The following is a 228,291-nucleotide window of genomic DNA, read 5'->3' on the forward strand; positions in this document are numbered from 1 at the left end:
CCTCGGCGGGGGCAGTGGCCGACGGGCGAAGGCCGACCAGGACCGGTACGGGGGTGGCGCTCGGCTCCGGGTCCTCGGCGGGGGCAGTGGCCGACGGGCGAAGGCCGACCAGGACCGGTACGGGGGTGGCGCTCGGCTCCGGGTCCTCGGCGGGGGCAGTGGCCGACGCCATGGCCGGAACGGCTGCGGCGCCCATGGCGGGGACCGATACCGAGGCCGAGGTCGCGCCGAGGGCGGAAACCTCGTCCTCACCGGGGACCAGGTCCAGCACGAGGTCGACCACGGAGTCCGGCCTGCCACCCGACCCCGAGCCATGGGCGGAGTCCGGCCCCGCGTCCGGCCCCGACCCCGGGCCCGAGCCCGGCCCCGGACCCGAAGCCGAAGCCGAAGCCGGACCCGAAGCCGAAGCCGGACCGAAAGCCGTCCGCCCGCCCAAGCCCCTTTCCCGTTCCCGTGCGCTCCCGTTGTCCGGGGTTCCGGAACTGTCCGACACCGTGGATCCCATTCCCGCCTCCGTCATGCATGTCCGTCGTGTCACGCGAAGAGTCGCCGCCAGGTCTCCGGACCGGGATAGCCGTCAGCCGCTCCGCCCCGCCAGCCCTGGGCCTGCTGGAAGGCCTCGACATTGCGCCGGTCCGCCTCGGTCCACCGGGGCCCCGGTCCCGACAGGTAGTACGTGCCGTATCCCTTCTTCACCAACTGCTTGCCGAGCTTGTCGACATGGCTGTTGGACTGACCGGGCCGGAAATATCCCCGGCCGGGGAACTTCGAGCCCGAGTTCGAATCACCCTGCCCGCCCCCGCTCCCGGAGGCAGGGATGTCGCGACCGGCCCCGCCGGCCAGGAGCCGCCAGGTGCCGGGGCCGGGGACGCCGTCGGCCTCCTTGCCCTTCCAGCCCTGGGCCTTCTGGAACGCCTGGGTCGCGCGCCGGTCGGCGTCGCCCCAGCCCGGCCCGGGACCGACCTTGTAGAAGCGCTTGCCACCCCGCTCCACGAGCATCTGCCCGAGCCGGGTGACGTGCGCGTTGCTGGCTCCGGGGCCGAACTTCAAGGCACCCGGGAACGTCGTCGACGAACCGCTGCCGCCGCTTCCACCGCCGAGGACCTTGTAGCGGTACGCGACGTAGCTGCCGGAGTGGGTCCAGTACGCCATGGGCGTCGTCTGCTTGCGGGTGTGCGGCTTCGTCTGCTCGTACGCCGTGTAGTGGGTGTGCGTGTAGTCGGTCCAGCCGCCGAAGATCGTGACGTGCGAGCCCTTCGAGGGGTTGGCCGGGTTGTGGAAGAGCAGGATGTCGCCGGGCTGCAGCTCTGCCCGCGCGATCCGCGTCCCGAACTTGGCGAGGCTGCCGGTCCACTCGTTGGCGGGCAGACCCCAGGCCATCGAGACATAGCCGGAACAGTCCTGCCGGTAACCGTCGGACCAGTACTTGCTCATGCTGTACGGGACCTGCGCGGACACCCACTTCTTCGCTCGGTTGATGATGGCGGCCCGGCTGGTCTTGCGCAGCGTGGCCGGGGTCCCGGACGAGGGCGGGCCCGAGGCCCCCGTGCCCTGCAGTGGGCCCGGGACGCCCTGCGGACTGGCCCAATCCGCGTCGGTCCGGTCAAACGGATCAACGTCCCCGGCAGGGTCCGGGCCCACCGGACCAGCCGGCGTCCCGGACAACGGCGGGACCGAGGCCCCCGTGCCCCGCAATGGGCCCGGGACGCCCTGCGGACTGGCCCAATCCGCGTCGGTCCGGTCAAACGGATCAACGTCCCCGGCGGGATCCGGGCCCACCGGACCGGCCGGGTCCACCACGCCGGCCACCTCCGCCGCACCCGGCGGGGCCACCGGGGTCGGCGACGGCGTCGGCGGCCCGTCCGCCCTGGCCGCTCCGGCCGCTTCCGCCGCCCGGTCGCCCGGCGCGCTCGCCGCCTCGGCCACGCCGGTGCTGAGCACCACTCCGGCCGCGGTGGCCAGCACCAGCGCACGGCGCACGCCGTGTGCGGCCGGATGGCCTCCGTACCGCATGGGCAAGGCACTCGCGGCGGCTCGCCGTTGCTCGGCGCACCCCGCGCAGGTGCAGTCGATGGCGGGTACGTACTCCTCGAAAGCCGGCACAGTCATGCGATTCCCCTCCGCACTCGTCAAGATCTTTGGGCGCATCTGCACGGGCGTCAGTGTCTTAACTCTCCTGACATATCGCATTTTGACGGACAGACCAGAAAAAACGACCATCCGACAGGCCGTGATGGACGGGAAATGGTCAGGAGCACGCCCCACATTCGGGTAGAGTTCTTCAGGTCAGCAGGCGCCGCTAGCTCAGTTGGTTAGAGCAGCTGACTCTTAATCAGCGGGTCCGGGGTTCGAGTCCCTGGCGGCGCACGCAGAGTCAAGACCCCCTCACCACGCGTGAGGGGGTCTTGTTCGTTCTCCGAACCCGATCCCCGCGCCCCCACTTTCACGGGCGCACGGGTGACGCACGACAATCGACACACGGTCACCATTCCGTCACTCAGCGGATCGAAGATCCCTCGCATACGCCCCTGCACGCCCCCTCCACAAGGGCCCAGCAAATCGTACGTATGACTGGTAACCCACCCGTTTCACCCTTGCGAACGGGGCCGCAGTCGGACAACCTGTCTAAGGGCCATCGGCACCAACCAGGCTGATGCGCCTTGCAGTTGGGGGATGAAGAGGGGACGCAGGGGGAAGTTCCGGTTGTCCGCTACGCGGGGTGGGGGCCCCGCTCGGGGACAGATGTCGGGGAGGCATCAGACAGCCGGAAGGGCGCTGTTCCGTGTCTGAGCGGGAGGCCGCGCCCGCCTTTGAGCCGTTCACGGCGACCGACGGGGGAATCGCCGTGGCCGAGACGACGACCAATGACGCGCCGCCCGATCGCGCGCTCGCCGATCACGTACCGACCGTACGCGCACCGACCGATCACGTACCGACCGTACGCGCACCGACCGATGGACGCGCCGACCCTCACGTACCGACCGATCACGCACTCACCATTCACGCACTGACCACGCGTGCAGGGGGATGACCCATGACGTCGACGCCGACAGGCGCCCGGCAGCAGAACGACGACCCGTCCCGGACCGCCCGGCCGCGGATACCGGCGCGGCCGACGGCCGGGGAACAACGGCGGCACCCGGCGAACGCCGTGCCGCGCTACGACTACGAGCACTACAGCCGGCTCGCGGGCCCGCTGACCCGGCCCGGTCCGGACACGCCGTACCGGGTGCGGTACCGCTCGCTGCTCTCCCAGGAGCCGCACAGAATACGCGCGGCGCTCCTGCTGGGCGCCGCGCCTCTCGTCTCGCTCGGGCTGTTCGCCTGGCTGATGCAGCCGGATCACTGGACGCGGCGCGACCCGAACCTCAAGAACGGCACCCTGCTGGTCCTCGACGTCGTGATGCTGGTCTCGATCGGCCTGATCGAGCTCTTCCGCACGCTGAACGTCCTGTCGAACGCACACGCGACGCTGGTCGCGCGCGACCCGGTCCCGGTCGTCCCGGAGACCGGCACCAGGGTCGCCTTCCTCACCTCCTTCGTCCCGGGCAAGGAGCCCCTGGAGATGGTGACGAGGACCCTCGAAGCGGCGGTCCGCGTGCGGCACCGCGGGCTGATGCACGTCTGGCTGCTCGACGAGGGCGACGACCCGGCGGTGAAGGAGGTCTGCGTCCGGCTCGGGGTGCACCACTTCACCCGCAAGGGCGTGGCGCACTGGAACCGGTCCGCGGGCCCCCACCGGGCGAAGACCAAGCACGGCAACTACAACGCCTGGCTGGACGCGCACGGCGACGCGTACGACTTCTTCGCCTCCGTCGACACCGATCACGTACCGCTGCCCAACTACCTGGAGCGGATGCTCGGCTACTTCCGCGACCCGGACGTCGGCTTCGTCATCGGCCCGCAGGTCTACGGCAACTACGACTCGTTCGTCACGAAGGCCGCCGAGTCCCAGCAGTTCCTCTTCCACGCGCTGATCCAGCGCGCGGGCAACCGCTACGGCGCCCCGATGTTCGTCGGCACCAGCAACGCGGTGCGGATCCGTGCCCTCAAACAGATCGGCGGTCTGTACGACTCGATCACCGAGGACATGGCGACCGGCTTCGAGATGCACCGCGCCCGCAATCCGCACACCGGCCGCAAGTGGCGCTCCGTCTACACCCCCGACGTGCTGGCCGTCGGCGAGGGCCCGACCGCGTGGACGGACTTCTTCACCCAGCAGCTGCGCTGGTCGCGGGGGACGTACGAGACGATCCTCAAGCAGTACTGGAAGGGCGTCTTCTCGCTCCCCGCGGGCAAGCTCCTCAACTACACCATGATGATCATCTTCTACCCGATGTCCGCACTGAACTGGATACTCGCGGCGCTGAGTTGTGCGCTGTTCCTGGGGATGGGCGCCTCGGGCGTGCAGATCGACCCGACGGTCTGGATGATGCTGTACGGCAATGCCTCGGCGCTCCAGATCGGCCTGTACGTCTGGAACCGGCGGCACAATGTCTCGCCGCACGAGCCCGAGGGCTCCGGTGGACTGGCCGGCATGATGATGTCCGCGCTCTCCGCGCCGGTCTACGCCCGCTCGCTGCTCGATGCGGTACTGCGCCGCAGGAGCTCGTTCGTGGTGACGCCCAAGGGCGACTCGTCCAGTCCGGACACCCTCTTCGGCACCTTCCGGATCCACCTCTTCTTCATCCTGGTCTTCGGCGGTTCGATCGCCGCCTCCTTCGTTCTCCGGCACAGTCATCCGGCGATGCTCACCTGGGCCGCCATGGCGCTGCTGATCAGCGCGGCGCCGATCCTCTGCTGGCGGTACGCCGTCCGCGACGACAGACGGACCGGCGAACAGACCGATGCCGAACAGACCGACGCGGAACAGGCCGACGCGGAACAGGCCGACGCGGAACAGGCCGATGCCCAGCGGGCAGCCGCCGACCGAGCCATGCAGACCGCTCTTGGGGGACGTGACCGATGAAGACGTACCGTCCGAGCCTCCGTACCCGCCGCCTGGCGATCGGTACGGTGGCGATTCTGGCGCTCTCGGGAGCGAACGGGCCGTGGGTGTACCGCTTCGGCACCGAGCACTACCACACGTACAAGATCAACAAGCCGGACTACAAAGCCGCGAACGGCCACTGGGACTTCCTGGACATCCCTTCCGAGTACCGGATCAATACGATCCACGCGGCACTGCTGCACACCGGCAAGGTGCTGCTCGTCGCGGGCTCCGGCAACAACCGGAAGAACTTCGACGCCAAGAGCTTCCGGTCGGTGCTGTGGGACCCGAGGACCAACCGGTTCACGAACATACCCACGCCCAAGGACATGTTCTGCTCGGGCCATACCCAGCTGCCCGACGGCAAGCTGCTCATAGCCGGCGGCACCAGACGTTACGAGAAGCTCAAGGGCGACGTCACCAAGGCCGGCGGCCTGATGATCGTCCACAACGAGGACCCGGACAAGCCGGTCACCCTGCCCGCGGGCACCCGGTTCAAGGGCCGTGCGAACGGCAGGACGTTCGTCTCGAAGGACCCGGTGCTGATCGAGCGGGCCACCAAGGTCTTCGACCGGAGGACCGGCGCGTTCCTGCGCAACGACGCGGGCCTCGGCCGGATCTACGTCGAGGCGCAGAAATCCGGTACGCAGTACGAGACGGGCTCCGAGGACAACTACCGGATCGCGGGCCTGACCGGCTCCGACAGCCGGAACGTCTACGGAATCGCGCAGAAGCTCGCCCTCGACAAGAAGGACTTCCAGGGCATCCGGGAAGCCTTCGAGTTCGACCCGGTGGCGGAGAAGTACATCACCGTCGACCCGATGAACGAAGCACGCTGGTACCCGACGCTGACCACTCTCGAGGACGGCCGGGTCCTCGCCCTCTCCGGGCTGGACGAGATCGGGCAGATCGTCCCCGGCAAGGACGAGATCTACGACCCGAAGACCAGGAAGTGGCAGTACACCGGCATCATCCGGAAGTTCCCCACGTACCCCGCGGTCTTCCTGCTGAACGACGGCACGCTCTTCTACTCCGGTTCGAACGCCGGATACGGCCCCGCCGATGCCGGCCGCGAGCCCGGCATCTGGGACCTGGCGACGAACAGCTTCCGGAAGATCCCCGGCCTGAGCGACGCCGACGCGATGGAGACCTCGGCGACGGTACGGCTGCCCCCGGCCCAGGACGAGAAGTTCATGGTCATCGGCGGTGGCGGGGTCGGCGAGTCCGACCGGTCGAGTGCGAAGTCGCGCCTGGTCGACCTGAAGGACCCGGCCCCGGGATTCCGCGACGGCGCCGCCCTGGCGGAAGGCACCCGTTACCCGAGCGCCTCCCTGCTCCCCGACGACTCGCTGCTGGTCACCGGAGGCTCCCGCGACTACCGGGGGCGCGGCGGGTCGAATGTGCTCCGGGCCCGGCTGTACGACCCGAGGACCGACACGTACAGGCGGGTCGCCGACCCGTCGGTGGGCCGCAACTACCACTCGGGGTCCGTACTCCTTCCCGACGGCCGGGTCATGATCTTCGGCTCGGACTCGCTCTACGCGGACCGCGCGAACACCCGGCCGGGCGTCTTCGAGCAGCGCATCGAGATCTACAGCCCGCCGTATCTGTACCGCGACGCGCGTCCGGAGCTGACGGGCGGCCCGCAGAGCATCCGGCGCGGCGCTACGGACGTGTTCACGACGGTGCGGGGTTCGAGGATCACCTCGGCGAGGCTGATGCGGCCCAGTGCGGTCACCCATGTCACGGACACCGACCAGCGGTCGGTGGCGCTGGGCCTGAAGCGGACGGCGGGCGGGATCGCGGTGACGGTGCCGGGGAACCGGGCGTTGGTGCCGTCGGGGTGGTACATGCTGTTCGTGACGGACGACAGGGGGACGCCGTCCGAGGGGAAGTGGGTCGAGATTCCGTAGGTACGGGTGCGGGGTGGGGCGGGGCGGGGTTGCGGGCGCGAGGCGGGGGTCCGACGTCATCGGTGCGCCCCGCGCTTGCCTCGCCGCGCTTGCCTCGCCGCGCTCCTCCCGCCGTACTTCCCTTGCCCTACTTCGTCGCCCGCGCCAGGCCCAGCGCGTACTCGGGCCACCAGTCGCCCGCCTTCGGGCCGCCCTTGCAGTTGCCGTCGGATTCGCCGGGACGCTTGACCCAGAGGTACGCGTCGACCCGCGCGTCACCCGTGTCGGTCGTCGGCGTCTCGCCGAGCGCACGGCCGGGCGGGTTGCACCAGTTCTCCTCGGGCGCCCCTCCGCGGTACGGGCCGTTGCCGTTGCGGCTGGTGTCGATGACGAACGGCTTGTCGCCGACCTTCGCCGAGAGTCGCTTGCCGAAGTCCGTACTGACCGCTGTGGTCTGGAAGTTGGAGACATTGACCGCGAAGCCGTCGGCCGCCCCGATGCCCGCCCGCCGGAGCGGCTGGAAGAGCGCGTCGGGGGTGCGCCAGCCGGCGTTCCCCGCGTCCACGTAGACGCGGGTGTCCGGCTGCTGCTTCAGCCGCTCCACCGCCCCCTTCAGCAGGTCGTACCGCTCTTCGTGGAACTCCTGCGGCGTGCACCCGTCGACCATGTGCAGCAGCGCGTCCGGCTCCAGGATCACGGTGGCGCGCCGGTCGCCGATGCCCTTGGCGACGCCCTCCAGCCAGGTCCGGTACGTAGCGCCGTCGGCGGCGCCGCCCTTGGAGAACCGTCCGCAGTCGCGGTGCGGGATGTTGTAGAGGACCAGCAGCGCTTCCCGGTCCGCCTTCGCGGCGGCCTCCGTGAAGCCCTTCGCCTCGGCCTCGGGACGGTCCGGGCCGATCCACTCCCCGACGGGCTGCCGCGCGATCTTCTCGATCAGGCCGGCGGCGTTCCCGTCCCCGTCCGCGGTGTACGCGGCGACCTGACGGGCCGCGTTGCCGTCCGGATTGACCCAGTACGGGGCACTGTCCTCGGGGTGCCGGCCGATGGCGCCGCGCTTTCCCGCACCACCGGAGCCGGATGGGGAGCCGGATGGGGAGGAACATCCCGTGAGCAGCAGCACGGCCACCGCACCCACACCCGCACCCGCCCGCCTCATGCCCGACCGGCCGTTGTAACTGCCGTACATCCACTCCCCCTCGGGTGCGGCGGCGGTGCACTGCCGCGTCCCCTTCATCCTGGCACAGGGCTTCTGTCCACTAGACCGGAAGCCGAGAACGACCGGTTCTGGACGGTACGTCAGAAACCCTCTGGGCCAGGACCGTTCATCGCCCTGGAGTGACGGGCGAGGTCCGCCCCCCTGGCCTCCCGTGTCGTCACCGGGCTGCTCCCGCAGCCCCGCGCACCACGGTCGAGGACCGGCCCGGCCGGCGCCCCGGGGGAAAAGGGTGCCGGCCGGGCCGGATACCGACGGCGTCAGGCCCGGCCGCCGCTCCCGGACTTCTCGCCGGTCAGATAGGCCGAGACGACCACGTTCGCGTCGTACGAGTGCGAGGCCCGGTCGTAGGTGCCGCCGCAGGTGATCAGGCGGAGTTCCGCGCGGCCGTTCTTGCGGGGGCCGTAGGCCTTGTCGGCGTTGAAGCGTTCCCGGGTGAAGACCTGGACGTCGTCGACGGTGAATTCGGCGACCGTGCCGTCCGCGCGGGTCACCTCGATCTTGGCGCCGGGGCGGGCCGCGCTCAGTCCGTAGAAGACGGCCGGCCTGGTCTCGGTGTCGACGTGGCCGACGAAGAGCGCGGGGCCCTTCGCGCCGGGCTCGGTGCCGTTTCCGTACCAGCCGACGGTCTGGGGCGTGTCGAACGGCGGCGGCTCGATCGCGCCGTCCTTGTCCAGGTCACGGGCGACCACCGGTGCCTTGATGCCGATCGACGGGACCTCGACCCGCTCCGGCACCGCGCCCTTGATCGGGTCGTGCGGTGCGGGCAGCGGAACGCCGAGGGGGCGCCCGACCGCGGCGACGTCGCCGGTGGTCGGGGCGGAGCTGGCGCCGGAGCCGTCGGTGATGTCACGGCCCCAGAGCCACAGGCCCATCAGCAGGACGGCCCAGGCCACTCCGGTGAGCAGTCGGCCGTGGCCCTCGGGGCGGTCGGGGGTAGGCATGTCAGTCCGCGGCCGGACGGCGACGGCGCCGGCTGCGGAACGCGACGGCAGCGGCCGCGACGGCGGCCAGGGCCAGACCGATCACCGCGTGCACGATGCCGGGGCCCTCCTGACGGGCTTCCCGGTCGGTGTCGGCCGCGGTGCCGCCGCCTCCCGCGCGGACCGGGGCGAGGGGCGAGGACCGGCCGCGGTCGGCGACCGTGACCGTGCCGGAGACCTTGGTGCCCTTGCCGTCCGTGCAGACGACCTGGATCTCGTGGTCGCCCGGGGAGGCGTCCGAGCCGATCCGGGCCTCCGCGAAGAGGCCCCCGTCCGCGGCGGGCGAGAAACGCGCCTCGGAGACGAACGCGTCGGAGCTGCCCTTGGCCTCTTTGCCCCCGCAGCTGTCCAGCCGCAGATCCACCTTGCCGCCCGGGGCGAGGAAGGGCGGCGACACCGAGAGAGCGGTACGGGAGCCCGAGCCCGTCCCCCGGTCGGTCCCGGTATCGGAGTCGGCCAGTGCGGCGGAAGTCGGCACCAGGGTCGCCGCGACGACCGCGGCGGCACAGAACGTGAGGGGTATGGAACGCATCGTGAACCTCCTTAGGGCAGGTTCACGCCTCCTCCGGCTTTTCGCATCCGCAGGAGCGCGGGGGACGGTCCCGCAGGGACCGCCCGGGCCCCCTCCCCCGCCGGGCTCGGCCCACGTCGACGGGGCCGGCCGGGCCGGCGAGGGAAGCGACGGCGGTGGACGGCCGGAAGAGGGACCGCCGGACCGAGCGGGACCGCAGGGCGCTTCCGCGTCGGCTCCCGTCCGGGCCGTCGGCTCCCGTCCGGGCTACGAGACGTTCAGGCCGTAAAAATGATGAGTGAATAGCATGGTCATCCCGTAAGTCCTCGTTCGGCAGGAGCCGCACCCATGACAGATCAGAAGCCCATCGAATCGTGGCTCACCGACATGGACGGCGTGCTGATGCATGAAGGTGTGCCGATCCCCGGCGCGGATGCCTTCATCAAGAAGCTGCGCGATTCGGGCAAGCCGTTCCTGGTGCTGACGAACAACTCGATCTACACGGCCCGGGACCTTCATGTGCGGCTCAACCGGATCGGTCTCGAAGTGCCGGTCGAGAACATCTGGACCTCGGCCCTGGCCACCGCCACGTTCTTGGACAATCAGCACCCCGGTGGCACTGCCTACGTGATCGGTGAGGCGGGGCTGACCACCGCCTTGCACGATGCCGGGTACGTTCTCACCGACCACGAGCCCGATTTCGTGATCCTGGGCGAGACCCGGACCTACTCGTTCGAGGCGCTGACGAAGGCCATCCGGTTGATCAACAACGGTGCCCGCTTCATTGCCACCAACCCCGACAACACCGGGCCCTCCCCCGAGGGGGCATTGCCGGCCACGGGCTCTGTCGCCGCGTTGATCACGAAGGCGACCGGCAAGGAGCCGTACTTCATCGGCAAGCCCAACCCGCTGATGATGCGCAGTGCGCTGAACACCCTGGGCGCGCACTCCGAGACGTCCGCCATGATCGGCGACCGGATGGACACGGATGTGCTGGCCGGGCTGGAGGCCGGGATGGAGACGTTCCTGGTGCTCACCGGGCTGACGAGCAGGGGTGAGATCGAGCGCTACCCGTACCGGCCGACCAACGTCGTGAACTCGATCGCCGACCTCGTCGACCTCGTCTGACGGAAGATCTGGCCGAAGGCCTGATCGCAGACCTGATCGCAGGCCTGGTCACTGGTCCGGGACCGGCAGCCTGACACTCCGCCCCGCAGCGGGGTGTCAGGCTGCCGAAGTGAGCCGTCCGCAGACCCGGAATCGGCGTTTCCGCAGGTCAGCTCGGATTCCGCCGGCTCCGTCAGCTTCCGGTGGCCGACTTCCAGGCTTCGACGTACGTGTTCAGGTTGGTGCCGATGTCCGACCAGTCGGGCTCGAAGACCTCGACGCCGTCCATCAGCCGGGTGAGCGCGAGGGCGTTGGCGTCGGTGGCCTCGATGTCCTTGCGGGCGGAGAAGCCGCCGCCGACCGCGCTGACGTCCTTCTGGGCCTGCTCGGAGAGCATGAAGTCGAGCAGCTTCTTGCCGTTGGCGCTGTGCGGGGCCTTGTCGACCAGGCCGGCCGCGTACGGCAGGGCGAACGTGGTGGGCTTGCCGCCCTGCTTCGCGGGGAACCAGATGCCCAGGTTGGGCATGTCCTTGGACTGCGCGTAGTTCATCTGGACGTCGCCGTTGGCGGCGAGCAGTTCGCCCTTGTCGACCTTGGGGGCGAGCTTGCCGGTGGAGGCGGACGGGCCGACGTTGTTGGCCTGGAGCTTCTTCAGGTACTCCATCGCCGGCTCCTTGCCGCCGAAGTCGTGCATGGCCTTGATGAGAACGGCCGTGCCGTCACCGGCGACTCCGGGGGTGGAGTACTGGATCTTGTTCTTGAACTTTCCGTCGAGCAGCCCTTCCCAGGTGGTGGGCGCCGGCTTCAGCTCCTTCTTGTTGTAGATGAAGCCGAAGTAGTTGTTGACGACCGAGGTCCACTTGGCGTCGGACGCCTTGTCGGCGCCGTCGACCTTGTCGGAGCCGGCCGGTGCGTACGCCGCCAGGAGGCCCTTGCTGTCGGCCTGCTGGATGAACGGGGGCAGGGTGACCAGTACATCGGCCTGGGTGTTGGACTTCTCGCGGACGGCGCGCTGCACCATCTCGCCGGAGCCGCCCTCGACGTACTTGACCTTGATGCCGGTCTTCTTCTCGAAGTCCTTGAACACCTTGTCGTACCAGCCGTCGCCGTTCTCGCCCTTGAGTCCGTCGGCGCTGTAGACGGTGACGACCTTCTCGTCCGAGGCGGCCGACGAGCCGCCGCAGGCGGAGAGGGTGGCGGCGAGGGCGAGGCAGCCGGTGACGGCGGCTATGGGCTTGAGGTGGTTCTTGCGCATGGCAGTCGTATCTCCTGGATGTCGGCCGGAAGCCGGCCGGAGTCAGTACGGGGAGGGGGGCCGGGGTGCCGACGGTTCAGCGGTACGAGGCCCTGGTGCGGATGCGGGACACGCCGAGCAGCACGAGCAGCGTCGTTCCCATCAGGACCGCGGCGACGGCCGCTCCGGTGAACAGTGAGCCGCGGTCGGTGGCCGCGAAGATCTGCACCGGGAGCGGTGTCCAGTCCGGTGGGTAGAGCATCATCGTGGCGCTCAACTCGCCCATGGACAGGGCGAAGCAGAGCCCTGCGGCTGCGGTGAGGGCCGGCAGCAGGAGCGGCAGCTTGATGCGCCACAGGACGTACGAGGGCCGGGCGCCGAGACTGGCCGCCGCCTGTTCGTACATCGGGTCGAGACGTACTGTCGCCGCCGAAACCGACGAATAGGCGAACGCGGTGACAAGAATCGTGTGCGCCAGGATCACGATCCAGCGCGTCCCGTTCAGCAGCATCGGCGGCTTGCTGAACGCGACGAGCACGGCGAGGCCCACGACGACGGACGGCACGGCGACCGGCAGCATGAACAGCGCGTCGAGCAATCGCCTGCCGCGGCTGCGCAGCGAGGCGGCGGCGAGCGCGGCCCAGGAGCCGACGGTGAGGGCGAGCAGGCTGGCGGCGGCGGCGGTGATCAGGCTGGTGGTCAGGGCCTGGAGGGAGTCGCCGCCGGTCGCGGCCGCGTAGTGCTCCGTGGTCGGCCCGGACGGGAAGGCGCCGGACCAGTTGGTGGTGAACGACGCGGCGAGGATGACCAGCAGCGGCACCGCGAACAGCGGGACGAAGAGCACGAAGAACACGGCCCACGTGGCCCACTTCCCCGTACGGCTATGCACCAACACGGCGGCTCACCATCCGATACAGGCTGTAGAGACCGACGGAGATCGCGATGTTGACGACGGCGACGACGCAGGCGGCCGGGTAGTCGGACTCCAGGATCGCCTTGCTGTAGACGAGCATCGGCAGGGTCGTGACCCCTTTCGCGCCGGTGAACAGCACGATGCCGAACTCGTTGAGACACATCACGAGGACGAGGCTGCCGCCCGCGGCGAGCGCGGGAAGCGCCTCGGGGAGGATCACCTGCCGCACGATCCGGGCCGGCTTGGCGCCCAGCGAGGACGCCACCTCCAGCTGCGCGCTGTCGAGTTGTGAGAACGCGGCGAGCAGCGGGCGCATGACGAACGGGGTGAAGTACGTGATCTCGGCGAGCAGTACGCCCCACGGGGTGGTGAGGAAGTCGAAGGGGCCGCTCGACGCTCCGGTGATGTCCGTCCAGAGGCCGTTGGCCAGGCCGGCGTTGCCGTAGATGAACAGCAGGGCGAGCGTGATCAGGAACGACGGGAAGGAGAGGAAGACGTCGATGAACTTGGCGACCGCCCTGCCGCCGGGGAACGGTACGAACGCGATGACCATGGCCAGGACGAAGCCCAGCACCAGGCATCCGGCCGTGGAGCCGACCGCCAGCCACACGGTGGTCGTCAGCGCGGAGCGGAAGGACTCGGAGGCGAACACGTCGCCGTACGGGGCGAGCGAGGTGCCGCCCTCGTCCGGGCTGACGGACTGCTGGACGACGAGGGCCAGCGGGTAGAGGAAGACCAGCGCGAGGAGCGCTACGGGCGGCAGCGCCCAGACGAAGCGGGGGACGCGGCGGCCCGCGCGGACCGGGGCCTGCGGGCCGCCCGCGGGCGGGGTCGTCGCGGAGGGGTCCGGCCCCTCGCCCCCGGTGCGCCGAAGCGGGGCCGTCGCGGTCCTGATGCCCGGGGTGACGGGGTGCGCGGCGCTAGCCATCGGCCCCTCCCCCGGCTCCCGGTGTCGTGCCCGCGGGCAGCAGCACCGCGTCCTCGGCCGCGAAGTGCAGCGTGACCCTGTCACCGAGGGCGGGTGTCTCGCGCAGTTCGCGGAGGTCCGCCTTGACCCGGTGCCCGTCGACGTCGACGTACAGGCGGTGCGTGGAACCCCGCCACTGGACCTCGGCGATGGTGCCGCTCAGCGCGTTGGGGCCGTCGCCGAGCCCGACGAGGTGGGGCCGGACGCAGAGAGTGGCGGTGGCGCCGCCGGCCACGTCGCCGGTCGGTACGTCGAGTGCGCGGCCCGCGAAGTCGACGGTGCCGGTGGTGTCGGCGACGGTGACCGGCAGCAGGTTCGCGTTGCCGACGAACGACGCGGTGAACTCCGTACGTGGACGGCGGTACAGGTCCTGCGGGGTGCCGCAGTCCTGCAGGCGTGCCTTGTCCATGACGGCGATCCGGTCGGCGAGGGTGAGCGCCTCGACCTGGTCGTGGGTGACGTACAGGATGGAGACGTCCGGCAACTCCCGGTGCAGCCGCGCGAGTTCGGCGAGCATTCCGGAGCGCAGCCGGGCGTCGAGCGCGGAGAGCGGTTCGTCGAGCAGGAGGACGCCGGGGCGGATGGCGAGCGCGCGGGCGATGGCGACGCGCTGCTGCTGGCCGCCGGAGAGTTCGCGCGGATAGCGCGTGGCGTAGGCGGCCATGCCGACGAGTTCGAGGGCCTCGGCGACCCGCTCGGGGATCTCCGTCTTGGCCACCTTGCGGGCCTTCAGCCCGAAGGCGACGTTGTCCTGGACCCGCATGTGCGGGAAGAGGGCGTACTGCTGGACGACCATGCCGATGCCGCGCTTGTGCGGCGGCAGCCCGGTGACGTCACGGTCGCCGAGGTGGACCCGGCCCGAGGCGGGCTGCACGAATCCGGCGACGGCGCGCAGGGCGGTGGTCTTGCCGGACCCGGAGGGCCCGAGCAGCGCCATGACCTCGCCGGGTTCGACGGTCAGATCGAGCCGGTCGAGGACGGTGTTCCCGCCGTACGCGACGCTGACCCGGTCGAACCTGATGCCGCTGCGGACGGCCGCGGCCCCGCCCGTCATGCCTCTGCCCGCGCGATCAGATCCGGGAGCTCGGCGACCGAGCCGAGGACGTGCGTGGCGCCGTGGCGGGTCAGCTGGTCCTTGTCGTGGGCGCCGGTGAGGACGCCCGCGACGAGTCCGGCGCCGGAGCGTACGCCGCTGAGCATGTCGTACGAGGTGTCGCCCGCGACGACGGTCTGCTGGACGCCGTCGACGGCGCCGGTGCGCAGGAACGCGGCGAGAACCATGTCGGGGAAGGGGCGGCCGCGGCCGCCCGCGTCGGCCGGGCAGAGAGTCAGGGCGACCAGGTCCTGCCAGCCGAGCGCGGCCAGGATGGCGTCCTGGGTGGTGCGGGCGAAGCCGGTGGACAGGACCACGGTCCGGCCCTCGGCCCTGAGCCGTTCGATGGCCTCGCGGGCGCCGGGGATCGGCGCGATGCGGCCGCCGTCGACCAGTTCTCCGTACGCCTCCTCGAAGGCGGCGTTGGCCTGCTGGGCGCGGTCCTCGTCGCCGAAGAGGTGGCGGAAGACGGAGATCTTGGACTCGCCCATGGTGACGCGTACGTAGTCGAGCTTCTCCGCGTGGTCGGTGGAGCCGGGCTCGACGCCGAGGCGTTCGGCCGCGGCGGAGAAAGCCTGCTCGACGAGGCCGCCGTCGGCGACGGTGGTGCCGGCCATGTCGAGGACGACCAGGTTGAGGGGGGCCTGGGGGGCCTGGGGGGTCTGGGGGGTCTGGGGGGTCTGGGGGGTCAACTTCTTCACCAGTTCAGTTCGTTGGCGGTCGATTCGGCGATGGCGGGCGAGCAGGTCATGCCCCGGCCGCCCGGTCCGGTGACCAGCCAGACGCCGTCTCGCACCTGCTGGCGGTGGACGACCCGGCTGGTGTCGGTGCACTGGGCGTAGACCCCGGCCCAGCGGTGGCGGATCCGTGGCAGCGGTCGGCCCAGGAAGGCTTCGACGACCCCGGTGAGGTGCTCGTACGGCTCCTCGACGGTGTCGAAGGAGAAGGGGTGCTCGTACTCGTGGGTGTCGCCGATGGTCAGTCCGCCGTTGCGGCGCTGCACCATCAGGAGCTGCATCTTGTGCTGTGCGGCGGTGGGCGCCTGCGCCTGCTGGGCGTTGAGCGTGTCCAGCGCCTCGCTCCGGTACGCCGGGTAATAGCGGAAGCTGTCGGCGTCGGCGACGGAGGTGGTGAGCGGTTCACCGAGCGGGTCGGTCTGCATCATCTGGAGGCGGACGCGGCGCACCGGCAGTTCGGGTCCGGCCAGTTCGCGGACGAGTCCGCCGAGCCAGGCACCGGTGGCCAGGATCACGGCGTCGCCGGTGTGCACATCGCCGTGGTCGTCGCGGACGGCGGCGGTGCCCACCACCTCGCGGACCTCGCGCCCACCCAGGTACGTATACCGCCCGGACGTCAACAGCTCCTGTTTCAGCGCGAGTTGGGCGGTGCGCGGCTCGACCGCCGCGTCCCGCTCGCACCACAGGGCGGCGGCGAATTCGCCGCGCAGCGCGGGGTTGACCGCGCGGGCCTCGTCGGCGGTGAGCAGCTTGTAGCCGCGTGCCGCCGCGTCGGGGCGGGCGACGGCCGCCTCGGCGACGGCGGTCTCCAGCTCGGTACGGAGCGGGGTGAGCGAGCCGCAGGCCCGGAACCCGAGGCCGGGGACCCGGGCCCCGATGCCCTCCCACAGCTCACGGGCGCGCAGCGCGGTCTCCAGCTCCTCGCCACCGGCCCGGCCGCTGACCCATATCTGTCCGAAATTGCGGAGCGATGCCCCGCGCGCCTCGCTTTCGCGCTCGATCTGTACGACCTCGTGGCCGCGGTTCACTGCGTGCCAGGCGTGCATGGTTCCCACCACGCCGGCTCCTACGACGATGACTCTCACGACGGACACGCTCCTCGGGGCCGGTGACCCGTACGGATCGATACGGCAACGGGAGGGTGAACTGGACCCCAAACCTGGACTAGACCCGTTATCTTTTCGTTACCGACCTGGGTCGGCCGGCGCTCGCGGTGCCCGCCGGAGGAGTGGTCAGCGTCCGTCCTGCGGGCCCAGGTGTGCGGTGAAGGAGAACCGGTCCCCGCGGTAGAGCGTCCGTACGCGCTCCAGCGGCTTCCCGTCCGTATCGCGCGAGATGCGGTGGATCAGCAACATGGGCAGGGCGGGCGGCGTTCCGATGAGCAGCGCCTCGCGCGGTGTCGCGAGCACGGTCTCGATGCGCTCGTCCGCATCGCCGAAGGGGATCGAGAGCCGGTCGCGCAGGTAGGCGTAGAAGGACGAGTCGGGGTCGAACTCCGTGCCCAGGTCCGGTACGCGGGCGACGGAGACGTACGTGCTCTCCAGGCCGACCCGGTCGTCGTCGGCGAGCAGCACCCGCTCCAGGTGCCAGACCGGTTCGCCGCGCCCCACCCCGACGTCGGCGGCGAGCGCCTCGGGGCAGGGGAACCGTTCCAGTCCGATGAGGTGACGGCCGGGGGTACGGCCCTGGCGGCGTACGCCCTCCGTATAGCTCGCCAGCGAGAGCGGCTGCTCCAGCTTCGGGCCCGCGACGACGGTGCCGCGCCCCTGGCGGGCGAGCCGCCCCTCCAGCAGGAGTTCGCGCAGGGCCTGGCGCACCGTCTCGCGCGAGACTTCGTAGCGCTCGGCGAGATCGCGTTCGGTGGGCAGCATGCCCCCCTCGCCCAACTCCTCTATGAGGAGGGAGACATGAGCCTTGACAGCGTAGTACTTGGGGATGCGGCCGTGCTCCGGGATGCCGGAGCGGATGGGTGCGCCAGGTGTCTGGCCGTGCGGGTAGTCCACGGGCCGATGGTGGCAGACGGACATGAACACGCGTGGACGGGCGGTTCAGCGGTCGGCCCCGGAGCGGGGGCGGCGCATGCGGCGGGACCGGATCACCAGGGCTCCGCCACCGATCAGGAACCCGGCGACGGTGATGCCGGGGTACGGAAGGGTGGCCGGGCCGGTGCGGGCCAGTTCGGGGAGGTCGCCCTCCGCCGGGGTCCGGCCGGGTGCGAACGGGCGGGGGGTGTCGCCGGTGCCGGGGGTGTCGCCGGTGCCGGCGGTGTCGCCCGTCCCGGGGGTGTCTTGGGTCCCGAGGGTGTCGCCGGTCCCGAGGGTGTCGCCGGTCCCGAGGGTGTCGCCGGTCCCCGGGATCTCGTCAGTCCGTGGGATCTCGTCGGTCCCTGGGGTCTCGTCAGTCCGTGGGATCTCGCCAGTCCCGGGAGTCTCGCCCGCCCCTGGAGTCTCGCTGGTCCCGCCAATGACTCCGGTCCCGTCGGTGTCTCTGGTCCCTTCGGTGTCTCCCGTATCGGCCGTATCGGCCGTATCGGCCGTCTCGTCGCTATCGCTGTCGCTGTCGCCGTCGCTGTCCTCGATGACGGCGAACGGGTAGTCGTCCGACTCGCCGACCCAGGACCCGTCGTCCTTCCCCGCCCCGCCGCTCGCCGCGTGCTGGCGCTGGACGATCGCCGCGTTGGCGGTGATCCGGCCCGGGACGGCGTCGGAGGTGAACGCCATCCGGACCTCGACGGTGACGGTACGGCCCGCGGGGACGGTGAAGCCGGCGAAGTCGTCGGCGCCGTCGCCGCCGAAGACGCCGATGTGTTCGTCCTGGTCGGTGGTCTCCCAGCTGACCCGGTGCTCCACATCGGGACGGGAGGGCTCGGCGAACTCCAGCTGGATCTGGCCGGCGGTCAGCTTCCGGTCCTCGTCGGTGAGGACCAGCACCGGGTGGATGGCCCGGCACGACTCGGTGGTGGTGTTGGTCAGGTCCAGGAACCAGGTTCCGTAGCCGCCGCCGGGTGCGTAGGTGTCGGGGCCGCCGCGGATGCGGGTGCTGATCGGGAAGTCGCTCGCCTCCGGATCACCACAGGCGGGCTGCTCGTCGGCGGTGGTGGCGTCCGGCTTCGAGACCGGGGTGACCGAAGGCGCGGCGGAGGCGTGTGCGGCTGAGGCGCCGCCGAGTACCGCGGGAACCACGCTCGCCGCCGCCAGCCCGAGCGCGAACCCGTGCCGCGTCCGGCCGGGAGGCGGGGACGAGGACGGGTCCGGCGAGGGAGGACGGGCGGCGGCGGACACGGGGAGGGAGGCGGCGGTCAGGGGGAGGGAGGCGGCGGTCAGGGGGAGGGACGTGGGACCGGATACGGGACTGGACGTGGGGGTGGATGCGGGGGTGGATCCGAGGGCTGCCGGTGAGTCGTCGGCCGTGGGGGCCTGGCTGGAGTCGGACAGGGACGCGGACGCGGACGGCGTAGCCGACGGGGGTGGTGTCGAAGACATACGGGGTCACCCTTCGCTGCTCGCGAGAACGGTCGTCTGGGAGGGCGTTGAAGACCTTGGCCGGACCGGGGATCGGCAGCCGGCGCGTACAGCCACAAGGCGCAAGGGACGCGCGCGCCGGCCACCACGGGTCCGGCCAAGATCTTCAGCACCCGCCCAGCCCTGTGCGCCGGAGTTCACCGGTTCTGGGCCGCGACGCTGCCACGCACGCGCGTGGCGCCCGGCACCGACATGCCGGAGGGCCGCCCGGCCGGCGGCCGGGAACCGCTCGACCGGCCCAGTCGCGCACCCCGCGACCCGCGCTTCGGCCCCCGCACGACGGACAGCCGGTGGCCGGACCCGCCCGCCCCGCTCACCCTCCGTCCGCACCCGCGACCCGCCCGAACAGCGGGGCCAGGACCAGTTGCGCGGCCCCCTCCGCGACCGGCCGGTCCCCTCCCCCGGCAGCGGTCACCGGAACCGGCGCGTCGACGCCGCCCAGCCGGGCGCGCTCGTCGATCACGGCGCGGACGCCTCGTACGTACGCGTCGGGATCGGCGGCGACGGTACGGCCGCCGAGCACCACCCGGTCGATGTCGAGCAGCCCGACGAGGTTGGCGGCGCCGGTTCCCAGGACCCGGGCGGCCTCCGCGACATCGCCGCGGGCGACGGCGGCGAGACAGAGCGCCTCGATGCAGCCGCGCCCCCCGCAGCCGCACACCGGCCCGTCCAGCTGGACGGTCTGGTGCCCGAACTCACCGGCCCCGGTACGGGACCCGCGGTGCAGACCCCCGCCGAGGACCAGCCCGGCACCGAGCCCCGTCCCGAGGTGCAGATACGCGAAGTCGCCCGCGCCCGCCGCGCGCAGGGCGAGCCCGAGGGCGGTGGCGTTGGTGTCCTTGTCGACGACGACGGGCAACCCGGTCCTCGCGGCGAGCGCGTCCCGCAACGGATAGCCGTCCCACTGCGGGAACCCGGTGACGCGGTGCAGCACCCCGCCCCGGTGGTCGAGCGGCCCCGGCACCGCGACGCCGACCCCGAGCACCGGCCGGTCCACGAGCTGCGCACCGAAGCCCCACGCTGGCGGAACCGCCCCCGCGCCCCCGCCCCGTACAGACGGAACCGCCCCCGCGCCCCCGTCCCATACGGACGGAACCGCCCCTGCACCCCCGCCCCGTACGGACGCGACCGCGTACGCCGCCATCGCGAGCACCTCGTCCGCCGGAGCGCCGAAGTCCAGTGGGGCGGTGCGGCTCGCGGCGACCGTGCCGGCCAGGTCGACCAGGACCACCGTCAGCTCGTCGCGGTCCAGGTGCAGGCCGATCGCGTGACCCGCGTCCGGCACCAGCCGCAGCACCGTGCGCGGCTTGCCTCCGGTGGAGGCGCGGCGGCCCGCCTCGGCCGCCAGGCCCTCGGCCCGCAGCCGGGCGGTGATCTTGCTGACGGCCTGCGGCGTGAGCCCCGTGCGCTCGGCGAGTTCGAGCCTGCTGATGCCGCGCTCGCCCGCCACACGCAGCAGATCCAGCACCAGCGCCGCGTTGTGGCTGCGCAGGGTCGGCAGGTTGGCGCCGCTATTACTCCTGTTCACCGCCTCATTGTCCCTGTTGCTTGCACTTTGGCAACAGCGTTGCTTAAGTGTCGGTCATGACCACGACTGGCAACGCGACCCACGAGACGCACGGACTGTCCGAGGCCCCTCTGTCGTCCGAGACCCCTCTGCTGTCCGAGACCCCCCTGCGCGTCGGACTCGTCGGCTACGGCCTGGCGGGGTCCGTCTTCCACGCCCCGCTGATCGCCGCGACCAAGGGCCTCGTCCTCGACACGGTCGTCACGTCGAGCGAGGAGCGGCGGGCGCAGGCGCGCGCCGAGTTCCCCGACGTACGGTTCGCCGCGTCGCCGAAGGAGCTGTGGGGGCGCGCGGACGAGCTCGATCTGATCGTGATCGCCTCGCCGAACAGGACCCATGTCCCGATCGCGACTGCCGCGATCGAGGCCGGTCTGCCGGTCGTCGTGGACAAGCCGATCGCCGGTACGGCCGCCGAGGCGCGGGAGCTCGCGGCCCTCGCCGAGGAGCGCGGGCTGCTGCTCTCGGTGTTCCAGAACCGCCGCTGGGACAACGACTTCCGCACCCTCGCCCGCCTGGTCGCGGACGGCGAGCTGGGGACCGTACAGCGCTTCGAGTCCCGTTTCGAGCGGTGGCGTCCGCAGCCGAAGGGCGGCTGGCGCGAGTCGGGCGATCCGGGGGAGATCGGCGGGCTGCTGTACGACCTGGGCAGCCACGTCGTCGACCAGGCGCTCGTACTGTTCGGGCCGGCGGTGCGGGTGTACGCGGAGTCCGAGGTACGCCGCCCCGGCGCCGCCGCCGACGACGACACGTTTCTCGCGATCACCCATGCCGGCGGGGTCCGCTCGCATCTGTACGTCAGCGCCACCGCCGCCCAGCTCGGTCCGCGCTTCCGGGTGCTCGGCTCGACCGCCGGCTATGTGAAGTACGGCCTCGATCCGCAGGAGGCCGATCTGCGCGCGGGCGCACGCCCGGCGGCGGGCCGGCCGTGGGGCGAGGAGCCCGAGGAGCTGTGGGGCCGGATCGGTTCGGGCGAGTCCCCGCTGACGGGCGGCGGCGCCCCGGTCCGTACGCTGCCGGGCGACTATCCCGCGTACTACGCGGCGGTCACCGACGCGCTGCGCGGAAGAGGTGACAATCCAGTGACCGCCCTCCAGGCCGCAGCGGCCCTGGACGTATTGGAGGCCGCCCGCCGCTCGGCCCGCGAGGGGGTCACCGTGACCCTGCCCGCCACATCCCCGCCCGCCTCCGCCGACACCGAGGAGCAGCCCGTATGAACCCCACCGCTCCGACCATCTCCGAGCTCATCGCCCAGGAGCGCCGACTGACGCTGCCGCATTTCAGCTACGACGACGCGTACGCGCTCGGCGGCCTGCTCGTCTCGATGGCCCGGGAGAGGCACGCACCGATCGCGATCGACATCCGACGCGGCGCGCAGCAGCTGTTCCATGCCGCGCTGCCGGGATCGAGCGCGGACAACGACGCCTGGATCGACCGGAAGCGCAGGGTCGTGGAACGCTTCGGCGAGAGCTCGTACCTGGTCGGATCCCGATTCCGGGCGAAGGGCACGACGTTCGACGACGCCTCGCGCCTGGACCCGGACACGTACGCCGCGCACGGCGGTTCGTTCCCGATCGCGGTCGAGGGCGCGGGGGTCATCGGCTCGGTGACGGTCTCGGGCCTGCCCCAGGCGGAGGACCACGCCCTGGTGGTCGAGGCACTGGAACAGTTCGCGACGACGATCGGCGCATGACGGCAAGGGGGGGGTGGGGCGCCGGCGACGCGGTACCCCACCCCTCCGATCTGTCAAAGCGGTCATCCCAGAGAAGAAGGACCAGGCCGCCAACCGCAGGAAGAAGGGCTCCGCAGGCGGCCGGCCCCGTCCTCCTCGGCCTCGCCGCCCTGGCCATCCGCGGCCGCGTGAAACGCTGAGCACCGGCACGTCCCGGCAGAAGTCGGGGCATGATGCTGTTGAGCACCACCATCAGAGGCGGGACACATGACGAGCGCACCCGACTACAGCCACGGCATCGACTCCGAACGCGCCCTCAAATACGCCGTCCAGCACATCCGCGGGGACCGTGTTCAGATCATCGAGGGGATCATCGAGCCCGTGTCACCGACCTGGGATCACGAACGCGCCGCCCGAGTAGTACGCCGGCAGCTCGAGGACCGCGTCGACGAACTCGGATGCGTCGAAGGGGCCGGGAACCTGGACCTGCCCGGGTCGTCGAACTGGTACGTCCCAGACATCGCAGTCGTCCCCGAGGAGCTCGCCAAAGGCGGCGGAGCACTGCTCCCCGACCAGACGCTCCTCGTCGTCGAGGTCACCTCGGAATCGAACGCGGAAACCGACCGGATCGTGAAACGCCGCCGGTACGCCGAGTACCGCGCCCCGCTCTACCTCCTCGTCGACCGGATCGAGGGCAGCATCACTCTGTTCTCCGAACCCGGCCACCTCGGCTACACCCGCGTCGACGGCCCCCACCCGTTCGGGACCGTGCTGCACCTGCCGGACCCGTTCAACCTGAACCTCGACACGGGCGGACTGTCGCCCGCCTGAGCGCCGCACGAAGCGGAGGGTGCGCGGGGGATACAGCGCTCCGGCCCCGGCGGGCCTTCTGCCAGACCCGCTTCGGGATCCCCTTGACCAGGGCGTCAGCGCCGATCTTTCCGGCGGGTGGCTCCAGCTGCGCCGACTCGGCCTCAGCAAGGAGGCCGTTGACAGCTCTCGCACCGTGCTCAACCTCGCGTCGGCCGAGGCCGAGCGGCGTTTTCCGGGGTTGTGCTGACGGCCGGTCAGCACGGGCCTCGGGTGACCGGTCGCCAAGTGGCGATGGCGGCGGCGACGTTCATCGTGCCTTTCACCCGGCCCGCCGCCCTTCGAAGCGCTGTTCCAGCCCTGCGATGACGACCTCCGACCCGACGCCGTAGGAGTCGAGGTGGTGCAGCCGGGCGAGCCGATCGTGCTGGTGCGGAGCGGCCCGCTCGGCCGAGGCGGCGGTCGGCCGGTTCCGGACGGCGATAACGAGGAACCCGGACGCGTAGGCGTCGATCACACTCAGCGCGATCAGGGCGTCCTCTTCGGTCAGCCCCGCCGTGACGAGCAGGTCGACCAGCCGCTCCATGTTCGGGGCAACCGGCCGCTGGTCGGCGCCGGCCAGAGCCAGCAGCTCGAACGAGCGGGGGAACGAGGCGGCCAGGTCCGCGTAGGTGCTCAGCATCCGGCGCGTCGCGTCCTGCCAGGATTCCCCTTCGCGCGGGCGCAGGTCCATGCGGTCGATGAGCTGCCCGACGACGACGCCGCGCAGGTCGTCGGCATCGGTCAGGTGGGAGTAGAGGCTCATCACCCCGCAGGAGAGCTCACTCGCGACTCGGCGCATGGTCAGGGAGTCAAGTCCGTCGCGCTCGATCACGCGCAGCGCCGCGGCGCCGATGCTCTGCCGGGACAGCGATCCGCGCGGCCGCCGCTGGGTCTCTTGACTTGCAGTCATCCGGCCAGAATACTCCGTACACCATACCGTACTAAGTACGTCAGTGTCCTTCAGGAGCCGCTCATGGCTGTGCCAATCACGGACGACCGCCCCGTTCCCGACGTCCCCGCGGGGCGGCTCGCCAGCGGGAAGCTCCGCACCTTCGACATCGTCTTCTTCGTCGTCGGCGCCGCCGCGCCGTTGACCGTGGTTGCCGGCAGCGCACCCCTGGCGTTTCGACTGGGCGGCATCGGCGCGCCCGCGGCCTACCTGTTCGCCGGCGTCGTCTACATCGTGTTCGCGGTCGGATTCACCGCCATGTCCGAGCGCATGGCGAACGCCGGAGCGTTCTATGCCTACATCTCCCGCGGCCTGGCCAAGCCCGTCGGCGTCGGCGGAGCGCTGGTTGCGCTGCTGTCGTACTGCGCGATCTGCACCGGGTTCTACGGGGCGTTCGGCTACTTCGCGCGAAACACCCTGGCCGACCTCACCGGTGTGACAGTTCCCTGGCCGCTGTGGGCGCTGGCCGCGGTGGCCGTCGTCGGGTGCCTCGGCTACCGCCAGATCGACGTGGGCGCCCGGGTGCTCGGGGTGTTCATGGCGGCCGAGGTCCTCATCCTGGTCGTCGTGGCCGTGGCCGTGCTGGTGACCGGAGGCCCGGAGGGCATGTCGGTCCGCTCCTTCCAGCCCGGCCAGGTGTTCGGCGCCGGCGCCGGCGGGATGTTCGTGCTCGTCCTCGGCGCGTTCATCGGCTTCGAGAGCACCGCGATCTACTCGGAGGAGACGCGGGAGCCGAAGCGGACGATCCCTCGCGCGACCTACCTGGCCGTCGCCTTCCTGGCCCTGTTCTACACGTTCGCCACCTGGGCCGCGACCGTCGGTTTCGGAGCCGACGGCCTTATGAAGCTGGCGCAGTCCGACGACTTCGGGAACATGTACTTCAACCTCGCCGACAAGTTCGTCGGACACGCGGCGAAGTCCGTGATGGAAGTCCTCATCGTCACGAGCATCTTCGCGGCGCTCATCGCGTTCCACAACGCCAGCACCCGCTATCTGTTCGCCCTGGGCCGGGAGCGGCTCCTGCCACGTCGGCTCGCCCGCACCCATACGAAGCACAGCTCGCCGCACGTGGCCAGCGTCGTCATGACCGCGGTCTCGGTGGTCGTCGTGGTGTTCGCGACGTTCGTCCACGCCGACCCCTACATGCAGCTGCTGTTGTGGACGAACGGCGTCGGGATCACCGGGATCGTCGCCCTCCAGGTGCTGTGCGCGCTCGCGGTCATCCGGTTCTTCTGGAAGGACAACTGCGGGCACCACTTCGCACGGGTCAAGGCCGCTCCGGCGCTCGCCGCCGTCGGCCTCACCGTCGGCCTGTACCTGATGCTCACCAATTTCGAGCTGCTCACCGGCCGCACCGGCTGGATCAACGGTGCGCTGCTCAGCCCGGTGGTGTTGCTCGGCCTCGGCGGGGCCGGGTACGCGCTCCGCCTCCGGGCCCGTCGGCCCGACCTCTACGCCGTGCTCGCCGGCACGGATGCGACACAGAACACGAAGGAAAGTTCATGACAGATCTGCACTACCTCAGCGCGCACGAGCTGCTGGAGGCCTACCGGACCAGGGCGCTGTCGCCCGTCGAGGTCCTCGACGCGGTCGAGGCCCGGGCGGACGCCGTCGAGCCGGCCGTCAACGCCCTGAGCGACCGGCTCCAGGAGCGGGCCCGCGCCGCCGCGGTCGAGGCCGAGGCCCGCTACGCCGGCCGGGGCGGCGGCGAGCCGCGTCCGCTGGAGGGGATTCCCGTCGCGGTCAAGGAGGAGCAGCCCATCGCCGGGCTTCCGCTCCGCCTCGGATCCCTGCTCACGGACGACACTCCCTCGCCGGTCACCCACCCGGTGGTGGAGCGCGTCCTCGCGGCCGGCGGCGTGGTCCACGCCCGGGCGACGACACCGGAGTACTCGTGTGCGGCGTTCACCCAGTCCGAGCTGTGGGGAGTCACGCGGAACCCGTGGAACCTCGGCTACGGACCGGGCGGTTCGTCCGGCGGCTCCGGCGCCGCGCTCGCGGCGGGCACCACGATCCTGGCCACCGGATCCGACATCGGAGGCTCCATCCGGCTGCCCGCCTCGCTGTGCGGAGTGGTGGGGTTCAAGCCCCCTTACGCCCGGGTCCCGGGTGTGCCTCCGTTCAACCTGGACACCTACTGCCACGACGGACCGATGGCCCGCACCGTCGCCGACACCGCGCTGCTGCAGAACCTGATCGCCGGCGCGCACCCGGTGGATCCCGTGTCACTCCCGGCGACCCGGCCGGTGGTTCCGGACGCGACGAAGGCCCGCGGCTTGAAGGTCGCCTTCGCGGCCACCATCGGCGACTTCCCCATCGACCCCGACGTCGCCGCGAACACACGCACCCTGGCCGACTCCCTGCGGGACGCAGGGATCAAGGTCGAGGAAGTCGCCATACCCATCACCCACGAGACCGTGTTCACCGCGGCCCTGATCCACTACGGCGCCATCTTCGGGCCGATGATCACCGAGCTCGGCGACGACGACCGGCTGAGCCGCTACGCCCGCCGCTTCGCCGACCGGGCGGGACAAGCCCTCGCCGCCCACGGCTTCTTCAAGGGCCTGTGCCTGGAGGCCGATGTCCAACAGGCTCTGGCCGACGTGTTCGCGGACTACGACGCCATCATCTGCCCCACCCTCGGCAGCACCGGCTTCCTCGCCGGCGACGACCACGTCGACCACGGCGTCACCGTCGACGGAACCTACCTCGACTTCTACCTCGGCGCCGCCCTCACGCCGGTCTTCAACGTCGCAAGCCGCCACCCCGTCCTGAACATCCCCACCGGCCGCGCCACCAACGGCGTCCCCACCGGCGCGCAGATCGTCGGCCGCGCCTACGACGACGCCACCGCCTTCCACATCGGCGCCGCCGCGGAAGAGATCCACCGCTGGTGGGCCGATCCCGCCTGGCGTCCGGATCTGGCCGAGGGGTCCATCAGGAATCAGGTGTGACTGGGCTGTTTGGCCAGAAGCCGTATTCATACCGATTATGGAGCTTGGGGATCGAACAGGGTTCTGGATCGGATGATCTCGGTGCGGCCGGTGCATGAAGGCAGGGCCTCTTGGCGATTCGGAGGGTGTCCACTCCCACCGAGCGCGAGAAGGCCCTGCTGCCGCAGTTGCAGACGGTTGAGACCGGCATTCAACTCGCCTGTTTTGTCATGCGATTGACCCGCGCGCCCCAGGCGCACCGTCTTCCTGCTACGCGTCCTTCAGTTCCTGCCGCTGCCGCCCCAGCCCCACGACCTCCAGCTCCACGACGTCCCCCGCCCTCAGGTACGGCTTGGGCTCGGGCCGCCCCAGGGCGACCCCGGCCGGCGTCCCGGTGTTGATCACATCGCCCGGGTACAGCGTCATGAAGTGGCTGAGGTACCGGACCACCTCGCCCACCGGGAAGATCTGGTCGGCCGTCGTGCCGTCCTGCTTCAGCTCACCGTTGACCCAGAGCTTCAGCGGCAGCGCCTGCGGATCGGCGATCTCGTCCGCCGTCACCAGCCACGGCCCCAGCGGGTTGAACGTCTCGCAGTTCTTCCCCTTGTCCCAGGTGCCGCCGCGCTCGATCTGGAACTCGCGCTCGGAGACGTCGTGCGCCGTCGCGTAGCCGGCGACATGTGCGAGCCCCTCCTCGGCGGACTCCAGGTACCGGGCGGTGCGCCCGATGACGACCGCGAGCTCGACCTCCCAGTCGGTCTTGACGCTGCCGCGCGGCACCAGCACCGTGTCGTCGGGCCCGATGACGGTGTCCGGCGCCTTGAAGAACAGGATCGGCTCGGTGGGGATCTCCGCACCGGTCTCGGCGGCATGGTCGTGGTAGTTCAGCCCGATGCACACGATCTTGCCGATCCGGGCGAGCGGCGGACCGACCCGCAACCCGTCGGCGTCGAGCTCGGGCAGCCCGCCGGGCGCGGCCGCGGCGGCCCGTACCCGGGCGAGCGCGGACCCGTCGGCGAGCAGCGCGCCATCGATGTCGGTGACGATCCCCGACAGGTCACGCAGGGTTCCGTCCTCGTCCAGCAGCGCCGGTCGTTCCGCGCCGGCCGTACCCACACGAAGCAGCTTCAACGGTCTTTCTCCCCTTGGTCGAGATCGGGCCCGTCGGATGGGTGGCGGCCATCGCAGGCTCGTCCGATCGTCCAAGACATCCGATCACTCCGCAAGACCCTGTTCACACACTGGACCGGCGCTCTCGCCGCCCCGATTACGCCGCGGCGGCCATGGCGGTGCCTGCGGCCGGCATGTCGCGGTAGAGGACGGCCCGCTCGATCGCGGTCCAGGTCGTGCTCGTGACGACGTACAGCGCGGCGGCGAGCGGTACGACGGACACGGTGAAGAGGGTGGCGAAGGACATCAGGGGCATCAGCTTCGTCATCGCGCCCATGCCCGGGACCGGCTGCCCGTCGGGGCCGGTCGTCGGGGTGACGGGGTTGGCGGCCATCTGCCGCTTCGTGCGCCGGAAGTTGAAGGTGACCACGACGGCGACGATCGCGAACAGGCCGAGGTAGACCATGCCCTGCGCCCCGAACAGCCCGCCGTGCGCGAGCGCGTCGTGCCAGCGCTCGCCGAGCGGGGCGTCGAAGAGCTGGTGGCCGAGGAGCGCGTTGGGGTCGCCGCCGATCTTCTGGCTGGAGAAGAGGTGGTAGAGGAGGAAGAAGGCGGGCATCTGCAGCAGGCTGGGCAGGCAGCCGGACAGCGGTGAGACCTTCTCCTCCTTGTGCAGTTCCATGAGCGCCTTCTGCATGCGCTCGGGGTTCTTGCCGTGCTTCTTGCGCAGCTCGGCGATCTGCGGCTGGAGCCGGGTGCGGGCCTTCTGCCCGCGCGCCGCGGCCCGCGACAGGGGGTGCACGGCGAGCCGCACGAGCGCCGTGAACAGGACGATGGCGGCGGCGGTCGACGCGGTCTGGAAGAGCGGGTGCAGTACATCGGCCAGCGCGCCGACCAGGCCGGCGAATGCGGACATGAAGACGGACATGGGTGAGCCCTCCGGGGGTCTCGTCGTGCCGGGAAGTGAGGACGAACTCGGCATGACGAACCGCGAGGGGGTGCCTACGGGCAGGGGTGCCTACGGGTACTGCGGTGAGCCCGGGTACTGCGGTGAGCCGGGTACTCCTCTGAACCCCGGTACTGCATGCACTCCGGTACTGCCGTGCACTCCGGTACTGCTGTGAACCCCTACGCGGCCGTCGGAAGGGCGCGGCCGGGGGCTCGGGGGCGTCTGCGGCCCTTGGCGTCCGGGTCTCGCTGTGACAGGAACGCGGTGCGTTTCTCCCGGTCGCGCATGGCCGTACGGACCCGCGTGCGGGGTACGGGGACGGCGCAGCGGGCGCTGATGACCGAGGCGGCGACGAGCGCCGAGCCGGCGGCCGCGGTGGCGGCGAGCGCGACGGCGGCGGAGAGGCTGCCGCCTTCGGCGAGGAGGACTTCGGTCACGAGGAAGAACAGCAGTCCGGCGGGGCGGAGCAACCGGGCGAGGCCATCGCGCAGACGCGTCGTGTCACCGCTCATCGGCCCCTCCCTCTCCCATGCGTTCGCGCGTTCGGCTCTTCAGCCGTTATACACGATGGGTCCGACACCGCCATCAGCCCTGAGGGGCGTTCGGTCTCCGGCGGACGCGGCAGTCGCGCGGCGGCGACTGACGGCAACGGTCAGCGTCCTGCCCCTGCGGGAGCGCCGCTGAGCTCCATGCCCTCCTCGTCCACCCCGGCGTCCTCCTCCAGAGGCCCGATCTCGTCCCGCGCGAGCACCTCGCTGTCCGGCCGTTCGTCGCGCTCGCGCGGCCCGGCGTACGTCACGGCGAGCGCGACGACGAGGTTGGCGCCGAGCGCCACGATGCCCGCGTTCACGCCCCACACCGGATCGTTCTCCGTAAACACGAACCCGCACACCACGCCCACGCCGACGACCAGCCCGCTCATCGCCCCGAGCAGCGTCAGCCGCCGCCACATCAGCCCCAGCAGCACCATGGGGAGCAGCTGCGCCATCCCCTCGTACGAGATGAGGGAGAGCCGTACGAGGGTGTTCGGCGCGGTGTACGTGAGCACCAGCGCGATCACGCCCGCGGCCACCACGACGGTCTGCGCGGCGCCCTTCTGCCGCCGCTCCCACCGCGGTACGAGCGACAGCACACTGCGCCCCCACATCGTGCCGATGACCAGCATGAAGACGGCCATCGGCACGATCGACGAGAGCGCCGCCGCGACGCCGATGACGCCGACCGCCCAGGCGGGCAGCGAGTCCACGACGAGCTTGAAGAGCGCCAGGTTGGACTCGGCGCCGACGAGCCCGGGCACGACGAAGAGCGCCGCCATGCCGAGCACCATCGGCACGAAGAGCAGCACGTTGTAGGCGGGCAGCCACATCGCGTTGCGGCGCAGTACGTCGGCGTTCCTCGCGCCGAGGTAGCCGGCGACGGTGGTCGGGAAGATCACCACGGTGAGGGAGTTGAGGAACGAGGTGGTGATGAACCACGCCTGCCCGAGCCCGCTGTCCCCGTGCCCGGGGAAGGTCAGCCAGTCGCTCTTCTCGGTGACGAGCCGGTCGAGGAAGGGCCCGTACCCGTCGAAGTAGTGCAGCGGTACGTAGAAGGCGAGGAACCCGAGTGTGGCGATGACGAGGACGTCCTTGAGGACGGACACCCACGCGCTGCCGCGCAGCCCGCTCACCACGACGAAGCCGGTGGTGACGGCGAACGCTATGAAGTAGGCCCAGTCCAGGCTGATGGCACCGTAGGAGATCGTCGAGACGACCACACCCATGCCGGTGATCTGGAGCTGGATGTACGGCAGCAGGAAGACGGTCGCGAGGACGGCGACCAGCGCACCGAGCCAGGGCCGCCCGAAACGGTGCGCCACCATGTCGGTGATCCCGACGAGCCCGTGCTTGCGTGCGTACGCCCAGAGCATCGGCCCGACGACGTAACCGAGGGCGTACCCGCAGGACATGTACGCCACCACGTACAGCACCGGCGCCCCGTAGTTGTAGCCCCATCCCGCGGCGCCCAGGTAGCTGAAGCTGGTGTAGCCCTCGCCGGCCATCAGCACCCAGATGAACACGGTCCCGAGGCTCCGCCCGCCCACGGACCACTCCGCGAGCCCGCCGCCCTCGCCGCTCCCTCGCCGCCGCCCGCGCATCGCGAGCAGCCCGAGGGCGACGGTGGCGACCATGAAGACCCCGAAGACGGAGGTCGCGACTGCGGCGTTCACCGGCGGTCCCCCCGCCGGGTCAGCCATACGGCGACGGGTGTCAGCAGGGTCGCCCCGAGCAGCCACACGAAGAGGAACGGCAGTCCGAGAACAACGGGATGGACCCGGTTCACGAACGGCAGCACCCCCAGATACAGCACGTAGGGGACCAGCAACCACAACAACTGCGGACGTCGTCTGAGCACGTCGGAGAACCTTAGTGCGACACGGCTACCGTGCCCGGACATCCGTCAGCCGCCCCCATACGACAAGCCGGTACCGGGAGGTGAATTCGGGCGTGCACGTAGTGAGCGTCACATAGGAACCGGGGGTTCCGTACCCCGCGTACGGCTTCACATTGCTGCGCGGGACGGCTGCGATGACACCGCTGTCGCGGGCGCTGGTCTGCCCGAGCGTCCGGTCGACGGTGTACGTGTAGACGGCGTCCCTGGTCTCGACGTCGATCCGGTCGCCGCGCCGCAGCCGGTTGATGTACCGGAAGGGCTCGCCGTGCGTGTTGCGGTGCCCGGCGAGCGCGAAGTTGCCCGGCCGGCCGGGCTGCGCGGTGCGCGGGTAGTGCCCGACGTACCCCTTGTCGAGGACGCCGCGCTTGCTGATGCCCTGGGCGACGGGGGCGGTGAGCCCGAGCCGTGGGATACGGATGACGGCGTACGCCTGATCCCAGCGCGGCGCGGGGGACGGCGCGGTGCGGCCCGCGGCCTGGCCACGGCCGCCGGAGGCCCGGCTGCCCGCCGTACGCCCGTTCCCGGTCCGGTCTCCGCCTCCGCTTTCCCCGTCCTTGAGTCCTTGTGGCTCGCTCCACTCCCTCTCAAGGGCCTGAACCCGGTGCTCGGCGTCGGCGCGGGCCTGCCGGTTGGTCCACCACAGCTGATGAACAACGAGCAGCAACAGGACGACCCCGAGGGTCACCACCGCCTCCGCGCCCGTCCAGAGCCCGCGCGCGGCGATCCGCCGCCCCCGCGAGTTCCGCTGCACCACGACCGGTATCCGCTCCCGCACGGCCCGCACGATAGGGCCATGTCCCGTAACTCTCCAGGGCCGGAACAAGCCTCCGTCCAGTTGCCGTACAGCAGTACGGTGTGGTTCATGCGCCCCGACACGCCTGCTGATCACACCACCGAAGCCGAGCGCCTGCTGCGCACCGCGGCGCAGTACCCCGAGGACCGTGAGCCGCTGCTCCTCCAGGCCGCGGCCCATCTGGAGCTCGCCGGTGACCGCGCCCGCGCCACCACCCTCTACGACGAGCTGCTCGGCTCCCCCGACCTCGACCACCCGCACCTGGTCAAGGCCCTGAACGCGGCCAACCTGTGGGAGTACGGCCACGAGGCCGAGGCCCGCGCGATCCTCGACGGCATCCGGGCCGCGGGTCCGCTCGACCCGGCACCCTGGGAGATCGCGGCCGAGACCTTCGAATCGCACGACGAGCTGGAAGCGGCGCACGACTGCTTCACGACCGCGCTGACGCTCCTCCTGACGCCGGGCGAGGAGGTCCCGTACGCCGTGCAGTCGCTGCTGATCGGCCGCCACCGTGTGCGCAGACTGATGGGCGCCGGCCACGATGTCTGGGACGAGCTGGCCGACGCCGTCCACACGGCCGCCGTCCCGCTGGACGAGCTGCACGACCCGAAACGCCTGTGGGCGCTGGGCTCCTCGGACCCGGGCGAGCTCCGGGCCGAGATCACCCGCCTCCGCGCCGAACTGGGCACGTACCGCACCGCGCTGTCCCGCCCGTTCCCGGTGGCGGTGCTGCACTGGCCGGCCGCCGAGTTCGACGAACTCCTCACCGCGTACCCGAACCTGCGCAGCGAGTACTCCTCCCGCCCCGACCACCTGGCCCGCCTGGAGGCCGCCCTCCGGGACCTCCACCAGGCCGGCACCCCGAACCTCGGCATCGTGACCGGCACGGTCCCGTCGTACGAGGCCTTCGCCGCCTCGGAGGCCACGTCCCCCGCCGACCCGGACCTCCTCCCCCAGTACGCCACCACCCTCGCCGCCCGCGGCCGCGCCGTCCCCTGGCCCCCGGCCCGGACCGCCGCCTGCTGGTGCGGCTCGGGACGGACGTACCAGGAGTGCCACGGCGCGGCGTGACCGCCGGTACGGAGACGTCCCCGGTCCGGCCGGGGCCGTCTCCGTACCGCAGGACGTGACCGCACAGCCACGACGAAGGGGCAGGAGCGGGACGGTCACCGGGCGGCCGGTGGGGTGGGGGGTGATTGCGAACGTGACACATCGGCCCCTGAGTGTCACGTTGTCGCGACCGCGGTATCCCCACGCCCGGCCCCCAGAGGCGGCGCACCGCCGTACCCGCCCTCCACTCACACCGGGCCGACTCCGAACACACACGTGCGTGCCCCGGCCCTCACCGCACCACACCGCACACCGCACCGCTCCTCACCGTCCTCCGCCCCACCCCCGGAGTCCATAAGGTTCTGCCATGCCCGAACTCCAACGCCTCCGCGCCGACCACGCCCCGGCCCTGCTCGCGTTCGAGCAGGAGAACCGCGCCTTCTTCGCCGCCTCGGTACCGGACCGTGGCGACGACTACTTCGCCCATTTCGCCGCCCGCCACGCCGCCCTGCTCGCCGAACAGGCCGCGGGAACCTGCCACTTCCACGTACTGGTGGACACCGGTCCCAACGGCGACGGCGCGATCCTGGGCCGGTTCAACCTGTTCGACGTGGCGGACGGCTCCGCCGAACTCGGCTTCCGCATGGCCGAAAGGGCCACCCACCGCGGCCTGGCCACGGCCGCCGTCCGCCGACTCTGCACCCTGGCGGCCACGGAGTACGGCCTGACCACCCTGCGCGCGGCAGCCGCCCTCGACAACACGGCCTCCCGCACGGTCCTGACCCGCGCAGGCTTCGTCCCCACAGGCCAAGAACTCCTGCTGGGCGACCGCCCGGGGCTCGGCTACGTACGGAGCACGGCGGGCGAGGCCTGAGAGAGCGCCGAGATCCGAGGGACGCGGTCCGCCAGAGGCGCGCCGGGCGACGGCTCGGGTGCCCGGAGCACCGATCCCCGCCGCGCCGCCCCACACCGACCGCGGCCCCTCCCCCGTCGCCTCCTTCATCCAGCATGCCTACCGTCTGACCCCCTGACCGCGGCAAACCGCCCCGGGCAACACACCTTCCGCCCTCCGAGCCGCCCCGGCAGACTCTGACGCTGTTGGCGAATTCAGATGTGGGGCCCGGCGCGAGCTGAAGCTCGCACCGGGCCCTCCTGTCCGGGCCGGTACTCGTGCGAGGATGCGTGAATGGTGACGGAGGCCGAGTGGGAGCGGGTTCAAGGTGATCTGCGCTTCGGTCAGGTCTTCACGGGCACAGTCGTCCGGGTGCCCAAGCCCGGGGTGATCGGTGTCTTCGTGGACATCGGCCTCAGTGTCGAAGGGTTCGTCGACGTCACGCTTCTGCCTCGCAGGCGAAGCGAAAACTGGCCTGTCGAGGGGACTGTGACCGACTTCGAGGTCTGGTGGGTGCACACAGGTCACCAGCAGATACGGCTGAAGCCGTGTGATCCGCAGTACCTGTGCGAGGACTTCGCCGATTACGTTGCCCGATACAGGCCCACTTGGCCATCCGAAATCGGCGAAGCCGTAAGGGGCCCGAAGCCATCAACTCCGTAGGAACTGCTCAGGCTTCGCTCCGCTGAAGAGCCGCAAAGTGTGAGACACGCGTGCGGGCAGCTCAAGAAACGCATGGCCCGCAAGCTGCGGACCGAGCCCGGCAAGGCGGTTGCCCGTTACCGACCCCCGCTCCTAGCTTTCGGGTCCCTCGGCCGGACGGACCGCAACCGCGTCGATCTCGAAGAGCATCCCGGGCAGCGCGAGCGAAGCGACCCCGCTGAGCGTCTGGGCGGGCAGCCGGTCGGCCCAGGCGCCGTGCAGCGCCTTGCCGAGGATCTCCAGCTTCTCCAGGTCATGGTCGACGATGTACGTGCCGAGCCGTACGACATGTTCGAAGCCAAGACCGACACCGGCGAGCGCGATGCGCAGGTTGCCGAAGGACCGCTCGACCTGTGCGGCGAAGTCACCGGGCACGACCTGCCCGGTGTCGTCGGAGGCGTACTGCCCACCGATGAACACCAGCTCGCCGGGTGCGGAAGCGGCGTGGCTGTAACCGAACGGGGTGGGGTCGTGCAGCCCGGCAGCGTTGGTGATGGTGCGGTTGTCGCTCATGTGCGGTGGTTCCTTCAAGTGTGGTGTTTCCACCAGGTGAAGCTCCCCCAGCGGAGTGGACACTCGATCCCTACGCTGCGAGGGCGATGTCGTGACTCTACTTGAGGCGCTTCGTGCGGGTTTCGGCAGCCGAGCGTGGGGTGCGGCCGTCGACGGTTGCAGTGCACTGCCAGGAAGCGGAAGACGTCGGACCGGGCCGCTTCCCGATTGGGCAGAGGATGGCGCCGATCCCAGATTTGAGGGCGGCGAAGAAGCACACCCTTCCAGGCCGGAGCGGGGGCAGCCGGGCGAGGACGCTTCGGTGGCATCGGGAACGACCGCCTCGGCTGCATCCTCGACGCCGATGGAAGTTACCTTGAGTTGATCACGACGCCCTTCTGAAGACCCTCCCCCCCAACACGGGCAGGCGTATGCGAGAGCGGCTCTGTCAGCCCCGCTTGATAGAACTGCATGCATAGCTGACGAGATGAGGGGGACTCGGCGATGCCCAACGACTTTGCAGGCGAAGCAGCTCCGGTTGCCGGGCTCTACGAGACACTGATCACCCATCGTCTCGAAGAGCGTATGAAGCAACTCGACTCCACGGGCTGGCGCTCCATCGATGAAATGGTCGGCCCTGAATCTGCACCTCACGTGCTGTCACGCCACATCGGGAGCGTCGTACGGCGGGTCCTCGAGGGCCTCTCACCTGCAGAGCAGGTGGTCGCCGCCAACCACATCCTGGATTCACTCAACACCATCGAAGGTGCGACCGAGTGGGTCGATCTCGTCATCGAGGGCCCTCGACAGTTGCTGGCAGTCGCGGAGCAAGAAGCTCCTGGCGTCTACGCAATTCGCCCAGCCACACCCCTCTCCGAGACAGCATTGATAACCAACTCGCCCGACGACCCGAGCCTGGGCTTTGAGCTGCGCGCCGAGTTGGCCACGGCGGACCGTGTTGATCTCCTCTGTGCCTTTGTGAAGTGGCACGGACTCCGAGTCCTTGAGCAGTCGCTCTCCTCCGCACGCGATCGCGGCGTACCCATCCGCGTGTTGACAACGACCTACATCGGAGCCACGGAGCGTCGCGCGCTGGATCGCCTCGTCCGCGAGTTCGGTGCCGAGGTGAAGGTCAATTACGAACTCCGCTCAACACGCCTTCACGCCAAGGCCTGGCTCTTCCGTCGCGAGAGCGGCTTCGACACGGCGTACGTCGGCAGCTCGAACCTGTCCAAGGCCGCGCTTCTTGACGGGCTCGAATGGAACGTTCGGCTGTCGTCGGTCGCCACACCATCCGTCCTCCGCAAGTTCGAGGCAACGTTCGACGCGTATTGGAGTGAGCGCTCCTTCGAGCCATACGACCCCGACATCGACGCGCAACGACTGGACGATGCGCTGTCTCACGCTGGCGGATCCAGCAAAAACGGCAGCACCACCATCACGCTCTCCGGACTTGAAGTCCGCCCCTATCCACACCAGCGCGACATGCTGGAACGTCTCGAAGTGGAGCGCACCGTCCACGATCGGCACCGCAACCTCCTCGTCGCCGCGACTGGCACAGGTAAGACCGTGATGGCAGCTCTGGACTTCAAGCGCCTGCGGCGGACGCTGGGCCATGACCCGCGGCTGCTCTTCGTCGCCCATCGCAAGGAGATCCTGGAACAGTCTCTGCGCGTCTACCAGAACGTGCTGACTGACGCGAACTTCGGCGAGCTCTGCGTCGGTGGGGATATCCCTGACAACTGGACGCATGTGTTCGCCAGCGTCCAGTCGCTCAACTCCCGTGCACTGGACCGCTTTACTCCCGACCACTTTGACGTCATCGTGATCGACGAGTTCCATCACGGCACGTCCCCCACGTACCGCCGGATTCTGGATCACTTCGAGCCAAAGGAACTGCTGGGACTCACTGCTACCCCAGAACGCATGGATGGACTGAACATCCAGGACGAGTTCTTTGAGGGCCGGATCGCTGCAGAAATGCGTCTCTGGGAAGCCCTGGAGAACGACCTGCTCAGTCCATTCCACTACTTCGGCGTCACCGACAACACCGACATGAGCGCCATCTCCTGGAAGCGGGGGTCGTACGACGCCACGGCCCTCAGTAATCTCTTCACTGGCAATGACGCTCGGGCCAGGCTCGTCGTGCAAGCCGTGAAGGACAAGATTGCCGACCCGGGCTCGATGCGCGCTTTGGGCTTCTGCGTCTCAGTCGCGCACGCCATCTTCATGGCCGACTTCTTCCGTCGAGCCGGCCTCAACGCGGTCGCCCTGTCCGGCGAGACCTCACGCCATGAGCGCAAGGATGCCCTGGATCAGCTCAAGGCAGGCGCGCTCCAGATCATCTTCTCTGTCGACCTGTTCAACGAGGGTCTCGACATCCCTGACGTCGACACCCTGCTCCTCCTGCGCCCTACCTCCAGCGCCACAGTTTTCCTCCAGCAGCTGGGACGAGGCCTGCGTCGGACCGAGGACAAAGCCGTCCTCACTGTCCTGGACTTCATCGGTCAGCACCGCAAGGAGTTCCGCTTCGAGGAGCAGTTCCGCGCACTGACCAACCTCACTCGCAATCGCCTACTGGCCAACATCGAGCATGACTTCCCACAGTTGCCTTCTGGCTGTCAGATCATCCTTGAGTCGAAGGCCAAGGACCTGATCATTGACAACATCCGCAGCCAGATCAGCGTCAACGTCACCCAGCTTGCACGCGAGGTCGCCGACTACGCCGAACCTCGGCTCGCCCTTTACCTCAAGGAGAGCGGTCGCGAGCTCAAGGAGCTCTACCGGGGCAACGGGAACTCATGGACGGGGCTACTCCGCCGGGCCAAGCTCCTCCCCGAGACCGGGCCGGAGGGAGAAGCTTCGCTGCTAAAGCGCGTATCGGCGTTCCTTCACGTCGATGACCCGCTCCGAGTCGCCGCGTACAGAAAGCTCCTCGCTGACGACGCCCCTACGTACGACGATCTCAGCGAGCAGGAACAGGCATTCGCCCGCATGTTCTTCTTCTCACTGTGGCCATTGGGCGGCGACTTCAACAGCTACCAGGAGGGCTTCGACACCCTTCGCCCTCAGCACGCCTTCCGCGACGAGGTCCGCCAGGTCCTCGCTCACGTACTGGGCCAGGCCGACCACGTACCCGTCCCGCTGCTCGGTGGGCATGCAAACCTGCCGCTGACCGTCCACGCCTCGTACAGCCGCGAAGAGATCCTCCCCGCCCTGGGGCAGTCCTACGTGGGCGGCTTCATGCCGGGACACTTCCGCGAAGGTGTGAAGTGGTGCGAAAACATCCAGACTGACGCACTACTCATCACCCTCGAAAAGGACGAGAAGGACTTCTCGCCAGAGACTCGCTACAAGGACTACGCCCTGAACGAGTCCCTGTTCCACTGGGAATCCCAGAACCAGACTGCGGAGACATCCCCCACCGGCATCCGGTACCAGACCCACAAGGAGAAGGGCAGCCACGTCCTACTCTTCGTCCGCCGCTACAAGAAGACGGACATCGGCGGGCCGCAGCCTTGGATGCTTCTTGGCCCCGCCGAGTACGTCGAACACAAGGGCAGTAAGCCCATGGGCATCTTGTGGAAGCTCCGCCATGAGATTCCGGCTGATGTATGGACCTACTCAACAATTGCTGCGGGTTAGTGATTCGGATCGCTTATACGCCAGAAGCGACGATGTGCTCGCAGGAATCGTTCCCCCACACGGTGTCGCTCTACGGTCCGCAATGGAACAGGTAGCGAGGTCAAACCTTCCGCGTAGCGATCCACAACGTGGAGATTGTCGGTCAGATAGAGAGCGCCACGATCAAGCCGCACATGGCAGTTGGGGCACAGACACAAGACATTTCCTTCGACATCGGGGCCCCCAGCTGAACCCCCGAGCGCTTGTATGTGTGCTCCTTCGGCATAGCTCTTGCCCTCTGGTCCGACTGTCAGCGCGAGACCACAGACCTGGCACGTGTATTCGTGCCACTCTTTGACTCGACGAACAACCGCAGTGTCGCGGACGATGCGTTCAACCGTAGATGCACGCCGCCGTGTGGCCAACTCGGGACCATCAGCACCGCCTTCACCGACCGCGGCTTGCTCTTGACGATCGAGACTTTCACGGACCTGTTGCTCAACGGGTGTGAGCTCTTGCGTCTCAACAGGGAGTCGGCGCAGCTTAAACCGACAGATGCGAAAGCCGGCCTTGCCTACTTCAGTCCACTCATTAACGATCTGATAGAGGCCGTCATACCGATAGCCGCTGACGGGCGAATAATCTCGCTCTCCCTCACTGCCACGGATAACGCGCACCGGGTTGCCCGATATTCGACTTCTCCTCAGACCTTCGTTTCCCCGATTCTCCCAGGTCTGATCCTCTATCTGCCGACCAGTGTTGCGGTCCCGACCGCCAGCACCTGTATAGGTGACCTCGTCCCAATTGTCGAGATCGTCTTCATATCCCTTGTTCAGCACGATCGCATCCGCGGCTCGCTCGCCATCGCCATCAAGACCCCAAGAGATACCGGCCTCACGCTCTTTATGGAGCTTGGCATCCTTGACAGCTAGCCTTGATTCAAAATGGACGCCCGGAAGATACTCGTCCACATGCCCGAAGAAGGCTCTGTACGCAACCATGCGAACATACTTCCGACTATCGGATCATTTTCGATTACCCGTGTCGCTTTACAAGAATAAGTGACTTGTTTTCCATCATACTTGGCCTAAAAGTGACCACAGATCGTTAAGTAGTGGCTCGTATCGCATCGCTGGCCGACTATTGAACGCACTGCGCGGTGGCCACAGGCTGCCTCTTGGGCCTGATCTCGCAGGTGGTCGCGGGGCGTCGACCGGGTGTGTTCGTCCGGCCGTGTCCCAACTGGTCACCACCGGCCGCCGCCGCTACCTCCGCCTCGCGGCGCACTGGCCCTGGACCGACGCGATCACCGCAGCAGTCGAACGGCCCCAAGCCCTGCCTAACCCTGGCTGGCCAGCGTCTTCTAGTCCCTACGAACAGAACTACTCCACCGGAGCAGTAGAACCCGGCGCCCACCCGACGCGACAGCCGGGCCGCCAGCATTCCCACCATCAGCCCGCAACAGCGAAACGGCCCGCCGGAAGAACCGACGGACCGTCATGCAAGATCGAGGCTAGCGCTTCGGATCCTCGTCGACGTGATGCACCACGTATCCATAATTGCGGGTCGTATCAAAGCGACCTCCGGCAAGCCATCCCCAGAAACGCCGGGCGATATCGGAATTGCAATAGTGCCTTTTTTGCGCAAAGATCCAGTGACCAACGAGCCATGAAAGGATGCCAATGGAGAGGAATGCCCCAGGATATCCATATGCGGCAACGCTGTTGTAATCTTCTATGAAAAACAAGCTGACCCCGCCAAGAAAGAGGAAGAACCAGCCGATGCCCCGCAAGATTATTGACCCAATAAGCCATACCGCGATGGCTATGCCGATCAGAACAAGCACAATGATCACCGGAAGGTCTACTCATCCGCGGAAGGTCTTCAGATAATGCAACTTCTCTAACTTGTAAGCCAGTTACCCGACGGTACAGGTGGGGTGCGGGAGAGCCCCTTGCCGACGGCGTGGCGTCACCAGAGGCTGAGCGGTCTGCCCTCCGCAACGGCGGCTTGAATGCGGGCCGCGGTCTCCCGCTCGGACTCACGGTTCGCCCGGCCAGCGCGTATCGCGGCACCGATCGCGCGGGAGCGGCCAGCGGGGCCGCGGAGGCCGGCCTGTCGATGACACTGCGGCCAGCCGAGGCCGAGTGCATCCGCCTGCGGGATCTACTCTGGGCCGTAGCCATCCCACGCATCGAGTACAAGCCTTGATCCATCGGTGAGCACCAACAGGTGGGCAGCACGCAGGGCGCTGGGTGTCCAGGTTCGTGCAGCCCGCAAAGATGCAGGGGCTGCAGCGGTCGGGCAATCGCGTTCTGGCCCATTAACTCATCGGACCAGAACGTGCTGCAGCTCCTGTCAACTCGCTTCAAAATGCGCCTGAGCGCTCTCCAAAGCGTCGTCCGGGTCGTACCCATGGGCGCGGAGCCAGTGGAGTAGGTCAGCGATGAGGCCGATCGCCATGTCCTTGCCCACGGCCAGACTCAGTCGCCCCTGCCGCGAGTTCGCCGGGATAGCAGCCAACCCGCAGAGACCCAACAGCGCTGCCGCTTTCGCAACTTGGGTCGTTTGATGACCTGGGGCCGGTGGCCAGCTCGCACCAGGTGACCTTGGAGTCACCGCGCAGGATGACGCCCCAGCGATCTGCAACATTGTCCACAAGAGCCATACCTCGCCCCGCCTCACGTTTCTCGTCCTCGGCGGCCCCGCGCCCGAACTCGACGCGCCCCGAGTTGCCGTCCAGAGAAGCACCTGGACCGAGTTCGTGCGGAGCCTGCGACAGCCCACGCCCCGGGGACACACTGGGCGCTCGTGATCAGACTCGGCGCCCTCTGCGCTGGGCAATGTTTCGCTGTTCATGCCACGCGTCCCTGTTGTTGTCGGAGACGACGGTCTGCTCGACCGCGCTCCGCTGATCGGCCCGCCGGAGGATCCGTCGATCGGGTTCTTGCACGAGGCACTGCAGTCGTGACCGCACGATCATCCGGCCAGGCCGAGCTCGGCCTCGAAGTGCGTCTGGGCCCGGTCCAGCGCCTCGTCGGGGTCGCGGCCGTGCGCGCGCAACCAGTGGAGGAGATCGGCGATCAGTTCGATCGCCGCCTCCTCCTGGAACGCGACGCCCGCTCGGCCTGCACCAAGGTTCTCCGCCGCCGCACCACCCGCGTAGAGCGTCAGGCACGCTTCGCTCCTGGCGATCCTCGGGTCATCGACATGGCCGCCGGACGAAGTCAGGGGCGTGGCCAGATCGCACCAGACGAGCTTGGACTCCGCGCCGAGAATCACGCCCCACCGTTCTGACACGGCGTCCAGCATCGCCAGCCCACGCCCCGACTCGTCGTCGGGGCCGGCGGACAGAAGTGTGGGAAGGGCCCGGGTGTCCGGGTCGCGGAGTGCGACCCGTAGATGCGTGCCGTTCATCGCGACCACAAGCGTGCTTGGCGTCCCCGCACCAACGTGTCTGATCACATTCGCCACCAGTTCGCTCACGCAGGTCTCGGCGGCATCTGCCACGTCCGAGAGGCCCCATAGTCGCAGGTGCAGCCGCATGATGCGTCTCAGTGCGGCAACCTCCTCGGGCTCCGCCAGAAAGGGCAACTCCCAGGGCTTCCGCGTCATGCAGCCGTCGTTTCCATTCACCACGAGCACACGCCTTTCGCATGGCGATGCCTCCGCATCTTCACCTTCTGTGAAGCACAGTGACTCTCGGTTGTCTCCGGTCAGAGAATGCCAACATCTTGTCCCGACATGCAATGTGCACGGCGAGATTCCCTCCTTAGGGTGATTGTCGATCGCCGTCGCTTCCGATGGGATGTAACTCCCGTTACTCGAAGAGGTGTTGAAGTGGCCGGTTCGCCCACTGCCCGCCGCCGACGTCTGGCGATCGAGCTGAAGAAGCTGCGCGAAGAGAGTGGCCTGACCTGCAACCAGGTCGGAAAGGAACTCGACTGGAGCGGCTCCAAGATCAATCGCTTGGAGACCGGCCAAGGGCGTGTACAGCCTTCGGATGTGGACGCGCTCTGCCGCTTCTACGACACGTCCGCCGAGCTGCGGGACCTGTTGCGGTCCTTCGCGAAGGAGTCCAAGACCAAGGGCTGGTGGCACGCGCACGGTAACGCCATTCCCTCGTGGTTCTCGGTCTACGTAGGCCTCGAACAGGCCGCCTCCGGCCTACGCAGCTATCAGGGAGAGTTCATCCCCGGACTACTCCAGACACCGGAGTACGCGGCGGAGCTGAGCCGTGCGTCCGCCGACCGGTCCCACGAAGAGATCCAGCAGCTGGTCGAAGTGCGCATGCGCAGGCAGCGACTGCTCACGGCCGAGGCTCCACCGGATTTCTGGACCGTGATCCACGAGAGCACTCTCAGGCACATCGTCGGTAGCCGATCGGTCATGGCCGAACAGCTTGAACGCATCGTGGATCTCGCAGGTCTGCGGAACGTGACCGTGCAGGTCCTGCCGTACGATTCCGGCGCCTACCCGGCGACAGGCCCATTCACCATCCTGGGCTTCCCCGAGCAGGAGGACCCGGACGTCGTCTACCGCGAAGGGCTGACCGACTCGGTCTACCTCGAAAGCGCCGAGGATGTCAGCCTGTACACGAAGGCGTTCGACCATCTCAGGGCGCTGGCCCTCGGCCCCGAGCGTTCGAGCTCATTGATCCACGAAATCCTCAAGGAGCACTACTGATGACCCAACCTCCCACTTCCCCGCAGTGGCGGAAGAGCAGTTACAGCAATGGCACGGGCGGCGAATGCATCGAGATCGCCGACTTGCACGCCACCGTAGGCATACGCGACTCGAAGCGGCCGAACGGTCGCCACATCGCCGTACAGCGAGACGCATGGGCCGGGTTCATCGAGTCGGTTCGTCTGCAACAGCTCTGATCCGATCGGTGAGAGCGAAGGCCGCCACCACCGCGGCGGGTCACGCCATCCGGAGCGAGCTGTGCCGGTGTTGCGGCGAGGGAGCGTCCACGGGTGTCCGCGACTTCGGGTGCGAGCTCGCCGGAGGCCGCGTTCACCAGCCGACGGATGGGCGTTGTCTGCCTGCGGAACCGTTGCCGGACCCGCTCACCCTGCCCCGCTCCCGTCAGCCAAGCACCCGAGCAACGCCCTCCACCGACTCCACGAACCGGATCATCTCCAGGTAGTACGTGGCCTTGCTCGGGTCCGGGAAGCGCACGTGGTGCCGGTAGTAGCGGTGAAAGGCGATGATGAGCGCCGCGTGGATGATCTCCCCGGGGAGCGCGGCCACGTCCTCCTCCGACAGGGGGGCGATCTGCTCGTAGCCGGAGACCAGGGCCTTCACGCGCTCCGGTGACAGTGCGCCGTGTTCCTGGGCCAAGCCCACCGCCGCCATGCCGAGATCGAGCAGCGGGTCGTCGAGGGAGATGGTCTCCCAGTCGAGGACGGTGAGGCTGCCGTCAATCCGCACGATGATGTTGTCGTCGAAGAGGTCCCCGTGCGTGACAGTGCGCGGGCGGCTGCTCGCTGCTTCGGCCCGGTGGATGCGGCTGAGCTGATCGGTGAGCCAGGCGGCGAATTTCCTGTCGGGGAGGTCCGGGATGAGGGCCTCGTGGTCGGACGAGAGGCGGCGGGTCCCGACGGGGATGTCGGTGAGGCCAGCTGACTGGGCAGGGAGCGCGTGCAGTTGGGCAAGGATGCGTCCCGCTTCGGGCAGAAGGGTGACCGGCAAAGGCTGCACCACCCTTCCGTCGGCCCACGCCTTGAGAATCACCGGGCGGTCGTCGAAGTGCGTGATCAGTGAGCCGTCGGGGGCCTGCACGACCGCACTTGTTGGGACACCCAGGAGGAACAGGGCCTGGGTGTGAGCCGCCAGGCTCTCGGCGCTCGCCGTGTCGTGGTTGTCGAGGATGGTAAGGACGAATTCACCAGTGGCGCTGGAGAGGCGGAAACTGGAGTTGGCCGCGCCGCCCGCCAGCGGCGCGAGCCGCGATTCCTTGAGCCCATAGCGGTCTGCCACGGCCGGCAGGTCGATCTGTTCCAGCGTGGTGTATTTCGCCACCTGTTCATTCTCCTCTGATCGCGGCAGCCTCCCGGCGCCGGTCTTCGACGATCGCCACCCAGCGTGCCTGCACGGCAGCCTGCCCGTCCAGCCACTGCGCGCAGGGTAGATCGGCCGACGGCACCTCGTCGGCCATCAGGTAGGAGAGTTCCGCAAGATAGGCGAACTCTTCTCCCCGTACGCACTCTCGCAACCGCTCCCTCGCCTCATCCAGCAGGTCGAGGCGCCCGAGGACCAGGAAGTGGAGGCAGACCGCGAGGCGGATGTAGGCGATGGAGGAGGTGAGTCCCGCTTCCCGAGCGCGAGAGGCGGTGTCCTCGGCGCGCTGCGGGAGATCCGCGGCGACACCGGCGTCCCGTACGAGTGTGGCGATGGACGTCTGGATCTCCGCCCAACGGATCGAGACACCGCCGAGCATGTCCTCAGCACGGGCGATCTGCTCAGCTGCGCGGGGGCGATCCTGGAAGGCCGCGGCGAAGGCCAGGCATGCCTGGGCGAGCGCTGCTTCGCCCGGTTGGTCGAGGTGGAGTGCTTCGTCTCGTCCAGCGGCGTAGGCGGAGCATGCGGGTCCGATGTTGCCCTGCGTCCACCAGAGGTCACCACGGGCCCGGTCGGCTCGGCCTTCCGGTCCCAGGGCCTCGACTGCGACACGTACGCGCTCGAAGCGGCCGACCCGGCGGGCAAGGTGCACCAGACCTCGTGCCGCCGTGGGTGCGAGGCGGCCTCCGTCGTCGGCGACCTGACGCATCCCGTCCAGCGACGCGTCGAAGTTCCCCAGATCACGATCGCATTCCGCGAGGAAGTATCGCGGCAGCTCCAGCAGCCGGTCGGGGAGCTGCCCGGAGTCGAGAACCGAGCGCAGGCGCTCCGCCGTGCGACCACGGTGTTCGCGCTGCCGTTGGGCGATGGCCGACAGCGACACGGCCAGGGCCTCGGCCGGCGTACTGATCGCGTCGCCGCCGCCGTCATCCTGCGCCGGCAGCTCGATGGGTTCCCAGACGAAGTCGTCCACGTAGCGGAAGGCCGCATCGGCCAGCCAGTCCAGGTCCAACTGGTAGTCGCGGGCCAGACGCAGCCCCTGACGCAGGGCAGCCACGAGGCGAGCCCGGTCGTCATTCGCCGCTTCGCGGCCGAGGGCGGCGAACGTACGGCGGGCCGCTCGTTTCCAGTCCGCCTCGCTCCACCGGTCCTCACTCGTGTCGTCGGCCTCGCGGACTGCCTCCCGCACGAGATCGTGCAGCCGGTGCCGCCACGGCGCACCAGGGTCCATGTCGACGAACGGGCGCTCGACGAGGTCGAGGGCAGGGGCGTCGCGATCGAGACCGGCCGCGGCGGTGGCCAGTTCGACCGAGAAGGAATCCAGCAGACTCACCGCGCGCAGCACACGGCGTACATCCGGAGTGAGGTCACGGAACGTACGTGCGACGAGGGCGGAGAAGTCGAGATTGAACTCACCGGGCACCGGGGCACGGTCGTTACGGCGGTAAAGATCCAGGAACCGCATCACCGCAAGGTCCAGATAGAGCGGCAGGCCGTGGGAGTTCGCCGTGATCATGTGGCGGGTCCGGTCGTCGATCAACGGTCGGCTGGCAATGGTCAGCCGCTCGCGCAGGTAGATCTCACAGTCCTCCGCCGAGAGGTAGCCGACCGTGTGCTGACGCGGTTCCTCGGTGGCGCCGCCCACCAGCAGCGGCCAGCACTCCGGACCCGCCCAGTCGAGCTGACCTTCGAGCTTGAGGTCGTCCCACTGGAGGCGATTGCGACCGGTGATGACGAACAGGACATTCGGCATGAGCCACACCATGCGCTGGATCAACCGTTCCAGATCACGGTGGACTCGGTCGCCGACATCCTCGAAGGTGTCCAGCAGGACGACGAGCGTGGCCCGCTTTTTCTCCGGCACCCGGCTGAGGTCCCAGGCGAGCAAGTGTGAGTAGTAGCTCAGGGCCTCGAGGTCGGGGTCGGCCTCCAGCAGGTCGGCCAGGCGACGGCATTCCGCGAGTGCGCGTACCTGCTGCCGGTGTTCGCGCAGGGCCCGGACGACGGCGCCGACACTCTGCCCGATGACTGCGCCCGCAGTACCCGGCAGGGCCACCGCTTGCGCGATATCGGACAGTGCCGACTGCATCTGGCCCGACAGCGACCGCGTGCCGGGAAACCGGCTGAACCAGGTACGCCGCCGCAGATACTCCTCGAGCGGCTCCCCCGGGTGGTTGCGCTCCCAGTACCGTTGGAAGGCGATATCGAAGGCTGGCATGGGTTCGCCGAGTTCTGAGGCCGCCAGCCGAAGGGCCAGCGTCAACGACTCGAAGTCCCCTCCCGATTCATTGGACAGGTCGACACGTACGGGCACGACCCGGCCGATCCCGGCGTCCAGCGACGGCCAGTCACCGCCGTGTGCCGAACCGTCCACCAGGTGCTCCGCGACACCTCGCGAGAAGGTGGACTTGCCGATACCGCCGACCCCGTAGAAGACGAGGGCGTTACGCCTGGCGGACTCCAGGTCCTCCACGTCGAACCCGGGCAGTTTCACCCGTTGGGTATGCCGGGCGAGGGCTGTGGCCACCGTCTCCCACTCGTCCCGACGGTCTGCGAAGAAATCGACCGCTCTCAGTTCGCGATCGTTGGATCGGAACAGCGCTCGCAGATCGGACCGGGACACGCGGCACCCCCTGGTTGGCGACTCAACCTACCAAGAGCAGCAGGCATTTTGATGGCTGGTCAATAGCAGGCCACCTTCGGGTGAGGCCATGCGTCTATTTCGCGTCGCCGACGGGGGCGGGAATTCTCGATCTGCGCCAAGGCACCTGCCACGAACTCAACGACCGGCCACCGGAACTTTCCACCGAGGTCAGCTTCGGCTGCCACGCCCGTCGGTGATGACGTGCACATCCGCGACGGCGTGTACGCCCGCCTCGACTGCCGCCTCCGATGACGTCAGCAGGGTGCGCAGGCGCCCAGGAGGGAGCCCCGCCGTCCGGCGGACCGCACGGGTCATGTGGGACTGGTCGGTGTAACCAAGTTCCCGCGCCAGCCCCGCCAGGTCGCGTTCGCCCTCGCTGAGGCGGTCCAGGACCCGGGCGAGGCGCAGTCGGCCGCGATGGGCGGAGAGCGTGATCCCGGTGACGGCCGTGAAGACGCGGCTCAGATGGTGCGGTGACGCGCCCACGGTCCGGGCCAGCGCCTCCAGCCCGATCGTCGGTTCGGCGGCCAGCACGGCGCGCGCGTCGTCGGTGAGACGCCGACGGGCGGCGGCGGAGGCGGGGCGCCCCGAGGCGGCGCGGGCCGGGGCGAGCCGCGCGAAGACCGCGGCCGACAACCGGGCCGTGTACTCGCCGAGTTCGAAGGAATCAGCGCCCTGGCGGGCGCTGGAGAGCAGCATCCGGTGGGCGAGGGCCAGCTCCGGCGTCACCATGACCAGGCCCTCCGGAACGGTGGGGTCGCCGCCCAGCAGGTCCGCGACCCGGGGCTCGGACAGGACGATCTCGGTGAACGTGTCGGGCCCCTGCGGATGCGCGAACTGCTGCTCGGTGCCGGGGCGTTCGACGTACACGCTGGCGGCGTCCACCACGTGCTCGACGCCGTCGGCCCGGCCGCGCAGCACCCCGTCCCGCAGGAGCACCAGGCCGAACACCGGAGCGGGCCGCAGCAGCGACCAGCCGCGCGTCGTGCTGCCGCAGCGCACATCGGTGAGGTGGACGTCGTCCTCGCGCAGGTACACCCGTCGATCCCCGGCCATTCGTCCATCGTAGGGCGCGGCCCCCTTGCCCAGGCCCCTGTGAACCGGACACGAATGTACAAGCTCCGGCGTGCCCGGCCCCCACACGATGGTGGACACCACCAAAAACCGACTGCGCAGGGGGAGCCCATGACCCACCGTCCCGTTCCGTCCGACGCGCCGACGACGGACAACTCCACGAGCCGCCGCAGAGTCCTGCTGGGCGCCGCCACCGTGGGCATCGGCGCACTCACCGCGTGGGCCGGCACGGGCGGCACCCACACGGCGGCCGCATCCCAGCGCCGCACCGGCACCGCGCACATCGTCTCCCGCCGCACAGGCCCCTACGAGGTACTGGCGCTGTTGGACGCCCACGGGACCTTCCCCGGCAAGCGGCAGGACTGGTTCCCCGGCGCCAGCGACACGGACTGGGCGCGCGCGGAGCGGCTCGACCCCGCCGCCTTCGGCCCGGGCGACACGTGGGAACTCGACTTCCGCTGCTACGCCGTCCGCAGGCCCGGCGGCCGCGTCACCCTCGTCGACACCGGCATCGGTCCGGTCGGCAGCCCGGCATCGGGCTGGGCCCCGGTGCCGGGCCACCTGCCGGCGGTCCTCCGGCTCGCCGGCATCGAGCGGGACGATGTCGACACCGTCGTCCTGACCCACCTCCACGAGGACCACTACGGCTGGACGGTCGACACCACCGGCACTCCCTTGTTCCCCAACGCCCGACATGTGGTCCAGCGGGCGGAGATCGCGGCCCTTGCCGCCGACGACAGCGCCATGACCTACGTGGTCGAGCCCCTGCGCCGGGCCGGACTGCTGCACCGTATCGACGGGCGAGTCAGAGTGCAGGGCGGCCCGGGCCGCTCGTCACTGACCGCGGTGCCGACGCCCGGCCACACCGCCGGACACCAGTCCGTGCTCGTCGACGGCGGCCGGGGGCGCATCATGATCACCGGCGACGTTTTCGTGCACGCTGTCCAGCTGGCCGCGCCGAGCGTCGCGTACCGGCTGGAGAGCGACCAGGCCACGGCCCGCCGCACCCGGCAGAATCTCCTCGCCGACGCCCGCGATCGCGGCCACCTCCTGGCCACCGTCCACCTGAACCACCCGTTCCTCCGCCCCTGAGGCCGAGTGTCTTTGGTGCGGCTGGGCCGCGGAGCCTTCCATGGACTCCGCGAGCGTTGACGTGGAGTGCATGAGCCACGCCGGGCGCAGCGGACACAAGAGCTTCCGGCGTGTCCGTACGTCGTTTGCCCTGGTCGTGCCGTGCGGTTGAGCCCTCGGGTCGCACTCCCGGTCGCTTGCGGGATCAGCCTTCGCTCGGCGGAGCCGCAGGCGTCCCGTTGATCTCCGTCGTCCCTGGCGACACGCCCGGCATGAGGCAACGGCGGTCCCTGTTACCGGATGTCGTGGTCGGGGTGGGTCCGGTCGTACTGGTGCCGTGCCTCGGCAATGGCCGCGCGATGGATGAGAGACCAGTCGGCGAGTGATTTGACCAGGTGGGTCAGGCCGGCCCCGGTCTCCGTCAGGCGGTAGTCGACCTGGGCCGGGACGGTCGGGTACACGGTGCGGAGAACGAGTCCGTCACGCTCCAGCCTGCGCACGGTGAGGGTGAGCATGCGCTGGGAGATGCCGTCTATTGCGCGTTGCAGTTCGCGGAACCGGCGCGGCCCGCCGGCGAGCTCGACGATCACGAGTACCGACCACTTGTCCCCGATGCGGTCCAGGACATCGCGGATCCCGCAGTCCGGATGTTCCTCGTGCCCGCAGGGGGCGAGGTCGGCGGGTGCGGCGGGTGCGGCGGTTACCTCGGTGTGCGTGGGTGACATCAAACTGCCTTCTTGTGACCGGTATGTGGGCGGGTCAGGATCAAGCGTAGTTACTTCAGAGAACCACGACGGAAGACTGTGACGGACATGATCTTGGTGACCGGAGCGAACGGGAACCTCGGCTCGGCCACTCTCGCGGCGCTGCACGCCCGCGGGGTGATCGCGACAGGCGGCAGCCGTACGCCGAGTGGCGGGATGCGGCAGCTCGATTTCGACGACCACTCCGGCATCGACCTTGCGGGTGTATCGACCCTGGTGCTGATCTCTGCCGGGTATGGCGAGGACGACCAGGTCATCGGGCGGCACGCGGCCGTCCTGGACGCTGCCGTCCGGGACGGCGTCCGGCATGTCGTCTACACGAGCCTGACCGGCGCCGGCGACCACCTCGGTTTCGCACTGGCGCACCGTGCGACCGAACGGCTCGTGCGCGCTTGCGGCGTGCCGTGGACAATCCTGCGCAACGGCCTCTACGCCGAACTCTTCGGCGGTCTCCTCATGTGGGCCGACGACGGTGTGGAGTCCGCATTCGGCGACGGCGCCCTGGCCGCGGTCGCTCGTGCGGACCTCGCCGAGGCCGCGGCGATCACCGCAGCGGATCCGGTACCACACACCGGGCGCACCTACGACCTCGTCGGCACGCCGATCACGGCAGCGCAGGTAGCCGACCGGCTCGGAGTCCCGCACCGCACCATCGGCCTGGGTGAGTACCGGCGCAGGCTCCTCGACGAGATGCCGGAATTGCTGCCGTTCCAGCCGCCCATGCTCGCCTCGATGGCCACCGGTATCCGGCACGGCTTCCTGGACAACACCGGCCCCGACCTCGCCGACATCCTCGACCGCCCGGTCCTCGACCCACTGACTGCGGCTGTCGCAGCCGCGTCCGCCGCGAGACCGGGGGCAGCCGGATAGCGGCGGGCAGCACGCACCGTCCGTCCGATCCGAGGCGCTCTGCGGCCGGGGCCCGCCGGTCACCCGGCCCCTTCACCGGCCGTTCGGCGAAAGTCCCCGGTCCGCCCGCATGACACGTGGCCTGTCATAACAGCCGGTTCAGGCCGTTGTCTTCGCGGGCTCCGACTCCGTCGGCTCGGTCGTCGCGGACTCGTTCAGGCGTTTGCCGAGCAGGACGAACAGCAGGATGAGCCCGACCGTGAGAAGGGTGTGGCCCAGGCCTGCAGTCAACGGCACGGCCTCGGGGACCTTGCTTCCGAGCACGGTCTCGGTACCGTGAACGAACATCATGCCGACGGTGATCGCGATGCCCGCGTTGTAGAACCAGAAGAAGTAGGTGAAGAGTTTCGACCCGGACAGGTGGAACTGCTTGTCGAGGGCGAGAACGATGAGGAAGCCCAACATACCCAGAGCCAGCAAGTGGGTGTGGATGACCGCCAGTTGGGTCTCACCGTCGAAATGATGGGCCTTGGTGAACTCCCGGTAGTACAGCCCGGAGATCACTCCCAGGATCATGTAGACATGTGCCGCGTAGTACGACTTCTTCAACCTCGTTCGCCCCCTGCTGAACGAATACCGTCCTGTCGCGGGCCATTGAAGCACTCCGAACCTGTGTGCGGCAGGAGCTTTCTGCCAGAGCCACAACGGGCGCGGCGGGTACAGGAGATTTCGACGTGTTTGTACGTCGCTTGCCCTGACTGTCGGGGCCACCACCCCCTGCGATCAAGGGGTGGCTTGCGTCGGCCCGCCCCAGGGGCGTTCTCGCGTATGCGAGCCATCGGCCATCCGAGTAGATTCGGGCGGGGAGCCCGTGTGATGTGAATCGGGAGTGATCCTTCATGAACGCCACGATGCATGCCGTACGTGCCCACGAGCGGGGCGGACCCGAACGCTATGCGTACGAGTCCGCACCGCGCCCCGAGCCGGCGGCGGGCGAGGCGCTCGTCGCCGTGTGCGCCGCCTCCATCACAGCTGGTGAACTCGACTGGGACGCCACCTGGACCGACAGCTTCGACGGAACGGGCAGGGACCGTACGCCGACCGTCCCCTCGCACGAGGTCTCGGGCATCGTCGCCGCCTTGGGCAGCGGAGTGACCGACCTCGGGACCGGCGACGAGGTCTACGGGCTGATCCCGTTCACGCGCGACGGCGCGGCCGCCGAGTACGTCACCGTCCCCGCCGACATGCTCGCCACCAAGCCGGCCACGCTGAACCACGACCAGGCAGCGGCCGTCCCGCTCGCCGCGCTCACCGTGTGGCAGGCGCTCGTCGACCATGCCGCGCTGCAACGGGGACAGCACATCCTGATCCAGGGCGGCGCCGGGGGCGTCGGCACCTTCGCCGTGCAGATCGCCGCGGCGCTCGGGGCGCGGGTGACCGCCACCGCGTCGGCAAGGGACAAGGACTTCGTCACCGGCCTCGGCGCACAGCGGGTCATCGATTACCGGAACGAACACTTCGAGGACCTGGTGCACGACGTCGATGTCGTGCTCGATCTGGTCGGCGGCGAGACGCTGGACCGCTCCTGGGCAGTCGTGCGCCCTGGCGGGATCGTGGTCAGCATCGTGCAGCCGCCGGACCAGGAGAAGGCCGCCGCCCGTGGCGCACGCGGCCTGTTTTTCATCGTCGAACCCGACCGGCCCGGGCTCATGGCCATCAGCGAACTGATCGACGCCGGCAAGCTCAAGCCGGTGGTGGACCGCGTCGTACCGTTCACCGAGACGCGAGCGGCCTACGAGGCCCTCGCGACGGAGCACCCACGCGGCAAGGTCGTCCTGCATGTCGAGCACGGGGGCGAGGAAGCCGGGTAGACGACGCATCCGCCCTGCCACGTGGCTATCGGGTGACTACCAGGTGGTGACGAAGCCGCCGTCGATCGTGATGTCGGATCCGGAAGGCTCCTCAACCAACTCGTCGAACAGGTCCGCAGCGCCGTGATCGAGCGCCGCGCACGGGAGAAGCATCACCAGCGTCCCCGGGGGCCGCAGCCACTCGACGCGGTCACCGGGGACCGAGATGGGCTCAGCACATCCAACTGAGCATCACCGCTACTGCTCGATCCCACAGCCCGCCGAAAGCCGCTGAAGGGATCCGCCCGGCTGCAGGCGCATGCCCGCTGGTGACCGGTCCGTCAGCGCAGGAAGCGGGAGAACATCCGGTACATGAACGCGGTCCCTTGCCGTAGCGCCTCGACGTAGATCCGTTCGTCGTTTCCGTGCATCGTGATGAGCTGGTCGTTGTCGAGTACGTACGGGTAGACCCCGTATCCGGGGATGCCGCGCTCGCGCCACGGCGCCAGGCTGGTGCCTGCTTCGAACAGGGCCGGCGCGAACACCGCGTTGGGGTAGGTGTCGCTCGCGGCGCCGGCCAGAGCGCGGAACAGCGGAGTGTCGATGTCGGCGGGCGCCGTCGCCCACCTCTCGTCGAGCTCGTCGAGGTACTGCGCCTCGGTCTTGCCCTCCGGGGCAGCGAGCGTCACCTGGATGCCGCGGCGGGCCGTCATCTCGCGGACCTGGGCGAGGAACTCGCGGGGCTTCTGACCACCGGGGATGCCACGGCAGTTGAGCCGGACATGCGCCGAGGACGGAATCACGTTCTCCTTGTAGCCGGAGTCCTCGATGACGAACGCATGCGTGGTCCGGAGCAGGGCACGGTGCAGCCACGGGTAGGAGGACTTCGACACAACGACATCCGCGGCCCGTTCCCGTGCGTTCTGGCTGCGTGCGGAGAGCATGAGCCTGACGGCGCGGGCGAACTCCGCGTCGTCGGTTGCCGTTGCCAGCGCCGCGAAGTACTCGCGCGTCACCTCAGTGAGGTGCACCGGCGCGAGCCAACTGCCGAGTTCGGCGACCGCCCGGGACAAAGTCACGATCGCGGAATCGGGGTTGGGCTTGGAGGAGTGCGTGGCGGTGCCGCCGGCGGTCAGGTCCAGGTTGAAGTAGACCTTGTCCTGCCGGGTGGCAGTGATCAGCATCGGGGTGGTCTTGTCCTTCTGCGCCAGGAACCAGCCCCCCTCGGTGAGGACCATGCCCGCGTCCACCTTGTTCCAGTGGTTGGCCGCCAGCCAACCCGACCCGAACGAGCCGGCCTCCTCGTCACAGTCGGTGAGCACGATGATGTCGCGCTCGAACCGGGACCCCTCGGAGATGTGCCGCAGCAGAGCACTGATCGTCGCCGAGTTCGCACCCTTCATATCGAGAGCGCCGCGGCCGTACACCTCCCCGTTGCGCACCGTGCCGGAGAACGGATCGACGGACCATGCCTCCCGTTCGACCGGCACCACGTCGGAGTGGCCGAGCATCAGCAGCGGTGCAGCGGAACTTGTCCCGGGGATCCGCGCGATCAGGTGCACGTTGTCCGGCTGAGGAGTGTCGATGATCTCCGTGGGCACCCCGGCGTTCTCCCACACCGCCTTGAGCATCTCCGCGTGCGGGCGGGTGTTCGCGCCCTTGCCGTAGTTTTGTGTGTCGTAGGACAGCATTCGCTGGAGCAGGTTGAGCGGGTCCTTGTCCGCCTCCGGCACCGCGGTGGCGGCCGCCGCCGGACTCAGGGTGGCACCGGTGAACAGGCTGATGCCCCCGAGGCCTGTGGCGCCGAGGGCGGCGACGCCGACTCCGCCAAGGAAGGTTCGTCGACCGAGCGGCGCTCGGTTCACGGCGGTCACGTCACGTGAGTCGTCCATGTTCTCCTCCTTATTGCGGGGGGTGGCTGGTGTTCGAGGTTCGCGATCAACCTGGTTCAGGGGCAATGAGCGAGGGGCGTCGCAGTCGATGAGCGGTCTTTAATCTGCGACGAACGGCGTCCGCCCTGCCTTCCTGTCGCGGTGCTTGCGGTGGTCGACCTCGCGCGGCCCGCAGGAATGTGATGGATCACGAACACGTGCACTGGTTCAAGTCGTCTTACAGCGGCGGCAGCGGGACCGAGTGCGTCGTGGTGGCCGACCTGGTCTCCGCCACCGGCGTACGCGACTCGAAGCGGCCCGAAGAGCCCCGAGTAGCCGTCCGGCCAAGCACCTGGGACGAGTTCGTACAGGGCCTGCGACAAACGCCGAAGAGGGGACATGCTGGTTGCCCGTAAGGCATTCCGGAGTCGACGAGGGGTGGCGGTGGAGCGCGGGAAGCTGCACCGGGCGGTGGCCCCGCCGCGAGGGTCAGCCCACCGTGGTACGGGCCGACGGGCTGCCGTACACGGCGTAGGCGAGTCGCGTCGGGTCTCCGCTTTCCTCGCGGATGGCGCGGCGAGCGGCCAGGGAGGCTTCGCCGAGCGGCTGTTGGTCGATGACGAGATGCCGGTAGAACGCCTTCGCGAAGGCGAGCGCGGAGTCGGAGCGTACGGGCCAAAGAGTGCCGACGAAGGCTCCGGCACCGGCCCGCAGGAACTGCGGGGCCCAGCCGAGTGTGGAGCCGAACCAGGGGATTTCCCCCGCGCTGCGGCAGGCGTTGAAGAACACCAGAGGCTGGCCGTCGCGCAGCGATCCGGATTCGGCGGCCTTGCTCAGGTCAATGGGGTCGAACGGGGCGTCCGCCATGGTGACGCTGGAGCCCTTGTCCGTGAAGGAGTTGTGGCAGGCGAAGTGAAGCAGGCCGGTGTGTCCCAGGTCGATCAGCGCGGAGAGCTGTTGAAGTGTCGTGAGCGGTGCGCTGGTGTCCGCGGTGCCGATACAGGCGCGTACGGCAGCGACCTCGGAGAGGGCGTCCGGTGGGGAGCCCGGTGGAACGATGAAGGCGGGCCGGTTCAGGGAGAGCCGTCGGGCGGGTACGTGGTCGTAGACGAGGCGGACCAGCGGCACTTGTTCGGAGAGGAAGCCGTCCCCACGCTCCCGGCCGTTGACGGGGTACAGCAACTCCCAGGGTACGGCGTCGTGTTCACCGATGACGGTGAAGGAGCCCAGGCGCGGGCCCTGGTCCCAGAACTGGCGCTGCACTGCCTGGGGTACGGCCGACTGCCACAGCTGGACGCCCAGGTTCTCCAGGCGTTGGTAGCGGAGCTGGGCTGCTTGCTTGCCGTCCCGGCCGTTGGCCGAGCGGGCCATCGCGCGCAGCTCCTCGTAGATTCGCTCGCCGGCCTGGTGGGGTTCCCGGTCGCGGAAGCGGAAGATCTCTGCCTCGTGCCAGGTCCGGCCGACAAGCCGGAAGCTGTAGGTGCCGACGGTGTCGTCCCGGTCGACCAGGAGCGTGGTCCCCTCCGGGTCGAACGCCATGCTGTGCAGCGGGGTGTGCTGAGGCAGCCCGTCGCGGGTGGGGCTGCCGGGCGCCACAGTGATGGCGCAGCGCACTTCGCCCAGGAACGTGGCGCCGCGGAATGCACGGACGACGACGATGTGCGTCCCGGGAACTGCGGTGCGCAGCCCGAAGCGCACGACGGCCGAGCTCTTGCGGGGGAAGACGGTCAGTTCCTGCTGGAGGTCGTCGAGTGCCTCAAGGCCGGGGGCGTGCACGGTGATGACGACGCGTGCGCCCTCGGGCGGCGGTGCGAGAGGAGCGAGCAGCCCGCCGCGTTGGGCTCCGCAGACGATCTGGACCTGGAGCGGAACGATCCGCCCGGAGGACGCCTGCTGTGCCAGTTCCGCGACCAGACGGCGCGGCTCGTCGCCCTCGGACGGAATGTCCTCGGGCGGGATGTCCTCGGGCGGGATGTCCTCGGGCGGGCCGGTTGTCGGGGGCCGCGTGTCGCCGGGCGTGGGCGTGGGTGCCTGCCCACCCGGCAGCCAGAGCTGATTGTCCGCCGAGAAATCCACCTTGTGCCCGGGGTCACCCGTGCGGAGGGCGGGTGCTCGGACAGCCGGGTCGGGGCCGGTGACCCAGGACAGGATGCGGAACAGAGCGCCCGACGCGTCAACGGGCGACGCGTCACCCTCTACGACCACCGTGGCCCCCGGAATGCGCTCGGCGAGCCAGCGGCTGTGTCCGACGGGCGAGAACGCGTCGTTCCCGCCGTGCCACAGGAGCACCGGCGTCTTGATGTCCTGCGGGGTGAACCCCCATGGGGAGGAGAGCGCCAGGGCGTCGTCGATCCACCCGTAGGCGGAGGTCCGCAGGGTTTCCTTGAAGTCACGGAGGAACATGTCACGGACCTCCGCGTCGGCCACGGCCGGGTGGTCGGGGTCGGCGAGCGCGCGCCTGAGCTCGGTCAGGAGACCGACGGTGTCGCCCTCGTGCGCGTGCAGCACGCGGCGGCCCGCGGCAAAGTGCCCGGGCTGATCCTCGGCTCCGCGCGGATCCGGTCCTGCCCGGGCGTACTCACGGACCACGCTGGGGGACATTCCGGCGAACCAGTCCACACCGTCCGCACCCCAGGGAGCCACGGGGACCAGCACGGCGACCTTGGTGACCCGGTCAGGGAGCAGTGCCGCGCAGGCCAGGGCATGTGGCGCGCCGCCCGAACGTCCGACCACAGCGAACCGTTCGAAGCCCAGGTGGTCCGCGATCGCGCGGACGTCCTGGACCGCCGCCGCCACGTTTCGGCCCGGCAGCCGGTCCGATCCGCCGTACCCGGGCCGGTCGTAGCTGATGAGCTGCACTTTGCGCTGGTAGAGGACCATGCCGCGCGGCGCGGGACCGAGCCGGCTGCCGGGGGTGCCGTGCAGCAGGAAGACCGCGCGGCCCCTCGGATCCCCGAGCCGCTCGACGAGGAGGTGGCGGCCGTCGTCCGCCCGTACACGAGTGCGCACACCGCCCCCTTTCTATTGCCGTGTCATGACCGCCGCGATCTCGGCCGCGACGGAAGGCATCTCCCAGTAGGCCGAATGCGTCCACAAACCGGTGCTCGCGGCATGCGGTACGGGTGTGTCCACGGGGTAGCGCCCGTCGTGATGCCGGAACACCCGGGCCGCCGCAAAGGCCAGCAGGTCGAGCGGCTCCCACAGGTTCACCCAGTGGTGCAGCGACGGCGGCAGTTCGACGTGCTTGTCGCCCGTGTAGTGGGCCAGTTGGCCACCCCGCGGGTCGCAGACGTGGAAGAACGCGGCCTGGGACCCGAACGTGACAAGTTCGGACGTCCACAGCGGATCGGCGGCCGTCGCCATGTCCACGCAGATCACCCCGCCGAGGCTGTGCGCGACCATTCGGACCGGGTGGTCCGAGGAACGCCCGAGCCTGGGATCGACCCGGTCGACGGTCTCGCGCACCCGCGCGTGGATCGCGGCCTGGTGCCGTTGGTAGACGAGGACGTCCCCCAGGAAGCGGGTGGCCCCCGGCCCGATCCGGGTGCGCAACGCGTGGTTGGCACGTCCGGCGACAGCTTGGACGGCCGCGCCCGTCACACGGTCCAAGTCGGCCAGCCTGCGCCGCAGTACCGCACGCATGCGCCGCCGACCGTCATCGTCCGGCTCGCTCCCGCCGGTCCGTAGGCCGTCCTCCCGTGGACCGCCCGTCCGTAGACCGTCCTCCCATAGACCGTCCTCCCATAGACCGCCCGTCCGCAGACCGTCCGCCCGTGGACCGCCCGTTCGCAGACCGTCCGCCTCGTGCCCCGGGGCGCCGTACGTCAGATCCTCCAGGGAGTGTGCGAGGGCGCGCGCTGCCTCCCGAAGCAGCTCGGCGTCGTCCGTGCGCTGCAACCAGAGAGTTTCCATCCACGCGTCCGCCAGGAAGGCCAGCCCATCCCTAACACGGGAATCGGTGCCCGGCCCGGACCCGTCGCGCATTCCGTCATCGGGTTCGGTCCCCAGGGTGTGGAGGACCTCCTGTTCCACCTGGGGCCAGCGGCTGATTCCCTCGCCGTCGACCGTCAGGGTTTGGGCGAGCGCTCCGACATCGGGATGCTCCAGGTCCGTTGGCTGCCGCCACGGCTCTTCCCTGAGCCCCGAATCCGCTGCACCGTCCCCCTGCGCGGACCGGAGCGGCAGCGTCATGGTGATGAACTCGTCGTGCGCGCCGAGGTCGCCCCAGTAGACAGGCACCATCTCGACTCCGGAGGCCTTTTGCAGCGAGGCAACGGCCGCCTCGAAGCCCTCCGGATCGCCGGCCGCCACACCGTGAACCACGAAGACCGGATCGCCCACGTTTTGCCCCCTCAATCCGTCGGCCGAAGACAGAGCCGCACAGACTGTCATGCCCGATTGCGCTGCTCCTACCCGGAGCCCCGGTGGCCGCTCCGGCTCGGTCACAGGCCCTCCTGCGTTGCTGCTGGACCGGAGCTCGGTTCGGGCTTGAAGAATACGCGGCATCAGCCTCCGTCACCCGTGCTTGCGGCAAGAAGCGACCACGCGGTTCATGCCTGGGCCGGTAGGGGTGTTGGTGTGCCGTTGATTCTGGCGATGCGGTCGCGCCAGGAGATGGGGTCGGTTTCGGGGTGGGCGGCGTCGCGGCGGCAGGCGGGGCATTCGGATTCGCCGTACAGGGGGCGGAAGACGTGTGGGTCGCCGGGGCCGGTGCATTCGGTCAGTTCGGGCAGGGGTGGGCGTTCGCAGGGCTGGTGCTGGACGGGGGGCTCGGGAAGTTTCTGGATGAGGCGGTAGCGCAGGAAGCCGACTGCTGAGCGGACGCCGTTGTCGGGGCGTTCGGCGAGCAGGGCGTGGCGCAGGTCGGATTCGCTCACGCCGCGCTCCAGCCATTTGACGGCCTCCACGGCGAGGGCGCGGGCTTCGCGTAGACCCAGGTGGAGTTCGCGGCGGGAGTGGCGCAGGGAGAGCAGGACCCGTTCCGCTGCGGCGAGTTGGGAGGGGGGTGGTGTCGGAATCGGTGCGGTCGGATTCGGTGGGGCTGGTTCGGGTGCCGGTTCCGGGGTGGGCTTGAGCGTCGGCTCGGGTTCGGGGGGTGGGTGGGGAGTGGTTTTATCACTGTGGTCTTCTGCGGGTTTATAGCCACCGACCGTCCGAGGAGCCGGTTCGCCGACCGTCGGGAAGTGCGTACTCGGTGGCCGGATCGTAGGCGCGGGCGCGGGTGCGGGCGCGAGTGCGGGCGTGGGTGGGGTGCCTCGCAGGTGTCGTGCCTGGTCACTCGTCAGGGGGTTGTTCGCGACGAGTTGCTCGGTCAGCCAGCGCCCGCCCTCGCCCTGGCTCCGCCACTCGTGGACGTACCCGTGCTCGACGAGCTGCCCCTTCGCCTTCTGGTACGCACGGCCCTTGATGCCCAGCTTGCGGGCGAGTTCGCTCAACGGTTTGTACGTGGCATCGTCGGGCAGGCCCTGGACGTACAGGAGCAGGATCTTGGCGTCACTGCTCAGACGTGAGTGGCGTACGACATCGTGCGATGCCTTCGTGAAGCGCGCAGACGGCGCGATAGCATGACGCAGCATTTCCGGTGGCCTCTGGTTCCACTGGTGGTGTAGGCCCTCGGATGGTGTTTGGCGCACCGCCGGGGGCCGCTCTGTGTGCACGGTGACACACAGAGTGTGATGATTTCGTCACCGTACCGCACCTTCTCGATCTCCCGCCATGTGAACGGGACTTCGCATCGGGACCGGCTTGGGCCGCGCAGCCCGGGCCCGTGTGGGCATCGAGAACAAAACACATTGCTCGAAGACCGCGCCGCCCTACATGCTCGCCCGACGGGCCGCCCTCACCGGCGTCGTCCTGCGTCCTCCGCGGGGCGAACCTCACCAACTCCTGCTGGTATACGGCGAGTTCGTGCCCACACCCCCGTTCAGCCGCCAGGAAGGACAGCACAGCATGCTCCGCGCCATCGACCTCGCCGCCCTCAACACCGCGACCAAGTACCCGTCGATCCCCACCTACCACGCGCTCGACCCGAAGAACGGCAGCCTCATCGAGGACGCGGCCGACTTCGACGGCGACGTGTACCTCACCGAGAAGGTCGACGGCACCAACGGCCGCATCGTCAGCTTTCCCAGCGGTGACTACGTCCTCGGCAGCCGCGAGGAACTCCTGTACGCCCGCGGCGACCTGATCGGGAACCCCGCCCTCGGTATCGCCGACGCGCTGCGTCCCCTCGCCGACCGCGTCACCCCGCCCACCAGCGGTATCCGGGTCCTGTACCTGGAGGTGTACGGCGGCAAGGTCACCGCGGCCGGCCGCGAATACACCGGTGGCCGCGCCGTCGGCCACCGTCTGTTCGACGCGGCCGACATCCCGCTCGACGTCCTGGAGCGGCCACGGGCCCGGATCTCCAGCTGGCGCGAGGACGGCGGGCAGCGGTTCCTCTCCGAGGGCGAACTGACCCGGTCCGCCACAGCGGAGAGCATCGAGCTGGTCCCGCGGCTGGCCACGGTGGACGCGGGTGACCTGCCGACCGGCATCGCCGAGATGCAGACGTTCCTCGCCGGTCACCTGCCGGCGAGCCGCGTGGCCCTGGACGAGGGCGCGGGCGGCCGGCCCGAGGGCATCGTGCTCCGTAACAGCGACCGTTCGCTGATCGCCAAGGCCCGGTTCCAGGACTACCGACGCACTCTCGAACGCCGCACCCAACCCGCACGTAGCCGCTGATCACTTCTGCGGCGCCCGGCCGCCCCGAGAACCTCAAAACCCGTGACCGGCCAAGGGGCTGACCACGGGCAGAGGTCAAACAACGAGCTCACCGACTACGGAGCACGGGGGCTCCGATGCGGATCAGTGCTGCTGAGCCTTGCGGCGGCGGATCACCAGGAAGCCGCCGGCCGCGACGAGCGCGGCGGCCGCTGCGGACAGCAGGCCGACGGGCGCGCCACTACCGGTCTCGGCGAGGTCGCCCTCACTGTGTGCGGACGGTGACGACGAGGAGGGGGCGGAGGCCGAAGCCGCTGCCGAGGGCGTCTCTGTGGTGCCCTCGGGGGCGGACGAGGCGGGCGCCTCGCTCGGCGGCGTCGAGGTGGACGGGTTGGGCGGGGTGACGGAGCCCGGCTCGCCGGCGGACTCCGACGGGGTGACCTCACCAGGCTTGCCACCGCCCGGCTTTTCACCACCCGGCTTGCCACCGCCCGGCTTTTCACCACCCGGCTTGTCACCACCCGGCTTCTTGTCGTCGTTGCAGTCGACCCAGAAGACCTTGTGCTTGGCCTTGCCGTGCTCGCCGTCGAAGTTCCAGAACAGCTTGTAGTGGCCGTCGGGCAGGGACTGGTCCTCCGAACGGAGGTGTCCCTGGCCGTCGAGCTTCAGCGAACCGGTTTTCACGGTCTCGCCCTTGACGTGGGCGGTCGGGGCCCAGGCTTCGATGCGCCAATCGACGTTCTGGCCGGCATCGAAACCGAAGGCGTCGAGATAGAAGGTGCACACGTGAGGCTCGTTCTTACGAAGCTCCTCACCGGTCGAGGCATCGTGGATCTTCACGGTGCCGTTGTCGCCGGGTGCGGTGGCGTACGCCGTAGGGGCAAGCAGCAGGGCCGCGGTGACGGCGGCCGCGAGCATGCCTGCGGAAGCAACTGTGCGCATGGGCAATCCAACGGTTGATTGAAAGGGCTTGCCGTGGGGGGCGGATCGCTCAGCTTCCTGCGACTGCGCGCGCCCCGTCAATGCACCTCTGACCACTTGTGTCACATGGTGCATCTCTTGCCCCATTAGTCCCGCATAACGATTGGGATCGGCACCCCCGGCCGGCTGCGGTGCAAGGGTGCCTGGCAGCCCCGGTCTTGGGGTCGTGGCGGCGGCAAAGGTGGACGGCGTCCTGGCGGCCCGATGACCAACCCAACAAGCACCCCATCACGGAAAGTGGGACAGAGCCGGTTTTCGGCACCCGCAAGGCGAGGCCGCGTTTCTCGAGGGCGACGAGGGCTTTGAAGGTGCTGAAGCGGGCGGTTGCGGCGGCAGTGGCAATGTCGTCGACGGCCCTTTTGTGTAATCAGCCGTCTCCATGTGCTGACTTGACGGGGCGCCAGGGGCAGGCCGCCATGGCGGCCCGCTCGGTGTGGCCTACTCGTCGCCCTCGTCCTCGTCAGGGGTTCAGCCAAAGGGTGTCAGCCGTCTCCCGTTCCAGAAACGTTCAACCAGCTGCCCCTGCCTGCATCGTGTGGCGTCCCTAAGGTCCTTGAAGGTTTCGAAAGAAGGGTCTCATGGACACACTCCTCGCAATCCGGGCTCGCGGGATCACCAAGTGCTTCGGCGACGTCGTCGCACTCGACGGCATCGATCTGGATGTGGCGCAGGGACAGATCCACGGCTTGGTCGGGCCGAACGGCGCCGGCAAGACGACATTGCTCGGCCTCCTGCTGGGCCTGGCCGTCGCCGACAGCGGCCGCCTCGAGATCCTGGGTACGCCGGTCGGGCGGGCGCTCGCCGCTCCAGACGGTGTCGCGGGCTTCGTGGACGGGCCCGGTCTCTACCCCTCGCTCACCGCCAGGCAGAACCTCGCCGCGCTGGCCGCTCTCCGCGGCCACGACGCGCGGACAACGGGGGTCGACGACGTGCTCGACCAGGTCGGGCTCACCGATGTCGCCGACGAACGGGCACGCGGCTTCTCCCTCGGCATGCGTCAGCGGCTCGGGCTCGCCGCCGCCCTGCTCACCAAGCCTCGGCTGCTCGTGCTCGACGAACCTTCCAACGGCCTCGACCCGGCCGGCAAAAGACACGTACACGGTGTCCTCACCCGGCTCGCGACGGAGGGAACCAGCGTCGTGCTCTCGAGCCACCGCATGGACGACCTCGAGGCAATGTGCTCCGAGGTCACCATCGTCGCCGCCGGACGGGTCGTCTTCTCCGGCCCGCTGAGCAAGCTGGCCGCCGAGAACCGTGAACTCGACTACCGGCTGCTGACCTCCGACCCGCAGGCCGCCCGCCGACTGGCTGTCGACACGGCCGGGATCCGGGTCGTCGACGACGCCGGGGCACGGCACGACGTTGAAGTGCTCGTCGTGCGCGCGCTGGTGCCCGCCCTCGATGAACTGGTGGTGAGGGTCGTGCACGCGGGCATCGCGGTGCGCGAGCTCGCACCCGTGGTGTCGCCGCTCGAAGCCGCGTTCCTCGCCCTCACCGAGCAGCAGGAGGCCGGCCGATGACCGCGACCATCGCCGACGACAACGTTGGCAGTGCCCGCCGCGTCTCGGTTTCGCGCGCCTACCGCTTCGAACTGGTCAAGTTGGTCTCGCAATGGCGGATCCGCTTGCTGGTCCTCGCCTGCTGGATCACGCCGGCGCTCTTCGTCGCCGCGGTGAGCCAGCAGAGCACGCTCCCCACCGACACCCTCTTCGGTCGCTGGATGCACGCCACGGGGTGGGCCGGACCACTGGTGATGCTCGGTTTCGCGGGCACCTTGGCGCTCCCGCTGCTGACTTCGGTGGTCGCCGGCGACGTGTTCGCCTCCGAGGACCGGCTCGGCACCTGGCGCCACCTGCTCGTGGCGGTCCGGTCGCCCAGTCGGATCTTCGCAGCGAAGGCACTGGCCAGCCTCACCGTCATCCTGCTGCTCGTGGCCGGGCTGGCCTGTTCCAGCGCGGCCGGCGGGGTCGTGGCGGTCGGCAACCACCCGCTGGTCGGCCTCGACGGCCACCTGCTGGCGCCGGCGGACGCCGCCGGTAAGGTCCTGCTCGCCTGGGTCTGCGTGCTCGCCCCGACCCTGGCCCTCGCCGCGATCGGACTACTCGGGTCCGTCATGCTGGGGCGGTCACCGATGGGACTGCTGCTGCCCGCGCTCGTCGCGCTCGCGATGCAGCTCGCCCAGATGCTGCCGCTGCCCGTTGCCGTACGCCTCGCCCTGCCCGGCTACGCCTTCATCGCCTGGAACGGTCTGTTCACCAGCCCGGCACAGCTCGGCCCGCTCCTGATCGGCATCGTGGTCAGCCTGGTGTGGGCGGTGACCGCGACCGCGCTGGCCTACCTGCTTTTCCTGCGGCGCGACTTCACCAACCTGACCTACGACGGCTCCGGGCGCCGCGCGATCACCACCGGACTCATGCCACTGGTCGGACTGGTCGCCGCCACGGTCACGGTCGTCGCCGTGGCGACCCCGTCCCTGGGTTCCGGAATCGAGCAGGACAAGGTGCAGCGGTCGGTCGCCACGGCATTCGCCCACCTCTACCGCATACAGACCAAACAGCTCAACCGCCCCGCCGTCACCGAGGCGCAGCTGCGGGCCACGGCGGCGTGCAACAAGGGCGGCGGCCAGGTCGCCCCCCAGGGGGCGGGCAACGACTGGCGTTGCGTCGTCACCTGGCATCTCCCCGGCGTCGAGGCCGCAGGGACGGCCATCTACCAGCTCGACGTCGCCGCAGACGGGCGGTTCGTCGCCGATGGCGACGGACCAAAGGAAGTCAACGGCTACTTCCTGGTGCGGACCCCGATCGGGGACGCACCCAACCCGCTTTGGCAGTTCGACGGCAATGTCGAACTGCTCGACACCACCCCGAAGGGATAATTCCATGCAGGTAACACGGCAGCGTCGGATCAACGAGAAGGAACAGATCAGCCTTTTCGGTAGGCGCGTCGGCCGCCGGACCACTCTGGTAACGGCGGGCATCGCTGTCGCCCTCGCCGTCACGGGCACCGCTGTTGCCCAGACGCACCAGTTCGGCACCCAGCAGGTCGGCCAGGTCACCGCTAACGGTCAGGTCGTCTCCGCCGACCAGTACATCGCCCCGTACGGCAGCCGCACCGTCATCAACGACGGCAAGATCATGTCGTCCTCGGTCAGCCCGGACGGCACCCACCTCGCGGCCTCGGTCACCGACGGTGGGATGGCGCTGGTCGTCATGGACCTCAAGACCGGGCAGGTGAAGCAGCGCGTCGGCAACAACGCGGCGGCGGACCTGCGCATCAGCGGCAACGACGTGGGCCAGGAAGGCCCCACGTACTCGCCCGACGGTTCGCAGCTGTGGCTGGGCCAGACCGACGGCTACACCAAGTTCACCGTGAACCCGGACGGCAGCGTCGCCAACCCGGCGACCATCAAGATCCCGGCCGACGGCTCCAAGCACGCACTGGTGGGTGCGGCGGTGTTCTCGGCCGACGGCTCCACCGTGTACTCCGCGGTCAACGGCCAGAACCGGGTGGTCGCCATCGACGCGGCGACCGGGACCATCAAGCAGAGCTGGACCGTGGGCAACGCCCCCCGTGGCATCGCCATGGTCGGCAACAAGCTCTACGTCAGCAACGAGGGCGGGCGTCCGGCCAAGGCCGGCGACACCACGATCAACTCCTACGGCACCCAGGTGCCGGCCGACCCGGACACCGGTGCCACCACCACCGGCACGGTCAGCGTCATCACCCTGGCGGACCCGTCCGCCGCCGTCGGGAGCATCGACGTCGGTCTGCACCCGACCGCGGTGTACGCCAAGAACGGGGCGGTGTTCGTTACCAACACCGCCGACAACGACGTGTCAGTCATCAACACCGCCAACGACAAGGTCGTGCAGACCATCGCCACCCAGCCGTGGCCGGAGGCGTCGGTCGGCTACGAGCCCAACGCGGTGACGCTCACCGACGACGGTCGCCTGCTGGTGACGCTCGGCCGCGCCAACGCGGTCGCCGTCTACCGGTACACCTCCCCGCAGGAGCCGGCCGGCTACGTCGGCCTGCTTCCGACGGACTACTTCCCCGCGGAGATCACCACCGTCGGCAAGAACGTGGTCGTCTCCAACACCCGTGGTATCGACGCCCGCCGCCCCACCAACAAGGCCGGGCACGGCACCCACGACACGACGTCGAGCCTGACGCAGTTCACGCTGCCGGACGACGGCGTCATCAAGTCCGAAACGGCCAAGGTCTTCAAGCAGAACGGCTGGAACGGCAGCTCGGTCAGCCAGGGCACGGGCGACGCGAAGCCGGTGCCGGTCCCGGTGAAGCTCGGCGACCCCTCGACGATCAAGCACGTCTTCCTGCTCGTCAAGGAGAACCGGACCTACGACCAGGTCTTCGGTGACATGCCGCAGGGCAACGGCGACCCGTCGCTTACGCAGTTCGGCGACAACGTGACGCCGAACCAGCACGCGCTGGCTCGGCAGTTCGGGCTGTACGACAACACGTACGACATCGGCACGAACTCCGCCGAGGGTCACAACTGGCTGATGCAGGCCGACAACCCGGAGTACACCGAGTCCTCGGCCGGTGAGTACAAGCGCAGCTACGACACCCAGGACGACGCTCTCGGCCACCAGAAGTCCGGCTTCATCTGGACCGGTGCGCAGGCGGCCGGGAAGACCGTGCGGGACTTCGGCCAGTTCCAGTCGTTCGAGAGCAAGCCGGCCGGCGCGAGCTGGCAGAACCTGTACTGCGACGCCAAGAACATGGACGCGACCGGACAGAAGACCGCCTACCCCATACAAACGGGCTCGGCGATCCCGTCGCTCAACAAGGTGTCGGTGCCCGGCTTCCCCAAGTTCGACATGGACGTCCCGGACGTCTACAAGCAAGAGATCTGGAAGCAGGACTTCGAGAAGAACGGTCCGGCGAACCTGAACATGTTCTGGTTCTCCAACGACCACACCGGTGGTCCGACGAACTCGGCCGCCGCGGTCGCGGACAACGACCTCGCGGTCGGCAAGATGGTTGACCAGATCTCGCACAGCAAGTACTGGAAGGACTCGGCGATCTTCGTCGTCGAGGACGACTCCCAGAACGGCCTCGACCACGTCGACGGCCACCGTGCCCCGGTCCAGATCATCAGCCCCTGGGCGCGGCACGGCAAGGTCGACAGCCACTACTACTCGCAGATCACGATGATCCGGACCATCGAGCAGATCCTCGGGATCCACCCGATGAACCAGAAGGACAGCGCGGCCAGCCCGATGCGTGGGGCGTTCACCCAGCACGCGGACTTCACACCGTTCACCGCTCTGCCCAACCGGACCTCGCTGACCGATGGTCTGAAGACCCCGCCTGCCTGCGGCGTGGACACCCCGGCGCGGCAGAACCCGAGCGCGGCACCCGCCCCGTCGGCGAAGGTGCCGGCGGCCAAGCAGGCGCTCGCGGCGAAGTGGGACAACTGGAAGTCGCACCAGCGGCTGACCGGGCCCCACGCGGTGCCCGACTTCGCGAACCCCGCGCAGATGAACCACCTCACGTGGTACCAGACGCACGAGTGGTCGAAGCCGTACCCCGGCGAGGACAAGATCTTCGCGCCGGAGGACGTGCCGGGCGCCTACATCCCGTCGGCGGAGAACGACGGCTGACGTAGGCTGCTCGCATCAAGAGGCCCCTGGCCGGCGTCACCGCCGGCCAGGGGCCTCTTCCGTCCCCGGTCGTGGTGTAGGGGATCAACGTGGAAATCTGCAGGTCACGCATACGATTCGCCGACCGGCGACGCCCAGAACCCTGACGTTCCCTCAGGTCTGACGTACCGCGCGCGGCCATCGACGTGATGCCCGTTGGCGTGGCCTTCGGTGCGCGAGTCGCGCAGGGACTTGCCGTCCACGGCCAGGGCCCGTAGCCCGTCGGTGGGTTCGAGGTGAGCGACGAGCCAGGCCCCGACGGCCCGGTCCAGGGCGTCGGCGTCAATCCGGGCCAACAGGACGCCGAGCCGGTAGCTGCAGCCCCGTTGTCGGCGCAGGCCGGGAGAGTCCTCCAACACCTCGACGGATACGCCAGTTCCTCCGTGCGACATCCAGCGGGTCCGTCATGCGGTCACGGTGGCAGGACAGGACTTCGATCGTGGAAACTGGCATACGGACGCGAATCCTGGACGATCAACGGCTTCAGGCGCCTTGATCATCAGAGGTCGCGTCCGTCGCATACCCGCCAGGCTCATCAGACCGAACCATCTTGGTCGCGGCCAATCGCCCATCTCGACAACCGAGAACGCTTCAGCCCTGGGGACCGTACCCCGCCTACAATCCGGTCCACGAAGACGGTTGCAACGACCTCGGCGAACGGGTCGAGTCCTCCTGTGTTGCGAGGTAGCTTTGCCGGAATGCGAATTCTGCAGCATCGGAGCAGGGGAAGCCCCGGCAGAATCGGTCTACTGCGGACATCATTCGCGAGGCTCTGGACGGTGCCGGCACGACAGCGCGTATGGCGGAGGCCGCCTCGCGTGGCGGTGACGGGGACGGTGACGGTGACGGGGACGGGGACGGGGAGAACGGCGGCTGACCACGGCTGACGGCGGCGACGGACAGCAGGGGCCGAACGAGTGCATCGCGACCGGTCTCCGGGACGGCGGCGGGATGTTTCAGGAGACTGGCCGTCCATGCGAAAAGCGGCTCCTTGCCGGTCGTGCCGACGCGTCGATTTCCGGCCACAACACAACACCCCTTACGCTGCAACACATCGGTCACCAACGGTCGGCCGGAAGAGAAGGACGACAACATGACCTCCGAGACCAAGACACTCGACACCATCGATGCCACAACTTCCGTACTGCAAGCGGAACTTCCGCTTCTGGAGCAGCACCAGCAGAGCCTCGAAAAGGAACTCGCGACAGTCACCGAGCGCCTGGAGTCGGTGCGTACCGCGCTGACGGCTCTGCGCGTGCTGTCCGCTGCTCCTGTTCCCTCCTCGAACACGGAGGCGGAGGACGTCCGGGCCGAGGGCACCAAGGTTGCGGACGTCCCGGCAGGGGACGTCAAGGCTGAGGACGCCACGGCTGAGGACATCACGGCAGAAGCCGAGGCCGGGGCGAAGAGCGTTCCCGCTCCCCGGATTCCGAAGCAGGCGCAGAAGTCCATCGGCGCCGCAGTCCAGGCAGAAGCTCCGCAGGAGCAGGCAGCGACGGCGGCCCCTGCGCGCCGCACCGCCCGTAAGGCGTCCGCGCCCAAGGCTCACAAGGAGGCTCCGGCCAAGCCGAAGAGCACGCGTGGCCAGACCAAGAAGGCCGTCGCCGTCAAGGACGCCAAGGACACCAAGGCCGCCGCCAAGCCCGCCGCGGCCACCAAGGCCACCAAGGCCGCCACCAAGCCCGCCAAGGCCAAGGCGCCGAAGAAGGCGGCGCCCGCCGCACCGGCCGTCGACGACAGCGGCAGCCTCACCGAGATGGCCATGAAGGTGCTGTCGACGTTCGGCGACACCCCCGTCCGCGCCCGCGAAGTCACGAAGGCGCTGGGGCGTGAGCTCACCCCCAACAGCATCAACACGGTACGCAGCACCCTCGACCGGCTCGTCGCCACCTCCCGGGCCCACCGCGCCGGCCGGGGCCTCTACCAGGCACCCGCCAACTGACGCCTCCCGCAAGGGCATCAGAAGGAATCGCTCGGAACCGCCCCCGTAACGGCCCGCAGGCCGTCACGGGGGCGAAGGCCGTCACGGACGGGGCGAAGGCCGTCACGGACGGGGCGAAGGCCGTCACGGACGGGGCGAAGGCCGTCACGGGCAGGGCGAAGGCCGTCACGGGCAGGGCGCCGTGACGGGCAGGGCGAAGGCGCTTCTGAACCGTGCATCGGCGGTCGTCGGTGAGCTGGAGCCCTGCGAACTGCAGTGCTGTGGCCGGAAATAGTCACTGGGGTGGTGGGCTGCGCCCGGTCACTCGATGTGGGCGGCGATGATCCGCGCGCACTCCATGGACTCGCTCCGCGTCGTGTCCACCTCCAGGTCGTAGGTCACGCCCCGGTGAACCACGTCCGCCTGTGAGGCCGCCATGCCGGGGACCCGGTCACCCCGCGCGATCTCCCGGGCCGCGGCGACGGCGCTCTCGCACCGGACGCCGACCCACAGCACCCGCAGCCCGCCGAGCGCCTCCTGCCATCGTTACTGGGAGGCCGCGCCGCCGAGGAACACCTCGTCGACGATGACTCCGGCTCCCATCCGCGCCATCGTGGCGACGCCCTCGATCCACGCCGTCTCCAACGTACGGAACTCGGGGCCGACGATCACCTCTCCGTCGGGAGCGAACTCGATGCCCGCGTCCGACGCACGCATGGCCGCGGGCATCGCCTCGACCAGGGTGTCGACCCCGAAGGTCAGCCACGAGTCCGGCAACACCGTCTGCAGACACCGGGCGATCCCGGACTTCCCCGAGCTGGAGCCGCCGTTGAGCACAATCATCTGCGTCTTCATCGGGCCACACTAGGACGTGACCCACCGGGCCACATCACGACGTGACACTCGACTACCGGTGTGTCACGTCGCAACTCATGGGTCAGGTCCGGCGGGGCACTGTGCCCATGCTCGATGCCTGGCCGGTCCACGCCTTACGGAGTCGGGCGATGAAGCCGTCGAGGTCGCGGGTGAACAGATCCGGGCGGACGAAGTGTCCGCCGGGCACCTCGTGCGGGATGCCCGCCTCCCCGAGCCGGTACCGGAACTCCCGCTGCCTGGCGAGGACTTGGGTCTCGTCGACCGTGTCGAACCAGTTGACCGGATCAGGACCGGTGCCGGCAACCAGGAAGATCCGCTTGTTCCGGTAGCTCTCGATGCGCTGGACCGGGTTGTCGGCGGTGACCCCGGCCTCGTCCCACAGCGGCGCGCCGTAGACCGTGCCGCCGCCCAGGTCCCGGGCCGCGCAGGACGCGTTGGCCCAGTGCGACCGGGCCGAAGTCGCGGCGCAGGCCGGCCGGGCCGGAACGGGCGCTCACCGAGGCGAAGTGACCGTAGTACCTGGCCGCGTACTTCAGCGCGCCGAAGCCGCCCATCGAGAACCCGGCGCCGAAACGTGATCACTGCTCAAGGACCGTGGTCAACTCTGCGGGCCCCGCACATGACCCACATGGCCGTCGGCAGAACCGATTCAGCAGCTCCCGTCCGGGTGACGGCATTCCGCATTCGGCGGTATCCGCAGGTCAGCGGCTCACACTTGGGCCGTTTCCGCTTCCCCCGCACAAGGAGTGCCCTCATGCGTCTTCGTTCCACCGTGGCTGCCGCCTTCGGCGCGCTCGCGCTCGTCGTGGCCGTGCCGACCTCGGCCGGTGCGGCCTCCGGCGACTTCACGTACACGTACAGCGGCCTCGACGGCTCGCCGCAGCTCGGCTTCCTCATCGACCCGCCGAGCCGGATGTGCATCACCCTGCCCGAGGTCGCCGACCCCGCTTCGTCGAACCCGGCCCACACCCCGTGGAACTTCACCGACTCCAGCGCGACGGTCTTCACCGGCGCCGACTGCCAGGGCGCCTACTTCACGCTCCGGCCCGACGGCGGCCACGCCACCAGCCGGCTGAAGCTCCGCTCGGTCGTCTTCAGCTGATCCCCTCCCCGACCCGCCCGCCCCGGCACGAGCCGGCCGCGCTGGTGCCGGGGTGGTGCCGTTACGGGAATGAGCGCCCCCGGCCGTGGCCAGGGCGCGGAGGCCACGCTGCGGACGGTGCTGCGCCACACGGGCGCCGACATCGTGGAGCCGGCCTGCGTACGGATCGCCGTGGACCGGAACGCGGTGGACGCGGACGGGATCATCACCGATCCGGACGCCCGTGAGCGGCTGGGCAAGGTGATCGGGCTGCTGACGGGGCGGGCCGCGGAGGCCGAGCAGGAGTAGGTTCCTGGCTCCGCGTGCGCGCCCCTCGCCCCGTCGGCGCTCGACCGGTCGTCCGTCCGGCGGGCGTCAGCGGTAGTCCTCCGGGTGGCCCTGCATCCAGGTGTTGATGCGGTCGCGGGTGCCGAGCAGTTCGGAGCGGTGCTTCTCCAGGTTGGCCGTGGAGGTGTCACCGTTCAGCGTCTTGCGCAGGTCGCTGATCCGGGCCAGCGGCTCCTTGAAGTGGGCGGGGCCCTGACCGTCCGCCTTCATCGCCTTCTCCAGGCGCACCAGTTCGTCGTGGACCCGGCCCAGGAAGTAGGCGCAGTTCGCCGATCCCGGGGTGCAGGTGTCGTTCAGCGTGGCCTGGAGGCCCGCGAAGGCATCGCGTAGGGCCTCCGGTCTGTTGGCAGCCTCCTCGGCCGCCGCATTCGCCTCCGCGTCCGCGCTCGCCGCGTCCGAGGCGCTCTGCTCGGCGGCGGCGACCTCGGCCGCCTTGGCCGCGACCGAAGCGTTCACGGAAGGCGCCACGTACGGAACGTCGTCACCCGGCCCCTGCGACGTGGTCGCGCCGGTGCAGCCCACCAGGGCCGCCCCGAGAACTGCTGCCGCGGCCATGGCCGTTGCGGTGGCGCGCACATTGGTACGGATGAACATGAGGCCCCCCTCGTCCGGATGGCCCAGACCATACATGCCCGGCCCGACGGCGCCGGTCCCTCACCCCGTGATCAGGGTCTGCAGCGCGGGCGCGTACAGGTCCGCGATGTGTTCGGGGGTGGCGTCCGCGCCGGCGCCCTCGCGATGGAGGCTGAGGGTGGCGCCGAGGCCGAGGAGGTGTCCGGCGATCAGTTCGGCGCGCAGGGCGGGTTCGGGGCCGGGGAGGCGGGCGGCCAGGGAGTCGGTGACCTGTTCGTGGAAACGATCGCGCAGCAGGGAGCGTTCGTCGCGGTTGCCCAGCGAGAAGACGACCCGCAGCAGTGGGTCGGACTGCAGTTCGCGACGGCGGCGCACCAGCGTCACCACCATGTGGCGGCCCAGCATGTCGAGCGGGGCGTCGAAGAGTTCGGTGGCGGCCGGGCCGAAGTCGGCGACGGTGTTGAAGAGTTCTTCCTTGCGGCCGAAATGCTTCACGACCAGGGACGGGCTCACTCCGGCGTCGGCCGCTATCCCCCTGATGGTCACGTCGGCGTACGGACGCTGCGTGAACGCCCGGCGCGCGGCACGCAGGATCGCGTCCCGGCCCGTGCCCGGATCGGTGACGGCGGCGGTGGCCGTGGCGGTCGCCGTGCCGGTGGCGGTCGCCGTGGTCGGCTCCGGTCCCGGGGCCGATCCGCGGGCCGGATCGACGGCGCTCGGTCCCGGCACCGGTCCTGGCGCCGGCGCCGGTCCCGGTACGGTGGCCTGGCCGCTGATCATGCGCCCTCCTGGGTCTCCCGGATCTCCTGGACCGGCATCGTCCGCACGCCGTCCTTCCGGTCGCCCGGGACGTTGCGGCTGCTCCCTTCGACCGTACCCGTACCCGCCGCCACGGGTGTACGGCCGCCCGGCAGGAACAGCGTGACCAGCAGCGCCGCGAGCGCCGCGCCCGCCGCGATCAGGAAGACCACCTGGTAGGCGTGGAGCGTCGGGGCCGTCCTGCCACCCGCCACGAACGTGATGCCGGCGAGGACCGCGGCCACCGTCGCGCTGCAGAAGGCCTGCCCGATCGACCTCATCAAGGTGTTGAGACCGTTGGCCGCGCCCGTCTCGCTGACCGGGACACCGCGCATGACCAGCGCGGGCAGCGCCGAATACGCGATGGCCGTGCCCGAGGCGACGACCGTCGCACCCGCGATGATCAGCCAGAGGCTGTGGCTGGTGAAGTACCGCACCACGTATCCGGCGGCGATCACACCCGCCGCCAGCGCCAGGCTGACCTTCGGACCGTACCTTCCGGAGATCCGCGCCGAGACCGGCGAGAGCGCCACCATCATCACGCCGCCCGGCAGCAGACACAGCCCGCTGACGACGAGCGAGGCGCCGAGCCCGTAACCCGTCGCCTTCGGCTCCTGCACCATCTGCGCGGTGACCAGGGAGTTGGCGTAGAAGGCGAAGCCGATCAGCAGGGCGGCGACGTTGGTGAGCAGAACGGCCGGGCGGGCCGAGATCCGCAGGTCGACCATGGGCGTCGGGACGCGGAGCTCGTACGCTCCCCAGAGCAGCGCCACCACCACGGCGGCCGCCAGCAGACCCACCGTACGGACCGACGTCCAGCCCCAGTCGGCGCCCTGGGTGACCGCGAGCAGCAGACAGACCAGGGCCCCGGACAGCCCCAGCGCGCCGACGGCGTCGAAGCGGCCACGGGTGCGGAGCGAGGATTCCGGTACGCACCACAGCACCAGCACGATGTCGATGACGCCGATCACTCCCGAGACCCAGAACATCGTGTGCCAGTCGAAGTTCTCGACGACGAGGGCCGCGACCGGCAGCCCGACCGCCGCGCCGATGCCGAGCGTCGAGCTCATCAGGGCCACGGCGGACAGCACCCGCTCGGGCGGGAGTTCGTCGCGCAGGATGCTGATGCCCAGCGGGACGACGGCGAGCGCCGCACCCTGCAGGGCGCGGCCGGTGATCAGTACGCCGATGTGGGAGCTGACCGCGCACAGGACCGAGCCCGCCACCAGCACGAGGAGCGAGGCGATGAGCACCCGCCGCTTGCCGTACATGTCACCGACCCGGCCCAGGACGGGCGTGAACACGGCGCCGGTGAGCAGGGTGACGGTGACCAGCCAGCTGGCGGCGGCCGGGGTGGCGCCGGTCAGGGCCGGGATGTGCGGGAGCAGGGGTACGACGATCGTCTGCATCACCGCGACCACGACACCGCAGAAGGCCAGCACGCCGACGGCGAAGCGGGGGTGCGGGGCCGCATCCGGGGCGGCGGTCGGAGCGGGTATGTCCGCGGGCATGGCTCTCCGTACGGTGCTCGGCGGCAGGGGGTGTCGCGCGCGGGCGCCGCGCGAGAGCACGACGCAGGGGTGTACATGCGTTCACCCTCAGGGTAAACGCATGTGCACCCCCTCGGCGACCGTTTCTCCGGGCGCCGCGTTAGCCTCGAAGACCCGGGCTCCCGGCCCGGACGACACGGACAAGAAGGCGAAGGTGGCTGCGATGGCGAAGGTTCCGGCAGCGGCGGTGGCGGCGAGCGGACTGGTCGGCGGGTACGCCGTCGCACGATGGACCAGGAAGCGGCCGCTGGGCGGGGTCGCCCTCGCCGCGGCGGGCACCGTCGCCGCGTACCAGTGGAACCGGCAGGCCGGACCGCGCGCGGCCGTCGGGCTGACCACCGCGTATGTCGCCGCGTTCGCCGGTTCGCACCCGCTGGCCAAGAAGGTCGGCGCCTGGCCCGCCGTGTTCGCCGTGGCGGGAAGCGTGGCCGCCGCGTCGTGGGCGGTCACCCGCCGGGCCGCCTGAATCGAAGCAGCCGCGCGCCGCCGGTGACGACGCACGGGCTGCGGGTTGCGCGCTGCCGGTGACGGCCCGCCGCACGCGTTGAACGGGACGGGACCGGTCCGGACCCGCACGTCCGCGGGGGCGCCGCCCCCGCGGACCCCGACCGGGCCCTACGCTCCCAGCACCCGCGACACCGTATAGATCAGCAGCCCCGCCAGCGCACCCACCACCGTGCCGTTGATCCGGATGAACTGCAGGTCACGGCCGATGTGCGCCTCGATCTTCCTCGACGTCTGGGCCGCGTCCCAGCCCGCCACCGTGTCGCTGATCAGCGAGGTGATCTCCGCGCGGTACGTCGTGACGACATAGACCGCCGCGTCCTCCAGCCAGCCCTCCAGCTTGGCCTGCATCCGCCCGTCCGTCGCCAGCCGCGCGCCGAACGTCAGCAACGAGGCCCGCGCCCGCAGCCGCAGCTCGCTCTGCTCGTCGTCCGCCGCCGCGATGACCATCGTGCGTACGGACGACCAGGCCGAAGCGATGACCTCCTGGACCTCACCGCGCCCCAGGATCTCCGACTTCAGCCGCTCCACCCGCGCCCGGGTGTCCTCATCCGTCTGGAGGTCGGCCGCGAAGTCCGTCAGGAACGTGTCGATCGATGCGCGCGCCGGATGCCCCGGCATGTCCCGCATCTCCGTGACGAAGCGCAGCAGCTCCTTGTAGACCCGCTCCCCCACCCGCTTGTCGACGAACCGCGGCGTCCAGCCCGGCGCCCCGCCCTGCACCGCGTTCATCACCGAATCGCCGTGCAGCACCAGCCAGTCGTGGGCGCGCACACAGATCAGGTCCACCAACCTGCGGTGGCCGCCGTCGGCGACGATCTTCTCCAGCATCTTGCCGAGGCCCGGAGCGATCTCCGCCGCGTTGGCCCGCCGGGTGATCGCCTCCCCCACCACGGCCTGCACATCGGAGTCCCGCAGCACCGTCAGCGCGCCGCGCAACGCGGTCGACAGTTCCGCGGTGACCCGGTCGGCGTGGGCCGGCTCGGCCAGCCAGGCCCCGACCCGGCCACCGATGCCGAGAGCGTGTATGCGGCTGCGTACGACATCGCCGGAGAGAAAATTCTCGCCGACGAAGGAACCCAGCGAGGCTCCGAGCTGGTCCTTCTTGGTGGGGATGATGGCGGTGTGCGGGATCGGCAGGCCGAGCGGACGCTTGAACAGCGCCGTGACGGCGAACCAGTCGGCCAGCGCACCCACCATCCCCGCCTCGGCGGCGGCGGCGACGAAGCCCGGCCAGCCGCCCACACCCGCGTTCTTCGCCCAGGTGGCGAGGACGTACACCAGCGCGACCAGCAGGAGGAGGCCCGTGGCCGTGGTCTTCATCCTGCGTACGCCGCGCCGCTTCTCCTCGTCGGCCGCGGTGTACGCGAACGAGGCGAGGGAGGCCGGGCGTCCGCCGGGCACGGGACGGGCCGCACCCGCCACCCGCTCCCGGACACGCTCCTGCTGCCCCGCACCCTGTTTCCCGGGTCCGGTCCGATCGATCCGTTCCATCCGCTCCACCCGTCCGCGTACGCATCGCCCCCGGTGTCCCGTACGCATTGTCCCTACCTGACCTACTCCCGGGCCGCACGTCGAGTTCCCGACGCCCTGCCTCATCATGGGATCAGCCCGACCGACCACGAGGAGAACCACCGTCCATGCCCAGGCGCCAGGGGTACGCCCTGCTCATCGCCCTCGTGGCGGGCACCGCCGCGCTCGCCGCCGGTGTGGCGTTCGCCGGATCCCTGGTCTTCACCGGCTCCGGCGCCCGGTCGCAGCAGATCGCCGCACCCGACCCGCGGGGCATCGCCCGTACGCCCGCCGCACCGGCCCACTCCACCGGCCTCTGGCTCGGCACCTGGGCGGCGGCCCCCACCGCCGGCGTGACCGACAGCCACCCCGGCAGCGACCTGAGCCGACGCACCATCCGTAACGTCGTGCACACCAGCATCGGCGGCGACGCGGCCCGCATCACCCTCTCCAACCTCTTCGGTACGTACCCGCTGGTCATCGACCACGCCACGGTGAACACCCGCCCCGTGACGTTCCGGGGCACGGACGCCGTGACCGTCGCCGCCGGCGGGCAGATCGTCAGCGACCCGGTCCTCGTCCCGGTCGCCGCCGACGCCGATCTCGTCGTCACCCTGCGCACCCCCACCGCCGAGGGCCCCGTCACCGTCCACCCGGGCACCCACCAGACGTCGTACGTGGAGGACGAGCGGGGCACCTGGCGCACCACCGACTGGCGCTACCTCACCGCCGTCGACGTACACAACGGGTCCGCCGCCGGAACGATCGCCGTGATCGGCGACTCGCTCACCGCGGGCACCGGCTCCACCCTCGACACGAACAGCCGCTGGCCCGACGTGCTCGCCGACCGGCTCGGCGGCCGGTACGGAGTGGTCAACGCGGGCATCGCGGGCAACCGCATCCTGCGCGACGGCCGCGGCGTACGGGCGAGCGCCCGCTTCGACCGCGACGTACTGGACGTCGCCGGGGTGAAGACGGTCGTCATCGCGCTCGGCATCAACGACGTGCAGCAGTTCCCGCAGGAAACCGACCCGCAGCGCATCGCGGACGCCCTGCACTCCCTGACCCGGCGCGCCCACGCACGAGGGCTGCGGGCCGTCGGGGCGACGCTGATGCCGTACGAGGGGTTCCGCACCTGGACACCCGCGCGGAACGCCGTACGGGAACGGGTCAACGAGCTGATCCGGGCGGGCGGGGTCTTCGACTCGTTCATCGACTTCGACGAGGCGGCCCGCGACCCGTTCCACCCGACCCGGCTGCTGCCTGCCTACGACTCCGGCGACCACCTCCACCTGAACGACACGGGCTACCGGCGACTGGGGTCACGGATGGACCTGGCGGCTCTGCAGCACGACGGGCCCGTCTCGGACCAGTTCTGACGGGGTCCGGGGCCGGCCGCGGCCGGGCCCGCGTCATCCGGAGACGAGGCCTGGCAAGAGAAGAGGCCCAGGGCCTCTCGTTCGGATCATGCCGGGCTCGCGTGCCCAGGCACCGCGCCGCGCCGCTTTGTCGTCGGTCTTCCCCGAGCTCTCGGCTCCGCGCGACCGGGGGAGACCCCATCGGGCTCCTTGCCTCCGCGTTGCGATGCACGGCACCTCGGAGACATCAGCCGCTCCGCGGCGGGCCGCTCCCTGATCCGGCCTGATCCAGACGAAAGACCCTAGTAGCGGTCTCCCTCGCCCTTCTCCAGCCGGCCCCGCTCGCGCCCGCGCTCCCGCTCCCGTTCCAGCTGCCGGGCCCGCTCCGCGTCCTTCAGCCGCTGCTTCGCCGCCTTGCTCCGCTTGCGGACCACTCGGACGCCGCCCATCAGCGCAAAGCCGGTGATCCGCACCCGCGGGGAGTCCGGGGACACAGTCCCCTCGTCCTTCGCTTGCTCATGGAAGCCGCCCATGATTCCGATGCCCCTGACCTGGGCGTTCAGCTCCGGCGGGACCGTCACGTGCATACCACCCATGATCGTGAAGCAGCGGATGACCACCTCGCGGTCCTCGAAGTCGGCCTCGCGCAGATCGATCTCGCCACCGCCCCACATCGCGAACGCGGTGAACTTCCGGCCCACCGTCCAGCTTCCCCGGCGGCCGAACCCTCCCCAGACCGCGAACGCGCCGCGCGACGTGGCGGGCTTGCCGATACGGTCGGCCCAGCGAACCGCCGAACCGGTCGCCGCGGCTGCCGGGGCCGAACCCAACGGGGCCACCGCCGTGCCCGGTGCCGGGAGGTCACGCACAAGCGGTTCCAACTCCCCGTGCGTACGCGCCTTGTAAGCCGCATCGAGCCGGTGCTCGAACTCGTCCATCTCCAGCCGGCCCTCGGCCACCGCCTCGCGCAGGATCTCGGCGACTCGCTCGCGCTCGGCGTCGGAAGCGCGCATGTCCGGGAGGTCACTTGTCATACGCTCAGCCTATTGAACGCCCACGCTCCCGTCACCGATCCACCGATCCGCCGATCCACCGATCGATCAATCCGCTGATCCACCGCATCCGCATGCGCCTACCTGCCGCCGGCCGACACGTACATCTTCGCGATCACGGCCTCGATGTCCGGCTCCCGCACCGACAGGTCGACCAGGGGATACTCCGCGGCGATCCGGGCGACCAACGGCGCGGCCGACTCCGAGGCCGGGAAGGCCAGCCACTGGCGCGGCCCCTCCACCTTCACCGTACGCACCGAGGGCGCCGACTCCAGCCGGATCGGCGGGAGTTGACGCTCCAGGTCGACCACCAGCGTCCGCTCGCTCTCGCCCACCTCGTGCAGTCCGGCGAGCGCACCGTCGTACATCAGACGGCCGTGGTCGATCACCATCACGCGCTTGCAGAGCTGCTCGATGTCCGTCAGATCGTGGGTGGTGAGCAGCACGGTCGTACCGCGGTCGGCGTTCAAGTCCCGCAGGAATCCCCGGACCTTGGCCTTGGACACGACGTCCAGGCCGATCGTCGGCTCGTCCAGGTACAGCACCTCGGGATCGTGCAGCAGCGCCGCCGCGATGTCCCCGCGCATCCGCTGCCCCAGCGACAGCTGCCGTACGGGTACGTCCAACAGCTCGCCCAGGTCGAGGAGTTCGACGCAGCGGTCCAGGTTCTCGCGGTAGCGGGCGTCGGGAATCCGGTACATCCGGTGCATCAGCCGGTACGAGTCGCGCAGCGGCAGGTCCCACCAGAGCGTGGTGCGCTGACCGAACACCACACCGATCCGGTGTGCCAGCCTCGTCCGCTCCCTGGACGGGTCGATGCCCGCCACCCGCAGCCGGCCGCCGCTCGGGGTGAGGATGCCGGTCAGCATCTTGATCGTGGTCGACTTCCCGGCGCCGTTCGGGCCGATGTAGCCGACCATCTCGCCGCGCGCGACGCGGAAGCTGATGGAGTCGACCGCCCGCACCTGGCGGCGTTCACCCCGCATGAAGCCGGTCTTGCGACGCACGTCGAAGACCTTTTCGACGTTGTCGAGCTCGATGAAGTCGGTGCCGATGCCGATGCCGGTGTCGGTTCCGCTGTCGGTGTCGGTGTCGGTTTTCATGTCGTCCGGTGCCCCTGCCCTTGTGTTTGCCCTGCCCTGCTCTGCCCTGCTTCGGTGTTTCGTCAACTGCCCGTACTGCGGTACGCGCGCAGCCCCGCGCGCCAGGCCAGGCCCGCGAGCAGCCAGCACAGGCCCGCCACCACCGGAGGCAGGAACGCCACCCAGTCCGGCAGGCCCAGCGGATAGTCCCGGCCCAGCACGTACAGCGCGGGCAGCCAGTTCACGAAGGCCAGCGGCACCACGAACGTCACCCCGCGCACCAGGTCCTTCGCGAAGATCGACGGCGGGTACTGGAGCAGCGTGTTCCCTCCGTACGTGAACGAGTTCTGCACCTCCGAGGCATCCTGGGCGAAGAACTGGAACGCCGCCCCGGCCACGAACACCGCCGCGAAGATCGCCGCCCCGCTCAGCAGCATCAGCGGAATCATCACCACCTTCAGCGGCGTCCACCCGATGTCCAGCGTCACCAGCGCGTACCCGAGCACCAGCCCGCCCTGGGTGATCCGCCCCAGCCTGCGCAGCGCGAACCGATCCGCCGCGACCTGGGCGATCACCGGCACCGGACGTACCAGCAGCGTGTCCAGCGTGCCGTCGCGCACCCGCCGCCCCAGCCGGTCCATCGAACCCAGCACCAGGTCGGCGAGGCCGAACGCGGTGCCCGAGGCCCCGTACAGCAACGCGACCTCCGGCAGCGTGTAACCGCCCAGCGCGTCCACGTGCGAGAACATCATCAAAATCGCGACGAAGTCGAAGGCGGTCGCCGCGAAGTTCCCGAACGCCGTCATGGCGAACGAGGCGCGGTACGCCATCGTCGAGCGCAGCCACATCGCCGCGATCAGCCCGTACGCCCGGACTCCCTCGACCAGCCTCGACCGCTCGGCGAACACCACCTCGGGCGCATCCGCCGCCCCAGCCCCGGCCACCTCCACCGCACCGGCCGTCTCAGCCACCCTGAACCACCACCCTCCTCGTCGCCACGGACTGCACCAGCCGGCCCACCAGCAGCAGCGTCAGCGCCCAGCCCCCCTGGAAGGCGTACGCCTCCACCAGCCCCCAGCCGGTCCTCTTCCCGAGCAGCACATCGGCCGGCACCTGGAGCAGCGAGGACCACGGGAGCGCCCGCGCCACCTCGCCCAGCACTCCGGGGAACAGCGTCAGCGGGAGCAGCATCCCGGAGAAGAACATCCCGGCCAGCCACGTCATCTGCGAGACCCCCGCCCCGTCCAGCAGCCAGAACGCGGACAGCGCCACCAGATAGCGGATCGCGAAACTGACCAGGACACCGAGCGTCACCGAGACGAGGAAGGCCAGCCAGATCCCCGGCGAGGCGGGCAGCGCCAGATCGAAGGCGAGCGAACCCAGCAGCATCGGCACGATGCCGCGGCCCAGCAGATGGAACGCGGCCCGCCCCAAGTCGCCCGCCATCCACCACAGTTGGAGGTCCACCGGACGGTAGAGATCGACCGCGACATCGCCGGTACGGATCCGCTCGATCAGCTCGTCCTCGAAACCGCCACCCATCATGGCGCAGGTCATCAGCAGCGCCTGCCCCAGCCACACATAGGTGAGCGCCTGGGACATGTCATATCCGCCGAGCTGCGGACGCTCGTCCCACAGCGCCATATAGGTGTACGCCATGATGAACCCGAAGACGGTGTTGGTGAAGACTCCCGCCACCGTCGCCATCCGGTATGTGGCATAGCGCCGGAACCCTCCCGCCGCCACCACCGTGTACAGCCGCACCGCATTCACCCCCTGCGCTCGGGCGCCCAACGGCGTTGGACACCAAAGCGCAAAACCTTAGTCCAGCGGACGCGGCCGCCGCGACCGCTTTTGGCGGTCGATCCGGTGCTTATTCCACAGAAAAGGGCACTATGAGGGAACTGACCGCGGCCGAGGAGTCTGCACGGACATGAGCGACGAGCCACAGCAGCCGGGCGGGGAGAACGAACCCCGGAGCTGGGTCCCCAGGGACCCGTCCGCCCACGGCAGCAACAGCGGTAACAGGGGCAACGGGGGAGAACAAGGCGGTGAACAGGACGGTCGGCACGGCGGTCAACAGGACGGCACCGCGAAGCAGTCCAAGCGACCCCGCCGGCCCGAACGCACCGGCTGGCGCCGCGCCGTCCCCACCTGGCGGATGGTCCTCGGCGCCGTCCTCGGCGCGGTCCTGCTCCTGATCGGCGGCTTCATCGCCGGGTACGAACTCGTCGGCATCCCGCCCGCCAACGCCACCGCCACCGCGCAGTCGAACGTCTACCTCTACAAGGACGGCAGCGTCCTCGCCCGCTCCGGCGAGATCAACCGCGAGAACGTCGAACTCGCCCAGGTCCCGCTCACCGTCCAGCACGCCGTACTCGCCGCAGAGGACCGCGACTTCTACTCCGAACGGGCGGTCGACGTCAAAGCCATGACCCGAGCCGCCTGGAACACCCTCACCGGCAAGGGCACCCAGGGCGGCTCGACCATCACCCAGCAGTACGTCAAGAACTACTACCTCGGCCAGGAACAGACCATCGCCCGCAAGATCAAGGAGTTCTTCATCGCGGTCAAGCTCAACCGCGAGGAATCCAAGCACCAGATCTTCGAGGGCTACCTCAACACCAGCTACTTCGGCCGCAACGCCTACGGCATCCAGGCCGCCGCACAGGCCTACTACGGCAAGGACATCGGCACCATCACCACCGCCGAAGGCGCCTACCTCGCCTCCCTCCTCAACGCCCCCAGCGCCTACGACGTCGCCGTCCACCCCGGGAACAAGGCCGCCGCCGTCGCACGCTGGAACTACGTACTCGACGGCATGGTCAAGGAGAAGTGGCTCGGCGCCCGCACCCGCGCCACCATGAAGTTCCCCGTACCCGGCAAGGTCAAGCCGCCCACCGGACTCTCCGGACAGCGCGGCTACATCGTCCAGGCCGTCGAGGACTACCTCACCACCAACAAGGTCATCGACGAGAACACCCTGGCCACCGGCGGCTACCGGATCACCACCACACTGGAGAAGAAGAAACAGAACGCACTCGTCAAAGCCGTCGACGACAACGTCATGTCCCAAACGAGCACCGACCGCACGGCCGACCGCAACGTCCGCGCCGGCGGCGCCTCCATCGACCCCGGCACCGGCCGCGTCGTCGCCATGTACGGCGGCGTCGACTACACCAAGCAGTACGTGAACAACGCGACCCGCCGCGACTACCAGGTCGGCTCCACCTTCAAACCGTTCGTCTTCACCTCCGCCGTCGCGGGCGGCTCCACCACCCAGGACGGCCGGCGCATCACCCCCAACACCGTGTACGACGGCACCAACAAACGCATGGTCGAGGGCCCCGACGGACCCACCGGATACTCCCCCGCCAACGAGGACGACATCAGCTACGGACCCATCACCGTCCGCGCCGCCACCGACAAGTCCGTCAACGCCGTCTACGCCCAAATGGCCGAAGACGTCGGCCCCGCCAAGGTCGAGCAGACCGCCGTCGGCCTCGGCATCCCCCGCAACACCCCCGACCTCACCGCCTCTCCCTCCATCGCACTCGGCGTCGCCACCGCCAGCGTCCTCGACATGACCGAGGCGTACGCCACCCTCGCCAACCACGGCAGGCACGGCGCGTACGTCCTCGTCGACAAGGTCAGCAAGGGCGGCACGGACCTGGAACTCCCCAGCAGGAACACCGAGCAGGCCGTCAGCCGCGAGGCCGCCGACACCACCACCTCGATCCTCCGGAGCGTCGTCGAGAACGGCTCCGGCATCGCCGCCCGGGGCGCCGGCCGCCCCGCCGCCGGCAAGACCGGCACCGCCGAGAACGACAAGGCAGCCTGGTTCGCCGGCTACACGCCCGACCTCACCACTGTCATCGCCGTCATGGGCCAGGACCCCGAGACCGGCGTACAGAAATCCCTCTACGGAGCACTCGGACTGGCCCGCATCAACGGCAGCGGCGCCCCCGCCCAGGCCTGGGCCCAATACACCGAAGCCGCGCTGCGCGGCACCACGGTCGAGGAGTTCAGCCTCAACCTCGAAAGCGGCGCCGACGAAACCGCCTCACCCACCGGGGAGAGCACCACCCCCGGCGAGACCGGAACACCGTCGCAGCGCCCCTCCGGCACACCGCCGAGCAGCTCCGGAAGCACCGCACCCAGCAGCCCGCCGGGCCTCGGAAGCAGCGAAGCCGCCGCCGGCGGCACGGACATGGGCAACCCGGCCGGCGGCGGACCGCAGAACGGCGGACCGGACAACGGCGGCGGCGACAACAGCGGCCCCCGCGGCGAAGACAACGGCAGCGGGGACCGCTACGACTTCCTCCCGGGCGCCCAAGGCACCCCGGCCCCCGCACCGTCCGCGCCGCCCGCACCGCCCGCACCGTCCGCGCCGCCCGCACCACCCACGGCTCCTCCGGTTCCCCCGGGCCCGCGTTAGTGACCCGAGGTCGCCTTCAGCCCCACGACAGCCACCAGCAACAGACAGACGAAGAAGATCCGGGCGGCGGTCGCCGGCTCGTTCAGCACCACCATGCCGAGAACCGCCGCCCCCGCCGCACCGATACCGACCCACACCCCGTACGCCGTCCCGATCGGCAGCGTCTTCGCCGCATGGGACAGCAACACCATGCTCGCCACGATCCCGGCACCCGTGAACACACTCGGCCACAGCCGGGTGAACCCCTCGGTGTACTTCATCCCGATCGACCAGCCCACTTCCAGCAGACCGGCGACAATCAGCAGAACCCACGCCATGACGGCACCTCCGACGAGACAGAACACGAACAACACGGTGCGTCGTCTTTGCGAAGCCCGGTACGGCGCGTCTCGTCGGGGTCGGCCCACCTTAGCAAAGAACAAGCAAAGGGCCTGGTGACGCCGGTCACCAGGCCACACTCGCCACTGCTGCTGTCGCTACTGCCGACTACAGAAACCGATCACAGGAACCGATCACAGAACCGGTCACAGAACCGGTCACGGATACGGATCACAGATACGGATCAGAGATACAGCCCGGTGGAATCCACCGACCCCTCGAACCGGTCCGCCGCCACCGCATGCAGATCCCGCTCACGCATCAGCACATACGCCACACCGCGCACCTCGACCTCCGCACGGTCCTCGGGGTCGTACAGCACCCGGTCACCCGGCTCCACTGTCCGCACGTTCTGGCCCACCGCGACCACCACGGCCCAGGCCAGCCGGCGACCGACCGCGGCCGTCGCCGGAATAAGGATGCCGCCACCGGAACGCCGCTCGCCCTCAGGCGTCTCGGACCGGACCAGCACACGGTCGTGCAACATGCGGATGGGCAGCTTGTCGTCGGTGTTCTCGCTCACGTCCCGCAACCTACCTGCCCACCGCAGCTCCACACGCCTCCGGGGTACACGGCCCGCACCATCACTTCTTCCGGCGCCGCTTCGACACCGCCAGCAGACCCACGACACCCACCGCGAGCAACGCCGCCGGAACCACCCGCTCCAGACGCGGAGCACCGTCCTCGGACACGAACCGCGCCTTCACATCCGACACCGCCCGGTTCACCGCGACGAAAGCCCGCCCGGCCGTCCGGTCCACGGCCTCGGCAGCCTTGGCCTTCGCGTCACCCATGATCGTCTTCGGGTGCACCCGCACCCCGATCTCATCGAGCACCACCGCAAGCTGCTCACGCCTGCTGATGATGTCCGCCTCGATCTGCGCAGGGGTCCTGGCATCCGACACTGCGCCGCCTCCGTGGTCCTCGTCCGGTACACCTTCATCGACAGTCTGTCAGCTCGACCGCCCACGCACCCGGCGGCACCCCTATTACGCTCGGTCCCGTACACCCCACGTGTCCAACTGAGGAGAACCATGAGCGAGCGACTCCAGCCCGGCGACACCGCCCCCGCCTTCACCCTCCCCGACGCCGACGGCAACGACATCTCGCTCGCCGACCACAAGGGCCGCAAGGTCATCGTCTACTTCTACCCGGCCGCCCTCACCCCCGGCTGCACCAAGCAGGCCTGCGACTTCACCGACAACCTGGAACTCCTCGCAGGCGCCGGATACGACGTCATCGGCGTCTCCCCCGACAAGCCCGAGAAGCTCGCCAAGTTCCGCGAAAAGGAAAACCTCAAGGTCACCCTGGTCGGCGACCCCGCCAAAAAGACCCTGGAGGCATACGGCGCCTTCGGCGAGAAGAAGCTCTACGGCAAAACGGTGACAGGCGTCATCCGCTCCACGATCGTCGTGGACGAGGACGGCAAGGTCGAACGAGCCCTCTACAACGTCAAGGCCACCGGCCACGTAGCCAAAATCATCAAGGACCTCGGGATCTGAGCCCGGCCCATCGGCGCTGCCCCGCACAACTGAACGATGTGAGGGACATCCCATTCGGCCACCGAACCGGTTTGCGACCGATGAACTGACCTCGACTGTGGTGCAGGCCGGCCCGTTCACCGGCAGATCATGTCCTCTGCGGGGGCCCCGCAGGGGGCGAACGGGTCACGAAAAGGAGATGACGAACGGGCACTCCGGACCGTGACGATCCCCCCGGGCCTCGTAGCCCGCGATATAGGCATCCGCACGGCCGACGTGGATGATGTTGCCGTCGACGGTGCAGCGATCGCCCGCGCGGAGCAGGTCCCACAGCGGATCGGCGTCCTCGATCGGATAGAGGGACTCGGCACCGGAGTAGGTGATGGTGACCGTGCCGTCGTTGTGGTGGACGGTCTCCCCCTCGAAGCCGTACATCCGGAGCTCGGAGACGCACAGCAGCGGCTTGGCCATGGCCTGCTCGATCGCCTCGGCGTAGCGCGGGAGTTCGGTGCGGATGACCCCGAGGAGGCGGCCGGCGAACTTCATGGTGGCGTGGCAGGAGTAGGAGCAGGGCATGTACGGGACCAGGCCGTACAGCGTGTGCCGCAGGTAGGGGTTGCACAGGGGGGACGGCCTGCCCCGGGTGTTGCGCAGCGCCGCGTAGTAGGTGTTGTCGTCGTTCCAGTTGTTGCGCTGCCGGAAGAAGTCCTGGCAGCACGCGGGGTAGCCGAGGGCCCCGCCGAACGTGTCGTGGTCGGCCCGGTGTTTGTTGACGACCTTGCCGTCGACGATCAGCGGGTACCAGCCGGAGCCGACCACGCGGTCCAGAGCGGCCTGGTCACGGGCGAGGAAAACATGGGCCTCGGCGCCTTGCCGCAGGTCGGGCACGAACGCGGCCCGGGTGGTCGTGAGGCGGTCGGGGGGCACCTGGGCGATCTGCGGCGAGAACCTGTCGAAGCACGCGTCCACGTGGTGGACGAGACCGAGTGTCTCGGTGAGCGCGCGCAGGGCGGGCCAGCCGTCACGCGGGACCCACAGGTCCATCGCCGGTTTCAGCCCGTTCGCCACGGCGATCAGCGTGGGGAGTTGGGCGCCACCGCGCGTGGCCTCGGCCAGGTCCCAGTATCGGCTGGCTCTCAGCTCGCGTTCGACCGCCTCCGTCACCGGCAGGTTCACCGGGCGTACCGAGGCAGGGCCGGGCTCCGTTCCTTCCGGCAGACGTAGACCCCGTGCGAGGGCCTCCGCCGTCGTGCGCACGTCCTGGTCGGCGGAGAGCGGGGACCGCCGTGCCATGAGGGCTTCGGTGTGCGTGAGGATGTAGAGCGCTTCGTCACGGCGGCCGAGATGACGGAGCGCGAACGCGTAACACTGCCAGAAGTACGGACTCTGCGGATCATGGTTGACACAGGCCGCGTAGCGCACGCCGGCGGTGCGGTAGTCCTCGGACACGTACGCGAGATGTGCCGCCGCGAGGTCCGGGATCAGGCCCTCGCCCGGGACGGTGTCCGGCAGGACGTCGGTGGCGGAACCACCGCGTAGTTGATGCAGGTCACGTACGGCCTCGAGAAGGGAGTCCCCCGGATACCACCGTCGGACGATCGCCCCCGGGTCCCAGTCGTCCGGGAGGCCCAGGGCGTGCAGGGTGGCCTGAGTGGCGGCGTCGCTTCGGGCAGGCCGTGCCACAGGCACCGGCACGGGTGCCGCCGTCGCGGCCGGAGCCGGATGCCGTTCGTCCCAGCGGGCGCGGTGCGCGGTGCGCTCGGCGTCGATGCGACGGCGTTCCCCCGGCGGGGGTGGGGGCAGGGCCCGGTCACATGCCTCGATCCGGTCGGTGACCGCGTCGAGGAACACGCCGCCCAGAGGCGTCAGGGCGGCCGCCGCCCGCAGTTCGCCCAGCCCGTCACGGACCTGGCGGACGACCCGGTAGGTGCGGTTCACGACGCTCTGCGGGTCCAGACCGCCGGCGTCCGGGGTGTCCAGGACCGCCCGGTAGAAGTCGGCGACGCTCACGAAGCTGTAGACGGCGTGCAGCAGTCCGGTCAGCGGCCTGGGGTCGTCCCGCCAAGGCGAGTAGTGGACGGCCTCGCCGGAGTCGTCGACGATCAGCGGGTCGAGCGGCAGGACGGCGTTGAGCTTCTGGTGACCGTATTCGTGCACCAGCGCCTCCGCCGTCGCCATCCGCTCGCCCAGCGCCAGTGCGACCAGACCGGGCGCCTCATGGAAGCTGCCGCTCACGTGCACACGCGACGGGTCCGGGGACAGGACCGGGACGATGACGCCGAGCCCGCCGGCAAGCTCCTCGGCAAGGGGTGCGCACACTGCTCCGATGAGGTCGAAGTGGCTGTTCAGCTCGTCGTGCCAGCGCTGCCCCTCGACGGGGTCCAGCTCGGCGTACGTGAACCGGGCCCGTCCACCGAGCCTCAGGTCCCGGTCGAGCCAGTTGAGCTCCATGCCGCCGGCGAGCCGCGGTACGCGTAGCTGCTGTCCGCTCCAAGTCAGGCAGCCGTTGTCCACGGTCAGGGAGGTACGGCCCCATGGCGCCACCCCCTCCAGGGCCAGGCCGGAGCCCGGCAGGCTGATCCGTCCCGCGGCGTCCGCGCGGACATCGGCTGTCAGCCGCCCGTGGCCGTGCAGAAGCAGCGCCGAGAGCGCGAAGCGTGCGAACTCCCGTAGATGTGGGAGGAGATGCACCTCGGGAAAGCGCTCGGGGGCTCGCCGCCCGACCAGGTTCCAGGCCACATCCACCCAGAACGCGGCGCTTGGATGGTTGAGCACCCGCTTCTGCACGCCGGCCGGAGCGGCGCCGATCGCCTCCAGACTTGCCTGAAGGCCCGACTCCGCCAGAGCGCCGGGGGCCCTCTCGGCGAGCAGCGCCGCGAGTCTGCGGATGCCCACCAGGGTGTGGAGGTACCGGGCCGCGAAGACGGCACGGGTGGCCCCCGTCCAGCCGGTGGGAGCCGCCAGCGACGTGATGGTGGTCCGGTCGAGCCGGGGGACGGTCGCGGTCATCCTGCTTTCCCCTCCTCGCGTTCGACGCGTCTGGGCAGGCGTCGCAAGTCCGTTCCGGCCGTGCCGGTGATCACACGGATGAGCTTCTTCAGATCGGCACAGTAAACGGACTCGTTCCGGAATCCGTTCTGCCGGGAATATCTGTGCGGAAAATATCCGCCCCCGCATATCCGGACCAGTTCACATTCCTGGCAGGTCTCCCCCAGGGTCCGCCACTTGTCCTGACGCGCACGCACCAACGGCGACCTCAGCGCAGCGTCGAAACTGTCGTCGAATATGTTCAGACCCAGCTCGCAGGCTCCCGGGTAGGTGACCTTCAGCGTGTCCACCGCCTGTATCTCCCCATTGGTCTCGACCACGGTGAAGTCGACCGGTTGCAGCCCCCACTCCTCGGAACTGTCCGCGGCCCCCAGGTAGAGCGCGATGACGTCACGGAACCGCCTGATCCTGACGGGCTGCGGGCGTTCCGCGTACCACAGGTCGAAAATGCTGAGCAGCCAGTCCGCGTACGGGGTGGTGTCGAGCCGCTCCTTTCCCGGAGGGCGCAGGTCGTGATGGCCCAGTGGCAGGAGGAAATCGATGGACGGCGGATCGAAGGAGCGAAAATAGGAGTACGTCTCGGCCGGGTCCGACTCGAGGTCGATCACGGCGAGGATCCCACCCCACAGCCCTCTGGCCCGCGGGCTGCTCAGCAGCTCGATCGAACGCTCCACCTGCGCGAAGGACGATCGGCCCGCGTGGTCCAGACGGTGCCGGTCGTTGACCGCACGCGGCCCGTCCATGCTCAGTCCGAAGGAGACTTCCCACTCCCGGCAGAAGTCCAGGACTTCCTCGGTGTACGCGGTGCCGTTGGTCTGTCCGTTCCAGCGGACCCTGACGTCCGGTGCCGCCCGCGTCACCGCCTCACAGAGCGCCCGGAGATAGTCCACCCCCAGCAGCAGCGGCTCGCCTCCATGGAGGGTGAGGTCCACCTGTTCCAGGCCGTGTTCACAGGCGTGCTCGTTGATCCGGCGACCGAGCTGGGCGGCGGTCTCCAAAGACATACGCGTCGGCTGCGACCGCCACGACTGGTCGGCGTGCCGATAGACATAGCAGTAGTCGCAGTCGAGGTTGCAGCGCGAGGCGACCTTGCAGATGAAGGATCTGAATGGCTTGGTCCCGGATTCCAGGACCGTGTCAGACACGACCGGACCACGAAGTGGAACTGTGTGAGCTGAAGGAGCTGAAACTGCTGTGGCTGCTGTGGCTATGGTGATGACTGTGTTGCGATCCTGACCCGGAGTCCGCACCGCTGAATATCTCCAGTAGGACTTGGCCGAGTACCGTGCCGTCGAGCGAATCGATCGACATCAGATCGAGTTCCGGCAGTTCGAGTTCGATGCCATCCGTTTGCGCATCCGCAAGATCATGCTTTTCGGGCATCCATGCCTCCAGCCGCTTGTCCCCACACTTGCCGCCTCGATTACGATCCCCTTTTGTTGATTCACCGTCAACACCGCCTCCCCGCAAGGGCGACACGGTGATCTTTTCTCCCTGAAATTATCTCCGCAAAGGCGGTCTGATGTGCCTGCTCACGATGGGTGGGATCCCGCCGATGTGGTCACCCGCTCCGGCCATGAACACGCCGGCAGCCGGGCGACGGTGACCGACGCGCTCAGCCACACCACGAGGTCGCCGGTCCGTCGGCCGGAACGGGGGCGAGGATCGGTCTCGGCCACCCCAGGAGGCACTTCGGTCGGCGCCGACAAGAAGGTGCCCAGCATCCGTACTGTGCCCTACTGAACCGCCCAGCCCAGCCGGTTGTGGGGTCGGCGCCTGGCCGCCGCCTGCTCCGGTGCGGGCCATTCCGCATCTTTTCGGATATCGGACGTGACTCTCCGATAAACGGCTCGTTGATCCGTACGAGGCCGCGAACGTGCGGTCGGATACGGAGGGGACCATGCCGGTTCGGTATACCCGCGAGCTACCGGAAGGTATTGACCGCGACGTCGAACACCAACGCCTCGGTCCCACTTGCACGAGGGGGAGAAATGTCTGACGTGTACGAGCGGGAGAGGCTCACCACCGCCGTCGCCGAGTCCAAGAACTGGACGGATCTGATGCGTCGGCTCGGACTCAAGAAGAGCGGCGGCCAGCGGCGCGTGCTGCAGGAGAAGGTAGCCGGGCACGGGCTGGATACAGCCCATTTCAAGCAACGAAGTCCATGGCGGAAGTACCCGGACGCGGCCATTGCGGCCGCCGTTGCGTCCTCGTCGTCGCTGCGCGAGGTCGTCATCAAACTCGGTGCACCACCGGCAAGCGGCACGCTTTCTCACATAAGCCGCCGCATCACGGCCGCGGGAATCGATGTCAGCCACTTTCCCGGCATGAACCGTCCGCAACTGGACCTGCTGTTCACCACCGAGGAGTTACGGACTGCCACGGCCGCGGCCGAGAGCATTCGCGGAGTGGCGCGAAGCCTTGGAATGGGCGACGACAGTCAGTCCCGCTCTGCGCTGGCGAGCCTGCTGCGCAGGAGAGGGATCGATACCTCACATTTCCGGAAGGCGCGCCTTGCGATCCCGGAGGACACTCTGCGGAACGCCGTCCAGCGCGCTACCAGCTACGCGGACGTCATGCGGGCACTCGGCCTTGAGGTCAACGACACGAACCACCGCCGCGTGCGGCGCAAGGTCCTGCAGCTGCAGCTCGACACAAGCCACTTCACTCGCCGCCCCTGGGCTTCGATGCAGGTGCACGAGCCCAAAGCGATCGCACCGACGACCCTGGTTGTCAGGCCTCAAGGGTCAACACGCGCAAACCGGGAAAGGCTGCACCGCGCCCTTCAGGAGATCGGTGTCGCGTACCGCTGCGAATCCTGCGGCAACCCGGGAAAGTGGCTGGGGCAGTCCTTCACGCTCCAGATCGATCACATCAACGGTGAGTGGCTCGACAACCGGGCCGAGAACCTTCGCTACCTCTGCCCCAACTGCCACGCGCTCACTGACACATGGTGCCGGAACCGGCGCCCTGCTAAATCGGCCGCCGTATAGGTCTTCGGGTCTGTTGCAGCCTTCCCTTGTAGACTGCCGGAGACGCGCGAGTGCTGGAATTGGTGAGACAGGCTGGTTTTAGGTACCAGTGCCCTAGCGGCGTGAGGGTTCGAGTCCCTCCTCGCGCACCCCGGTGACAGGCCCGGCTCGCTTCTGCAGCGAGCCGGGCCTGTCACGTTCACCGAGAGACTGTCACCCCACCAACTCCCGCACCACCGGCACGAGCGCCCGGAACGCCTTGCCGCGGTGGCTGATCGCGTTCTTTTCCGCCGGGGTCAGTTCCGCGCAGGTGCGGGTGTCGCCGTCCGGCTGGAGGATCGGGTCGTAGCCGAAGCCGTTCGTGCCGGACGGGGTGTGGCGCAGGGTGCCCGTCAGGCGGCCCTCGACCACGCGTTCCGTGCCGTCGGGGAGGGCGAGGGCGGCCGCGCAGGCGAAGTGGGCCCGGCGGTGGGCGTCGTCGATGTCGGAGAGCTGGGCCAGGAGCAGGTCCAGGTTGGCCCGGTCGTCGCCGTGGGCGCCGGACCAGCGGGCGGAGAAGATGCCGGGGGCGCCGCCGAGTACGTCCACGCAGAGGCCGGAGTCGTCGGCGATGGCGGGGTGGCCGGTGGCCTTCGCGAGGGCGTGGGCCTTGAGCAGGGCGTTCTCGGCGAAGGTGACGCCGGTCTCCTTGACGTCGGGGATTTCCGGGTACGCGTCCGCGCCGACGAGTTCGTGGTCGAGGCCTGCGTCGGCGAGGATCGCGTGGAGTTCGGTGATCTTCCCGGCGTTGCGGGTGGCGAGGATGAGGCGGGTCATGTCACCCAGTATCGGGGGTGGTCAGGGGCTGCAGACCTTGCCGATCTCCTTGGCGGCGTCGGTGACCGGGGTGATGTCGGGGGTGGCGTCGCCCTTGTCGATCGAGTCGCGGACGTTGCCGACACCGGCCTGGAGGTGGTCGACGGCCTTGCTGAGGTCGGCGTTGTCGGTCTTGTCGCCGAGGTTGCCGAGTTCCTTCTCGATGTCGTCGAGGGCTTCGGATGCCTGGGTGGGGTCGTCGGACGCGTTGGAGACGGCCTGTTGGAGGTTGTCGACGCTGGTGGCGATGGCGTCGGCGGTTCGCACGCAGTCGAGTGCCTTGTCGACGGCGCCGCAGCCGGCTGTCGCGGTGAGCGTGAGAGTGAGGGCGGTCAGGGTCAGCGCGACGGTGGTGCGGCGGTGGCGGTCGGCCTTGGCCATGGTGCGGTTCCTCCCCGGGTGCGGATACGCGGACGGGCGCACGGTTCAACCCGTGCGCCCGTGCTCGTAATGACGCGTTGTGGTGCGTATTTGGTTGCTTCTTTACTCGCCCAGGGTGCGGGCGAGTGCCTCGTTCTGGATGACGGTGAGATCTGCGCAGCCCGCGGTGGCGAGGTCGAGGAGGGCGCCGAGTTCCTTGCGGTCGAAGGGGGCGGCCTCGGCGGTGCCCTGGACTTCGACGAAGCGGCCGTCGCCGGTGCAGACGACGTTCATGTCGGTCTCGGCGCGGACGTCCTCCTCGTAGCAGAGGTCGAGGAGGGGGGTGCCGTCGACGATGCCGACGCTGATCGCGGAGACGGTGTCGGTCAGTGGCTTGCGGCCGTGCTTGACGAGCTTCTTGTGCTGGGCCCAGGTGACGGCGTCGGCGAGGGCGACGTAGGCGCCGGTGATGGCGGCGGTGCGGGTGCCGCCGTCGGCCTGGAGGACGTCGCAGTCGAGGACGATGGTGTTCTCACCGAGGGCCTTGTAGTCGATGACGGCACGCAGGGATCGGCCGATGAGCCGGCTGATCTCGTGGGTGCGGCCGCCGATCTTGCCGCGTACGGATTCGCGGTCGCCGCGGGTGTTGGTGGCGCGGGGCAGCATGGAGTATTCGGCGGTGACCCAGCCTTCGCCGCTGCCTTTGCGCCAGCGGGGGACGCCTTCGGTGACGGAGGCGGTGCAGAAGACCTTGGTGTCGCCGAAGGAGATGAGTACGGAGCCTTCGGCGTGCTTGCTCCATCCGCGTTCGATGGTGACGGGGCGGAGCTGTTCGGGGGTGCGGCCGTCGATACGAGACATGGTCTCGACCTTATCGGGTGCGGGGGTGGCGGCCGTTCGAGTGCCGGGGCGACCCCCGTTCGAGTGCCGGGGCGGCTGCGGTGCTGGTGCCGGGGCGGCTGCGGCGGTGGCGCGGGGGCGGCACCCGGTCCGGCGCCGGGGTGGCGCCTGTTCGGGTGCGGCACAGGCCCCGGCCGGGTGGGCGGGGCCTGCGTGGTGCTGGGCGGGTACGGCTCAGCGGGCGGTTCGGCGGCTGGTCACATCATGTCTTCGATATCGGCGGCGATAGGGTCGGCGTCGGTGCCGATGACGACCTGGATCGCGGTGCCCATCTTGACGACACCGTGGGCTCCGGCGGCCTTGAGCGCGGCTTCGTCGACCTTGCTGGGGTCGTGGACCTCGGTGCGGAGGCGCGTGATGCAGCCTTCGATCTCGTCGATGTTGTCGATACCGCCGAGCCCGGCGACGATCTTCTCAGCCTTGCTGGCCATGGCCTTCTCCCTGGTTGTTCACATGCATACGACGGCCCACCATGGGTCCGTTTCGTCACCGTAACGCACGTTTGGCCCAGCTTCGCGAGCGAGTGACTGGACCGTCCCCAATGATGACGATCACCGGTGCCCTGTCTTCCAGGCGGGTTACGCACCGTACCCCAACTGGTCTACACCAGTCTGCAACGACCCCCGACCGCGCCTTGTTCCGGGAGGACGCCGATGAGCTCGAGCAGCGCCGCAGTACCACGGAAGACATGGTGGAACCGCTTCTTCCAGGGCCTGCAGAAGATGGGGCGCAGCCTCCAGCTCCCGATCGCCGTCCTGCCGGCGGCAGGCATTCTCAACCGACTGGGCCAGCCGGACGTATTCGGCGACGAGGGCCTGGGCTGGGGCAACGTCGCCAAGGTGTTCGCGGCCGCGGGCGGTGCGCTGCTCGACTCGGGGCTCGGCCTTCCGCTGCTGTTCTGCATCGGTGTGGCCATCGGAATGGCGAAGAAGTCGGACGGTTCGACCGCGCTCGCCGCGGTGGCCGGCTTCCTCGTCTACTACGCGGTGCTGCACGCCTTCCCGGTGAACTGCGCACCCGGTTCGACGTTCACTTCGGGAGGGACCTGGTTCGGCACCTGCGTCACCGGCGACGCCAAGGTCACGGCCGCGCAGTACCAGAACCCCGGGGTGTTCGGCGGCATCGTGATGGGTCTGCTGTCCGCCTGGTTCTGGCAGCGGTACCACCGGGTCAAGCTGGTGGACTGGCTGGGCTTCTTCAACGGCCGCCGGCTCGTCCCGATCATCATGGCGTTCGTCGGCCTGCTCTTCGCGGCGCTCTGCGCGTGGCTCTGGCAGCCGATCGGTGACGGCCTGACCAGCTTCTCCAAGTGGCTGGTGGACCTGGACTGGGTGGGCTCCGGAATCTTCGGTATCGCCAACCGCGCGCTGCTGGTCATCGGCCTCCACCAGTTCCTGAACACCTTCGTCTGGTTCCAGTTCGGCGACTTCACCAAGCCGGACGGCACGGTCGTGCACGGCGACATCAACCGGTTCCTGGCGGGCGACCCGACGGCCGGTCAGTTCACCTCGGGCTTCTTCCCGATCATGATGTTCGCCCTCCCGGCGGCGGCGCTGGCGATCTACCACTGCGCCAAGCCGCATCGCCGGAAGGCGGTCGGCGGCATGATGCTCTCGGTCGGCCTGACGTCGTTCGTGACGGGGATCACCGAGCCGATCGAGTACTCGTTCCTCTTCGTCGCGCCGCTGCTGTACGCGATCCACGCGGTGCTCACCGGTGTCTCGATGGCGGTGACATGGGCGCTCGGGGTCAAGGACGGCTTCAGTTTCTCCGCGGGGCTGATCGACTACGTCATCAACTGGGGTCTGGCGACGAAACCGTGGCTGATCATTCCGATCGGCCTGGTCTTCGCCGCTGCGTACTACGCAATCTTCCGGTTCGCGATCACCAGATTCAACCTCCAGACCCCCGGCCGGGAACCTGATGAGCTGGAGGCGGAGATCGAGAGGAACCTCACGAAGTAGCACCTCAGACGGACTTTCGGCCCGGCCGGAGCAGGCCCTCGGACCCTTGCGGTCCGGGGGTCTTCGTCATGTCACCGAACGTGGGTGATAGCTCATGCGAAGTAGTCGGGAATTGCAGGTTCCTTATCCAACCCACACCGTGCTACAACTGGTCTACACCACTGAGTGGTTCAGACCACGTGGCGCTCTGCCGCGTTTCTCGAGTCGCCGCCTCCCCCCGTCGAAGACCTGGGCGGCGCCTTGTCCCATGGAGGAAGTTGATGTCCACGGCAGACACCGCACCCGCGGTCACCAAGAAGAAGGGCGCCGGCGTGATGGCGGTCATGCAGCGCATCGGCCGAAGCCTCATGCTGCCGGTCGCGGTGCTGCCCGCAGCCGCTCTGCTGGTGCGTCTCGGCAACGCCGACATGCTCGGCCGCGACTCGTTCCCGACCTTCATCACGAAGCTCGCCGGCTACATGTCCGCGGGCGGCGGGGTCATTCTCGACAACATGGCGCTGCTGTTCGCCGTGGGTATCGCGATCGGTTTCGCCAAGAAGTCGGACGGTTCGACGGCCCTCGCCGCGGTCACCGGCTACCTGGTCTTCCAGAAGGTGCTCGCCACCTTCACCGACAGCAACCTGCCCCAGGTCGCGAGCGTCGTGGACGGCAAGATCGTCATGAACGACGCGCCGGTCAACGCCGGTGTGCTCGGCGGTGTCGTGATGGGCATCGTCGTGGCCCTGCTCTACCAGCGGTTCCACCGGACGAAGCTGCCCGACTGGGCGGGCTTCTTCAGCGGCCGTCGCCTCGTCCCGATCCTGTCGGCCTTCGCGGGCCTGGTCATCGGCATCGTCTTCGGTCTGATCTGGCCGGTCCTCGGCACCTGGCTGCACAACTTCGGTGAGTGGCTGGTCGGTTCCGGCGCCGTCGGCGCGGGCATCTTCGGTGTCGCCAACCGCGCGCTGATCCCGGTCGGTATGCACCACCTGCTGAACTCGTTCCCGTGGTTCCAGGCGGGCGACTACAACGGCGCCCACGGAGACATCGCCCGGTTCCTGGCCGGTGACCCGCAGGCCGGACAGTTCATGACGGGCTTCTTCCCGATCATGATGTTCGCCCTTCCGGCGGCCTGCCTCGCGATCGTCCACTGTGCCCGTCCGGAGCGCCGCAAGGTCGTCGGCGGCATGATGTTCTCCCTCGCGCTCACCTCGTTCGTCACCGGTGTGACCGAGCCGATCGAGTTCACGTTCATGTTCATCGCCCCGGTGCTGTACGCGATCCATGCGGTGCTCACGGGTGTGTCCATGGCTCTGACCTGGGCGCTCGGCATGAAGGACGGCTTCGGCTTCTCGGCCGGCCTGGTCGACTTCGGACTGAACCTCGGCATCGCGAGCAAGCCGTGGCTGCTGGTGCTGGTCGGCCTCTGCTTCGCGGTGGTCTACTACGTGGTCTTCCGCTTCGCGATCACCAAGTTCAACCTGCCGACTCCGGGCCGCGAGTCCGACGAGGAGCTTGCCGAGCTCCTCAAGGCCGAGGCGAAGTAGTCCTCACCACAGGCATCACCGCGGGCCTCGCCCGGCGCGTCACGAAGCCCTCGCCTTCCCGTCGGAAGGTGAGGGCTTCGTCGTGCACGAGGTGTGCGGGACAGCGAGGTGTGCGGGACAGCGAGGTGCGGGACAGCCGGGTGTGCGGGACAGCAAGGTGTGCGGGACAGCCGGGTCTCGTGGACCGCGCCTAGATCCAATACCGTTCAGTGAACGGTATTGCGCCTAGATCTCGTACACCGCACCCGGTGCCGCCACTTCCACCGGCCCGCGGAAGAGCATGCGGGCGTCGGCCAGGTTGCGGTCGGCGTCGGTCCACGGCGGGATGTGGGTGAGGACGAGCCGTCCCACTCCGGCGCGGGCGGCGATCTCGCCCGCTTCGCGGCCGTTGAGGTGGAGGTCCGGGATGTCCTCCTTGCCATGGGTGAACGATGCTTCGCAGAGGAACAGGTCGGCGCCCTCGGCGAGCTCGTCCAGGGCCTCGCAGACGCCGGTGTCGCCGGAGTACGTGAGCGAGCGGCCGCCGTGCTCGAGCCGGATGGCGAAGGAGTCGACGGGGTGGCAGACCTTCTCCGTACGGACCGAGAAGGGGCCGATCTCGAACGAGCCGGGCTTGAGGGTGTGGAAGTCGAAGACCTCGCTCATCGCCCGCTCGGACGGGGTGTCGGCGTGGGCGGTGGTCAGCCGCTGTTCGGTGCCGTCGGGGCCGTAGACCGGGATGGGGCTGGGACGGCCCCCGTCGTGCCGGTAGTAACGGACGACGAAATATGCGCACATGTCGATGCAGTGATCAACATGGAGGTGGCTGAGGAAGATGGCGTCGAGGTCGTAGAGACCGACATGGCGCTGCAGCTCGCCGAGGGCGCCGTTGCCCATGTCGAGGAGCAGCCTGAAGCCGTCGGCCTCTACGAGGTAGCTCGAACATGCCGATCCCGCGGACGGGAACGAGCCGGAGCAGCCGACGACGGTGAGCTTCATGGAGCGTGAACCTCCGGGGCGTGGGAACGGGGAGGGTTCGTGCGGTCTGTTGAGCGGTTTGTCGAGCGTAAGGCGCGAAACAGCCGGTCGCTCCTCCATGGCCGTCCGTTGTGGGGGAACTCACCTGCTCTGTCACCGGTTCGATGGAAGAGGCCGGGGCGCCGGTACGGTCGGGACATGAGCATGTCCTGGTGGTGGATCGCGTTTGCCCTTGTCGTGCTGTTCGCGCTCGTCGCGGCGGTTGCCGATGGACGGGGGCGGGGCGGGCGGCGGCCGGGTGGGCGTCGCGGCGGGTCGGCGGGTGCGCGCTCGGGTGGGCGTCCGGGCGGGCGGACGCGTCCGCCGGCGGGGCCGGGGCGTGGGCCGGGGCCGGAGCGGAGACCGAGGCCGGGTGAGATCTGGTGGGCCGAGGTGCCGTACGAGGACGGGCCGGGGACGAAGGACCGGCCCTGTCTGGTGCTGTCGGTACGGGGTGACTCGGCGCTCGTCGCGAAGATCACCAGCAAGCATCACGAGGAGCGGCCGGGGGTGATCGCGCTGCCCGCGGGGGCGGTGGAGGATGCGCGGGGGCGGGCGAGCTTCCTGGAGACGGATGAGTTGCGGGAGGTCCCCCTGCGGAGGTTCCGGCGGCTGGTGGGGGTGGTGGATGCGGGGGTCTGGGAGCGGGTGCGGAAGCTTGGGTGAGGAGGGGTGGGCCCGGGGCCCGATCGCCGGACGGGCTGGTTGTCCGGCTCGTCCGGCGATCGGGTGCGGGGGCTATGCCCAGAGCTGGCCGTGCAGGGTTTCGATGGCCGCTTCCGTCGTGGGGGCGGTGTAGACGCCCGTCGACAGGTACTTCCAGCCGCCGTCCGCGACGACGAAGACGATGTCGGCCGGCTCTCCCGCCTTGACGGCCTTGTTTCCGACGCCGATCGCGGCGTGGAGTGCGGCCCCGGTGGAGATGCCCGCGAAGATGCCCTCCTGCTGGAGGAGTTCGCGGGTGCGGGTGACGGCGTCCGCCGAGCCGACGGAGAAGCGGGTGGTGAGGACCGAGGCGTCGTAGAGCTCGGGGACGAAGCCCTCGTCGAGGTTACGGAGCCCGTAGACGAGGTCGTCGTAGCGGGGTTCGGCAGCGACGATCTTGACGTCCGGCTTGTGCTCGCGCAGGTAGCGGCCGACGCCCATGAGTGTGCCGGTGGTGCCGAGGCCGGCCACGAAGTGGGTGACGGACGGGAGGTCGGTGAGGATCTCCGGGCCGGTGGTGGCGTAGTGGGCGCCCGCGTTGTCGGGGTTGCCGTACTGGTAGAGCATGACCCAGTCGGGGTGCTCGGCGGCCAGTTCCTTGGCGACGCGTACGGCCGTGTTCGAGCCGCCCGCCGCCGGGGAGGAGATGATTTCGGCACCCCACATGGCGAGCAGGTCGCGCCGTTCCTGGGAGGTGTTCTCCGGCATGACGCACACGATGCGGTAGCCCTTGAGCTTGGCCGCCATGGCGAGCGAGATGCCGGTGTTGCCGCTGGTGGGTTCCAGGATGGTGCAGCCGGGGGTCAACCGGCCGTCCTTCTCGGCCTGTTCGACCATGTGGAGCGCGGGGCGGTCCTTGATCGAGCCGGTGGGGTTGCGGTCCTCCAGCTTGGCCCAGATGCGGACGTCGTCCGACGGTGACAGCCGCGGCAGGCGGACGAGCGGGGTGTTGCCCACTGCGGCGAGCGGGCTGTCGTAGCGCATCAGCTCATGCCGCCGGCGACGGCCGGGAGGATGGTGACGTTGTCGCCGTCGCTGAGCTTGGTCGAGATGCCGTCGAGGAAGCGGACGTCCTCGTCGTTGAGGTAGACGTTCACGAAGCGGCGGAGTTCGTTCCCGTCGACGATGCGCTCACGGATGCCGTTGTGGCGGCTGTCCAGGTCCGTGAAGAGGTCGGCGAGGGTGTCTCCGTTGCCCTCGACGGCCTTGGCGCCGTCGGTGTAGGTGCGGAGGATGGTGGGGATGCGGACCTCGATGGCCATGGCGTGGGCTCCTGTCGAAAGCAGATCGAAGCGGAGAGGTGGCGTGGGGCGCGCGGCTCTTGCCCCCGCGCGGGGGTCGGTGCGTGACGCATGGGTGTTTCGTGGTGCCGCGAGCCCGGCTCAGGCCTTGTGGCCGGCGGGCAGGCGGCACGTACAGATCGCGCTGGAGAGCCTGCACAGGTCGACGTGCAGCCGCGCGACGAGCAGCGCGCCCGGCGTCCTGTCGCTCACGTCATGGGGAACCATGCGGTCATCGTATCGATTCCCGGTCCGCGATCTGGAGTGTGATCTCACGTGATGGATGGTGAGTGTTCGGTGGGTGGACAGAGCCGTGGTGGACGGGACCCCGGTGGAGCCGGTCCCGTCCGGCCGGTGGCGTGCCGGGTGGGGCGATGCGGCGAGGTCAGGCGGGTTCGTACGCCTCGACGACCTCGACGTCCTCCTCGGTGATCTCGCCGTCCACGATCCGGTAGGAGCGGAACTGGAAGGGGCCCGCGTCGTCGGTGTCCGCGGTGGAGACGAGGACGTAGTGGGCGCCGGGTTCGTTGGCGTAGGTGACGTCGGTGCGGGAGGGGTAGGCCTCGGTCGCGGTGTGGGAGTGGTAGATGATCACCGGCTCCTCGTCGCGGTCGTCCAGCTCGCGGTAGAGCTTGAGGAGGTCGGCCGAGTCGAACTCGTAGAAGGTGGGCGAGCGAGCGGCGTTCAGCATGGGGATGAACCGTTCGGCCCGGCCGGTTCCGGCCGGCCCCGCGACCACGCCGCACGCCTCGTCGGGGTGGTCGGCGCGGGAGTGCGCGACGATCTTGTCGTAGAGCGCCTGGGTGATGGTCAGCATGGCGCCAGGATAGGCATGCGGGCTCCGGCGTACCGAGGGGTGGTACGCAGCGGCCCGCATGGTGGACAGGGCCGTTGGGGCGGCCGGTGGTCCGGGAGTGGGGCGGGGTCGGGCCGGCGGTGGGCCGGGGCTCGTCCGCCGGTGGTCTCAGCTCTTCTCGAAGGCCTTGTTCTCGGGGTTGCGGGCCTTGAGCGCCAGGTAGGAGATGCCGAGCAGGAGCGCCCAGAGCGGGGCGCAGTACAGCGAGATCCTGGTGTCCTTGTCGATGCCCATCATCACGATGACCATGCCGATGAAGGCCAGTGCGAAGACGCTGGTGTACGGGGCGCCGGGGGCCCGGAACGCGGACCGCGGGAGCACGCCGCGGTCGGCGAGGCCGCGGTAGCGGATCTGGCAGAGGAGGATCATGATCCAGGCCCACATGCCGGAGATGGTGGCGAAGGAGACGACGTAGGTGAAGGCGTCGCCGGGCCACTGGTAGTTGATCCATACACCGACGAGCATCAGGGCGGCGGAGAAGGTGGTGCCGATGAGCGGGGTGCCGCTCCTGGTGAGCCGGGTGAAGAACTGCGGACCCTGGCCGTTGAGCGCGAGGTCGCGGAGCATGCGGCCGGTGGAGTACATGCCGGAATTGCAGGAGGACAGGGCCGCGGTCAGCACGACGAAGTTGACGATTCCGGCGCCGATACCGAGACCCATTTCCTCGAACGCGGCGACGAACGGTGAGATGCCGGGCTTGAACGCGGTCCACGGGACCACGGAGAGGATCATGACCAGGGCGCCGACGTAGAAGACGGCGATGCGCCACGGCACGGCATTGACGGCCTTGGGCAGGACGGTCTTCGGGTCCGTGGACTCACCCGCGGTGACGCCGACGAGTTCCACGGCGAGGAAGGCGAACATCACGATCTGCAGGGTCATCAGGGTGCCCTTGATGCCGCGCGGGAAGAAGCCGCCGTCGGCCCAGAGGTGGGTGACGGACGCGGTGTCCCCGGCGTCGGAGAAGCCGAGGGTGAGAATCCCGGCGCAGATGAGGATCATGCCGACGATGGCGGTCACCTTGACCATCGAGAACCAGAATTCGAGTTCCCCGAAGAGCTTTACGGAGATCAGGTTCACCCCGTACAGGATGATCGTGAAGATCAGCGCCGAAACCCATTGCGGAATGTCGAACCAGAACGTCATGTACTGGGCGGCCGCGGTGACTTCGGTGATTCCGGTGACGACCCAGAACAGCCAGTAGGTCCAGCCGGTGACAAAGCCGGCGAAGGGGCCGATGAATTCACGGGCGTACTCCGAGAAGGCGCCCGACACCGGGCGGTACATGAGGAGTTCGCCCAGGGCGCGCATGATGAAGAAGATCACCAGACCCGCGACGGCATAAGCCAGGACGAGACTGGGTCCGGCCTTCGAGATCGCCTTTCCCGCGCCGAGGAAGAGGCCGGTTCCGATGGCTCCGCCGATGGCGATCATCTGGATCTGACGGGCGCCGAGTGCCCGCCGGTATCCCTCACCCGCCGGGGCGGCGTCCGTGACCGCCACGGCCGGCCGGCCGTCCTGCCCCTCGTCCACCTGCGCCGATGTCATGTGCCGCGCCTTTCTCCCCACCGATCCGCGCCGTCGGGGCCGCGGATTCGGATGCCGGTCGCCGGGTACGGGCAAAGTGCCGTCGACGGTTTCCGGATTCCGGTGCCCTCGGGAACAGGGTGGGTGTCCCGGGGCGGCCGTGAACACTTGTCGGAGGCAGACGGGTGACGCACCGGACGTGATCCGGCTTACGCCACGGGAAAAACGAACGGGAATTTCCGGTCGCCACGAAGGTGGCCGTTCAGGTGACGCGTACGCCCATGGCGTGCACGAGCACCCGTCACGCGGCCTCGGGACATCCATGCGGAACCATGGAACCGCGGAACTACGGAACCGCGGAACTACGGAACCGCGGAACTACGGAACTACGGAACCGCGGAACTACGGAACTACGGAACTGCGGAACTACGGAACTGCGGAACTACGGAACTACGGAACTGCGGAACTACGGAACTACGGAACTACGGAACTGCGGAACTACGGCATCAGGGTTTCCACGAGGGTTTCCTGGAGCGCGCCGAGCCAGAGATAGGCCATGACCATCGGCTTGCGCGGATCGCTGTCGGGCAGCCGGTAGAGCGAGCCGGCCTCGCCCTCGTCGTCGTCGGCGACCTCCAGGCGGGTGCCGATGGTCAGCCGGAGGTCGTTGAGGGCGCCGAGCCAGTTGCGGCATTCGTCGGCGAAGAGCGTGAGTACGGCGCCGCCGTCCCCCGCGACCGTGAGGGCGTCCAGGGTGCGTACGACCGTGAGGGCGTCCTTGCGCTTGCGGGCGCGCAGATCGTTCTCGGTGAAGCGGCGGAACTCGGCGGAGGCGGCGCGCACCTCGGTGTCCTCGTCGCCGTACGCCTCGGGGAAGAGGCGGGCCAGGGCGGCGTCGGCGGGCGGTTCGCTGGGCCCCTCGGCAAAGAGCGCGGCGAGCGGGTCCTCGCCCTCGGCGGGTTCGTCGCCGGGGCCGATCAGTTCCAGCAGCTGGACGGCGAGGGAGCGCAGGATCGCGATCTCCACCTCGTCGAGCGCGACGGCCGCGCCGCCGTCGGGGGTGGCCTTGAAGTGGCCGGCCATGGGTTCTCTCCGATGGTGGGTCGGGGGCGGAAGAGGATCGGACCGGCCCGGCGCCCCTCCGGGCACACCTGGCCGGTCACGGCACTAGTTGCGGTCCTGGGTGAGGGTGGCCCACAGCCCGTAGCCGTGCATGGCCTGGACGTCGCGTTCCATCTCCTCGCGGCTGCCGCTCGAGACGACGGCGCGGCCCTTGTGGTGGACGTCCAGCATCAGCTTGTGGGCCTTGTCCTTGGAGTAGCCGAAGTAGGCCTGGAAGACATAGGTCACATAGCTCATAAGATTGACCGGGTCGTTGTGGACCAGCGTCACCCAGGGGACATCGGGCTCGGGGACGACGCGGCTGTCCTCGGCCGATTCGGGACGCTCGATCTCTGTAGGGGCGACACTCACCCACCCCATGCTGCCACTCGGGAGGGGTCATCGCACAAACGACCCGAGATCTCGTCACTTTGACGAAATAGGGGTAGCATCCGGACCATGAACTCTGCGGACCTTGGGCGACGGGTCGGTGTGCCGTCGACCGCGCTCTTCACCGACCAGTACGAGCTCACGATGGTGCAGGCCGCGCTGAAGGCCGGTACGGCCGATCGGCACTCGGTCTTCGAGGCGTACACCCGCCGGCTGCCGGAGGGGCGGCGCTACGGCGTCGTCGCGGGCATCGGACGGGTGCTGGACGCGGTGGAGAACTTCCACTTCGACGACGAGATGCTCACCTTCCTACGCGACCAGGACGTCGTCGACGGGCCCACGCTCGCCTGGCTGGCCGACTACCGCTTCAGCGGTGACATCTGGGGCTACCCGGAGGGCGAGGTGTACTTCCCCGGTTCGCCCATCCTGCGGGTCGAGGGCTCCTTCGCCGAGTGCGTGCTGCTGGAGACGGTGATCCTCTCGATCCTCAACCACGACTCGGCGATCGCCGCCGCGGCGTCGCGGATGTCCGCCGCCGCGGGCGGCCGCGGGCTGATCGAGATGGGTGCACGGCGCACCCATGAGCTGTCGGCGGTGGCCTCGGCACGCGCCGCGTACATCGGCGGCTTCGACACCACCTCCGACCTGGCCGCGGGCTTCCGCTACAACATCCCGACCGTCGGGACGAGCGCCCACGCCTTCACGCTGCTCCACGACACCGAGCGCGACGCGTTCCGGGCGCAGGTGGACTCGCTGGGCCGGGGCACGACGCTGCTGGTCGACACGTACGACGTCGCCGAGGCGGTCCGTACGGCGGTCGAGATCGCCGGGACGGAGCTGGGTGCGGTACGGATCGACTCCGGGGACCTGCTGCTGGTCGCGCACCGGGTGCGGCAGCAGCTGGACGAGCTGGGCGCCACCGGGACGAAGATCGTGGTGACGTCCGACCTGGACGAGTACGCGATCGCCTCGCTGGCCGCCGCCCCCGTCGACGCGTACGGGGTGGGCACGCAGCTGGTGACCGGCAGCGGGCAGCCGACCTGCTCGATGGTCTACAAGCTGGTCGCCCGCGCCGGGTCCGCCGACCCCGCGGAGCCGCTGCGTCCGGTCGCCAAGAAGTCGCTCAGCTCGAAGTCGTCGGTGGGCGGCCGCAAGTGGGCGGCGCGCCGGCTGGACGAGAACGGGGTGGCCGAGGCGGAGGTGATCGGCACCGGTCCCGTACCGGCGGAGCTGGCCGAGCGGCAGCTGCTGGCCGAGCTGGTCAGGGGTGGTGAGGTGATCGCCCGCGAGCCGTTGGACACGGCGCGCGAGCGGCACATGGCGGCGCGGGCGGGGCTGCCGATGTCCGCGATACAGCTGTCCCGCGGGGAGCCTGTCATTCCCACGGAGTACATCTGACGGAGCCGGGGGCGGGGACGGGGCGGGGACGGGGCGGGTGAGCGGGAACGGGGCGGGTGAGGGGGCCGCGACCGGGGCTGTTCGGTGGCCGGTTCGTCCCCGATCGCCGGAATCACCGGAGACGCTTGATTACGTCCCCTCCCGAAGCCGCTCCCGAGTCTCTAGGCTCGAATATGCCTCCTATGACCGCCGACCGTCCCCCACCGAAGGACACCCGCCATGCACCGCGCCTTGATCGTCGTGGACGTTCAGAACGACTTCTGCGAGGGAGGCAGTCTCGCCGTGGCGGGGGGCTCCGATGTCGCCGCCGCCATCACCGACCTGATCGGCGAGGCCCAGGCCGGGTACCGCCACGTGGTGGCCACCCGTGACCACCACATCGACCCGGGCAGCCACTTCTCCGACCAGCCGGACTTCGAGCACTCCTGGCCGCCGCACTGCGTCGCCGGTACGGAGGGGGTGGGCTTCCACCCGAATTTCGCCCCTGCGGTCGCGTCCGGGGCGATCGACGCGGTGTTCGACAAGGGTGCGTACGCCGCGGCGTACAGCGGCTTCGAGGGCCTCGACGAGAACGGCGTCGGGCTGGCGGACTGGCTGCGGGACCGCGGGGTCACCGAGGTCGACGTGGTCGGCATCGCGACCGACCACTGCGTGCGGGCGACGGCGCTGGACGCGGTCCGGGCGGGCTTCACCACGCATGTGCTGCTCGACCTGACCGCGGGGGTCGCCGAGGCGACCACGGACCGCGCGCTGGAGGAGCTCCGCAGGGTGGGCGTGAAGCTCTCCGGCAAGCCGGTGGTGTAGAGCCTCATCACTCGCACGACCCGCGCCGCCCGCGCCCCACGGCGCCTCAGGCCGGCCGGCGGGCGGGTACGGCCCGTATGCCCGGCACGGCCGGCACGGCCGGTACGGGCGGGCGGAGCAGCGCGCGGATCGGGTGCCAGAGCTCCTGGGCCCGCTCCGGTCTCGCCCGCCAGAGCAGCCCGTCCGGGTGGTGCAGCACGGCGGTGATCTCGTCGGGGGTGGGTGGCTCGGCGTTGCCCCGCAGGTAGACGGCGCGCAGGCCCAGATTGCGCAGCCGGGTCAGCGCGCGGGCCCGGTTGACCGCGTGCACCAGGACCCGGATCGGGGTGCCCGGACCCGCTCCGTCCGTCGGACCGGTCAGGGTGATCGCGACGACCACCCTGCCGTTCGGCAACTTGCTGAACCCTCCGCCTGCCATGTTCCGCGCTCCCCCGTGAGACGTCGTGTCAATAAGGATCTGAACAAGAGGCACCTAAACACGATCGGCCGCCGCCCGCTAGAGGGCGACGGCCGATCAAGCTCTGACCTGCGGTGATACTGGATTACTTGTGCGAGGCCCCGACCTTGACGATCACCGTCGAGCCGTCGCGCGGCTCGCTGACGATCGTGATCCGGGTGTTCGTGTCAGTGACCTGAACACTTCCGGTCTTGTTCTCCGCGTACCAGTAGGTTCCCTTGTGGTCGTCGAAGACCGGGATGCCGAGCTGCGACTTGATCTGCACCGGCACGTCGACGTTGTGCAGCGTGAAGCCGTCGGTCGCGTACCGGCTGAAGGGCGCGTCGAAGGGCTGGATCTTGTTGCGGATGACCGTGCCGTCCGCCCACTTCAGCGGCTTGGCGTGCGCGTCGATCGGCAGGATCAGGCCCCGGCCCGGGTGAGTGGAGACGTTGTTGTCCTTCTGGGAGGTGTCCCACTGCCAGATGAGCAGACCGTTCTGGTACGGGTAGTGCTCGACCCAGTCCGGACGGGTGTTGAGGAAGCCGAAGTTGTACGGGCCGACCTTGAGGGTCCGGTCGTACGAGACGTACTGACGGTTCTCCGCGATGTAGTACTGCGCGTAGTCCTTGGTGAACGACTCGCCGACGCGGGAGAAGCCCTTGGCGGTCCAGCCGTTGTCGTCACCCTCGGCGTTGTCCGTGAAGAGCGCGGCACCGTCGGCGTTGACCGAGATGGTGTCGGCCGCGAAGCCGATGCCGCCCGCGCCGCCGTCGGTGGCGTAACGGAAGCGGATGTCGATCTTCTTGCCCGCGTAGGCGTCCAGCGGGTAGGAGAGGGTCTGGTACTTGCCGGAGACGCCGGTCAGGGCCGGCTTGTCACTGGCGTCGCGCGGGAGCGCCTTGCCGTCGGCGGTGCCGTCGAGCGCGGTCCAGCTGGTGCCACCGTTCGTGGACACCTCGGTGTAGAGGAAGTCGTAGTCCTTCTCGATGTCCCAGAAGCCCGCGAGGTCCAGGGAGGCCTTGGACTTGCCGGTCAGGTCGACCGAACGGGACAGGGTGTTGTTCAGGTCGTCGCCCATGTCGCTCCACCACTGCTTGGAGCCCTCGGCGGGCTTCGTGACAGAGGTGGTGACGGGCTTGTCGGGCAGCGAGACGAGGAGCGCCTGCTTGTCCTTGGTGTTGTACTCGGACACGCCCAGCTTGTGGGTGGAGTTCGTCGCGGCCTTGGCCTTGGCGTAGTCGAGCCAGCCCAGCTGGAGCTTGTCCCAGGCGGTCATGTCGCCGGGCAGGTCACCGATCTGGTTCTTGCCGGTGCCGAGCCAGGAACCGGCCGACATCAGGGACCAGAAACCGACCGAGTTCTCGGCGCGGTTGGTGGTGTCGTAGAGGTCCGGCAGACCGAGGTCGTGGCCGTACTCGTGGGCGAAGACGCCCAGGCCGCCGTTCTCGGGCTGCGCGGTGTAGTCGCCGACCCAGATGCCGGTGTCACCGATCTGGGTGCCGCCGGCCTTGTTGTCGGCCGGACCGGTCGCACCGGCGTCGGTGCCGTAGGCGTACCAGCGGTGCGCCCAGATGGCGTTCTTGCCCTCGACGCCGCCGCCCGCGGACTCGTCCTCACCGGCGTGGACGATCTGGAAGTGGTCGATGTAGCCGTCGGGCTCGTTGAAGTCGCCGTCGTTGTCGTAGTCGTAACGGTCCCACTGGTCGTACTGCGCGAGGTCCGTCTTGATCTGCTCGGGGGTACGGCCCTTGGCCTTCTGGTCGGCGGCCCAGGCGTTCACGCCGTCCTTGACCATGTCCCAGGCGTTGGCGCAGTTGGACGAGCCGCAGTAGTTGGACCCGTAACGGGCCTCGTTGTACGGCACCTTGACCCAGTCGGAGACCTCGCCGTCGACCGAGTAGCGCCCGGAGGACGTCTTCTCGTAGTACGTCTTCAGCGAGTTCTTGCCGGCGCCCGTACCGAAGTAGAGGTCCTGGAAGTGCGCCTGGTTGTAGTCGGCCTGCCAGGCGGTGCTGTTGTCCTTCTTGGGGTCCGGCTTGGCTATCTTGTTGTGCGCCGGGCCGGGCGTGCCGCCGTACTTCGGAACGGCCGGCTCGGGTCCGTCGCCGTCCGGGTCGAACATGGTCGTGTTGTCGACCTTGTCGCCGAACTCGACCAGGACCGTGAAGATCTTGTCGGTCTTCTCGCGGCCGAGTTCGACGTACTTCTTGTCGTCGAGCTTGACGACCTTGGAGCCGCCCCGCGCCGTCACCTTCTTGTCGCCCGCCATGACCTGCTCCAGGGCGGCCTGACGCTGGGCGTCCTGCTGCTTGCTGAAGGGGCCCTGCAGGTTGTGCGAGTTGCCCTTGGCCGAACCCGGATCGCGGCGCTCGACCACGGGTGCCTTCGCCCCCGATGCCTGGTCATCCGCCTGGGCTGTGGCGAAAGCTGACGCCGTAGCGGCAGTCGCGGCCATGGCCACGACAACCGCAGCGGTGCGAAGCGCCCGTCTGTTACTGGTCACTTGATGCAGTCCTCCCCGGCGCCCGCGGCTGCGGCCTGGCGAGGTGTGGAAGGGCCGCGCGCGGATACGCGTCACAAGTGACGACATTCGACCGGAGTTACGAGAGAAAAGACAGATCTTGACTTGAACAGACCAAGTGCACTATGCAGGAGCGCATTTCCGTTATTCGAACGCTCCCCGTACGGGCAACCGGCGCGTCACGGCCGAGGGTTGAAGCACCGAATGACTCCGTGCGCCCCCCGTGCACCGGTACCGTGGGTTAGGTGATGCTTACTACCGGTTCCGCTCGGGCATCCACCGTCGTAGAGTCGCTTGACAGTGCGACCGTGTCGAGAGACTGCCCATCCGATGCCCCGAGGACGGATACCGCCATGCCGCGTATCACCGCCGCACAGTTCTCCTACGGTTCGGTCACCGTCGTCTTCTCGACCCTCGCCATGCTGCTGCTCTCCCGTACGGGTTCGGGCCTCGGCATCGCCGTCATCGGGACCGCGGCGCTCGCGCTCGGCCTGCTGGTGGCCGTGACCGTGCCCCACCCGTCCCGGGCGAAAACAGCGAAGTCCGCGAAGGCCGGGGCCGCGGCGCGTACGAACCACGATCCGGTCTCCGCCGCCGTCGAGGCCGAGGGCCTCGCCCGCGACGGCGTCCGGGCCCCGATCCCGCAGGCCCGCACGGCCGGACAGCGCGCCGCGGCGCGTGTGGACGAGCTGATGGGCGAGCAATCCCTGCGGCGCTGAGTACGGATACGGCCTCGGTCTCCGTACGGGCTCGATGACCGAGCCGGTACGGAGACCGAGGCAGTAGGGCGTGGCAGCAACTCAGTCGGTCTGGACGACCACCGTCTTCGCCGCCTTGTCGTGCAGGCCCTGCCGGTACGGCTTGTCCGTGAACATGAGCACGATGTTGATCAGCCACCACAGGCACGGGCAGCACAGCAGCGCCGGCAGCCACAGCACCACGGCCCGCAGGAACGCCGACCCGGTGTCCGGCACCCGGCCGTCGTTGAGCATCGCGACCCGCAACTTCAGCAGCCGCTTGCCGATGGTCCGGCCGTCCTTGTGCGTGAAGTACGTGTCGTACGCGACGTAGACCACCAGACCGATCAGCGACCAGAGCAGTTGGTGCCCGCTGTACGTCTGGCTGAAGACGTTATTGACGCCGTTGTTGCTGCTGTTGTCGTTCATCTCGACCGCACCGCCCCACGGCAGCGAGATCAGATACAGCGGGATCGAGATGATCAGGAAGTCGATCAGCCGGGCCAGAATCCGCTTGCCGGGCTCGCCCAGCGGCGGCATGCCGGCCAGCGGATCCACGCCCCCGTACGGGCCACCGCCGCCGTAGGGGCCGGCATCGTACGGCGGCGGCCCGGGCGGCGGAGGCGGCGGGGCGCCGCCGGAGGGCGAGCCCGACGACGGCCCCTGAGGCTCTTGCGGCCCCTGAGGCTCCTGCGGTCCCTGCGGCTCCTGAGACCCCTGCGGCTTCTTGAGGAACGGGTCGTCCTCGGGCGGCTGACCGGACGTCGGCTGATCGTTGCTCATGGGGGCAGTGCACCCCGGCCCGGGGGTGCCCGCAACGGCTCAGGTGCGTTCGGGGGAACGGGACATCCCCCGCAGGGCCTCACCCGATGGGCCGTCAGCCGGAGGAGTGGCCTCCGCGGGCCGGGGCGCGGAGTCAGCCGGCGACGAAGGTATGCGCCGCCTTGTCGTGCCAGCACTGGCGCCACGGCCGGTCGAACAGGCACCACAGCACGTTGACCACCCCGATCACCAGGACGCCCAGCAGGCCGTAGACCAGCCAGCGGCGCAGCGCGGCGGCGAAGGACGGGGCCTCGTGGGACTCGATGTCCCGCACGTCGAGTCCGCAGAGCTTCTTGCCGAGCGTACGGCCCCACTTCGCGGTCGGCAGCGCCTCCAGCAGCACACCGAGCACGAGGAACACGCCGAGCACCGCACCGAACAGACCGGCCGTGGTGGAGTCCACCAGCCAGACAGTGACCGTCTCACCGGACAGCTTCGCCGCGTTGATCTTCTCGTCGATGTGGTCCATCGCCCGCGAGAGGAACGGGAAGCCGATCGCGCCGACGAGTGCGCCCAGCACGAGAGTGTCGACGAGCCGCGCGGCGAACCGCTTGCCGAGCCCGGCGGGCCTGGCCGACGCCTGGGCCTGTACGAGCCGCTGGAAGGGGTCGTCGACCGGCGGCTTCCAGGGCACGACGGGCTGATCCGGCTGCCCACCCTGCGCACCGAACTGGGGGTGGGGCTGCTGGGACTGGGGCGGGAGGTGGGGTTGGTGTGGTTGCTGGGGTTGGTGAGTCTGGGACTGGGGCTGGGGGCGGGCCGTCCGGTCGGGCTGGTGGACCTGCTGCGCCCAGGGGGTGGCACCGCCGGGGCCGGGAGTGGGGTTCGGAGCCGGGGCGGGGGCGGTGGTTCGCGCGGGGGGTTGGGCCGCTGTCTGCGGTGGTGTCTGCGCGGGGGTCCCGGGGCCGATCCCGCGGATCGCCATCGTCCCGTCCGCGGGCGCCTGTTCCGTCGACCGGGAAGCGGATGCGCGGCCCGGGCGGTCGACCCGGATCGCGACGGTGTTCCCGGGGGTCCGGCCGCCGCCGTCGCGCATGGCGGGCAGCGCACCGCCCGTCGGGTCCGGGGAAGCCGGCCGACGCGGGTCCACGGACGCGCGGTCGGCGGGTGTCCGGACCGCGGGGGCACGGTCGGCGGGGGCACGGTCGGCCGGGGCACGGACCGCGGGGACACGGTCAGCCGGGGCACGGACCGCGGGGACACGGTCGGCCGGGGTGCGGTCCGCAGGCGTACGCGGATCCCGTCCGGGCTCCGCCGCCGAGCCGGACTCCGGCGCCGACGGCCCGCCCCGATCGCCCTGCCGACCCGGCTCGCTCTGTGCGCCGGGCTGCCCGGTGCCGCCCCAGGAGACCCGTCGGTCGCGTTCCCCGCCGAAGCCGGTCTGCCGGGAGGCGTCGGCCTGCCAGGCGGTGGCTGGTTCCGGGTGGTTGTCCGGGTGCGGCTCCTCGTCGAGGTAGACCGGACCGGTCTCGTCCACCGGCGCGGGCGCCGCGACCGACGGCTGCGGCTGCGACTGCGACTGCGGCTGCGGCTCGGCCGCCGCTCCAGCGGGCGAACCGGGCATCGACTCGCCCTGCCGCGGGGCAGGCCGACTCGTGCCGGGAACCCACGAAGCGCCGTTCCAGTACCGGACATATCCGGGAATGGACGGGTCGGGGTAATACCCCTCATGGGGGCTTTCGTCACCGGGTGCCGGGGTTGGGGCGCTCATCACCGTGGTCCCGTATCTCTTCGAGGCCTCAATACAACGGGTCCACATCTATCAGACGTCCGCCCGCCCCTGGGCCGGTCCGGGGGTTTGGGCCACTTTCCGGTCACCCGGAAAATATTTCCGGAAGTCGCGTCATAGTTGGCGTGGAGGGCGCTCTCCCCCTGTGCGGACCGGTCGCGGGACCGGCCCACAGGCACCGAAAGGACGCACTCATGCACACCGTCGTGGAGCGCGAGCTGGAGCTCAAGCTGGTTCTGTCGCCCGAGCACAGCATCCCCGTCCCTGCCCGGCTGACGTATCGCACGGAGGATCCGTACGCCGTGCACATCGCCTTTCACATCAGCTCCGACTTCCCCGTCCACTGGACGTTCGCCCGCGATCTGCTCGTCGAGGGCGTGTTCCGGCCGTGCGGTCACGGGGACGTGCGGATCTGGCCGACCAAGGTCGACCGGCGCAACGTCATCTTCGTGGGCTTGACTTCGCCCGACGGCGACGCCCTGCTGGAGGTGCCGTCCGCCGCCGTGGCGACCTGGGTGGAGCGGACCCTGCGGCTGGTTCCGCCGGGTACGGAGACCGATCGGCTCGGTATCGACGAAGGTCTCGCCGAGCTGCTCGCGCCGCTGCCGGCCGACGATCTGTGGCTCAGCGACCCGTGGGGGCCGGACGAGTCGCTGGACGGCGACGCATGAGCAGGCGCGGCCAGGGACACGGGCGCGGATGCGGACGTGCGCAGGGGCAGGGGCAGGGACGCGGACGTGCGCAGGGGCAGGGGCAGGGACGCGGACGTGCGCAGGGGCAGGGGCAGGGGCGCGGACGCGAGAATGGACGCAGGCGTGGACACGGCCCCCGTCGGCCGTCAGAACACCTTGCCCGGGTTGAGCAGCCCCAGCGGGTCGAAGGCCTGCTTGATGCCCCGGTGCAGTTCGACGCCCACCTCGCCGAGCTCGCGCGCGAGCCACTCCTTCTTCAGTACGCCGACGCCGTGTTCACCGGTGATCGTGCCGCCGAGTTCCAGGCCGAGCCCCATGATCTCGTCGAAGGATTCACGGGCCCGCCGGGACTCGTCGGCGTCGGTGTGGTCGAAGCAGACCACGGGGTGGGTGTTGCCGTCGCCCGCGTGCGCGCAGACGCCGATGGTGAGGCCGTACTTCTCGGCAACGGCGGCGGTGCCTTCGAGCATCGCGCCGAGCTTCGAGCGCGGTACGCAGACGTCGTCGATCATCGTGGCCGGCTTGACGGTCTCCAGCGCGGTGAGCGACATCCGCCGGGCCTGGAGCAGCATCTCGGACTCGGCGGCGTCCTGGGCCGGGACCACCTCGGTGGCGCCCGCCGCGGTGCACAGCTCGCCGACGGCGGCCAGGTCGGCCGACGGGTCCGGAGTGTCGAAGGCGGCGAGCAGGAGCGCCTCGGTGGTGTCGGGCAGGCCCATGTTGGCCATCTTGTTGACGGCGCGGATCGTCGTACGGTCCATCAGTTCGAGGAGTGACGGAGTGTGACCGCGCTCCATGATCCGGCAGATCGCGTCGCACGCGGTCGCCGCGCTCGGGAACTCGGCGGCCAGCACCAGCTGCTGCGGCGGCCGGGGCTTCAGCGCGAGCACGGCCTCGACGACGATGCCGAGGCTGCCCTCCGAGCCGACGAAGAGCCGGGTGAGGTCGTATCCCGCGACGCCCTTCGCGGTACGGCGGCCGGTGGTGAGCAGGCGCCCGTCGGCGAGGACGACCTCCAGGCCGAGTACGTACTCGGCGGTGACCCCGTACTTCACGCAGCACAGCCCGCCGGACGCGGTGCCGATGTTGCCGCCGATGGTGCACGTCTCCCAGCTGGAGGGGTCCGGCGGGTAGTACAGACCGTGCTCGTCGACCGCCCGCGAAAGCACCGCGTTGACGACACCGGGCTCGACGACCGCGATCCGGTCGACCGGGTTGATCTCCAGGATCCGGTCCATCTTCACGAGGGACAGCACGATGCAGCCGTCGGAGGCGTTGGCCGCGCCCGACAGACCGGTACGGGCGCCCTGCGGGACGACCGGGACGCGCAGGGCCGTTGCCGTGCGCATGATGTGCTGGACCTGCTCGACCGTGCGCGGGAGCACGACGACGGCGGGCGTGCCCGCCTCGCAGAAGCTCGCCATGTCGTGGGCGTACGAGGCGGTGACATCCGGATCGGTGATCAGAGCCTCGGCAGGCAGCCCCGCACGCAGTTGCTCGAGAAGTCCATTCATGATCCCAGCGTGGCACCCGGGCCCATTGGTGTGAACCCGTCTGCGGCAGCCTTCGCAAGACGCGGTGTGCTCTTCGTACTGACGCAGAGTGATCGGCATGGATGTCATGCCGCAGCAGCCCCCGGAGCCCGTCGATTCGACGAAGCCTCCCCCTGACTCTCCCCTTGACTCTCTCCCTGAGCCCGCAGGAACCGACCCCGTACCCATGGACCCGGCGCCCCTGGACCCGGCGCTCATCGACCCGGCTCCCCTGGACCCGGCGTCGCCGGCCGAGCTGCCGCCCCTCTCGCTGCGTACGACGCTGCGCAGAGCGGCCATGGGTGTGGTGGCGGGTGCGGTCCTGGTGACGGGTGCGGTGGTGGCCGTGCCGGAGGACGAGAAGAAGTCCGCGCCGCCGCCCGCGCCGGGTCCGGTTTCGCGTGCCCTGACGGCGTCGGACATGGGCTATCCGGCCTCGCTCTCCGATCTGACGGCGCTGATCGGGGACCGGCAGCAGTGGGTGGGTACGCATCCTGCCGACGCGAAGTCGTGGGCGCGGCTCGGCACGGCCTTTGTGGAGTGGGGGCAGCGGTCCGCGGACGAGGCGTACTTCGGCCGGGCCGAGGAGGCGCTGAAGCGCTCGCTGAACGTCGTGCCGGGTGAGAACGGGAACACGGCGGCCTGGGTGGGACTCGCGACGCTCGCCAATGCCCGGCGCGACTTCGCCCTGGCGAAGAAGTGGGGCGAGACGGTACGGGTGCGGCAGCCGAAGCAGTGGACGGTGTACCCGGCGCTGATCGACGCGTACAACGGCCTCGGCGACTACACGGCCTCGCGCACGGCGGTGGAGCGGTTCGCGGCACTCCGCCCCGGCGCCGCGGCGATCCTGCGGACGGCGCGGATGTACCGGGACCGCGGCTGGCACGAGAACGCGCTGGCGAGCGTGCAGGAAGCGGCGGACCGGGCCACCACGCCGACGCAGAAGGCGGAGTGCCTGCATCTGCTGGGCGAACTGGCCTGGGAGCAGGGCGAGCCCGAGGAGGCGGTGGCGCAGTACAGCGCGGCGCTGCGGACCGACCGCGACCACTATGCGTCGCTCGCGGGCCGGGCCGCGGCGCTGGTCGCGCTCGGCCGTACGGACGAGGCGGAACGCGACTACAAGGCGGCGCTGGCCGGTCTGCCCCGGCCCGAGTACCTGCTGGAACTGGGCGAGTTGTACGACTCGCTGGGCCGGGACGAGGATGCCCGGAGCCAGTACGCGCAGCTCCGCGAGGCGCTCGCGCGTGGCGGCAACCAAGGCGTGGACAACGCGCTCCTGCGCGGCCGTTTCGAGGCCGCTCACGGGGACCCGGCGGTGGCGGTGAACGTGCTGAACGCGGAGTGGGCCCGGCAGCACCGCAGCGCGGCGGTGGCGGACGCGCTGGGCTGGGCGCTGCACCTGTCCGGCGACTCGTCCGGTGCCCTGCCGTACGCGACGCGTGCGGTCGCCGCGGAGGGACAGATCGCCTCGTACGCGGCCCACCTGGGCGCGATCCAGCAGGCGTTGAAGGACTACGGTCCGGCGCGCCGCAATCTGGCGGAGGCCCTGCGCATCAACCCGCACTTCTCACCGCTGGAGGGCCCGGCGGCCAAGGAGGCCCTGGACTCACTGGGCAGCCCCCCGGCGGGCGGCCCGCAGGACATGGCGCCGGCGAAGCCGCAGCCCGCCGCACCAGCGCCGGGTCGTCGCTGACGGCGAGCGATCGGTTCGGTCGCCGGGGGCCCGCGATGCGCGGGCCCCCGGCGGCTTCCATGACCTCGGCGCAACCACCACTGTTATGGCCAGCACGCTGTGGTGGAAGCCGGGGTCGTCCAGCTCCATGGCCATGGCGTACTTGAAGTCGATGCGGCAGCGCACCGCCTCGGCGGCCTGCCGGTCCGACAGACCGAGCAGGAACTGCAGCACACAGACGGTGGCCAGTTGAGCGGGCGAGAGGCCCGGACGCCCGTCGCGCGGGTACCAGTCGGCGAAGTCCTCGTCGCACCACAGCCCATCCAGCCGGTCTCTCACCCACATCGCTGTCGTGCCCTTCGGGTTGCTCGCCCGCGCGACCCGCGCGGTCAAAGGCGGGACTTGCTCACCGGAACGGGGCGAAGGGACAACGGGTACCTCGGCAGCTGCATCGGTCATCGGAACGACACGAGCATGCTTGTTGACCAAGCCGCCGCACAGCGAAACTCCAAGATCCCCGACAGAGTCAAGCTTAGGAGATCTCCACAGTTCGAGGGGATTGACATGAGACATCACACCTATCCCCGCGCAGGGCGCGGCGTGGATGAGGTCGCGAGCGGCATCGCCACACACGGCCATCCGTGCCGGCCCCTCGAACGCCTTCGCGTAGTCGGCGAGTTCGCGGGGGTGGCGGACGTTGGTCTCGGTCGTCAGGGTCTCCACCACGGCCTGGTCGTCGTCGTGGAGGTAGAACGCACCGGTGGCGCCGGTCGATCCGGAGGCAGTCGGCAAAGCCGCGACGGCGCAGCCACGGGTCGTGCGACGACTGTTACGCGCTGGATCCGGCCTTGAGCTGCTCGATGGTGTCGAGGAGGTTGTAGTGGGCGCGCTTCTCGATGATCTTCCCGTCCTTGAAGGTGAAGAGGTTGAACATCGAGAAGCGCACGTGTGCACCTGCCGGAGGTACTCCCCAGAACTCGCCGTTCTGGTCTCCCTCGACCACGACGAAGGCGCCGACCCGGTCGCCTTCGGCCACGGTGCACTCGACCGTCAGGCGGCTCCCCTTGAAGGCGTCGATGTGCTCCCTTTCCGCGGCGATGAACCCGTCGGCACCCGGGCGGGGCGTGTCGAGCTGGTTGTAGAAGATGAAGTCCTCATGGAACATGCCGGTCACCGCCGCGTAGTCCTCACCTGCGAGGGCTTCGTAGAAGTGACGTACCAGGTTCGTGTGAGTCTCTGTGGACATGCTTGCCCCTCAGGGGTGTTGGGCCGGCGGGCCGGCTGTGGTTCGGCGTTCCGTGGCGGCCCGGCGGGCCCGCCGGGCCGCCACGGATACGAGTGGTGCGGAAGGTTTCAACCGCTGGTGTCCGTGCTGGACGGTCGCGTCGGCCGGGTCAGTCCCGGTGGCCCCAGTCCAGGCGGTCGGCCAACCCCGCGGCGGTGAAGGCGGCCGCCAGATCGTCGCGGCCCTCGGTGAAGTGGGCCCAGCTGTCGTAGTGGACGGGCACCACGCGGCGGGCGCCGAGAAGCTGGGCGGCCTCGGCGGCCTGGGCGCTGTCGAGGACGATGCACTGGCCGTCGAAGAGGACGGGGAAGCGGGGTGCGCCCGCGAAGAGGACGGCAGTGTCCACGGGGCCGAACCGTTCGGCGATCTGCTTGACCAGGTCGAGCGAGGCGTTGTCGCCACTGACGTAGACGGTGGGCAGGCCGGCGCCGGTCAGGACGAAGCCGACAACCTCGCCGGCGAACGGTTCGACCTCCTCGCGTGCCCCGGGTCCGTGAACGGCCGGCACGCCGGTCACAGTGATCGTGCCGCCGCCGGGGAGGTCCAGTTCGACGAACTCCCAGTCGGCCAGCCCCCGGGCCTTGCCCCCGAGGCGCTGACCGCCGCTGGGTGTGGTGAGGGTGAGCGGGACGTCGGCGAGCAGGGCACGGCCGGAGTCGTCGAGATTGTCGGCGTGCTCGTCGTGCGAGAGCAGGACGACGTCGATGGGGCCGAGGTCGGCCGGGCCGGCGGTGGAGGGCTTGGTCTTGGTCAGGGTCGGGCCGGCCGAGGGGTAGTCGCCGGGGCCGTCGAAGGTCGGGTCGGTCAGGAAGCGCAGGCCGCCGTACTCGAAGAGGGCGGTCGGGCCGCCGAAGACGCGGACGGGGAACTGCTCGGTCGCTGCGGTAGGGGAAGACATGAGAACACACCTCACGGATAGTTGCGATTGAACCGTGAGGTCACCATAACCAGACCTCACGGATAGGTTCAAATCAAACCGTGAGAGTCATGGATGGATGGAGCTTGTACCATGAGGGTCATGGAAGAGATCGTGCCCCCCGAATCCGGCCTGCCGCCCGCACCGGGCGCGGAGCAGTACCCCGCTCTCGCCCTCGCCAACAGCGCCATCGCACTGCCCGGCGGGCACTACATCGACCAGCTCGGTACCCCCGTGGGGGCGAACGAGTGGCTGACCGAACGCGGTCTCGCCCCGGTCGAGATCGGGATGCGGGAGATGTGCGCGACGCAGCTGCGCTCCCTGCGCGAGCAGATCAGGGCGCTGTTCGCCTCCCGCGTCGACGGGCTGCCCGCCCTCCCCGCCGCCCTGAGCGCCGTCAATGACGCGCTGATCAGAGTTCCCACCGCCCCGCTGCTGCAGTGGGATGACAAGACCGGTCCCTACCGCGCCGCTCCGCACCCCACCACGCAGATCGTCGACCACGCGCTCGCGACCCTCGCGGCCGACGCCGCCGACCTGCTCACCTCCCCCGACGCCGAACGCCTCACCGCCTGCGGCTCCCCGCCCTGCAACCGCTACCTGCTCCGGCACGGCCGCCGCCACTGGTGCTCCACCCGCTGCGGCGACCGCGCCCGCGCCGCCCGCGCCTACGCCCGACGCGGCAGCACCCCCTGATAAAAGGGCACACGACCACGAGCCACCGGAACCACCACGGCTTCCCGTAACACCCCCCACAGGCCCGAGCGCGAGGGGCGTCGCCTCAGCGGCTCGGAACCAAGGAAGTTGCGGAGGTTCTTCTCCAGCATCGTTTCCTGGCCGAGGTCTCCCAGTTCCTGAAGTTCCTCGCCCTGCACCTTCAGATCGCAGGCACAGCACAAGAAGGTGCCGGCAGTGAAGCGTGCAAGGCTGAACCGCCCCGGCTCGAATGGAGACTCGATTTCATGAAAGGATCGAGTCATGGCACGACCTTCCCGGTACCCGCTTGAGCTCCGTCGCCGTGCGGTGCGCATGGTCGCCGAGGAAACAGAGTTGGGCACATGGTTCGGCAGAACATGATGCGCGTCGCCGTGGTGGGCTCGGGCGCGCTGGGAGCCGCGGTGGCGGACGAGCTTGTGCGCCGCGGCCTGTCCGTCGTGGTCTGCACGGCGGAGGAGTCGCGGCCGCCGGTGACGGATGTGGCGTTCGGCTGGCTCAACTCGCACGGGTCGGCGGCGGAGCCGCCGTCGGGCGCGCGCGATCGGGACGAGCTCGCCCGGTCGCTCGGCGTGCTGCGCAACGTCACGGCGACGCCGCCGTTGCGCGGCGTCATCACCTGGAACGGCGCCGTGAGCTGGGCGTCGACCGCAGCCGCGACGGCTCGATTCGCCGAGCAATCGGGTCCCGGCGTCGCGACCGTCGAGGCGGAGGCTCTGCGGCAGATCCTTCCCGGCCTGCGGGTGCCGCCGCCGGTCGTCGCGCACGCGAGCGACGAGGGCATGGTCGAGCCGGACGACCTGCGCCGCGCGTTCCTCGCCCGCGCGCGGGCCGGCGGCGCCACCGTCGTCGCCATTCGGGTGGATCGCATCCGGGCGCGGCGGGCGGGCGGCTACGAGCTGCAGGGCACCGGAGCGGCACTCGTCGTCGATCGGATCGTACTCGCCTGCGGGACGGGCCTGCCCGCCCTCGCGGAGCAGCTCGGCGAGCACATCGAAGTGCCCGGTGTCCCGGCCGCGCGCTTCACCTTCACCGCGCCGGAATTACGCCTGGACCGGGTGGTGTCCACGCCGGCGTTCGAGATCCGGCCGTCCGCCCGGCACGGCTTCGTCGGCGCCGAGGACGTGGTCCCGGGCGAGACGGATACGGCGACGCGGGCGCGGGTGCGTGCGTCCCTGAGTGCCGTGAGGGAGGCGTTCGGATTGCCGCAGGAACCGGTGCTGGGGGACGTGACAATAGGCGTCCGCCCGATCCCGGCAGGCGACGGCGTGCTCTGCGCACCGCTGGCGAGTGCTCCGGGGATCGTCGCACTGGCTGCGCACCCCGGGGTGACGCTCGCGGCCTCGCTGGCGCTGCGTGCGGCGGAACAACTCGGGAACCCCTAGCGTCCTGCGCCGGAGATCCGTCGGCAGAAACGGGCGAGGAAGTCGAGGATCTCCTCGGCCGTCTTGGTCCAGATGAACGGTTTGGGGTCCTCGTTCCAGTTCTTGACCCACGTGCGGATGTCGGCTTCGAGGGCCTGGACGTTCTTGTGTGCGCCGCGGCGGATCATCTGGTCGGCCAGGAAGCCGAACCACCGCTCGACCTGGTTGGTCCGCGCGGAGCCGGTCGGGGTGAAGTGCTCATCTCCGTGAATGCGGTCGGCCGGGGAGCTCGGCGACGGGCGGCGACCTCGTAGACCATGCGAACCACCCGGCGCCGGCCGCGCTTGACGACCAGATAGCTGCGCGGCGGCCCGCAGCCGAGGCCGGTTCTGGCTCGCCGACCGTCCCGACACCCTCCTGTCCTGGGACGCGGCGGGCGGTGCACTCCGCTGGTACGCCGCCACGGCCTGCCACGGGAGCACGTCCTGCTGAGGCTGTCGGACTTCTCCGGCGCCCCGGTGAAAGTCCTGAGCCGCCGCAGCCGATTCGGCTCTCCCGCATCGGAGTTGGCCGTCTTAGCTTGGCGTATAACCGCGACGAGATCATTGCTTGTCGGGGTTCGCCGTTCGCCTGACAACGGGCACGGCCGCCCGTGATTCTTCGGAGTGTCGAGCTTCGAAGGTCACCGAAACCACCCGCTACGGGCTGGCCCTCGCCAGCGCCTGGGGTCAGCTGCACCCGCTGCTGGTCCGCCGCTCGGCGTGGGCCGACTACTCCGAAGGTGAACTACCGGTCATCGCAGGCACAGTGGTCCACCTCCAGGTCGACCACCTGCCCGGGGACCGGGATCCCAAGCCGCTGTGGCTGTGGTGGTCACGTTGCGATGCCACCGCTGCCGATGTGGACCGGCTCTGGCAATCGTTTCTGCGGCGATTCGATCTTGAACATACCTTCAGAATGATCAAGCAGACCCTTGGCTGGACCGCTCCGAAACTCCGCGACCCGGCCGCGGCGGACCGCTGGACCTGGCTGGTCATCGCCGCCTGTACCCAACTCCGCCTCGCCCGGCCCCTGGCCGAAGACCTCCGTCGGCCACGGGAACGGCCGGCACGGCATGGACGCCTCACGCCCGCGCGTGTCCGCCGAGGGTTTCGCTGCCTCCACAGGAAGACCCCTCAGCTGACCAGCGCACCGAAATCCGGCACCGCGGGCCCTGGTCGGCCGGTCGGCTCGAAGAACAGGCGCCCGGCCCGCGAACACCCCGTCGGAGAACACAGCAAAACCGACACGATAAAGGTCGGCGCGAACAGGCAGGCACCATAAACGCCAAGCTCAGAGGTTGCCGCGCTTCTCCTGCTCGCGCTCGATCGCCTCGAACAGGGCCTTGAAGTTGCCCTTGCCGAAGCCCATCGAGCCGTGGCGTTCGATCATCTCGAAGAAGACGGTCGGGCGGTCCTGGACCGGCTTGGTGAAGATCTGGAGCAGGTAGCCGTCCTCGTCGCGGTCGACGAGGATCTTCAGCTCGCGCAGGGTCTCCACGGGGACCCGGGTCTCGCCCGCCCACTCGCCGAGGGTGTCGTAGTACGAGTCGGGGGTGTCCAGGAACTGGACGCCGGCCGCCCGCATCGTGCGTACCGAGGCGACGATGTCGTTCGTGGCGAGGGCGATGTGCTGGACGCCCGCGCCGCCGTAGAACTCCAGGTACTCGTCGATCTGGGACTTCTTCTTGGCGATGGCCGGTTCGTTGATCGGGAACTTGACCTTGAGCGTGCCGTCGGCAACGACCTTGGACATCAGGGCGGAGTACTCGGTGGCGATGTCGTCGCCCACGAACTCCTTCATGTTGGTGAAGCCCATGACGGAGTTGTAGAAGCCGACCCACTCGTTCATCCGGCCGAGTTCCACGTTGCCGACGCAGTGGTCGATGGCCTGGAAGGTGCGCTTGGCCGGCGGCTCGACGATCGGGGCCACGGCGACGAAACCGGGGAGGTACGGGCCGTCGTAGCCGGTGCGCTCGACGAGGGTGTGGCGGGTCTTGCCGTACGTGGCGATGGCGGCGAGGACGACCGTGCCGTGCTCGTCCTTGACCTCGTGCGGCTCGGCGAGGCCGAGGGCGCCGTGCTCGACCGCGTACGCATAGGCCGCGCGGGCGTCCGGGACCTCGATGGCCAGGTCGACGACGCCGTCGCCGTGCTCGGCCACATGGTCGGCGAGGAAGCGGCCGTGGTCGGTGGACGCCTTGACGACGGAGGTGAGGACGAAGCGGGCGGAGCCATTGGTCAGGACATAACTCGCCGTCTCACGGCTGCCGTTCTCCGGTCCGGAGTAGGCGACCAGCTTCATGCCGAAGGCCGTCGAGTAGTAGTGCGCGGCCTGCTTGGCGTTGCCGACGGCGAAGACGACCGCGTCCATTCCCTTCACCGGGAAGGGGTCGGCCTGCCGGGCAGTGTCGGGGGTGGTGTGCAGAGTCTCAGTCATGTCCGAAGGCTCTCGCCGCTTCGCAAGGTGCGCAACAGTTCGCGAATCCGCTGGGCAATCTGCACAGCGGATGAGGATGATGGCCGGGCTATCTGTACATGATGACCACCACAGTGACCCCCGGAGGCGCACCATGGCGATCGATCATCTGGACGGCCGGCTCATCGTACTGCTGGCGCGCGAACCCCGCATCGGCGTCCTGGAGGCCTCGCGCCGGCTCGGCGTGGCGCGCGGAACGGTACAGGCGCGCCTGGACCGCCTTCAGTCGAATGGAGTCATCCGCGGATTCGGCCCGACCGTCGATCCGGCGGCGCTCGGCTACCCCGTCACGGCGTTCGCCACACTGGAGATCAAGCAGGGCCAAGGGGCCGATGTACGGGCGCACTTGGCCGGTGTTCCGGAGGTGCTGGAGCTGCACACCACCACCGGGCACGGCGACATGCTCTGCCGTCTCGTCGCGCGTTCCAACGCCGATCTCCAGCGGGTGATCGACCGGGTTGTCGGTTTTGATGGCATCGTCCGGGCCTCCACGGCCATCGTCATGGAGAACCCGGTTCCGCTGCGCGTCATCCCGCTCGTCGAGCAGGCCGCGGAGGACGACGACTGAGCCGAGGAGTGGCGTGTGAGCTTCTGGGAGTATCTGGGCGACCGGCACCAACAGCTGCTCACCGACGCGTTCCAGCACATCAGCGCGGTATTCCAGTGCATGGTCATCGCCACCGTGCTGGGCATCCTGATCGGGGTCGTCACCTATCGCAGCGGATGGGCGGGTTCGCTGGCGATCACGTCGACGGCGACGATCCTGACCATTCCGTCCCTCGCCGCGATCGGTCTGCTCATCCCGCTGGTCGGGCTGGGGGTCCCGCCGACGGTGATCACTCTGACGCTGTACGGGCTGCTGCCCATCGTCCGCAACTCCATCGTGGGGCTGCGCGGGGTCGATCCGGCGCTCGTCGACGCGGCGACGGGCATCGGGATGTCGCGGCCCGCCCGGCTGTTCCGGGTCGAGCTGCCGATCGCCTGGCCGCCGATCCTCACCGGCATCCGGGTCTCCACACAGATGCTGATGGGCATCGCCGCCATCGCCGCGTACGCGTCGGGCCCGGGCCTGGGCAACGAGATCTTCCGCGGCATCGCCTCGCTGGGCAGCGCCAACGCGATCAATCAGGTGCTCGCGGGCACGCTCGGCATCGTCATCCTCGCCCTGCTGTTCGACGCCGCGTACGTCCTGCTCGGACGGCTCACCATTCCCAGGGGGATTCGTGCCTGAGACCGCCGACTCCGGGACGACCGGGTCCGGGACGACCGGCTCCGGGCCCGCCAGGGGCGCCGACACCCGTACCGCCCGCGGTGCCGGGACCACGCGCACCACCTCCGGCGCCACCATCCATCTGGACAATCTGACCAAGCGCTACCCGGGCAATCCGAACCCGGCGGTGGACAACGTCACGCTGGACATCAAGGCGGGCGAGACCGTGATCTTCGTCGGCCCGTCCGGGTGCGGGAAGTCCACCACCCTGAAGATGATCAACCGGCTGATCGAGCCGACGTCCGGGCGGATCAGGATCAACGACGAGGACGTCACCGACATCGACCCGGTGAGGCTGCGCCGCAAGATCGGTTACGCGATCCAGTCGTCCGGGCTCTTCCCCCACATGACGGTCGCGGAGAACATCGCCCTCGTGCCGAAGATGGTCGGCTGGTCGAAGTCGAAGGTGAAGGACCGGGTCGAGGAGATGCTCGATCTCGTCGGCCTCGATCCCCGGGAGTTCCACGGGCGCTACCCGCGCGCGCTCTCCGGCGGACAGCAGCAGCGGGTGGGCGTGGCACGGGCCCTGGCGGCCGACCCGCCGGTGCTGCTGATGGACGAACCGTTCGGCGCGGTCGACCCGATCACCCGCGACCACCTCCAGGACGAGCTGATCCGGCTCCAGCACGAGCTGCACAAGACCATCGTCTTCGTCACCCACGACTTCGACGAGGCGATCAAGCTGGGCGACCGGATCGCCGTACTGCGGGAGCGTTCGCACATCGCGCAGTTCGACACCCCGGAGGCGATCCTCACCAACCCGACGGACGACTTCGTCTCGGGATTCGTCGGTGCCGGGGCGGCGCTGAAACGGCTCAACCTCACCCGCGTACGGGATGTGGAGATCGCCCAGTTCCCGACGGTGACGGTCGACGACCCGCTCCAGTCGATCTTCAACACGCTGCGCAGCAGCCTGCACAACGAACTCCTGATGCTGGACCGCAGGAACCGCCCGTACAAGTGGCTGCGGCGCGGCGACCTGATGCGGGCCCGGGGTTCGCTGGCGCGGGCCGGGCAGTTGGTCCACGACACGGTGACGCGGGACGCGACGCTGCACGACGCGCTGGAGGCGGTGCTGATCGACAGCGGCGGGCGGGTCGCGGTGACCGGGCGGCGCGGCGAGTTCATCGGGGTCGTCGACATGCACACCCTGATGAACTCCGTCCAGGAGCTGCTGGAGGCCGACCGGCTCGCCGCCATCGAGCACCAGCACGATCTGGAGGAGCTCCGCTCCCACCAGACCGAACAGGAGCTGGAGGGCGGTGCGAACCCATGAATCCCGACTCCCCGCTCGATTCCGGTTCGGCGCGTACGGCGCGCTCCCGCCGCCGGGCGCCCGCGTCCGACAAGGACCGTCCGCCCGGCGAGCACGACGTCAAGGGCCATGCCTTCCGCGACGAGGAGGAGGAGCCCCCGCCGTCACCGGCGCGGCCGCGGCGCCGTATCACCTGGCAAAATCTGGTGCTGTTGCCGGCCGCGCTCGTGATCGTCCTGGTCATCACCTATCTGTGGATCACCAGCATCCCCCTCGACTCGATCGCGAGGAATTCGCTCACCGGCGGCAATGTGCAGTTGCGCTGGTGGCAGCATGTGAAGCTGACCGCGATCTCGACGTTCTGGGTGCTGATCATCGCCATCCCGCTGGGGATCGCACTGACCCGGCGCCGGCTGCGCAGGGGCGCCCCCCTGGTCACCGCGCTCGCCAACATCGGGCAGGCGACCCCGGCGATCGGTCTGCTGGCGCTGCTGGTGATCTGGCTGGGCATCGGCCCGTCGACGGCGGTCATCGGCATGGTGATCTACGCGGTGCTGCCGGTGTTCTCCAACACGGTGGCCGGTCTGAAGGCGATCGCGCCGGACCTGGTCGAGGCCTCGCGCGGCATCGGGATGTCGGCGATGGGGACGCTCGCGAAGGTCGAACTGCCGCTCGCCGTCCCGCTGATCCTGGCCGGTGTACGGACGGCGCTGGTGCTCAATGTCGGCACCGCGACCCTGGCCACCTTCGTCGGCGGCGGCGGACTCGGGGACCTGATCACCTCGGGCATCCAGACCCAGCGGATGCCGGTGCTGGTGCTCGGTTCCGTACTGACGGTGGTGCTGGCGCTGCTGGTGGACTGGCTGGCGTCGCTGGTCGAGGTGGCGCTGACACCGCGCGGACTGGAGGTGGGGTGAGATGGGCGCGGGGACGAGGCGGGGTGCGACGGTCCGGTGGAGAGTGCGTGCCGGGCTCGTGGGGGTGGTGGCGCTGGCGCCGGCGCTCGCCGGGTGCGGGCTGAAGAGCGGCTCGCCGATGGTGGACGACGTGGTGCCGGGCTCCGTCGGCCGGGGGAAGCCGCTGGACGGTGCCTCGCTGACCGTCACCTCGAAGAACTTCAGCGAGAACATCGTCCTGGGCCAGATGATCGGCCTGGTCTTCAAGGCGGCCGGGGCGGAGGTCCTGGACCGGACGAACCTGCCCGGTTCGATCAGTGCGCGCGAGGCGATCATCAAGGGCGGCGCGGACGCGATGTACGAGTACACGGGCACCGGCTGGATCACCTACCTGGGGCACGCGAAACCGATCGCCGACCCGTTGAAGCAGTGGCAGGCGGTCCGGGACGAGGACCGGAAGAACGGCGTGACGTGGCTGCCGCCGTCCACCCTCAACAACACCTACGCGCTCGCCATCAGCCGGAAGAACAACGCGAAGTACCACCTGAAGACGCTCTCCGACGTCGCCGCGCTGTCGAAGAAGAACCCGTCGGCGGTGACGATCTGCGTGGAGAACGAGTTCGCCTCGCGCGACGACGGGCTGCCGGGCATGGAGAAGGCGTACGGGATGTCGGTCCCGGCCGGCAACATCAAGAAGATGGACGCCGGGATCATCTACACCCAGGTCTCGAAGTCCAACTCCTGCCTGCTGGGCGAGGTGTTCACCACGGACGGCCGGATCAAGGCGATGAACCTCGAAGTACTCGTGGACGACAAGCACTTCTTCCCCAACTACAACGCGGCGCCCGTCATCCACACCAAGACCTTCGAGAAGTACCCGCAGATCGCGGGGCTGCTCGACCCGGTGAGCAAGAAGCTGACGACGGAGGTCGCGCAGGAACTCAACGCGAAGGTGGACGTCGAAGGGCAGGACCCGCACGAGGTGGCGAAGGACTGGCTGATCCGGGAGGGGTTCATCGAGAACAAGAAGGGGTGAGGGGTGAGGGGGGTGAGGCCCGTCGGCGCGGGCCCCCAAGATACAAAGAAGTCGATGCAAAGAAGTGGTTGCAAAGCTGTCTTTGCAAGTCTACCGTTGAGGCATGGCAGCGACAGAAGCCGCCGGCAGCGACAACGCCGCCGACGATCCGAAGACCCTCAGCGTCGATGCCCGCACTCTGCGCGGGCTCGCCCACCCCCTGCGCATCCGACTGCTCAACGCACTCCGGGAGTTCGGCCCCGCCACCGCCTCCGGACTCGGCAACCGGCTGGGCGAGTCCAGCGGCGCCACGAGCTATCACCTGCGCCAACTGGCCACGTACGGCTTCGTGGAAGACGACCCGACGCTCGGCAAGGGACGCGAGCGGTGGTGGCGGGCGGCACACTCCGACAGCTCCATCGACACCAATTTCATGCGGGACGCCGACCCCGAGGTCCGCGGCGCGATGAACGTCGTACTCCACGAGATCGCCACGACCCATGCCCAGGAGCTCAGCACCTGGCTCGGCACGATGCACGAGTGGCCCGAGGAGTGGACCCAGAACTGGGACCTCAGCGACTTCAAGATCCGGCTCACCCCCGAGCTCACCAGCGAACTGGCCTACAAGATCCACGACCTGGTCAACAGCTATCGCGGACGCGTCCCCGAGGGCACCGAGGGCTCGGCCATGGTCCGTACGCACACACACCTCTTCCCCCGCCCCAACGCCTGAACCGACCGAAGGGACCCCTCGCCATGAACGCCGAGACGCACCTGCAGCTGCACGCCGCCCGCTCCACCGAACTGCACCACCAGGCCGACGAGTTCCGCCTGACGCCGCGCTCCCCGCGCAAGGACCTGCGGACCCAATTGGGCTGGACCATGGTTGAGTTGGGCCTGCGCCTGATACCGAACCGGCCCACACTGTCGGCTCACTCTCCTCGTACGGCCTAGCGCCATGGACGGGGGGAAGAACACACACGACAGCACACACGACGACGCGCACGACAACACACACGCCGGCGCGCACGCCGAGAGCCGCGACCGCAGGCCGCTCGCTTTCGTTCTGGCGGCCAACTCGATCTCCACCATGGGGAGTTCACTCACGCTCATCGGTGTCCCGTGGTTCGTCCTGGAGACCACGGGCAGCGCGGGTCGGGCCGGTGTCGTCGCCTTCTGCGCGACGCTGCCGATCGTCGTCTCCGCACTGATCGGCGGACCCGTCATCGACCGGATCGGACGGCGCCGGGTCTCCGTCGCCTCCGACCTGGTGTGCGGCGTCGCGGTCGCCGCCATCCCGCTGCTGCACTACGCGGACGCACTCGCCTTCTGGATGCTGTGCGCGCTGATGGCGGTCAGCGGGCTCCTGCACACGCCCGGCAACACGGCCCGCTACGTCCTCGTACCGGATCTCGCCAAGTACGCCGGCACCACCCTCGCCCGTGCCGCCAGCCTCTTCGACGCCGTCTCGCGCGGCGCCCGGATGGCCGGGGCGGCGCTGGCCGGCGTACTCATCGCACTGGTCGGCGCGGAGACCGTCCTGCTCCTGGATGCTGCGACGTTCCTGACGTCCGCGCTGCTGATCGCCTTCGGTATACGGGGGCTGCGCGCGGCGGAGCCCCGCAAGGCCGCGAAGCCGGTCTCGCTGCGGGCGTACCGCGCCGAACTGCGCGAGGGATACGCCTACTTGCTGAGCAACCGGCTGCTGCTCGCAATCGTGGTGATGGTCCTCTTCATGAACGGCACCGATCAGGGCTGGAACGCCGTCCTGCTGCCGGTGCACGCCTCCACCGAGCTGGGCGGGGCCAGGGACATCGGGCTGCTCACCGCGCTGTTCGGCGCGGGCGGGCTGACCGGGGCGCTGCTGTACGGGGCATTCGGGCACCGCTACTCTCGGCGGGCCGTGTTCACGGTGTGCGTGGTCCTGTGCGGCGCGCCCCGGTACGTGGTCGCGGCGCTGACCGGGACGACGCTGCCGCTCGCCGTGACCATGGCGTTGAGCGGGCTCGCGGGCGGGGTGCTGAACCCGGTCCTGACGACGGTGATCTACGGAAGCGTGCCCGATGAACTGCGCAGCCGGGTCTCCGGGGTCCTCACGGCGGGCGGCGAACTGGCCATGCCGGTGGGCGGTCTCGCGGCGGGCCTGCTGGTGGAGAGCGCGGGCGCGCGGGGTGCGCTGCTGGCGATGGGCGGGGTGTACCTGCTGGCGACGCTGAGCCCGCTGGTGTTCCCGGCGTGGCGCACGATGGACGGGGTGGGGACCGAGGCCGGGACGGGGGGCACGGCGGCGGAGGCTGCCGTACCGTCCCCGGCTGCCTAGGTCAGCAGCTCGGGACCTTGCGTCCGTGCTCCAGCGCCTGGAGCGAGGACACCGCGCTCTTCAGGGTCGTGACCGGGATCAGCCGGAGCCCCTTGGGCAGCTCCGCGCCCGCCTCCCTGCACTCGGCCTTCGGGACGAGGAAGACGGTCGCACCGTCACGGCGCGCGGCCTGCGTCTTCAGCGACACCCCGCCGACCGCCCCGACCTCGCCGTTCGCCTGGATCGTGCCGGTTCCCGCGACGGTGCGGCCACCGGTGAGATCGCCGCCGGAGCCGTCGCCGTCGAGCTTGTCGACGATGCCGAGCGCGAAGAACAGGCCCGCGCTGGGGCCGCCCACGTCGGCGAGGTGCAGGGTGATGCCGACCGAGCCCTTGGGCTTGCCGAGGTAGTTGAGGGCCGCGTCGACGGCGGAGTTCTGCGACTTCCGCATGTCTTCGAGGTTGTGCTTCTCGATCTCCTTCTCGGAGCCGCCGGTCGGGTAGACGGATTCGCGGGGCAGGACCGCCCGGTCCGTACGGAACCAGCTGTCGATCACATCGCCGACACCGACATCGGCGGTCGGCCCGGTCGCGACGATCGTCGTCATCCGCAGCTCGCCCTTGGTGGGGCGGGTGGGCGCGCCCTTGATGCTGATCACGGGGGTGCCGTGGTCCTTCCCGAGCACGTTCGCGGTCGTGCCGGGCTGCGCCAGCGTGAACGGCAGCGGCGCGAAGGCGGCCACGCCGAACAGGGCGAGGACGGGCAGGGCGCACAGGGCGAGGGTGCGGGGGCGCGAGTGACGAGTGAGCACCCGCCCAATCTAGCCGCCGGGGCGGGATGCGCGGGCCGGGTGGTGGGGCGCCCGGGTCCTGCCGGGGCTGCCCGCGCTCCGCGAGGGCCGGGGTCGTCCGGCCGGCCGCTTCGTCCTCAATCGCCGGACGGGCTTGAATTGCCCGCCCGGCCACCACACGCGACAGGCCGGGTACGCCGGGCCGGCCGTTTCGTCCTCAATCGCCGGACGGGCTTGAATCGCCCGCCCGGCCACCACACGCGACAGGCCGGGTACACCGGGCCGGCCGTTTCGTCCTCAATCGCCGGACGGGCTTGAATCGCCCGCCCGGCCACCACACGCGACAGGCCGGGTACACCGGACGGGCTTGATCTTGCCCGCCCGGCCACCTCGGGTGGTCCTACCTCAGCGCGTCCGCCACCTCGCGGGCCGCGTCCACGACGCGGGGGCCGACGCGTTCGGGTACGGAGTCGGCGAGCATCACCACGCCGACGCTGCCCTCGACCCCCGTCACCCCGACCAGCGCGGCCGCCGCCCCGCTCGCCCCGGCTTCCAGTTCGCCATGGGTGAGGGTGAAGGCGGTCTCGCCCACCGGCTTCTGGCGGGCGGCGAGGATCGCCCGGCCCGCGGCACCCCGGTCCAGCGGGTGGCGGAAGCCGGCCCGGTAGGCCACGTGGTAGTCGGTCCAGGTCGGCTCGACGACCGCGACGGCCAGCGCGTCGCTGCCGTCGACCAGCGTGAGGTGGGCGGTGGCCCCGATGTCCTCCGCGAGGGACCGCAGCGCGGGCAGCGCGGCTTCCCGTACGAGCGGATGGACCTGGCGGCCCAGGCGCAGCACGCCCAGGCCCACCCTGGCCCGGCCGCCCAGATCGCGGCGTACCAGGGCGTGTTGTTCCAGCGTGGCAAGCAGACGGTAGACCACTGTTCGGTTGACGCCGAGTTTGTTGGACAACTCGGTGACGGTCAGACCGTGATCGGTGTCGGCGAGCAGTTTGAGGACCCGTAGTCCCCGGTCGAGCGTCTGGGAGGTCTCCGCGGTCACGACGCCCTCTCCTCTGTGGTGAGCGGCGGCGGCTGGTTCCCGTGGAATGTGCGCCGCCGGTCCCAGCGGCGACGCACGGAGAGGCCGCCGGCCTGGCCAAGGCACCGGCTGCGCTCCGCGGCGGCATTGCCACGGGGCGTTCATTTTTTGGGACAGTAGCGAGCCAGTCCGCTCAGCGGAAGACCTCGTCCAGAATCCGGGCGTGCGCGGAAGTGGAATTGCGGTCGCGGAAGTGGAGTTGGGGTGAAGAAGCATAAGCGCCGGTCAGTGGGGCGCCGGCCGAAACCTGAACGTCTACGCGCGTCCAGGTCGGCCGACGGCTCGGCGGCACTCCGTACACCAGACGTGAACGGCTGTTAGCTCACCGTGAACGACTGCTGCACAATTTTTCCGTTCACGAGCACCTCGCAGGCTCTGATCGCCCTCGTCGCGGGGTCGCGGACGGTGAAGTTCAGGGCGAAAGTGCCGTCGAGTCCGATGACCCGGGTGACGTACGAGTCCGAGGTCTGCTTCCCGTCGGCGGTGCGGCCGGTCACCGACACCGTGGCGACGGGGGCGAAGCCCCGGCCGGTCACCTGGACCACCGTGCCGACGGGGCCCTCGGGCGGCGACAGCGCGAAGGCCGGCCCGGCGGGGGCGGTCCCGTCCTGGACGGTGAACGCCGCCGTCTCGGTGCGCGGGTTGACGAGGACCTCCCGGACCCGGATCGCGACGGTGTCGGCGGCGTTGACGGTGAAGGTCTGCGAGAACGCCCCGTCCAGCCCGACCACCTTGGTCCTCACCGGGTCGGACGTCTGCGATCCGTCGGCCCGCAGCCCGACGATGGACACGGTGGCCACCTTCGCGAAGCCCTGGCCGAGGACGGTGACAGCGGTGCCCTTCGGTCCTGCCGCCGGGGTGAGGACGACGAAGGTCGGGGCGACGGTCAGCGGGGTGAGGGCCTGCGCTCCCCCGGCGGTGACCTGGAGCGCGTACACGGCGCGCGGGGTGGATCCGGCCACGGTGACCGTACCGGCGAGTGTTCCGTCGGCGTTGATCCGGAGCGTGGAGCCGCTGATCCGGGCACTGTCGCAGGCGCTGCCGTCGGCGGCGCAGAGCGCGGCGGTGGGCGTGGCGCCGGTCGGCCAGTCGCCGCCGGAGACGTTGATCGTTGCGCCGGGTTTGACCTTCGCGGCCCCCGCGGAGAGCGTCGCGGAGGCATCGGTCACGGTGAACGGCGTGGTCAGTACGGTGGCCGGGTCGTTGCCCTCGTCGACCTGGACCGAGGTGATGGCCGGGTCGGAGACGGTGAAGTCGACGCTGAACGTGCCGTCGGGGGTGCTCTTCACGTAGACGGCGGTGTCGTCGAGCGTCGCCCCGCTCGCGTCCAGGCCGACGGTGTTGATCCACCGGTCCTGGAAGTAGTTGCTGCCGGTGACCTTGATGACGCTGCCCAGCGGGGCGCCGGAGCGGGAGAGCGCGATGGTCCGCGGGCCGCCGGGGACGTACGCCTTGACGGTCAGGGGTGCGGTCGCCTCCTTCGTACCGTCGCCGACCTTCACCAGGTACGAGCCGTCGGGCACCGTGCCCGCGGCGGCGAGCACCGCGCTTCCGGTCAGTTCGCCCGAGCCGCTGATCGTGAGGGTGCCGGAGACGAACTTGCCGGTGTCGCAGCCCCCGCCGTCCGCCGCGCACAGGGACGGTACGGGGGTGGCGCCGACGGTCCACAGGCTGCCGGACAGCGCGACCGCGGTGGACGGCCGGACGGCGGTGGTGGGCGCGGTCAGGGTGGCGGGCAGGCCCGCGGTGCCCTCGGCGTCCACGGTGCCGATGGAGCCGCCGCCGCTGACCACGTCGCACGGGGTCTCGTAGGTGGAGCCGAGCACCTTCGTACGCGTCAGATTGCGCACCGGGGTGAAGGAGATCGGCCCCTTCGCACTGGCGGGGATGATGAAGTCCCCTTCGTACGGCGGGATTTCGATGGGCTTCCCGGACGGGATGTCGAGGTTGATCTGGGGTCCGGTGACCGTGACCGTGCCGGTCGCGCCGCCCGACATGGCGAAGTCGATGCTGGGGGTGGTGGGCACATCGCTCAGGCTGAGTCCGCTGGTGGCGGGCGACGGGCCGAGGGTGACCTTGGCATGGACCTTGCCGCCCGGGTCGACGACGGCCGGCGAGAGGTCGACGCTCATCTGCTGCGGACCGGTGGCCTCGCCCTGACCGGCCGGCAGGGTGCAGTGGACGGTCGGGGTGACGGTGCCGGCATGGGCGGCGGGGGCGAGTACGACGGTTGTGCCGGTCCAGACGAGCACGGCTCCGGCGGTGAGGGCGACGGCCCGGCGTAACACCGCACCCGGCCTTTCCGTTCTTCTCGATCTCGGCAGCAAGGACATGCGGGCTCCTCCGTGACTACGGGAGATCTCCCACTACGGGAAATCTCCGAATTCGACATGGGCGACGCCCGCCTGCTCCCTTGCGAAACGGAGCGGGCGGGCGTCTCCGGGTACGTGCCTTTCCTTCCTTTCCCTGGCGGCTCTCAGATCCCTGGCGGCTCTCAGAGAAGGGTGAGCGTCAGGGTGGCGCTGTAATCTCCGGGCCGGGTGGTTCCGGGCACCGTCAGTACGAGATCGGCGTCGGCGTCGAACCGGCCGCCGGTGAACGGGCGGGAGCCGTCCGGGTTCATCCGGCAGAGACTCGCCGCCTCACTCCCGAGCGCGGCGGGCGATCCGGCCACCGGCACGCCCACGCTCCCGTTCTGCGCCGCGCACTTGGGCGTCCACCGGACGGCACCCGCCGGGATGGTGTCCCCGCCGGCGCTGGTGAATCCGGTGAGGGTGGCGGTCAGGGACCAGCCGCTGTTGACGCCGCGGGCGTCCTCCACCTCGACCCGGTTGAGCCGGGAGCGCTGCACTCCGCTGCCGGTGCCCAGGACCGTCGTACCGAAGTCGACGGTGTCGCCGTCCTGGACCATGGACAGCGTCCCGGCCCGGACCGAGGTGTTCAGCTTCTGGTCGGCGCTGCCGCCGCCCCCGCCCCCGTCCGTGGTGACGGTGAACGGAGTGGTCCGTACGGTGGCGGGGTCGTTGCCCTCGTCGGCCTGGACGGCGACGACGGCATCGGAGATCACGGTGAACTCGACGGCGAACGTGCCGTCCGAGCCGCTCTTGACGTAGACCGCACTGTCGTCGAGCCCGGTGCCCGTCGCGTCGAGGCCGATGACATTGATCCAGCGGTCCGGGTTGTAGTTCTTTCCGCTGACCGTGATCACACTGCCGACGGGTCCGCTGCTCCGCGAGAGCGAGATCTCGCGGTCGCCGGCCGCGACGGCCTTGACGGTGAGGGGAGCGGTGGCTTCCTTCGTGCCGTCGTTGACCTTCACCTCGTACGCGCCGTCCGGCACCGCCCCGGCCTCCGCGAGGGTGGCCGTGCCGTGCAGCGTTCCGTAGCTGTCGACGGTGAGGGTGTGGCTCTTGAACTTCAGCGGGTCGCAGCCGCCACCGCCCTTCGCGCAGAGCGAGGGTACGGGTGTGCCGCCCGGCGTCCAGCCCGAACCACCCAGCGTCACCGGGGTGTTGGGGCGTACGGGATCGGCGGGGGCGGTCAGGGTGGCGGGCTCGGAGCCGGTGCCCTCCGCCGTGACGGTGCCGATGGAGCCGCCGCCGTCGACCACGTCGCAGGGCGTCTCGAAGACCGAGCCGAGCACCTTGGTCTGCGTCAGCGTACGGACCGGGGCGAAGGAGATCTCCCCCGAGGCATCCGCGGGGACCAGGAAATCGCCCTCGTACGGCGGGAGTTCGATGGGCGTCCCGGCCGGGATGTCCATCGTGAACTCGGCGCCCCGCACGGTGACGGTGCCGGTGGCCCCGCCCGTCATCGCGAGGTCGAGGCTGGGGATGGTCGGCACGTCTTCCAGCGGCAGACCGCTGGTGGCGGGGGACGGGCCCAGCGTGACCTTGGCGTGCACCTTGCCGCCCGGAGCGACGACCGCGGGCGACAGCTCGACGGTCATCTCCTGCGGGCCGGTCGCCTCGCCCTGACCGGCGGGCAGGGTGCAGTGGACGGTCGGGGTGACCGTACCGGCAGCCTGCCGCCCCGCCGTCCCGGCCGCCTGGGCGGTGGCCCCGACGCAGCTCAGGGACAGTACGAAGCAGGCAGCGAGCAGACCGGTCACGCCAGGTCTTCGTCGTCGAATCACCAGACACCCCTCCATGGCCCATTGATTTGCGCACATTGAGGAGGTCGCACGCAGAGAAGTCAAGAGAGAATTGACTGATCATCACCCGGAGAATGATCGTTACCCGAAATGCCCTAAAAGCATTCCCGTAGACACTTTCCACGCACCTGTTGACATCTCTTGACATCTCTGAAGATCACAGTTTCACTGCACCCGACATGCCGGGCCCGGCACGCAGATCCGCAAGAAGATCGCACACGGCGATTTCTTCGAATCCGCGGAATTCAACCGGAAGGAGTTCCTCCCGTCATGTCGATCACTTCTGTACGGCCGTCGAGAGTACGGCCGTCGAACCGAAGACACGTCCGCGTCCCGCTCGTGCTCGCCGCGGCCTGCTCCGCTGCCGCCGCGCTCGCCCTGGCGCCGACAGCCCAGGCGGTGACCCCGCTCATCGCGACGGCCACGTACAACTGCGGCGCCTGGGGCAGCGGTCTCGCGACCCTGACCGCCGCCGACTCGGGCACGTCCAAGACCATCAAGATCAACTCCACCGCGATCACCATGCCGATCGGCGCCAGTGCCGACCCGAACAGCATCACGACGACGCTCAAGCTCACCAAGACCTCGGGCGGCGTCACCAGTCAGGTGCAGTTCTCCGGGAAGACCAACCCCGGCATGACCGGCCCCAACCCGATCACCCTGGGGCCGCTGAAGCTCACCTCCGGCACTCTGGCAGCGGGTGACCGCACCGATTCCGTGGTGCTGGCCACTCCCCCGAGCGCAACCAACTGGTCACTGCAGATCGTGGCCTCGTCCCCGACGTCGGCCACGGTTCCGTGTGTGGCCACGGTCAACCAGTCGGCACCGTTCACCTGGTAGCCGTACGTCCGGCAGCCGTACGTACGACATCCACTCACCCGGTGACGACACCCGCCCCGCACCCGGCGACCGCACCCATCCGCACCCGGTAACCGAGCCTGAGCCGCACCTGAGCCGCATCAACGACGCCGGCCCGGGGCGAGGACCGCTGTCCCCGCCCCGGGCCGGCCCGCCGCACGTCCGGCACCCGGCGCCTCCACACCGGACACACATCACCTGCGATTGACCATTTCAATTCATGGTCAACTTTTACAGCAACTGCCCGGCCTCATTGATAAAGTGACGCACCGCATATCGTCCACAGGAGCGACATACGGGGATCACCGGGACGACGGGGAGGCAACCACCAGTGGCGTGGGACGAGTGGGAGCAGCTGAAATCCGAGGCGGCAGAGAGACACTCGACTCAGACGCAATTGAATCAGGTCGAACCAGGCGGCGGAGGGCCGATTCCCCAGGGCGACCTGAAGGTCAATCAGCATGACCTGGCGGCAATCGGCAATACCGCATACCGGATGTACGGAGATCTGGAGAAGGCCGGTGACCACGCCCGCGCCACCACCCAGAAGGCTGCCGGAGGCCTCAGGACGGAGACCTTCGCCATCGGCGCGGCCCTCAGTCACAACTGGCCGACAGCCTGGGGAAGATGGGCGCCGCGTACATCGACGACATCGACTACAGCCTGTCGGGTGTCGGGGACCACGCGAAGGACAGCGGATCCTTCCCCGCCAAGTACGAAGGACGGGCGAACTTCGGCGAGCAGGGAGCCATCAATTTCCTCAGCGTGCTTGGACAGGACGAGACCTCGCACGGCGTCGTCACGGCAGCGCAGCACCTCTACACACTGAGTGCTCTGGACGCCAACCCGGCCACGAGCGAGGAGAACATCAACCACGCCAAGGACGCGCTTACGACGGGCGCCGAGGCCCGCGGCATCCTGGACCACTCGCGCGTGCAGCAGGCGGAGACCACGTACAAGGACGACGCCGAGCAAGCCAACAAGTCTCTCGGCCGGTCCGGGGACTGGGTCAAGCTGGGCGCCGGCGTGGTGGTGGGAGGCGGAATCGCGGCGATCCCGCTGCCCGGCTCCACCGCCGCAGCCCTGGTGGTCGCTCCCATGGCGGCGGACACCGTCGGCGACATGGTGAATACATTCATCGGCCACGAGGTCGACAAGAGCATCGACAAATCCGAGCAGGACGCCACCGAGAAGTCGCAGATGACCAGTCAGAAATTCTACCAAAAGGGCGCCGACGAACTCGGCGCCGCCTACACCACCTACGGCGAAAACAATCCGAAATGGGACAACGGCGAAGATTCGGAGTGGGCGAGGGACATCGAGAGCAGCTACATCAACACCGGTTCGAATCAAAACGACTTCCGCGGGCGCGCCCCGTACAAGGGTTGACCAGCGGTGCGGCAGCAGTCGGCTATGCACATGTCGGAGCGTTCATGAAGGCAAAAACGTGCTGGGCTGTATTCGTGACTCTTGTCGTCACCGGGGCGACCGCATGCAGCAACGACAGCAGTAAGGACGGAAACCCGGACGTGCTCTCGGCCTCCCAGGTCTGTGACGGGACGCTGGACCCGGCGGCGGTGACCGCGCTGGAAAGCCTCGGCGGCACAGACCGTTTCACCGAACTCCAGGGGACCAAGGCGTCCGGGACCCCGTACAAATTCTCCTTGGAACTTGCGGAGGAGACCCTTCACGACAAGCCGACCGAGAAGAACGTCTGCCTCATCTACAAAGCCGATGGCGAGAACGATTTTCCGCTTCTCGACATCAGCTTCCAGGCGCATAAAAGCCACCCCGACCTAGCCGAAGAGGAAAAAGCGAGCGACTCGGGGGAGATGTTCTTTCCTCTCGGACTGTTCGCGTCCGCGCAGGGCGATAATGGCACCTCGCTCTACTTCGCGTGCCCCACGGAAGGGTCCGACGGAAAGACGCCCTATGTGAGGGCGGAAATGTTTTCCGCACGGGGCCAGGTGAACCCCGACGGAAAGGGACGCATGTCGGTCCTCAACTCCGTTTCCCGCGCCCTGGCCGAGGAGCTGGGCTGCGCGGCACAGGCGAAACTGCCCGCCGAAGTGCCTGACGCCCTGGCCGCCGGCTGACAGCCCGGCCCCCGGTGCGCGCGCGGATCGCTCCGCCCGCGCACCGGGGGCCGTCGGTGCCGGGTCACCTCATCCGGGTGGCCCACTCCTGGACCTTCTGGATCCGCTGCTGGATCTGCCCGGCCGTGGCCTCCGCGCTGGGCGGCCCGCCGCACACCCGACGCAGCTCGGTGTGGATCACCCCGTGCGGCTTTCCGCTCTGGTGCGTGTACGCAGACACCATCGTGTTGAGCTGCTTGCGCAGCCCCAGCAGCTGCTTGTGCGTGACCACCGGCCGCGCCTCAGCCGGCTTCTCCAGCAGGTCGGCCTCCCCGGCCGGCTTCTGGCGGCTGTGCGCGATCTGCCGGGTCTGCCGCTTCTGGAGCAGCAGCTGCACCTGGTCGGGTTCGAGCAGTCCGGGAATCCCCAGGTAGTCCTGCTCCTCCTCGCTCCCGGGGTGGGCCTGCATGCCGAATTCGGCACCGTCGTACAGCACCCGGTCGAAGACCGCGTCGGATTCGAGGGCCTCGAAGGGCAGTTGCTCCTCGGTCTCCTCGTCCTCCAGCTTCTCGGCGTCGGCGAGGAGCCTGTCCTCCTCCGCGAACGGGTTCTCCTCGTCGCTGCCCTTCTTGGGCTTGTCGAGGACGTGGTCCCGTTCGACCTCCATCTCGTTGGCGAAGTCGAGCAGCATCGGGATCGTCGGTACGAAGACGGAAGCGGTCTCGCCGCGTCTGCGCGACCGCACGAAACGCCCGACGGCCTGCGCGAAGAAGAGCGGGGTGGAGATGGTGGTGGCGTACACGCCCACGGCGAGGCGCGGCACGTCGACGCCTTCCGACACCATGCGGACGGCGACCATCCAGCGCGATTCGTCCTCGCTGAACCTGTCGATATTCTTCGACGCGGCCTTCTCGTCGGAGAGGACCACGGTGGCCTTCTCGCCGGTGACCTTCTTCAGGATCTTCGCGTACTCGCGCGCCGATTCCTGGTCGGTGGCGATGACCAGCCCACCCGCATCCGGAATGCCCTTGCGGACCTCGGTCAGCCGCTTGTCGGCGGCACTCAGCACATTGGGGATCCAGTCCCCGGTGGGCGACAGGGCGGTGCGCCACGCCTGCCCGATGGCGTCCTTGGTCATCGGCTCGCCGAGCCGGGCCGCGATCTCGTCCCCGGCCTTGGTGCGCCAGCGCATGTTGCCGCTGTAGCTGAGGAAGATCACGGGCCGGACGACGCCGTCGGCGAGCGCGTTGCCGTAGCCGTAGGTGTAGTCGGCGGAGGAGCGCCGGATGCCGTCGTTGCCCTCCTCGTACGCGACGAAGGGGATCGGGTTGGTGTCGGACCGGAACGGCGTACCGGTGAGCGCGAGCCGCCGGGTGGCCGGGTCGAACGCCTCCTGGCAGGCCTCGCCCCAGGACTTCGAGTCACCGGCGTGGTGGATCTCGTCGAGGATCACGAGGGTCTTGCGCTGCTCGCACCGGTTGCGGTGCAGCATCGGCCGGACGCCGACACCCGCGTAGGTGACAGCGACCCCGTGGTACTCCTTGCTCACGGGGCCCGCGCTGTACTCGGGGTCGAGCTTGATCCCTATCCGGGCCGCTGCCTCGGCCCACTGCTTCTTCAGGTGCTCGGTCGGCGCGACGACGGTGACCTGCTGCACCACGTGGTGGTGCAGCAGCCATGACGCGAGGGTCAGCGCGAAGGTGGTCTTCCCCGCGCCGGGGGTGGCGACCGCTAGGAAGTCGCGCGGCTGCTCCTGGATGTACTTCTCCATGGCGCCCTGCTGCCAGGCTCGCAGCTTGCCGGCCGTGCCCCAGGGGGCGCGGCCGGGAAAGGCGGGTGAGAGGTGGTGGGAGGCGGTAGTAGTCACGGTCTCCGGTTCGGGTCTCTCGGGTACGTGGTGGGGTGTCCATGGGACAACCGGGCCACCCTACCGGCGCCCCGCACCGAACCTCGTACGAACAGACCGAGGGGCCGCGCGGGTGCGACTCAGGTCACACGCCCGCGCGCAGGGAACGCAGGCGCTGGGCGATGTACCCGACGTCGTCGAGGGCGCCCATCGCCACCTCGATGACGAGCTTGTACGCATCGCCCTGATCGACGTCGACCATGTCCGAACCGTTGAAGTCGAGGAACACGACTGTGCACATCCAGGCCATACGCTTGTTCCCATCCACCAGGGGACGGTGCACGGCAAGCGAGTGCAGCAGCGCAGCTGCTTTCTCGAAGAGATCCGAGTACGCCTCGATGCCGAAGATCTGGGACTGGGGGCGGTGAACCGCCGAGCTGAGCAGCCCCAGATCACGCACCGCGACCTGCTGCCCCCCACAGGCAAGCTCCGCCAGGTCCAGGACTTCCTGGACCGTCACGTACTTCACTACTCCCCCAGCCTCCGAAGCAGGTCGGCGTGGCGCACCGCGTACTTGGCCCCGAGCCTGCGGACCTCCTGCCTGTCCGCCTCCTGTTCCAGGTACCGATCGATCGCCTGAAGCACTATGGCGTGCATGCTCCGCCCCTCCTCTTCCGCACGGAGCTTGAGCGCCTCTTGCTGGTCGTCACGCAGACGCAGGTTCATAGCCATACCAAAACGGTACCACCCATGGGGCCACGTTGGTACCGGTCAGCGCTCCCGCACCCGCGCCGCCACCCACGCCCCCACCAGCGCCACCCCCGCCATCGGCAGGAAGACCACCGCGAACGCCCCCGGATGGGACCCCGAGGCCCCCGCCTCCACCGCCCCGTGCACGGCCCCCACCGCACCGCCGCCGAGCGCGGCGAAGGCCGCTCCACCCGCGGCCAGCAGCAGGACGTTCGACAGCCCGTCGGAGATCTGGAGGGCGGCCGAGTTCGCCCCCGCCTCCTCCGGCGCCGACAGCTTCAGCAGCAGCACGCTCGTCGATGCGAGCACCATGCCCATGCCGAAGCACCCGAAGGCCCACGCCACGGCCACGGTCCAGACCGGCACCCAGTCGATCAGCACGGACGGCGCGGCCGCGATCGCCGCGGCGACCAGCACCATGCCGCCCACCATCAGGCGCTCCCGGTACGGCTCAAGGCGCGGCCTGGACTGTACGTACGAACCGAGCGCCCAGGTCCCGCCCCCGGCCGCGAGCGAGAGCCCGGCCATCGTCGGACTCAGCCCGCGCTGGGTCACCAGCATCAGCGGTACGAACGACTCGGCGGCGATGAACGACCCGGCCGCCACCCCGCGCAGCAGCACCACCGAGGGCAGCCCGCGCACCGCCCGGCCCGTGCCCGGGGGCAGCAGCCCGCGCACGGCGGGAACGAGCAGGGCAACCCCCGCGACGGCCGGAAGCAGCGCGAACCAGTTCCGCTCCTGCCCGGCGTACTGGAGCAGCCCCGCCCCCAGCGAGATCCCGAGCGCGAGACGGATGCGGCGCCGGTCGTACGGCTCGACGGGCGCCGCCGGATCTGCCGGCCCCGACGCCCGGCGCCGGATCGCGGGCAGCGCGAGCGCCAGCGGGAACACCACCAGCACGGGAATGCCGATGAAGACCCACCGCCACCCCAGGTGCTCGGTCACACTCCCGGCGGCGAGCGGCCCCACGACGGAAGGGATCACCCAGCTCGCGGCGAACGCGGCCATGATCGACGGCCTCAGCCGCTCCGGATACGCCCGGCTGATCACCACGTACAACGCCACGATCACCAGCCCGCCGCCGAGCCCCTGAACGGCCCGCCCGGCGATGAACATCCACATGTTTCCCGCCGTGCCCGACAGCAGCAGCCCCACCCCGAACGCACTGATCCCGGCGGCCAGCGGCCCCAGCGGCCCGCGCCGGTCCGCCCACTGCCCGGAGAGGACCATGGCGAACAGGCTGGTGGTGAAGTACGCGGAGAACGCGAACGCGTAGAGCGGTATGCCGTGCAGCTCACGGGCGGCGACCGGCATCGCCGTCCCCACGGCCGTCGCCTCGAAGGCGATCAGGAACACGACGGAGACGATGCCGATGCTCAGCGCCCGATAGGTCCGCCCGAGCACCCCTTCGGATCCGGCGGGCAGGACCGGTATCGCCGCTTCGACGGCGGTGCCGGTATCGGTACCGGCGTCTCGTGGTTCCAGGGCACTCATGAGCCCAAGAGTAAGGGTCAAGATCCGATGTGGCCCCTGTCGCGAGACGGTCCGCCGCTCGTACGTCGGTCGTAGGGCCGCGGAGCCGATCGTGAACACGGTATGGCAGTCGCATTGCGGCCCGCCCCGCACCCTTGAGCAGCGCGGACACCCGGCCCTACGGTCGAACCACAACGAGGAACACACGGCCGTGTGCCCGAGTGGTTCAGGGGCTCGACTGCAACTCGAGTTACACCGGTTCGAATCCGGTCACGGCCTCGCAGACGAAGCCGCCCGCCCCGGGGAAGTTCCGGGGCGGGCGGCTTTCCCGGGTCCAGGGCGCGCGCCACGGTGTCCGGCGTCCTCCGCCATGAACCCGGCCGTCCCCGACAGCGTCCTCCGCCGTGAGCCCGGCCCACCTGCGCGGGTTGCCGCCGCGCCTGCGGCCGCGACCGGTGTGACAGGGCGGACAGTTCGCTCCTCCTGTCCGAGAGGCTCTCTAGAGTGGGCGGCATGGCTGATCGCACAGACCACGGCGTCAACCCGCAGACCCACCCCGACCTGCTGACGTGGCTGACCGAACGCGCCCAGAATTTCGAGCACTGGGCCGAGGCCACCAGCACCCCCGGGACATGGGACTTCTCCCCCCAGTCCCTGGACGCACTGGAAGATCTCGTCCGCAGCCAGTACGACAGCGACACGGAGAGCCTCACAGCGCGCCGCGACGCGTTCCTTCAAGGGGCATGCTGGTACATCGGGGAAGTGGTTTGCCGCGCCCGGGGGGCGGTGTGGAAGTTCGAGCCGTTCGCCGTGAAGGGCGCCGAACTGCCGTCCCTGTTCGGGGAGGCGGATCCGTCAGGGGTCATCGACGACCCCTGCGTGGGGGCGCCCGGAGAGGGCACGGAGGAGGCCATCTATCCGATGGGCGCCGTGCACGGACTGTTCTCCACCGAAGACGAGCTGGGCAATCCCATCGAGCAGCACCTCTCCGACGTGCTGGGCGACTTCGACGAAGACGACGAGGAGTAGCCGGGGCGCCGCCGCGATCGTGGCCGGCGGGGTGGATGCGCGCGTCGGCACAGGCGAAGCGGGTGGTCGAACCTCCTGCCGCGCTCGTCCCGCGCCGACCGGGCCAAGGCAGGCCGGAGCATGCGCGTTGCCGGGATCAATGAGGATTTTCCATCCCGAAGTAGCTGGTCACGGGCCTGGTGTGGGCTGCGGGTGGTGTCCTCGCGCGGGCGGGGGTCTTGATCGTGCCGGGGTGATCATCTGTCAGGTCCGCTCCTGGGTTCGTCCGGATTCGCCGACACCTTCGGTAGCCGTTCCGTTCCCCCTCTGGCCAAGGACACCGAGCGCGTCGTTGACTTGCCGGAACACGGCAACGGATTCGTGAAGGGGAAATGACGTGCGCGCACGGGGCATCAACTACGACACCGGGTTCCTCCCTGGGGCAGAACTCTCCCGCACGAGCTTCACCCCTGAGACGGTCCAGCACGACATGGCGGTGATCTCCGGGGATCTCCACTGTGACGCCGTTCGTATCTCCGGGCGAGATCCTGAACGGCTGAGCATCGCTGCCCGACACGCTGCAGACGCCGGCCTCGAGGTCTGGTTCGCCCCCTTTCCCGTGGACCTTCCCCCCGACCAGTTGATCCCGTTCTTCGCCGACTGCGCCCGTCGGGCCGAAGCCGTACGGGAGGCCGGCGCCGATGTGGTGTTCGTTGCCGGCTGCGAGATCAGCGCGTTCTGCGGCGGCTTCATCCCCGGCGACACCTACGGCGATCGCCTGCGGGTCATGGCTGCCGCCGACATGGAGTGGTGGTCCTCCCTCGGTCCGGTGCAGGAGCGCCTCAACGAGTTCCTCGCTCAGGTCGCCGCGAGTGTCCGCACCTACTTCGGGGGGCGGGTCACGTACGCCTCCGCTCCTTGGGAGTTCGTCGACTGGCGTCCGTTCGACCTCGTCGGCATCGATGCCTACCGGGCTGCCTACAACGCCGACAGCCTCCGGGACGAGCTGCGTGCGCACCTCGCCCACGGCAAGCCCGTCGCGGTGACCGAGTACGGAACCTGCGCATACCAGGGCGCGGGAGAGCGCGGCGGCATGGCCTGGCAGGTGCCGCACGGCGCGGTGCCGGACGAGGAAGAGCAGGTGCACTACTTCACCGAGCTGCTGGACATCTTCGAGGAGGAAGGCGTGGACACCGCGCTCTGGTTCACCTTCGCCGGTTACAGCAGGCCCGAGGAGCAAGACCTCGGCTCCTACGGCGTCGTCCGGATGCTCGATGAGACCCGCTGGGAACCGAAGAAGGTATTCCACACAATGGCGGGCAGGTATCAACGTGGCTGAAGCCCCCAGCCCCTGGCAGTACCTGCTCTGCAGCGCCCGATCGTCCGTCAGGTCGGGGTGCGGACTGCTCGGAATCGCCGACGCGGCCACTGGAGGGTCTTGACGAAGTTCAGGATGCACGTCCGTCACGCCACCCTGCTGTTGCGCGCGTTGCTGGTGCTGACGAACGCCGAAGTTCACCGGCGACGAACGATCACCCGAGAAGATCACCGGTCCGACCGGCCAGAGCATCCCAACCGCCACTCACGCCAGACGAATGACCTGCGACTTCAGGATGAAAATCCTCCGTGCCAACGGCTCGAAACGCCTGCGGTCAGCCCGTGACGGCGCCGGCCAGGAAGGCGGCCCAAGCGTCGGGGGCGACGGCGAAGGTGGGGCCGTCGGTGACCTTGGAGTCGCGGACGTGGACGGTGTGGGGGCAGGTGGCGACCTCTACGCAGGCTTCGCCCTCGTTGCCGCTGTAGCTGGACTTGCGCCAGTCGTAGGCGACTTCGACGCAGGCGCCGCCCTCGTTGTTGCTGTAGCTGGACGTGAACCAGGAGAGCTCGGGCCCGGTGGTCACAGTTGCCTCGCCTTCGTTTCGATGATCTCTGCCGACTTCCAGGGATTGAGCGCCTGGGCCCGCAGGATGCCGAAGAGGTCGAACATGTCGCCCACCTGCTCCGGCCTGGCGATCAACCTATCGCCGCCCTGGCTCTCCGCGAAGACCAGATTGCGGCCTTCCGCCGTGCACATCAACTGCATCGGCCCGTTCAACCCCGCATGCGTGTGCTGATCCGAGGGCATCACCTGCACGGTGAGATGGGTCATCCGCCGCATGCACTCCAGCAGATGCAGCAGTTGCTCCTTCAACACCTCCGCACCACCGAGCGTCCGCTCCAGGATCGACTCCTCGATGACGAACCCGACGTACGGCGGCGGCGTGCGCATCAGCACGGCCTGCCGTTCCAGCCGCGCCTCGACGTGCCGGACGATCTCGTCCTCGGTGTACGCGGGTTTGCGCGCCCGGTAGAGGGCATACGCGTACGCCTCCGTCTGAAGCAGCCCCGGGATCAGCATCGTCTCGTACGCGCTGATGACCCGCGCCTGCCGTTCCAGCCGCGCCCAGTCCAGGAACTTCGCCGGGTACTTCTCCTCGTCGATCAGCTCGACGCACGCCTTCAGCGCACCGCCCGCGACGAAGACCCGGTCCGCGTCGGCCAACAGCTCCAGCGACGGGATGCGCTCCGCCCGCTCGACCGCTCCCATCAGCGACTCCGAGATCAACAACTTGTCCGCCGCGTCCTTCTGTGTGAACCCGGCCCGTACCCGATGGATACGGATCAGTTCACCCACGAGCCTCCGCACCTGCGACGGCGTACTACTTGTCCCCACAGTCACCACCACCCTCACCACATCCCGTCGATGTGGACCGCGTCCTCCTGGTCACGCTACGCAGCCATGGGAATGCTTGGGGTCATGACGAGCAAGAAACGCCCCGAATGGGTACCCGCCGCCGGGCACCAACTCCACCTGACCGGCATCCACTTCGACGCCATCCGACTGCGGGGCGTGCGGGGCGAGGCAGTGCTGCAGCACCTCGGAACGCTCACCGAAGGCGAACCGGGCCCGGTCGTACGGGAGATCGCGGGCGCCCGGTGGACGTACTTCCTGATCCCGCCCGGTTCGAGCAAGGAGTACGACTGGCCGCCGGGTGCCAGGTGCTTCGGGCCGGCCGCCTGTGACCAGTACGTGGGAATCCCCGCACCGGACGGCAACACGTACCCGCTGAGCTGGCGGTGCGGGGCACCACGAGAAGGGGAGTTCGTGGACGTGGAGTTGCTGTACGGGCTGGTGATGGCGCAGTTGGCCCCGGAGGAGGGGTGAGGCGGGCGCCCGGATGCGCCATTGCACTGTGCCATGTCACATGGTTCACTCGCGGGCAGTGAGACCGGCTCGGGAGGTGCCGGGTGTCCGCACGGTCGATCGGGGAGACCTTTCCCGCGCCGGCTGAACCCCTCTGTGCCCATGGCCTGACGGCCCGCCCCCCGCTGTCCCGTATCAGGATCGGACCGCACCATGACCATCACCGACATCCGCACCGTCGACTATCACGCCGGCGGTGAGCCGTTCCGAATCGTCACCGACGTGCCCGGGATCGCGGGCGACACCGTGGCGGACAAGCGTGTGAGCGCGATCTCCGATCCCGGGATCGATGGGCTGCGTGCCCTGCTGTGCTCCGAGCCCCGCGGCCACGCCGACATGTACGGCGGGTTCATTGTTCCGCCCGACGACGCGGGGGCCCATTTCGGTGTGCTCTTCTGGCACAAGGACGGTTTTTCGACCGCCTGCGGTCACGGCACCATCGCTCTTGGCGCGTGGGCGGTGCGTAGCGGCCGGGTTCCGATCGATCCCAGCGGGGTCACGGAGGTGGTGATCGACGTGCCCTCGGGGCGGGTCCGCGCCCGTGTGGCCACCGACGGCGACCGGGTCGTCAGCGTCGACTTCGTCAGTGTTGCCAGCTACGTCCTGCACGACGAGGTGGCGGTCCCGACCTCGCGCGGGGAGGTCCGGTGCGGGATCAGCTTCGGCGGCGCGATCTATGCTCACGTCCCGGCCGCAGCGGTCGGCCTCGACGTGAGTGTGGCCTCGCTTACCGCGCTGATCGAGCTGAGCCGCGAGATCAAGGGCTTCCTCAACCCCACCGCCTTCGCCGAGCACCCGCTCGACGACCGGCTGAGCGGCATCTACGGCGTCATCTATATCGACGACCAGGGAATCGGCCCGGACGGCAGCCTGCGGCAGCGCAATGTCACCGTGTTCGCCGACGGTGAGGTCGACCGTTCGCCCTGCGGATCGGGCACCTGCTCGCGGGTTGCCGCGCTGCATTCCACCGGCCGGCTCAAGCCCGGCCAAGTGCTCGCGCACAGCTCGATCACCGAGGCGACCTGGCTTGCGCGGGTGCAAAGGACCACGCACGAGGCAGGCCGGGAGGCCGTGGTGCCGGTGGTCACCGGCCGGGCCTACCAGACCGGCGAGCACCGGTTCGTCGTCGACCCCGACGACGACATGGTGCCGGGTTTCGTGCTTCGTTGAGGGGCAGTCACAACGTCGGCGCTCCAGATGATTGATTCCAAGTGGTCAGTGGTCATAGGCGGTCAGTGAGTGCAGGACGGGCTGTCCCATGTAGTCGTTGTGCCAGATCGCTGCGGTCAGCGCGAGGATGCGCTGCATGACGCGGGCGATGACCCCGCCGGGCGTGCGTCCTCGATGCTGTTCGAGATCGAGCTGTCCCTTGAAGGTCTCGTTGACTGACTCGATGACCTGCCGCAACGGCTTGAACAGGGGTGCGCCGGGCCGTTCCGGCTCGCCCCTGCGGGCCGGCCGCAGTAGTCGGATGTCCTGCTCAGCCAGTTGATATTCGAAGTCACGGCCGAAGTAGTTCTTGTCGCAGATCAGCGTCTGGCCGGGTCGGCCGGCGAGGAGGGCCGGCTCGGCGGCGAGCAGGTCCAGCAGGGTCTCGCGCTCGTCGGCCTTGGCTCCGGTCAGGGCGAAGATGACGGGCAGGCCCTGGAGGGTGCACACCAGGTGCAGCCGAAGGCCCCAGAAGAAGCGGCTGTGGCTGGCGCAGTACCCGTACTCGGCCCAACCGGCCAGGTCGGAGCGTTTGACAGTCTCGCGTGAGCGGCCACACTCCACCGGCGTGGAGTCCACGATCCACACGTCGTCGCTCCACACGGTGGTCTCGGTGGCCAGGAGCCGGGTGACCCGGCGGAGCAGCTCGGCAGCCTTGCGCAGGCGCTTGTTGTAGCCGGGCTGCTTCGGCAGGTACGGGAAGAGATGCCGCAGGTGGGAGCGGGCATGGCGGAGCCACCGGGCCTCGGAAGTGAAGCCGAGCATGGCCTGCATCATCGCGAGCGTGACCAGCTCGGCGTCGGTGAGCTTCGGGGCGATACCCACCGCAGGCCTCCACGGAGCAAGCTGCGGCGAACCTTTCAGCAGGTCGTCGGTCTCCGCATAGAGTGCGGTCGCGAGGGAGTCCAAGTCTGGTGTCATAACCCGACTTTGGTTTCCCTTGTCTCATCAGCTGTGGGTTCCCGTCTCTCGTGGCTGGCGCCGGGTGGACCGCGCCCGGTTGCCGCAGCCGAGGGAACACCATGCCTGGTCACGGCGCCTGGCCAGGAAGAACATGCCGCAACTGGGGGCGGGGCAGCGCCGCACCCGCTGACCGTCTGGACCCGCGGCCAGGACGAGCGTCTCGCGGGCGACGACGGCGTCGGCGCCGCCACCCTGTTCCTGCTGTGCGAGCAGGTCGTCGCCGGTCATCCGGAAGACGACGGGCGCGGACGAGGCGAGTTCGTTCAGGCGGGTCCGCAGGCTGTCGGTGAGCGGCCGCTGTCCGGCTGTCGCGTCCAGCGCGGCGCGGACCAACCCACGCAGCCGCTTCAGCTCCTCCAAGGGAAGGGCGGCCAACCTGCGGTCGGCGGCACGGGCGCGCCATCGCCTGGTGAGTTCCCGATCGGCGAGGAAGTCGACGTCGCCTCGCCCCGGGCCTGCGCCGACGACGACGGTGTTGGCCAGGTCGAGGACCGGGTCCTCGCCGATCCACGGCATTTCCTGCAGGTCCCGGATGGTCATGCCCCTCAATCTACTGGATTCAGGTCAGCGAACCCGTGATAACTTTCAGCTCACGGATTTGATCCACCAACTCCGTGAGTAACGTGATCGACGAAGGGTGATGCCATGAGTACGACCATCGAGTACGTCAGGTTCGACACCGACGACCCCGCCGCCCTCACCGCCCACCGAGAGCAGCTCGTCAAACTACTCAAGGAGCACTACGGCGACGGCTTTCAGGGCGCCCACCTCGCCCAGTTCGACGACGGCACCGTCCTGGACTTCATCATCTGGTCGTCCGCCGCCGTCGCCGAGCGCGCGGCCAAGGAAATGCCGACCGACCCCCGGGCACAGGGCTTCTTCAGCCGAATCGGCACGGTGCACGAGATGCGGCACGCTCAGGTGCTGCACACCGCATAGCCCCCGAGATCAAGGAGAATGACGCTGTGCCCTCGGCAGACGAACTACTCAGCGCGGACACCGCCGCCGGCCTCGCCCGATGCCTCACGCGAGCCGGTGACGGGATCACGGCGCATGAGACCCGGGGGTGCGGCGCCGCCCTGGACGGGCTGAGCTTCACCGAGCGTGTCGCCCTGATCAGAAATGCCGTCCTGGCTGATCTTCCGGCGGACTACCCGGCCTTCGCGAACGTGTTGCGCGCCGCACTGCGGGACAGAGATTTCACCGGATGGATGATCTTCCCTGTCACCGAGGCCGTCGCCGTACGGGGCCGGGACGCCTTCGAACCGGCGCTCGCCCTGCTTGCAGAACTCACCCCGCGCCTGACCGCGGAGATCGCCGTCCGGCCCTTCCTCCGTGCCGACCTGGAACGCGCACTCCGGGTCATGACGCCGTGGACCGCGCATCCCGACCTCCACGTCCGCCGACTGGCCAGTGAGGGCACGCGGCCAAGACTGCCCTGGGCGCCCCAGCTTCCGGAGCTGATCGCGGATCCGACACCCACACTGCCCCTGCTCGACGCGCTGTACCGGGATGACTCCGAATACGTCCGCAGATCAGTGGCCAACCACCTCAACGACATCAGCCGTGACCACCCCGACATCGCCACTGGTGTCGCGGCGCGCTGGCTGAGCGAGCCGGCACCGACGACGACCCGGTTGGTACGGCACGGCCTGCGGACCCTGATCAAGTCCGGCCACGCCGGAGCCCTTACGCTGCTCGGCCACTCCCCGGACAGTCCCGTCGCTGTCGAGGGCCCGCACGTCCACGCCTCAGAGATCCAGGTCGGCGACTATCTGCTGTTCGACTACTCGGTGACCAACGCCCACGATCAGACCGCTCACCTCGTCATCGACTACGTCGTCCACCACGTGAAAGCCAACGGCAGCCGCACGCCCAAGGTCTTCAAACTCACCACGCGGTCCCTGGCACCCGGCGAGACGTGGCGCGCGACACGCAGACACTCCTTCAAGCCGATCAGCACACGGCGCTACCACCCGGGCGTCCATCTGGTGCAGCTCCAGGTCAACGGCCGATCCCACGGGGAAGCCTCGATCACGCTGCTCTGCTGAGGGCAACCGCCTCGCATCCCGCTTCGGTGACGTATCCGCCATCGCGCCGCCACCCCCATGGGGCTTCCGCCACCAGAAACGGGAACCTGCATCCGCGCAGCTATCCCTTGGAATCAATCATCCAGGCAGTTAGGCGCTGGAGTCGGCCGCAGGGAGGCCGCATGTCCTCGGCATTCTCCGAGGGAGATATGGAATTCGCCTCGATGGCGGCAGCGCCCGGAGACGGCACCGGAACCGATGCGGTCTCCGGGTCGCACCCGCAACCCGGAGACCGCCATCCGTACAGGGCTCAGGACTTGGAGGCTGCCACCGCCGCCTGGGGCCTGATGGGGAGGCGGTTGATCGGGCGGCCGGTGGCGGATCGTACTGCTGCGGCCACTGCTGCGGGGGAGGTCACCACGGGGATCGCGGAAGCGGGCTTGGCTCCGAAGGGGGCCACCACGTCGCGTTCTTCGATGAGTTTGACGATGCGGATGTCCGGTGCGTCCAGGGAGGTCGGCAGCGCGTAGCCGGTGAGGTCGGGGTGGCGGATCAGGCCGCGGGCGCTGCGGAGGTTCTCGGTGAGGGCGGCGCCGATGCCCTGGGTGATGCCCGCCTCGATACGGGTCGCGAGCTGGGACGGGTTGAGGACCCGGCCGACGTCCTGGGCGATCGCCATCTCGACGACCCGTACGGAGCCGAGTTCGATGTCGACGTCCACCACCGCGCGGATCGCGCAGAAGGCGAGGCCGACGAAGGCGTCGCCCTGGCCCGACTCGTCCAGGGGCTCGGTCGGGTGGGGGCGGCACTGGGCGGTGGCCCAGAGTTCCTTGCCGTCCATCGCCTCCGTGACCGTCGTGGACAGCACCCCGTCGTACGAGGTGATCTTGCCGCCGGAGATCTGCAGCAGCTCCGTGGACATGCCGAACTTGTGGGCCAGGGGCTGGAGCAGCTGCGTACGGACCATCTTGGCCGCGCGTTCCACCGCTCCGGCCGAGACCCAGGTGTGGCGGCCGTGCGTCGCCGGGCCCGCCGGGGGCTGGTCGGTGTCGACGGACGCCACGTGGACCTCTTCGATGCCCAGCGTCTCCTGGACCACCTGGCGGGCCAGGGTCGAGAAGCCCTGACCCGTTTCGACCGCGGCGCAGATGACCGTGGCGATGCCGTCGTGGACCCGGACCGTGGCCGTGGAGACCTCGTCGGCGCCCTCCGCGCCGAGCATGTGGACCATGCCGAGCGCGTAGCCGACGCCGCGGCGCACCGCGCCGGGTTCGCCCGCGCCCTCCGGGCCGCCGGGGAGCAGCCAGTCGTCCTCCGGGGCGTCCTTGGGGAGAGAGGGGAGCGGGAAGTCCCGCACGGCGGTGAGCAGTTCGGACACCGGTGCCGGGCAGGTCACCGTCTGGCTCGTCGGCAGGATGTCACCGGTGGACAGGGCGTTGCGCAGGCGCAGCTCGGCCGGGTCGATGCCGAGCTTGGCGGCCAGCTTGTCCATCTGGCCCTCGTACGCCGCGCAGACCTGCATCGCGCCCTCGCCGCGCACATGGCCCGACGGCGGGTTGTTCGTACGGACCGCCCAGCCCTCGATGAAGGCGTGCGGGACGACGTACGGGCCGCAGGCGAACGCGACCGCCGCGGCCAGCGACTCGGCCGAGGCGTCGGCGTACGCGCCCGCGTCGAGCAGGATCTGTGCCTCGACCTTCACCAGCCGGCCCTCGGCGTCCGCGTGGTGGCGGTAGCGCAGGAGCGAGGGGTGGCGGTGGGCGTGGCCGAGGAAGGACTCCTCGCGGGTGGCGGCCAGTTTGACCGGGCAGCCGGTACGCAGCGCGAGCAGCCCCAGCGGCAACTGGAAGCCGGGATCCTCGCGGTCGCCGGTGGCGCCGGGGACGCCGGTGACGACGACCTTCACCCGGTCCGGTTCGAGGCCGAAGCAGGCGGCGGCGAGATCGCGGTCGGTGTGCGGGTCGGTGGAGGCGGTGTAGATCTCCACGCCGCCGTCGGGGCGGGGCACGGCGAGCCCGGCCTCGGCGCCGATCGGGGCCGGGTCCTGGCGGCCGATGCGGTAGAGGCCCTCGACGACGACCTCGCCGGTGGCCTCCGGGTCGCCGTAACGCAGCGGGATGTGGCGGATCAGATTGCCGTCGGGGTGCAGCGGTTCGGCGGCGAAGGCCTTCTCCGGGTCCGTGACCGGTTCGAGCACCTCGTACTCGACGGCGATGGCCGCGGCGGCGAGACGCGCCGTGTCGGGGTGGTCGGCGGCGACCGCGGCGATCGGCTCGCCGTGGTGGCGGACCAGGTCGGAGGCGAAGACCGGGCGGTCGACGACCTTGCGCCCGTACACACTCTCCCCGGGGACGTCCTCGTGCGTGACGACGGCCCGTACCCCCGGCATCTCGACGGCGCCCGAGGTGTCGATGGACAGGATGCGGGCGTGCGGGTGCGGGGAACGGAGTACGGCCGCCCACAGCAGGCCCTCGGCCCAGAGGTCGGCGGCGTACGGGAAGGTGCCCTCGGTCTTCGCACGCGCGTCGGCGGGCAGGAGAGAGAGGCCCAGGCCGAGCGCGGTCGGCTCGGCGTCGGGTCCTTCGGCCGCCGGGGTGGTGATCCGTGTGCTGGTCGCGTTGGCCGCGGTGGCCGCGTCGTTGCTCACGCCATGCCTCCGTCCTGCGAGTACGGCTGTACCCTGCCGGCGCCCGGGGCCGCCTGGTGGGGAATGCGGGCCTCGTCGGACTCCGGGGACGAGGAGTCCGACGAGGCTGCCGGGTCGGCGCTTGCCTCGCGGCCCGCGATGACCTCGTTCACGGCGTCGAGGACACCCCGGTAGCCGGAGCAGCGGCAGAGGTTGCCGCAGAGCGCCTGGCGCGTCTCCAGTTCGCTGGGGGCGTGGTTGCCCTCCAGCAGGTCGTGGACGGTCATCGCCATGCCGGGAATGCAGAAACCGCACTGGACCGCGCCGCACTTGGCGAGGGCGCGCTGGACGTCGGACGGCTCGCCGTCCACGGCCAGGCCCTCGACCGTACGGACCTCGCTGCCGGCCGCGGTCGCCGCCGGGACCAGACAGGAGGCGACCAGCCGGCCGTCCACCTGGACGTTGCAGGCACCGCACTCACCCTGCGAGCAGCCGTCCTTGGCACCGGCGAGGCCGAGGCGCTCGCGCAGCACGTAGAGGAGCGACTCGCCGATCCAGGCGTCGGTGACGGGGCGGTCGGCGCCGTTCACATGCAGGACGTAGGAGGCGGCCGGGTGCTCGCTGGGGACGTCGACGGGGTGGGTATCGGGGGGCTGGACACCGAGGGGCTGGGACTCGGAGGGCCGGGGCTCGGGGAGTTGCTCTTCGGGGAGCTCGGCTTCGAGTGGTGGGGCTTCCAGCGGGGTGTTCGGCAGTGGCGTGTCGGGCGGCGACTGCTCGGCAGGGTGCTCGGCCGGGGCGTCCTCCGATACGGCGGTGCGGGGGGCCGGGGCCTGCGCGAGGTCCGCTCCGGGAACGGAGGTGTCTCCCGTGTCTCCCGTGTCTCCGGCCGCCGGTACGGGGCCGTCCTCGGCGGCCGTCTCCGGTGCCGGTGCCTCGGGGGCCCGGAGAGTGTCCTCGTACGCCACGGAGGGCAATGGGGAGTACGCCTCGGAGAGCTCCGCCGCGGGCTCCGCGGCAGGCGCGAAATCGGCTCCCGGCGCGTGTTCCGGCTCGATGTCCGCTCCGGGTGCCGGCTCCACCGCAGGCTCAGGCGCGGGCTCCGGCTCCGCGACCGGCTGCTGTGTCGCCCACGGTGCGGGCGCACCGCCCGGCAGCGTGGCCGGTGGAGTCCGGTCCGCGTACCACTGGGAGGCCGGCGCCGAGGCCGCGAACTCGCCGGACTCCTCCGGGAGGTCACCGTCGGCGACCGGAATCGTCCACTGACCGGTGTGGCCGGTGTGGTCGGTGTGACCGCCGTGGTCGGGCTGCACGCCGTGGTCACCGTGGTCGACGTGGCCGGGCTGCACGCCGTGGTCGCTGTGGTCGACTTTGCCGGGCTGCACGCCGTGGCCGGTGTGACCGCCGCGGTCGGGCTGCACGCCGTGGTCGACGTGGGCGGTGTGGTCGGCATGCTGGGCGAACTCGTTGGGCTCCGTGACGTTCCACTGGCCCGTCGCGGCCGGCGTCTCCCGGTACTGCTCCTGCTGCGGGTACTCGTACCCGTACTGCGTCTGCTGCTGGTTCGGGTCCGGCCAGTGCACCGCGCCGGGGGCCAGCTGCTCCGGTTCCGTGGCCCGCTCCTGCTGGCTCTGCGTCTGTACGACCCAGCTGCCCGTGGCCGCCGGGTCGAGACCGGCCGCGGGTGTCAGCGGCAGGATCATCGGCGGTACGTAGCCCTGGCCGGGCGCGGCCAGCGGGATGTTCGCCAGGTCCTCCGGCGGCAGGTGGACGAAGGCGGTCGCCTCGGCGTCGTACTCGCCACCCTGCGGCGTCGGCTGCCAGCCCCCGTGCTGCGGCTGCTCCCGCTGCCCGTGCTGTTCGTTGTGGTCCTCGTTGCTCACGACAGTGCCCTCCCCAGCGCGCGTCGGGCCAGCGCGGCGACGGTGCGCCGCAGATGCAGTACGGCGGGGGGCAACGGTGGCGCCTCTCCCCCGTCGTCGGGCGGTGCCTGGTCCGGGATGCAGGCCGCGGCGACGTACTCGCCGAAGGCGGCCAGCGCGTCCGGTGCCAGGCCCCGTTCGCCGTCCCAGTCGATCAGTGAGGCGATCCAGCGTTCGGCCTCCAGCGGCCGCAGCGGCATCGGCGCGATGGCACCGACCGCGCAGCGCACCCCGCGCCGGGCCGGGTCGAGCACGATCGCGACGGACGCGGTCGCGCGGCCGGGACCGGTGCGGCCGGTGGCCTTCAGGAAGACCTGGGGCGCGTGCAGCAGCGGTACGCGGACGAAGCCGATCAGTTCGGCGGGTTCGAGCATGTCGCGGCCGGCCAGCAGGTGCGAGACCGGGATCTCGCGGCGGGCGCCGCCCGGGCCCGCGATGACGAGCTCGGCCTCCAGGGCGGCGAGCACCGGCAGGGCATCGCCGGTCGGGGCCGCGGTGGCGATGTTGCCGCCGAGCGTTCCGGCGTTACGGATCTGGGGCGGGCCCGCGGCGCGCGCGGACGCGGCCAGGGCGGGGATGAGGGCGGCGAAGTCGGGCCGCCCCATGCGTGCGTGGGTGAGTCCGGCGCCGAGCAGGGCGTGACCGTCCTGGTAGTGCCAGCCGCGGAGCTCGCTGATCCGGCCGAGGCCGACCAGTCCCGAGGGGCGCAGCAGCCCCTTGTTGACGGCCGACATCAGGTCCGTCCCACCCGCCACAGGAACGGCTGCAGGCATGGCGCCGAGTGCCGCCACGGCCTCGTCGAGCGAGGCCGGCAGCGTCACGGACTGCGTCGCCTGCGGTGCGTGCGTGGTCAACCCAGCTGCCCCTTCCCGGTGTCCCGGCTGTCCGGCTCGTTTCGCCGTACGGTACGTGCTCAAAGCCTGGACGTGGCAACTCTGGCACATCTTCCGATCGGACCGACGCGAGGGTCCGCGAAGGGCATATCCGTTCCCTATCAGGGGGATGATCCTGGTTCGACCCACTTCGGCGCAGAGTGCGAATTGCCACTCTTCGGCGAGCCCTGGGTGGGTTGTTCCGTTCCGGCTGTGCGTTTGCGGATGCCCGTTCCGGACAATGACCGCCGGCCGTCACACTCCCGGGGAGCGTGACGGCCGGCCCCGGAGCGCGGCCGGAATCACACGTTCGGGGGCGGCCCCTCAAGGGGGCGTCCGAGGACCCCCGGGCGCTGCTGCCGGGGCAACGGGCCGCTCGGCGGCCGGTAGTCGACGCCGAGGGCGTCGAGCCGGGCGTAGTGCGCGGTCATTCGCCGTTCGAAGTCCGCGAAGTCACGGTCGGCGGAGGCGGGCAGGGGCGACCAGGCGACCTCGGCGAACGCCGCGAGGCGCGGGAAGACCTGGTAGTCGACGCGGGACCGGTTCTGCATGACCTCGGTCCAGACATTGGCCTGGGTGCCGAGGATGTGACGGGCCGCCTCCTCGGAGAGGCCCGGGGGTACGGGTTCGAAGCGATAGACGTCCTCCAGGGTGCGGATGAAGCCGATGGGCATCGGCTCGTCGGGGCCGCCGTCCTGACGGTGGTCCAGGTACACGTGCTGCTCCGGGCACATCACCACGTCGTGGCCGGCCTCGGCGGCGGCGATGCCTCCCCCGTAACCCCGCCAGGACGACACGGCGGCGCCCGCCGGGAGGCCGCCTTCGAGGATCTCGTCCCAGCCGATGAGCCGGCGGCCGCGGGCGGTGAGCCAGGTGTCGAAGTGCCGGATGACCCAGGACTGCAGCTCGTCCTCGTCGGCCAGGCCGAATTCGTCGATCCGGGCCTGGGCGGCCGGGGACTCCTTCCACTGGTCCTTGCGGCACTCGTCGCCGCCGATGTGGATGAACGGCGAGGTGGCGGCGGGGAAGAGTGCCAGGACCTCTTCGAGGACGCCCTCGAAGAAGCGAAGGGTGTTGTCAGTGGGGGCGAGTACGTTGGCGTTGATGCCCCAGGTGTCCCAGACGGAGAGGGTGGTGGTGTCGATGACGTCGGTGTTGCCCAGTTCGGGGTACGCGGCGATGGCGGCCTGCGAGTGGCCCGGGATGTCGATCTCGGGAACGACCCGGATATGCCGCTCGGTGGCGTACGCGACGATCTCGCGGATGTCGTCCTGCGTGTAGTAACCGCCGTGCGGGGTCTCGTCCCAGAGCTCGGAGGCCCGGTGGCCGTGCTTGGTACGGGACCGCCAGGAGCCGACCTCGGTGAGCCGCGGGTAGCGCTTGATCTCGATGCGCCAGCCCTGGTCGTCGGTGAGGTGGAAGTGGAAGACGTTCAGCTTGTGCGCGGCGAGAAGGTCGAGATAGCGCAGGACGTCGTCCTTGGGCAGGAAGTGCCGCGCCACGTCGAGCATCATGCCGCGCCAGGGGAAGCGGGGGCTGTCCTCGATGTCCGTGAAGGGGACGGCGGGCCTGCTGCCGGGGTTGACGGGCGCGCGGCGGAAGGCTGCGGGCCCCAGGAGCTGACGGAGGGTCTGCGCGCCCCAGAAGACTCCGGCGGCGCTTCCTCCGGCGATCTCGACGCCGGTGGGCCCTGCGCCCAGCCGGTAGCCCTCGGGGTCCAGGGCCGGGTCGATGCGCAGCCGGATGGTGTTCGCGGCGCCCTCGCCACCCTCGACAGCCGTCGGCGGGGCGAGCGGCAGGCCGAAGGCGGCGCCGAGGGTGGAGCGCAGCCAGCGTTCGGTGTTCTCGGTGCCGGGGGCCGCCGTGATGGTGGTGGAGGGGTCCAGCGGGAAGGCGCCCGGTCCCTCGTCACCGACTGCACCGACGTGCACCGGCGCCGGGATCAGTTCCATGTCCATGACGTCAGTCCTTAACCGCTCCGCCCAGTCCCGGGACCAGACGTCGCTGTACGAGTACGAAGAAGACCAGCACGGGGTGGTCATCACCGTCGAGGCTGCCATCATCCCAGTGATCCGGTTGTCCTTATCGGCTCGCTTGCCAACCGGTCGGCTCGCTTGCCAACCGGGAGGTCTTTGGTCCAGCGGAAGCGGACACGACCGATCTTGGGGATGTCGGCCATGCCCATCGGCGGTGCACGCGGACGATATTCAGGTCCCGGCCCTGGGGAATGTCCACGGACATCGCCGACCGGAATCGGGCCTTGAAGGCCGGGGCGTCGGTCCGGCCCTCCCAGCAGTTGATCCACGCCCGGTAGTACGTCTTCAGCACCGCCTGGGCGGCCTGCGCCGGGAGCACCGCCAGCCAGTCGATTTCCTTGCAGGCCTCGCGGATCGCGGCGTCCGCCGCCGCGAGAGATCTGCGGCGCCCGGGAAGCATGGTCCACCAGTCATGAAGGAGATTCCACGTGGCGCGTGCGGCGTGCGCCTGGTCGTCCATGGGCAGGACCTGCGCAGAGGTCAGCGCAAGCCGGGCACGATGCCCGAACTGCCGCTTCACCCCTGCCTGTTCGCTCATGAACACGAAACCAACACTGGTCTACGAAACTCCGACGAACCTGAACACCAATGCCCGGAACTGCCTCGGCCATGACCACGGCCTGCACGTTCACATGACCACTTCCGCCAGAAACCATCGAGATGTGATCACTCCCATCATGCCGACGCGACGCGATACAAGGAGATCAACCAGGAAGTCCGAGAACGACGAGCGCGGCAGACCAGCATCACGCCCAGGGCATACGCAAAAGGCCCCCGGGGCGCGCATCAACGCGCGCCCCGGGGGCCAGAAGCAATGGTGGCCGATCGGCGCCGGACTACTTCTTGTCGTTGCCGTCCTTGCCCTTGTCGCCACCGGCACCCATGGACTCGTAGATCTCCTTGCACATGGGACAGACCGGATACTTCTTCGGGTCGCGACCCGGTACCCAGACCTTGCCGCACAGTGCGACCACGGGAGTGCCCTCCAGGGCGCTCGCCATGATCTTGTCCTTCTGGACGTAATGGGCGTAGCGCTCGTGGTCGCCGTCGCCGTTCGACACCTGTGGTGTCGGCTCTACGAGGGTGCCCGTACCTGCCCCGCGCTCGGGCTCAAGAGTGCTCATGGACCCCAAGGGTACTGAAGGCCGGGACCATCAGTTCAGCGAAGGGTCGTCCGGATAGGTGGCGATCATCGCCAGTTCGCTGCGCTGGCGGCGCAGGACCGCCCGCCAGAGGTGCTCCGGACGCGGGGAGGAGACGTCTCCGGGCTCGGACTCGACGACGTACCAGGCGCCCTCGGCCAGTTCCTTCTCCAGCTGTCCGGGGCCCCAGCCGGCGTATCCGGCGAAGATCCGCAGCGAGCCCAGCGCCGCGGCCAGCAGCTCCGGCGGGGCCTCCAGGTCGACCAGGCCGATCGCCCCGTACACCCGGCGCCAGCCGAGAGGGCCCTCGTCGCCGGGGATGACGGCCACACCGAGCGCCGAGTCGAGCGAGACCGGGCCGCCCTGGAAGACGACACCCGGTTCGCCGGTCAGACCGGCCCAGGACATGAGGACGTCACCGACGCCGACGGGGGTCGGGCGGTTCAGGACCACGCCGAGCGAGCCCTCCTCGTCGTGGTCGAGGAGCAGCACCACCGCGCGGTCGAAATTCGGGTCCGCGAGCGCGGGTGTGGCCACGAGCAGTCGCCCTGTGAGCGAGGACACCTCGGTCATGGCAGAAATGATCCCGCATCTTCGGTCTCCACGGAGACCAAGTGGGCCGCCCGGTCACCGAAAGAGCCGAGCACGGCTCGGGGCGCAGCTCAGGGCGCAGCTCAGGGCGCAGCTCAGGGCGCACGGACGCACGGGGAGCGCACCGCCCGGGTGGCTTTGCGGACGGTAACGCTCCGCAAGAGTCGGGCAGCAGAGCGTGTTGTGGCGGATTCATGACGTTCGCGCACCCCCCGTCCTCTTACGGAAGGGGGGCGGTGGGCCATTACCCTTTCGGTTGGCCCCCTGCCCGACCACTCCGGAACGCGAGATTCATGACCGGCACAGACGATGTCCTGCTTGTCCACGGCGGAACCCCGCTGGAGGGCGAGATCCGCGTCAGAGGCGCCAAGAACCTGGTGCCGAAGGCAATGGTCGCCGCGCTGCTCGGCAGCGGGCCCAGCCGGCTGCGCAATGTGCCCGACATCCGCGACGTGCGGGTGGTGCGGGGGCTGCTGCAGCTGCACGGTGTGACGGTCCGGCCGGGTGACGAACCGGGCGAGCTGATTCTGGACCCGACCCATGTCGAGAGCGCCAATGTCGCCGACATCGATGCCCACGCGGGCTCGTCGCGCATCCCGATCCTCTTCTGCGGCCCGCTGCTGCACCGGCTGGGCCACGCGTTCATTCCGGGGCTCGGCGGCTGTGACATCGGCGGCCGGCCGATCGACTTCCACTTCGACGTGCTGCGGCGGTTCGGCGCGACGATCGAGAAGCGGGCGGACGGCCAGTATCTGGAGGCCCCGCAGCGGCTGCGCGGTACGAAGATCCGGCTGCCGTACCCGTCCGTGGGCTCCACCGAGCAGGTGCTGCTGACGGCGGTGCTCGCCGAGGGCGTCACCGAGCTGTCGAACGCGGCCGTGGAGCCGGAGATCGAGGACCTCATCTGCGTACTGCAGAAGATGGGCGCGATCATCTCGATGGACACCGACCGGACGATCCGGATCACCGGTGTCGACCGGCTGGACGGTTATACGCACCGGGCCATCCCGGACCGTCTGGAGGCGGCCTCCTGGGCGTCCGCGGCGCTGGCCACCGAGGGCAACATCTACGTACGGGGCGCACAGCAGCGCTCGATGATGACGTTCCTGAACACCTTCCGCCGGGTCGGCGGGGCGTTCGAGATCGACGACGAGGGCATCCGCTTCTGGCACCCGGGCGGCGCGCTGAACGCCATCGCCCTGGAGACGGACGTGCACCCCGGTTTCCAGACCGACTGGCAGCAGCCGCTGGTCGTGGCCCTGACGCAGGCCTCGGGCCTGTCCATCGTCCACGAGACGGTGTACGAGTCCCGGCTCGGTTTCACCTCCGCGCTGAACCAGATGGGCGCGCACATCCAGCTCTACCGCGAGTGCCTGGGCGGCTCCGACTGCCGCTTCGGTCAGCGGAACTTCCTGCACTCGGCGGTCGTGTCCGGGCCGACGAAGCTGCAGGGCGCGGATCTGGTCATCCCGGACCTGCGCGGCGGTTTCTCGTACCTGATCGCCGCGCTGGCGGCGCAGGGCACGTCGCGGGTGCACGGCATCGACCTGATCAACCGCGGCTACGAGAACTTCATGGAGAAGCTGGAGAAGCTCGGCGCGAAGGTGGAGCTGCCGGGCGGCGCGCTGGTCTGAAACAGGCGGTCCCAGGGCTGCTGACGGGGGTTCGGGACCGTTGTCCCGGGCCCCCGTTCGCCGTTCGGTCGGCCACGGAACGGCGCGGAGGCCGGAGGGGTCCGCTCGGCGAGGCCGGTAGAGGCCCGGAACGGGCCCTCTCGCGCCGGTACACGGAAGGGCGGTCACCCTGGTCGGGTGACCGCCCTTCGTCGCGCCTGTGGGGCTTACTTGCCCTTGGCGGCTTCCTTGAGCTTGGAGCCCGCGGAGACCTTCACGCTGTAGCCGGCCGGGATGTTGATCGGGTCGCCGGTCTGCGGGTTACGAGCGGTGCGAGCGGCACGGTGGGTGCGCTCGAAGGTCAGGAAGCCGGGGATGGTGACCTTCTCGTCGCCCTTGGCGACGATCTCACCGACGGTCTCGGCGAGGGCGGCCAGCACGGCGTCGGCGTCCTTGCGAGTCACCTCGGCGCGGTCGGCCAGGGCGGCCACCAGCTCACTGCGGTTCATGTTGTTACTCCCGTGTTCTTCTTGCCTGTGAGGCGTGAGATCGAAGCCGATGCTGCCAGGGCCCTCGGACAGTCCCCGGACCCGGGTCTGTCTTCAGACCCTCGCGCCCGATTACGCATCCTGCCCCCACCTGCGGCGGTAACGCCAATCCGGCACCCTCCGGAGTCACACGAAAAGCACCCTCGCCTCGTCGTGGTGACGTTCCGTCGACTCCCCGAAAGCAGTCCGCAGCGGATGCGGGGCTCTGCGGGACGCGCCGCCCGCCCACCCTAAAGGGGCGTTTGGGGCGCCGCGACCCGCGACGCGCCGTAGCTCAGGCCAAGCCGGCGCCTGCCGCGCCGCCGCCCGCGGTCTTCGCCGCGTCGCGGACCGCACCGGCGACCGCTCCCGCGACCCTGTCGTTGAAGACCGACGGGATGATGTAGTTCGCGTTCAGTTCGTCCTCGGCGACGGTCTCGGCGAGGGCGCCCGCCGCGGCGAGCATCATCTCCGTGTTGACGGTGCGGGACTGGGCGTCCAGCAGGCCGCGGAAGACGCCCGGGAAGACCAGCACGTTGTTGATCTGGTTCGGGAAGTCGGAGCGGCCGGTGGCGACAACTGCCGCCGACTGGCGAGCGATTGCCGGGTCCACCTCGGGGTCCGGATTCGCGAGCGCGAACACGATCGCACCGTCCGCCATGGCGGCGACATCGGTGCCGTCCAGCACGTTCGGGGCGGAGACGCCGATGAAGACGTCGGCGCCCACCACGGCCTCCTTGAGGGTGCCGGTGATGGACTCGGGGTTGGTGTTGTCGGCGATCCAGCGCAGCGGCGAGTCGGCGTCGGCGGAGACCAGATCCTCGCGGCCCGCGTGCACCACGCCGTGGATGTCGGCGACGACGGCGTGCTTGACGCCCGCGGCGATGAGAAGCTTCAGGATGGCCGTACCGGCCGCTCCGGCGCCGGACATGACGACCCGTACGTCCCCGATCCCCTTGCCCACCACGCGCAGCGCGTTGGTCAGCGCGGCCAGGACCACGATCGCGGTGCCGTGCTGGTCGTCGTGGAAGACGGGGATGTCGAGGGCCTCGCGCAGCCGTGCCTCGATCTCGAAGCAGCGGGGGGCGGAGATGTCCTCCAGGTTGATGCCCGCGAAGCCGGGGGCGATCGCCTTGACGATCTCGACGATGGCGTCGGTGTCCTGGGTGTCCAGGCAGATCGGCCAGGCGTCGATGCCGGCGAACCGCTTGAAGAGGGCCGCCTTGCCCTCCATCACCGGCAGGGCGGCCATCGGTCCGATGTTGCCGAGGCCGAGCACCGCGGAGCCGTCCGTCACAACTGCGACGGAGTTGCGCTTGATGGTGAGCCGGCGGGCGTCCTCGGGGTTCTCGGCGATCGCCATGCAGACCCGGGCCACACCCGGGGTGTAGATCATCGAGAGGTCGTCACGGTTGCGGATGGGGTGCTTGGACGCCATCTCGATCTTGCCGCCGAGGTGCATCAGGAACGTACGGTCGGAGACCTTGCCCAGCACGACACCCTCGATGCCGCGCAGGTTTTCGACGATCTCGTCCGCGTGCGCGGTGGAGGTGGCGGCGATGGTGACGTCGATCCGCAGCTTCTCGTGGCCGGAGGCGGTCACATCGAGGCCGGTGACCGAACCGCCGGAGGACTCCACGGCCGTGGTGAGCTGGGAGACCGCTGTGCCGCTCGCGGGCACCTCCAGCCTGACCGTCATCGAGTACGAGACGCTGGGCGCCGTTGCCATGGCCGAGTCCTTCGCTTTCCTTAGCTTCATTGCCGCGCGGCCGGGGCGCTCACCTCGGTCACGCTTCCCGATCGTCGCACCTACTGGCCGGTAGCCGGTAATGAGTGCCGCGTTTCGGAAAGTAGTTTCCACCATACGAGAGAAGGCCGCTTCAGCGGAACCCCCGACCACGTCCGACCGGACCGGGTGCGTGAGGTTCGCAGGTACGTAGGTTCGCGGAACCTGGTCCGGAGTCCGTGGTCCCGTAAACAAGAACAGACCCGCGCCACCGGAAGGTGACGCGGGTCTGTCTTCTTGTTCAAGCGGCACCGACCCGCCATGCTCGCCTCGCGGCAAGTGGTCGCTCGAAGCGACGAAGGTTGGGCCCGGGGGCTTGGATCGAGCCGGTGCCGACACCAGGCTAACAAAGACCCCGGGGATGCGATTCCCGCGGGACGGATGGATTCAGAAATCCGTCCGCCCGGTGGTACCTCCGCTCCCCGCCCCGGCGTCAGTCCCTCAGCAGGTCCGGGACGCCGTCCTCGTCGGGCAGGTCCCGCTCCCCCGAGACCACCGTGAGCTGCTGCGTCGCACGCGTCAGCGCCACGTACAGCACCCGCAGACCGGCCGGGGACTCGTCCGCGATCTCCGCGGGCGAGACGACCACCGTGGCGTCGTACTCCAGGCCCTTCGCCTCCAGGCTGCCCAGCGCCACCACCCGCTCACCGAGACCGTCGAGCCAGTCGCGGGCCTGCGCCCGGCGGTTCATCGCGACGACGACGCCCACCGTGCCGTCCACCTCGGCCAGCAGCCGCCGCGCCTCCTCGCGCACCGAGGCGGCCAGATCGCCGTCCCGTACGGTCGCGAAGCGCGGCTTCACGCCCGTGGAACGGACCGCGGCCGGTGACTCCATCCCGGGCATCGCGAGCGCCAGGACCTTCGAGGCCAGCTCGGCGATCTCCGCCGGGTTGCGGTAGTTGACCGTGAGGGTGAAGCGGCGGCGCGGCCGGTTGCCGAGCGCCTCGTCGCGCGCCCGGGCGGCCTCGTCCGGATCGGACCAGGAGGACTGCGCCGGGTCTCCGACGATCGTCCAGGTGGCGTGCCGGCCGCGGCGGCCGACCATGCGCCACTGCATGGGCGTGAGGTCCTGCGCCTCGTCGACGATGACATGCGTGTACTCCGTACGCTCCGCGGCCAGCCGCTCGGCCCGCTCGCGCCGGGTCTCCTCGCGCTGCGGCATGAGCTCCTCCAGACCGGAGAGCTGGTCCAGCGGGTCGAGTTCGCGCTTCTTCTTCGGCCGGTACGGGGTGCCGAGCAGCATCTGCAACTCGTCGAGGATCGCCACGTCGTGCACCGAGAGCGGCCCGTTCCCTTCTCTGTCGAGCCGCTTCAGGGAGCGGGTGAGGCGGCGCACCTCGCCCTGGTTGAGGACCCGGCGCGCCCAGCGGCCGAGCCGCTTCTCGTCGGCCATCGCGGCGAGCACCCCGCGGGGGGTGAGTTCGGGCCACCAGGCGTTCAGGAAGTCGAGGAAGGGGGCCTCGGTGGAGACGTCCTCGTCGAAGGACGAGCGCAGCTCGGCGGCCAGTTCGGGATCGGTGTAGCGGCCCCGGCCGGAGGACTTGTTCCACAGGGCGTCCAGGAGCATTCTGCGGGCGCGCGGGCGCAGCAGGTTGACCGGGGCGGTGCCGCCGAGGACGGACTGCCGGATGCGGTGCAGTTCGTCGGCGTTCAGCTCGACCCGGGCACCGAAGGCGACGACCCGCAGGCGGGTGGGGGTGGCCGGGGGCTCACCGGCTCGGCCGGTTGCGTCGGACACGCCGGTTGCGCCGGTTCCTTCGGCTTCGTCGCCGAAGGACAGCTGGCCGTCCCGGTTCGCCGCCCTGCGGGGAGTGCCGGGCTGTTCCAGTGCGCCGCGTGCCGCCTTGCGCAGGACCTGGAGCATCCGGGAGGAGCCCTTGATCCGGGCGACGGCGGGTTCGTCGTAAGTGGTGGCGCCCTCGACGCCGGCCGCCTCGTCGGAGAGTGAGCCGACCGCGCGGATCGCGACCTGCCCCTCCTCGCCCAGCGACGGCAGCACGCCTTCGGTGTACGCGACGAGGAGCGGGGTCGGCGAGACCACGAGGATGCCGCCCGCGTAGCGCCGCCGGTCCTGGTAGAGGAGGTACGCGGCACGGTGCAGGGCGACGGCGGTCTTGCCGGTGCCGGGGCCGCCGGAGACCTCGGTGACGGACGCGGCGGGGGCCCTGATCACCAGGTCCTGTTCGGCCTGGATGGAGGAGACGATGTCCCGCATGGTGTGGCTGCGGGCCTGCCCGAGCGCCGCCATCAGGGCGCCGTCGCCGATGACGGGGAGCTTTTCGCCGCCCAGGTACGCGGTCAGCTCGGGGCGCATCAGGTCGTCCTCGACGCCGAGGACCCTGCGGCCCTTGGAGCGGATGACCCGGCGGCGGACCACCCGGCCCGGCTCCTTCGGCGTCGACCGGTAGAACGGTGCGGCGGCCGGTGCGCGCCAGTCGATGACCAGTGGCGCGTAATCGGCGTCGAGGACTCCGATCCGGCCGATGTGCAGCGTCTCCGCGATGTCGGCGGAATTGTCGTCGCGTACGGCGTCGTCGGCCGGCTCTACGGAGGTGTACGCGCCGTCCGGGCCGCGTTCGCCGTCCTTGCCGGGCAGCAGATCGATCCTTCCGAAGAGGAAGTCCTCGAACTCGCTGTTCAGCCGGTTGAGGTGGATCCCGGCCCGGAAGACCTGGGCGTCGCGCTCGGCGAGCGCTCCCGGGGTACCGACCTGGCCGCGCTTGACGGCGTCGTTCATGAGAAATTCCGCCTCGTGGATCTTCTCTTCGAGGCGGTGATAAACACGGTCGAGATGTTCCTGCTCGACACCGATTTCCCGGTCCCGCAACGAATCGACAGCGGCATCCTGCGCGGCCACCGAGGCCCCCTTCTGACGTGCATTTGGGCAGCCGTCAACTTTATGCGAAAAGGGGCCCGCCGCGCACCTGCCGAACGATCAGACCTCGATCTCCACCAGCCGCCTGCCGTCGAACGTACGCACCTCGAAGTGGTCGATGTCACCGCGGTCCATGGCCGCGCCGCCGTGGACATGGAGCGGGTACGTCGCGGCCGGGTGCGGAAATTTCTCGATGCCGTACCCCCACTTCGGTACGGACCAGGAGGTGACGACCTCCTCCTCGCCGGTCTTCGACACCGCGATCAGCCGGCATTTCTCCGGGCCCGTGACGTTTCTGAGCTCCAGCACGGTGTCGGTGCCCCAGGCCTTCTTCTCCATGCCGATGGTGGCGTCGACCTTCGTGGTGGGGTCGGTGGCCCGCACCTTGTCCGTCATGCGGGAGAAGGCGGTGTCGTCGGCGGGGCCGGTGGGGTGCGGGTCGGCCGCCTGTGCGGAGGTGCCGTCGCCGCCGGTCACCAGGACGGCGACGACCGGACCACCGATGATCAGCGCCGCTGCCGCCGCCACCAGATACCTGGAGCGGCGCCTGCGCCCGGCCCGCTTGCGGGCCACCTCCTCGACCAGCCGGTCGAGCATCCGGGGCGTGGGCCGCTGCGCGACGTACGGGACAAGGCGGGCGGCCGGCCCGGCGGCCGGGGCATCGGAGAGCGCCGCGAGCACGGGTTCCAGTCCGGCGAACTCGTCGAGACGGGCGCCGCACAGGTCGCAGCCGGCCAGATGCGCCTCGAAGGCGGACGCCTCGGCGTCGTCCAGCACGCCGAGGAGATACGCACCCGCGGCGTCGTGTCCGGGCTCCTCGACGGCCTCGCGTGGGGCGGTACGGCCGGGGCCACCGAGGCTGCGGGGGCCGCCGGGGTTCCGGGGGCCCCCGGGGCTGCGGGGGCTGGAGGGACCCGTGGTGGACCGGGGGCCGAATGGCTCCCACTCGTCGTCGCTCATGCCGTGATCCCCCTCTCTTCGAGTGCCAGCTTCATCGAGCGCAGTGCGTAGAAGACCCGGGAGCGCACCGTCCCGCTCGGAACACCCAGCACATCGGCCGCCTCGTTGACCGTACGGCCCTTGAAGTACGTCTCGACCAGTGCTTCCCGGTGGGCGGGGGTCAAATCGTCGAGCGCGTCCGAGAGCGTCATCAGCCACAACGCCTTGTCCATCTCGTCCTCGGCGGGAATGACCTCCAGCGGCGACGGATCGACCTCGTGCGGCCGGGCCTGCCTGCTGCGGTGGCCGTCGATGACGATGCGCCGGGCCACCGTCACCAGCCACGGGCGGACGGAGCCGGTGGCCCCGTCCAGCCGGCCGGCGTTCTTCCAGGCGCGGATGAGTGTTTCCTGCACCACGTCCTCGGCGCGCTGCCGGTCGCCTGCGACGAGGCGGAGCACGTACGCGAGCAGAGGTCCGGCGTGTTCGCGGTAGAGCGCCCGCATCAGCTCCTCGTCGGGGGCGTCGGAGGAGGACGGGGGCGGCTCACTGCGATGTCGGGCCCTGTGCGGACGGTCATCGGCCACGGCCGCATCCTTGCGCACCCGCACCTCCCGGTCGAGACCCTGTGGAGCTCCCTGGCCATCGAGTACGGAGGGGGACCGCGATCCATTCAAACCGGTCTCAAAATTCTTTCCGGTCTCAAGATTCTTTACCGTCTCAAGACTCTTTGCGGTACGGCGCTCCCGCGCTCGCCCCCGCGACCGCGTCCACAGCCGCGTCCACGGCCGCCACGGCCGCCGCCCTGCGCCGGTGCCGGGCCACCCGCTCGCGGTTGCCGCACACCTCGCTGGAGCACCAGCGGCGTCGGTGGCCGCGCGAGGTGTCCAGGTAGAGGCGGCGGCAGTTGTCGGCCCCGCAGCGGCGCAGTCCGGCGCGTGCCTCGGGGTCGGTCAGGAGCTCGACGGCGTCGCGGGCGACGGCGGCCAGCAGCGCCCCGCATTCGGGATCGGCGCTCAGTGTCCGTACCAGCGTGCCGCTCCTGCCGCGCACGGCCCTCAGTCCCGGGGGTGCGGCCGCGGCGAGCGCGTTGACCCGTTCCAGGGCGCTCTCGGCTCTGCGGCCACCGAGTTCGGCGGTCAGCAGACGGTCGACGCCTGTCCTCAACTGCCGGAAGCGCACCACCCAGGTGTCGTCCACCGCGTCGAGGCGGGTGCCGCTCGGTACGAGTCCGGCGGCAACCAGCCACTCCGCGAGCCGTTCGGCGCCGTCGAGCAGCTCGCAGGCGCCGGAGGTGCCGGCTCCCGTCGCCACCAGGTCCAGGCAGGGGCGGCCGGAGTCGAACCGCCAGTCGTACGAGCGCTTGCCCGCCGCCATGCGTGAGTCACCGCCTCGTGGTCTCCGGTCGAGGTCTCCCCCAGAGTGCCCCTCAGGTGCCGCGCCCGGAACCCCTGCCGCCACGCGGTTCGGTACGGGCGGGGCCGTACGGCGTCCTGATGACCGGTGATCTCCGTACCGCTTGTGCGCGTGCGTACCGCGCGTCCGGTAGCCGTTCCGGCCCTTATGCCGGCAGCGACGAACCGTCGTACAGGATCCGCTGGAACAGCCGGTGGTCGCGCCAGTCGCCGTTGATGTGCAGGTAGCGCGGGGCCACGCCGTACTGCTCGAAGCCGCACTTGGTGAGCACCCGCTGCGACGCGACGTTGTCCAGCACCGTCCCCGCCTCGACCCGGTGCAGGCGCAGCCCGTCCCTGGCCACCTCGCAGACCCGCTGCACGGCGGCCGTGGCCAGACCACGGCCCGCGTGCTCGACATCGACCCAGTAGCCGAGAGTCGCGCTGCGGAACGGCCCGAGCACCATGCCGTTGAGGTTGAGCCCGCCCACCACGCGGTCCTGTTCATCGGCGAGGACCCAGGCCATCGCCCGCCCCGCGTCACGGTCCGCGAGCAGACCGGCCAGCCGTTCCCGCTGGCCATGCTCGGTGTAGAAGGCGTCGGGCCGCACGGGCTCCCAGGGCTGCATGTACGCGCGGCTGCGGGTCAGCGATATGGAGAGGGAGACGGCGTCGGCCGGGGTCGGGGGACGGAGTCGTACCTCCGCGTTGATCCGGTGGATGTCGTTCATCATCCCATCACGCTACCCGGGCGTGGTCGGGCGCCTTGTTCCTGACGCCGCGACGGCATCCGCAGCGGCCTCAGGGACCGGAACCGGAATCGGAATCGGAATCGGCGTACGTGCTGTCCGGCGCCGGGTCCAGCGCCAGTCGGTAGCCGCGTTTGACTACCGTCTGGACGAGGCGGGGCGTGCCCAGTGCCGTACGCAGCCTCGCCATGGCCGTCTCCACCGCGTGTTCGTCCGTACCGCTGCCGGGCAGCGCGCGCAACAGGTCGGCGCGGGCCACCACCCAGCCCGGCCGGCGGGCCAGGGCGTGCAGCAGGGCCATTCCCGCAGGCTGCACCGGACGCAGTGCGCCGTCGACGATCACGGCGTGGCCACGGACCTCGACCCGGTGCCCGGCGATCGGAAACGTCCGTACCCTGGCGGGGAGTTCGTGGCACAGCAGCTGGACGAGCGGGGCGAGCCGGAAGCGTTCCGGCTGGACGGTGTCGATGCCGCGGGCCCGCAGCGGCAGGGCGGTGACCGGTCCGACGCAGGCCACGAGGACGTCGTCCCGCAGCGCGCTCAGGAGTTCCGGGAGCAGCCCGCGCTTCCCGGCCCGGCCGAGCAGCGAGGCGGCGGCGGGGGCGCTGGTGAAGGTGAGGGCGTCCAGGCCCCGGGCCAGGGTGGTGTCGAGCAGCCGGTCGAGCGGGGCGATGTCCTCGGGGTCCGCCCAGCGGTAGACGGGTACGGCGATCACCTCGGCTCCCGCGCCGCGGAGCGACTCGACGAAGCCGGGGAGGGGCTCGCCGTGCAACTGGACGGCGATACGGCGCCCCTTCACGCCCTCGTCCAGGAGCCGGTCCAGCACTTCGGCCAGGGACTCGGAGTCGGCCGACCACGCCTCGGTCAGCCCGGCGGCCCGGACGGCGCCCTTGACCTTGGGGCCGCGGGCCAGCAGCTCCACGCCGCGCAGCGCCGCCGACAGCCGGTCGCCGAGACCCCAGCCGTCGGCGGCCTCGATCCAGCCCCGGAAGCCGACCGCGGTGGTGGCGACGACCACGTCGGGGGCGGAGCCGACGATTTCCCGGGTGGCGTCGAGGAGTTCGGTGTCGTCCGCGAGCGGCACGATCCGCAGGGCGGGCGCGTGCAGGACGGCGGCTCCCCGTCGTTCCAGCAGCGCGCCGAACTCCTGTGCGCGGCGCGCGGCGGTGACCCCGACGGTGAAGCCCGCGAGTGGCCCGTGCTGTTCGCCCTCGTGCATGTGGTCCACCCGGCTCTCGTCCCGCTGCTGCCCGACGGCCGAGCCTGCCAACGGTGCGTGACAGGCTCGGTTCACCCATATTTCCCGTGCGTTACGTCACATGCCATCGAACGGTCATGATCACGCGGCGTCGTGGCCGAGCCGGGGCTTGGCGGCACGGGCACGGCGCAGTCCGGTCCGGTCCGGTCCGGTCCGGTCCGGACCGGCGAAGGTGTACCGCCCGCACCCTCGCCCTCAGCGCCGGCGACGCGCGGCGGGGCTGGCGCCGGCCGGGGTCCGGCGGAGGTGAGCCGCGCACGCTCCGGACGGCGGGAACAAGAACGAGGACCCCGTTGCCGGTGGGCAACGGGGTCCTCGTTCACATGGGAATTGTGGAGATGGCGGGAATCGAACCCGCGTCCAACGGTGCAGAATCAGGGCTTCTCCGAGCGCAGTTCGCTGCGATTTTCTCGGCCCCGGAGATCTCGCGAACAAGTCTCCGACGGGCTCAGTCACTGTTTGATTTCCCACCGAACCCCGTGACCGGGATCAGTGGTTTAGTCCCCTAGATTATGCCAGGGTCCGGGTCGGGAACACCCCCGGGCTGACACCCATTAAGGGTCCCTCACTCACTGCTTATTAGGCAGCGAGGGCGAAGGACTGGGAATCGCTCTTGGAATTGGCGATTATTGGTTGCGACATATGGTTTACGAGATCATTGCCGCTTCCTCGGCTCGCTTCCCCTGCTTCGACATCCGCTGTCGAAACCGATCATCCCCATGTTGTGTTGTCAAAACGCGCACCCGCTGTGGAGTGCAGTGCCATCGTACGTGACCAACGCACGACGATGCCAGCCTATTCCTGCGGGCCGCTGCCGGCCCCGCCCGTACGGTCCCGGCTACGCGCTGCGCTGGCGCCGGCGCGCTGCCGAGATCGCACGGTTCGTCTCCCGCAGGTCCTGCTTCTCGCGCAGGGTCTGCCGCTTGTCGAACTCCTTCTTGCCCTTGGCGAGCGCGATCTCGACCTTCACCCGGCCGTCCTTGAAGTACAGCGCGAGCGGCACGATCGTGTGACCCGTCTCGCCGGACTTCGACTCCAGCTTGTCGATCTCCGCCCGGTGCATCAGCAGCTTGCGCTTCCGCTTGGCCGAGTGGTTGGTCCAGGTCCCCTGCACGTACTCCGGGACGTGGATGTTGTGCAGCCATGCCTCGCCGCCGTCGATCTGGACGAAGCCGTCCACGAGCGAGGCCCGGCCCAGCCGCAACGATTTGACCTCGGTACCCATGAGTACGAGACCGCACTCGTAGGTGTCGAGGATGTGGTAGTCGTGCCGCGCCTTCTTGTTCTGCGCGATGAGCTTGCGCCCTGTGTCCTTTTCCTTAGCCATAGTGCAGCCATTTTCGCACTACGACCCACCCCCGAGGCCACTCAATACTGTCTCGGCCCGCCGCTCGGCCCGGGATGTGACCGCGAGGTCCGGGGTTATGCCGCGGCCGTCGACGCCGCGGCCCGCCGGGGTGCGGTAGTGGCCGACGGTCAGCTCGGCCACCGAGCCGCCCGGGAGCTTGCTGGGCATCTGGACGGAACCCTTGCCGAAGGTGCGCGAGCCGACCGTGACGGCGCGGCCCCGGTCCTGCAGCGCGCCGGTGAGGAGCTCGGCAGCGCTCATCGTGCCGCCGTCGATGAGGACGACGAGGGGGCGGACGGTGTCGCCGCCCGGCTGCGCGTAAAGGGCCCGCTGCTCTCCGTGCACGTCGTACGTCGCGACCAGGCCGCCGTCCAGGAAGGCGGAGGCGGCGGTGACGGCCTCGGTGACCAGGCCGCCGGAGTTGCCGCGGAGGTCGAGGAGCACCCCGGCACCCGCCGGTGCGTCCCGGACCGCGTCGCGGACCCTGTCGCCCGAGCCCCTGGTGAACGAGTCCACCTCGATCAGGACAGCCGGGGAGGGATCGGAACGGTCCGGTCCGATGTGCCGGACGCTGACGGCCTCGGTGGTGAGCCTGGCCCGGCGCAGCGTCTCGGTCCGGAGCGCCGCGCCCCGCTGCACGCCCAGTACGACGGTGCTGCCCGCGGACGCCTCCGTACGGTCTCCGCGCAGCAGGGCGACGACCTCGGCGACGGGCCGTTCGTCGACCCGGTGGCCGTCGACCGTACGAAGCAGATCGCCCGGCTCGATGCCCGCGCGGTCGGCGGGGCCGCCGGGCTGGACCCGGGCCACCTCGACCCGTCCCTCGGCGGAGCGCCTGGCGGCGATCCCCACGCCGGTGTACGAGCCGTCGAGGGCCTGCTCGAACTCCTCGTACTGCCGCTCGTCGTACACCGCGCCCCAGCGGTCGCCGCTGCGGCTGACGACCTCCTCGGCCGCCTCCTTGCCGGACTTGCCGTCGGCCACGGCCCGGGCGGCGGCGTCGGCCACCTCGTCACCGTCGACGATGGAGGCGACGTAACGGGTCGCGATGTCCGAGGACTTCGCCGCGCCGCGCGGCAGCGAACCGGTGGCCGCCGCGGTGGCCAGCACGGTCGCGAAAACCAATGTCAGGGCCGCCCCGCGGCGCACACCGCGGGGCCCGAAACACTGCACAGGACCCGACATGGCGACGAGTGTAGGACAACGCCCTTGTGGCGCACGGCCGGTTGGCCGTGCGCCACAAGGGCGCTTGTCACACCTTCAGGTACTTGCGCAGCGCGAAGAGAGCGGCAACGGCGGGCATCAGCAAGCCGATCGCCAGGACCAGGGGCAGCTTGGTGAAGACCGCGTCCCAGCCGATGAAGTCGATCAGGTTCAGCTTGCTCTGCAGCGCCAGACCGCCGTCGATCAGGAAGTACCGGCCGGCCAGCAGCATCGCGCAGGCGAGCACGCCACCGATGAGACCGGCGAACGCGGCCTCCATGATGAACGGCATCTGGATGTAGAACCCGGAGGCGCCGACGAGCCGCATGATGCCCGTTTCGCGCCGTCGGCTGAACGCGGACACCCGGACGGTGTTCACGATCAGCATCAGCGCGATGACCAGCATCAGCGCCATCACGAAGAGGGCGGCCACATTCATGCCGTTCATCAGCCCGAAGAGGTTGTCCAGGATGGATCTCTGGTCCTGGACGGACTGCACCCCGTCCCGGCCGGCGAAGGCGGTGGCGACGACCTTGTACTTCTTCGGGTCGTGGAGCTTGACCCGGAACGACTCCTGCATCTGGTCCGGCCTGATGTTGCTCGCCATGGGCGAGTCGCCGAACTGCTCCTGGTAGTGCTCGAACGCCTGGTTGGCCGACTCGTAGGTGACCTTCTCAACCAGGTTGTCCATCTTGTCGAGTTCGTCCTCGATGTTCTTCTTCTGCTCCTTGGTGACAGCACCCTTGGCGCACTTGGGCGTCGAGGTCACATCACTCTTGCTGCACAGGAAGATCGAGACGTTGACCTTGTCGTACCAGTAGTCCTTCATCGTGCTGACCTGCTCGCGCATGAGCAGCGCGCCGCCGAACAGGGCGAGCGAGAGGGCGACGGAGACGACGACGGCGAAGGTCATCGTGAGGTTGCGACGGAGGCCGACGCCGATCTCCGACAGGACGAACTGGGCGCGCATGGCGTCCTTTCAGTGCTCGGTGCTCAGTGCTCAGTGCTGGTAGCCGTAGACGCCGCGGGCCTGGTCGCGTACGAGGCGGCCCTGCTCCAGCTCGATGACGCGCTTGCGCATCTGGTCGACGATGTTCTGGTCGTGGGTCGCCATGATCACGGTGGTGCCGGTCCGGTTGATCCGGTCCAGCAGCTTCATGATGCCGACGGAGGTCTGCGGGTCGAGGTTGCCGGTCGGCTCGTCCGCGATCAGCAGCATGGGACGGTTCACGAACGCCCGCGCGATCGCCACGCGCTGCTGCTCACCACCGGAGAGCTCACCGGGCATCCGGTCTTCCTTGCCGCCGAGGCCGACCAGGTCGAGGACCTGCGGCACCGCCTTGCGGATCTCGCCGCGCGGCTTGCCGATGACCTCCTGCGCGAACGCCACGTTCTGCGCAACGGTCTTGTTGGGAAGAAGTCTGAAGTCCTGGAAAACCGTGCCCAGCTGGCGGCGCATGTGCGGCACCTTCCAGTTGGACAGGCGCGCGAGGTCCTTGCCCAGGACGTGGACCATGCCCTGACTGGCGCGTTCTTCGCGGAGGATGAGTCGCATGAAGGTGGACTTGCCGGAGCCGGAGGAGCCCACCAGGAAGACGAACTCGCCCTTCTCGATATCGAGAGACACATCCCGTAGAGCGGGACGGCTCTGCTTCGGGTAGGTCTTGGAGACGTTGTCGAATCGGATCACGGATGCACCACGGTCGGCCGGGAGTAGGTGTGCGTGACCATACGCGAACCGGCCTGACGCGTGCAGGCGCGCGTCCCGGGATGGGTGATTTATGGCGGAACGGCATGGGCCGGAAGCGGGGCCGAAGCGCTACGTAACGGGCTGTGTCCGGCGGGCCGCGCCGAAATCCGCGCGAGCTGGCACAGTGGTAGGGGGAACGGTCGCGTTCCCATGAGCGTTGTGCGGAGACAAGGCGTATGCGGCTCCGCCGCGCGGGAGGAGGAAAGCGCATGACCTATGACCGATTGGTGTGCGCAAACTGCGCGGCGCCCGTGAATGAGGGCCGCTGCCCCGTGTGCCGGGCAAGCCGTGAGCGGCTGCAGCACGAACAGGAGCAGGGAATCTTCGCGGGGCTGAGCCCCGTGACACTGGTAGCCCTGCTGGTGGTGCTGCTGGGCGCGCTGGCACTGCTGGCGCACCAGACCGTGTAGCCGCGGGAGAGCCCGTCCGTCCGCCTGCGAGAGCGTGTACGTGTACGCAGAGGGGCCCGGGATGCCGTTAGCAGGCGTCCCGGGCCCCTCGGTGCGTACATGTGCCGCCAGCGGGCCCTTAGGCGACCGTACGGCCGTTCATGAGGCGCGGCAGGATCCGGAAGCCGATACCTCCGGCAATCATCGTCGCGGCGCCGACCAGCAGGAACGTGGTCTCGGCGGCACCGGTCTCAGCGAGCTCGTCCTTGCCCTTGCCCTGCTCGACCGGCTGGTTGCCGGCCGAGTCGGGGGTGGTGTTGTCCGCGCACTTCGCGCCGTCGAGGTCGACGGTGCAGTTGTCGGCGTCGCCGCCACCGGTCGCAAAGCCTGCGGAGGCGTTACCGGTGGTACCACCGTTGCCGGAGGTGCCGGAGGAACCGTTGCCGCCGTTGCCGGAGGTGCCGGAAGAACCGTTGCCACCGTTGCCGGAGGAACCGTTGCCACCGTTGCCGTTGCCGCCGGACTGGTTGCCACCGTTGCCGTTGCCGCCGTTGCCGTGACCGCCGGTCTCATTGCCGCCGGTCTCGTTACCGCCGGTCTCATTGCCGCCGGTCTCGTTACCGCCGGTCTCATTGCCGCCGGTCTCGTTACCACCGGTCTCATTACCACCGGTCTCATTACCACCGGTCTCATTACCACCGGTCTCATTACCACCGGTCTCATTACCACCGGTCTCATTGCCGCCGGTCTCGTTACCACCGGTCTCATTGCCGCCGGTCTCGTTACCACCGGTCTCATTGCCGCCGGTCTCGTTACCACCGGTCTCGTTACCACCGGACTCAGTACCGCCGGTCTCGCATCGCGGGTCGGCCGGGCTGCACGGGTCGCCGTCGCCGTCCGCCGTCTGGACGCCAACCTGAACACCCGCGACGTTGACACCGATGCCTGCGGCCGATGCCGCACCGGCAGCGGTGAGCGAGGCGCCCGCGGCGATCACCGCACCCGCGGCGATCCGCGCGACGCGTACTCGCGTCTTCTTCGTCATGTGCTGCTACCCCCAGTAGCTGGTCTCGTCAATGGAGCAGCCATATGCGGGCCGCGGCTCTGCGGGGTTCACTCCGAACAGCGCCACATGGAGCCGTGGTCATGCCGCCCGCCCCCGTTCACACCCGTCCCGGACATACGCATGCTGCCCTAGCACCCTGTCCAGAGTTAAGGATCACGTCAAGGCCGTTCCGTGCAATCTGCACCGATTTGAGGGGAGTTGATCTCCATTCGGAATCACGACTGTGACGCACTCACCACGCCGCCTCCGCAACTCGGTCCCCCAACTCCCTTTCGCGCGCCGCCTCGTACGCGTGCGCGACGAAAACGGCGGTGCCGGAACCCCGTGGGGATTCCGGCACCGCCGTTCAAAGAACAGGGAAACAGGCCGCGTCGGCCCGCCCGCCTACTTCTCCCGCTGCTTGCGCCAGCGGATGCCCGCCTCCAGGAAGCCGTCGATCTCGCCGTTGAAGACCGCTTCCGGGTTGCCCATCTCGAACTCCGTACGCAGGTCCTTGACCATCTGGTACGGGTGCAGGACGTACGACCGCATCTGGTTGCCCCAGGAGTTGCCGCCGTCGCCCTTGAGGGCGTCCATCTTGGCCTGCTCCTCCTGGCGGCGGCGCTCAAGGAGCTTCGCCTGGAGGACGTTCATCGCGGACGCCTTGTTCTGGATCTGCGAGCGCTCGTTCTGGCAGGAGACGACGATGCCGGTCGGGAGGTGGGTCAGGCGCACCGCGGAGTCCGTGGTGTTGACGCCCTGGCCGCCGGGGCCCGACGAGCGGTACACGTCGACGCGCAGTTCGGACTCGTCGATCTCGATGTGGTCGGTCTGCTCGACCACGGGGAGCACCTCGACACCCGCGAAGGACGTCTGGCGGCGGCCCTGGTTGTCGAAGGGCGAGATCCGGACGAGCCGGTGGGTGCCCTGCTCGACGGAGAGGGTGCCGTAGGCGTACGGGATCTGGACGGCGAAGGTGGTCGACTTGATGCCGGCCTCTTCCGCGTACGACGTCTCGTAGACCTCGGTCTTGTAGCCGTGCCGCTCGGCCCAGCGGATGTACATGCGCTGGAGCTTCTCGGCGAAGTCGGCGGCGTCCACGCCACCGGCCTCGGCGCGGATGTTGACCAGGGCCTCGCGGGAGTCGTACTCGCCGGAGAGGAGGGTACGGACCTCCATCTCGTCCAGCGCCTTCCTGACCGAATCCAGCTCGGACTCGGCCTCGGCGAGGGCATCGGCGTCGCCCTCGTCCTGGGCGAGCTCGAAGAGGATTTCGAGATCGTCGATCCGGCCGCGGAGCGCCTCGGTCTTGCGGACCTCGGCCTGGAGGTGCGAAAGCTTGCTGGTGATCTTCTGTGCCGCCTCCGGGTCGTCCCAGAGGGAAGGCGCTGCCGCCTGCTCCTCGAGCGCGGCGATGTCCGCCCTCAGCGCATCCAGGTCCAGGACGGCCTCGATCGACCCCATGGTCGAGGAGAGGGACTTCAGCTCTTCGGAAATATCGACGACTGCCACGGGTCCAGCGTAACGGCTGTCGGCACGGACGTTCCTCGGGCCGCATGATCACGACTCGGTGACCGGGTGTGCGGCGCCTCCCCGGACTGTGCGGCGACGGGTGCGCCCCTGGGTTCCGCCGGGGCCGGAAGCCACCGGGGAACCGACTCCGGGCCCCGGATCAGGGGGCGCCCGGCGCCGAGCTCTTCGTGTCCTGCGCGGGCACGTCCGCGCTGTCGCCGCCCAGCGCCAGCCAGCCGCCCACGCCGAGGGCCACCACCAGCACCAGCGCCGCGGCGCCCAGCGTCAGGCGGCGCTTGCGGACGGCTGCGGACTTGTTGCGGGCCGAGCCGGGGCGGGGCCGGCCCGGGGAGCGGGGGGCCCTGGCCGTGCCCCGGGGGCCGCCGGACAGTTCGTCGGGGGCCGGGACACGCATGCTCGTGTGGGTGTCGCGGTTGGAGTCGGTGGACGAGCCGGGGACCAGGGGGACCGCGCCGCGGCGGCGGGGCTCCTCGGGCGCGGGGGTGTACTGCTGCTCGTCGTACGTCGGGGGTTCCGGTTCGGTGTCCGGTTCGTCCACGTCCAGCGGCGGGATACCGGCCAGCTGCGGGAGCTGCTCGCGCAGCCGGGCCGCGAGCTCGGAGGCGCGCAGCCGGGAGGCCGGCGCCTTGGCCAGGCACTGGACGAGGAGCTGCCAGAGCTCCTCGGGGATGCCCGGGAGGGGGACGACGGTCTCCGTGACGTGGCGGCGCAGGACCGCGCCGGGGTGTCCGCCGCCGAAGGGCGTGAAGCCGGCGAGGAGCTCGTACAGGACCGTGGCGAGGGCGTAGATGTCGACGGCGGCGCGGGGCGGGAGGCCCTCGACTATCTCGGGGGCGAGGTAGTCCGGCGTACCGATGATCTTGCTGGCCTTGGTGCGGCGCGGGGTGTCGATCAGCTTGGCCACGCCGAAGTCGGTGAGCAGCGCCGGGTGCGAGCCGCCGGGGCCGAGCGGGCCCTCCATGTCGAGCAGGATGTTCTCCGGCTTGACGTCGCGGTGGACCACTCCGGCGGCGTGCGCGGCGGCCAGGCCGTCGGCGACGTCCGCGATGATCGCGACGGCGGCCTCGGGCGCGAGCCGGCGTTCGCGGTCGAGGCGGGTGCGCAGGTCCGTGCCGCGGACCAGGTTCATGACCAGCGCCAGGTCGTTGCCGTCGACCACGAGGTCGCGGACGGCGACCACCCGCGGATGGTCCAGGCCGAGCAGGGCGGTGCGCTCCTGGACGAAGCGGCCCACGAGCTCCTGGTCGGACGCGAGATCCTCGCGGAGCAGCTTGATGGCCACCGGGCCCTCGGGCCCGTCGCCGAGCCACACCGTGCCGGCGCTGCCGCGCCCCAGGATCTGGTGGGCGGTGTACCGGCTGCCGATATTCCGTGCCAAGACTGCTCCCTCAGCGGCTGGCGATGGACCGTCGCTCATGACCCCCGGTCGACAAAGTTACGCGCCGATCGGGGTGTTGAGTGCCCGGGATGGCGCCAACCTTCACTTCTGCGGGTGATATGCGTGGAAACTGGCCCGCAGAAGTCGATATAGCTACAGAGTTGATGAGGCGTCGGCCGCTCAGGGACCGCTGCTTCCGCCCAGGCTCGAGACCCAGTCGGTCACTGTGGAGACAGTGTCGCTGATGGCCTGCCAGTAGCTCTTGCCCTGGCCGATCCAGTCCTGAAGCGGGGTCAGTTCCCAGATCAGCCAGCCCGCGACGAACAGCAGGACCAGGGTGAACAGGCAGCCCTTGAGGCAGCCGAGGCCGGGAATCCTCATCGGGTTGGCGCTGCGCTGCCGCGGCTCGCGGGGCTGTCGCGAGGCCGGCTGCTGGGGCGGCGGCTGCTGCGGCGGCGCGTACTGCTGGCGCTGGTACTGCTGTTGGGGCTGGTGCTGCGGTTGCGGCTGGTACTGCTGTTGCTGGGGCTGGGGGTACTGCTGATGCTGCGGCGGCTGCTGGCGTCGCTGGGGCTGCTGTGGTTGCTGCTGGGGCTGGGGCCGCTGGGGGCGGCGGCGCAGCGGGTCCTGGCCGGGGTCGAGGTACTGGACCTGCGTCTGCTCGTTGCGGTCACGGGCCGCCTGGAGCTGGGACTGCCAGGGGTGCGGCCCCTCGGGCTGCGGAGGGCCGTCCGGGTGCGGCGGTACGGGCGGCATGACCGAGGTCGGGTCGGCGTGCCCGCCCGTGCCCTGGCCGGGGCCGGGGGCGTGCTGCATGACGCTGGTCGCGGCGCTCGGATCGTACGAGCCCGCGTTGCTCGGCAGCACCTGCGTCGGGTCGGCCGCGCCGGGGGTCTGCGGCACGGCCGCGGGCGCCGGGTCGGGTGCGAGCAGGGCGCCCACGCCGTCGGCCGCCGCGATCTGGGCGGCATCGGCGTGCACGCCGATGCCGGCCGCGACGGTACGCAGTCCGCGGGCCAGGTTCTCGGCGCTGGGCCGCTGGTCCGGGTCCTTGCTCAGGCAGCGCTCTATCACCGTCCACAGCGGCGCCGGGACGGTGGTGGGGCGGCGGGGCTCCTCGCTGAGGTGCCGGTGCAGGACTTCGAGGGCGGTGCCGCCGGAGAACGGCGGGCGGCCGGTGACCAGTTCGTACAGCAGGATGCCCGCGCCGTAGATGTCGACGGCGGAGGTCTGCGGGCGGCCCTCGGCGGACTCGGGCGCCACGTAGGCGGGCGTGCCGACGAACTCGTGGGTCCGGGTGAGCCCCGGGGAGTCGGCCAGGCGCGCGATGCCGAAGTCGGTGAGCATCGGGTGCATCTGGCCGTCGCGCTCGTCGAGCAGGACGTTGGCGGGCTTCAGGTCGCGGTGGACGACGCCGTCGGCGTGGCTGGCGGCGAGCGCGTCCGCGATCTGCGCGGTGAGCAGCGCGGCGGCGACCGGGGTGAGCGGGCCGTTCTCGCGGAGGTAGCGGTGCAGGTCGGGGCCGTCGATCAGGTCCATGACGAGGGCGAGGAGATCGCCCTCGACGACCAGGTCGCGGGTGCGCACGATGTTCTCGTGGGTGAGCCGGAGCAGCACCGAGCGCTCGCGCAGGAACCGCATCACGACGTCCGCGTCGTTGGCGAGCTCCTCCTTCAGGACCTTGATCGCCACGGTCTCGCCGGGCTGGCCGGCGACGGCCGCCTCGGCGCCTGCGGTCTCCCGTTGGCGGGCACGCCAGACGGTGCCCGTGGCGCCCCGTCCCAGCGGCTCCTCGAGCAGGTACTTGCTGCCTACCGGCCGCACGTCATGCGCTCCCTGCGATCGTGGTGTCTGCGGTGCTCCCGGATCCGCCCGGGAGTTCCGGCCCACTCTAGGGCCTCTTGTTTGGATCATGCCGGGCTCGCGTGCCCCGCACCGCACCTCGCCGCGTTGTCGTCAGTCGCCATGACTCCTTCCTCCGCCTTGCGATGCACGGCACCACGGTGACATCAGCCGCTCCGCGGCGGGCCGCTCCCCGATCCGGCCTGATCCAAACAAAAGACCTCAGTGGGGTGACCGGCGAGGTCGGGGCGCTCGTCCCCGTCGCCCTCGTCCGCCGTGGCCGGTCCCTCCCGGGGAGGTGACGGCCGGTTGCGGAACAAGACGCTCACACCGGGCGGATGGTTGCTGCACGCACGTGCGACGAATCATGCCGGATGCCCTCCCGGAACGGTTCCGGAGTTACGGAAATGCGTCCCGGCGGGCACGGGAGAATCTTCCCCGCGGGCATGGATGAACCTTCCAAGCAGGCACGTATGGGCGCACAGCCGACGTTTCAAGATCACTTAGTGGTGACCCGCGGGCGGGTTGTCAGTGGCAGGTGCGAGGATGCCTCCAGCACGGACTGTGGGGTAGGGAGCCCTGCGGTACGTGACGAACCTGTACCGGACGACGCGTCCGTGTCGGGTGGGGGGAATCACAGGCCGTTTCCCCTGCCCGGCACCCCGCGCAGAAGGGACCGCTGACGGCGATGCAGATCCGGCTGACCGTCCTCGCGCCGCGCAGCGGCAAGACCCCGGCGCGCGCCTGCGACGTGCTGGTCACCGCCCCGTCGGGGACGGCGCTCGCCACCGTGGCGTCCCCGCTGGCCGCGGCCGTCTCCGGGCCCGACGGCTCGCTCGGCAGCGGCGCGGTGGTGCTGTTCGCCGGGCGTGAGCGGCTCGACGCGCAGCGGTGCGCGCTGGGTGAGCCCCCGCTGGTCGACGGAGCGGTGCTCTCGCTGCAGGTCCCGGGCGAGGACGAGGCGGCGGACGATGCCGTCCCGGCGCAGCTGCACGTGGTCGCGGGGCCCGACGCGGGCGGGGTCCACCTGCTGCACGGCGGCCGGGTCCGGATCGGCCGTTCCGCCGACGCGGACGTCCCGCTCGACGACCCCGATGTGTCCCGGCTGCACTGCGCGGTAACGGTCTCCGCGGACGGTCTGGTCTCGGTGGCGGACCTGGGCTCCACCAACGGCACCCTGCTCGACGGCGCCGAGGTCCGCGACCGCCCGGTCCGCCTGCAGCCCGGTGCGCTGCTGCGGCTCGGCGAATCGACGCTCCGGCTGACCTCCGGGGCGCGTACGCCGACGCTGTCGACGGCCCCGGACGGCGAGGGGCATCTACGGGTGTCCGGTACGGCGGGCGCGTCCGCCACCGACGGCGGCTTCGCCGAGGAGCACGGCTCCGGCCACGGCTACGCACCGGCCGTCGCCCCCGGCTCCGGTCCCGCCCCGCACGAAGGGCCCGGCGACCCCGACCCGTACGGGAGCGGCGACGACGGGCCCGCCGACACCCGCCGCCACGCCGCCGGGTCCCCGGCCCCCTTCCCGGGCGACGAGACACCCCGGCGCGGCGGGATAGGCGCCTGGGCGCGCAGACTCGCGGGCAACAAGGGCGAGCCGGTCCATGAGGCGACGCCCGACGAGACGGGCGCTGCCGGGCCGGCCTTCCCGGCCACCGCCCCGGTGACGCCCGCGGGGAGCGCCTGGCCCGACCCCGCGGCCGTGCTGCTGACCGCGCTCGGCCCCGGTCCCCGGCTCTGGGAGCGCGACGCCGCGCACCCGGAGGCGCTCGTGGTGCGCCTGGGGACGACGGACCGGGCCGAGCTGCCCGCCGTGCCGGTGACCGTGGGGCTGCGGGAGGCCGGTTCCCTCGGGCTCGCCGGGCCGCGGACCCGGCTGGCCGGACTCGCCCGCTCGACGGTCGCGCAGCTCGCCGCGCTGCACTCCCCCGCCGATCTGGAGATCGTGCTGATCAGCACGGACCGCGCCCGCGGCGCGGACGAGCGCAGACGCGAGTGGGCCTGGCTCGGCTGGCTGCCGCACGTGCGCCCGATGCACGGCCAGGACTGCCGGCTGCTCCTCGCGTACGACCGTGAACAGGCCCTCGCCCGTACGACGGAGCTGGTGCGCCGGCTGGACGAGGGGCCGCTCGGGCCCGGCTGGGCGAGTCTGGACCGGGACACGGTCGCCGAGGCCGCCGGTCGGTACGTGGGCCCGTACACCGTGCTGATCGTCGACGGCGACCCCGGCTCGGCGGTGCTGCGCGAGAACACCGCCCGGCTGGCCGCCGCGGGTGTGGCCGCCGGGATCCATCTGATCTGTCTGGCCGAGACCCCGGCCGCCACCCCCACGTCACCGGTCGCGGCGACGTACGAGGCCGCCTGCCACGCCTCGATCGCGTTCCGGGAGTGCGGGGCGGTGGCGATGCTGAGCGGCGATGTGGCGACGGCCCTGCGGCTGCTGCGCACGGCGGACGGCCGGGCCGCGGGCCGGGGCACGGTCGCGACGGTGGACGCGGTGTCGGCGCACTGGGCCGAGCGGTTCGGCCGGGCGCTGGCCCCGCTGCGCACGGAAGGTTCGGTGACGGCCCACGGCCGGCCGGTGTCGGCCACGCTCCCGACGACGGCCCGGCTGCTGGACGAGCTGGGCCTGGCCCGTGCCACCCCCGCCTCGCTGATGGCCCGCTGGGCGTCCACGGCCGATGACCAGCCCGGCGCCACCGTCCGCGGTTCGGGCCGCTGGGCGGGCGGGCCGGGGGGCGTCGCCGGCGGCGGTACGGATGCGGCCGACGCGGCCTCCCGCGGTTCGGGCCGTACGGAGCACCCGCGCGGTGCGGACCCCCGCGTGGGCGCCCAGCGCACGGGCGGCGGCCCGGGTGGATACGCCCCGGGCCCGGGGCGCACCCCGTACCCCGGCAGCGACACCGCCACGCACGTCGGCACGGCGGGCCACGGCCTCGTGCGCGACGAGGGCCGCGACACCCATGGCTCCGGGCGCACCCCGTACCCCGGCACCGCCGCGCCCCGCGTCAGTGGCGGGCGCTACGGCGCCTCGCCCGGGGACACCCCGAGCTCCCGCACCGTTCCCGGGTCCGGTTCCTGGGGCGGTGGCGATGTCCAGGGCGCCGACAGTCTCCGTTCAGCCGGGTCGGGGCGGACCTCGAACCGGGTGAGCGGCCCGCGTGGCACCGACACGCCCCAGATCGCGGCGCGAGCCGCCGTGGACACGAACCCAGGCACCGGCACCGGCACACCCGCACCCGCCGCTTCCGTCCCCGCCGAAGGCACCGCCGCCGTGGCCGCCGGGCGGCCCGTCGTGGTGCTCGGGGCCGGGCCCCGGGGCGCGGTCAGTGTGGATCTGTCGGCGGAGGGCCCCCATCTCCTCATCGAGGGTCCGGCCGGCAGCGGACGTACGGAGCTGCTGCGGGCCGTCGCCGCCTCGCTGGCCGCCGCCGCCCGGCCCGACCGGCTGGGCATCCTCCTGGTCGACGGCGCCGGTGGCGAGCGCGGCGAGAGCCTGCGCCCGTGCACCGAACTCCCGCACGCGTTCACGCACCTCGTGGCCTCCGATCCGGTACGGATGCGGGAGTTCGCGCAGGCGCTGGGCGGCGAGCTGAAGCGGCGCGCCGAGCTGCTCGGCCCGTACGACTTCACCGAGTGGCACCACCGGCACGAGATGGCCCGGCGGACGGCCGGCCGGCGCCCGCCGACCGCCGCGGAACAGCGCGGCGACGTGGACTCCCCGCTGAGCGGGACGCTCCGCCTGCGCCCCACCGCGCGGTCCACGGACCCCGGCCCGTCCCCACTGCCCCGGCTCGTCGTTCTCGTCGACGACTTCGACGCACTGGTCGCCCCGGCGCTCGGCAGCCCCGGCCGGCCCGCCGCCGGTTCGGTCGTACGGGCCCTGGAGGCCGTGGCCAGGGAGGGCGGCCGGCTCGGCGTCCACCTGGTCGCGACGTCCGCCCGTCCGGACCGTACGGAGGACACGGACCTGGCCCACGAGGCCCGGCTGCGCATCGTGCTCGACGCACCGGTCGTCCCGCCGTCACCGGAGGATCCGGCGCCCGGACGCGGCAGGCTGGGGCATCCGGACGGGCGGGTGACCCCGTTCCAGGGCGGCCGGGTGACGGGGCGCATTCCGCGTACGGCGACGCTGCGCCCCACCGTCGTCCCGCTGGAGTGGGAGCGGATGGGCGATCCGCCGGCCCGGCGCCCGGTCCGCGAACTGGGCAACGGTCCGACGGACCTGGCGCTGCTGGCCAGTGCGCTGGAGCGGGCGGCCCGTTCGGTGAACGCCGAGCCGATAGCCCCGTTCGGGCCCGTCCACTCCTGAGGGGCAAACCGGCGCTTCTCCTGACCGCACGTCACGAGCCCATCACGATCAACGAGTTGACACCGAAAGCAGTATTGCGGCGCTCGTACACCCAGCGTAGGACTGTGCGCACACGACGATGTGAGAGACGGGGCAGCGATGCGCACAACCCTTCGGATCAGCAGGGCCGCCATGGTGTTCACCGCCATCGGCGCACTGGCCCTCACCGGTTGCAGCGACGGTGGCAGCGGAAAAGACAAGCCGGACAAGAGCCCCGGGAACGACAACGGGAGCTCGTCGAGCGTCTCACTGCCGAAACTGAACGGCGAGAAGCTCTCGGTCGCGGCGGTCTGGACCGGAGCCGAACAGGCCAACTTCGTCAAGGTCCTCAAGGAGTTCGAGAACCGCACGGGGGCGACGGTCACCTTCGTCCCGGCGCAGGACCCGATCGTCAACTTCCTCGGTACGAAGATCGCGGGCGGCCAGCCGCCGGACGTCGCGATGATCCCGCAGGTCGGCGCGATCCGGCAGGCCGCCGAGAAGAAGTGGGCCAAGCCGGTCGGCGCCGAGGCCAAGGCCCAGCTGGCCAAGAACTACGGGAAGGTCTGGCAGGACCTCGGCGCGGTCGACGGCACCCAGTACGGCGTCTACTTCAAGGCCGCCAACAAGTCCTTGATCTGGTACAACGCCAAGGCGTTCGAGAACGCGGGCGCAGCCGAGCCGAAGACCTGGAAGGAGTTCCTGGCGACGGCCGAGACGGTGTCCACCTCCGGCGTCACCCCGGTCTCGGTCGGCGGTGCGGACGGCTGGACGCTCACCGACTGGTTCGAGAACATCTATCTCTCCCAGGCGGGCCCGGAGAAGTACGACCAGCTGGCCCAGCACGAGATCAAGTGGACGGACCCGTCCGTCAAGGACGCCCTGACCACGCTCGCGCAGCTCTTCGGCAAGCCGTCGCTGATCGCGGGCGGCGCGGACGGCGCGCTGCAGACGGAGTTCCCGGCCTCGGTCACCCAGACCTTCACCGGCGGTGACCAGCCGAAGGCCGCGATGGTCTACGAGGGCGACTTCGTGGCCGTCAACATCGCGCAGACGAAGGCGAAGATCGGGACGGACGCCAAGGTGTTCCCGTTCCCGGCGGTCGGCGCCGAGTCCCCCGTCGTGACGGGTGGCGACGCGGCGGTGGCCCTGAAGGACGGCAAGGGCGCCCAGGCCCTGCTGACCTGGCTGGGCTCGACCGACGCGGCGAAGATCATGGCCGAACAAGGCGGATTCATCTCGCCGAACAAGGCCCTGGACGCCGCCGCGTATCCGAACGAGGTGCAGCGCACGATGGCGAAGGCGCTGATCGCGGCGGGTGACGCCGTCCGGTTCGACATGTCCGACCAGGCCCCGCAGTCGTTCGGCGGGACGCCCGGGAAGGGCGAGTGGAAGACCCTCCAGGACTTCCTGAAGAACCCGAAGGACATCGCGGGGACCCAAGCGAAGCTGGAGTCCGACGCGGCCAAGGCATACAAGAGCTGACGCGATGACGACAGCCGCAGCGGGGGGCGCCGACGCGGTGCCCCCCGCCGACAAGCATCCGTCCGGCGGGCCACCGGTACCCGCGCCCAGGAAGTCGTCCGACGGTCCGGCCGGCGGCCCCGGACGCAGTCGCCGGAGTGTGACCGGCACCCGCCGGTTCATCGCGGCGCTCTTCCTGGCGCCCGCACTGGTGCTGCTGGGCGCGCTCGTGGTCTATCCGATCGTGTACTCCGTCTACCGGTCGTTCTTCGACCAGGCGGGTACCGGCTTCGCCGGACTCGACAACTACAAGGCGCTGTTCACGGACGACACCATCCGTACGGCGGTCAAGAACAACGCGATCTGGGTCGTGTTCGCGCCGACGGTCTCCACGGCCCTCGGGCTGATCTTCGCCGTGCTGACCGAGCGCATCCGCTGGGGTACGGCGTTCAAGCTGATCGTCTTCATGCCGATGGCGATCTCGATGCTCGCCGCCGGCATCATCTTCCGGCTGGTGTACGACCAGGCCCCGGAGCGCGGGGTCGCCAACGCCGTGTGGGTGGGCGTGCACGACACGTTCGCCGAGTCGGCGAGCTACCCGAAGGCGCATCCGCTGCCCGTCCACCCGCTCAGGGCGGGCGGCGACGGTTCGTTCGTCACCAAGGTGCCGGTACGGGCCGGGCAGCCGGTACAGCTGCCGCTGGTCGGTGTGGCACCGGCGAAAATGCCGACGAGCGCGAAGCCCGCGAAGGCCGCCGCCGCGGAGCCCGGGAAGATCACCGGTACGGCGTGGCTGGACTTCACCAAGGGCGGCGGCGGCAGCCCCAACGTCATCGACGCCAAGGAGCTGGGGCTCAAGGGCATCGAGGTCCAGGCGGTCAAGGACGGCAAGGCGGTCGCCTCGGCGAAGGCGGGCGCGGACGGTACGTTCACCCTGCCCGCTTCGGCCGACGGCGCCGAACTCCGGCTTCCCGCCTCGAACTTCAAGGAGCCGTACAACGGAGTCGAGTGGCTCGGCCCGACCCTCGTCACCCCGGGGATCATCGGCTCCTACGTCTGGATGTGGGCCGGGTTCGCGATGGTGCTGATCGCCGCCGGCCTGGCGGGCCTGCCGCGTGAACTCCTCGAAGCGGCCCGGGTGGACGGCGCGAACGAATGGCAGGTGTTCCGCCGGATCACGGTGCCGATGCTCGCACCCGTGCTCTCCGTGGTACTGGTCACCTTGATGATCAACGTCCTGAAGGTCTTCGACCTGGTCTTCATCATCTCACCGGGGTCCTCGCTGGCCGACGCGAACGTGCTGGCGCTCCAGCTCTACCGCTCGTCGTTCGGCACGGACGCCGACCTCGGGATCGGCAGCGCCATCGCCGTACTCCTGCTGCTGCTGGTACTCCCGGTGATGTACGTCAACATCCGCCGGATCCGGAAGGAGGGGCGCCGATGACGACAGCGTCGGACACGGCCACGAGCACGACAACCGGAACCGGACCGGTGAAGGCCGAGCGGTCCCTCGGCGCCCGCATCGCGGCTCGCGCCGGCGGCGGTGTGATGCGGGTCTTCCTCATCCTGGTGGGCCTGTTCTGGCTGATGCCGACCATCGGGCTGCTGCTCTCCTCGCTGCGCGGCGCGGACGACATCGCGGCGACCGGCTGGTGGAAGGTCTTCACGGCCCCCTCCCAGCTCACCTTCGACAACTATTCCCGGCTGCTGGACAATTCGACCATCACCCACTCCCTCCTCAGCACGGTGATGATCACCGTCCCGGCGACCGTTCTGGTCGTCGTGCTCGGATCACTGGCCGGATACGCCTTCGCCTGGATGGAGTTCCCCGGCCGCGACTGGTGGTTCCTGGTGGTCGTGGGGCTGTTGGTGGTGCCGGTGCAGGTCGCCCTGGTCCCGGTCTCCAAGCTCTTCGGCGCGGTCGGGATCTTCGAGACGACCTTCGGCGTGATCATCTTCCACACCGCGTTCGGTCTGCCTTTCGCGATCTTCCTGCTGCGGAACTTCTTCGCGGAGATCCCGAGGGAGCTGCTGGAGGCGGCCAGGCTCGACGGCGCGGGCGAGATCCGGCTCTTCACCCGGGTCGTGATGCCGCTGGGCGGACCGGCGATCGCCTCGCTCGGGATCTTCCAGTTCCTCTGGGTGTGGAACGACATGCTGGTCGCGCTGATCTTCGCGGACTCCGGCTCGCCGCCGATCACGGTGGCCCTGCAGCAGCAGGTACGGCAGTTCGGCAACAACATCGACGTGCTGGCGCCCGGCGCCTTCGTGTCGATGGTGATTCCGCTGGCGGTCTTCTTCGCGTTCCAGCGCCAGTTCGTCTCCGGCGTGATGGCGGGCGCGGTGAAGTAGTACGCACGGCTGTACGTCGATGCGCACGGCCGTACGTCAACACGGGGTGGTCCTGTTCACCGCAACAGGACCACCCCACCTGCCCTTTCACGGATTGGCCACATTTTGACGTAACTCTGTCACTCCATCGGACGTTTGCGGACCGCCCACACGCGCTGCGAACGCCCCCTGGATGTGATGTGCCCCGGTTCAGTGTCATCGTGCCCGCGTACCGGGTCCAGGCATATCTGCACGAGAGCCTGGACTCGGTGCTCACCCAGTCCTTCGAGGACTTCGAGCTGATCGCGGTCGACGACTGCTCCCCCGATGCCTGCGGCGCCGTCATCGACGAGTTCGCCGCCCGGGACCACCGGGTGCGGGCCGTGCACCTGCCGGAGAACGTGGGCCTGGGCCGGGCCCGTAACGCCGGGATCGCACAGGCCACCGGCGACTATCTGATCTTCCTGGACAGCGACGACACCCTCGCCCCCGGTGCCCTGCGGGCCGTCGCCGACCGGATCGGGGCGACCGGGGAACCGGATGTCCTCGTCTACGACTACGCCCGTACGTACTGGACGGGCGAGAGCGTACGCAACACGTTCGCCGAGCACCTCGACGAGACCGGCCCCGCCACCTTCGCGCTCACCGGCCGGCCCGGGCTGCTGAAGGTCCTGATGGTCGTCTGGAACAAGGCGTACCGCCGCGCGTTCGTCGAGGCCGAGGGGTTCGCCTTCCCGCCCGGCTACTACGAGGACACCCCGTGGACCTACCCGGTGCTGATGGCCGCCCGCTCGATCGCGGTCCTCGACCGGGTGTGCGTCGGCTACCGGCAGCGGCGCCGGGGCAACATCCTGGCCACCACCAGCCGCAAGCACTTCGACGTCTTCGAACAGTACGACCGGGTCTTCGCGTTCATCGACGCCCGCCCCGAACTCGCGCCCTGGCGGCCGGTGATCCACCGCAGGATGCTCGACCACTTCTGCACGCTGTTCACCGCCCGGGGCCGGCTGCCACGCGACAGCCGCGCCGAGTTCTTCCGCCGGGCCCGCGCCCACTGCGCCCGCTACCGCGCACCCGGCGCCCCCGTCCCGCGCCGCGCCCGGCTGCGCCACGGCCTGATCCGGCTGGGCGCGCACCGCACGTACCGTGCGCTGTGGACCGCGCAGTCGCTGCTCGGCCGGCTGCGGAAGGCCGGTGGCACCGTCCGCCGGGTGCTGCGGGCCGCCGCCCTCCAGGCGTACTACCGCGTCCAGTTGCGGCTGCCCGTCCAGGCGGACCGGGCGGTGTTCGCCGCGTACTGGCACCGCGGGTACGCCTGCAACCCGGCGGCGATCGAGGCGAAGGCCCGCGAACTGGTCCCCGGCCTGCGGACCGCCTGGATCTGCCGCCCCGAGGACGCGCACACCGTGCCCACCTCGACGCGCCGGATCACCCCCGGGACGTACGGCTACTGGCGGGCGCTGGCCCGCTCCGGGTATCTGGTGAACAACGTCAACTTCGACCGGCGGCTGGTCAAGCGGCGCGGCCAGGTGCTGCTCCAGACCCACCACGGCACCCCCCTCAAGACCATGGGCCTCGATCTTCAGGACCGGCCGGCCGCGGCCCGCGGGATGGACTTCGGGCAGCTGCTCGCCAATGTCGACAAGTGGGACTTCTCCCTCTCCGCGAACCGGCACTCCACCCTCGTCTGGGAGAAGGCCTATCCGTCGGCCTCAGCGAGCTGCGCGACGCTGGAGTACGGGTATCCGCGCAACGACATCTACCAGCGGGCCACCGCCGGCGACGTGGCGCGGCTGCGCGCGTCGCTCGGCATCCCCGAGGGCACCGTGGCCCTGCTGTACGCGCCCACGCACCGCGACTACCGGCGCGACCAGCAACCCCTGCTCGACCTGGCACGTCTGCTGCGGGTCCTCGGCCCGGGCTCCGTGATCCTGAACCGCGCGCACTACTCGTACGGGGCCGTGCCGGTCCGCGAGCCGCACCCGCGGATCATCGACGTCAGCGGCCACCCCTGCGTCGAGGCGCTCGCGCTCGCCTCGGACGCGCTGATCACCGACTACTCGTCGCTGATGTTCGACTACGCCAATCTGGACCGGCCCGTCGTCATCCACTGCGGCGACCGCGAGGCGTACGAAGCGGCCCGCGGCACCTACTTCGACCTGCGCTCCTGCCCGCCCGGCGCGATCGCGCACAGCGAGGACGAGCTGCTGGACATCTTCGCGACCGGCCACTGGTGCGGGGCCCGCTCCGCCCGGCTGCGCGCGGCGTTCCGGGAGCGCTTCTGTCCGTACGACGACGGGCACGCGGCGGAGCGGGTGGTACGCCGGGTCTTCCTGGGCGACACGGCCGTGCGACCGCCCGCGATCCCGCCGGCCCGGCGGCAACCGGCACCGGCGGCGGGGCACCCGACGCAGGTCCCCGCACCGGCCACCGCGGACCGGCAGGCGTCCGCGGGCCTCGGCCTCGCCGGTTCCCGGCCCGTCGACCGCCCCTGACGACGACCCTCCCCCCTGAACCCGAGAAGCCCGAGTCCGAGAAAGAGCCCGTATGCCCAGGCTGAGTGTCATCATCCCCGTCCGTCGCGCCCGAGGGCAGCTGCGCGAGTGCCTGGAGTCGGTACTCAGCCAGTCGTTCACGGACCTCGAGGTGATCGGGGTCGACGACGGTGCGCCGGACGGTTCGGGGCTGCTCCTCGACGAGTTCGCCTCCCGGGACAGCCGGGTCCAGGCCATCCATCTGCCGCCGGGGGCGGGCGCGGACGGGCGGCGCAACGCCGGGGCCGAGCGGGCCGTCGGCGACTATCTCCTCTTCCTGGAGGGCACCTTCGTCCACCTGCCGGGCGCCCTGCGGGCCGTCGCCGACCGGCTGGACGCCGTCGGTGACCCCGAACTGCTGCTGTTCGGCCACCACAGGCGCCCGTTCCGGGGCCGCCCCCGGCCGACCCGGTCGCTGGAGCTGCTCGGCGAACTGCCCGAGGGCCGGCTCACCCTCGCCGGCCACCCCGTCCTCCTGGACATCGCACCGGTCTCCTGGAACCGCGCCGTGCGCCGCACCCTCCACGAGGGCGAGAAGCTGACTTTCGGGCCGGGGCCGCACGGGGAGCGGATGTACGCGCTCCAGACCCTCGCCGCGGCCGGGTCCGTCGCCGTACTCCCCACCGCCTGCGTCGAACACCGCGGCCGACGCCACCTTCCCGCTGTCGCCGACCCGGCGGAACCGGCGGACGGCGCGGCGCCGCACGAGCTCGTCGACGCGTACGCCGCTCTGATGGAGTTCGTACGGGACCGGCCGCCGCTGCGTCCCGTACGCCCCCTGCTCTTCGAGCGGGCCGTTCAGGAACTCCTCGCCGGATACCCGTCGGTGACCCGGCGGCGCAGGCGCTACGTACGGTCCGTGGCCGCGTTCGTCCGCGCGCACCGGCCCGAGGGGCATCGCTTCCCGGGCGGCGCCAAGGGGCTGCGGCCGCGGCTGATGGGCGGCGGCCGGTACGCCGTGCTCGGCGCCCTCGACACGGTCCTGGCCATGCGCCGGAGCCTGCGGGCGGCGCCCGGCGCGGTCCGGGCGCGGGCCAGGCGCACCCTCGCCGCGCGCTACTACTGGTGGCAGCGCCGGCTTCCGCTGGACCCCGGGCTCGCCGTCTACGCCGCGTACTGGAACCGCGGGGTGAGCTGCAATCCGGAGGCCGTCTTCCGCAAGGCCCAGGAGCTGGCCCCGCAGGTACGGGGCGTGTGGGTGGTGTCGAAGAACCACCCGGACGCGGTGCCCGGTGGCATCGACCACGTGGTGCCGGGAACCCGCCGCTACTGGCGGCTGCTGGCCCGGGCCACGTACTTCTTCAACAACGTCAACTTCCCCGACCACCTGGTCAAACGCCCCGGCCAGATCCATGTGATGACCCACCACGGCACCCCGCTGAAGATCATGGGGCTCGACCAGCAGGACTACCCGGCGGCGGCCCAGGGGCTGAACTTCGACCGGCTGCTCCAGCGCGTCGACCGGTGGGACTGGAGCGTCTGTGCCAACCCGCACTCCACCGAGGTGTGGGCCCGCGCCTATCCGGGCGCCGCCCGGTCCCTCGAATCGGGCTATCCGCGCAATGACGTCTTCGCGACGGCGACGGACGAGCGGATCGCACAGATCCGCGAGGGCCTCGGCATCCGGCCCGGCCGGCGCGCCATCCTGTACGCGCCGACGCACCGCGACTACGAGGCGGCGTTCACCAGCCGGCTCGATCTGGTCCGGTTCTGCGAGGCGCTCGGCCCGGACACCGTGGTGCTGGTCCGCGCCCACTACTTCTACGAGGGTGCCGGGCTGCCGGAGCACCCTTCGCTCCTCGACGTCTGCGACCATCCGCGGATCGAGGAGCTGTGCCTGGCGGCGGACGCGCTGGTGACGGACTACTCGTCGGTGATGTTCGACTACGCCCATCTGGACCGCCCGATCGTGGTGCACGCCCCCGACTGGGAGACGTACCGCACGGTCCGCGGGGTCTGCTTCGACCTGCTGTCCGGGAAGCCCGGCGACACCCCCGGCGCGGTCTCCACCGATACGGACGAGCTGGCCCGGATCTTCCTCGACGGCAGCTGGGAAAGCCCGGCGAACGAGGCGCTGCGGGCCGCGTTCCGGGCCCGGTTCTGTCCGTACGACGACGGGCGGGCCGCGGAGCGGGTCGTGCGGACGGTGCTGCTGGGGGAAAGGGCGGCGCCGGGCCCGTCCGGCGGCGTGTCCTCGATCGCCGGACGGGCGTGAATCTTCTCAGCGCTGCTGGCCGGCCATCACCGTGACGAGGCCGATGACCACGAGCAGCGAGCCGCCCCAGGTCCACATCGAGGTCCGCTCGTGCAGCACGGTCGCCCCGGCCAGCACGATCAGCAGATACCCGAGGGCGTTGAACGGGTAGGCGATGGACAGCGGCACCGTGGCCAGGGTGGTCATCCAGGCGAGGGCGGACACCGCGAAGACCGCCAGGCCGAGGACGACCCACGGGCTGGTCGCGGCGCGCAGGGCGACGGACCCGCCGCCCTGCGCTGCGGCGGCCGCGGCGCCCTTCATCCCGTGCTTGAGCATGATCTGCCCGCCCGCCGACGAGAACACGGCGAACAGCAGCAGCATCAGACTGGGGAGGGTCACGGCCTTGCTCCTGACTGCGGCGACCGGGGTTTCGGACGCCGGGGCGGGGGTGGGACGGGGGACGGCGGCCTCAGACGCCGACCCGGTCGGAAGAGGCGTACTGTCGGTTGAGGATGTCCTGTACATCGACGTGCTCTCCAGCGATGATCGTCTCGGCCGCGTGCGGGGTGAGCAGGGCGACGTGCTGATAGCCGAACAGCGTCGGCCTGATCCGGGTGAGCAGCTTCGACATCCCGCCGAGGACCGCGGGGAGCGGTCCGCCGCCGAGGAGCGTCCAGAACGGGGCCCCGGTGGAGACGATGTGGAGGACGTCGTAGCCGGCGTTCCTGACCGTGCGGCGCAGGCTGGCCCGGGTGAAGAAGCGCAGATGCGTTTCGTCGAGGATGCCGCGCCGGTCGTAGTCGAAGACGCCGAGCGCGACCCGCAGCCTGGAGTACCAGTGGCTGAAGTTCGGTACGGAGAGCAGCACATGGCCGCCGGGCCGCAGCACGGTGGCGACCTCGGCGAGCACCCGCTCGGGGCGGGAGAGGTGCTCGATGACGTCGCCCGCGACCACGTAGTCGTAGTCGGCGCCGATCTCCGGGGGCAGCCCCTCCTCCAGGTCGGCGAGGTGGAAGCGGGTGCATTTCTCGCGTACGCCGGGGACTTCGACGTAGTCCACGCCCGTCACCTCGTGGCCGAGGGCTTCGAGGCGCTGCGCGAACAGGCCGCCGGAGCAGCCGAGATCGAGGACCCGGCCGGGCGGGAGGCCGCGCATCTTCTCCAGGATGACGGCGTGCGAGGAGCCGTCGCCCTCCTTGAACGCGTACTCGACGGGCTTGGGGATCCAGGCGCAGGTGCCGAATCCCTTGACGGCGAGCCGGTATTCGAGGACGTCCTTGACAACGTCCTTCGCGTACTTCATGCCATTGACGTAGCAGATCTCGTCGCCGTAGTAGGTGGGAACGGGGATCTCCTTGATCCGCATTCCTTCGTTGAGCAGCTGGACGATGATCTGGGTGTCGAAGTCGAACGCGTCGGTGTTGCGGTGGATCGGCAGCTTCCTGAGTGCGGCGACGCTGTAGGCGCGGTACCCGGAGTGGAATTCGGTGAGCCGCGAGCCGAGAAGGGCGTTCTCCAGGCGGGTGAGAATGCGGTTGCCGAGCCATTTGTACATCGGCATGCCGCCCTTGAGTGCGGATCCGGATTTCATCATCCGTGATCCGAACACGGCCTCGCATTCGCCGCGTTCGATCGGTGCGACCATGTCGGGCAGGAATTCGGGGGCGTACTGCCCGTCGCCGTGCAGCAGCACGATGATGTCGAGTCCGTGTTCGGCGGCCAGCGCGTATCCGGCCTTCTGGTTTCCGCCGTAGCCGAGATTCTTGGTGTGCCGCATCACCACCGTCCGCGGCATTCCCTCCGTCTGCGACCAGCGGCAGCCCGCGGTGAAGGTCGCGTCGTGGCTCGCGTCGTCGAGAATGAGGACTTCGGCGATCTTGGACCGGAAGTCTTCCGGAATGCGGTCGAGGGTCCTCTCCAGCGTCGTCTCGGCGTTGTACGCGACCACCAGGATGCCGATCCTGGGGCTCGGGCTTTCCTTCACGGGGCGTTCTCCAGTTGTGCTCGGTGCTCGGTGCTCGGCGAATCAGGGCTCGGGAGAGGGTGGTCAGTTGACGGCGGAACCGGTGGGGTGCGAGGTGCGGGGCGCCTTGACCAGGGGCCGCTCGGCGCAGGATTGCGGGGGTACGGCCGCCGGCGCGGCGAGGATCTTGCGGATTCCGCTGAGGAGACCGGCGGCGAGGACGAACCAGCCGGCCTCGCCGAAGTGCAGCACCGTTTCGCTCCAGCGCACGGCCGAGCGCCCGTGGTAGCCGAGGACCGCCGTCAGGCCGAGCAGGCAGCTGTACGCGGCGCCTTCCCAGAACCCGATGACGAACAGGCCGGCGGCCGCCCAGGTGAGGTACTGCAGGGCGGACGCGGTGGAGAGCAGCAGCAGGAGGCCCATCGTGACGCCGACGACACCGGGCAGTTGTGCGGGCCGCAGCCAGGCGAGCCAGACCCCGGCCGCCACGCAGGCCAGTACGAAGAGGAAGTGGCCCTCGCCCTGGACGAAGGTGATGAAGGACTGCGGCAGGCCGAGTGCGTCGGCGAACCGGACGAGGCCCCAGAGGCGGTAGCTGCCGCCCGCGTACTCCAGGACGTTCTCCGTGAGGTTCTGCGGCACGGTCACCAGGACCGGGCCCCAGACGAGGGCGATCAGGGCGGTGAACCCCGCGGTGAAACGGAGGAGTGCGGGCCGGCCGGCCCGCAGCGCGACGACGAACAGCGCCGGGATCACCACCACCGGGATGAACTTGACGCTGATCGAGAGCGCCGCGCCCACCCCGGCGGCCAGCGGTGACTTCCGGTCGACGAGCAGATGGGCGGCGGCCAGGGCGAACGTGATGGCGACCGCGTCGGTGTTGCCGTGGTAGCCGGAGGTGGCGATCAGTACGGGGCTGAAAGCCACGCCCACACCGCAGGCGACCGCCGTGCCGAGGGAACCGCGCCGCCGCACGATTTCGAACACGATGAGCGCACAGCAGAAGTCGGCGATCGATGCGGGCGATCTGATCAGCGTCCCGAATGGAATTCCGAGTTCGGAGAGGTCGTTGAGGCCGAGAAGCATCCAGCCGGCCAGTGGCGGATGGTTGTAGACGGGAAGTCCCGGCAGCGGCTGTTCGTAGATCCGAATGGGGCCGTAACGCACGATGGCCCGGGCGAAACCGTGAAAGATCCGCACATCGGCCGGGCCCGGCATATTCGCCGCGATCAGCATTCGGGTCAGGAGCCCGATGGCCGCGGCGACGAGCACCACCGCTCTCGCCCGTCGCACGTCCCAGGTTTCGCATCGCATTCGGATACCCATGAAAGCAGAACGTAGCAACCCGAGGACGTTGAGTGACGCACCGTCGGCCGCATGTACGGGGTTCACGACTTCGGTGCCCTGCGAATATGCGCAGACGCCCGAATCCCCGCATCACTCGAACGGTTCAGACGGCGCCTGCTGTCCCGGGCCGTTCGGGGCCGGTCACGGCCGGGCGAGGTCCTGGAGCATCCGGTCGGCCACTCCTGCCGCCGCGTGTCCGTCGTCGAGGTCGCAGAAGTCCCGGCGAAATGCCTCGTACGCCTGCGCGTGTCCTCTGGTGGCCCGCTCCGGGTCGCGCAGCGCCTCGATCAGTCCGGCGGAGCCGGGAATCAGCGGGCCGGGGGCGCGGGCCTCGAAGTCGAAGCAGAAGCCGCGCAGCGTGTCGCGGTAGTGCGCCAGGTCGTGGGTGTGGAAGAGCATGGGGCGGCCGGTCTGGGCGAAGTCGAACATCAGTGAGGAGTAGTCGGTGACCAGCGCGTCGCTGATCAGCATCAGCTCGCCGACGTCCCCGTAGCGCGAGACGTCACGGACGAAGCCGCTGCCGCTGTCCGGCAGGCGGTCGGTGACCAGATAGTGGCGGCGTACCAACAGGACGGTGTCCGCGCCGAGTTCACGTTCGGCGGCGGCCAGGTCGAGTTGCAGGTCGAGGGCGTAGCGGCCGCCGCCCCGCGGCCGGTCCTCGCGCCAGGTCGGCGCATACAGCACGATCCGCCTGGCCTCGGGGATGCCGAGCCTTTCCCGCACCGACGCGGCGACCTTGGTCCGGTCGGAGGCGTGGAACAGGTCGTTGCGGGGATAGCCGCACTCCAGGACCTCGCCCCGGTAGCCGAACGAGCGCCGCAGGACGGGGGTGGAGACGCGGTTCGGGGAGACGAGGACGCTCCACTGCCGGGCGCGCTGCTCGATGGTGGCGAGGTAGGCGGCGTTGGCGCGGGCTGTGCCGGCGAGGTCGAGGCCGATGCGTTTGAGGGGGGTGCCGTGCCAGGTCTGGACGACGCACTGGCCCTCGCGCCGCTCGAACCACTCCGGCAGCTGGGTGTTGGTGACGAGGTGACGGCTGGTGGCCAGCGCCTCGTGCCAGGCGGCGGAGCCGTGTTCGACGGCCGTGGCACCGACCGGGACACGGGCCTGCTGGTCGCTCACCACCCACAGGTGTTCCGACTCGATGCCCCTGCGGACCATCTCCTCATGGATGGCGCGCGGTGAGTCGGAGTACTGGCGGCCGTCGAAGCTGCTGTACAGCACGGTGTCGCGCAGCGGCGCGGTGCGTCGTCGGCTCCGGTACGCCTCGCGCAGCAGCCGCTTGCCGCGTGCGCCGCGTTCCGCGGGGGTGAGCACCGAGGCGCAGTTGATCAGCAGCTGGTCGTGGAAGCGCCGTTCGACGAGGTACTTGCGGCCGGTGAGGGTGCGGGCGGCGGGCAGGGTGCGGTGGGCGGCGGCCGGGATGCGCAGCGGGGCGTCGTACGCGTCGTCCCGGGCGCCCTTCTCGCGCAGGAAGAGGTACCAGTGGCCCTGGCCCAGCGGCAGTTTCCCGCCCGGCCCCTCGACGGCGTCCGGCCGGAGCGCGGCCCTGAACCGACGTGTTCCGGCCGCGCCGGAGAAGGCGAGGGGGAAGGCCGCCTCCTCGCCGTGTCCGCTGTGCCGGGCCACCAGCTCGACGGGGCGGTCCCGGTCGTCGGGGAAGGTGCCCTCCAGGAGGAGTTGTCCGTCCTCCGTCCAGGTCGCCAGGTCGACGGCGGGCTGCACGGCGCGGTCGCTGATCAGCAGATTGCCGCGCGAGCTCGCGGTGAGACCGAGTTCGCGCCGCCGGTCGCGGGCCCCGTCCAGCGGGTAGCGGCCCGGCAGTACGGGCCCCGGCACGTCGATCGGCGTCCTGCGCCCGTCCGGGCCGACGAGATGCAGGCTGTACGGGAGCTGCGCGGGCGCCGTCCCCTCCTCCGCGCCCGCGCGGGCGTCGGCGAAGGAGCCGAGCGGGACGTCGGCGGTGAAGCGCCGCCATCCCGCCGCCGACGGCACGGCCCCCTCCTGGACGGTCACCGGGCAGTCGAAGGAGATGCCGGAGGCCCGGTGGGTGAACGCGAGACGCAGCGGGCCCTTGCCCAGGCGGTCGCGGATCATGCCGTCGATGACCACGGTGCCGGCGCCGTCGCCCGTGCCGCCCGCGCGGTGCGTCTCGAAGCGGGCGTCGATCCGCTCGGCGTGCAGCACGAGCCTGCCGTCGTCGAAGGCGGGCACGATCCGGTGGTCGCCGTCGGGGCGGTGCACGGGCGGCGGTGCGGCCGCCTCGTGGGTCGAGAGGCCGGAACGGCGCAGCATGCCGTGCCCGGCGATGCCGATCTCCAGGCGCCAGGTGAGCCGTTCGGGGCGGCCGTCGGCGTCGATGCGGAGCCTGGCCGGGTCGATGACGGTCTCGAAGCCGGAGCGGTCGTAGTCGTGCAGGCTCTGCCGGGACCGGGCGGTGGCCTCGGGCTCGGCGACCGTACGCAGCCGGAGCGGCACCACGTGCCGGCGCCCCGCGCGCAGCCACCCGGCCCGGAACTCGCTGCCGCGCGAAGTGGCGGGCAGGTTCCGGATGTAGGCGTATCCCTTGAGGTGCAGCCTGCCGCCCTGCCAGTGGGCGTCCCGCAGCCGGGCGGTGAGCGGCAGGTCCCGGTCGGTGACCCGCAGCACCGGGCGCGGCACGGGCCGGGTGAGGGCCGGGAAGGCGGCGCTGCGGCGCCGCAGGCCCCGTACCGCGAAGGCTCCCGGCTCGGCCTTGTCGAAGGCGAGCAGCGCCAGCAGTTCGTCGGCCCGCCGTTCGCGCACGAGGTGCCACATCAGCCGCAGCCGCAGCGGGAGCGCGTCCAGGACCGCGGGGTCGACCTGGTCGGTGAACTCGTTGGCGTACGTGAGGAAGGCGCGCCGGTACTCCTCGTCGCCGTCGGGCAGCGCGTCCATGAAGTACCGGAGGTCATGGGCGAGTACGTGGGCCTCGTAGCGCCGTTTGTCGGTGGCGCCGCGGTGCTCGTCGAGGAAGGTGGCGACGCCCAGCACGTGCGAGGCCCGGTCCTGGATGCCGCGGACGACGGCGCGACGCGTGGTGATCGAGCCCGGGCGGTCGCGCCAGTGGTAGACGGCGTCCTTCAGCACGTCGACGGAGCGGGCCAGGAAGTGGGCGGGCAGGACGACCGGGATGTCCTCGTAGAGGGCGCCGACCGGGAAGGCGAAGGCGTGCTCGTCCCAGAAGGACCGGCGGAAGACCTTGTTGCAGGCGATCCGGTCGGCGGCGAGGTCCCAGTCGCGGGAGATGTGGGTGCGCAGCCGGGTCGTCGCCATCGGCTTGCGGAAGTTGGGCGACTGCTGGAGCTTGCCGGAGGACCGAAGCCGCAGCACGTTGCCGGACGCGAGGTCCGAGCCCGTCTCCTCCAGGGCGCCGAGAAGGAGTTCGTACGCGCGGGGCGGGAGCACGTCGTCGCTGTCGACGAACGCGAGATGGCGGGCGCCCGGGTCGCAGTGGCGGACCCCGGTGTTGCGGGCGTGCCCGAGTCCGCCGTTCTCCTGGCTCACCAGGCGGAACCGGCCGTCCTGTGCAGCGAACCCGGCGGCCAGGGCCGCGCTGCTGTCGGTGGACCCGTCGTCGACCATGACCACCTCCAGGTCGGTCATGGTCTGCTCTGCGAGGGACTTCAGGCAGTCCGTCAGATAGAGCTCGACGTTGTGGACGGGTACGACGACACTGAGCCGTGGCGGCATGTTGAGCACGTCCGTTCATCGGGGGCCTGGTTGTCCGTACGGCTCAACCCCGTGAGAGGCCGGGGGTCACCGGTTGCGGTCTGTCCCGAACGGGTGACATCGGCCGCGCCGGGCTTACGACCTCACCCGGCCGTTACTCGCCGCCGCCGAGGAACAGCCGCCGCACCACGCGCTCGGCCGCGTGCCCGTCGTCGTACGGGCAGAAGCGCTCCCGGAACGCCGCCCGCAGCTCCGCCGTCCGCGCCGAGCGCCACTCGCCCGTCCTGAACAGTTCCAGCAGTTCGTCGTCGGTGGTGGCGACCGCGCCCGGGGTGTCGCCGGGGCGTCCGGAGAGCAGGTCGAAGTAGGTGCCGCGCGAGGCCCGGTAGGCGGCCCAGTCCGGGGCGTGGCTGATGATCGGGCGGTCCAGGCAGGCGTAGTCGAACATCAGCGACGAGTAGTCGGTGATCAACGCGTCGGAGACCAGGCAGAGTTCCTCGACGGACGGATGTCCCGTCACGTCCATCACCCGGGCGCTGTCCGGCGCCGCCGAGCGGCCGTAGAAGTAGTGCGCGCGGACCAGCACCACGTACTGCGGCCCGAGTTCGCGGGTCAGCCGGTCCAGGTCGAGGTGGGGGACGAAGCCCTTGCGGTAGTCGCGGTGGGTCGGTGCGTACAGCAGCACCGTCCGGTCCGGGTCGAGGTGGAGGCGCTGCCGGATCGCCGCGATCCGCTCGGGGGTGGCGGTGAAGAAGACGTCGTTGCGCGGGTAGCCGAGGTTCAGATGCTCGTATCCGGACGGGTAGACCCGGTCCCAGATCTCCGTGGTGTGCGGATTGGCGGAGAGCGAGAAGTCCCACTGGTCGGCGTGGGCGACGATCTTCTCGAAGCTGATGCCGTTGGTGAGGGCCGGGTAGGCGCGCTGGTCCAGGCCCATGGTCTTCAGGGGGGTGCCGTGGTGGGTCTGGAGATAGCGCTGGCCGGGGCGCTTGGTGAAGCCGCCGGGGAAGCTGGAGTTGTTGATCAGGTACGTGGCGGTGGCCATGACCCGCCCGTAGGCGAGGGAGCCCTCGATGACGTACGGGACGCCGGACGGCATGCGGTCGCGGTGCCGGGACGAGACCACCCAGACGCCCTGGATGTGCGGGGCCAGTTCGAGGGCCTTGGCGTGGATCGCGGCCGGGTTGCAGGCGACGCCCCGGTTCCAGTAGGCGCCGTACACCGCGAGGTTCGGGTCCAGGGGGCGCAGCAGGTCGGCGCGGTAGGCGGCGCGCGTGAGCCGGGCCCGGAGCGTCTTCTTGCGGCGGCGCAGGGCGGCCCGGGTGCGGGTGCGGCCGGTACGGACGGCCTCCCGGGCACGGTGGGCGGCGTAGCTGCCGGGGAGGTCCGCGGCGCGGTGGAAGGCGGCACGGTCCTCGGGGGCGATCCGGCCGGGGTCGGCGAGGACGGTACGCAGATGGCGGGTGCGGGCCGCCCGGATCCGCAGGTCGTGGCCGGTCGCGGCGAGCAGCCGTTCGTACGCGTCGAGGATCGCGAAGTGGTGGCGTCCCGGAGTGGTGGCGAAGGTGCCGGTGCGGCGGACGCGGTGGCGGACGCAGATCCGGTCGAGGGTGTCGAGCGTGCCGGCGTCGGCGGCGAGGAGGGTGGCGCTCAGGACGGGGAGGACGTCCTCGTAGGGGCCGTCGGTGAAGCGGAGGCCGTGCGCGCTCCAGAAGGCGCGGCGGAAGAGGCGCGGGGTGACGGTGGAGAAGCCGTCGGGGACGGCTTCCGCAGGTGCGACGGTGCCCCACCAGTCGATCCGGTCGTGTCCGAGGAGGAGCACGTCCGGTTCGCTCCCGGCCAGCCGGTCGGTGATCGCTTCCAGGGCGCCCGGTCGCAGCAGGTCGTCGCCGTCGAGGAAGAGCAGATACCGGCCGCGCGCCTCGGCCGCCCCGGCGTTGCGGGCCGGACCCGCGCCGCGGTGCTCAGGAAGGGTGAACACCTGGACCCTCGGGTCGCGCGCCGCGAACTCTGCGGCGATCTCGGCGCTGCCGTCCCGCGAGCCGTCGTCGACGACGAGCAGCTCCAGCTCACCGGGGCCCCGGCCGAGCACGGACTCCAGCGTCGCCCTGAGATATCCCTGAGCGCGGTGGACGGGCACGACAACACTGAGGAACATGGCAGCCGAGCGTAATCGCGCACCCACCGCGCACCGAATCGCGTGTTCACCCGTTCGGGGCAGTGCCGGTGACCAGGCGCGTCCGCCCCGGTTGACCTGGCATGAAGCCGCGCCTCAGTGTCGTCGTCCCGGTCCACAACGTCGAGGACTATCTGGAGGACTGCCTGCGCTCGGTGGCCGAACAGTCGGTCGCCGACATCGAGGCGATCCTCGTCGACGACGGTTCGACGGACGGCAGCACGGCCATCGCCCGGGAGTTCGCCGCCCGCGACCGCCGCTTCCGCTATGTCCGCCGGCCCAACGGGGGGCTGAGCGCGGCCCGTAACACCGGCGTGCGGCACACCACACAGGGCGTGCCGTATCTGGCGTTCGTCGACAGCGACGACCTCGTCGTCCACGACGCCTACGAGCGGATGCTGGCCTCACTGGAGTCGACCGGCTCCGACCTCGCGACCGGCAATGTGTGGCGGCTGAACGAGCAGGGGCGGCAGCAGGCCTGGCAGTACCGCTGGCTGACCGCCACCCGGGCGCGCACCCACATCAGCCGCGATCCGCGGCTGCTCGCCGACCGGGTCGCCTGGAACAAGGTGTTCCGGCGCTCCTTCTGGGACCGGCACACCTTCGCCTTCCCGGAGGGGAAGCTCTACGAGGACACCCCGGTGATGATCCCGGCCCACTTCCTCGCCGGCTCGGTCGACGTACTGCACGAGCACGTCTACTACTGGCGGGTGCGCGAGGGGTCGATCACCCGGCGGCGTACGGATGTGCGGGGCGTACGGGACCGGATCGCGGCGTGCGAGCAGGTCAGCGCGTTCCTGGCGGGCCGGGGCGGGGTCGGACACGGCGGTGCGCGGCGCCGCTACGACCTCTCGTGCCTGCGCGACGACTTCGTGTACTTCCTGGAGGGGCTCGCCATGGGCGGGCCCGAGTACCGGGACGCGTTCATGGCGGACGCGGGGGCGTTCCTGGACCGGATGGAGCGGATGGACGGGGCGGCCAGGTCGGGCCGGGCCGTGGCCCATGAGCTGCCGGTGGAGCTGCGGATCAAGTGGCGGCTGGTGAAGGAGCGCAGGCTCGCGGAGCTGCTCGCCGTGCTCGCCTTCGAACGGGCCAACGGCGCCGGAACGTTCCTGGTCGGCGGTGTGCCGGGGCGGCGGCAGGCCGGTTTTCCCGGCATTCCGGACGCCCCCCGCCTGGCCCGTGCCGATCTCCCGGCCGTGGCACGGCTGTTGGAGGCGCAGTGGGGCGACGACGGAAGGCTGCGGCTGCGCGGTTACGCGTACATCCGCAATCTGCCGGCCGCGTCGCCGCGCCACTCGCTGAAGGTGGGCATGGTGCGCGCGACCCGTGGCCAGCAGCTGCGGACGGTGCCGGTACGGAACGTTCCCGCACCCGAGGCGACCATCAACTCCGGTCAGCAGTTGCACTGTTACGACCACTCGGGCTTCGAGCTGACGCTCGACCCGCGTCGGCTGCGGCCCGGCGGCTGGCTGGTGGGCATGATGGTGGCCGCTCATGGCACGGTCCGCCGGGTGGCCGTGCGCGCCGTGGACGCGGGGGCGGTGCAGCCGCACGTCCGGGACCTGGGCGACGGGCGGCGGGCCGTGCTCGACTACCTGGGCGGGCGGCTCCGGCTGAACCTGACGCAGCTGCCGGCCCGGTGCGAGGACCGTCGCATCGGCGAGGAGCTGGCGTTGACCGGCCGGCTGTACGGGGGTGCCCGGCCGAAGGCCCTGGTGCTGACCTGCGACGGGGTGGCGGACCAGGAATTCGGCCACCCCGTCGAGTGCGTGACGGACGGCCGTTTCACGGTACGGATTCCGCTCGCCGACCTCGCCGGGATGGCGGCCGCGCCTGCGGCACCACACCGGGCGCCGCGCGAGGTCGAGCCGGAGCCCGGCGGGCGGTGGCGGGCGCGGCTGGTGCTGGCGGACGGGTCGCGGGTGCCACTGGCGGCGGCCCCGGAGGTGGCGCCGCCAGTGGTGGCCGATGCGGCCGGCGAACTGGTGCTGGACCTGAGCGGGCAGCCGTTCGCGGACGGGGCCGCGTGGACGTCGGACGGGGCGCTGCGGGTGGAGGGCGTGACCGGCGCCGGGACGGGCGTACGGCAGGACGAAGGGCCGGCCCACCTCGTGCTTCGGCACGAGGCGCTGCGCGAGACGGTGTCCGTCCCCGTCACCCACCACGAGGAACGGCGCGCGGGAGCGTACGAGGGGCGCCGTTTCACCGCGTTCCTCGCGCCCTCGGTGGCCGCCGGGCTGCCCGAGGGCCGCTGGGACGCGTATCTGGGCGGCCGGCCGGTCCGGGTGCTGACCGCGCTCGCCGCCCGGCTGCCGCTCTGCCGCACGGGGGCGGACGCCAACACCCCCGCGGCCGGCCGGGAGTTCGTCCTGGACCGCCGGTTCGGCGACCGGCTGACCGTACAGGCCGGGCCGGTCCTCGCACTCTCCGAGCGGGGCGCGTACCGCCGGGCCGAACTGCGCCGCACGCACTACCCGGCCCGGCGCGCGCTGCCGCTGCGGGACACCGTCCTCTACACGGGCGGCGACTCACCCCGCGCCGTCCACACCGAACTGGTGCGCCGGGGAGTGGAGTCGGAGCACCTCTGGGTCACCGACGGGCTCCACGGCCACAACCCGCCCACCGCCGTCCCGGTCGTCGAGCACAGTGCCGCCTGGTACGAGGCGCTGGCGAGGTCCCGCCGGATCGTCACCGCCGACCAGCTGCCCGAGTGGTTCGAGCGGCGGCCCGGCCAGCTCGTGGTGCAGACCTGGCACGGCACCCCGCTCGGCCGCTTCGGCACGGATCTGGACGGCACCCTGTACGCGGACCACCACGAGCTCGCCTCGCTGCCGCGCCGGGCGGCCCAGTGGTCCGTCCTGGTCTCCCCCAGCCGCCACTCCACCCCGCTGCTGCGCCGCGCACTCGGCTACCGGGGCGAGGTCGTGGAGGCGGGTTCCCCGGCCAACGACCTGCTCTTCTCGGCCGACCGGGCCAAGACCGCCGAGCGGGTCCGGCACCGCCTCGGCATCCCGGACGGCCGCCGGGTCGTGCTGTACGCGCCGACCTACCGTGACCAACTGGCCCACCCGCCCGGCGCCGACGGCGAGCGGCCCCGCTACCGCTGGGATCCCGCGCTCGACCTGGCCGCCCTGGCCCGGTCACTCGGCGACGGCCACACCCTTCTGGTGCGGCGCCATCCGCGGGTGACCGGGAGCGTGCCCGAGGGGCACGGGGTACGCGACGTGTCGGCGCACCCGGACACCGCTCAGCTGCTGCTCATCGCGGATGTGCTGGTGACGGACTACGCGGGGCTGATGTTCGACTACGCGCACACGGGCCGCCCGATGCTCTTCCACACCTACGACCTGGAGCACTACCGCGACACGGTGCGCGGTTTCTGCCTGGACTTCGAGACCCGGGCGCCGGGGCCGCTGCTCCTCGGCACGGACGAGATCGCCGGGGCCCTGCGCGATGCCGGCGCCCTGACCGCGTCGGCGGCCCGGCACGCGGAGGCGTACGAGAGTTTCCGCCGGGACTTCTGCGACCTGGACGACGGCGGGGCGGCGGCCCGGGTCGCGGACCGGCTGCTGGCCGAGGGGTAGCGCCTACCCGGCTCGGTTCTTGAGCGCGGCGACGGCCGACGCGGCCAGGTCGTCGAGATAGCCCTTGGGCAGCGGGGTACGGACGACGGCGAGCCGCCAGTAGAGCGGCCCGACAATCAGGTCCAGCGCACGGTCCGGGTCGCTGTCCTCGGGCAGCTCGCCGCGCGCCACGGCGTCCCGTACGACGACGGCGGCGATGCCCTGCTGCGGGTCGAGCAGGGCGGCCTTGATCGTGTCGGAGATCTCCGGACTGCGGGCCGCCTCGACCAGCAGGTCCGGGATGACCTGCGAGGCGACGGGGTGGCGCAGGGCGTAGGCGGCGAGTTCCAGTACGGCGCGGACATCCCCGTACAGCGAACCCGTGGCCGGAGCCGGCATGCCCTGGACGGCGACGGCCGAGACCAGGTCGAGGACCAGGGCCAGCTTGGACTTCCAGCGGCGGTACACGGCCGTCTTGCCGACGCCCGCCCGCCGGGCGATGCCCTCGATCGACATCCGGGCGAAGCCCACCGCGGCCAGTTCCTCGAAGACGGCGCTGCGAATCGCATCGGTGACGTCCTCGCGCAGCACAGCGGCTCCGGCGGGGACACGGCGGCGGGTTCCCGGGTCGGTGGTCATGCCCGAATCATAGTCCGTCACGACGAAACGGTTGCGTTGCGACGTGGAGCGCCCTACCCTCGGCGTTGCGACGATACGGTCCCGTCCCGTCGATCGTCGTGTTCCCGCCCTCTCGTCGAAAGCGATCGTGGTGAGCCAGACAGCAACCCCACCGGCCCCGGCCGACACCCCCGCCGGTACGCCCTCCCCGGTGTACGCGCCGGGCGAGCTGGCCGCGCTCGCCGCCCGCCACGGACTGACGATGAGCGGGGCCCGGCCCTCGCTGGTCGCGTACATCCGGCAGCTGTGGGGGCGGCGGCACTTCATCACGGCGTTCGCCACCGCCAAGCTGACCGCCCAGTACAGCCAGGCGAAGCTCGGCCAGATCTGGCAGATCATGACCCCGCTGCTGAACGCGACGGTCTACTACTTCATCTTCGGCGTCCTGATGAACACGAAGCGCAACGTCGAGGACTTCGTGCCCTTCCTCGTCACCGGCGTGTTCATCTGGACCTTCACCAGCAGCTCGATCACCGCGGGCACCCGCGCGATCAGCGGCAATCTCGGCCTCGTGCGGGCGCTGCACTTCCCGCGCGCCTCGCTGCCGATCGCGCTGGCCCTCCAGCAGCTCCAGCAGTTGCTGTTCTCGCTGGGTGCGCTGGTGCTGATCCTGGTGGGGTTCGGGCAGTTCCCCCAGCCGTCCTGGCTGCTGGCGGTTCCGGCGCTGTTCCTCCAGGCCGTGTTCAACACCGGTGTCTCCATGGTGGTGGCGCGGCTCGCCGCCCGGACGCCGGACATCGCGCAGCTGATGCCGTTCATCCTGCGCACCTGGATGTACGCCTCGGGCGTCATGTGGAGCGTCGACACGATGCTCAAGGGGGACCGGGTCCCGCACTACGTGATGGTGATGCTGGAGTGCAATCCGGCCGCCGTCTTCATCGACCTGATGCGGTTCGCGCTCATCGACAGCTTCGACGCGTCCCATCTGCCGCCGCATGTGTGGGCGATCGCCGCGGGCTGGGCGCTCGTGTGCGGGGTGGGCGGCTTCGTGTACTTCTGGCAGGCGGAGGAGCGGTACGGACGTGGCTGACAACATGGCTGACAACGACGAGCGGGTGCCGACCGTCGTCGTGGACGACGTGCACATCACGTACAAGGTCAATGGCGCCCGTACCGGAAAGGGCAGCGCCACCTCGGCGCTCAGCCGGATCGTCTCGCGCCGGCAGACCCCCGGGATACGCGAGGTGCACGCCGTGAAGGGGGTGAGCTTCGCCGCGTACAAGGGCGAGGCCATCGGCCTGATCGGTTCCAACGGTTCGGGGAAGTCGACGCTGCTGAAGGCGATCGCCGGTCTGCTGCCCGCGACGAAGGGCCGGGTGCACACCCAGGGCCAGCCCTCGCTGCTCGGGGTGAACGCGGCGCTGATGAGCGATCTGACCGGCGAGCGCAACATCGTGCTCGGCGGCCTCGCCATGGGCATGACGCGGGCCCAGATCCGCGAGCGCTACCAGGGGATCGTCGACTTCTCCGGCATCAACGAGAAGGGCGACTTCATCACCCTGCCGATGCGGACGTACTCCTCCGGAATGGGCGCGCGGCTGCGCTTCTCGATCGCGGCCGCAAAGAGCCATGACGTCCTCCTGATCGACGAGGCGCTGTCCACCGGCGACGCCAGGTTCCAGCGGCGCAGCAAGGAACGGATCAAGGAGCTGCGCAAGGAGGCCGGCACGGTCTTCCTGGTCAGCCACAGCAACAAGTCGATCACCGAGACCTGCGACCGGGCGATCTGGCTGGAGGCGGGGACGCTGCGGATGGACGGTCCGGCCGACGAGGTCGTGGCCGCGTACGAGGAGTTCACCGGCAAGAAGTAGCGGCGCGGGCGGCGGGCCGGGCGGGGCGCTGACCGTCGCCGCCCGGATCGCCGACACCGGACACCGGCCGCCCCGGCCGGACGGCTGTCCGCAGGAGCTGCGCCCGCTGCTGGAACGCTGCCTGGCCGCCGATCCGGGCGCGCGCATCACACCCGCCGAACTCGCCGCCCTGTGCGAGCGGTCGCCGGGCCGGCCGCTGCGCGAATCCGACGGCTGGCTGCCGGAGCCGCTCGCCGCGGAGATCGCCCGTCGCGAGCGGGTGGCACAGCGCCCGCAGCCGACGGACCCGGCGACGGCACCCACGTACCCGCCCGGCACGGTCCCGTCGGCGACCGGTACCACCGTCCCCGCCGACCCGGTACCACCGGGCGCACGGGCCGGATACGCGAGGACCCTGCCGCCGGACGCGCCGGGCCCGGCCGCCCGCGACCGGGCCCACGGTCCCCCACAACCCGCCCCCGTACGCCCCGAACCACCCCGCCGTCGCCCCGTCCACGTACCCCTCCCAGCCCCCGGCACCGGCCAGGCGCCCCCACCCCGCGCTGTTCACCGCCGGGGCCGCCGTCGCCGTGGCCGTGGCCGTGACCTGGTCACTGACCGGCCCGGCGCGGCACCCGCTTCGAGCCCGTCCGGCATGAGGGCGGGGCGGCCGCCGGGCACCCCCGGCGACCGCCCCGCCCCACCACCCGCTAGGCGTGCGTACGCAGCAACGTCCGCATCGTCCGCATGGCCACCGACAGGTTCGCCAGGTCGAACGAGTCCGACCCCTGGATCTCCTCGAGCGTGGAGCGCGACCGCGTGAGGATCGCCGCGTTCTTCTCCTCCCACGCCTTGAACCGCTCCTCCGGGGACGAGGCCCCGTTGCCCACGGGCAGCACATCCGCGGTGAGCGCGGCGTGCGCGGCGTACAGGTCCTCGCGGATGGACGCCCGGGCCATGGACTGCCAGCGGTCGGCCCGCGGCAGCTCGATGATCCGGTCCATCAGCTGGGTGATGCCCAGCCGGTCCGCGAGGTCGTAGTACACCTCGGCGACGGAGAGCGGGTCCTTGCCGGTGCGGTCCGCGATCGCCACGATGTCCAGCGCCGGGAAGGCGGAGGAGAATCCGGCGACCCGCTGGGCCAGCTCGCCCGGGACACCCGCCTCGGTGAGCTCGTCCAGGATCGACTGGTACCAGTCCAGGTCGGTGCCCATCAGCATCTTGGGCAGCTCGGCCCAGACCTGCTCGACGCCCGCCTTGAAGAAGTCGATCGTCCCGGCGATCTCCAGCGGCTGCGGCCGGTTGCCGAGCAGCCAGCGCGAACCGCGCTCGACGAGCCGGCGCGAGTGCAGCCGGATCCGGGTCTGCACATCGGCGGCGACCTTGTTGTCGAGCGCCTCGACGGCGTCCCACACCTGGCCCAGGCCGAAGATCTCGCGGGCCGCGAACTGTGCCCGCACGATCTCCCCGATCGAGGCTCCGGTCTCTTCCCGCAGCCGGTGCAGGAAGGTCGAACCACCGCTGTTCACGGTGTCGTTGACCAGGACCGTGGTGATGATCTCGCGACGCAGCGCGTGCCCGTCGACCGCCTCGGGGAACTGCTCACGCAGCTGCTGCGGGAAGTAGGCGTGCAGCAGCGTCTGCAGGTGCGGGTCGTCCGGCAGGCTGGTCCGGATCAGCTCCCGGGCCGCCGTGATCTTCGTGTACGCCATCAGCACGGCCAGCTCGGGCTGGCTGAGCCCCTTGCCACCGTTGAGCAGCTCGCGGATCTGCCGGTCGGTGGGCAGGAACTCCAGCGCGCGGTCGAGGTCCCCGTCGCGGCCCAGCCGGCGCATGAAGCGCTGGTGGGCGTGGAGCAGGGAGGGCGCCTGGGTCGTGGCGTTGGCGAGGGCCACGTTCTGCGCGTAGTTGTTGCGCAGCACCAGACGGCCGATCTCGTCGGTCATCTCGGCGAGCAGCTTGTTGCGCTGCTTGACGGTCATGTCGCCGTCCCGGACCAGACCGTTGAGCAGGATCTTGATGTTCACCTCGTGGTCGGAGGTGTCCACCCCGGCGCTGTTGTCGATCGCGTCGGTGTTGATCCTGCCGCCGGTGCGGGCGAACTCGATCCGGCCGAGCTGGGTGGCACCGAGGTTGCCGCCCTCGCCGACGACCTTGGCCCGCAGGTCCTGGCCGTTGACGCGGATCGCGTCGTTGGCCTTGTCGCCGACGTCCGCGTTCGACTCGGCGGAGGACTTGATGTACGTACCGATGCCGCCGTTCCACAGCAGGTCGACGCGGGCCTTGAGGATGGTCTGCATCAGCTCGGCGGGCGTCATCTTCGTGACCCGCGACTCGATGCCGAGCGCCTCACGGATGTGCGCGTTGACCGGGATGGACTTGGCGCTGCGCGGGTGGATGCCACCGCCCGCGGAGAGCAGTTTCTTGTTGTAGTCGGCCCAGGAGCTGCGCGGCAGGTCGAAGAGGCGGCGCCGCTCGGCGTACGAGGTGGCGGCGTCCGGGGTGGGGTCGATGAAGATGTGCCGGTGGTCGAAGGCGGCGACGAGCCGGATGTGCTCGGAGAGGAGCATGCCGTTGCCGAACACGTCACCCGACATGTCACCGACGCCGACGACGGTGAAGTCCTCGGTCTGGGTGTCGTGGCCGAGCTCGCGGAAGTGCCGCTTGACGGATTCCCAGGCACCGCGGGCGGTGATGCCCATGCCCTTGTGGTCGTATCCGGCGGAGCCGCCGGAGGCGAACGCGTCGCCGAGCCAGAAGCCGTACGAGACGGCGACCTCGTTGGCGATGTCGGAGAACTTCGCGGTGCCCTTGTCGGCGGCGACGACCAGGTAGGTGTCGTCCTCGTCGTGACGGACGACGGCCCTGGGCGGCACGATCTCGCCGGCCACCATGTTGTCCGTGATGTCGAGCAGCGCCGAGATGAAGGTGCGGTAGGAGGCGACGCCCTCGGCCATCCAGGCGTCACGGTCGACGGCCGGGTCCGGGAGCTGCTTGGCGACGAAGCCGCCCTTGGCGCCGACGGGCACGATGACGGTGTTCTTCACCATCTGCGCCTTGACCAGGCCGAGAATCTCCGTACGGAAGTCCTCCCGCCGGTCCGACCAGCGCAGACCGCCTCGGGCGACCTTGCCGAAGCGCAGGTGCACACCCTCCACGCGCGGCGAGTACACCCAGATCTCGAACGCCGGGCGGGGCGCCGGGAGGTCCGGGATGGACTGCGGGTCGAACTTCATCGAGACGTAACCGTGCGGCTTGCCGTCGTCCGCGCTCTGGAAGAAGTTGGTGCGCAGAGTGGCCTTGATGACGGTGAGGAAGGACCGCAGGATCCGGTCCTCGTCGAGCGAGGCGACCTGGTCCAGGGCCCCGTCCAGCTCTTCGAGGAGCCCGTCGGTCAGCTCGGTGCCGGCGCTCTGCCGCTCCGGGGACATCCGCGCCTCGAAGAGCGAGACCAGCAGCCGGGTGGTGTGGACGTTGTTGCGGAGAGTGCTCTCCATGTAGTCCTGGCTGAAGGTCGAACCGGCCTGCCGCAGGTACTTCGCGTAGGCGCGCAGCACCACCGCCTGCCGCCAGTTCAGACCGGCGCCCAGCACGAGGGAGTTGAAGCCGTCGTTCTCGGCCGCACCGGTCCACACGGCCGCGAAGGCGTCCTGGAAGCGGTCGCGTGCGTCATCGGCGAGGTAATTGCCGCTGCCGTTGGTCTGCGGCATCCGCAGACCGAAGTCGTAGATCCAGGCGTGCGTACGGTCCGCGCAGCGCAGCTCGTACGGACGCTCGTCGACGACCTCGACACCGAGCCGCTGGAGCGCCGGAAGGACGGCCGAGAGGGAGACCTGCTCGCCTGTCCGGTAGATCTTGAAGCGACGCTCGCCGGGGCCGGCGCCGACCGGCTCGTACAGGCTGAGGGCGAAGTCCTTCTCGTCCTTCTTGAGTGCTTCGAGGTGGATCATATCGGCCACGGCGGAGCGCGGCGTGTGGTCGGCCTTGTAGCCCTCGGGGAACGAGTGGCCGTACTGGCGCAGCAGCTCGGCGGCACGCTCCTCGCCGCACTCGGCGTTGAGTGCCTCCTGGAAGCCGTCGGCCCAGGAGCGGGCGGCTTCGACGAGCCGCGCCTCGATGCGGTCGGCCTCGGCGTCGGTGAGGTCGGGCAGCTCGGTGCCGGGGGCGACCCGGACGACGAAGTGCAGCCGGGAGAGGATCGACTCGGTGTTCCAGGCGGTGAAGTCGACGCTGGTGCCGCCCAGTTCCTCCTTGAGGATGTCGATCAGGCGCAGCCGTACACCGGTGGTGTAGCGGTCGCGCGGCAGGTAGACGATCGCGGAGTAGTAGCGCCCGTACTCGTCCTGGCGCAGGTAGAGCCGCAGCCGGCGGCGCTCCTGGAGGTACAGCACGGAGGTGACGACGGAGCGCAGCTGGTCGACGGGCGCCTGGAACAGCTCGTCGCGCGGGTACGTCTCCAGGATCTGCAGCAGGTCGCGGCCGTCGTGGCTGTTGGGCGAGAAGCCCGCACCCTCCACCACCTCGGCGACCTTGCGGCGGATGACGGGCACCCGGCGCACGGACTCGGTGTAGGCGGCGGACGAGAACAGTCCGAGGAAGCGGCGCTCACCGACGACATTGCCGTCGGCGTCGAACTTCTTCACGCCGACGTAGTCGAGGTAGCTGGGGCGGTGGACGGTCGCCCGGCTGTTGGCCTTGGTGAGGACGAGGAGCTTGCGCTCGCGGGCCTTGGCCCGGGCGTCGGCGGGCAGCCGTTCGAAGGACGGGCTGACGGGGTGCGCCTCGTCGACGCTGTGGTGCGGGTCGGAGCGCAGGATGCCGAGGCCGGTGCCGGGTACGGCGGCCAGCGCGTCGGTGTCCTTGAGCTCGTACTCGCGGTAGCCGAGGAAGGTGAAGTGGTCGGCGGCGAGCCAGCGCAGCAGCTCCCTGGCCTCGTTCACCTCTTCGTCGGCGAGTTCGTCGAGCGGCTCGGCGGGCAGGTCGTCGGCGATGCGCAGCGCGGCGTCGCGCATCTTCTCCCAGTCCTCGACGGCCTCGCGTGCGTCGGACAGCACGCGGAGCAGATCGGTGGCGATCTGCTGGAGGTCGGAGCGGTCGGTCTCGCGGTCGATCTCGACGTGGATCCAGGACTCGACGAGCGCGTCGTGCGGCAGCTCGGTCGTGCCGCTCTTCTTGCCTCCCTTGGCGTTCTTGCGGGCCTGCGGGCTCGCCGAGACGCCGTTGCCCTCGGCGAGGACCTCGATGAGCTTGCCGGTGACATCACGGCGTACGACGACCTGCGGGTGGATCACGACATGGATGCCGCGGCCCTGCCGGGACAGCTCATTGGTGACGGAGTCGACCAGGAACGGCATGTCGTCGGTGACGACCTCGACGACGGTGTGGCTGCACGTCCAGCCGTTCTCCTCGACGGTCGGGGTGTGCACCCGGACGTTCGCCTTGCCCTGCGGGCGGGCCTCCGCGAGCCGGTAGTGGGAGGAGGCGGCACCGAAGACGTCGACGGGGTCGCGGCCCGCGATGTCCTCGGGTGCGGTGTGCAGGTAGTAGCGCTGGAGGTAGGCGAGGAGTACGTCCTGTCCGGGACGCTCCTGCTCGGCCCCGGCGCCGCCGGTGGCCGCGACACGTACCGGGGGGGTACCGCCCGGGCCACCGACACCACCGCCCGGGCTGTTGTCAGCTACCTTGGCGGCTCGTGCGAGCAGCTCGGCCTTGGCTTCGTCCAGCTTGGTCTGCATGTCCTCTGGCTCCTGTCGCGCGCCGTTGCGTGACGTAGGTGAAAAAGACGACGTACCGCCACGACACGGGGTTTCCGGTCTGAGTCGACGCTATGCCGCTATGAGAGATGCCCGGGACCATATTGGCCATTTTTGGCAGTCGGTCCGGGCTGTGAGGATCAGTGATGGCCCGGGTGCTGTGGCACTCCGGGCGCAGGCCGGGGGCTCCGCTGCCCCCGAGGCGTATCGCGCTGATCACGGGGTCCAGGCTATCTCGCCCGCCGCCGTAACCGTCACGAGCCGTATGTGTACAAAAGATGGTCGGAAATTTGACACTCTGGACAGCGCGCCGGCCCGTCTTGCCGCACTCTGGTAGACGGAACAGGCCGACGAACCGTGGGAGCCCCGCCATGGCACCGAAGATCCTGATCGTCACCGGCGACGCCGCCGAGTCCCTGGAAGTCCTCTATCCGTACCAGCGGCTGCGCGAGGAGGGGTACGACGTCCATATCGCGGCCCCCGCCCGCAAGACGCTCCGCTTCGTGGTCCACGACTTCGAGCCCGGCTTCGACACGTACACCGAGAAGCCCGGCTACACCTGGCCCGCCGACCTGGCCTTCTCCGAGGTGGACGCCGGGGACTACGTGGCCCTGGTCGTCCCGGGCGGCCGGGCTCCCGAGTATCTGCGCAATGACGCCGAGCTGCGCAAGATTCTCAAGGCGTTCTTCGACTCGGACCGGCCGGTGGCCCAGATCTGCCACGGCCCGCTGATGACGGCGGCGGTCGGCGCCCTGGCCGGCCGGCACGTCACCGCGTACCCGGCGCTGGAGCTCGACATGCAGGCGGCGGGCGCCACCTTCGAGGACCACGAGGCGGTGGTCGACGGCACACTGATCTCGTCCCGTGCGTGGCCGGACCACTCGGCGTGGATGCGCGAATTCCTGAAGGTGCTCCGCACCAAGGCCCCGGTGACCACCTGACGGCGCTTGCCGAGCCGGCTTCTCGCCCCTCTCCCCCTCCCCCAGCCTCTCCGGCTCATCCAGCCATGCGCCCGGCGAGGTCCGCGGCCTCGGCCAGGCTGTCCACCACCGGCACTCCGGCGGCCTGCAGGCTGGCTCTGCTGTGCGAGCCGCCGGTGTAGAGCACGGCCTTCGCACCGACGTGGGCGGCGGCCACGGCGTCGTCCACGGCATCGCCGACGATCACGGTGTACTCCGGGGATATCCCGCCGAGCGCGGCGATGTGGCGCTCCATGTGCCGCGCCTTGCTGCCGCCGGACGGCCCGGTGCGCCCGTCGATCCGCAGGAAGTGCCGTTCGATGCCGTACCCCCGCACGACGGGGACCAGCTGGTCGTGACCGTACATGCTCAGCAGGGACTGGCTGCCCCCGTCCAGCTGCCACTGGGAGAGAAGCTCCTCGGCCCCTTCGGTGAGCCCACAGGCGGCCCGCTGCTCGGTGTAGTACCGGTGGAATATCCCGTCCATCCGCTCCCACTCGGCCTCTGTGGGCAACCGGCCCATCAGCCGTTCGTAGAAGCGCGGGATGGGGACGCAGTACATCTCGCGGTACTGCTCCAGCGTGATCGGCTCCAGGCCGACCTCACCGAATGCTGCGTTCGTCGCGCCGACGACCGCGGCGTTGTCGTCGAGCAGTGTGCCGTTCCAGTCCCAGACCAGATGCGTGCGGTGCTTCCCATGCGTCCCCATGCTCAAGAAAGTACCCGCCGGGTACGACAACGCGTCCGGCAGCGGCAAGAAGGGCAGGTCAGTCGCAGAGTCCCACACCTCAGCCGATCAGATTCGGAATCTCCTGGATGCCGAACCACAGCAGCTCGTGGTCCTCGGCACCGTCCACGGTGAACTGCGCGTCGTCGTCACCGAGGTCCGCGGCGCCCAGAGCGGCCGCGGCGGCCGTGACGTCCTTCTCGGCGTCGTCGGCGTCGACATGCACGGCGGCGGCCGCGGTCAGCGGTACGGGGGACGAGATCCGCACCTCGCCGAGCGACGACGAGTCGAGGCTGCGGTCCGGGTCGGCCACGGCAGTACCGTCCGGCACGTCGACGGCGACGACGACCCGCCGACGGGCCGTGCCGGGGTTTCCGGCGATCAGGCGCAGCGAGGCGGAGGCGGCCCGGTTGAGCGCCGCGTACTCCAGCTCCTCGATGTCGTCGGAGACGTACCACTCGCGCAGTCCGGGAGTCACCGCGTAGGCAGTCAGCGGACCGGGACCGATCTCGCCCGCCTGGTGCGCCGCTGCGAGACCGGGGAGCGTCAGGGGGACGTACACGCGCATGGCTGACCGCTTTCGTAGTCGGAAACGCCCTCAGGATACGTGCGACGTCCCCCTTTGGGGTTACATGCGCCACGGCCGCCCCGTCCACCCGGCACCCGCCTCTCACCCTCTCCACGCCTGCCATGCGCCCACCGCAGCACCCGCCGCATCACCCGGATAGGTGATTCCTCCCGACCGGTTCCGGTGCCCAGCCGGCGCTTGCGACCGCCTCCGTCGTCGCCGTAGAAGATCCACAGCAGAAGTTACTGCCCGGTATTCGGCCGGGCCTCTGAAGCACGGGGGCGATGAGCGATGAGCACGAACAGGACCCGGCCCACCGGACGTCACGACGGGCGCAGGCCCGAGGCCGTACCACCGCAGCGCACAAGGACTCCCCGGAGGGTCCGCCCCCATCACTGGTTCGCCGAGCGCCTCCTGGCGGTCCTCAGCGGCCAGCGCCCGGTGCACTGGATGCTCGGACACACCATCGGCGATGCCTACGACCAACTGGCCGAGCTGGCCCCCCGTACCCCCCTCAGGGCCCGCGGCGCCCGCCCCGTGATCCGCATGTGCCACGGCGCCCAGCCTGCCCCGGGAGTGGTGGAGGCCTGCGCCAGCATCGCGGCAGGCGAACAGGTGCGGGCCATGGCCTTCCGCCTGGAACAGGGCACAGACCTCCGCTGGCGCTGCGCAGCAGTAGAACTGGGCGACGAACGCCTGCAGACGACGACGCCCCGATAAACCCCGACGGGCCCCTCCACGGCCCTCCCGAAGCCCAAGGACGGAACCACCCGGGACAACACCCTCGACACCTGTCGGCACCCCTCCGGGCCCTCCTCCACCCCCACCGGCACTGGAGGAGGGCCCGGAACAAGCCCGGCCGCCCACCCCACAACCACAGCACCCACCCCGTCCACCCCTTCCACCCCACGCCCGCCAGCTCTCCACCACCGAGCCCCCTCGCCCCACCCAACCCTTCGCGCCACCGACCCCTCGCCCCCATTCACCCCTCCACCTCACCAAGCCCCTTCGCCGCCCCACTCACCCCTCGACCCCCAGACCCCTCACCCCCCAAGCCCTCTCACCCCCACCCACGCCCGCCACCCCACCGCGCTCCTTCATCCACTCAGCTCACTCTCGCCACCCACCCCCTCTGCACCACCCCCTCTGCACCACCCGCTCACCCCACCCGCTCCTCCATCCCACCCAGCCCCACTCCACGCTTCCCATCCCACCCGACCCCCTTCGGCCCCATTCCCCGCTCCCCATCCACCTGCCCCTCCCGCCCAACCGGCCCCCTCGCCCCCACTCCCCGCTCCCACCCACCTGCCTCTGCGCCCTGCCCAGCCCCTCCGCCCCGATTCCAGCCTCTCCGGCGTTTGAGGAGCGGAGCCCAAGGGGCGGGTAGGGGACACCCCGCGCAGCGACCCACCCACACCAAGCCCCACCACACCCCCCGACCGGGCCCCAACCCCAGGCCCAGGCCCAAGCCCCCGCCCCGCCCCGCGGAAAAAACAAACCGGGGCCGAGCACCCCCAAAAGGTGCCCGACCCCGGCCAGCTCTCAACCACGCCAACGCCAAGAACGCCGACGCCGGCAACGCCACCGCTACTTCTTACGGCGCCGCCCACCCCCACCGTTCTTCTGCGCCTTGCGCCGCTCCGCCCGAGTCAACCCGTCCGACTCCGACGCACCGCCACCGTCACTGCTGGAGAAGTCGCCCTCGACGACCCCGCCCTCCCCGTCCACCGTGGGAGCGGAGAAGTGCAGCCGGTCCGGACGCTGCGGAGCATCGAGCCCCTTGGCCCGGATCTCCGGACGCGCCGCCGGCACGAGGTCCTCCTTGGCGAGCGAGGTCCGCTCGGCCTCGTCCTGCACCGGAACCTCCTCGACCTGCTGCTCGACCTGAACCTCCAGGTTGAACAGGTAGCCGACGGACTCCTCCTTGATGCCCTCCATCATGGCGTTGAACATGTCGAAGCCCTCCCGCTGGTACTCGACCAGCGGGTCCTTCTGCGCCATGGCACGAAGGCCGATGCCCTCCTGGAGGTAGTCCATCTCGTAGAGGTGCTCACGCCACTTGCGGTCCAGGACGGACAGCACCACACGCCGCTCCAGCTCACGCATGATGTCCGAGCCGAGCTGCTTCTCACGCTCGTCGTACTGCTCGTGAATGTCGTCCTTGATGGACTCACCGATGAACTCGGCGGTGATCCCCGCGCGGTCGCCGGCCGCCTCCTCCAGCTCCTCGACGGTGACCTTCACCGGGTAGAGCTGCTTGAAGGCACCCCACAGCCGGTCCAGATCCCACTCCTCGGCGAAGCCCTCGGCGGTCTCCTGACGGATGTAGTCGTCGATCGTGTCGTCCATGAAGTGGCGGATCTGGTCCTGCAGATCCTCGCCCTCCAGGACCCGGCGGCGCTCGCCGTAGATGACCTCGCGCTGCCGGTTGAGCACCTCGTCGTACTTCAGGACGTTCTTACGCGTCTCGAAGTTCTGCTGCTCGACCTGCGACTGGGCCGACGCGATCGCCCGCGTCACCATCTTGTTCTCGATCGGCACATCGTCCGGCACGTTGGCCATCGACATGACGCGCTCGACCATCTGCGCCTTGAACAGACGCATCAGGTCGTCGCCGAGCGACAGATAGAAGCGGGACTCGCCCGGGTCGCCCTGACGGCCGGAACGACCACGCAGCTGGTTGTCGATACGCCGCGACTCGTGCCGCTCGGTGCCCAGGACGTAGAGCCCGCCGAGCTCCTTGACCTCTTCGAACTCCGCCTTCACGGCCTGCTCGGCCTTCTCCAGCGCGGCGGGCAGCGCTGCCGCCCACTCCTCGACGTGCTCGACGGGGTCGAGGCCCCGCTGACGCAGCTCCGCCTCGGCGAGATCGTCGGGGTTGCCGCCAAGCTTGATGTCGGTGCCTCGTCCGGCCATGTTCGTCGCGACCGTGACCGCGCCCTTGCGGCCGGCCTGGGCGACGATCGTCGCCTCACGGTCGTGCTGCTTGGCGTTGAGGACCTCGTGCTGCACACCGCGCTTGGACAGTTGCTGCGAGAGGTACTCGGACTTCTCGACCGAGGTGGTGCCGACCAGGATCGGCTGGCCCTTCTCGTGCTTCTCGGCGATGTCGTCGACGACCGCGGCGAACTTCGCGACCTCGGTGCGGTAGATCAGGTCAGACTGGTCGGCGCGGACCATCGGCCGGTTGGTCGGGATCGGCACCACACCGAGCTTGTAGATCTGGTGGAACTCGGCGGCCTCGGTCATCGCCGTACCGGTCATACCGGAAAGCTTGCCGTAGAGGCGGAAGAAGTTCTGCAGGGTGATCGTGGCGAGCGTCTGGTTCTCGTCCTTGATGTCCACCCCTTCCTTCGCCTCGATCGCCTGGTGCATGCCCTCGTTGTAGCGACGGCCGGCGAGGATACGGCCGGTGTGCTCGTCGACGATCATGACTTCGCCGTCGATGACGACGTAGTCCTTGTCCTTCTTGAAGAGTTCCTTGGCCTTGATGCCGTTGTTGAGGTACCCGACGAGGGGCGTGTTCACCGACTCGTAGAGGTTCTCGATGCCGAGCCAGTCCTCCACCTTCGAGACACCGGGCTCGTGGATGGCGACGGTCCGCTTCTTCTCGTCGACCTCGTAGTCGCCGGTCTCCTCGATGCCCTTGAGCGAGTTGCCCGCCTCGCCCTTGGTCAGGCGCGTGACCAGCTTGGCGAAGTCGCCGTACCACTTGGTGGCCTGGTCGGCCGGGCCGGAGATGATCAGCGGCGTACGGGCCTCGTCGACGAGGATCGAGTCGACCTCGTCGACCACGGCGAAGTTGTGGCCGCGCTGGACGAGCTCGTCCGCGGACCACGCCATGTTGTCGCGGAGGTAGTCGAAACCGAACTCGTTGTTCGTGCCGTACGTGACGTCGCAGGCGTACTGCTCACGGCGCTGGGCCGGCGTCATGTTGGCGATGATGCAGCCGACGGTCAGGCCGAGGAACTTGTGAACCCGACCCATCATCTCGGAGTCACGCTCGGCCAGATAGTCATTGACCGTGATCAGGTGCACGCCCTTGCCGGAGAGCGCGTTGAGATACGCCGGCAGGGTACCGACCAGGGTCTTGCCCTCGCCGGTCTTCATCTCGGCCACATAGCCGAGGTGCAGGGCTGCGCCGCCCATCATCTGGACGTCGTAGTGGCGCTGTCCGAGGACCCGCTTGGCGGCCTCACGGACGGTCGCGAATGCTTCGGGGAGCAGGTCGTCCAGGCTCTCGCCGTCCGCGTACCGTTCCTTGTACTCGTCGGTGAGCGCCCGCAGCTCGGCGTCGGAGAGGTTGACGAAGTCCTCTTCGATGGAGCTGACCTGGTCCGCGATGCGGTGCAGTTTGCGCAGGATCTTGCCTTCGCCTGCACGCATGAGCTTGTTGAAGACGGACACTGAGGCTGGTCTCCTTGCCGGTCGGGCCTGGCACTGGGTCGTGTTAAGGACTCTGGCGCGGGCACGGCAGGTAGGCCCCACCGCAACGGCCATGGTAAGCGAGGACCCCGCCGCGCCGGGAGGGCTGCCACCGCGTCGGCCTCGCTGTCCCTTCCCAGTCAACGGCCGGGGAGCGCCGAAGGTGCCGGGAAGTCCGAAAAGTGTTCGCTTCACGGCCCGCGCGTCACCAGAATCCGTCCATGGAACCGATCACCCTCACCACCGGGCGTCTGCTGCTGCGCCCCTTCGCAGGCAGCGACACGGACGATATCCACGCCGCTTGTCAGGACCCGGACATCCAGCGCTGGACGGTCGTGCCCTCCCCGTACAGCCGCGCCGACGCGGAATTCTTCGCGGGAAAGCTGTCCCCCGGCGGGTGGGCCGACGACTCCATGTACAACTTCGCGGTGGTTCGGCGCGAGAGCGGGGCCCTGGCGGGCGCGGTCGGCATCAATCGCCGCAATCTGCCGGGCACGTACGAGGTCGGCTTCTGGACCGCCGCCGAGCACCGGGGCCACGGCTACATGGCAGAGGCGGTGCTTTCCGCCGCCCACTGGACCTTCACGTCGCTCGGCGGTGACCGGCTGGAGTGGCGGGCCGAGGTCGGCAACATCCCTTCGCGTGCCGTGGCGCTTCGGGCCGGCTTCCGGATGGAGGGCGAGCAGCGGTCGGCGCTGCTCAACAAGGGTGTACGGCGCGACGCCTGGGTCGGCGCGCTGCTCCCGTCCGATCTCGGACTGCCAAGCACCGATACCTATCTGCCCGCAGCGAACGGTCTGCCCGCAGCCATCTGACTCACTGACCCCCGCCGCCCGCCGCCCGCTGATGAACTCCCCGAACCACCCCGCCCGTGGACTCCCGACCGGATGTCAGTGCCGCCCTCTAGGGTGCGGGGCATGACGTCTGTGCCGCCTCCCGCCGCCGAACTCTCCGCCGATCAGGCGCGCAGGATAGCCCTGCGCGCCCAGGGCTTCCTGGGCGCTCCGGACCGCCGGGCCGGCGTTCCGGGTGTGCTGCGGCATCTCGGTGCCGTGCAGCTCGACACGATCTCGGTGCTCGCGCGTTCGCACGAACTGATTCCGTACGCGCGCCTGGGCGCGGTCGGCCGGCGCACGGTCGAGGAGGCGTACTGGTCGGGCGGCCGCACCTTCGAGTACTGGTCGCACGCGGCCTGCATCCTGCCGGTCGAGGAGTGGCCGCATTTCGCGTTCCGCCGCCGCGCCTACCGCTCGCGCCCCCACTGGCACCACGCCCTGCCGGACGGCGCCTACGAGACGGTGATCAAGCAGCTGCGCACCGAGGGCCCGCTGACGGCGACGGAGCTGGGCGGCGCGAAGAACGGCGGGGAGTGGTGGGACTGGTCGGAGTCGAAGGTCGCCGTCGAGCGCGCCCTGATGTACGGCGAGGTGGTGTGCACCGAGCGGCGCAGCTGGAAGCGGGTGTACGACCTCGCCGAGCGGGCCCTGCCCGATGCCGTGCTGCACGACGATCTGGACGACGCGGAGTGTCTGCGCCGGCTGGTCGCGCTGGCGGGCCAGTCCCTGGGCGTCGGCACCCGCGCGGACATCGCGGACTACCACCGGCTCAAGGGTGAGCAGTTCGACGCCGTCGTGGCGGACTCCGGCCTGGTGCCGGTGACGGTGCAGGGCTGGTCGAAACCGGCCTGGGCCGACCCGGCGGCACTGGCCTCGGAGCCACGCGGGCGGCACCGTACAACCCTGTTGTCGCCGTTCGACTCGCTGGTCTGGGAGCGAGCACGCACCGAGCGGATCTTCGGTTTCGCCCACCGCTTGGAGGCCTACGTCCCAAAGCCCAAGCGGATACACGGATACTTCGCGATGCCGCTGCTGGCGGGCGGAAGGCTGCAGGGTCGTGTCGACCCGGCGCGCGAGGGCAGCACGCTGGTCGCTCGGCAGGTGTCCTTGGAGAGCAGGAAGGCCGTGGCGCCGATGGCCGAGGCCCTGGTGGAGGCCGCGTCCTGGGTCGGCTGTACGGATGTCCGGCTGGAGCGGGTCGACGCACCGGAACTGCGCGGGCCGCTCGCTCAGGAAATCGCCCGCGCTCTGACGTGAGCGCGCATTCCCGTCTCTCTGCCCGACGTCGCCCTGTTCGGTCGGTTCAGTCGGTTCAGTCGGTTCAGTCGGTTCAGTCGGTTCAGTCGGTTCAGTCGGTTCGGTGCGTCTTCGGACCGGTCACCTGATCTCCAGGATCTTCTCGCGCATGGCATAGACCACGGCTTCCATCCTGGAGTGCAGCTGCAACTTCTCCAGAATGTTGCGGACGTGGTTCTTCACGGTGTTCTCGGAAATGAACAGTTCTTTCGCGATATCGCGATTGTTCATGCCCGTTGCGACGAGCTTCAGGACTTCGAGCTCCCGATCGGTGAGCCGCGGCGCGGGCACCAGCCTGCGTTCGTCGGTCCGCTGGATCATCGATTTGAACTCGGTGAGCAGTTTGGACGCCATGGAGGGGCTGATCTGGGACTGCCCGTCGGCGACCGCGCGGATCGCCGTGGCCACCTCGTCCGTAGAGATCTCCTTGAGGAGATAGCCGGTGGCGCCCGCCTTGATCGCGTCGTAGAGGTCGGCCTCCTCGTCGCTGATCGTCAGCATGATGATCTTCGCACTGGGGGCCACCTCCTTGATGGAGGTGCAGGCCTCGATGCCGCCGCGCTTGGGCATCCGGACATCCATCAGCACGATGTCAGGCAGCAGATCGGCCGCCTTGTCGACCGCCTCCGCCCCGTCACCCGCCTCGCCGATGACCTGGATGTCCTCCTCCTGAGCGAGGACGATCTCCAGACCTCTGCGGAAGAGCGCGTGGTCGTCCACCACGAGGACCCGGATCGGCTCCTTGCCGGAACCACTGTCCGCGTCCGCACCGGCGGTGTCGTCGGCATCATTCGCATCGCGCACGGGCCCGAAGGTGTCCGCCATCGTTCCTCCCCCTGAAGGCCATGGCCTGAAGTTCACAACTGTCCGCCAACGGCAGTTCCAAGAACGCCGGTTGGCTTGGGACGACATGATTTCATGCCTGGACGCCGGAGCGGTGATCCTGTGCCCGCACACGGGTGCCCCTGGGGGCGCACAGGCGCTCCAGGGGCACCACGGAAGGGTGGCATCAGCCGCCGAGCGCACCGCCCGCGCCGCCCGCCTCATCGGCGGCCAGCGGATCGGTCCTCAGGTGGATGACACCGTAGTCATAGGCATGCCGCCGGTAGACGACACTGGGTTCCTTCGTCTCGGAGTCGACGAACAGATAGAAGTCGTGCCCGACCAGCTCCATCTCGTAGAGCGCCTGATCGAGCGACATCGGTGCGGCGACGTGAGTCTTCTCGCGCATCACCAGCGGGCCCTCGCCCCGCACCTCCAGCGAGCCGAACCTGGTGGTGGGCACGGACTCGGACGTCTCGTTGCCGACCAGTTCACCCTCGCCGTTGAACGACGCCGCACCC

The 228,291-nt window shown here is 69.9% G+C and carries 191 protein-coding genes, 3 tRNA genes, 1 other RNA gene, 8 pseudogenes and 1 riboswitch (1 of these 204 cut by a window edge); of the genes and pseudogenes, 77 read left to right on the forward strand and 126 right to left on the reverse strand.

The window, feature by feature from the left end:
* Together ACFVV1_RS10815 and ACFVV1_RS10820 are read right to left on the reverse strand one after the other, a co-directional pair.
* A pseudogene (locus ACFVV1_RS10815) lies at positions 1-283 on the reverse strand (membrane protease subunit); the annotation flags it as partial.
* 251 nt (positions 284-534) lie between these two features.
* Positions 535-2,109 carry a peptidoglycan-binding protein gene (locus ACFVV1_RS10820; protein ID WP_389987718.1) on the reverse strand — a complete coding sequence of 525 codons (1,575 nt, stop codon included), beginning with the start codon at positions 2,107-2,109 and terminating at the stop codon, positions 535-537.
* Between the two features lie 184 nt (positions 2,110-2,293).
* Here ACFVV1_RS10820 and ACFVV1_RS10825 point away from each other — a divergent pair.
* From ACFVV1_RS10825 to ACFVV1_RS10840, 4 genes are all read left to right on the forward strand, one after another.
* Positions 2,294-2,367: transfer RNA gene (locus tag ACFVV1_RS10825), tRNA-Lys, on the forward strand.
* A 415-nt stretch (positions 2,368-2,782) separates the two neighbouring features.
* The gene (locus ACFVV1_RS10830) at positions 2,783-3,031 is read left to right on the forward strand and encodes a hypothetical protein (RefSeq protein WP_389987721.1); all 249 of its coding nucleotides are present in this window, start codon (positions 2,783-2,785) and stop codon (positions 3,029-3,031) included.
* Positions 3,032-3,034: 3 nt separating this feature from the next.
* Positions 3,035-4,969, forward strand: coding sequence for a glycosyltransferase family 2 protein (locus tag ACFVV1_RS10835; RefSeq protein ID WP_389987724.1), 1,935 nt, complete (start codon positions 3,035-3,037; stop codon positions 4,967-4,969).
* Positions 4,966-6,903, forward strand: coding sequence for a galactose oxidase-like domain-containing protein (locus ACFVV1_RS10840; protein ID WP_389987727.1), 1,938 nt, complete (start codon positions 4,966-4,968; stop codon positions 6,901-6,903). Before ACFVV1_RS10835 ends, ACFVV1_RS10840 begins: the two co-directional genes overlap by 4 nt.
* Positions 6,904-7,030: 127 nt before the next feature.
* On the opposite strand, the gene ACFVV1_RS10845 is transcribed toward ACFVV1_RS10840, so the two are convergent.
* From ACFVV1_RS10845 to ACFVV1_RS10855, 3 genes are all read right to left on the reverse strand, one after another.
* On the reverse strand, positions 7,031-8,068 hold the full coding sequence (locus ACFVV1_RS10845) for a glycoside hydrolase family 6 protein (protein ID WP_389988261.1): 1,038 nt from the start codon (positions 8,066-8,068) through the stop codon (positions 7,031-7,033).
* Positions 8,069-8,355: 287 nt separating this feature from the next.
* Positions 8,356-9,039: a class F sortase gene (locus ACFVV1_RS10850; protein ID WP_389987730.1), complete on the reverse strand. Its 684-nt coding sequence runs from the start codon at positions 9,037-9,039 to the stop codon at positions 8,356-8,358.
* Between the two features lies 1 nt (position 9,040).
* On the reverse strand, positions 9,041-9,610 hold the full coding sequence (locus ACFVV1_RS10855) for a hypothetical protein (RefSeq protein ID WP_389987733.1): 570 nt from the start codon (positions 9,608-9,610) through the stop codon (positions 9,041-9,043).
* Positions 9,611-9,937: 327 nt separating this feature from the next.
* On the opposite strand from ACFVV1_RS10855, the gene ACFVV1_RS10860 reads away from it, so the two are divergent.
* The gene (locus tag ACFVV1_RS10860; RefSeq protein WP_389987736.1) at positions 9,938-10,717 is read left to right on the forward strand and encodes an HAD-IIA family hydrolase; all 780 of its coding nucleotides are present in this window, start codon (positions 9,938-9,940) and stop codon (positions 10,715-10,717) included.
* 172 nt (positions 10,718-10,889) lie between these two features.
* On the opposite strand, the gene ACFVV1_RS10865 is transcribed toward ACFVV1_RS10860, so the two are convergent.
* The 9 genes from ACFVV1_RS10865 to ACFVV1_RS10905 form a co-directional block, all read right to left on the reverse strand.
* Entirely contained in the window at positions 10,890-11,951 is a 1,062-nt protein-coding gene (locus ACFVV1_RS10865) for a 2-aminoethylphosphonate ABC transporter substrate-binding protein (protein ID WP_389987739.1), read from the reverse strand.
* Between the two features lie 76 nt (positions 11,952-12,027).
* The gene (locus ACFVV1_RS10870) at positions 12,028-12,825 is read right to left on the reverse strand and encodes an ABC transporter permease (RefSeq protein WP_389987741.1); all 798 of its coding nucleotides are present in this window, start codon (positions 12,823-12,825) and stop codon (positions 12,028-12,030) included.
* The gene (locus ACFVV1_RS10875; protein WP_389987743.1) at positions 12,812-13,771 is read right to left on the reverse strand and encodes a 2-aminoethylphosphonate ABC transporter permease subunit; all 960 of its coding nucleotides are present in this window, start codon (positions 13,769-13,771) and stop codon (positions 12,812-12,814) included. The genes ACFVV1_RS10870 and ACFVV1_RS10875 overlap by 14 nt, the downstream gene beginning before the upstream one ends.
* Positions 13,764-14,864 carry an ABC transporter ATP-binding protein gene (locus tag ACFVV1_RS10880; protein ID WP_389987745.1) on the reverse strand — a complete coding sequence of 367 codons (1,101 nt, stop codon included), beginning with the start codon at positions 14,862-14,864 and terminating at the stop codon, positions 13,764-13,766. Before ACFVV1_RS10880 ends, ACFVV1_RS10875 begins: the two co-directional genes overlap by 8 nt.
* Entirely contained in the window at positions 14,861-15,595 is a 735-nt protein-coding gene (locus ACFVV1_RS10885; RefSeq protein ID WP_389988264.1) for a phosphonatase-like hydrolase, read from the reverse strand. Before ACFVV1_RS10885 ends, ACFVV1_RS10880 begins: the two co-directional genes overlap by 4 nt.
* A 5-nt stretch (positions 15,596-15,600) precedes the next feature.
* On the reverse strand, positions 15,601-16,725 hold the full coding sequence (locus ACFVV1_RS10890; protein ID WP_389987747.1) for a TIGR03364 family FAD-dependent oxidoreductase: 1,125 nt from the start codon (positions 16,723-16,725) through the stop codon (positions 15,601-15,603).
* A gap of 147 nt (positions 16,726-16,872) precedes the next feature.
* A complete protein-coding gene (locus ACFVV1_RS10895; protein ID WP_389987750.1) occupies positions 16,873-17,643 on the reverse strand; it encodes a GntR family transcriptional regulator in 771 nt (256 codons plus the stop codon).
* A 45-nt stretch (positions 17,644-17,688) separates the two neighbouring features.
* Positions 17,689-19,122 (reverse strand): peptidase, encoded by a 1,434-nt coding sequence (locus ACFVV1_RS10900; protein ID WP_389987753.1) that lies wholly within the window; start codon positions 19,120-19,122, stop codon positions 17,689-17,691.
* Between the two features lie 352 nt (positions 19,123-19,474).
* Entirely contained in the window at positions 19,475-20,689 is a 1,215-nt protein-coding gene (locus tag ACFVV1_RS10905; RefSeq protein ID WP_389987756.1) for an ROK family protein, read from the reverse strand.
* Positions 20,690-20,745: 56 nt separating this feature from the next.
* Between ACFVV1_RS10905 and ACFVV1_RS10910 the strand changes: the two genes are divergently transcribed.
* From ACFVV1_RS10910 to ACFVV1_RS10920, 3 genes are all read left to right on the forward strand, one after another.
* Entirely contained in the window at positions 20,746-21,942 is a 1,197-nt protein-coding gene (locus tag ACFVV1_RS10910) for a Gfo/Idh/MocA family oxidoreductase (protein ID WP_389987760.1), read from the forward strand.
* On the forward strand, positions 21,939-22,418 hold the full coding sequence (locus tag ACFVV1_RS10915; RefSeq protein ID WP_389987763.1) for a heme-degrading domain-containing protein: 480 nt from the start codon (positions 21,939-21,941) through the stop codon (positions 22,416-22,418). The genes ACFVV1_RS10910 and ACFVV1_RS10915 overlap by 4 nt, the downstream gene beginning before the upstream one ends.
* A 246-nt stretch (positions 22,419-22,664) precedes the next feature.
* On the forward strand, positions 22,665-23,228 hold the full coding sequence (locus ACFVV1_RS10920; RefSeq protein WP_389987766.1) for a Uma2 family endonuclease: 564 nt from the start codon (positions 22,665-22,667) through the stop codon (positions 23,226-23,228).
* Positions 23,229-23,529: 301 nt separating this feature from the next.
* Here ACFVV1_RS10920 and ACFVV1_RS10925 read toward each other — a convergent pair whose 3' ends face one another.
* On the reverse strand, positions 23,530-24,159 hold the full coding sequence (locus tag ACFVV1_RS10925; protein WP_389987769.1) for a TetR/AcrR family transcriptional regulator: 630 nt from the start codon (positions 24,157-24,159) through the stop codon (positions 23,530-23,532).
* Positions 24,160-24,222: 63 nt separating this feature from the next.
* Here ACFVV1_RS10925 and ACFVV1_RS10930 point away from each other — a divergent pair, with 63 nt between their 5' ends.
* Positions 24,223-25,704 (forward strand): APC family permease, encoded by a 1,482-nt coding sequence (locus ACFVV1_RS10930; RefSeq protein WP_389987772.1) that lies wholly within the window; start codon positions 24,223-24,225, stop codon positions 25,702-25,704.
* Positions 25,701-27,152, forward strand: a complete 1,452-nt coding sequence (locus ACFVV1_RS10935) for an amidase (RefSeq protein ID WP_389987775.1) — start codon at positions 25,701-25,703, stop codon at positions 27,150-27,152. Before ACFVV1_RS10930 ends, ACFVV1_RS10935 begins: the two co-directional genes overlap by 4 nt.
* A 249-nt stretch (positions 27,153-27,401) precedes the next feature.
* Here ACFVV1_RS10935 and ACFVV1_RS10940 read toward each other — a convergent pair whose 3' ends face one another.
* From ACFVV1_RS10940 to ACFVV1_RS10965, 6 genes are all read right to left on the reverse strand, one after another.
* Positions 27,402-28,262, reverse strand: coding sequence for a fumarylacetoacetate hydrolase family protein (locus ACFVV1_RS10940; RefSeq protein WP_389987778.1), 861 nt, complete (start codon positions 28,260-28,262; stop codon positions 27,402-27,404).
* Between the two features lie 136 nt (positions 28,263-28,398).
* Complete coding sequence (locus tag ACFVV1_RS10945) at positions 28,399-29,169, reverse strand: YidC/Oxa1 family membrane protein insertase (protein WP_389987781.1); 771 nt, start codon at positions 29,167-29,169, stop codon at positions 28,399-28,401.
* Between the two features lie 200 nt (positions 29,170-29,369).
* Positions 29,370-29,702: a DUF6412 domain-containing protein gene (locus ACFVV1_RS10950; protein ID WP_389987784.1), complete on the reverse strand. Its 333-nt coding sequence runs from the start codon at positions 29,700-29,702 to the stop codon at positions 29,370-29,372.
* 140 nt (positions 29,703-29,842) lie between these two features.
* Entirely contained in the window at positions 29,843-31,399 is a 1,557-nt protein-coding gene (locus ACFVV1_RS10955; protein ID WP_389987787.1) for a sodium:solute symporter, read from the reverse strand.
* Positions 31,396-31,554 carry a DUF3311 domain-containing protein gene (locus ACFVV1_RS10960; RefSeq protein ID WP_323184045.1) on the reverse strand — a complete coding sequence of 53 codons (159 nt, stop codon included), beginning with the start codon at positions 31,552-31,554 and terminating at the stop codon, positions 31,396-31,398. Before ACFVV1_RS10960 ends, ACFVV1_RS10955 begins: the two co-directional genes overlap by 4 nt.
* Before the next feature lie 55 nt (positions 31,555-31,609).
* On the reverse strand, positions 31,610-32,407 hold the full coding sequence (locus ACFVV1_RS10965; RefSeq protein WP_389987790.1) for a class E sortase: 798 nt from the start codon (positions 32,405-32,407) through the stop codon (positions 31,610-31,612).
* A 78-nt stretch (positions 32,408-32,485) separates the two neighbouring features.
* On the opposite strand from ACFVV1_RS10965, the gene ACFVV1_RS10970 reads away from it, so the two are divergent.
* The 3 genes from ACFVV1_RS10970 (at position 32,486) to ACFVV1_RS10980 (ending at position 35,021) form a co-directional block, all read left to right on the forward strand.
* Positions 32,486-33,487: an SEC-C metal-binding domain-containing protein gene (locus ACFVV1_RS10970; RefSeq protein WP_389987793.1), complete on the forward strand. Its 1,002-nt coding sequence runs from the start codon at positions 32,486-32,488 to the stop codon at positions 33,485-33,487.
* A 346-nt stretch (positions 33,488-33,833) separates the two neighbouring features.
* The gene (locus ACFVV1_RS10975) at positions 33,834-34,340 is read left to right on the forward strand and encodes a GNAT family N-acetyltransferase (RefSeq protein ID WP_389987795.1); all 507 of its coding nucleotides are present in this window, start codon (positions 33,834-33,836) and stop codon (positions 34,338-34,340) included.
* Between the two features lie 312 nt (positions 34,341-34,652).
* On the forward strand, positions 34,653-35,021 hold the full coding sequence (locus ACFVV1_RS10980) for a S1 RNA-binding domain-containing protein (protein WP_389987798.1): 369 nt from the start codon (positions 34,653-34,655) through the stop codon (positions 35,019-35,021).
* Between the two features lie 132 nt (positions 35,022-35,153).
* Here ACFVV1_RS10980 and ACFVV1_RS10985 read toward each other — a convergent pair whose 3' ends face one another.
* Positions 35,154-35,573, reverse strand: coding sequence for a RidA family protein (locus tag ACFVV1_RS10985; RefSeq protein ID WP_359107231.1), 420 nt, complete (start codon positions 35,571-35,573; stop codon positions 35,154-35,156).
* A 483-nt stretch (positions 35,574-36,056) separates the two neighbouring features.
* On the opposite strand from ACFVV1_RS10985, the gene ACFVV1_RS10990 reads away from it, so the two are divergent.
* Entirely contained in the window at positions 36,057-39,197 is a 3,141-nt protein-coding gene (locus ACFVV1_RS10990) for a DUF3427 domain-containing protein (RefSeq protein ID WP_389987801.1), read from the forward strand.
* Here ACFVV1_RS10990 and ACFVV1_RS10995 read toward each other — a convergent pair.
* From ACFVV1_RS10995 to ACFVV1_RS11005, 3 genes are all read right to left on the reverse strand, one after another.
* Positions 39,194-40,177, reverse strand: coding sequence for a YDG/SRA domain-containing protein (locus tag ACFVV1_RS10995; RefSeq protein ID WP_389987804.1), 984 nt, complete (start codon positions 40,175-40,177; stop codon positions 39,194-39,196). The two genes, ACFVV1_RS10990 and ACFVV1_RS10995, sit on opposite strands and share 4 nt — an antisense overlap.
* Before the next feature lie 512 nt (positions 40,178-40,689).
* On the reverse strand, positions 40,690-41,031 hold the full coding sequence (locus tag ACFVV1_RS11000; RefSeq protein ID WP_389987807.1) for a hypothetical protein: 342 nt from the start codon (positions 41,029-41,031) through the stop codon (positions 40,690-40,692).
* 1,124 nt (positions 41,032-42,155) lie between these two features.
* The gene (locus tag ACFVV1_RS11005) at positions 42,156-42,791 is read right to left on the reverse strand and encodes an ATP-binding protein (protein WP_389987810.1); all 636 of its coding nucleotides are present in this window, start codon (positions 42,789-42,791) and stop codon (positions 42,156-42,158) included.
* Between the two features lie 225 nt (positions 42,792-43,016).
* Between ACFVV1_RS11005 and ACFVV1_RS11010 the strand changes: the two genes are divergently transcribed.
* The gene (locus ACFVV1_RS11010; protein WP_389987813.1) at positions 43,017-43,862 is read left to right on the forward strand and encodes a helix-turn-helix domain-containing protein; all 846 of its coding nucleotides are present in this window, start codon (positions 43,017-43,019) and stop codon (positions 43,860-43,862) included.
* On the forward strand, positions 43,862-44,059 hold the full coding sequence (locus ACFVV1_RS11015) for a DUF397 domain-containing protein (protein ID WP_389987816.1): 198 nt from the start codon (positions 43,862-43,864) through the stop codon (positions 44,057-44,059). The genes ACFVV1_RS11010 and ACFVV1_RS11015 overlap by 1 nt, the downstream gene beginning before the upstream one ends.
* A gap of 205 nt (positions 44,060-44,264) precedes the next feature.
* On the opposite strand, the gene ACFVV1_RS11020 is transcribed toward ACFVV1_RS11015, so the two are convergent.
* From ACFVV1_RS11020 to ACFVV1_RS11030, 3 genes are all read right to left on the reverse strand, one after another.
* Positions 44,265-45,200 carry a phosphotransferase gene (locus tag ACFVV1_RS11020; RefSeq protein ID WP_389987819.1) on the reverse strand — a complete coding sequence of 312 codons (936 nt, stop codon included), beginning with the start codon at positions 45,198-45,200 and terminating at the stop codon, positions 44,265-44,267.
* Between the two features lie 4 nt (positions 45,201-45,204).
* A complete protein-coding gene (locus ACFVV1_RS11025) occupies positions 45,205-47,766 on the reverse strand; it encodes an ATP/GTP-binding protein (protein WP_389987822.1) in 2,562 nt (853 codons plus the stop codon).
* A 285-nt stretch (positions 47,767-48,051) separates the two neighbouring features.
* A complete protein-coding gene (locus ACFVV1_RS11030) occupies positions 48,052-48,939 on the reverse strand; it encodes a helix-turn-helix domain-containing protein (RefSeq protein ID WP_389987825.1) in 888 nt (295 codons plus the stop codon).
* A gap of 129 nt (positions 48,940-49,068) precedes the next feature.
* Between ACFVV1_RS11030 and ACFVV1_RS11035 the strand changes: the two genes are divergently transcribed.
* Positions 49,069-50,049, forward strand: coding sequence for an MBL fold metallo-hydrolase (locus tag ACFVV1_RS11035; RefSeq protein ID WP_389987828.1), 981 nt, complete (start codon positions 49,069-49,071; stop codon positions 50,047-50,049).
* 272 nt (positions 50,050-50,321) lie between these two features.
* On the opposite strand, the gene ACFVV1_RS11040 is transcribed toward ACFVV1_RS11035, so the two are convergent.
* Complete coding sequence (locus tag ACFVV1_RS11040) at positions 50,322-50,753, reverse strand: winged helix-turn-helix transcriptional regulator (RefSeq protein WP_389987831.1); 432 nt, start codon at positions 50,751-50,753, stop codon at positions 50,322-50,324.
* A gap of 87 nt (positions 50,754-50,840) precedes the next feature.
* Here ACFVV1_RS11040 and ACFVV1_RS11045 point away from each other — a divergent pair, with 87 nt between their 5' ends.
* Positions 50,841-51,662: an NAD(P)H-binding protein gene (locus ACFVV1_RS11045; RefSeq protein ID WP_389987834.1), complete on the forward strand. Its 822-nt coding sequence runs from the start codon at positions 50,841-50,843 to the stop codon at positions 51,660-51,662.
* A gap of 138 nt (positions 51,663-51,800) precedes the next feature.
* Here ACFVV1_RS11045 and ACFVV1_RS11050 read toward each other — a convergent pair whose 3' ends face one another.
* Positions 51,801-52,250, reverse strand: coding sequence for a DUF2871 domain-containing protein (locus tag ACFVV1_RS11050; RefSeq protein WP_389987837.1), 450 nt, complete (start codon positions 52,248-52,250; stop codon positions 51,801-51,803).
* Between the two features lie 290 nt (positions 52,251-52,540).
* Here ACFVV1_RS11050 and ACFVV1_RS11055 point away from each other — a divergent pair, with 290 nt between their 5' ends.
* A complete protein-coding gene (locus ACFVV1_RS11055; protein ID WP_389987840.1) occupies positions 52,541-53,512 on the forward strand; it encodes an NADP-dependent oxidoreductase in 972 nt (323 codons plus the stop codon).
* A 320-nt stretch (positions 53,513-53,832) separates the two neighbouring features.
* Here ACFVV1_RS11055 and ACFVV1_RS11060 read toward each other — a convergent pair whose 3' ends face one another.
* On the reverse strand, positions 53,833-55,383 hold the full coding sequence (locus ACFVV1_RS11060) for a M20/M25/M40 family metallo-hydrolase (RefSeq protein ID WP_389987842.1): 1,551 nt from the start codon (positions 55,381-55,383) through the stop codon (positions 53,833-53,835).
* Between the two features lie 182 nt (positions 55,384-55,565).
* Here ACFVV1_RS11060 and ACFVV1_RS11065 point away from each other — a divergent pair, with 182 nt between their 5' ends.
* Positions 55,566-55,778 carry a DUF397 domain-containing protein gene (locus ACFVV1_RS11065; RefSeq protein ID WP_389987845.1) on the forward strand — a complete coding sequence of 71 codons (213 nt, stop codon included), beginning with the start codon at positions 55,566-55,568 and terminating at the stop codon, positions 55,776-55,778.
* Between the two features lie 73 nt (positions 55,779-55,851).
* Here the strand turns inward: ACFVV1_RS11065 and ACFVV1_RS11070 are convergent, their stop codons facing one another.
* The 4 genes and pseudogenes from ACFVV1_RS11070 to ACFVV1_RS11085 form a co-directional block, all read right to left on the reverse strand.
* Positions 55,852-56,901, reverse strand: coding sequence for a CHAT domain-containing protein (locus ACFVV1_RS11070; RefSeq protein ID WP_389988268.1), 1,050 nt, complete (start codon positions 56,899-56,901; stop codon positions 55,852-55,854).
* A 597-nt stretch (positions 56,902-57,498) separates the two neighbouring features.
* Positions 57,499-58,371: pseudogene (locus tag ACFVV1_RS11075) on the reverse strand (alpha/beta fold hydrolase); the annotation flags it as partial.
* Positions 58,372-58,383: 12 nt separating this feature from the next.
* On the reverse strand, positions 58,384-59,703 hold the full coding sequence (locus tag ACFVV1_RS11080) for a hypothetical protein (protein ID WP_389987848.1): 1,320 nt from the start codon (positions 59,701-59,703) through the stop codon (positions 58,384-58,386).
* A gap of 209 nt (positions 59,704-59,912) precedes the next feature.
* Positions 59,913-60,938, reverse strand: a complete 1,026-nt coding sequence (locus tag ACFVV1_RS11085) for a hypothetical protein (protein WP_389987851.1) — start codon at positions 60,936-60,938, stop codon at positions 59,913-59,915.
* Between the two features lie 169 nt (positions 60,939-61,107).
* Between ACFVV1_RS11085 and ACFVV1_RS11090 the strand changes: the two genes are divergently transcribed.
* A complete protein-coding gene (locus ACFVV1_RS11090; protein ID WP_389987854.1) occupies positions 61,108-62,085 on the forward strand; it encodes an RNA ligase family protein in 978 nt (325 codons plus the stop codon).
* 123 nt (positions 62,086-62,208) lie between these two features.
* On the opposite strand, the gene ACFVV1_RS11095 is transcribed toward ACFVV1_RS11090, so the two are convergent.
* On the reverse strand, positions 62,209-63,006 hold the full coding sequence (locus tag ACFVV1_RS11095; RefSeq protein ID WP_389987857.1) for an LPXTG cell wall anchor domain-containing protein: 798 nt from the start codon (positions 63,004-63,006) through the stop codon (positions 62,209-62,211).
* 617 nt (positions 63,007-63,623) lie between these two features.
* Here ACFVV1_RS11095 and ACFVV1_RS11100 point away from each other — a divergent pair.
* Genes ACFVV1_RS11100 through ACFVV1_RS11110 form a run of 3 tightly spaced genes read left to right on the forward strand, consistent with a single transcriptional unit; the run spans position 63,624 to position 68,672 of the window.
* Complete coding sequence (locus ACFVV1_RS11100) at positions 63,624-64,565, forward strand: ABC transporter ATP-binding protein (protein ID WP_389987861.1); 942 nt, start codon at positions 63,624-63,626, stop codon at positions 64,563-64,565.
* Positions 64,562-65,920 (forward strand): ABC transporter permease, encoded by a 1,359-nt coding sequence (locus ACFVV1_RS11105; protein WP_389987864.1) that lies wholly within the window; start codon positions 64,562-64,564, stop codon positions 65,918-65,920. Before ACFVV1_RS11100 ends, ACFVV1_RS11105 begins: the two co-directional genes overlap by 4 nt.
* A 4-nt stretch (positions 65,921-65,924) precedes the next feature.
* Positions 65,925-68,672, forward strand: coding sequence for an alkaline phosphatase family protein (locus ACFVV1_RS11110; protein WP_389987867.1), 2,748 nt, complete (start codon positions 65,925-65,927; stop codon positions 68,670-68,672).
* Positions 68,673-68,776: 104 nt separating this feature from the next.
* On the opposite strand, the gene ACFVV1_RS11115 is transcribed toward ACFVV1_RS11110, so the two are convergent.
* Positions 68,777-69,103, reverse strand: coding sequence for a hypothetical protein (locus tag ACFVV1_RS11115; protein ID WP_389987871.1), 327 nt, complete (start codon positions 69,101-69,103; stop codon positions 68,777-68,779).
* A gap of 701 nt (positions 69,104-69,804) precedes the next feature.
* On the opposite strand from ACFVV1_RS11115, the gene ACFVV1_RS11120 reads away from it, so the two are divergent.
* A complete protein-coding gene (locus ACFVV1_RS11120; RefSeq protein ID WP_389987874.1) occupies positions 69,805-70,653 on the forward strand; it encodes a hypothetical protein in 849 nt (282 codons plus the stop codon).
* Positions 70,654-70,953: 300 nt separating this feature from the next.
* Here the strand turns inward: ACFVV1_RS11120 and cpt are convergent.
* Positions 70,954-71,487: pseudogene (gene cpt, locus ACFVV1_RS11125) on the reverse strand (chloramphenicol phosphotransferase CPT).
* Between the two features lie 82 nt (positions 71,488-71,569).
* Positions 71,570-72,074: pseudogene (locus ACFVV1_RS11130) on the reverse strand (alpha/beta hydrolase-fold protein); the annotation flags it as partial.
* A 188-nt stretch (positions 72,075-72,262) separates the two neighbouring features.
* On the opposite strand from ACFVV1_RS11130, the gene ACFVV1_RS11135 reads away from it, so the two are divergent.
* A complete protein-coding gene (locus ACFVV1_RS11135; protein ID WP_389987876.1) occupies positions 72,263-72,610 on the forward strand; it encodes a hypothetical protein in 348 nt (115 codons plus the stop codon).
* Between the two features lie 69 nt (positions 72,611-72,679).
* The gene (locus ACFVV1_RS11140; protein ID WP_389987879.1) at positions 72,680-72,898 is read left to right on the forward strand and encodes a hypothetical protein; all 219 of its coding nucleotides are present in this window, start codon (positions 72,680-72,682) and stop codon (positions 72,896-72,898) included.
* A gap of 66 nt (positions 72,899-72,964) precedes the next feature.
* Here the strand turns inward: ACFVV1_RS11140 and ACFVV1_RS11145 are convergent, their stop codons facing one another.
* The 3 genes from ACFVV1_RS11145 to ACFVV1_RS11155 are packed head-to-tail and all read right to left on the reverse strand — an operon-like array spanning position 72,965 to position 75,819.
* A complete protein-coding gene (locus ACFVV1_RS11145; protein ID WP_389987882.1) occupies positions 72,965-73,531 on the reverse strand; it encodes a hypothetical protein in 567 nt (188 codons plus the stop codon).
* A gap of 60 nt (positions 73,532-73,591) precedes the next feature.
* Positions 73,592-74,290, reverse strand: a complete 699-nt coding sequence (locus ACFVV1_RS11150; RefSeq protein ID WP_389987885.1) for a TetR family transcriptional regulator — start codon at positions 74,288-74,290, stop codon at positions 73,592-73,594.
* Positions 74,287-75,819, reverse strand: coding sequence for an MFS transporter (locus tag ACFVV1_RS11155; protein WP_389987888.1), 1,533 nt, complete (start codon positions 75,817-75,819; stop codon positions 74,287-74,289). Before ACFVV1_RS11155 ends, ACFVV1_RS11150 begins: the two co-directional genes overlap by 4 nt.
* A 202-nt stretch (positions 75,820-76,021) precedes the next feature.
* On the opposite strand from ACFVV1_RS11155, the gene ACFVV1_RS11160 reads away from it, so the two are divergent.
* Positions 76,022-76,324 carry a hypothetical protein gene (locus tag ACFVV1_RS11160; RefSeq protein WP_389988271.1) on the forward strand — a complete coding sequence of 101 codons (303 nt, stop codon included), beginning with the start codon at positions 76,022-76,024 and terminating at the stop codon, positions 76,322-76,324.
* Between the two features lie 149 nt (positions 76,325-76,473).
* Here ACFVV1_RS11160 and ACFVV1_RS11165 read toward each other — a convergent pair whose 3' ends face one another.
* On the reverse strand, positions 76,474-77,856 hold the full coding sequence (locus ACFVV1_RS11165) for a DUF445 domain-containing protein (RefSeq protein WP_389987891.1): 1,383 nt from the start codon (positions 77,854-77,856) through the stop codon (positions 76,474-76,476).
* 146 nt (positions 77,857-78,002) lie between these two features.
* Between ACFVV1_RS11165 and ACFVV1_RS11170 the strand changes: the two genes are divergently transcribed.
* On the forward strand, positions 78,003-79,253 hold the full coding sequence (locus ACFVV1_RS11170; RefSeq protein ID WP_389987894.1) for an SGNH/GDSL hydrolase family protein: 1,251 nt from the start codon (positions 78,003-78,005) through the stop codon (positions 79,251-79,253).
* Between the two features lie 281 nt (positions 79,254-79,534).
* Here ACFVV1_RS11170 and ACFVV1_RS11175 read toward each other — a convergent pair whose 3' ends face one another.
* From ACFVV1_RS11175 to ACFVV1_RS11190, 4 genes are all read right to left on the reverse strand, one after another.
* Positions 79,535-80,245 carry a DUF1707 domain-containing protein gene (locus ACFVV1_RS11175; protein WP_389988274.1) on the reverse strand — a complete coding sequence of 237 codons (711 nt, stop codon included), beginning with the start codon at positions 80,243-80,245 and terminating at the stop codon, positions 79,535-79,537.
* 119 nt (positions 80,246-80,364) lie between these two features.
* On the reverse strand, positions 80,365-81,387 hold the full coding sequence (locus ACFVV1_RS11180) for an ATP-binding cassette domain-containing protein (RefSeq protein ID WP_389987897.1): 1,023 nt from the start codon (positions 81,385-81,387) through the stop codon (positions 80,365-80,367).
* Between the two features lie 62 nt (positions 81,388-81,449).
* Positions 81,450-82,310 carry an ABC transporter permease gene (locus tag ACFVV1_RS11185; RefSeq protein ID WP_389988277.1) on the reverse strand — a complete coding sequence of 287 codons (861 nt, stop codon included), beginning with the start codon at positions 82,308-82,310 and terminating at the stop codon, positions 81,450-81,452.
* A gap of 19 nt (positions 82,311-82,329) precedes the next feature.
* Entirely contained in the window at positions 82,330-83,130 is an 801-nt protein-coding gene (locus ACFVV1_RS11190) for an ABC transporter permease (RefSeq protein WP_389987899.1), read from the reverse strand.
* Between the two features lie 169 nt (positions 83,131-83,299).
* Between ACFVV1_RS11190 and ACFVV1_RS11195 the strand changes: the two genes are divergently transcribed.
* Positions 83,300-85,804, forward strand: coding sequence for a transglycosylase domain-containing protein (locus tag ACFVV1_RS11195; protein WP_389987901.1), 2,505 nt, complete (start codon positions 83,300-83,302; stop codon positions 85,802-85,804).
* Here the strand turns inward: ACFVV1_RS11195 and ACFVV1_RS11200 are convergent.
* From ACFVV1_RS11200 to ACFVV1_RS11210, 3 genes are all read right to left on the reverse strand, one after another.
* Positions 85,801-86,121 (reverse strand): DMT family transporter, encoded by a 321-nt coding sequence (locus tag ACFVV1_RS11200; RefSeq protein ID WP_389987904.1) that lies wholly within the window; start codon positions 86,119-86,121, stop codon positions 85,801-85,803. The genes ACFVV1_RS11195 and ACFVV1_RS11200 overlap by 4 nt on opposite strands.
* A 36-nt stretch (positions 86,122-86,157) precedes the next feature.
* Positions 86,158-86,222: riboswitch (guanidine-III (ykkC-III) riboswitch) on the reverse strand.
* A 144-nt stretch (positions 86,223-86,366) separates the two neighbouring features.
* Positions 86,367-86,705 (reverse strand): GroES family chaperonin, encoded by a 339-nt coding sequence (locus tag ACFVV1_RS11205; protein ID WP_389987907.1) that lies wholly within the window; start codon positions 86,703-86,705, stop codon positions 86,367-86,369.
* Between the two features lie 61 nt (positions 86,706-86,766).
* Positions 86,767-87,087 carry a DUF3618 domain-containing protein gene (locus ACFVV1_RS11210; protein WP_389987910.1) on the reverse strand — a complete coding sequence of 107 codons (321 nt, stop codon included), beginning with the start codon at positions 87,085-87,087 and terminating at the stop codon, positions 86,767-86,769.
* 129 nt (positions 87,088-87,216) lie between these two features.
* Between ACFVV1_RS11210 and bcp the strand changes: the two genes are divergently transcribed.
* The gene (gene bcp, locus ACFVV1_RS11215; protein ID WP_389987913.1) at positions 87,217-87,684 is read left to right on the forward strand and encodes a thioredoxin-dependent thiol peroxidase; all 468 of its coding nucleotides are present in this window, start codon (positions 87,217-87,219) and stop codon (positions 87,682-87,684) included.
* A 165-nt stretch (positions 87,685-87,849) separates the two neighbouring features.
* On the opposite strand, the gene ACFVV1_RS11220 is transcribed toward bcp, so the two are convergent.
* The 3 genes from ACFVV1_RS11220 to ACFVV1_RS11230 are packed head-to-tail and all read right to left on the reverse strand — an operon-like array spanning position 87,850 to position 92,094.
* Positions 87,850-90,672: an aKG-HExxH-type peptide beta-hydroxylase gene (locus ACFVV1_RS11220; RefSeq protein ID WP_389987916.1), complete on the reverse strand. Its 2,823-nt coding sequence runs from the start codon at positions 90,670-90,672 to the stop codon at positions 87,850-87,852.
* Entirely contained in the window at positions 90,669-91,856 is a 1,188-nt protein-coding gene (locus tag ACFVV1_RS11225) for an FxsB family cyclophane-forming radical SAM/SPASM peptide maturase (RefSeq protein ID WP_389987919.1), read from the reverse strand. The genes ACFVV1_RS11220 and ACFVV1_RS11225 overlap by 4 nt, the downstream gene beginning before the upstream one ends.
* Positions 91,849-92,094: a hypothetical protein gene (locus tag ACFVV1_RS11230; protein WP_389987922.1), complete on the reverse strand. Its 246-nt coding sequence runs from the start codon at positions 92,092-92,094 to the stop codon at positions 91,849-91,851. The genes ACFVV1_RS11225 and ACFVV1_RS11230 overlap by 8 nt, the downstream gene beginning before the upstream one ends.
* Before the next feature lie 608 nt (positions 92,095-92,702).
* Here ACFVV1_RS11230 and ACFVV1_RS11235 point away from each other — a divergent pair.
* Positions 92,703-93,704, forward strand: a complete 1,002-nt coding sequence (locus ACFVV1_RS11235) for an HNH endonuclease (RefSeq protein ID WP_389987924.1) — start codon at positions 92,703-92,705, stop codon at positions 93,702-93,704.
* A 44-nt stretch (positions 93,705-93,748) separates the two neighbouring features.
* Positions 93,749-93,832 (forward strand) — tRNA-Leu (locus ACFVV1_RS11240).
* 64 nt (positions 93,833-93,896) lie between these two features.
* On the opposite strand, the gene rdgB is transcribed toward ACFVV1_RS11240, so the two are convergent.
* From rdgB to ACFVV1_RS11260, 4 genes are all read right to left on the reverse strand, one after another.
* On the reverse strand, positions 93,897-94,499 hold the full coding sequence (gene rdgB / locus ACFVV1_RS11245; RefSeq protein WP_327349788.1) for an RdgB/HAM1 family non-canonical purine NTP pyrophosphatase: 603 nt from the start codon (positions 94,497-94,499) through the stop codon (positions 93,897-93,899).
* A 21-nt stretch (positions 94,500-94,520) separates the two neighbouring features.
* A complete protein-coding gene (locus ACFVV1_RS11250) occupies positions 94,521-94,919 on the reverse strand; it encodes a hypothetical protein (protein ID WP_389987928.1) in 399 nt (132 codons plus the stop codon).
* Positions 94,920-95,021: 102 nt separating this feature from the next.
* On the reverse strand, positions 95,022-95,759 hold the full coding sequence (gene rph, locus ACFVV1_RS11255) for a ribonuclease PH (RefSeq protein WP_389987931.1): 738 nt from the start codon (positions 95,757-95,759) through the stop codon (positions 95,022-95,024).
* A gap of 236 nt (positions 95,760-95,995) precedes the next feature.
* The gene (locus ACFVV1_RS11260; protein WP_014046255.1) at positions 95,996-96,229 is read right to left on the reverse strand and encodes a glucose PTS transporter subunit EIIB; all 234 of its coding nucleotides are present in this window, start codon (positions 96,227-96,229) and stop codon (positions 95,996-95,998) included.
* A gap of 222 nt (positions 96,230-96,451) precedes the next feature.
* Here ACFVV1_RS11260 and ACFVV1_RS11265 point away from each other — a divergent pair, with 222 nt between their 5' ends.
* Together ACFVV1_RS11265 and ACFVV1_RS11270 are read left to right on the forward strand one after the other, a co-directional pair.
* Complete coding sequence (locus ACFVV1_RS11265; protein ID WP_389987936.1) at positions 96,452-97,762, forward strand: PTS transporter subunit EIIC; 1,311 nt, start codon at positions 96,452-96,454, stop codon at positions 97,760-97,762.
* A gap of 260 nt (positions 97,763-98,022) precedes the next feature.
* Complete coding sequence (locus ACFVV1_RS11270) at positions 98,023-99,288, forward strand: PTS transporter subunit EIIC (RefSeq protein WP_389987938.1); 1,266 nt, start codon at positions 98,023-98,025, stop codon at positions 99,286-99,288.
* Positions 99,289-99,513: 225 nt separating this feature from the next.
* Here the strand turns inward: ACFVV1_RS11270 and ACFVV1_RS11275 are convergent, their stop codons facing one another.
* Positions 99,514-100,266 carry an MBL fold metallo-hydrolase gene (locus ACFVV1_RS11275; protein WP_389987941.1) on the reverse strand — a complete coding sequence of 251 codons (753 nt, stop codon included), beginning with the start codon at positions 100,264-100,266 and terminating at the stop codon, positions 99,514-99,516.
* A 411-nt stretch (positions 100,267-100,677) separates the two neighbouring features.
* On the opposite strand from ACFVV1_RS11275, the gene ACFVV1_RS11280 reads away from it, so the two are divergent.
* Positions 100,678-100,950, forward strand: a complete 273-nt coding sequence (locus ACFVV1_RS11280) for a type II toxin-antitoxin system PemK/MazF family toxin (protein ID WP_389987944.1) — start codon at positions 100,678-100,680, stop codon at positions 100,948-100,950.
* Between the two features lie 72 nt (positions 100,951-101,022).
* Here the strand turns inward: ACFVV1_RS11280 and ACFVV1_RS11285 are convergent, their stop codons facing one another.
* The 7 genes from ACFVV1_RS11285 to clpS form a co-directional block, all read right to left on the reverse strand.
* The gene (locus ACFVV1_RS11285; protein WP_389987947.1) at positions 101,023-101,973 is read right to left on the reverse strand and encodes a PLP-dependent cysteine synthase family protein; all 951 of its coding nucleotides are present in this window, start codon (positions 101,971-101,973) and stop codon (positions 101,023-101,025) included.
* Positions 101,973-102,251 carry a MoaD/ThiS family protein gene (locus tag ACFVV1_RS11290; RefSeq protein WP_389987950.1) on the reverse strand — a complete coding sequence of 93 codons (279 nt, stop codon included), beginning with the start codon at positions 102,249-102,251 and terminating at the stop codon, positions 101,973-101,975. Before ACFVV1_RS11290 ends, ACFVV1_RS11285 begins: the two co-directional genes overlap by 1 nt.
* 120 nt (positions 102,252-102,371) lie before the next feature.
* Positions 102,372-102,497: a putative leader peptide gene (locus ACFVV1_RS11295; RefSeq protein ID WP_389987953.1), complete on the reverse strand. Its 126-nt coding sequence runs from the start codon at positions 102,495-102,497 to the stop codon at positions 102,372-102,374.
* Positions 102,498-102,654: 157 nt separating this feature from the next.
* Positions 102,655-103,086, reverse strand: a complete 432-nt coding sequence (locus ACFVV1_RS11300; RefSeq protein WP_389987956.1) for a Mov34/MPN/PAD-1 family protein — start codon at positions 103,084-103,086, stop codon at positions 102,655-102,657.
* Positions 103,087-103,233: 147 nt separating this feature from the next.
* Complete coding sequence (locus ACFVV1_RS11305) at positions 103,234-104,673, reverse strand: amino acid permease (RefSeq protein WP_389987959.1); 1,440 nt, start codon at positions 104,671-104,673, stop codon at positions 103,234-103,236.
* 477 nt (positions 104,674-105,150) lie between these two features.
* A complete protein-coding gene (locus ACFVV1_RS11310) occupies positions 105,151-105,735 on the reverse strand; it encodes a DUF2017 domain-containing protein (protein ID WP_389987962.1) in 585 nt (194 codons plus the stop codon).
* Positions 105,736-105,819: 84 nt separating this feature from the next.
* A complete protein-coding gene (gene clpS, locus ACFVV1_RS11315) occupies positions 105,820-106,134 on the reverse strand; it encodes an ATP-dependent Clp protease adapter ClpS (RefSeq protein WP_266746437.1) in 315 nt (104 codons plus the stop codon).
* Positions 106,135-106,212: 78 nt separating this feature from the next.
* Between clpS and ACFVV1_RS11320 the strand changes: the two genes are divergently transcribed.
* Positions 106,213-107,541 (forward strand): nicotinate phosphoribosyltransferase, encoded by a 1,329-nt coding sequence (locus ACFVV1_RS11320; protein WP_389987966.1) that lies wholly within the window; start codon positions 106,213-106,215, stop codon positions 107,539-107,541.
* Positions 107,542-107,760: 219 nt separating this feature from the next.
* On the forward strand, positions 107,761-108,345 hold the full coding sequence (locus ACFVV1_RS11325; RefSeq protein ID WP_389987969.1) for a nicotinamidase: 585 nt from the start codon (positions 107,761-107,763) through the stop codon (positions 108,343-108,345).
* 46 nt (positions 108,346-108,391) lie between these two features.
* Here the strand turns inward: ACFVV1_RS11325 and ACFVV1_RS11330 are convergent, their stop codons facing one another.
* Together ACFVV1_RS11330 and ACFVV1_RS11335 are read right to left on the reverse strand one after the other, a co-directional pair.
* Complete coding sequence (locus tag ACFVV1_RS11330) at positions 108,392-108,763, reverse strand: hypothetical protein (RefSeq protein ID WP_389987972.1); 372 nt, start codon at positions 108,761-108,763, stop codon at positions 108,392-108,394.
* Positions 108,764-108,887: 124 nt separating this feature from the next.
* Positions 108,888-111,287, reverse strand: a complete 2,400-nt coding sequence (locus ACFVV1_RS11335; protein WP_389987975.1) for an immune inhibitor A domain-containing protein — start codon at positions 111,285-111,287, stop codon at positions 108,888-108,890.
* Positions 111,288-111,658: 371 nt separating this feature from the next.
* Between ACFVV1_RS11335 and ACFVV1_RS11340 the strand changes: the two genes are divergently transcribed.
* Positions 111,659-112,024 carry a hypothetical protein gene (locus ACFVV1_RS11340; RefSeq protein WP_389987978.1) on the forward strand — a complete coding sequence of 122 codons (366 nt, stop codon included), beginning with the start codon at positions 111,659-111,661 and terminating at the stop codon, positions 112,022-112,024.
* Positions 112,025-112,105: 81 nt separating this feature from the next.
* On the opposite strand, the gene ACFVV1_RS11345 is transcribed toward ACFVV1_RS11340, so the two are convergent.
* Positions 112,106-112,825 (reverse strand): RDD family protein, encoded by a 720-nt coding sequence (locus ACFVV1_RS11345; protein ID WP_389987982.1) that lies wholly within the window; start codon positions 112,823-112,825, stop codon positions 112,106-112,108.
* A 133-nt stretch (positions 112,826-112,958) separates the two neighbouring features.
* On the reverse strand, positions 112,959-114,575 hold the full coding sequence (locus ACFVV1_RS11350) for an RDD family protein (protein WP_389987985.1): 1,617 nt from the start codon (positions 114,573-114,575) through the stop codon (positions 112,959-112,961).
* Positions 114,576-114,787: 212 nt separating this feature from the next.
* Between ACFVV1_RS11350 and ACFVV1_RS11355 the strand changes: the two genes are divergently transcribed.
* On the forward strand, positions 114,788-115,264 hold the full coding sequence (locus ACFVV1_RS11355) for an SsgA family sporulation/cell division regulator (RefSeq protein WP_389987987.1): 477 nt from the start codon (positions 114,788-114,790) through the stop codon (positions 115,262-115,264).
* 167 nt (positions 115,265-115,431) lie between these two features.
* On the opposite strand, the gene ACFVV1_RS11360 is transcribed toward ACFVV1_RS11355, so the two are convergent.
* Positions 115,432-116,799 (reverse strand): FAD-binding oxidoreductase, encoded by a 1,368-nt coding sequence (locus ACFVV1_RS11360; protein WP_389987990.1) that lies wholly within the window; start codon positions 116,797-116,799, stop codon positions 115,432-115,434.
* A 97-nt stretch (positions 116,800-116,896) separates the two neighbouring features.
* Here ACFVV1_RS11360 and ACFVV1_RS11365 point away from each other — a divergent pair, with 97 nt between their 5' ends.
* Entirely contained in the window at positions 116,897-118,510 is a 1,614-nt protein-coding gene (locus tag ACFVV1_RS11365; protein ID WP_389987993.1) for a tetratricopeptide repeat protein, read from the forward strand.
* A gap of 87 nt (positions 118,511-118,597) precedes the next feature.
* On the opposite strand, the pseudogene ACFVV1_RS11370 reads toward ACFVV1_RS11365, so the two are convergent.
* From ACFVV1_RS11370 to ACFVV1_RS11385, 4 genes and pseudogenes are all read right to left on the reverse strand, one after another.
* Positions 118,598-118,948 (reverse strand): annotated as a pseudogene (locus tag ACFVV1_RS11370) (transposase); the annotation flags it as partial.
* A 135-nt stretch (positions 118,949-119,083) separates the two neighbouring features.
* Positions 119,084-119,248: pseudogene (locus ACFVV1_RS11375) on the reverse strand (transcriptional regulator); the annotation flags it as partial.
* 70 nt (positions 119,249-119,318) lie between these two features.
* Positions 119,319-119,735: an ester cyclase gene (locus tag ACFVV1_RS11380; protein ID WP_389987996.1), complete on the reverse strand. Its 417-nt coding sequence runs from the start codon at positions 119,733-119,735 to the stop codon at positions 119,319-119,321.
* 148 nt (positions 119,736-119,883) lie between these two features.
* The gene (locus ACFVV1_RS11385; protein WP_389987999.1) at positions 119,884-120,672 is read right to left on the reverse strand and encodes an MBL fold metallo-hydrolase; all 789 of its coding nucleotides are present in this window, start codon (positions 120,670-120,672) and stop codon (positions 119,884-119,886) included.
* A gap of 111 nt (positions 120,673-120,783) precedes the next feature.
* Between ACFVV1_RS11385 and ACFVV1_RS11390 the strand changes: the two genes are divergently transcribed.
* The gene (locus ACFVV1_RS11390) at positions 120,784-121,386 is read left to right on the forward strand and encodes a CGNR zinc finger domain-containing protein (protein WP_389988002.1); all 603 of its coding nucleotides are present in this window, start codon (positions 120,784-120,786) and stop codon (positions 121,384-121,386) included.
* Here the strand turns inward: ACFVV1_RS11390 and ACFVV1_RS11395 are convergent.
* Positions 121,359-121,670, reverse strand: a complete 312-nt coding sequence (locus tag ACFVV1_RS11395; protein ID WP_389988005.1) for a hypothetical protein — start codon at positions 121,668-121,670, stop codon at positions 121,359-121,361. The two genes, ACFVV1_RS11390 and ACFVV1_RS11395, sit on opposite strands and share 28 nt — an antisense overlap.
* Positions 121,671-121,748: 78 nt before the next feature.
* Between ACFVV1_RS11395 and ACFVV1_RS11400 the strand changes: the two genes are divergently transcribed.
* Positions 121,749-122,789, forward strand: coding sequence for an NAD(P)/FAD-dependent oxidoreductase (locus ACFVV1_RS11400; RefSeq protein WP_389988008.1), 1,041 nt, complete (start codon positions 121,749-121,751; stop codon positions 122,787-122,789).
* Here ACFVV1_RS11400 and ACFVV1_RS11405 read toward each other — a convergent pair.
* A complete protein-coding gene (locus tag ACFVV1_RS11405; RefSeq protein WP_389988011.1) occupies positions 122,786-123,181 on the reverse strand; it encodes a hypothetical protein in 396 nt (131 codons plus the stop codon). The two genes, ACFVV1_RS11400 and ACFVV1_RS11405, sit on opposite strands and share 4 nt — an antisense overlap.
* A 196-nt stretch (positions 123,182-123,377) precedes the next feature.
* Between ACFVV1_RS11405 and ACFVV1_RS11410 the strand changes: the two genes are divergently transcribed.
* Entirely contained in the window at positions 123,378-124,091 is a 714-nt protein-coding gene (locus ACFVV1_RS11410) for a hypothetical protein (protein WP_389988014.1), read from the forward strand.
* A gap of 9 nt (positions 124,092-124,100) precedes the next feature.
* Here the strand turns inward: ACFVV1_RS11410 and hppD are convergent, their stop codons facing one another.
* Positions 124,101-125,246, reverse strand: a complete 1,146-nt coding sequence (hppD, locus tag ACFVV1_RS11415) for a 4-hydroxyphenylpyruvate dioxygenase (RefSeq protein WP_389988017.1) — start codon at positions 125,244-125,246, stop codon at positions 124,101-124,103.
* 133 nt (positions 125,247-125,379) lie between these two features.
* Between hppD and ACFVV1_RS11420 the strand changes: the two genes are divergently transcribed.
* The 8 genes from ACFVV1_RS11420 (at position 125,380) to ACFVV1_RS11455 (ending at position 132,041) form a co-directional block, all read left to right on the forward strand.
* Positions 125,380-125,853 (forward strand): Lrp/AsnC family transcriptional regulator, encoded by a 474-nt coding sequence (locus ACFVV1_RS11420; RefSeq protein WP_266746451.1) that lies wholly within the window; start codon positions 125,380-125,382, stop codon positions 125,851-125,853.
* A 15-nt stretch (positions 125,854-125,868) separates the two neighbouring features.
* On the forward strand, positions 125,869-126,516 hold the full coding sequence (locus ACFVV1_RS11425; RefSeq protein ID WP_389988020.1) for an ABC transporter permease: 648 nt from the start codon (positions 125,869-125,871) through the stop codon (positions 126,514-126,516).
* Positions 126,517-126,631: 115 nt separating this feature from the next.
* On the forward strand, positions 126,632-127,831 hold the full coding sequence (locus ACFVV1_RS11430; protein WP_389988280.1) for an ABC transporter ATP-binding protein: 1,200 nt from the start codon (positions 126,632-126,634) through the stop codon (positions 127,829-127,831).
* A complete protein-coding gene (locus ACFVV1_RS11435; protein WP_389988023.1) occupies positions 127,828-128,727 on the forward strand; it encodes an ABC transporter permease in 900 nt (299 codons plus the stop codon). The genes ACFVV1_RS11430 and ACFVV1_RS11435 overlap by 4 nt, the downstream gene beginning before the upstream one ends.
* 1 nt (position 128,728) lies before the next feature.
* Positions 128,729-129,742, forward strand: a complete 1,014-nt coding sequence (locus ACFVV1_RS11440) for a glycine betaine ABC transporter substrate-binding protein (protein WP_389988026.1) — start codon at positions 128,729-128,731, stop codon at positions 129,740-129,742.
* A gap of 103 nt (positions 129,743-129,845) precedes the next feature.
* Positions 129,846-130,454 carry an ArsR/SmtB family transcription factor gene (locus tag ACFVV1_RS11445; protein ID WP_389988030.1) on the forward strand — a complete coding sequence of 203 codons (609 nt, stop codon included), beginning with the start codon at positions 129,846-129,848 and terminating at the stop codon, positions 130,452-130,454.
* 23 nt (positions 130,455-130,477) lie between these two features.
* Positions 130,478-130,675, forward strand: coding sequence for a hypothetical protein (locus ACFVV1_RS11450; protein ID WP_389988033.1), 198 nt, complete (start codon positions 130,478-130,480; stop codon positions 130,673-130,675).
* Between the two features lie 136 nt (positions 130,676-130,811).
* Positions 130,812-132,041, forward strand: a complete 1,230-nt coding sequence (locus tag ACFVV1_RS11455; RefSeq protein WP_389988283.1) for an MFS transporter — start codon at positions 130,812-130,814, stop codon at positions 132,039-132,041.
* 1 nt (position 132,042) lies between these two features.
* Here the strand turns inward: ACFVV1_RS11455 and ACFVV1_RS11460 are convergent, their stop codons facing one another.
* The 4 genes from ACFVV1_RS11460 to ACFVV1_RS11475 form a co-directional block, all read right to left on the reverse strand.
* On the reverse strand, positions 132,043-132,831 hold the full coding sequence (locus ACFVV1_RS11460; RefSeq protein WP_389988036.1) for a S16 family serine protease: 789 nt from the start codon (positions 132,829-132,831) through the stop codon (positions 132,043-132,045).
* Positions 132,832-133,210: 379 nt separating this feature from the next.
* The gene (locus tag ACFVV1_RS11465) at positions 133,211-133,852 is read right to left on the reverse strand and encodes an IclR family transcriptional regulator (protein ID WP_124723277.1); all 642 of its coding nucleotides are present in this window, start codon (positions 133,850-133,852) and stop codon (positions 133,211-133,213) included.
* 356 nt (positions 133,853-134,208) lie between these two features.
* The gene (locus tag ACFVV1_RS11470) at positions 134,209-136,224 is read right to left on the reverse strand and encodes a hypothetical protein (RefSeq protein ID WP_389988039.1); all 2,016 of its coding nucleotides are present in this window, start codon (positions 136,222-136,224) and stop codon (positions 134,209-134,211) included.
* Positions 136,225-136,385: 161 nt separating this feature from the next.
* Positions 136,386-138,002, reverse strand: coding sequence for a WxL domain-containing protein (locus ACFVV1_RS11475; protein ID WP_389988042.1), 1,617 nt, complete (start codon positions 138,000-138,002; stop codon positions 136,386-136,388).
* 312 nt (positions 138,003-138,314) lie between these two features.
* On the opposite strand from ACFVV1_RS11475, the gene ACFVV1_RS11480 reads away from it, so the two are divergent.
* The 3 genes from ACFVV1_RS11480 to ACFVV1_RS11490 all read left to right on the forward strand — a co-directional run bounded on the left by ACFVV1_RS11480 (position 138,315) and on the right by ACFVV1_RS11490 (position 140,998).
* Complete coding sequence (locus tag ACFVV1_RS11480) at positions 138,315-138,884, forward strand: hypothetical protein (RefSeq protein WP_389988045.1); 570 nt, start codon at positions 138,315-138,317, stop codon at positions 138,882-138,884.
* Positions 138,885-139,529: 645 nt separating this feature from the next.
* Positions 139,530-140,291, forward strand: coding sequence for a hypothetical protein (locus ACFVV1_RS11485; protein ID WP_389988048.1), 762 nt, complete (start codon positions 139,530-139,532; stop codon positions 140,289-140,291).
* Between the two features lie 74 nt (positions 140,292-140,365).
* A complete protein-coding gene (locus ACFVV1_RS11490) occupies positions 140,366-140,998 on the forward strand; it encodes a hypothetical protein (protein ID WP_389988051.1) in 633 nt (210 codons plus the stop codon).
* 64 nt (positions 140,999-141,062) lie between these two features.
* Here ACFVV1_RS11490 and ACFVV1_RS11495 read toward each other — a convergent pair whose 3' ends face one another.
* The 4 genes from ACFVV1_RS11495 to ACFVV1_RS11510 all read right to left on the reverse strand — a co-directional run bounded on the left by ACFVV1_RS11495 (position 141,063) and on the right by ACFVV1_RS11510 (position 145,067).
* A complete protein-coding gene (locus ACFVV1_RS11495) occupies positions 141,063-142,844 on the reverse strand; it encodes a DEAD/DEAH box helicase (RefSeq protein WP_389988054.1) in 1,782 nt (593 codons plus the stop codon).
* 124 nt (positions 142,845-142,968) lie between these two features.
* Positions 142,969-143,352: a type II toxin-antitoxin system death-on-curing family toxin gene (locus ACFVV1_RS11500; protein WP_389988057.1), complete on the reverse strand. Its 384-nt coding sequence runs from the start codon at positions 143,350-143,352 to the stop codon at positions 142,969-142,971.
* Positions 143,352-143,549: an Arc family DNA-binding protein gene (locus ACFVV1_RS11505; protein ID WP_389988286.1), complete on the reverse strand. Its 198-nt coding sequence runs from the start codon at positions 143,547-143,549 to the stop codon at positions 143,352-143,354. The genes ACFVV1_RS11500 and ACFVV1_RS11505 overlap by 1 nt, the downstream gene beginning before the upstream one ends.
* Before the next feature lie 45 nt (positions 143,550-143,594).
* Positions 143,595-145,067 carry an MFS transporter gene (locus ACFVV1_RS11510; protein ID WP_389988060.1) on the reverse strand — a complete coding sequence of 491 codons (1,473 nt, stop codon included), beginning with the start codon at positions 145,065-145,067 and terminating at the stop codon, positions 143,595-143,597.
* A 186-nt stretch (positions 145,068-145,253) separates the two neighbouring features.
* Here ACFVV1_RS11510 and ACFVV1_RS11515 point away from each other — a divergent pair.
* The 3 genes from ACFVV1_RS11515 to ACFVV1_RS11525 all read left to right on the forward strand — a co-directional run bounded on the left by ACFVV1_RS11515 (position 145,254) and on the right by ACFVV1_RS11525 (position 147,393).
* Positions 145,254-145,325 (forward strand) — tRNA-Cys (locus tag ACFVV1_RS11515).
* 234 nt (positions 145,326-145,559) lie between these two features.
* Positions 145,560-146,075 carry a hypothetical protein gene (locus tag ACFVV1_RS11520; protein ID WP_389988063.1) on the forward strand — a complete coding sequence of 172 codons (516 nt, stop codon included), beginning with the start codon at positions 145,560-145,562 and terminating at the stop codon, positions 146,073-146,075.
* A 376-nt stretch (positions 146,076-146,451) separates the two neighbouring features.
* Positions 146,452-147,393, forward strand: coding sequence for a hypothetical protein (locus tag ACFVV1_RS11525; RefSeq protein WP_389988066.1), 942 nt, complete (start codon positions 146,452-146,454; stop codon positions 147,391-147,393).
* 313 nt (positions 147,394-147,706) lie between these two features.
* Here the strand turns inward: ACFVV1_RS11525 and ACFVV1_RS11530 are convergent, their stop codons facing one another.
* Both ACFVV1_RS11530 and ACFVV1_RS11535 read right to left on the reverse strand, forming a co-directional pair.
* The gene (locus tag ACFVV1_RS11530; RefSeq protein WP_389988069.1) at positions 147,707-147,955 is read right to left on the reverse strand and encodes a DUF397 domain-containing protein; all 249 of its coding nucleotides are present in this window, start codon (positions 147,953-147,955) and stop codon (positions 147,707-147,709) included.
* On the reverse strand, positions 147,952-148,728 hold the full coding sequence (locus ACFVV1_RS11535) for a Scr1 family TA system antitoxin-like transcriptional regulator (protein WP_389988072.1): 777 nt from the start codon (positions 148,726-148,728) through the stop codon (positions 147,952-147,954). The genes ACFVV1_RS11530 and ACFVV1_RS11535 overlap by 4 nt, the downstream gene beginning before the upstream one ends.
* Positions 148,729-148,851: 123 nt before the next feature.
* Between ACFVV1_RS11535 and ACFVV1_RS11540 the strand changes: the two genes are divergently transcribed.
* Both ACFVV1_RS11540 and ACFVV1_RS11545 read left to right on the forward strand, forming a co-directional pair.
* Positions 148,852-149,259 carry a hypothetical protein gene (locus ACFVV1_RS11540; protein WP_389988075.1) on the forward strand — a complete coding sequence of 136 codons (408 nt, stop codon included), beginning with the start codon at positions 148,852-148,854 and terminating at the stop codon, positions 149,257-149,259.
* A 192-nt stretch (positions 149,260-149,451) separates the two neighbouring features.
* Positions 149,452-150,468: a proline racemase family protein gene (locus tag ACFVV1_RS11545; RefSeq protein WP_389988078.1), complete on the forward strand. Its 1,017-nt coding sequence runs from the start codon at positions 149,452-149,454 to the stop codon at positions 150,466-150,468.
* A 45-nt stretch (positions 150,469-150,513) separates the two neighbouring features.
* Here the strand turns inward: ACFVV1_RS11545 and ACFVV1_RS11550 are convergent, their stop codons facing one another.
* Together ACFVV1_RS11550 and ACFVV1_RS11555 are read right to left on the reverse strand one after the other, a co-directional pair.
* Positions 150,514-151,428 carry an IS982 family transposase gene (locus ACFVV1_RS11550; protein WP_389988081.1) on the reverse strand — a complete coding sequence of 305 codons (915 nt, stop codon included), beginning with the start codon at positions 151,426-151,428 and terminating at the stop codon, positions 150,514-150,516.
* A gap of 27 nt (positions 151,429-151,455) precedes the next feature.
* Entirely contained in the window at positions 151,456-152,010 is a 555-nt protein-coding gene (locus ACFVV1_RS11555; protein ID WP_389988084.1) for an ABATE domain-containing protein, read from the reverse strand.
* Between the two features lie 105 nt (positions 152,011-152,115).
* On the opposite strand from ACFVV1_RS11555, the gene ACFVV1_RS11560 reads away from it, so the two are divergent.
* Positions 152,116-152,409 (forward strand): hypothetical protein, encoded by a 294-nt coding sequence (locus tag ACFVV1_RS11560; RefSeq protein ID WP_389988087.1) that lies wholly within the window; start codon positions 152,116-152,118, stop codon positions 152,407-152,409.
* 26 nt (positions 152,410-152,435) lie between these two features.
* Positions 152,436-153,521 carry a DNA alkylation repair protein gene (locus ACFVV1_RS11565; RefSeq protein ID WP_389988090.1) on the forward strand — a complete coding sequence of 362 codons (1,086 nt, stop codon included), beginning with the start codon at positions 152,436-152,438 and terminating at the stop codon, positions 153,519-153,521.
* 289 nt (positions 153,522-153,810) lie between these two features.
* Here the strand turns inward: ACFVV1_RS11565 and ACFVV1_RS11570 are convergent, their stop codons facing one another.
* The 8 genes and pseudogenes from ACFVV1_RS11570 to ACFVV1_RS11605 all read right to left on the reverse strand — a co-directional run bounded on the left by ACFVV1_RS11570 (position 153,811) and on the right by ACFVV1_RS11605 (position 162,671).
* Positions 153,811-156,147 (reverse strand): xanthine dehydrogenase family protein molybdopterin-binding subunit, encoded by a 2,337-nt coding sequence (locus tag ACFVV1_RS11570; protein WP_389988093.1) that lies wholly within the window; start codon positions 156,145-156,147, stop codon positions 153,811-153,813.
* A complete protein-coding gene (locus tag ACFVV1_RS11575; RefSeq protein ID WP_389988096.1) occupies positions 156,144-158,009 on the reverse strand; it encodes a 2Fe-2S iron-sulfur cluster-binding protein in 1,866 nt (621 codons plus the stop codon). Before ACFVV1_RS11575 ends, ACFVV1_RS11570 begins: the two co-directional genes overlap by 4 nt.
* Positions 158,006-158,902 (reverse strand): FAD binding domain-containing protein, encoded by an 897-nt coding sequence (locus ACFVV1_RS11580; RefSeq protein ID WP_389988099.1) that lies wholly within the window; start codon positions 158,900-158,902, stop codon positions 158,006-158,008. The genes ACFVV1_RS11575 and ACFVV1_RS11580 overlap by 4 nt, the downstream gene beginning before the upstream one ends.
* A gap of 320 nt (positions 158,903-159,222) precedes the next feature.
* Positions 159,223-160,878: a beta-N-acetylhexosaminidase gene (locus tag ACFVV1_RS11585; protein WP_389988102.1), complete on the reverse strand. Its 1,656-nt coding sequence runs from the start codon at positions 160,876-160,878 to the stop codon at positions 159,223-159,225.
* Between the two features lie 4 nt (positions 160,879-160,882).
* Positions 160,883-160,989 (reverse strand): annotated as a pseudogene (locus ACFVV1_RS11590) (carbohydrate ABC transporter permease); the annotation flags it as partial.
* 32 nt (positions 160,990-161,021) lie between these two features.
* A pseudogene (locus ACFVV1_RS11595) lies at positions 161,022-161,494 on the reverse strand (RNA-guided endonuclease TnpB family protein); the annotation flags it as partial.
* 298 nt (positions 161,495-161,792) lie between these two features.
* Positions 161,793-162,080 (reverse strand): DUF3039 domain-containing protein, encoded by a 288-nt coding sequence (locus tag ACFVV1_RS11600; protein ID WP_389988105.1) that lies wholly within the window; start codon positions 162,078-162,080, stop codon positions 161,793-161,795.
* Positions 162,081-162,110: 30 nt separating this feature from the next.
* On the reverse strand, positions 162,111-162,671 hold the full coding sequence (locus tag ACFVV1_RS11605; protein WP_389988108.1) for a YqgE/AlgH family protein: 561 nt from the start codon (positions 162,669-162,671) through the stop codon (positions 162,111-162,113).
* Positions 162,672-162,982: 311 nt separating this feature from the next.
* On the opposite strand from ACFVV1_RS11605, the gene murA reads away from it, so the two are divergent.
* Entirely contained in the window at positions 162,983-164,323 is a 1,341-nt protein-coding gene (murA, locus tag ACFVV1_RS11610) for a UDP-N-acetylglucosamine 1-carboxyvinyltransferase (RefSeq protein WP_389988111.1), read from the forward strand.
* Positions 164,324-164,529: 206 nt separating this feature from the next.
* On the opposite strand, the gene ACFVV1_RS11615 is transcribed toward murA, so the two are convergent.
* The 13 genes from ACFVV1_RS11615 to ftsE form a co-directional block, all read right to left on the reverse strand.
* A complete protein-coding gene (locus tag ACFVV1_RS11615; RefSeq protein ID WP_003968811.1) occupies positions 164,530-164,811 on the reverse strand; it encodes an HU family DNA-binding protein in 282 nt (93 codons plus the stop codon).
* Between the two features lie 313 nt (positions 164,812-165,124).
* The gene (locus ACFVV1_RS11620) at positions 165,125-166,558 is read right to left on the reverse strand and encodes an NAD-dependent malic enzyme (RefSeq protein WP_389988114.1); all 1,434 of its coding nucleotides are present in this window, start codon (positions 166,556-166,558) and stop codon (positions 165,125-165,127) included.
* Positions 166,559-167,048: 490 nt separating this feature from the next.
* The gene (locus ACFVV1_RS11625; protein ID WP_389988117.1) at positions 167,049-169,472 is read right to left on the reverse strand and encodes a HelD family protein; all 2,424 of its coding nucleotides are present in this window, start codon (positions 169,470-169,472) and stop codon (positions 167,049-167,051) included.
* A 78-nt stretch (positions 169,473-169,550) separates the two neighbouring features.
* A complete protein-coding gene (locus ACFVV1_RS11630; protein ID WP_389988120.1) occupies positions 169,551-170,450 on the reverse strand; it encodes an anti-sigma factor family protein in 900 nt (299 codons plus the stop codon).
* Positions 170,447-171,040, reverse strand: coding sequence for a sigma-70 family RNA polymerase sigma factor (locus ACFVV1_RS11635; RefSeq protein ID WP_389988123.1), 594 nt, complete (start codon positions 171,038-171,040; stop codon positions 170,447-170,449). The genes ACFVV1_RS11630 and ACFVV1_RS11635 overlap by 4 nt, the downstream gene beginning before the upstream one ends.
* A 109-nt stretch (positions 171,041-171,149) precedes the next feature.
* Complete coding sequence (locus tag ACFVV1_RS11640) at positions 171,150-171,806, reverse strand: CGNR zinc finger domain-containing protein (protein ID WP_389988126.1); 657 nt, start codon at positions 171,804-171,806, stop codon at positions 171,150-171,152.
* A gap of 184 nt (positions 171,807-171,990) precedes the next feature.
* Positions 171,991-172,557: a GNAT family N-acetyltransferase gene (locus ACFVV1_RS11645; RefSeq protein ID WP_389988129.1), complete on the reverse strand. Its 567-nt coding sequence runs from the start codon at positions 172,555-172,557 to the stop codon at positions 171,991-171,993.
* A gap of 67 nt (positions 172,558-172,624) precedes the next feature.
* Positions 172,625-173,791: a uroporphyrinogen-III synthase gene (locus tag ACFVV1_RS11650; protein ID WP_389988289.1), complete on the reverse strand. Its 1,167-nt coding sequence runs from the start codon at positions 173,789-173,791 to the stop codon at positions 172,625-172,627.
* A gap of 369 nt (positions 173,792-174,160) precedes the next feature.
* Positions 174,161-174,549, reverse strand: a transfer-messenger RNA (tmRNA) gene (gene ssrA, locus ACFVV1_RS11655).
* Between the two features lie 119 nt (positions 174,550-174,668).
* Entirely contained in the window at positions 174,669-175,157 is a 489-nt protein-coding gene (smpB, locus tag ACFVV1_RS11660; RefSeq protein ID WP_389988132.1) for an SsrA-binding protein SmpB, read from the reverse strand.
* An 18-nt stretch (positions 175,158-175,175) separates the two neighbouring features.
* Positions 175,176-176,363, reverse strand: a complete 1,188-nt coding sequence (locus ACFVV1_RS11665) for a S41 family peptidase (protein WP_389988136.1) — start codon at positions 176,361-176,363, stop codon at positions 175,176-175,178.
* Positions 176,364-176,430: 67 nt separating this feature from the next.
* Positions 176,431-177,351 (reverse strand): permease-like cell division protein FtsX, encoded by a 921-nt coding sequence (gene ftsX / locus ACFVV1_RS11670; protein ID WP_389988139.1) that lies wholly within the window; start codon positions 177,349-177,351, stop codon positions 176,431-176,433.
* Positions 177,352-177,381: 30 nt separating this feature from the next.
* A complete protein-coding gene (ftsE, locus tag ACFVV1_RS11675) occupies positions 177,382-178,071 on the reverse strand; it encodes a cell division ATP-binding protein FtsE (protein ID WP_275534976.1) in 690 nt (229 codons plus the stop codon).
* Positions 178,072-178,340: 269 nt separating this feature from the next.
* Between ftsE and ACFVV1_RS11680 the strand changes: the two genes are divergently transcribed.
* Entirely contained in the window at positions 178,341-178,541 is a 201-nt protein-coding gene (locus ACFVV1_RS11680) for a hypothetical protein (RefSeq protein ID WP_389988142.1), read from the forward strand.
* Between the two features lie 118 nt (positions 178,542-178,659).
* Here ACFVV1_RS11680 and ACFVV1_RS11685 read toward each other — a convergent pair whose 3' ends face one another.
* The 4 genes from ACFVV1_RS11685 to ACFVV1_RS11700 all read right to left on the reverse strand — a co-directional run bounded on the left by ACFVV1_RS11685 (position 178,660) and on the right by ACFVV1_RS11700 (position 184,300).
* Entirely contained in the window at positions 178,660-179,565 is a 906-nt protein-coding gene (locus ACFVV1_RS11685; protein ID WP_389988145.1) for a hypothetical protein, read from the reverse strand.
* Positions 179,566-179,970: 405 nt separating this feature from the next.
* Positions 179,971-181,077, reverse strand: a complete 1,107-nt coding sequence (gene prfB / locus ACFVV1_RS11690; protein ID WP_389988148.1) for a peptide chain release factor 2 — start codon at positions 181,075-181,077, stop codon at positions 179,971-179,973.
* Between the two features lie 160 nt (positions 181,078-181,237).
* Entirely contained in the window at positions 181,238-182,476 is a 1,239-nt protein-coding gene (locus tag ACFVV1_RS11695) for a serine/threonine-protein kinase (RefSeq protein ID WP_389988151.1), read from the reverse strand.
* A 180-nt stretch (positions 182,477-182,656) separates the two neighbouring features.
* Positions 182,657-184,300: a serine/threonine-protein kinase gene (locus tag ACFVV1_RS11700; RefSeq protein WP_389988154.1), complete on the reverse strand. Its 1,644-nt coding sequence runs from the start codon at positions 184,298-184,300 to the stop codon at positions 182,657-182,659.
* 706 nt (positions 184,301-185,006) lie between these two features.
* On the opposite strand from ACFVV1_RS11700, the gene ACFVV1_RS11705 reads away from it, so the two are divergent.
* The 6 genes from ACFVV1_RS11705 (at position 185,007) to ACFVV1_RS11730 (ending at position 197,192) form a co-directional block, all read left to right on the forward strand.
* A complete protein-coding gene (locus ACFVV1_RS11705) occupies positions 185,007-188,630 on the forward strand; it encodes an FHA domain-containing protein (protein WP_389988157.1) in 3,624 nt (1,207 codons plus the stop codon).
* 138 nt (positions 188,631-188,768) lie between these two features.
* Positions 188,769-190,133, forward strand: a complete 1,365-nt coding sequence (locus tag ACFVV1_RS11710) for an ABC transporter substrate-binding protein (RefSeq protein ID WP_389988160.1) — start codon at positions 188,769-188,771, stop codon at positions 190,131-190,133.
* A 4-nt stretch (positions 190,134-190,137) separates the two neighbouring features.
* Positions 190,138-191,556 carry a carbohydrate ABC transporter permease gene (locus ACFVV1_RS11715; RefSeq protein WP_389988163.1) on the forward strand — a complete coding sequence of 473 codons (1,419 nt, stop codon included), beginning with the start codon at positions 190,138-190,140 and terminating at the stop codon, positions 191,554-191,556.
* Positions 191,553-192,464, forward strand: coding sequence for a carbohydrate ABC transporter permease (locus tag ACFVV1_RS11720; protein WP_389988166.1), 912 nt, complete (start codon positions 191,553-191,555; stop codon positions 192,462-192,464). The genes ACFVV1_RS11715 and ACFVV1_RS11720 overlap by 4 nt, the downstream gene beginning before the upstream one ends.
* A 179-nt stretch (positions 192,465-192,643) precedes the next feature.
* Positions 192,644-194,938, forward strand: coding sequence for a CDP-glycerol glycerophosphotransferase family protein (locus ACFVV1_RS11725; RefSeq protein ID WP_389988169.1), 2,295 nt, complete (start codon positions 192,644-192,646; stop codon positions 194,936-194,938).
* A 52-nt stretch (positions 194,939-194,990) separates the two neighbouring features.
* Positions 194,991-197,192 (forward strand): CDP-glycerol glycerophosphotransferase family protein, encoded by a 2,202-nt coding sequence (locus ACFVV1_RS11730; protein ID WP_389988172.1) that lies wholly within the window; start codon positions 194,991-194,993, stop codon positions 197,190-197,192.
* A 6-nt stretch (positions 197,193-197,198) separates the two neighbouring features.
* Here the strand turns inward: ACFVV1_RS11730 and ACFVV1_RS11735 are convergent, their stop codons facing one another.
* The 5 genes from ACFVV1_RS11735 to ACFVV1_RS11755 all read right to left on the reverse strand — a co-directional run bounded on the left by ACFVV1_RS11735 (position 197,199) and on the right by ACFVV1_RS11755 (position 206,332).
* Positions 197,199-197,573 (reverse strand): hypothetical protein, encoded by a 375-nt coding sequence (locus ACFVV1_RS11735; RefSeq protein ID WP_389988175.1) that lies wholly within the window; start codon positions 197,571-197,573, stop codon positions 197,199-197,201.
* 70 nt (positions 197,574-197,643) lie between these two features.
* Complete coding sequence (locus ACFVV1_RS11740; RefSeq protein ID WP_389988178.1) at positions 197,644-199,158, reverse strand: methyltransferase domain-containing protein; 1,515 nt, start codon at positions 199,156-199,158, stop codon at positions 197,644-197,646.
* Positions 199,159-199,221: 63 nt separating this feature from the next.
* Entirely contained in the window at positions 199,222-200,451 is a 1,230-nt protein-coding gene (locus ACFVV1_RS11745) for a hypothetical protein (protein WP_389988291.1), read from the reverse strand.
* A gap of 174 nt (positions 200,452-200,625) precedes the next feature.
* The gene (locus tag ACFVV1_RS11750) at positions 200,626-204,195 is read right to left on the reverse strand and encodes a CDP-glycerol glycerophosphotransferase family protein (RefSeq protein ID WP_389988180.1); all 3,570 of its coding nucleotides are present in this window, start codon (positions 204,193-204,195) and stop codon (positions 200,626-200,628) included.
* Positions 204,196-204,328: 133 nt separating this feature from the next.
* Complete coding sequence (locus tag ACFVV1_RS11755) at positions 204,329-206,332, reverse strand: CDP-glycerol glycerophosphotransferase family protein (RefSeq protein ID WP_389988182.1); 2,004 nt, start codon at positions 206,330-206,332, stop codon at positions 204,329-204,331.
* Positions 206,333-206,433: 101 nt separating this feature from the next.
* On the opposite strand from ACFVV1_RS11755, the gene ACFVV1_RS11760 reads away from it, so the two are divergent.
* On the forward strand, positions 206,434-209,937 hold the full coding sequence (locus ACFVV1_RS11760; protein ID WP_389988185.1) for a CDP-glycerol glycerophosphotransferase family protein: 3,504 nt from the start codon (positions 206,434-206,436) through the stop codon (positions 209,935-209,937).
* A 3-nt stretch (positions 209,938-209,940) separates the two neighbouring features.
* Here the strand turns inward: ACFVV1_RS11760 and ACFVV1_RS11765 are convergent, their stop codons facing one another.
* Positions 209,941-210,555: a TetR/AcrR family transcriptional regulator gene (locus ACFVV1_RS11765; protein ID WP_389988188.1), complete on the reverse strand. Its 615-nt coding sequence runs from the start codon at positions 210,553-210,555 to the stop codon at positions 209,941-209,943.
* 127 nt (positions 210,556-210,682) lie between these two features.
* Here ACFVV1_RS11765 and ACFVV1_RS11770 point away from each other — a divergent pair, with 127 nt between their 5' ends.
* Positions 210,683-211,624, forward strand: coding sequence for an ABC transporter permease (locus ACFVV1_RS11770; RefSeq protein WP_389988191.1), 942 nt, complete (start codon positions 210,683-210,685; stop codon positions 211,622-211,624).
* Between the two features lie 4 nt (positions 211,625-211,628).
* Positions 211,629-212,405: an ABC transporter ATP-binding protein gene (locus ACFVV1_RS11775; protein ID WP_389988294.1), complete on the forward strand. Its 777-nt coding sequence runs from the start codon at positions 211,629-211,631 to the stop codon at positions 212,403-212,405.
* A 689-nt stretch (positions 212,406-213,094) separates the two neighbouring features.
* Here the strand turns inward: ACFVV1_RS11775 and ACFVV1_RS11780 are convergent.
* Entirely contained in the window at positions 213,095-218,119 is a 5,025-nt protein-coding gene (locus ACFVV1_RS11780; protein WP_389988193.1) for an NAD-glutamate dehydrogenase, read from the reverse strand.
* A 389-nt stretch (positions 218,120-218,508) separates the two neighbouring features.
* On the opposite strand from ACFVV1_RS11780, the gene ACFVV1_RS11785 reads away from it, so the two are divergent.
* Positions 218,509-219,078, forward strand: coding sequence for a DJ-1/PfpI family protein (locus ACFVV1_RS11785; RefSeq protein WP_266746522.1), 570 nt, complete (start codon positions 218,509-218,511; stop codon positions 219,076-219,078).
* A 55-nt stretch (positions 219,079-219,133) separates the two neighbouring features.
* On the opposite strand, the gene ACFVV1_RS11790 is transcribed toward ACFVV1_RS11785, so the two are convergent.
* Both ACFVV1_RS11790 and ACFVV1_RS11795 read right to left on the reverse strand, forming a co-directional pair.
* On the reverse strand, positions 219,134-219,805 hold the full coding sequence (locus tag ACFVV1_RS11790; RefSeq protein ID WP_389988197.1) for an HAD family hydrolase: 672 nt from the start codon (positions 219,803-219,805) through the stop codon (positions 219,134-219,136).
* A gap of 79 nt (positions 219,806-219,884) precedes the next feature.
* The gene (locus ACFVV1_RS11795; RefSeq protein WP_389988200.1) at positions 219,885-220,391 is read right to left on the reverse strand and encodes a DUF6912 family protein; all 507 of its coding nucleotides are present in this window, start codon (positions 220,389-220,391) and stop codon (positions 219,885-219,887) included.
* 291 nt (positions 220,392-220,682) lie between these two features.
* Between ACFVV1_RS11795 and ACFVV1_RS11800 the strand changes: the two genes are divergently transcribed.
* On the forward strand, positions 220,683-221,111 hold the full coding sequence (locus tag ACFVV1_RS11800) for an Rv3235 family protein (protein WP_389988203.1): 429 nt from the start codon (positions 220,683-220,685) through the stop codon (positions 221,109-221,111).
* Positions 221,112-221,978: 867 nt separating this feature from the next.
* Here ACFVV1_RS11800 and secA read toward each other — a convergent pair.
* Positions 221,979-224,798: a preprotein translocase subunit SecA gene (secA, locus tag ACFVV1_RS11805; protein ID WP_389988206.1), complete on the reverse strand. Its 2,820-nt coding sequence runs from the start codon at positions 224,796-224,798 to the stop codon at positions 221,979-221,981.
* Positions 224,799-225,037: 239 nt separating this feature from the next.
* Between secA and ACFVV1_RS11810 the strand changes: the two genes are divergently transcribed.
* Positions 225,038-225,631 carry a GNAT family N-acetyltransferase gene (locus ACFVV1_RS11810; protein WP_389988209.1) on the forward strand — a complete coding sequence of 198 codons (594 nt, stop codon included), beginning with the start codon at positions 225,038-225,040 and terminating at the stop codon, positions 225,629-225,631.
* Positions 225,632-225,733: 102 nt separating this feature from the next.
* Positions 225,734-226,909, forward strand: a complete 1,176-nt coding sequence (locus ACFVV1_RS11815) for a winged helix-turn-helix domain-containing protein (protein WP_389988212.1) — start codon at positions 225,734-225,736, stop codon at positions 226,907-226,909.
* Positions 226,910-227,029: 120 nt separating this feature from the next.
* Here the strand turns inward: ACFVV1_RS11815 and ACFVV1_RS11820 are convergent, their stop codons facing one another.
* Both ACFVV1_RS11820 and hpf read right to left on the reverse strand, forming a co-directional pair.
* Positions 227,030-227,773, reverse strand: a complete 744-nt coding sequence (locus ACFVV1_RS11820; RefSeq protein ID WP_389988215.1) for a response regulator — start codon at positions 227,771-227,773, stop codon at positions 227,030-227,032.
* A 184-nt stretch (positions 227,774-227,957) separates the two neighbouring features.
* A protein-coding gene (gene hpf, locus ACFVV1_RS11825; RefSeq protein WP_383759906.1) for a ribosome hibernation-promoting factor, HPF/YfiA family crosses the window boundary here: on the reverse strand, positions 227,958-228,291 show its end. Its footprint extends 356 nt past the window's final position; only the last 334 of its 690 coding nucleotides appear in the window; the start codon falls outside the window, past its right edge; it ends in the stop codon at positions 227,958-227,960.

It is taken from the genome of Streptomyces sp. NPDC058092, from assembly GCF_042884935.1.
Classification (GTDB): domain Bacteria; phylum Actinomycetota; class Actinomycetes; order Streptomycetales; family Streptomycetaceae; genus Streptomyces.

What these genes read in the sequence shown, in the direction of transcription:
- ACFVV1_RS11520 (WP_389988063.1), top strand. Translation starts at nt 145,560, where the DNA reads ATGGCTGATCGCACAGACCACGGCGTCAACCCGCAGACCCACCCCGAC.
- ACFVV1_RS11560 (WP_389988087.1), top strand. Translation starts at nt 152,116, where the DNA reads ATGAGTACGACCATCGAGTACGTCAGGTTCGACACCGACGACCCCGCC.
- ACFVV1_RS11400 (WP_389988008.1), top strand. Translation starts at nt 121,749, where the DNA reads ATGGTTCGGCAGAACATGATGCGCGTCGCCGTGGTGGGCTCGGGCGCG.
- ACFVV1_RS10970 (WP_389987793.1), top strand. Translation starts at nt 32,486, where the DNA reads ATGCGCCCCGACACGCCTGCTGATCACACCACCGAAGCCGAGCGCCTG.
- ACFVV1_RS11360 (WP_389987990.1), bottom strand. Translation starts at nt 116,799, where the DNA reads ATGAATGGACTTCTCGAGCAACTGCGTGCGGGGCTGCCTGCCGAGGCT.
- ACFVV1_RS11815 (WP_389988212.1), top strand. Translation starts at nt 225,734, where the DNA reads ATGACGTCTGTGCCGCCTCCCGCCGCCGAACTCTCCGCCGATCAGGCG.
- ACFVV1_RS11330 (WP_389987972.1), bottom strand. Translation starts at nt 108,763, where the DNA reads ATGGCAGGCGGAGGGTTCAGCAAGTTGCCGAACGGCAGGGTGGTCGTC.
- ACFVV1_RS11300 (WP_389987956.1), bottom strand. Translation starts at nt 103,086, where the DNA reads ATGCTGACCATCACCCAGGCGCTCTACGACAAGATCGTCGCGCACTCC.
- ACFVV1_RS11045 (WP_389987834.1), top strand. Translation starts at nt 50,841, where the DNA reads ATGATCTTGGTGACCGGAGCGAACGGGAACCTCGGCTCGGCCACTCTC.
- ACFVV1_RS11165 (WP_389987891.1), bottom strand. Translation starts at nt 77,856, where the DNA reads ATGGAACGGATCGATCGGACCGGACCCGGGAAACAGGGTGCGGGGCAG.
- ACFVV1_RS11795 (WP_389988200.1), bottom strand. Translation starts at nt 220,391, where the DNA reads ATGCGCGTGTACGTCCCCCTGACGCTCCCCGGTCTCGCAGCGGCGCAC.
- ACFVV1_RS11780 (WP_389988193.1), bottom strand. Translation starts at nt 218,119, where the DNA reads ATGCAGACCAAGCTGGACGAAGCCAAGGCCGAGCTGCTCGCACGAGCC.
- ACFVV1_RS10860 (WP_389987736.1), top strand. Translation starts at nt 9,938, where the DNA reads ATGACAGATCAGAAGCCCATCGAATCGTGGCTCACCGACATGGACGGC.
- rph (WP_389987931.1), bottom strand. Translation starts at nt 95,759, where the DNA reads ATGTCTCGTATCGACGGCCGCACCCCCGAACAGCTCCGCCCCGTCACC.
- ACFVV1_RS11710 (WP_389988160.1), top strand. Translation starts at nt 188,769, where the DNA reads ATGCGCACAACCCTTCGGATCAGCAGGGCCGCCATGGTGTTCACCGCC.
- ACFVV1_RS11455 (WP_389988283.1), top strand. Translation starts at nt 130,812, where the DNA reads ATGGGGAGTTCACTCACGCTCATCGGTGTCCCGTGGTTCGTCCTGGAG.
- ACFVV1_RS11630 (WP_389988120.1), bottom strand. Translation starts at nt 170,450, where the DNA reads ATGAGCGACGACGAGTGGGAGCCATTCGGCCCCCGGTCCACCACGGGT.
- ACFVV1_RS11350 (WP_389987985.1), bottom strand. Translation starts at nt 114,575, where the DNA reads ATGAGCGCCCCAACCCCGGCACCCGGTGACGAAAGCCCCCATGAGGGG.
- ACFVV1_RS11540 (WP_389988075.1), top strand. Translation starts at nt 148,852, where the DNA reads ATGACGAGCAAGAAACGCCCCGAATGGGTACCCGCCGCCGGGCACCAA.
- ACFVV1_RS11650 (WP_389988289.1), bottom strand. Translation starts at nt 173,791, where the DNA reads ATGCACGAGGGCGAACAGCACGGGCCACTCGCGGGCTTCACCGTCGGG.
- ftsX (WP_389988139.1), bottom strand. Translation starts at nt 177,351, where the DNA reads ATGCGCGCCCAGTTCGTCCTGTCGGAGATCGGCGTCGGCCTCCGTCGC.
- ACFVV1_RS11390 (WP_389988002.1), top strand. Translation starts at nt 120,784, where the DNA reads ATGAGGGTCATGGAAGAGATCGTGCCCCCCGAATCCGGCCTGCCGCCC.
- ACFVV1_RS10915 (WP_389987763.1), top strand. Translation starts at nt 21,939, where the DNA reads ATGAACCCCACCGCTCCGACCATCTCCGAGCTCATCGCCCAGGAGCGC.
- ACFVV1_RS10985 (WP_359107231.1), bottom strand. Translation starts at nt 35,573, where the DNA reads ATGAGCGACAACCGCACCATCACCAACGCTGCCGGGCTGCACGACCCC.
- ACFVV1_RS10980 (WP_389987798.1), top strand. Translation starts at nt 34,653, where the DNA reads ATGGTGACGGAGGCCGAGTGGGAGCGGGTTCAAGGTGATCTGCGCTTC.
- ACFVV1_RS11385 (WP_389987999.1), bottom strand. Translation starts at nt 120,672, where the DNA reads ATGTCTTCCCCTACCGCAGCGACCGAGCAGTTCCCCGTCCGCGTCTTC.
- ACFVV1_RS10855 (WP_389987733.1), bottom strand. Translation starts at nt 9,610, where the DNA reads ATGCGTTCCATACCCCTCACGTTCTGTGCCGCCGCGGTCGTCGCGGCG.
- ACFVV1_RS11615 (WP_003968811.1), bottom strand. Translation starts at nt 164,811, where the DNA reads ATGAACCGCAGTGAGCTGGTGGCCGCCCTGGCCGACCGCGCCGAGGTG.
- smpB (WP_389988132.1), bottom strand. Translation starts at nt 175,157, where the DNA reads ATGGCTAAGGAAAAGGACACAGGGCGCAAGCTCATCGCGCAGAACAAG.
- ACFVV1_RS11065 (WP_389987845.1), top strand. Translation starts at nt 55,566, where the DNA reads ATGGATCACGAACACGTGCACTGGTTCAAGTCGTCTTACAGCGGCGGC.
- ACFVV1_RS11160 (WP_389988271.1), top strand. Translation starts at nt 76,022, where the DNA reads ATGGCGAAGGTTCCGGCAGCGGCGGTGGCGGCGAGCGGACTGGTCGGC.
- ACFVV1_RS11295 (WP_389987953.1), bottom strand. Translation starts at nt 102,497, where the DNA reads ATGGTTCCCCATGACGTGAGCGACAGGACGCCGGGCGCGCTGCTCGTC.
- ACFVV1_RS10990 (WP_389987801.1), top strand. Translation starts at nt 36,057, where the DNA reads ATGCCCAACGACTTTGCAGGCGAAGCAGCTCCGGTTGCCGGGCTCTAC.
- rdgB (WP_327349788.1), bottom strand. Translation starts at nt 94,499, where the DNA reads ATGACCCGCCTCATCCTCGCCACCCGCAACGCCGGGAAGATCACCGAA.
- ACFVV1_RS11755 (WP_389988182.1), bottom strand. Translation starts at nt 206,332, where the DNA reads ATGTTCCTCAGTGTTGTCGTGCCCGTCCACCGCGCTCAGGGATATCTC.
- ACFVV1_RS11555 (WP_389988084.1), bottom strand. Translation starts at nt 152,010, where the DNA reads ATGACCATCCGGGACCTGCAGGAAATGCCGTGGATCGGCGAGGACCCG.
- ACFVV1_RS11720 (WP_389988166.1), top strand. Translation starts at nt 191,553, where the DNA reads ATGACGACAGCGTCGGACACGGCCACGAGCACGACAACCGGAACCGGA.
- ACFVV1_RS11345 (WP_389987982.1), bottom strand. Translation starts at nt 112,825, where the DNA reads ATGAGCAACGATCAGCCGACGTCCGGTCAGCCGCCCGAGGACGACCCG.
- hppD (WP_389988017.1), bottom strand. Translation starts at nt 125,246, where the DNA reads ATGACTGAGACTCTGCACACCACCCCCGACACTGCCCGGCAGGCCGAC.
- ACFVV1_RS11450 (WP_389988033.1), top strand. Translation starts at nt 130,478, where the DNA reads ATGAACGCCGAGACGCACCTGCAGCTGCACGCCGCCCGCTCCACCGAA.
- ACFVV1_RS11645 (WP_389988129.1), bottom strand. Translation starts at nt 172,557, where the DNA reads ATGATGAACGACATCCACCGGATCAACGCGGAGGTACGACTCCGTCCC.
- ACFVV1_RS11810 (WP_389988209.1), top strand. Translation starts at nt 225,038, where the DNA reads ATGGAACCGATCACCCTCACCACCGGGCGTCTGCTGCTGCGCCCCTTC.
- ACFVV1_RS11600 (WP_389988105.1), bottom strand. Translation starts at nt 162,080, where the DNA reads ATGAGCACTCTTGAGCCCGAGCGCGGGGCAGGTACGGGCACCCTCGTA.
- ACFVV1_RS11705 (WP_389988157.1), top strand. Translation starts at nt 185,007, where the DNA reads ATGCAGATCCGGCTGACCGTCCTCGCGCCGCGCAGCGGCAAGACCCCG.
- ACFVV1_RS10865 (WP_389987739.1), bottom strand. Translation starts at nt 11,951, where the DNA reads ATGCGCAAGAACCACCTCAAGCCCATAGCCGCCGTCACCGGCTGCCTC.
- ACFVV1_RS11085 (WP_389987851.1), bottom strand. Translation starts at nt 60,938, where the DNA reads ATGCTGCGTCATGCTATCGCGCCGTCTGCGCGCTTCACGAAGGCATCG.
- ACFVV1_RS11105 (WP_389987864.1), top strand. Translation starts at nt 64,562, where the DNA reads ATGACCGCGACCATCGCCGACGACAACGTTGGCAGTGCCCGCCGCGTC.
- ACFVV1_RS11750 (WP_389988180.1), bottom strand. Translation starts at nt 204,195, where the DNA reads ATGCCGCCACGGCTCAGTGTCGTCGTACCCGTCCACAACGTCGAGCTC.
- ACFVV1_RS10935 (WP_389987775.1), top strand. Translation starts at nt 25,701, where the DNA reads ATGACAGATCTGCACTACCTCAGCGCGCACGAGCTGCTGGAGGCCTAC.
- ACFVV1_RS10945 (WP_389987781.1), bottom strand. Translation starts at nt 29,169, where the DNA reads ATGTCCGTCTTCATGTCCGCATTCGCCGGCCTGGTCGGCGCGCTGGCC.
- ACFVV1_RS11800 (WP_389988203.1), top strand. Translation starts at nt 220,683, where the DNA reads ATGAGCACGAACAGGACCCGGCCCACCGGACGTCACGACGGGCGCAGG.
- ACFVV1_RS11260 (WP_014046255.1), bottom strand. Translation starts at nt 96,229, where the DNA reads ATGGCCAGCAAGGCTGAGAAGATCGTCGCCGGGCTCGGCGGTATCGAC.
- ACFVV1_RS11040 (WP_389987831.1), bottom strand. Translation starts at nt 50,753, where the DNA reads ATGTCACCCACGCACACCGAGGTAACCGCCGCACCCGCCGCACCCGCC.
- ACFVV1_RS11620 (WP_389988114.1), bottom strand. Translation starts at nt 166,558, where the DNA reads ATGGCAACGGCGCCCAGCGTCTCGTACTCGATGACGGTCAGGCTGGAG.
- ACFVV1_RS11790 (WP_389988197.1), bottom strand. Translation starts at nt 219,805, where the DNA reads ATGGGGACGCATGGGAAGCACCGCACGCATCTGGTCTGGGACTGGAAC.
- ACFVV1_RS11640 (WP_389988126.1), bottom strand. Translation starts at nt 171,806, where the DNA reads ATGGCGGCGGGCAAGCGCTCGTACGACTGGCGGTTCGACTCCGGCCGC.
- ACFVV1_RS11665 (WP_389988136.1), bottom strand. Translation starts at nt 176,363, where the DNA reads ATGTCGGGTCCTGTGCAGTGTTTCGGGCCCCGCGGTGTGCGCCGCGGG.
- ACFVV1_RS11290 (WP_389987950.1), bottom strand. Translation starts at nt 102,251, where the DNA reads ATGGCCATCGAGGTCCGCATCCCCACCATCCTCCGCACCTACACCGAC.
- ACFVV1_RS11135 (WP_389987876.1), top strand. Translation starts at nt 72,263, where the DNA reads ATGCGTCTTCGTTCCACCGTGGCTGCCGCCTTCGGCGCGCTCGCGCTC.
- ACFVV1_RS11355 (WP_389987987.1), top strand. Translation starts at nt 114,788, where the DNA reads ATGCACACCGTCGTGGAGCGCGAGCTGGAGCTCAAGCTGGTTCTGTCG.
- clpS (WP_266746437.1), bottom strand. Translation starts at nt 106,134, where the DNA reads ATGGGGTGGGTGAGTGTCGCCCCTACAGAGATCGAGCGTCCCGAATCG.
- ACFVV1_RS10880 (WP_389987745.1), bottom strand. Translation starts at nt 14,864, where the DNA reads ATGACGGGCGGGGCCGCGGCCGTCCGCAGCGGCATCAGGTTCGACCGG.
- ACFVV1_RS11285 (WP_389987947.1), bottom strand. Translation starts at nt 101,973, where the DNA reads ATGCGCTACGACAGCCCGCTCGCCGCAGTGGGCAACACCCCGCTCGTC.
- ACFVV1_RS11110 (WP_389987867.1), top strand. Translation starts at nt 65,925, where the DNA reads ATGCAGGTAACACGGCAGCGTCGGATCAACGAGAAGGAACAGATCAGC.
- ACFVV1_RS11220 (WP_389987916.1), bottom strand. Translation starts at nt 90,672, where the DNA reads ATGACCGCGACCGTCCCCCGGCTCGACCGGACCACCATCACGTCGCTG.
- murA (WP_389988111.1), top strand. Translation starts at nt 162,983, where the DNA reads ATGACCGGCACAGACGATGTCCTGCTTGTCCACGGCGGAACCCCGCTG.
- ACFVV1_RS11170 (WP_389987894.1), top strand. Translation starts at nt 78,003, where the DNA reads ATGCCCAGGCGCCAGGGGTACGCCCTGCTCATCGCCCTCGTGGCGGGC.
- ACFVV1_RS10850 (WP_389987730.1), bottom strand. Translation starts at nt 9,039, where the DNA reads ATGCCTACCCCCGACCGCCCCGAGGGCCACGGCCGACTGCTCACCGGA.
- ACFVV1_RS11270 (WP_389987938.1), top strand. Translation starts at nt 98,023, where the DNA reads ATGTCCACGGCAGACACCGCACCCGCGGTCACCAAGAAGAAGGGCGCC.
- ACFVV1_RS10835 (WP_389987724.1), top strand. Translation starts at nt 3,035, where the DNA reads ATGACGTCGACGCCGACAGGCGCCCGGCAGCAGAACGACGACCCGTCC.
- ACFVV1_RS11030 (WP_389987825.1), bottom strand. Translation starts at nt 48,939, where the DNA reads ATGGCCGGGGATCGACGGGTGTACCTGCGCGAGGACGACGTCCACCTC.
- ACFVV1_RS10845 (WP_389988261.1), bottom strand. Translation starts at nt 8,068, where the DNA reads ATGTACGGCAGTTACAACGGCCGGTCGGGCATGAGGCGGGCGGGTGCG.
- ACFVV1_RS11420 (WP_266746451.1), top strand. Translation starts at nt 125,380, where the DNA reads ATGGCGATCGATCATCTGGACGGCCGGCTCATCGTACTGCTGGCGCGC.
- ACFVV1_RS11175 (WP_389988274.1), bottom strand. Translation starts at nt 80,245, where the DNA reads ATGCGCGCTTCCGACGCCGAGCGCGAGCGAGTCGCCGAGATCCTGCGC.
- ACFVV1_RS11380 (WP_389987996.1), bottom strand. Translation starts at nt 119,735, where the DNA reads ATGTCCACAGAGACTCACACGAACCTGGTACGTCACTTCTACGAAGCC.
- ACFVV1_RS11545 (WP_389988078.1), top strand. Translation starts at nt 149,452, where the DNA reads ATGACCATCACCGACATCCGCACCGTCGACTATCACGCCGGCGGTGAG.
- ACFVV1_RS11715 (WP_389988163.1), top strand. Translation starts at nt 190,138, where the DNA reads ATGACGACAGCCGCAGCGGGGGGCGCCGACGCGGTGCCCCCCGCCGAC.
- ACFVV1_RS10910 (WP_389987760.1), top strand. Translation starts at nt 20,746, where the DNA reads ATGACCACGACTGGCAACGCGACCCACGAGACGCACGGACTGTCCGAG.
- ACFVV1_RS10925 (WP_389987769.1), bottom strand. Translation starts at nt 24,159, where the DNA reads ATGACTGCAAGTCAAGAGACCCAGCGGCGGCCGCGCGGATCGCTGTCC.
- ACFVV1_RS11150 (WP_389987885.1), bottom strand. Translation starts at nt 74,290, where the DNA reads ATGATCAGCGGCCAGGCCACCGTACCGGGACCGGCGCCGGCGCCAGGA.
- ACFVV1_RS11785 (WP_266746522.1), top strand. Translation starts at nt 218,509, where the DNA reads ATGGCACCGAAGATCCTGATCGTCACCGGCGACGCCGCCGAGTCCCTG.
- ACFVV1_RS11760 (WP_389988185.1), top strand. Translation starts at nt 206,434, where the DNA reads ATGAAGCCGCGCCTCAGTGTCGTCGTCCCGGTCCACAACGTCGAGGAC.
- ACFVV1_RS11550 (WP_389988081.1), bottom strand. Translation starts at nt 151,428, where the DNA reads ATGACACCAGACTTGGACTCCCTCGCGACCGCACTCTATGCGGAGACC.
- ACFVV1_RS11730 (WP_389988172.1), top strand. Translation starts at nt 194,991, where the DNA reads ATGCCCAGGCTGAGTGTCATCATCCCCGTCCGTCGCGCCCGAGGGCAG.
- ACFVV1_RS11820 (WP_389988215.1), bottom strand. Translation starts at nt 227,773, where the DNA reads ATGGCGGACACCTTCGGGCCCGTGCGCGATGCGAATGATGCCGACGAC.
- ACFVV1_RS11095 (WP_389987857.1), bottom strand. Translation starts at nt 63,006, where the DNA reads ATGCGCACAGTTGCTTCCGCAGGCATGCTCGCGGCCGCCGTCACCGCG.
- ACFVV1_RS11395 (WP_389988005.1), bottom strand. Translation starts at nt 121,670, where the DNA reads ATGACTCGATCCTTTCATGAAATCGAGTCTCCATTCGAGCCGGGGCGG.
- ACFVV1_RS11060 (WP_389987842.1), bottom strand. Translation starts at nt 55,383, where the DNA reads ATGGACGACTCACGTGACGTGACCGCCGTGAACCGAGCGCCGCTCGGT.
- ACFVV1_RS10995 (WP_389987804.1), bottom strand. Translation starts at nt 40,177, where the DNA reads ATGGTTGCGTACAGAGCCTTCTTCGGGCATGTGGACGAGTATCTTCCG.
- bcp (WP_389987913.1), top strand. Translation starts at nt 87,217, where the DNA reads ATGAGCGAGCGACTCCAGCCCGGCGACACCGCCCCCGCCTTCACCCTC.
- ACFVV1_RS11140 (WP_389987879.1), top strand. Translation starts at nt 72,680, where the DNA reads ATGAGCGCCCCCGGCCGTGGCCAGGGCGCGGAGGCCACGCTGCGGACG.
- ACFVV1_RS11265 (WP_389987936.1), top strand. Translation starts at nt 96,452, where the DNA reads ATGAGCTCGAGCAGCGCCGCAGTACCACGGAAGACATGGTGGAACCGC.
- ACFVV1_RS11585 (WP_389988102.1), bottom strand. Translation starts at nt 160,878, where the DNA reads ATGGACATGGAACTGATCCCGGCGCCGGTGCACGTCGGTGCAGTCGGT.
- ACFVV1_RS11505 (WP_389988286.1), bottom strand. Translation starts at nt 143,549, where the DNA reads ATGAACCTGCGTCTGCGTGACGACCAGCAAGAGGCGCTCAAGCTCCGT.
- ACFVV1_RS11680 (WP_389988142.1), top strand. Translation starts at nt 178,341, where the DNA reads ATGACCTATGACCGATTGGTGTGCGCAAACTGCGCGGCGCCCGTGAAT.
- ACFVV1_RS11305 (WP_389987959.1), bottom strand. Translation starts at nt 104,673, where the DNA reads ATGACATCGGCGCAGGTGGACGAGGGGCAGGACGGCCGGCCGGCCGTG.
- ACFVV1_RS11250 (WP_389987928.1), bottom strand. Translation starts at nt 94,919, where the DNA reads ATGGCCAAGGCCGACCGCCACCGCCGCACCACCGTCGCGCTGACCCTG.
- ACFVV1_RS11005 (WP_389987810.1), bottom strand. Translation starts at nt 42,791, where the DNA reads ATGACGCGGAAGCCCTGGGAGTTGCCCTTTCTGGCGGAGCCCGAGGAG.
- ACFVV1_RS11120 (WP_389987874.1), top strand. Translation starts at nt 69,805, where the DNA reads ATGACCTCCGAGACCAAGACACTCGACACCATCGATGCCACAACTTCC.
- ACFVV1_RS11325 (WP_389987969.1), top strand. Translation starts at nt 107,761, where the DNA reads ATGCACCGCGCCTTGATCGTCGTGGACGTTCAGAACGACTTCTGCGAG.
- ACFVV1_RS11230 (WP_389987922.1), bottom strand. Translation starts at nt 92,094, where the DNA reads ATGCCCGAAAAGCATGATCTTGCGGATGCGCAAACGGATGGCATCGAA.
- ACFVV1_RS11115 (WP_389987871.1), bottom strand. Translation starts at nt 69,103, where the DNA reads ATGTCGCACGGAGGAACTGGCGTATCCGTCGAGGTGTTGGAGGACTCT.
- ACFVV1_RS11015 (WP_389987816.1), top strand. Translation starts at nt 43,862, where the DNA reads ATGACCCAACCTCCCACTTCCCCGCAGTGGCGGAAGAGCAGTTACAGC.
- ACFVV1_RS10840 (WP_389987727.1), top strand. Translation starts at nt 4,966, where the DNA reads ATGAAGACGTACCGTCCGAGCCTCCGTACCCGCCGCCTGGCGATCGGT.
- ACFVV1_RS11605 (WP_389988108.1), bottom strand. Translation starts at nt 162,671, where the DNA reads ATGACCGAGGTGTCCTCGCTCACAGGGCGACTGCTCGTGGCCACACCC.
- ACFVV1_RS11035 (WP_389987828.1), top strand. Translation starts at nt 49,069, where the DNA reads ATGACCCACCGTCCCGTTCCGTCCGACGCGCCGACGACGGACAACTCC.
- ACFVV1_RS11340 (WP_389987978.1), top strand. Translation starts at nt 111,659, where the DNA reads ATGCCGCGTATCACCGCCGCACAGTTCTCCTACGGTTCGGTCACCGTC.
- ACFVV1_RS11485 (WP_389988048.1), top strand. Translation starts at nt 139,530, where the DNA reads ATGGGCGCCGCGTACATCGACGACATCGACTACAGCCTGTCGGGTGTC.
- ACFVV1_RS11180 (WP_389987897.1), bottom strand. Translation starts at nt 81,387, where the DNA reads ATGAAAACCGACACCGACACCGACAGCGGAACCGACACCGGCATCGGC.
- ACFVV1_RS10975 (WP_389987795.1), top strand. Translation starts at nt 33,834, where the DNA reads ATGCCCGAACTCCAACGCCTCCGCGCCGACCACGCCCCGGCCCTGCTC.
- ACFVV1_RS10920 (WP_389987766.1), top strand. Translation starts at nt 22,665, where the DNA reads ATGACGAGCGCACCCGACTACAGCCACGGCATCGACTCCGAACGCGCC.
- ACFVV1_RS11510 (WP_389988060.1), bottom strand. Translation starts at nt 145,067, where the DNA reads ATGAGTGCCCTGGAACCACGAGACGCCGGTACCGATACCGGCACCGCC.
- ACFVV1_RS11275 (WP_389987941.1), bottom strand. Translation starts at nt 100,266, where the DNA reads ATGAAGCTCACCGTCGTCGGCTGCTCCGGCTCGTTCCCGTCCGCGGGA.
- ACFVV1_RS11235 (WP_389987924.1), top strand. Translation starts at nt 92,703, where the DNA reads ATGTCTGACGTGTACGAGCGGGAGAGGCTCACCACCGCCGTCGCCGAG.
- ACFVV1_RS11365 (WP_389987993.1), top strand. Translation starts at nt 116,897, where the DNA reads ATGGATGTCATGCCGCAGCAGCCCCCGGAGCCCGTCGATTCGACGAAG.
- ACFVV1_RS10900 (WP_389987753.1), bottom strand. Translation starts at nt 19,122, where the DNA reads ATGTCTTCGACACCACCCCCGTCGGCTACGCCGTCCGCGTCCGCGTCC.
- ACFVV1_RS11445 (WP_389988030.1), top strand. Translation starts at nt 129,846, where the DNA reads ATGGCAGCGACAGAAGCCGCCGGCAGCGACAACGCCGCCGACGATCCG.
- ACFVV1_RS11055 (WP_389987840.1), top strand. Translation starts at nt 52,541, where the DNA reads ATGAACGCCACGATGCATGCCGTACGTGCCCACGAGCGGGGCGGACCC.
- ACFVV1_RS11100 (WP_389987861.1), top strand. Translation starts at nt 63,624, where the DNA reads ATGGACACACTCCTCGCAATCCGGGCTCGCGGGATCACCAAGTGCTTC.
- ACFVV1_RS11155 (WP_389987888.1), bottom strand. Translation starts at nt 75,819, where the DNA reads ATGCCCGCGGACATACCCGCTCCGACCGCCGCCCCGGATGCGGCCCCG.
- ACFVV1_RS11310 (WP_389987962.1), bottom strand. Translation starts at nt 105,735, where the DNA reads ATGGCCGGCCACTTCAAGGCCACCCCCGACGGCGGCGCGGCCGTCGCG.
- ACFVV1_RS11195 (WP_389987901.1), top strand. Translation starts at nt 83,300, where the DNA reads ATGAGCGACGAGCCACAGCAGCCGGGCGGGGAGAACGAACCCCGGAGC.
- ACFVV1_RS11070 (WP_389988268.1), bottom strand. Translation starts at nt 56,901, where the DNA reads ATGGCGTTCGACCCGGAGGGGACCACGCTCCTGGTCGACCGGGACGAC.
- ACFVV1_RS10875 (WP_389987743.1), bottom strand. Translation starts at nt 13,771, where the DNA reads ATGGCTAGCGCCGCGCACCCCGTCACCCCGGGCATCAGGACCGCGACG.
- ACFVV1_RS11685 (WP_389988145.1), bottom strand. Translation starts at nt 179,565, where the DNA reads ATGACGAAGAAGACGCGAGTACGCGTCGCGCGGATCGCCGCGGGTGCG.
- ACFVV1_RS11775 (WP_389988294.1), top strand. Translation starts at nt 211,629, where the DNA reads ATGGCTGACAACGACGAGCGGGTGCCGACCGTCGTCGTGGACGACGTG.
- ACFVV1_RS11200 (WP_389987904.1), bottom strand. Translation starts at nt 86,121, where the DNA reads ATGGCGTGGGTTCTGCTGATTGTCGCCGGTCTGCTGGAAGTGGGCTGG.
- ACFVV1_RS10930 (WP_389987772.1), top strand. Translation starts at nt 24,223, where the DNA reads ATGGCTGTGCCAATCACGGACGACCGCCCCGTTCCCGACGTCCCCGCG.
- ACFVV1_RS11435 (WP_389988023.1), top strand. Translation starts at nt 127,828, where the DNA reads ATGAATCCCGACTCCCCGCTCGATTCCGGTTCGGCGCGTACGGCGCGC.
- ACFVV1_RS10820 (WP_389987718.1), bottom strand. Translation starts at nt 2,109, where the DNA reads ATGACTGTGCCGGCTTTCGAGGAGTACGTACCCGCCATCGACTGCACC.
- ACFVV1_RS10950 (WP_389987784.1), bottom strand. Translation starts at nt 29,702, where the DNA reads ATGAGCGGTGACACGACGCGTCTGCGCGATGGCCTCGCCCGGTTGCTC.
- ACFVV1_RS11320 (WP_389987966.1), top strand. Translation starts at nt 106,213, where the DNA reads ATGAACTCTGCGGACCTTGGGCGACGGGTCGGTGTGCCGTCGACCGCG.
- ACFVV1_RS11440 (WP_389988026.1), top strand. Translation starts at nt 128,729, where the DNA reads ATGGGCGCGGGGACGAGGCGGGGTGCGACGGTCCGGTGGAGAGTGCGT.
- ACFVV1_RS11745 (WP_389988291.1), bottom strand. Translation starts at nt 200,451, where the DNA reads ATGCGATGCGAAACCTGGGACGTGCGACGGGCGAGAGCGGTGGTGCTC.
- ACFVV1_RS11480 (WP_389988045.1), top strand. Translation starts at nt 138,315, where the DNA reads ATGTCGATCACTTCTGTACGGCCGTCGAGAGTACGGCCGTCGAACCGA.
- ACFVV1_RS11145 (WP_389987882.1), bottom strand. Translation starts at nt 73,531, where the DNA reads ATGTTCATCCGTACCAATGTGCGCGCCACCGCAACGGCCATGGCCGCG.
- ACFVV1_RS11765 (WP_389988188.1), bottom strand. Translation starts at nt 210,555, where the DNA reads ATGACCACCGACCCGGGAACCCGCCGCCGTGTCCCCGCCGGAGCCGCT.
- ACFVV1_RS11470 (WP_389988039.1), bottom strand. Translation starts at nt 136,224, where the DNA reads ATGTCCTTGCTGCCGAGATCGAGAAGAACGGAAAGGCCGGGTGCGGTG.